Origin of the sequence: Chryseobacterium sp. JJR-5R (genome assembly GCF_034047335.1) — a bacterium.
GTDB lineage: Bacteria > Bacteroidota > Bacteroidia > Flavobacteriales > Weeksellaceae > Chryseobacterium.
Map to the genome: position 1 here is coordinate 1,613,954 of NZ_CP139137.1, position 230,686 is coordinate 1,844,639.

Consider the following 230,686-nt stretch of genomic DNA (forward strand, 5'->3'; position numbering starts at 1 on the left):
TCTTTTCTTCGTCGGATAATTGATTTTTGGTTTGCGAAATTGCGAAGCCTGGTATCAAGCAAGAAAACAATAACAGAAGGGTCAGGCGCTTTGACATATACATAACAGCTTTTTGATTTTTTTTCATCTATTCCCTCCACATCGGCAGAGTTGGTAATGATGCTTTTTAAAACCAAAGCCAAATTAACGAATTAATTTCAGTTCTTTTTTTAAAGTTTTTTAATATAATCTTCATATCCGCTTTTTATTAAAACTTCTTTAGCTGGTAGGGTGTAAAGATCTTTCCAGGAATCTTTTCCGTGTTTTTCGACATATTTTGAGACGATCCTGAAACCTAGCCAATAGTTCAGGGTTTTCGGAGCGTCAGGGAAAAGCTTTATTTTGTCGTTTCTTAATAGTGGATTATTTCCCGACGAATCAGGAAAGAAATCTTTTACCTTGGTGAATATTTCCTTTTCGTGGGTTACAAACCATTCCCAGTCTTTTTGAGTCATGTTTTCTACTGCCTCATGTTGTGTAATCTGCTTGTCGAAGAAAACGTAGGTAAAATAACAGGCAAAACCCTCATCGATGGTCTGGCTTAATGCAGATTCTCTACCTGGATCAGCGTTTCTGAATTTTTCATAAACCAGGTGATTGAGTTCGTGCGGTAATCCTTTATTGAGTGTATACGCTATATCAATTTCAGGATTATTTAATTCTAAAGCGAATTGTTCAGCATTACAGCCTCCAAATCCAATTCCCGTGATCGGTGTAAAAATCAAACTTAAATCTGCCTTTGGCTGGTAAGGAACCAGCTTACTGAATCTGTTCAGGTTTTTCTTAATCAATTTATTCAGATTGATATCGGTTATTGTTTTTGTATTCCGGATCAGATCCTGCCTGTTTTCGGCCAGTAATGTTCGGTTCCATTGCCTCATCCCGGCGACATTATTGAATTTTTTCCCATTCTCATCACCGAAAATGACACCGTAACAGCTGTCCCATAATTGTTGATGAGGCTTGTACACATTTCTGTCTATCATCATTGAGTCAAAATCCAGGGACTGATGAGCTAATATCTGGTACTTAAATAAATTCCGGACGGTAATATTTTCAATTTGAACAGAGTCAGATATCTGTTCAATTTTTTTAAAATCAAAATCCTCTTTTGCCGGAGTGGAAATTGCGCAGGAAAGTAAGGATAGGAGTATACATGGTAAAATAATTTTATGTATCATCTGATTTTTGATTGGCTCAATGTAAAAAGGTTACAGGCTTTCATCTGTATGACATTCATACAGCGCATTTTGTTATATCACTGAAAATGCATCAGTATATTTAAAAGTTTACAAATGTATTTATTTTCTTTTTTTCTGGATTGTAAAAATGTAAACTTAGCTATTTATGACTGAAAAATGATTGGTTGGTCGTACATTTAAATTTTCAATTAATTATTGGCCTGGACCAAAATTCTGCAATTATAAGTTCTGTAAATGATTCCCGAAGACTTTTGGTCAGAGATTCATTCCGGAACCCCTTTCAGAGTATTGCTCCAGACAGGCCAGTCACGTTCCTGTCAAAGCATACCCTTATGAATTTAGCATAAGGTCAAAATTTCAAAAAACCATTCTTTATGGTATACAGGTATTTCGAACATGCCCTGTTATTGTATAAATGAGACGGATATTTAAAACAGACACAGAATCGTGAATTAAATGAATGGTAAGGATTGAGAAACTTTTATCAGGGCAAATACCAGATCGTCTTGAGGTTTCTGAAATTATTTATAAAAGTTTAGTAATCACTGTTTTATGAATTAATATTGTTGGATGTCATTTTTTACATTCATACTCAGGGAATTAACGTTTAATAAAAAATTTTACAGTAAAAGAGTTTGGTTATAAGGCATTCAATTTCCGGCCCGCACTATAATAAGTCGTATTTTTTTACATACTTTTGGAGAAAATATTTGCTAAATTATCACAATGAAAAGACATCTACTTGCTGCTGCTTTTTTGTCAGCACCATTTATCAACGCCCAAGTAGGGATAAATACAACGGCTCCGAGGGCCACTCTTGATGTAGCGCCAAAAAATACAGACGGGACCACTGCTGAGGGAGTGATTGCCCCGAGACTTAGCGGAAACCAACTCTCATCAGCTGATTCCAGGTATACTTCTGCTCATGCTGGGGTTATTGTATATGCCACATCAGCGCCGTCACCTCTTACAAGTAAAACCTTGAATATTACGGCTCCGGGTTATTATTATTTTGATGGCAGCATCTGGCATGGAATGGGTGCACAGAGTACCACCACTACGCTGAGCATAAGCTCGGTAATCGATCCAAATATTCTTGGGTATGTGCCAAGTACTACCGCTTCGGCCGGTAATAGTGCTCCGGCTACTCTTACTGTGAATGGGATCACAGCCACACGTACAGGTATTCTTACCTACAATGGTCACAGTTATGCTGCTTATTCTGCCGCTGCCGGCGGGATTACCTGGTATAATGCTTACAATGCTGCCAAAAGCATGGGCGGCTACCTGGCTACTTTCACTACCGATGCGGAATGGCAACAGGTAGAAGCAGGCCTTCTCAGTGCAGCTGCATTTGATACACAGCAGGCATGGATCGGTTTTGCCAAGTTTTCCTGGTTTGCCGGGGTAGCCCTTACGCCTGATCCGGAAGAAAAATGGATTACGGGAGAACAGCCCCTGCATGACTATAGTGCCGGCGGTACCAGTGCCGTAAGAAAATCCAACTGGTTCAACACTGGGGAACCCAACAATTCCGGTGGAACAGAAGGGTTCGTAATTACCCTTCCTAAGAACAGCGGAACCAAAACATACGGCGGATATACTTCTACCCATACATGGAACGATGTTGTAGCAGATACGGGGAGCACAACCGGCTTTATCGTAGAATTTCAACAGTAAACAAGACTAAAATGAAAAAACGTTTATTATTACTGTCATTCGCAGGATGTGGCATAACTGCTTATGCGCAAATCGGTATCTCGACCAAAAATGTTGTTTCCACTCTTGAAGTGGATGCCATTAAAAATGACGGGACCACATCAGAAGGTATGGGAATGCCAAGATTAACCGGCGACCAGATCAAGAATGCCGGGTCAAAATATACTGCAGCCCAGACCGGTGCAATCGTGTATGTTACTTCAATTCCTTCTGCTGCTGATACGAAAACGGCCAATATTACTTCGGCAGGATGCTACTATTTTGACGGCAGTATCTGGAGAAGCTTGGGTACGGTAACCAATACGACCGTCATCAGTTATTCAACATCGGTAGATTCCAATATTCTGGGGTATACTCCGAGCAAAACTGCGACAGCATCTTCAGCTCCTGCCACTATTAGCATTGGCAGCAACACGTATACGAAACAGGGAGCTGTTAATTATACAGTAAACGGGCATACGTATGCTGCTTACTCCGGCAGCGGAACTCTTAGTTGGTTTGATGCTTATAATGCATCAAAAAACATGGGCGGCTACCTGGCTACATATACCACGGATGCCGAATGGGAATATATAGAGCAGAACTTGCTGACTAACCATGTGGCCTTCGATACCCAGAGGACCTGGATGGGATTTGTGAAATTCTCCTGGGAAGCAGGAGCCGCTCTTACCCCCGACCCGGAAGAAAAATGGATTACCGGTGAACAGCCTTTACACGATTACAGTGCCGAAGGAGTTTCAGCCGTGAGGAAGATCAACTGGTTTTATACCAATGAACCCAATAACACGAATTCCGGTGAGGGATTTGTACATGCATACGGAAAAAACGATAATGTTACCCTAACCAAAAATGGCTATGTTTCTACACATCCATGGAATGATCTTCCTGCCAACAATGGTGGCGTAACCGGATTTGTCGTTGAATTTCAGCAGTAGGATAAAATAAAATAGCATACAATACAATCCTGAATACTATGAAGCGATAGAATATGATGGCCTTCAGATGCCCTTTTATTTTGACGAATAAATTTAATTATTACACAAAAGCATGACAATATTTTGTAAAAGTAAGGCTTCCGGCTCTTGCTGCTTTCAATTCCGGAATCTTTTGACAATTAAATGAATCTCAAAACGATAAATTAAAATCCGGTATACATAAAAAAACCTTCCCTTTTAGGGAAGGTTTTTACTTTATCATTTGAGAAGCTATAAAATTCCATTGCAGGGTAACAGTTCACGGATATCTTTTGTTTATAGCCTAAATAACTTCTACTGAACCGCGCTTTATTACATCGTGAATAAAGCTTCCGTATTCACTTCCTGGATACTTACACGTGGTAGGGCCTGCGGAAGATCTGAGCGCAAACCTGTAGCAGGATTACAGCACAATTACTTCAGCCATTTCCGTCAAAACTACAGCGGCCGGCTGATGGTTAACCTGGGTTTTACGCAGGAAATAGGCAATGCAATCCTGAAAGAAAGCAACGCCGACCTGGTGTCTTTTGGTGCACCGTTCAGTGTCAATCCCGATTTGGCGGAACGTTTCAGGTATCATATTTTACTGTCTGAAAATAATCCGGATACCATTTATGCCGGTGGTAAAATGGATATGCCGACTACCCTAAAGCGCAATACAGCAGTGATCTTGAGCAGCCGGAAATAAATGGATAAGAATGACCTGAAAAACATGATCATCGGCCTTTTATTTAAATAATCATGTCCGGCAGTCTGTTACGGTTATAAAAGGCAGCCTGTATCTCTCATATTTAAAAGATACTTTTATTTAGTTGCCGGTTTACAAAAGAATGCCTAAATTAAAGCTTTGTCCAGACTTTAAATTGAAATCAATGCAAAATTTTATAAGGATGTCAGCAGTATTTGCGCTGTGCTCTTCCATGGTATTTTCACAGAATTTTAAAACATCGGCAACAGCAAAAGGCGGGAAAGAATTCCCGAAAACAGATGCTGAGCGAAAAGCGGTGTTCCAGGTTTATTTTCCCGGTGCCAAGTCCGTTGTTCTGGAAGGGGGAGACGGCATGCAAAATGTAAAATCAGCGATAACTAAAGATCAGGAGGGCTTTTGGAATGTCAGTACGTCACCTTTGGAGATCGGTTTCCATTATTATTGGTTCAGAGTGGACGGCAGACGGACCAATGATCCAAATACGGAACTTTACTTCGGTTACGGCCAGCCCACAAGCGGAATCGAGATTGATTCAGGCGAAGATTTCTTCTTTGAAAAGAAGGTAAGGCACGGGAAAATCATAAATGACAGTCTGTATTCTGAAATTACTGAAGGTAAGAGAAACGTTAAAGTATATCTGCCGCCAGGCTACGGAACCAAACGGTTTCCGGTCTTGTACCTGTACCACGGAACAGGGGAAGATATTACAGGCTGGGAAAAGCAGGGACATCTGAGTAATATCCTTGACAATCTTTTTGCAGAGAAAAAGGCGGAAGAGATGATTGTGGTCATGGATTACGGCGTGGCCCTCACCGCTGAAGAAGAAAAAATGCCGGACGATTATCCAAGAACGGTACTTTCTTCACAGAATATAGACAAAATCATGATTCAAGAGCTTATTCCTTTTATAGAAAGAAAATACAGGACTAACGGAAAAAAAGCGGTTGCGGGGCTTTCAAGAGGAAGCTATCAGGCCATGCTTATCGGTGCCCGTCATCCGGAGCTGTTTTCTGCCATCGGAGCTTTCAGTCCTGTTATTTATGAAGGAACGGCGCCTGAGCCTTTCAGAGAGCTTCCCATAGGTAATCTGTTGAAGGCAAAACAAAAGCCCTTTCTATTTATCGGGATCGGTACAAAAGAAGAACGTCGGTTCCAGGATTATAATCATATCCTGACTGCTTATCTTGGGCAAAACAGATACCCATACGTCCGGTACCAATCAGAAGGAACATATCACGAGTGGCTCACTTGGAGGCGCTGTCTGTATCAGTTTGCACAGAAAATCTTTCGCTAGTTTAAGCTGAACCTAACAAAAAGCCATTTCTGTCCTGGACTTTCCGCTTTAGGTTCATAAAGCTTAAAAATAAGGATTCGGACAGGCAGAAAAGATTCCGGACATTTCAATCCGGAAAACATAAAACCACTTTAGCTAATGGTAATGATAAAACCACTGTATCTGCAGTGGCTTTGAATCTTGTAAGCAACGATATGGGAAGAAGTGAGGACGAATGCAAAAACCATTATTGTGGGATTTTCAGGGGATTCCAAAAAGCTGCATTCTGCGGCAAAATGCAGCTTTTATCCTGGACGCAAAGAACAGAATGATCCGGATCACAGGTAGGCCATACGTCTTTTTGTGCAGTAATTTTCCGATTTGAGAATGAAATAATTATATTTTATTCTATTTTTGATCACACAATAAGCCAAGTATGAAATTTTACGTCAATACCGAACATCTGGTCAGCAAGACCGACTATCCGAGAAGGTTCACATCTGAAAAACTGATGAAAAGTTCGATGGTCGTATTCTTTAGTATTTTGCTTTTTTTATTGCTTTTCAAACCGTTTGGCGTCTATGACCCTGAACTGAGGATGCATTACCTGTTCATCTGTTTTTTTCACGCTTTCGCTCCGGCTTTTATTTTATTTGCTTATTTCAGGGGATTGAATTATTTCAGAAGAAAAAATGGCGCGCATCACTGGGCTTTACTGAAAGAATATTTTCATATCGGGATCGTACTGATCCTCATGGGCGCTGCCAGCTTCCTGATGAGGGATATGCTCTATAACAATCCTGACAACTGGTCATGGCGCTACCTGTATGAAGAGATCAGAAACTGTTTCGTAGCCGGAATATTCTTTTACTTTTTTCTCAGACTCTCCGGTTTTTACTTTGAATCCAAAAAAGGGTCTCCTTTTGTACTTCAATTTGTACCTATTGCGGTACCGTTGGAAAAGGCAGCTCAGGAACCCTGTCTTTTTATCAGTACACAGGTAAAGCAAGATGATTTCAGCCTGAATATTGACGATCTCCTCTTCGCGAAAGCGGATGGGAATTATATCGAATTGACCCGGTTAAAGGATGGCCGGACCATTACGGAAGTGAAGCGGATTTCTCTAACCCAATTTGAAACTCAGCTATCAGGTCACCCGAATTTTTTCAGATGCCATCGGGCTTACCTTGTCAATATGTTCAGGGTCAAAAAAGTTGCCGGTAATTCGCAGGGCTATATCCTGTCGTTCAATGAAACTGATCTGAAAGTTCCCGTTTCTAGAAAACAGACGGAAATTTTCAATTCCTGTTACCGGGCGCTTGGCAACCAGCATAATGCTTAAGCTAGTTGTTCGTCACAAAAGCTAGTTATCCGTCACAAGTGCCTCTGTAACTGCTTTTTCTTACCGTATGTTTGCCATCGAAAATATGAAACCTATTGATGATGACAACAGAAAAAATCACGGCCGCTCAGAAGTCCGGAACTTCAAACCAATTAATTTACATCGATAATATCAAAGTTTTGCTGACGGTACTGGTCGTGCTGCACCATACTTGTATTGCTTACAGTTCTTCCGATGGCTGGTACTATAATGAACCGACATCCATCAAAGGTGCGAAACTGGTGATGACCATGTTCGTCAGTGTGAACCAGTCTTTTTTTATGGGATATTTCTTTCTGTTGGCTGCGTATTTTACGGGATCATCTTACACGAAAAAAGGGCCTTTCAGATTTATTAAAGACCGGTTGGTCAGGCTGGGAATCCCACTGTTATTTTATTCCTTTATTCTTACACCCTTTATGTGCTATCTGGTCTATTATTTTGGAAAAGGAGACCACATTACCCTTGCTGAATATCTGAGCCGTTATGACAGCTGGATCGATCCGGGCGTGACATGGTTCATTGCGGCTTTATTGCTTTTCACATTGATGTACGTGGCTGTAAGAAAATTATTTGACATTAATTTTAATAGATCTCGTGCGGTTCCCCGCCCGGGTACGATATTCCGGTTCGCTTCAGGATTGGGAATTATCAGTTTTCTGGTCAGAATTATTTTTCCTGTCGGCTGGGTTTTGGAACCGGTTGGGTTTCAGTTGGGACATTTTCCGCAGTATATTGCCTTATTCATTGTGGGTTTATGGGCAGCCAAAAACAAATGGTTTGATCAGCTTCCGGATAAAACGGGAAGGCAGCTTAAAAGATCAGCATTGCTGTGCCTGTTGTTTTTCCCGGTATTTTTTGTCATTGCGTTAAAACTGGATACTCCGGTCTCTTATTTTTCAGGTGGTTTCCACTGGCAGGCTTTTATTTATGCGGTCTGGGAACAGTGGATCGGTATTTCCATACTTACAGCACTGTTGATCAAGGGAAAAAGAAGCTGGAATCACCCTTCAAAATGGTCCCGTAGATTTTCACAAAGCAGTTTTACGGTCTATATTTTCCATCCGCTGGTCATCATCGCAATTACTTTAGCCCTTCGAAACTGGAATGTGGATCCTGCTGTAAAGATTTTAGTGGCTGCACCATTAACAGTCCTGTGCAGTTTTGTGATGGGTTCAATGATCATCCTGATCCCCGGTATTAAGAAAATTCTTTAATTTGTGAATTCGAATCAGAGTTTCTTCATGACTCAGGGCAAACTGGTCGCCCGGGGATATTCAATGTCCTGAATATAAAAATGAATACCTTTATCAAAATCCGGATGATATAAGAAATTGAACGTTAAAGCCTTAAAAAGATTCTGTTAAACATTTTAATTTTAATTTAAGTATTTTTTACATTTTATTGATGTATTTTTGTTGCCTGTAATGAAAGGATTGATAAACAGATATTGCCTCTTATTACAAAATATGAATTTCATTTGTAAACTATTGACTTACTCTAAATAATGGACATGCTTACCTCTAAAGACAGCTTTTCAGACTTTATCAAAGCTGAAATAGAAGCGTTTTATAAAATCAAACTGCCGGATTGTCCGAAACAGGACCAGCTTAAGTATACGCTATCCCGTTATTTCCTGGGACTGTATGAGAAAAGACTATATGTCCGCCGTGTATCCGGCGAAGTCGTTAATTACGGGGTGTCTCACTATATTTTCAAAATAAAGGTTGCTTAACTTAAAAATTGATGAACAGCAAACTGATACAAACCGCAAGCAGTATATTTTTAGCAGGCTTGGCTTTGCCCTGCGTATTTATCCCGGATGAAGCCGCCAAAAACCTGATTATTGCTGAAAATGAATATGTGGTGCTCATCATCCAGATCCTGGGAGGGTTATTATTCGGATTTGCCGTTACCAACTGGATGTCCAGGAACGTGCTCATGGGTGGGATTTACGGCAGAGCACTTGGTATGGGAAACCTCTCTCAATTCCTGATAGGGGCCATGGCACTGCTAAAGTGGAATTTAAGGAACGGATTTCCTTCCGCGCTGTTGGTGGTTATCCTTATTGGCTATTTCATTTTTCTTATATTGTACCTGCTTATATTTTTCACCAGTCCGAAAATGGCAGCGAGAAAATAAAAGAATCGGGATCAGATGACTGTAAATTTTATCCTGCCGTCATCCGGGTTACTTCCCTTAATGTTCGTTGCGACAATAATAAATATACAGCTTTCTTCATTATAATCACGGTCCTGGAATGCAGCCACTGAATCAAAGGAATAAATCCCCGGACGGTTGAGTTTGACGTTTATTTCCAGTTCATAAGAATCCGTAACAGCATTGTAAACCGCTTTGAATTTACCGTCATCTATTTTTTGACCCTTAATAAAAGTGACGGTATTATCCTTAAAAAGTTCAGATAAATTGATCGTGAGTAAGCCGGAGTCGAGTTTTGTTTCCTGAAAAATATCGGTCTGTTTTCCATCCACTGAAAGTTTTGACTTTACCGCAAATGTAAAGGTGACGTTTTCCCCCTGGCTGTAGTTTGATTTTGCGGGTAACAGTTCACAAAGATTTTCCTCAGAAGCGTACCGGGTATAGGTATCACAGGGGCCTCCCTGTCCATCCTCGCACTGCATCATGAGCGGAACCAAAAATATTGAAAAGAACAGGTTTAGGAAAGAGAGTTTCAGCATAGGGTTACTGTTGTTTTATAAGCCGTTTTAACGGTGGTGAGATTTTGATTTTCAGTGCCCAAACTACTTCGTTTTTTTGTCTTAAAAACCGGTTTAAAGATAGGATTAAAAATGAATGGCGTGAATAAAATTTTATCAGATTGAAAGCCCCATTATTTTTTTAAATATTTTTTTCTATGGCAATGGAAATTCCGACAGCCTTAACCTTACTTCAAACGTTTTTTGGTAGCGCCAATAGTTTAACTCCCAGCTTTCATTCACTTTAAGAGCATCCTGCTGCTCTTTTTATTTAAATCGTCGCTCATAAATTTTGGATTAATAGAAATAAAAGGAAGCAGGTTTTAAATTATATCTTTTCAGCTTCTGGTAGGCAACAAAAATAAAAGCCATCATAAATTTTCATTTAGTATTTTCACTTCAATTTATCAAAGATTGATTAGGTATTGCTTGTGAAAAATTTTAATATTACAAAAAATGCACGAGCGTGACGCTCGCGCAAGCGGGGGGATTTTACAGCAGTCTTCAGATTGTTATTACAAATTATTAAATATAAATTCTAACTCTTGTTAGGATTTATTCATCAATTTTATATTTTTCAATATCAAAATCAAAATTAAACAATTCCTTAGGAGGGATTTTAAAGGTTGAAGCCATTTTAAGAATAGTTTCAATTGTCGGATTTCCTTTACCGTTTTCATATTTGTTATAATTACTAGAATCGAAAACCGAATTTTGTGCAACGGCATCCATAGAATTATATTTTTCCTTTCTAACCTCCTTAAGGTGTTCAGAAAAACTCTGCATGTAAAACTTTAAAACCTCTTTGCTATCCATTAATTTATAATTAATAGCAATTTTGGAATTTAGAACAAATATTCCATGGTAATATATTACCATATTGGATAAAATTTATTATATTTGCCAAACAAGTTACAGAAATGTAACTTTGCGATACTTCAAAGAATATTAGAAGCTATTGCTTAGAGACTCGTATCAGAAAATCGCCAATTTTCAATTCAGCAACGAGAGGATAAGTAAAGTAGCTCACGACCTAGGCGTGAGCTCACTTTCGTAGTCTGTTGCAAGGTGTTTGGCGATACCTCTGATTCAGATGTTGATGTTAGTGGGTTTCATGCCGTTTTTTTTCATGCCGTCCATTACTCTTCATTCTAAGCCGCTTCCTTAAAATACAGTATCAGACTGCACGATACAATGGGGTGTACAACCCATTGCGGCTTTACGTTAAAGCTTATAAAAACACAGATTTCATTTATATTAAATGCTTTCCGGTGCCTTTGAATCACTGCTCAAAGATCTTATTATGTCCTTTTTCAGACCAAAAGGCACTCGGAAAAGTTATGTCTTTGGCTCCATAAATCCTTGTGGCCAGGAAACTTAAATCACAAAAAACAGAACCTATGAAAAAGCACAGCATAGACTTGGAGTCCCGGTTTTGGTCCGGACGGAAGAAGCATTCACCCGTATCGCTGCTGGAAGTGTTTTTCCAGTTCCATGACCTGGTAACGGCGAAGGAGCGGTTGAATCGGATAATGCAATATGCATCACAAAAGAAAACACGGGTTCCTGAGGACCCTTCCGTGGTCTTCCATTTCCACCAGTCGCTGCGGTCGTTTCTCCGGGCAGGGTGGTGCCTCAGGAAGAAACCCGGGAAATGGGCGGTTGATGCGCTTCCGGAAAACAGCAGCCCGTTGCTGCATGGCTCGCTGTCAGAAGAAGAATACCGGTACCCGGCGCGGGTCTTCCGCAAAGCCTTTGAGGAATACCGCCTTGAGGAATTCGAGGAGTTCCTGTCGGATATTGTGTATTTCTCGCTCGGGACCTTTAACCACGTGCCTGAGCGTGATATTGTAGGTCCATACCTACACCTTGTCAAAATGCTGGATGCGGCATGGCTGATCCTGGAACAGGACAATGATAAGAAGAAATTCCGTTCAGTGCAGCCATTGGTTGCTGAAATCCTGTCAACATAAATGTTTTTCGGTGACAATATTTTGACTGATTACATAATCTTACGAAACCTTTTCATACGAAGGATATCAAAAGTCCTGTCTGGAAAAAAGTAAAATAAACCTGACTATAAACTGTGGGAAAATAAAGATTTACCACAGCTCATCGTCACAGGAAAGTATTGTTTAAGATCCATTACAGGTTTGCAGAAAATAAAAAAACCGGCATGAAGTAAACTTCATATGCCGGTTTTTTGTGACCAAGACGGGTATATCTTCAAACACTTTTATAGATGATTTAGTTCGTTTGAGCCAAATTAAGCAACAATTGCAAAACTCATTTTTATCATATAATTTTCTTTAATTTATATTTATTACAATTTATATTTTAAAAATTACTGACAATATGGATTGGAATATTAAGTCTTTATTTGGCTGTAATTTTCTTGCCACATCAAATAACAATATCAAAACATTCAGTTGAAGATTTGGAACAAATTTTAGAGATTTACAAGCTTTAACCGACTTAGGCAAAATCATAAATTATTAATTTCAAATAGATGTTCTATCTTTCGCACCTTTTCAGCACTTAATGATGGTACGGATAATTGATGCATATTTGCCCCTAACATAATATGATAACTGTTGGTCCTGTCCGTATTTATATCTGGCTTCCTTTAGGTAACTGGTATTGTTGGTAAACCATTAACGACGTAGATTTACATAAATTTAATTAGTTAAATATGAATCAAATTCAAAAACCAGTAATTCTGGTAGCAGGTGCTAGTGGACTTCAAGGCGGGGCGGTCATTGAGGCCTTGCTAGAAAAAGGTGAATTCGCAATAAGAGCAATTGTAATAGAAACAGACAGCCCAGAGGTTAAAGTCCTAGCGGCGAAAAATGTTGAGCTTGTCAAAACCACATTCGATGATTTGGAAGGGTTGACCAAGGCAGCACAAGGTGTGGTAGGGGTCTTTTCCATGCAGCTGCCTTCCCCTCCGGACAAACAGGGACAGGAAACGCGCCATGCCCAAAATTTAGTAGCCGCAGCAAAGGCAGCGGGCGTGAAACACTTCGTGCATACCTCAGTGGCGCGGGCAGGGGAGCATGAAAGCTTTATAGACTGGGAAAGAGGCCGATGGGAGCCTACTTACTGGCAAGAAAAAGCCGCAGCTATTGAGGCTGTTAAAAGCGCAGATTTCCCTTATTGGACTATACTGAAACCCTCGTTCATGATGCAGAATGTGCTGCCGCCGAGAAACGGAGTGGTATTACCAACCCTTCCCGAGGGCAAGATTATCACGCCGCTGGAACCTGACACGAAAGTGGATTGGATATCGGGTCAGGATGTCGGTCGATTTGCTGCAGAAGCCTTTATCCATCCAGAAAAGTTCAATCACAAGGAGTTGTCGTTGGTTGGTGATAAACTCACTATGGCAGAGGTAGCAGAGGCGCTAAGTAACGTCACAGGTAAGAGTTTTGATGTGCAAACAGCAAGTGTGGAAGAGGTACTTGCACTTGGCTTTTATGAGGGAGTCGCTATGACTTATGTCTGGATGAATGTGGAAGGATATAAAGTCGATCCGCAAGGGTGCACTGGATATGGAATTGAACCAATAACACTAAAGACTTATTTGGAAAACAATAAATCACTTCTGCAAGAAACCTACGCTAATTTAGACTAGAAAGATTAAGAGATGATTTAACTGATAATATTGTTGATGCTGTTAAATCACTAGATTTAGTATTATTATAGGTCTTGATTATCTTTTGACTCTTGCTGAGTCAATTCTTCAAATTATAATATTTAGTTTAAAAATATGAAAAAAGTAATTGTTATTACCGGTATAGGTGGCATCGGATTAGCTATTGCTCGCCGCATCGGTACTGGCTATGCACTGGTTTTAGCCGATTTTGTACAGGATAGACTTGAATCTGTGGCTCAAGAGCTTATTTTTGCGGGTTACGATGTAACTACCGCCTTGCTTGATGTTTCTAGCAGAGAATCCGTGACCAACCTCGCTGTAGTGGCTTCGCAATTAGGACAATTGCACGCCGTCATTCATACAGCGGGTCTGGCTTCAGATGCTTCAAAGGAGAGAATATTGAATGTAAATCTTGTAGGTACAGCACGTATTATAGAAGCATTTGAGCCACATCTGGCAAACGGTACAGTTGGAATTATGCTTGCAAGTATGGCCGGTTATTTCGGTAAGCTGGACCCAGCAATTGGACAAGCTCTTACTTCAATGAATGCAGATGAATTGGCAAAATTTATAGACACGCTAGCCTTTTAGGAAGTTTCAGACGTGTATAATTTATCTAAACATGGTAATCGAATACAGGTTCAAGCCGCTGCAGTAGCGTGGGGTAACAAAGGTGCTCGTATCGTATCAATTAGTCCCGGAGTCATTTCCACGCCTATGTGGTCTAAAGGCCTTAAAGAACATCCGACATCTCGTACCTTACTAGAGGAAACTCCTGCCAGACGTATTGGTTCGCCCGAAGATATTGCCAGTCTAGTAGAATTTCTGCAAAGTCCAAATGCAAGCTTTATCACGGGCTGTGATATATTCATCGATGGTGGATACATTGCATATACAGCTTCCAAGAATAATTAAGCAGTTACTCAAGTTAGGTTAGTACTTGGCTAATTAACGCCCAACTTTGCTTTCGTGGCAAAGCCGGGCGTTTTCTTTTGCAAGCATTTTGACAACGGCTGACACTTGAATAACTATCATTTTGTTCTCGCATGGATCCTAGGCTTTATTATCTCCCCGAAACTTAAAAATCGGTTAATTTCAAGTTTTAAAATAAAAAACGTCTCAAAATGATTTGAGACGTTTTATTTACTTTTTAAATTTCGCAAAAGATTGGTAAACCGACGGCTCACGTACGATTTCCATATCTACCAATAGTTGTTCCCATTCCAGGACGTAAGGTTGTTTAAGGGTTACATTCATAAAGTGGTCGATATCCTCATTCCAAACCTCATAAACAAGAAATTCTTCTGCCTTCTGAATATTCTGATGAATGGTTGCGTGTACAAAATTTTCCTGCTGGCTTACTGTTTCAAAAAGGTCAGTAAGGGCTTGTTTAAATTGTTCGTGGTTATCAGGTTTTGCTGTAAATTTAATTGCTAATGTAAACTTTTCCATTTTTATAAGGGTTTATAATTGTATTAATCAACGTTTTATAATTCGTCTCATTTTCTTATGCAAATATACCGACTATTTGTTTAAATTTGTAACTAAGTATCAAAAAGTAACTGTAACGTTTAGGTAACAAAGTAACAAATGGAAGACATAAAAACGACAAGCAATTCGTGTGACGCGCACGTGAGAGCCGTAAATGACGCAATGTATGTGCTGAGTGGCAAGTGGAAAATTTCAATCTTGGCGTCACTCTGTTTTAACGAAAAAAGGAGATTCACCGATCTGCTGAATGATGTAAGCGGAATATCCAATAAAATGCTGAGTAAAGAATTGAAAGAATTAGAAATTAATAAACTCGCCCAAAGAAATATTCTGAATACCCATCCTGTAAGTGTGTTGTACGAACTGACGCCTCACGGCAAAAAATTGACATCGGTGATTCGGAATCTTTCAGATTGGGGAACAGAACATCGAAAAGAAATTACCAAAGATTAAAACAGACGAAAAAAAGTAAAAATCCCCAACATTTTCTTATTGGGGATTTACTTTAATGTTGCAAGTTTCGCTTAAACAAGTTGTTTTAAAAAGCTTCTGTTTTTTTAATGCTCTGCGTAATTTTCAGATCTTCGGCAGAAGGTTTCAAATTTCCGGAGGGATGATTGTGTGCGAGTATCACAGCTGAAGCGTTACAAAGCAGTGCCGCCTGCAAGATGATACGAACATCGACAACCGTGGAAGAAATTCCCGATTCAGAAATTTTTCTTATCCCTAAAACTTTGTGAGCCTGATTTAAATATAAGGCAAAAAATGATTCTCGGTTAATCTATTTCATCACGGTCAAAGTGCTGACGGAATACATCCACTGCGTCCCGCGAACTACTAACTAATTTTTCAGAATTTCCTTTTCTGGAATAACTTAATTTTATCTCGTTGACAATATTGAATTTCATAAAGGTCGCTCTTGTACGGCAGAGACTTGCATTTCCCGTACTTAACTTTTAAATTTGTAGTTAATTCATGATTAAAGTTTCTGCGCCAGATCGGGCAAAATTTTCACACAGGTCAAAAGCTTTTTGAGACTTTAATTGTGCAGTTCCGTCCAATACAATGGACTGCAGTTTGGCTTCATTATCCTTGTAATTTCTGACATTCTGAAAGTAGCCTGTAACAGCATTGTAAGCACCAAACAAAGTTCCTTTAGTTGTTTCCATTTGTTGGCTTTCGCTGATCATCGCGTAGGCAAAAGCATCATCAACGGTGTTTTTAAATACGGTTGACAGATCATCAATATTGCCTTTTTGCAAATGGTGTAAGGTTTCTTTATTATGACAAAGTGCCAACTGAATCAGTCTTTTCATCTCGTCATCACCGACCTTTATTTTTGCCCAATGATTAAACGTGCTTTCCAATTCATTACTCAATTTATTCGCTAATCCCATGACCTTGTAGGCATCGTCTAAACGCTGTTTTGCTCCTGCGGTATGTCTGATCCGCACCACATTGCTCATATTTTTTAGTGAAGCGTTTAAAGTATTTTGACAGACAATGCGAACAGGGGTAAATGCGGCGGTGATGCTTCCGCTCCCATCGTGGGAGGTGGTCAGGAAAATATATTTTTCCGTAATATCGTCACCATTTCCAACACGGATATAATCGGGCAATTTAGCCGTGATAAAAATGCGTTCCCCATTTCCCAAAGCCCCTGCAGTCTCGTACAAAATTCCATTATTACCGCCTACTATAGCATCAAAAAATGAAAAGGCTTCACGGTTTTGTACGATATGGTAGTCTCTACCGACCACGCCTAAAACGGTGTTGTTATCGGTGCGGATATTGGCAAAGTAGTTGGGAACATCCAATTCTGAATCGATCATTTCTATTCCGTTGGTATTTTCGATAATGCCTGCACCTTTTGTAAATAGGGGAGATTTTTCGACCTCGTAGTCAAGTCCTGCAAATTTGATGGCATCTTCACTTGTAGGATATTCCTGTACGATCTGCCCCAAGTTGTGCCATGCTTTTTCCTTTACGCTGAAAAATGAATATTTTCCTGTTCTTTTGTTGAAATTTAAATGATGTGCCATGATGTTAATATTTAATTGTTAGATAATTGTATTTGATGATCTTAAAATGGTAGGTCATCATCTTTTTCGCTGTCGTTGGAATTAGAATTAGAATTAGAATTAGAAATTTCCTTCTTATCTTTTTTATTCGATTCAGTAAACTTATTTTCAGTTCGTTAACTACTGCTGTGGACTTTGATCTGTGAGGTGTGGAAATTCAGACCTGCATGGGGTTCTCCGTCTTTTCCTAGCCATGCAGAGGTGTAGGCTCTTCCGCTTAATTCTACCAAAGTCCCTTTTGTTAAAAAGTCTGCAACTTTTGGAGAGATCCAGTAGGCACATTCAAAATAGGTGGTCTGTTCGATCCTTTCGCCCTGTTTGTTGCGATAATTGTCATTCGTAGCAATTGAAAAATTAACTACCTGTTTTTCATTTGGCAAGTTGCGCACTTCCGCATCCCTTGTCAGTCTTCCGATAATGTTCATAACCGTAGGTTTTTGAAGATTGTACATTTTGATTTGTTCTCAATCTCTTCTCCGTCCTTCCTCTGAAAGCCCTTTGGGCTTCGCTGAATATTTTTCAAAAGAAAAACCGGAAAAAAGAAAGCAGATAATCTTAGCGGGCAAAGGGGAAAGCCAAAAGGAAACGGAATAATTGGAGGGTACCTTTAGGGAGGACACCGTTTATGCCGTAGTCTTTTGGCTGGGTGAAGAAATGGATGACCGATATACCTTAGCTGCCTTTTTACCGGTTTATTTTGAGAATATTTAGTTCAAAAATGTCACCTGTGCAAAATCCAGTAATACATTCTAACGTTGAATTTTTGGTGATATAGTAGTAGAGATCCTTTTTTCTATTTCAACATTGTGAGATACTATTCAAATATCTAACTTTGAGGTATGGAAGGAAACACACAGTTACCGAAAATGCAAATGTCTGTTTTGAGTCCAATAGAAGAAAAACAGGCGATTCTTGCTGCAATTATTGCATCCACAGATGATGCGATTATCAGCAAAACCCTTGAAGGAATTATAACCAGTTGGAATCCTGCCGCGATTAAGATGTTTGGTTATACCGAAGAGGAAGCTATAGGTCAACATATTTCCCTCGTGATTCCTGATGATAGATCAGATGAAGAAAATTTTATTATCAGCCAAATTAAAGCTGGAGTAAAAGTTGAACATTTCGAGACTGTCAGAAAGACGAAGAATGGCAAATTTATTTCCTTGTCATTGACTATATCTCCAATCCTAGATGTTGACGGAAAAGTTATTGGTGCTTCAAAAATAGCCCGTGATATCTCGGAACGGAAAATAGCTCAGGAGAAACAGGCTATGCTTGCATCCATTGTTGCTGCCTCAGACGATGCAATCATTAGTAAAACGTTACAGGGAATTATTACCAGCTGGAATCCGGCAGCGGAGCGTTTGTTTGGCTTCACAGAGGAGCAAGCCATCGGTAAACATATTTCATTGATTATTCCTGATGACCGCCTAGATGAAGAAACCTACATTATTGGAGAAGTCAGCAGAGGTGTAAAAGTTGACCACTTTCAAACGATCCGTAAAACAAAAGACGGCAAATTAGTGCCGCTTTCTTTGACGGTGTCCCCGGTCATCAATGAACATGGTAATATCATTGGAGCTTCTAAGATAGCAAGAGACATTAGCGCAGAACAGGCTACGCAACAGGAAACAGCCAGGCTGTATGAGCATCTGAAAGTACTTAATGCAAAAAAAGATGATTTCATAGCACTTGCAAGCCATGAACTGAAAACACCTCTCACAAGCATGAGCGCTTATTTACAACTTCTTGCAAGGCTGGAAACAGATGCGAAAAATAAAACATTTGTGGATAAGCTGCAATATCAGCTTAAAAAGCTTTCTTCACTTGTAGATGATCTGCTGGATGTTTCTAAGATCGAGGCAGGTAAAATACATTTTGCTAAAGAAGATTTTGATCTTCGGGAGGTTGTCGAAGAAGCTGTCGATATGATCGTTCATTCAAATCCCGGCTATAGTATAACTTTTGAGTGTCTAAGTTCCAAATGTACCATCACTGGTGATTCGCACAGAATCGAACAGGTCGTTATTAATCTTCTTACCAATGCTATCAGGTATTCACCCGATAGTAACAGTTTAAAAGTATTTCTGATCGAAGAAGATGATCAAATAAAAGTAGGTGTAGAAGATTACGGAATTGGCATAGCACAAGAAAAGCTTCAAAACATTTTTTCCAGATATTACCGTGTTGATAGCGGCAACGGTAAAGTTTCAGGTTTAGGTATCGGCTTATATATCTGCAATGAGATTATATGCCGACACAACGGAAAAATATGGGCAGAGAGCACCTTGGGTAAAGGCAGTACATTTTGGTTTACATTACCACGCTGAAATTGACTATTTTTTATTGGACAAGTTGGGGGTACTGCATGACCCTTAGCATTCTTCCCGTAATGTTCATATTTGTTGTTTGATTCTCCAGAGCAAATGACTGCCAAATGAAGCCAATCATTTTGGTGTACGTCAAAATTATAATTCATAGAATATCTTGATAGTTTCTAATCTAGAATAATGCTAAATTTGTGATTATGCATCCATTGTCGTCCAACCTTTATAGCTCCGTTAGGTATTTAATTGAAAATGCTAAAAGTAAAATCGTCCGAAATATTAATATGACGATGATCATGACCTATTTTCAAATAGGTGAAATTATTGTTGAGGATGAACAAAGCGGAAAAGGTAGAGCCGAATATTCAAAAGAGACGCTTAAAAATCTCAGTAAACAGCTTATAGAAGAATTCGGAAGAGGATACTCGGTTGACAATCTTCAGTGGATGAGGAAATTTTATTTAATGTTCCAAAAGAGAATTTCTGATGAAATAAGCGAAGATTCCGGAAAATACGAAACACCGTCTCGTATTTCTTTGGAGGATTCAAATTATGAAACACCGTCTCGTAATTCTGTATTTACATTATCATGGTCTCATTACATTCAGCTGATGAAAATTGAAGATGAAAATGAGAGAAATTTTTACGAAATAGAGTCCACTCAAAACAATTGGAGTGTCAGAGAACTTACAAGACAATTTAATTCGGCACTATACGAAAGATTGGCACTAAGCAAGGATAAAGAAGGTGTTACGCAATTGGCCCAAAAAGGTCAAATTGTCGAAAAGCCAACAGACCTGCTCAAAAGTCACTATGTTTTGGAATTTCTGGATTTGAAGCAGGATCACCGTTACTCTGAAAGTGATCTGGAAACAGAGATTATCAATAAGCTGGAGCATTTTATGTTGGAATTGGGCAAAGGTTTCTTATTTGAGGGAAGGCAACGCAGGTTCACTTTCGAAGATGACAGTTTTTTTGTAGATCTGGTTTTTTACAACCGGTTGCTTAAATGCTTTGTGCTGTTTGATCTGAAGATCGGTAAACTGACCCATCAGGATATCGGACAAATGCAGATGTATGTCAACTATTACGACAGGAAAGTGAAGCTGGAAGAAGAAAATCCTACAATTGGGATCATTCTCTGTAAGGAAGAAAACAAAACCGTGATACAATTTACACTACCCGAAGACAACAATATCATTTTTGCTAAAGAGTATAAGGCTATTCTTCCAAGTAAGGAAGAACTAAAAAAACAAATTGGATAATCATCACAAAAATCATAGTAGCAGTGTCGTCAAAAATGCTTTTTATTCTTCAGGAAAAAATAATTGAATTTGCAAGAATTATTACACCACATTAGATTTTACTACTCAAAAAAATTCAATAATAAAAATAACTTCTATAACATTGTAAGTTCCGCAATTTTTTTTAATCCTCTACAAAAGTGTTCGATAATTCCACCTCCGGGGTCCACTTCAAAAGTAAAGCCGGAAGAACCGGCTTTATTGAATTAAGGATGTGATCTAGAGTTCAGCAACATTTCATCCACTGTTTTGAGCTACTTTCAAAACAGTGATGTCGTCATATCCTGAATAACTTACTCTGAAAATTACGTAGATAAGTATACTGCGATTTACTCTATCGCTGAAAAAATTGTAGTGATGATCTGTGTACGGGTCTCAATATAGCGTTTTGCTTCCGGAGAAGAAGGACTGTTATTCTCAATGCCGTGTGGTACTCCATTCAAAACTAAAAGGTCAGTCTGCACTCCAGATGATATTAGACGGTTAGCATAATCAATATCTTCATTCACAAACAAATCCAAAGAGCCAACAGTGATAAATGTCCGTGGCAAACCGCTTAAATCCGTTGCCATACTTGCAGAGTAGTAAGGCATTTCTTCAGCAGGAATTTCCTTGCCTCCCTTTAACATCTGCCATGCAAGCTGATTAAATTCAGGAAGCCAAATAAATTCACCTGCAAAAGGATTGTGGTACAAAGAATGTTCTGATCCAGTACGATAATCTAACATTGGAAACGTTAATATTTGACCTATAAGATGATAGATTCCTAAATCACGAACTTTTAAAGCCAGACGGGCCGCCAATCCGCCACCTGCACTTTCGCCCATAATGATCACCTTCTTTTTATCAAAACCCAACTCATCGGCATTATCGAATACATATGCTAACCCGTGATAGGCATCATTGATATCTGCAGGATAAGGATCTTCACCTGCCAGACGGTATCCTACACTGATTACAACCGCACCGGTTTCGTTGGCAAGGTCAAATAAAGACTGATTTTGTTGACGGGAATTACCTATTAGATATCCACTTCCGTGCATGAAGTAAATGACAGGAATCTTGCCTTGCGTTTTCACTTCAGGATAAAATGTATAAAGATCAACCGCGGGCTGGCTGTCATTTTGTGGTGCTACAAGTTGACCACTTGGTGAAGGAGAGTTAGACAAACTTGCGACTAATAGATCCGAATTTAGTTTTGACAGTAAAGTTTTAGTTTGTTCCGGTTTATTGATATCCAGCAGCAAAAATTGTTTCGCAATATCTGCATATGCGTCAGATGTTGTAATATGCTGAAAATCTTTGGCGAATAAATGAGTCGTTTTGGAATTTGTCATAATTGGTTTTTTAAAGTTAATAACAAAAATAAATAGATCATCATACACTCACAACCATAGACTATACTCTACACTTTAAATTTTATGAAAATTTTATATTTTTGCTTACCAAAAACTTTATCTATGCTCATCAATGAATTATCTAAAAAAACTGGATTAACAATATATACGATTCGATACTATGAAAATTTAGGGCTAATAGCGGGTTGTAGGAACGAGGAAGTAAAAAGCAACAATTATAAAGATTACAATAACGATGTCGTGGAAAGGATAAAAATTATCAAAGATGTGCAAGGAATAGGCTTCACTCTTGCGGAGATAAAAAAAATGTTTGATGATTGCTATGGCGGTAACCTTAGTGGTAAGGAACGGATTGACCTATTTAATAATAAGATCCAAGAGATAGAAATTAAGATCAAGCATTTCAGAGAGATAAGATCCCGTCTTATCTGTATTATGAAAAATATGGAGAATATTCCAGAATGAAGGGATTACGTAGACATAAAATTACAATTGAAAGATGTTATTAATCTTCCTTGATCTTTTCACGGTGGCTTTTTCCCCAATCAATCATTGAAGTGATCATATTTTGTAAAGTATCGCAATAATTTGAAGTGGTATATTCAACACTTGGAGGTGAGGCATCGTAAACGCGTCTGATGATTAATTTGTTCAGCTCCAATTCCTTGAGTTCCTTGGATAAAACTTTACTGGTAATACCATTGACGCTTCTTTGTATTTCTCTAAAACGGCTTTTGCCTTGATGGACAGCCACGAGTATTGGCAGTTTCCATTTTCCGCTAATCACATATAGGGAGTCCTGTAAATGTTTTATCTGCTGTTCAGTGTCTGCATTATCCGCTTGTATATCTGGCATCTTTTAGAAAACTGGTGTGTTAAGTAAATCAATTATCCTGTAAATTTACAAAAATATTTATTATGAGAAAGGAACAGTTAATATTGGTAGCAGGTGCATCAGATACTCAACGAGGAGCTGTCATTGATGCGTTTTGGCTAAGGGCATAGCGGTCAAAGCTAGTGGCATAAAGGTCTTGAGGAACATCCGACGTGCGGCTCGTTGTTGGAGGAATTTCCTGCGAAATGTATAGGTACGCCCGAAGATATTGCAGGTCTGGTTGAGTTTCTGCACAGCCAAAATGCAAGCTTTATCACAGGCTGCGACATCCTCATCGATGGAGGTTACGTTGCATATTTGGCTTCCTAAAGTCGTCAGTCAAGTACCAGTCCATAACCAGCTGTATCGATACTTGGCTTGCCATCGCCCGACCTGCTACTCATGATCAGGTCGGGCTTTATCTTTCTATGAGAACTCTCCAGAACGTGATCAGGTTTTGTCGACGAACCGAATGTATCTGATAAAAATGATCGGTTTGATCAATGTGCTGCTTCATGCTTTATTCTTTTTATAGGCAGTTCATCCTTTTGTGGTTTCAAACTTATTGTAGTAACTGGTATCTCACAGGAAACCGGCCCTGAAAATTAAAATGCGACTAACTATCTTTGCCCTTTTAATTGTTTTGAATATTCATTAATTGATATTCGTGTAAGATTGTAACTTTAATTCTTGAGCATTTTATATGAAAATTGAGCACTACCATCCGGATCTCAAATATGGGTTGATCCAACCTTGTACTCCCGTCATGAATAATTTTGGTATCGGAACCACAAATCTCGATTTAAACCACATAATGAAAATAGGAGCAGTGACAAGTTTTGTGTACACTTTATTCATTGTCAAGAAAGGTCGTATGACTTTCAGTCTGGATCATAAGGTTTATAATCTGCATTACCTCAACGTACTTCAGATTTTACCTAATAGTCTATTTGAGTTAAAATCATTCTCGCAAGATTGCGAAGTCGTAGCTCTTTCCGCTACAATGGAATTTTGTGATGGGCTCGATTTGAAATGGGGTTCATATGATTCCTTATTGGCATTGTTCCATAGTTATTCCAAAGTCCTGACATTGCCTGGCGATCTCTTAAACGGTCTTTTGTCTAATATAGAACAAATTGGAAAACTGGTCTCTCAAAACGAGGAAAGGGTATTCACAGATCAAATACTGAGATCCTACTTTTCAATTATTATTTATGAATTGTCAAATATCAGATGGAAGCCGGAGTGTAATAATCAGATAGGAAACCGTAAAGACGAGCTTGCGTTGCGATTTGTCAATCTGGTGGAAAAAAATTACCGAAACAGAAAAGATGTTCAATTCTATGCTGATAAACTCTCTGTATCCAGAACTCATCTTACCCGCACCTTAAAAGAAGTTTTTTTCAAATCTCCTAAAAAGATCATTGAAGATAAAATCATTACAGAGGCAAAGCTTCTGTTGACCAAAAGCGATCACAACATTCAATCTGTTTTTGACCGACTCAGTTTTGATACTCATGCTGAATTTACTAGATTCTTTAAGAACAGCACTGGATTCAGTCCAAGCCAATATAGGTCTACTGTCAGCTTCTGCTGATCAAAACATACATCACTTTGATGAAGAAAGAATTACTTATCCTTTCGAATTTGTTCTTTTTTGCTAAATAAAGGAATCTTTTTGACTAGAATGTCAGACCTGATAGTCAATAATTTTGCAGTTATAATATTTCATTTATGAACAGTGTAAAAAAACGATTCTTTCTGATAGTGGTTGCAGCAAGCTTTTTCACTATTTTTCAATCATGCAGTAAAAATGAGCAACCGCCACAGTTTCCGCCAATGGAACTGCCTGTCTCCAAAGTAGAGCAGGGCAACGGACTTGTTTCCAAAAAATATCCCGCCAGTATCGAAGGTGTCACCGATGTCGAGATCAGACCGCAGGTTTCCGGCTACCTCCACAAGGTCTATGTGGATGAAGGCGCTTATGTAAGGGCTGGTCAGCCTCTTTTTCAGATCGATCCCAGAATGTATGCCGAGCAGTATAACACGGCAAAAGCCGGAGTCTCAGTAGCAAGGGCCAATTTGGCAAATCTAAAGATCGACCTTGACCGAAGAAAAGAATTGGTGAAGGAAAGCATCGTTTCCAACATCCAGATCCAGCAGGCGCAGGCGGCTTACGATGGGGCAAAGGCTTCACTCTCTCAGGCAGAGGCAACGGCACAGTCGGCAAGGATCAATCTTGAATTTTGTACCATCAAAGCACCGGTCAGCGGATATCTCAGCAGGATCAACTACCGCCTGGGAAGTATGATAAGCCCAGCTGGCGTAGAGCCAATTACGGTTCTTTCGGATTCTCACCAGGTGAATGTGTATTTCAGTATGAGTGAAAATGATTTTTTGAATTTCCAAAATTCCCAAGTTGGAAGTACGGTCGCAGAAAAGATTCAGAAATCGCCGCTGGTAGGATTGCAGATCGCCGATGGTCATCTTTACGAGGAAAAAGGGAAGATCGATGCGGTGGAAGGACAATTCAATTCCAATACGGGATCGGTAACCTTCAGAGCTAGGTTCAACAATCCTAAAAACATCATCCGTGGCGGAAATACCGGCAAAATTGTCATCGACCAGAACTTCGACAATGTAACGTTGTTTCCGATTGCCTCTACGGTCAATATTCAGGATAAAGTGTACATATTTTCTTTGGATAAAGATAATAAGGCTGTTCAGAAAGCCATTGAGGTCTCCGGGAAAAGCGGCACCAATTATATGGTGACCAACGGGATCAAAGCAGGAGAAACTTACATCGTTTCAGGCTTTGAAAGATTACAGCCGGGAATGCCTGTTGTTCCAAAACCTACTGATCAGCAAGCCAGCAAAACTCAAACAAAAGCTGTGGCCGGAAAAGGCTAAGAAGCGGGTGGGATTTAATTTCAAATAATAAATTCAATGTTAAAAACGATTATAAAAAGACCGGTCCTTGCGACCGTTATATCGGTGTTGCTTGTCATCTTGGGAATTGTCGGGATGAAAACGCTTCCGATAACCTCCTTCCCGGAGATTGCCCCACCGAGTGTTACCGTAATGGCCGTTTATCCCGGAGCGAGTTCCGAAGTGATCGCGCGCTCTGTGGCACCACCTTTGGAAAATGCCATCAACGGTGTTGAAAATATGGACTATATCACATCGACCTCCAGTAACGGAAATCTGATGGTAAATGTCGTGTTCAAGCTCGGTACTGATCCTGATCAGGCAGCTGTAAATGTACAAAACAGAGTAGCACAGGCGACAAGCCAGCTTCCTGCGGAGGTAAATCAGATCGGTGTTACCACGATGAAGCGCCAGAACAGTATTTTGGCGATGCTAACCATTTATTCTGAAGATCCATCCGTAAATGACCTGTTCATAGAAAACTACGCAAAGATCAACCTTGTGCCGGAGTTAAAACGTATCAAAGGAGTTGGTGATGCAATGGTTTTCGGTAACAAGGACTATTCTATGAGAGTCTGGCTCGATCCCCAAAAAATGGCCTCTTACAACCTGACACCTCAGGAAGTGGCGGGTGCCATTCAGGTTCAGAATGTAGAGGCGGCACCTGGAAGATTCGGTGAAAGGAGCAAGGAAGCTTTGGATTATGTCATCCGTTATAAAGGTAAAAATACAGAGCCCTCACAATATGAAAATATGCTGATCAAGGCGGGAACTGACGGAACGACCTTGAGACTGAAGGATATTGCCAAGGTGGAATTCGGATCTTATGACTACGGAGTTTCTTCATTATATGAGAAAAAACAGGGTGTAATGGTTGCGCTTTTCCAAACTGCCGGATCAAATGCCAACGAAATTGAGATCGCAGCACAACAAAGAGTAAAAGAGCTCTCGGCATCTTTTCCTGCCGGTGTAAAATACGAATTTGTGTACAGTTCCAAAGAATCTTTGGATCAATCGATCGATCAGGTGATTCATACTTTGATAGAAGCATTTATTTTGGTCTTCATCGTTGTGTTCATTTTCCTTCAGGACTTCAGATCGACCTTGATTCCGGCGATCGCAGTTCCGGTCTCTATTGTTGGAACGTTCTTCTTTATGAGCCTGTTCGGATTTTCGATCAACCTTTTGACCTTATTTGCCCTAGTATTGGCCATCGGAATCGTAGTAGATGATGCCATCGTTGTGGTAGAAGCTGTTCACGCCAAAATGGAACATCGGAAACTCAACGCCAGAGCGGCTACAATGTCGGCGATGAGTGAGATCACAGGTGCGATCTTTTCCATCACCCTGGTAATGGCGGCGGTTTTTGTACCGGTTGCTTTTATGGAAGGTCCTACAGGAATATTCTATCAGCAGTTCGCATTGACCTTAGCAATGGCGATCGTGATATCTGCAGTCAATGCATTGACGTTAAGTCCTGCCCTGTGTGCGATCTTGCTTAAACAGCACCACGCTCCCGGTCACGGACACGAGCCGAAAAAATTATCATTTAAAGAGAAATTCTTCGCAGGATTCAACGCTTCGTTTGACAAAATGACGTTCAGATACGGGAAGTCGGTCTTATTCCTGTTAAAGAAAAAATGGGTCGCATTTACGGGTCTTGCCATCGTAATTGGTTTGACTGCTTGGATGTTTGTCATTACACCGACAGGATTTATTCCCGATGAAGATCAGTCATTCCTGATGACAACGGTAACGCTCCCTCCAGGTTCTACACAAGCCCGTACAACGGATGTTGTCACCAGAGCTGAACAAATATTGAGGAAACATCCCGCAGTCCACAGCATTGTTTCTGTGAACGGTCTGAATATGCTGAATTTCAGTACATCATCTTCAAGTGCGGTGTTTATGCTTAAGCTGAAAAATCCTAAAGACCGTGGTGCAGTACACGAACTCGGTCAGATAATCGGTCAGCTTCAGGGAGAGGTGAGCCAGATAAAAGAAGCATCTTTCTTTGTCTTGGGAATGCCGACCGTTCCCGGATTCGGGAATACGAGCGGTATGGAGGTCGTTCTTCAGGACAAGACCGCAGGTTCTTTGGCAAAATTCAACGAAACGTCAAATGCCTTCATCGGAGCTTTGATGCAGAGACCAGAGATCGCAATGGCATTCACCACTTTTAATGCCTCTTTTCCACAATATGAATTGGTGGTTGATGAAGTAAAGGCTAAGCAACTGGGCGTGAATGTTTCCGATGTGATGTCTGTGATGCAGGGTTATTATGGAAGTATGCAGGCTTCAGATTTCAACAGGTTCGGAAAATACTACCGTGTCGTGATGCAGGCTCCACCGGAATTCCGTGCAGATCCTAATTCTTTAAATGGAATCAATATCAAGAATAACGTTGGACAAATGGTTCCTGTAAGCACGGTCGCTTCACTGAAGCAAACGGCAGGTCCGGAGGTTGTCGACCATCACAATCTATTTAATTCCATAAGCATTACAGCAATGCCGGCTCCAGGATACAGTACAGGCCAGGCAATGACAGCATTGAAAGAAGTGAGTGTTAAAAGTTTACCGACAGGATTTTCTTATGATCTGAAAGGGATGGCGAGAGAAGAACAGTCTTCAGGTGGCCAGTCGGCGGTGATCTCCGGTCTGTGTTTCATCTTTGTTTACTTCATTCTTTCTGCACAGTATGAAAGTTATCTGGTTCCATTTGCAGTATTGCTGGGAATTCCCACCGGACTGTTAGGCGTTTTCATAGGAATCTCTATTGCAGATATCGCCAACAACATTTATGTGCAGGTAGCATTGATCATGCTTATCGGATTGCTTGCAAAAAATGCGATCCTTATCGTAGAATTTGCAATGCAGAGGAGAAAGGCAGGCAAAAGTCTAACGGCTTCTGCCGTGGAAGGCGCAAAAGCAAGATTGAGACCTATTTTGATGACCTCTTTAGCATTTATTGCAGGATTGCTTCCGTTATTATTTGCGACCGGACCATCAGCGATCGGTAACCATTCCATCGGATATGCGGCTGTTTTCGGAATGTTGTTCGGAACTGTTCTTGGGGTATTCATTACACCTGTACTTTTCGTAGTATTCAAATATTTACAGGAAAGAATCAGCGGTAAACCATTAGACGAAAGTATTTGGGACTACGAGCCTTCAAAACTCGCAAAACATAATCATTAATATAAATAGTTTGAGAGCACAAAGATAATTTAGAGTAGGCAAGATCATTTTGCCTACTCGGTTATCGGCGGATAAATAAATTACAATGAAATCAAATATCAGATCATATACAAATTTTGGAGCAGTTGCGTCACTGTTGACTTTGGCCTCCTGCAACGTCCAGAAATATCAGGCGCCCGAAGCGGAACTGCCGGAAAACTTCAGAGATACGACCCAGCTGGCTGTAGCACAAGACAGTACGGTCACCAGTATTGCAAAAATTCCGTACAGGAACTTCTTTACAGACCCCACTTTATTGGCACTTATCGAAAGTGGTGTTAAAAACAACAATGACCTCAAAGTTTCCATCAAGCAGATCGAATCTGCGGCGCTAAATTACAACCGTGCTAAATGGGGAAATGTTCCGAATGTCAATTTAAATTTAGCAACGGCCTCTATCAGCAGACCATCGGACAATAGTCTGAATGGGCTGACATTCGGACAGTTTTTGGGTCAGAGATACGTAGAGGATTATAATTCTAATGTCTCCATTTCTTGGGAAGCGGATATCTGGGGTAAAATAAAAGGCAGGAAAGAGTCTGCTTTGGCTTCCTATCTTCAGACACAGGAAGCGGCAAAGGCTGTTCAGACACAGTTGATTGCGCAGATCGCTCAGGGATATTACAATCTTTTGATGCTGGATACGCAGCTTGATATTACCAATCAGAATTTAAAACTGGTCAACAATACATTGAGAATGATCACCAAACAGCAGGAGCTTGGGATTACCACTAGTCTTTCTGTACAGCAACAGGAAAACACACGCGATCAGATGCTGGTGACGATACCAGTGATCGAGCAGTCTATCACCATTCAGGAAAATGCGTTGAGTATTCTAACAGGAAAAATGCCAGGCGAGATCAAAAGAACAATGAAACTGACGAATATGCTGACGCCTGAGTACAAATCTGTAGGTATTCCTGCTGAGCTTCTAAGTTACAGGCCTGATGTGAAAAGCAGTGAACTGAATGTAAGAATGGCATTTGCCAATGTAAAAGTGGCCAAAGCGAGTATGTACCCAGTTCTAAATATTACGGCTCAAGGCGGACTGAACACTTTTAACTTTAAAAACTGGTTTGATATTCCCGGATCTTTATTCGGGGCAGCTGCCGGTTCGCTGGCTATGCCATTGATCAATGGAAAACAATTGAAAACCCAGTATGAGCAGTCAAAAATTGCAATGGAACAGTCTGAGATCAATTTCAAGCAAACCGTTTTAGTTGCAGTAGGCGAGGTTTCAAACGCCTTGGCAAACATCGAATCGGCCGATAAGCAGGAGTTGATTACTGCAGGTTTAGTGGCAAGATCTGATAAAGCGGTGACGACTTCTACTAAATTGTTCCAACAGGATATGGCCACTTATCTCGATGTTATCACAGCTCAAAACAACAAGCTGCAGGCGGAACTGAGCTTAGCCAATATCAAAGTTCAGAAGCTGAATGCTGTCGTGAACCTTTATCGTGCGTTGGGAGGTGGTTGGAATTGATCAAAATACTGATAAGATCTTACTAGAGTAATTTACTGATAATTTATCCAAATCTCATTTACACATTGAAATATTAAGAGACTCATTTGCAAAATAACATTGCTTTTTTTCTAAAGTTGGCAATGATCCATTGCATATAAGGTCTTGCCAACTTTTTTACCAAAGCAATTTTAAAAATTAATATGTCAGATACAGAATCAGCAATTAAAAATGCGGTCATAGAGATTTTGCTCAAAGATGGCAATTTTGGATTTACGCTATTTGACGTAGCCAAGAAGTCTAAGGTCAGCAGAACAGTGATCCATTACTATTTCCGCTCCCGTGATAATCTTTTATCGGTGGTGACCAATGAAATATTGGTAAAGATGGTCGCTCCCAGATATGATCTGTTATTTGCATCGGACAGTTTAAAAAGAAAGATAATGCTGTTTATTGAAGAATCTGAACGTGTTTGTAGATCATATCCTTATGTTGATATTTTTATAATGATCCGATATCCTGACAGCACTAGTTTACAAAGTTTCTTTGATAGAACATTGACAGGTTTTCATGAGCTGACCGCAGAAGTTCAGGCGGCAATTGATCAGAAAAATCTAAGATACCAAGAAGTCGAGCATTTCTTTGCTGACTTATTCTCACTATCTTCCTTCTCATACATTTTTCTCAATTTTTACGAAAATATAAGAAGCCACACAGGAACAATCGTCGATAAGGAAGACAAAAATAAAGATTGCAGGATTACAAACATTCTCTTTAGCAAGTAGAAGATCTGGTTAAACATAAATCATAAATTATTTATTTCAAATATTATAGAATGGGAATTAAAGACAGAAGAAACCGGGAAAAGGAACACATAAAGAATCTTATTATAGATGCCGCAAGAAAGATAAGCATTGAAAAAAGTATGGCACAAGTTACCATTAGAAAGATTGCCAAGGAAATCCATTACAGTACTACGATCATCTACTATTACTTTAAAAATAAAGAGGAGATCATCTCTATACTAGCTGAAACAGATATAAAGAAATAACTACAGATCGCATGTGTTCCACAGTTAATCCTCAAACAAAAATTTCTGTATTCATTCACCTCTATCCTTAAAGGAAGGTGCTGTTGGTTTATCACATTATGCGGTATGCTCTAGGAAAGCGCTGTACTTTAGATCGTGCGTTTGACGTAATTTTACAGGATGAAAATTTTATTCAGATCTTCATATTCTGTGGTCATTAAAAAAAATGTACATGAAAAATAAAATAGACTATTCCATATTGGAATTAGCAATTGTTTCAGAAGGCAGCACTTTCCAAGATACTTTGAATAACGCAATCGCGTTGGCAAAAGTGGCAGAACAAAACGATTATAAAAGATTTTGGTTCGCAGAACATCATAACTCAGCGGCAATTGTGAGCAGTGCGACTTCCATACTAATTTCCTTTGTTGCTGGTCAGACCTCTAAGATCAGGGTAGGTTCCGGAGGAATTATGCTTCCTAACCATTCACCATTGATCATTGCAGAACAATTCGGAACATTAGCACAATTATATCCAGACAGGATCGACCTGGGTCTTGGCAGGGCTTCTGGTACGGATCAGGTCACAGCACAGGCCATAAGGTCAGATAATATGGCCGCCGCGCATTCTTTTCCCGAAGAAGTTCAAAAAATTCAAACTTATTTTTCGGAAGATAACAAATTGTCAAAAGTGCGTGTTGCCTTTGCAGAAGGTGCGGAAGTCCCTCTCTACATTTTGGGATCAAGTACCGACAGCGCCCATCTGGCGGCAGCAAAAGGTCTGCCTTATGCTTTTGCCAGCCATTTTGCAACCTCGCAACTGCATGATGCTCTTAGGATCTACGCTCGGGAATTTCAGGCTTCTGATGAACACGCCTTTCCTTATACAATGGCCGGTATCAACGTTATTGTTGCAGATACAGACGAGCAGGCTGAACGCTTGTTGACGTCTTTGATCATTATGTTCAATAATATGCAGTCTGGTAAAAGTCTTCCATTGAGCCCACCCACAGATATGAATGATGAACTGAGAGCAGTCTTCAACCATCCAAATGTCCAACAGATGCTTAAGTTTTCATTTGTGGGGAGCAAGGATACGGTAAAAAAGAAGATATTGTCCTTCTTACACGATACCAATGCCGATGAGCTCATTACTGTATCAACTATTTTTAATTTAGAAGACCGTATTAGATCGATACGCTTATTTGCAGAATTGATGGAAGAAATCAACGGGAAACATTCAAATTAGACGAGCTTTTTATTTTCTGAAGCGCACAATTTTTTGGCATTAAAGTTAATAAATTTGTTGTTTGACAATCTCAAGTTAACCATTAACCCATTTTGGATACAACCTTTTTGTTTTGGATACGTTGCGTATTTCAAAAATCTTGAAATTTGTATCATCAAATATTTAAAATAAAAAATAGAATAAGTCAAACATTAAAGGGAAAGGTGGTCATCGTCACAGGTGCATCTAAGGGAATTGGTGCAGGTATTGCTCGTGAAGTCGCAACTGCCGGAGTCAAAGTAGTAGTTAATTATTCTTCTAGCAGAGAAGGGGCTGATCAAGTTGTGAATGATATAACGAGTCAAGGAGGTCAGGCTGTTGCCATACAAGGTGATGTCTCAAAAAATGAAGACGTAAAGAAACTTTTTAAAAGTGCTGAAGAAGTGTATGGAACTGCCCACGTCGTCATCAATAATGCAGGTGTTTACGAATTTGCACCGCTTGAGCTGATAACCGAAGAATCATACAGAAGGATGTTTGACATTAATATGCTGGGAATCCTTTTAACATCTCAGGAAGCAGTCAGGGTTTTCAGATCACACTAAAAAAAACAGAATCTACTAGTATTCCGATCATCCAAAAATTGCTTCTGTCCTTAATTGCATTATAATTATAGAATAACAAATTTCAAATTTTAGTCTATATATGCATCTAGCGCCAATAGATGACCGTTGAAGCAACTTATAAAACATAATTATTCTGCTTTTTAAATTACAATTATTGAGAACAAGTCCTCAATTGAATTGTTATGAAGAAAGGTAAAGTAAAGAAGCAAGAAACAGCAAGACCGAAAATCGATCAATACATCCCATCTATTGAATTAAAAAAAATCCCGCCTGAAAAGGCTTTGGCATTATTGAAAAAAGCGGGCTATGAAATCGATCAGGATCAGTCAGAAGAGATCATGGAGTTTCTATATATTGTTGTGAAATTAACGCTCAAAGAATATTTTACATCTGACTGATTATTTGTATTTTAGTACCATATTAGAATGATGAATTTCTACCAACGCAACCTTCTCCATGTTGCAAGCATTAAACAACTTTTTAACGAAATCGTCATTACAATGATTATAGCAGATCTATACATAAGAGTTTCCACTGATGAGCAGGCCGAAAAAGGCTATTCCCAGAGAGATCAGGATGAGAGATTGCGCAGATATTGTGCAAATAATAATATTTCTATCAATAAAGTGATATATGAAGATCACTCCGCCAAAAGCTTTGAACGTCCCGAATGGAAAAAGTACCTGATAGAGGTAAAAAAGAGAAATCATAAAAGTACACTTGTCCTGTTTACAAAATGGGATCGGTTCAGCCGTAATACGGGAGATGCCTACCAGATGATCGGTCTTCTCCATAAAAATCACATTATCCCCCAGGCGATCGAACAGCCCTTAGATATGTCTGTTCCGGAAAATAAGCTGATGCTTGCCATATACTTGTCTACTCCTGAGGTTGAAAATGACAGGAGAGCTTTGAATACATTCCATGGTATGAGGCGAGCAAAAAAGGAGGGGAGACTGATGGGAATAGCTCCTTACGGATATCTAAATAGAAGTCATGAAGATGGTAAGAAGTACATTGGCATTAAGGAGCCAGAGGCTTCAAATATTATCTGGGCATTCAATGAGATCGCAAAAGGACATATTCCTGCTGACCATGTACGATTACAGATGAATAAAAGGGAAGGTGTATCAATGTCAAGAAGCGCTTTCGCAAAGGCCATGAGAAATCCAGTTTACTGTGGTAAGATCTACATTGAAGACTATAAGCAAGAGGAAGCTTACTACATTGAAGGGAAGCATGAGGCATTGATTAGTGAAAGGTTGTTTTATCAGGTTCAAAGGATCATGGACAAAAAAAGAAAAGTAGAGGGTCCGGGAGGAAGAGTATTAGGTAATGAGCGTTTTCCACTACGAGGCCTTTTGACCTGCCCAAGGTGTGGGAAAAATCTCACTGCAAGTGGTGCGAAAGGAAAATCTAAAACCTATTACTATTATCATTGTCATTACAAATGCGGATTCAGATTTGATTCTGAAAGACTTAATGAACTTTTTGAGCAGGAAATTTCAAAGCTGGAATATAATCCTATCATCAAGGATCTTATGAAGGAGATACTTTTGGATAATTATAAACAATTCACTTATGATATAGAGGCTAAAAGAAAATCGATCTCAAAAGAGATAAATCTACTGAATGAAAAGGTTGCCAGCGCAAGAGATAAGTATCTTTTCGATAAACTAGATGAAGAAGATTACAAAGAGATCAAAAGACTCACAAAATTGCAAATTGAACAGTTGGAACAGGAGCTTCAGCAAATCGTATCGGAAAGCAAAGAACTTGACATCAAAACAAAAATAGAAAACGCACTCGATTCCATGGAAAACCTTGCAAACCTTTACCAGCAAGGCGATCTATCAACAAAAAGGACGATAGGGTGTTTGATATTTCCCCAAAAAGTCGAATTTGACGGAAAAAGTTTTCAAACACCTAAAATGAATATTGTTGCCCAATGTATCTATCAGTACAATAATGGATTAGGAAATAAAAAAAACCGACATAAGAGAGTTAAAACTTCTAATGTCGGTCTAGTGACCTCGACAGGATTCAAACCTGTAACCTTCTGAGCCGTAATCAGATGCGCTATTCAGTTGCGCCACGAGGCCGTTAATAAAGGTTTGCAAATATAACACTTTTTTAGTTTCTTTGAAAGATGAAACCAAGAATTTTACTATTAATTGCGTTTTTAACGCTAACTTCCTGTAAAAGAGAACAGAAAATTTCCGCTTCGGAACCGGCTGTTATTTCAGGCCTGGTGCAGTACAGCGAAAAAGACGGTATTCTGCATATCCAATCCGGAAAATTCACGTATGATCTTAAAGAAAACCAGCTTCCCCTGAAGAAAATTATCCTGTTGAATGCAAGCATGGCAGGCTATATTTCGGCACTGGAAGCGGAAAATCTTGTAACGGGGGTTTCAAGTCCGGAATATATTTATGACCCGAAAATTCATGATTTACTGAAAAGCGGAAAGATTCAGCATGTGGGAAGCGACCAGAAATATGATGTGGAAAAGATTATTTCCCTGAAACCGGATGCCGTTTTTACCAATTATATCCCAAGCTTTGACAATACCTACCAGCTGCTGAAAAATAACGGGATCCAGGTAATTTTCCTGGATGAATACATGGAACAGGGACCGCTGGAAAAAACGGCTTATCTCAAGCTGTTCGGAAAGCTTCTGGGGAAATCTGAAGAAGCTGAAAAAATATACCGGGAAATTGAGAAGAATTACAACAGCCTGAAGCAGCTGGCCCTGCAGGCAAAAGAAAAGCCTGCCGTCCTGGCCAACGAAATGTACGGGGATGTCTGGTACCTTCCGGGAGGAAAGACTTCCGTGGCGCATTTTATTGCGGATGCCAATGCGGAGTATATCCTTAAAGACAATACTGAAGAAAAAGCGGTGACAATGAGCTTTGAAGAGGTATTTGCCAAATCATCCGGCGTTCAGTACTGGATCAATGCAGGCAACCATGCCTCAAAAAAAGAAATGCTCGGCAAAAATCCTTTTTACAGCAAGATCAGTGCTTTTAATAAAGGGAAAGTATACGTTATTACGGGAAGGGAAAAAGGCCAGGCCAATGATTTTTTCGAAAGCGGCGCGGTAAGGTCAGACCTGGTGCTGAAGGATTATATTAAAATCTTTCACCCCGCGCTGCTGCCGGATTATAATCTGTCTTATATGAAAGAATTACAATAACTCAGACTATTTCCTTATTTTTGACATTCTTTATCTAAGATTATGTGGAATAAAATCAAAAAAGTCATATTCATCATTTTAGTCCTGAATGTACTGTTTATTGTCTGGGGAAGGTTCTTCAACCCGCCCATTACCATTACGCAGATCGGAGGCCTTCTGGAATACGGAAGGCTTCAGAGGGATTACATTTCGTATGATGACATGGGGAACAACGTGAAAAAAGCGGTCATTGCGTCAGAAGACCAGAAATTTTTCAGTCATGACGGCTTTGATTACCAGGCGATAGAAAAAGCGATGAAAAACAATGAAAAAGGTAAAAAGCTGAGAGGCGGAAGCACGATCTCCCAGCAGACCGCTAAAAATATATTCCTGTGGCAGGGTAGAAGTTGGTTCAGGAAAGGGCTGGAAGCCATGTATACCTTTATCATTGAAAAAGTCTGGACAAAGGATATTATCCTGGAACGGTACCTGAATTCCATTGAAATGGGACAGGGTGTTTTCGGGGTGGAGGCTGCGTCGCAATATTATTTCGGGAAGTCTTCAAAGAGCCTTACGGTGTCTGAAGCAGCCTGGATTGCAGCGGTTTTGCCCAATCCAAAAAAGTATGATCCTAAAAATCCTTCAGCCTATCTGAGAAAGAAACACAACTGGATCATGAGACAAATGAGGAATGTGGGTTTGAAATAGTATCTTTGCACGGATGAAATTCTTTAACTCCAGCATAAATTTTGAGTCCGTTCTTAAAAAATACTTTTCTTTTAAGAATGAAACCCTCTCTCTGGAGCCGTTTGCGGAACTTCTGGAGAGCGTGAAAAGTGCGGATTTTACCGATGTCCTCAATTTTTTCAGGAACCATCCCCGGATTGCTGAAAGCTTTAAGCAGTACCTGTATAATATTTTCAGGGATAAAACTTTTAACCTGTCCCTTACCGAGGCCAATATTCTGTCTGAAAATGCCTTTGTGCCCGAGCTTAAAAAAAGGATTCTCAACAAAATCCTGCCACCGATTGTTAATGAAAAGACCATCTGGTACATGATTGACAATGTGAGCTTCCGGCCGAAAAATGACCTGAAGTTCCTGCATAACCTTCCTGAAAATGAGATCAATGAACTCTTTGTAATACTGGGGATCTCAGATTTTATCATCATGCCGGATGTGAAAAGGGAAATGCTTTTCTCCATGAATATCCTTTCATGGCGCGTAACGGGATCTGCCATGGAAACCGAAGTGGTAAGGATGGCCCCGCAATACCGTAATTTCGACAATCCGTTCCTGGCTTTGCAGAATGAGCTTGAGGAGCTTGCTTCTGAATTTGAAAAAAATACTGATCTGCAGCTGCATTCCAAAGACAGCCGGTACAAGCAGATTAAAATTTATATCGGGCAGTGCCTGGAATTTGTCAATATTGCCTTTAAAAATTCGTCTAAATACGGAATTTCAGGAAAAATCAACCAGTCGCTTCTAAAGATCCGCCAGCAGGTACAGCGGATTTACGAGATTGTTCAGCTGCTGGTGATTGATGAGGAAAGGGATGTTCTCATTAACTCAAAAAGTTTAATTTTTAATATTTTAAGGTACAAATCCCACAGGAATAATATTTCTGAGCTGATCAATGACAGCACGAGGCTGATTTCCCATCTGATTACCAACCATACGGCAGAAACGGGTACGCACTACATTACGTCCACCCGGAAAGAATACATGACCATGTTCTACAAAGCCAGTGGAGGCGGGATTATTGTAGGCGCTTTATGTGTGCTGAAAATGTTGTACGGCTATATTCCCGGAAGTGATTTTTCGCATGCATTCCTGTATTCCATGAATTACGCGATGGGCTTTGTGATGATCTACCTGATGAGTTTTACCTTAGCCACAAAACAGCCGGCCATGACGGCAGCCACGATGACAAAAGTACTGTCTGAAGAAGGAAATATAAAAAGCGACAGTACGGAATTTGCCCACCTGGTCTCAAAACTGTTCAGGAGCCAGTTTATTGCCTTTGTCGGGAATGTACTGCTGTCTTTCCCGGTTGCCCTTATCATTGTATACGGCCTTGATGTATTCTTCTCACAGAACATGGCTGTTGAAAGGTCGGATAAATTATTGAAAGACCTTGATCCTTTCCAGTCCAAAGCCATTCTCCATGCCTGTATCGCCGGTTTTTACCTTTTTATTTCGGGGATTATATCGGGGAATATCGGGAATAATTCCGTGTTTTACCAGATCCCGGAGCGGATTTCAAAAAATATTTCCATCAGAAGGCTTTTGGGAAAGAATTTCGCGAAAGGGATGTCGGCCTATTATGCTAAAAACTGGCCGGGCATCGTATCCAACTTCTGGTTCGGGGTTTTTTTGGGAGCCACTGCGCCGATAGGCCTGTTTCTAGGTCTTGATCTTGATATCCGCCACATTACCTTTGCCGCCGGAAACTTTGCCATGGGATTATACGGAAAAGATTTCTCTGTGGATGCCTATACGTTCTGGATTTCTTTTATCACGGTGTTCCTGATCGGGTTCTTCAATTTTGTGGTAAGCTTCAGTTTATCCATGTTCCTGGCATTCAGGTCCAGGAAACTGAACTTCGGGCAGGTAAGCGAAATTTACAGGGGAATTTTCAGGTATTTTATAAAAAATCCGTTGCGGTTTTTCTTTCCCCTGACTTCCGGACTGGATAAGCGGGCAGACGACATGATGAACAATACCAGTACCGTGGCTACAAAATCTGAAGATCGTTAAACTGATCGGCTCCGAACCGCTCCTGGAATTTTTTCAGGTAAAAACTTTTGCGCATCTGGAAATCATGTTTCAGCAAGGGAGAATGGATGCTGATGATAATCCGTTTGTCTTCGATATTGACACTTTTAATCTCACAGAACAGGCTTTCGTCAAGATATTCTTCCAGGAAATCTTTGATCTCAAAAGCCACCAGCTTGCTTTCAAAGCCGTAAATCCTTGCGAAAGATTTCACAAGATCAGATGATTGGTATTCGCGTCTTTTCTTTCTCATGTTCAGATCTCAAAAATGATGCTTTCTTCATTGATTTTTTTTACCACGCTTTCGGTACGTTCCCTGTGGGTATCCGTAATGAAAATCTGTCCGAAGTTCTCCTGGTTGACCAGCTCAATCAGCTGTGAAACCCGGGTATCGTCCAGCTTGTCGAAGATATCGTCCAGCAGAAGGATCGGGGTCTTGTTCGTCAGCTCTTTAATCAGGCTCATCTGTGCCATTTTCAGGGAAATAAGAAATGATTTCTGCTGTCCCTGGGAACCTGTTTTTTTGATTAAAACCGAATCCATTTCAAAAAGAAGATCGTCTTTGTGGATGCCTTTTGAAGTGTAGGTCAGCATCCGGTCTTTTTCCAGGCTTTCCGTTAAAAGGTCCCTGAACTTCCTTTCAGGCAGGGTCGTATCAAAACCTTCAAGCAGATGTGATTCATAGAGCACGGATACACTTTCCTTTCCGCCTGAAATAATCTTGTAGAAGCTCTGGACAATCGGGTTGAGTTTTTCAACGAAATCTTTTCTTTTAAGGAAAATCTTGGTTCCGGAACGGATGATCGGATCATCATAAATCTCTAAAGAATCCTTTTCCCAGACTCTGTTTTTGGCGAAGTATTTTAATAATGCGTTTCTCTGCTGTACGGTTTTCTGGTATTGGATCAGGTCAAAAAGATATCCGGAATCCGTCTGTGAAATCATGGAATCCAGGAACCTTCTCCGGCTTTCCCCGGAATCTGAAATCAGATTGGAATCATACGGAGAAATCATGACACTGGGCAGATACCCGATGTGGTCTGCCAGCCGGTCATAGCTTTTGTCATTCTTCTTGATGATCTTTTTCGCTTCTTTAGGCTGCAGTATTTTAATGAGGTCTTCGCTGTCATCATTCTCTATCTCGGCATCGATGGTGAAGAAATCTTCGTCATTCTTAATATTGTTAAGATCCGTATTCCCCAAGAAGCTCTTTCCGACGGAAAGATAATGAAGCGCGTCCAGGATATTGGTTTTCCCCGCACCGTTGTTGCCGACAAAGCAATTGATCTGCGGGGAGAACTCAAATTTCTTCTCCGAATGGTTTTTGAAATTGTACAGGGAAAGTTTCTTAATAATCATTTGTCAAAAATACTCCATTATATGCAAAAATAAAAAGGGAAGTGCAGAACAAGTTTCCACGCCGAAAGAAAAGTAAGCATCATCCCGCTCATTTTCAGCGAAGTAAATAAGAATGTAAGTAACAATACCTGATAAATAAAAAGCAAAGGAACTGTTGATGCTCAAATAACCGGCTGCAAGGATATTGCTCAGAAAAACCAGTACATAGGCCAGATACTTGGTGTTCCTGACCCCAATGAGTACAGGAAATGTTTTTACGGTATCTGTTTTCATGTCACGGATATCGAACGGCAGGACCAAAGCGGTAATAAAGAAGAAACTGATGAAAAATATGGGAATGCTGAATTCCGGGAGGGTAAGCCAGCAGTTCATCAGTGCCCAGACCAGGCCTACATAAAACACTTTCAGCAACGGGATCTTCCGGATGTAGGTATCCAGGAAAAAACTGTTGTACAGAAGGCCCAGAATCACAATGATAATCCATTTAAGCAGGCGCATTTCATTATGGTTATCGATAATTAAAAGTGCACAGACAATGCCGGCAACCACATTTAAGAGTAAGATTTTTGAAAAATGCTTCGTTTTCTGATATTTGGTATACAGGTACCCGCTGAAATAAGTAATAAAAATAAAACAGACGGTAGGATAGCGGAATGTATTTTGCTCCTGCATGAAAAATACTGCGAAAAGGGTCCCCGTTAAGGATACGTAAAACTGACTGTCAATAACGGATTTTTTCAGTACTTTTAAAGGATTCATTTATCAAAAATAACACATATGAAAAGATTTTCAAAGATTTTTGTGCTTTTGCTTCTGCTGTTGAATGTTTCAGGGGTTTTTGCACAAAAATATTATGATGAACAGTGGAAAAAAGTATCTGCAAATTATCAGAAAGGAGTTTATAAATCCAATCTTCCCATCATTGCAGATATACAGAAACAAGCGATGAAAGATAATAATGTTGTACAGCTGATCCAGTCTTTGAAGGCAGAATTCAGTATAGTAAACCAGACTGCGGATGATGATAAAAATAATTCGGTAAGCGCACTGTTCGGGAAACTTCAGAATGTCGGCAGGCAGATAAAAGGAGATGATAAAGTAGTCTATGATGTTCTGCTGACCAGTTTTTTTCTGGATTATTATGCAGAGCATTCATGGGAAATCAACAGCAGGACGAATATCAGTTCCCGGGATATTTCCCGGATCGAGACCTGGAGCCGGCTTGATTTTAAGAATTATCTGACCCAGAATTATCTGGAGCTCGACCGGCAGCAGGCAGAAATGAAAAAAATTTATTTAAAGAAGTACAAAGACGTTTTTTCTGATAATGATTATATTTCCTACTTCCCAACTTTGGAAGACTGGTACCTCACAAAGAAAATTACATTTCTCACCAACAACGGTCTTTTTACCAAAAATGAACTGGAAGAACAGCGCACTAAGGTAAATGCCATCTATGACGGACTGATTTCACAGAATACCGGAAACCCGAGATTGTATTTCATGCACAGGAAACTGCAGGATAACTGTGACTTCAACCGCTGCACAGACAGGCTAAAACAGCTTCAGACCCTTCTGGCATCCGAAACGGAGGGTGATTATAAAGTAATGGTGATGAATGATGTGATAGATGAACTGATTTCAAAAAACAAAGAAAAAGAAGCCATTGGGATCATAAACCAGGCAAAAATAAAATATCCGGAATCTCCTTTTATCAGGAACATAAAAAATAAGGAAGATGAGATTACCAGCCCGTCCCTGAATATAACATATGAACAGCAGACCCAGAGCAACCTTCCGGTTCACTTCGTAGCGGAACGTAAAAATGTTTCTTCTTTTTCAGTCACGCTTTATGAGGTGAAAGAAGATCTGTCTGTATTTCTGCAATATGTACAGAATCCTTATCCCAATCCGTTTGCGAAGATCAAAAAAAATCTGGTAAAAAAAGAAACTTACACGCTGGATGATCCTAAAGATTACCGGACCCATAAAACATCCCTCGAAATCAAACCCCTTCCACCCGGGATTTATCTTGCAGAATATGCTGTGGCCGGGATCAGTGAAAAAGATGCGGAAGCAGAAAAGGATTTTTACTTTCTGGTGTCTGGCAATAAAGTGATTTATCAGACCAAAACAGAGCGGAACCCGTTAGCCAATGAACTGAAACTGGTCAACAGTGAAAACGGAAAACCTGTGATTGATGAACGTCTTACCTTTTATGAATTTGCGGGTAAAATTTTGAGCAAAACGGAAGGAAAAACAGATGATAAAGGGGCGTTTAAATTTCCATCGACGGTAAACAAAGACTATTACAGGACTTTTTTAATCCGCCAGCCAAAAACCAATGATTTCCAGATCATGCAGGTTTCCGGAGACAGGCAGATCAACAGTTACAGTCCGAAAGAAACGCGGGTGAAGGCCCAGATTTTTACAGACCGTGCCATCTACAGGCCCGGACAGACGGTTTATTTTAAGGTCATCAATACAAAACTTAATAAGGAAACAGAATCTGTAGTGGCAGGATTAAAACAGAAAATTACCTTAACGGATGCAAACGGGCAGGAAGTGTCTGTACAAAACTTCACCTCCAGTGAGTTCGGTTCTTACCACGGCAGCTTTATTCTTCCGAAAAGAAAACTGAACGGAATGTTTTCTTTAAAAACCGATGACGAAACACAGGGATATAAGAATATCCGGGTTGAAGAATACAAGAGGCCGAAATTTGAAGTTACTTTTGAGCCTGTAAAAGATGAATACAGATACGGCCAGACCATTGAACTGAAAGGGAAGGTAATGACGTATTCAGGAATTGCTTTAAGCAATACTGCAGTAAATTACGAAATTAAAAAACATAATATCCGCTGGAGGTATTTCAACAGTTATCCGCAGGGAGATAATGATGATCAGGAAAACTCTATTTTAGGGGAAGCAAGAACCAACGGTAAAGGAGAGTTCATCATCAGGCTGGATCTTAAAAAGGATGAAAAATTAGAGGGAATCCAGATTGACAATTATTTAGTCAATGCCTCTGTAACGGATATTAACGGGGAAACCCAGACAGCAGATACGGAGCTGAAGGTGGCCTCGGTTTCACATTATATTGAAGCGGATGAGATCAAGAATGTTTTCTCCGGTGAAAATATAAAAATAAAAGTTGAAACGAAGAATTATAATGAACAGGTTCTTAAAAAACCGTATCAGGTGAGACTTTCAAAACTTGAATCGCAGGCAAGGATTTTCAGGAATAATTTCGGGACGGAAGTTCAGGATCTGCCGCAATTCTCAGAAGAAGAATTTATCCGCAGATTTCCGCATGATTGCTATGATAAAAATGATGAAGTTGAAAACCGGAAAATTTCAACGGTTATTATGGACGGTACAAAGCAGAATGAAGAATCTCTTGATCTCGGAAAACTGGAATCCGGAGATTACAGGCTCGAACTTTATAACATTGAAGGCAGGGACACGATAAAAACTTCCCGTAATTTCAGTGTGTGGAATAAAAAAGCTTTAAATGCTTCGCAAAAAACATTCCTTACGGTTGTAGAGGCCAAAAAAGAATTTTCGAGAGGCGAAAAAGCTGTGGTGTATGTGTATTCTGCAGTTCCGGATGCTCTGGTAAATGTTTTCATTCAGGACGGTTCAGGAAAAACAGTTTTCGAGGTCCGGGAATTTAAAAACGGCGTTCTGGAATATTCCGTTGATATCCCTGAAGATAAGAACGTTTCAGCCTTAAACCTACAGTTCCAGTTGGTCGCATTTAATGATGTACAGACCGAATCTGTAAACCTTGTTATAAAAAATTCAGAAGGACCTTTAAGAATTGAAACGGTTACGTTCAGAGATAAAGTAGAACCGGGTTCAAAAGAAAAATGGTCGGTAAAAGTACTTGGGAATAAAAAAGAGAAAATAAGCGCTGAAGTCTTGGCCAATATGTATGATCTGTCCCTGGATAAGTTTGCAAAAAACGATTTTAACTGGAGCAGTCTCTATACGCCTATGTCAATGGTAACGTCATATGACATCAGGCAGTATCTGCTTCAGAAATATTATCAGAAGAGACTGGCGTATTTTGATAATCAGCAGGTTGAAGTTCCATCTTTTAATTGGTTTGATAATGATATATCTTATTCGGCTTTGCAAAGAAGTCTTAGTGGTAAAGTCGCAGGAGTAAAGATTCGGACTGCTGCGCTTCCTGCTCCGATGGCTGCGTCAGAAATGAAAGTTAATTCTGCAAGAATGGATGATGAAGCAATAGATATTTTGGATTCAGGGAGACAACTTATTAATCAGGAAAACAAAGGATTAATAACTGTTAATGATAAAAACACGTTGCAAAATGTCCAGATACGCCAGAATCTAAACGAAACCGCCTTTTTCTATCCGGATTTAAAAACCGATGCAGAAGGCAATGTAAGCTTTGAGTTCACTTCTCCGGAAGCACTGACCAAATGGAAGCTGATGTTCCTGGCGCATACCAAAGATGCGAGGGCAGCAACATTGGAAAAAGAAGTGGTGACGCAGAAAGAATTTTCTGTGACACCGAACTATCCGAGATTTTTAAGGGAAGGCGATGAGCTGAATCTTCAGTCAAAACTGTCAAACCTGACCCGTAAAAAGTTAAGCGGTTCGGCAAGCCTGCAGATTTTAGACGCGTTTACCAATGAAGATATTTCCTCCCGGTTTGGCTTAGCATCAGGCATTCAGAATTTTGAGCTTGATGAAAACGGAAACTCAGCATTAACCTGGAAACTGAAAGTCCCTGATAACGTTTCCTCTATCATTTTAAAGGTAGTGGCAAAGGCAGGACGGTATTCTGACGGCGAACAGCAGGCCATTGCCGTATTGCCGAACAGGATGCTGGTAACCGATGCCGTTCCGGTTTTCGTAAAAGAGGGCGAAACAAAAACGTTCGAACTGGAAAACCTTAAGAATACCAATTCCGCAACTGTTTCAAATGTTTCCCATACGCTGGAGCTGACGACCAATCCGATCTGGGAGATGATGTTTGCACTTCCAAGCCTGAAAAACGACCAGAACAATTCTGCCGATGTAATCTTTAATAAATGGTTTGCCGATGTGCTGGCTTCGGAAATTTTCAGAGCAAATCCTAAAATGAAAACCGTTTTTGAAGAATACCAGAACAAAGGATTACTGAATTCAAATCTGGAGAAAAACCAGGAACTGAAGCAGTTGTTGTTGGAAGAGACGCCATGGGTGCTGGAAAGCAGAAATGAACAGGAGCAGATGACAAAATTAGCTTTACTTTTTGATGCCAATACCATGAAAAATTCGATCACTCAGGATTGGGACGATTTCAAAAAACTGCAGAATCCGGATGGCGGGTTTTCCTGGTACCAGGGGTATCCGAGTTCATATTCCACATCGCTGTATATTCTGAAAAACCTGGGCAGGATTAATTCATGGTTAAAAGAAAATGTTAAGGAATATCAGAATAATGAACAGGATGAATTGGTGGCACAATTGGTCCAGTATATTGACAGTGGAATTAATAATTACTATGATATAAAAAAAGCAAATGTCTGGAATAACACCGTGATCGATTACCTGGACACAAGGAACTACTGGGAAAAGCAGTATCCTCTGAAAGGAAAAGGCGCAGCTTTAAAAGCTTCCGTAAAACAGAAGGCAAAAACAGCTAAGCTAACCGATTTTACGTTTTTCGGACTGCACCGGATGGCCTTACTGATGGAGCGTTACGGTTTAAAAGAAGTTTCGGATAAAATGCTGAATTATTTAAAAGAAACTTCCGTTGATTCAAAAACCCAAGGTGTCTACTGGAAGCAGAACCTGGACGGCTGGGGATGGTTCAGCTCAAAAGTGGTGAATCAGGCCGGCGCTCTGGAAGCATTCAACAAACTTAAACCCAATGATCAGAAATTTGTTGAAGACATGAAGATCTGGCTGATTACACAGAAAGAAGTGAATTCCTGGGGAAGTTCAAGAGGCACGGCTGAGGTGATCTTCACCATCTTGAATGCAGGGAAATCCTGGACCGGCACAGAAAGTGACAAGGCAACCGTCATCTGGGGCGGAAAAGAACTGAAACCGGAAACCCAGGCAACAGGTTATGTGAAATCTACGGTAAAAACTGATCTCGTGGATAAAAGCCTGGCTACAGTCACTGTAATAAAACCGGGACCCGGAATTGTGCAGGGCGGATTATTCTGGCAGTATTATGAAGACCTGGATAAAATACCGTCTTCTGAAAATTACCTTTCCGTAACAAAAGAACTTTACAGAAAAGTAAAAACGGTAAACGGAGAGGAATTACAGAAAATCTCACCGGAAACTCCGCTGAAAATCGGGGATAAAATTACGATAAGAATGATCCTTAATACAGACCGTCCGATGGAATTTATCCACATCAAGGATATGAGAGCCGCAGGGTTTGAGCCTTTGGATGTACTTTCCGGCTATCAGTGGAAGAATAATTTAGCCTATTATCAGTCGGCGAAAGATGCATCCACCAATTTTTATATTGAGCAGATGCCGAAAGGAAAATATGTGTTTGAATATGATGTGATAGCCAATGCTTCCGGAAGTTTTTCAAACGGGATCACTACCATCCAGAACTATTACGCGCCTCAGATGAATGCGCATACCAGAGGGATGAATGTCCGGATCGCGGAATGATAAATACAATAAGTAATTAAACCGGAGCTCCTCACTATCTGTGGGGAGCTTTTTTTTGAATGCATGTTTGATAATGATCAGAAAAAACTGATATATTTGCTTTTTACAATCAGATAATCAAACTATGGAAAATGTTTTTGAGGCGAAAGCAGCTCAGCATTATATCGACAGAATAAATAAGCTTACCCCTGAAACAGAAGGATTGTGGGGAAAGATGACCGTTGATCAGATGCTGGCGCACTGTAATGTATCCTATGAAATGGTCTATGAACCAGAAAAGCACAAAAAGCCGGGAGCGATTGCAAAATTTATCCTGAAAACATTTGTAAAGCCTAAGGTAGTGGGCGGGAAAGCATACGCGCAGAACGGGCCTACGTCTCCACAGTTTCTTATCAAGGAAAGGAAAGTTTTTGCGGACGAAAAGAAACGCCTGATTGGATTCATCCAGAAAACACAGCAGCTGGGCGCTTCTGCTTTTGACGGAAAAGAATCTTTTTCATTCGGGAAACTGAAAGCGCAGGAGTGGAGCAATATGTTCGCAAAACACCTGAACCATCATCTGACGCAATTTGGCGTATGATCCGTATATAGAATACCCTGCTGGTGTTTATGATTTTAGCATGCAAGAAAGAAGCTGCATCAGGCGAAAATACCGGGATATTTATAGGTAAGCTGAGAATTCAGACTCTTAAAAAAACGTCAAAAGACAGCAAAGGCGGCGTGACATTCAGAGGGAAGTGGAAAAACTACGCCGGAAATCCGGAATTTGAGGTCTGGTGGGCTAATTTTGTTCCGACGGATATCTCTAAAGTGGCACTTAAATAAAAACTTAATTATAATATATGAAAAAACTCTTATTACTCTTTATTTTCATTTCCGGCTTTATAACAGCACAGATGCCGGATATTTCACAGGTATGGCTGAACAACAGCAAAGCCTACACCGGAACCATCGGCGGTAAAGGGCAGGAAATCAGGCTCAAGATCAATATTTCCGAGCAGAACAAAAAAAATGACCAGGAATATTTCGTTTCAGGATATACGCTGGTGGACCAAAACTATACAAAGTTCGAAGGTAAGCTGGCCATTACAAAATACAGGGATGCCGGCAAAAAAGGGACGGTCTACGGCGAATATGAACTGGCGGAAGAAAGTAAGGGAAAGCATTCCGGTATTTTCAAGGGTAAGTTTATCTACACGTTCAGGTGGAACAGGGAAACACAGAAAGTAGATGCCCAGTACATAGACCTGATCGGTGACTGGAAGAGTTATGATGGCACGCTGGATTTTAAAACCAGGATTAAAAACCAGTAATCATGTACGGAACTTTCTATAAAAGATGATATTCATATCATATTCATTCAAATAAAGCAAGTATGAAATTAGGCGCATTTTCAATCAGTTTAAGTGTTAAAGACCTTCAGAAATCCAAGGATTTCTATGAGAAATTAGGGTTTAGTGAAATGGGCGGAGCCATGGACCAGAATTATGTGATCATGAAAAACGGGGATCATATCATCGGGCTTTTTCAGGCGATGTTTGACGGGAATATGCTCACATTCAATCCTGGCTGGGACCAGAATGCCCAAAATATGGAGGTTTTTGAAGATGTCCGGGACATTCAGAGGCATTTAAAGGAACAGGGCGTGGAGCTTCAGAAAGAAGCCGATGAAACCACATCCGGGCCGGAACATATTTATCTGAAAGATCCGGATGGCAATATGATTTTAATCGATCAGCACAGATAATCAGCCTGTTTAAGAATAATAATTTTACATTTTTACAGCAGATTTACATCTTATTCAAGAATATATGCTCGCAGGTTCAGCAGGTTCTCTATTGATGTTCAGATCTGTGCAATCGCATTGGCCTGCTGGAAATTATACTTTCAGCTGAATTTAAAAGGGAGCTAAGCGATCTTAAGTGTCAGGCGGATTCTGTCATTTAAGCTCATTTCAGGGGAAAATCAAATTAATTACCCTTCTGTAAATCTTTACGGTTCATTAAAAAGCTGATCAAATTCTGGATAAAAAATAAACTTTAAACAAAAAAACAAAATAAAACTATGGCAACGGTAAACGTATATTTGACATTCAACGGAAACTGCAGGGAAGCTTTCGATTTTTATAAATCGGTTTTCGGAGGTGAGTATCCTTACGTAGGAACGTTCGGGGAAATGCCTCCGGCGGACGGCAAAGAAATTCCTGATGAAGATAAAAACAAAATCATGCACATTACGCTTCCAATCTCCGGTGAAACCATGCTGTTGGGAAGTGATACGGGCGGGGAATGGGGTTCCCGTCATCAGCAGGGAAACAATTTCTCAATCTCAATTAATGCGGATTCAAAAGAAGAAGCGGACCGGCTGTTCAACGGCCTTTCTCAAGGCGGAATCATAACCATGCCTATGGAAGATACGTTCTGGGGTGCTTATTTCGGAATGTTTACGGATCAGTTCGGAATCAACTGGATGGTTAATTATGATGATCCTGCAAAAGCACAGGAACATCCGTAATTTTTAATCATTCATACATGAGATTACAGCCGGCAGGATATTCTGCCGGCTTTCAGTTTTAATAACCTGAAGTTAATTAAAATCCGTTATCGAATGACCTGAACATTGCGTTCTTTCTGTTTCGGTAAAAAAATAATTTTGCGTATTATTGATAATCGGTATTGAATTTAATTATTTAATAGATATTGATAATAAAATTACAGGAAATGAAAATCATAAAATCATTCGCTTTAGGCATTATTATGCTGGGTGCCCCGTTTTTACAGGCTCAGAAAAGTGATCTCGGGGCATGGTATATGTATTACGGAAATAATAAAATCAGTAAAAAACTGAATCTGACCAATGAGTTCCAGTACAGGAGTTTTGATGCACTGGGTGATATGGAGCAGCTTATGGTACGTACAGGGATCGGGTATGACCTTACGGAAGACAACAATAACGTTTTGCTGGGCTATGGTTTCATCTTAGGCAAGCCGTATGAAAACGGTGAAAAAACTGAAAATACCGAGCACAGGATTTTCCAGCAGTATATTACCAAACAGAAGTTCGGGCGTTTCAATATCCAGCACCGGCACCGTCTGGAAGAACGGTTTCTTGATGAAGGTTTCAGGATGAGGTTCAGGTATTACCTGGGATTCAATATTCCGATCAGCAATAAAGAGATGAAGCCCAAAACAATATATGCATCGGCTTACAATGAAATATTTCTCCATCTTGACAGTCCGGTTTTCGACAGGAACAGGGTATACGGGGCACTGGGCTATGTCATTAATAAAAATATGAGGATCGAGGCCGGCTATATGAACCAGATTCAGGAAAATAAAAACCGCGGACAGGTCCAGATCGCTTTTTATAACGATATCCCGTTTACAAAGGATTAAAAGCGCGGCTTAACCTGTATCCGGTCATGTGATGGTGCCATAGGCATAGAGTTGCTGCCACAGGCCGGTTACAATTTTACCAACATCTTTCAGAAATAGGCAGTAGGCAATAAAATTTTACTAATTTTGGGGAAATTATTTTAAAAAATTCAATGAAAAAAAATATTATAGCGGGATTTGCCGCAATTCTGTTGCTGGCGGCCTGTAAAAATGATAAAAAAATTCTGGATTCTCTGGCAGATTACAACAACTCCATGGAACAGAAAGGCTACCATTTCGGGGATAAGCTGGCGTTACCGGAGGAGGTGACCGGCGATGCGGAGAGTATCTCCATCAGTTTCGGAGACAAGGAAACCTCAAATCTTACCGTTGATCCTAAATTTTTCACTTTGGGAGACAATGCCGTAACATTCAACATCAAAACAAAAGGCGGGGAAACCCTTACCCAGGATGCCACTATCAATGTTTTCGCAAAAAATCCTGAAAAGGGTATTGCCTATGAAATCGTGGCGGAATATCCCCATGACCCTAAAAATTTCGTGCAGGGTTTTCAGGTAGAAGGCAACACGATCTATGAAAGCGACGGGCAGAACGGCTCTTCACAGATCCTGAAATATACACTGGGGACAACCACACCTCTGGCCTCAACCAAGCAGGGGCAGCAGGATTTTTCCGAAGGAAGCACAATTGTTGGGGATAAAGTATACCAGCTGACCTGGCAGAGCAAAAAAGGATATGTTTATGATAAAAATTCACTGAAGCTGTTGTCTGAGTTTGCTTATCCTAATGTATTGGGAGAAGGCTGGGGGCTTACCTATGACGGGAAGAACCTGATTGCATCAGACGGAAGCAAGCTTTTGTATTTCCTTGACCCTGCAGATCCTTCCAAACTGATAAAGTACATTGCTGTAGCGGGAAGCTCGCAGATCTATGACCAGCTGAATGAACTGGAATACCATAACGGATTTATTTATGCCAACGTATGGCAGAAGCCGATTGTCCTGAAAATTAATCCGTCCAACGGAGAAGTGGTGGGGACTTTCGATTTTACGGAGATCGCGAAGCAGAATACGAAAGGAAGCGATGATGTGCTGAACGGAATTGCCTTTAAAGGGGAGAATATGCTGGTAACCGGAAAGAACTGGCCGAAAATTTATGAGGTGGCCGTTAAATAATTTCCGGCTTAATTAGAGTGTACGTGAAGAAAAGTCTGATCACAGGTTTTGCCGCAGTTCTATTGCTGTCCTCCTGTAAAAATGATAGGAAAATACTGGATGATTTGGCGGATTATAATCATTCCATGGAGGAAAAAGGGTACCGTTTCGGGGATAAAATAAAGATCCCGAAAGAGGTAGCTGACCGGGCAGAAAGTATATCCATCAGTTTTGGGAACCGGGAGACTTCCGTTTTGGCAGTTGATCCAAAGTTTTTTGAGTTTGGAAATAATGAGGTGACGTTCAACATCAAAATGAAAGATGGCGGAACTTTGAAGCAGGACGCAACCATTAACGTCTTTACAAAAAATCCTGAACAGGGCATCGCGTACGAAATCGTCGCGGAATATCCCCACGATCCTGAAAATTTTGTGGAAGGCTTTTTTATTGACGGAAATACGGTATATGAAAGTACCGGATTGAAAGGTGAATCCAGATTGATAAGATATACCCTGGGAAGTACCGTTCCTTCTCTTTCTGAAAAACAGGCTCCGGAAATTTTTTCAGAAGGCTGCGCCATGGCAGGTGATAAAATTTACCAGCTGACCTATCAGAGTAAAACCGGGTTTGTTTACGATAAAAATACATTTAAGAAAATCTCAGAATTTCCTTTACCTGATGAGTTCTGGGAAGGCTGGGGGCTGACATATGACGGGAAAAACCTGATTGCGGATACCGGTTCAAACGATCTGTATTATTTAGATGCGGATAACCCTTCCAAAGTTGTAAAAAAGGTTTCTGTGGGCGGGAATAAGAATATTTACAACCAGATCAATGAACTGGAATACCATAACGGGTTTATTTACGCGAACGTCTGGCATCAGCCCTATATCTTAAAGATAGATCCAGGAACCGGAGAGGTAACGGGCAGGTTTGATTTTACAAAAATTACAGAAGAACATACCAAAAATAACAGTGAACATGTTTTAAACGGGATAGCTTTCAAAGGAGATCATATGCTGGTAACCGGAAAAAACTGGCCGAAGATTTATGAAGTGGCAGTCAGATAGTTAAAATTAATGATCCCCTTTCGTTGTATACAAAAAATAAGTAAATTGGCAGCGTTCCCGGATGGGGCGCTTTAGTAAAATAAGTTGAAAATACTACATTTAATATTCATACTGCTTTTCTGTTCATTATCTGCACAGAATATGCTTCCTTTGGACACGCTTAAACTCAAGGAAGCCAAAGATATGCTGGCCGACGATTACGGGAACCTGTACATCTATAAAAACAAAGATTTCAGCCTGACCAAGTATGATTCCCTGGGAAAGCAGCTGGGGCAGATGATGCTTACGGTCCCTTATAAAGTACAGTCTGTGCAGAACCCGTTAACGGTTGCCCTGTTTTCTGAAAATGCCCAGGAAATGAAATTCATAGACCAGAACATGAATGAAATCCAGAAAGTGGATTTTAAGCATAAGTTCGGCTTTATCAAAATGGCTTATGCCGAAGACCTGCAGCAGCTGTGGCTGCTGGATGACAGTACTAAACGGCTGATCCAGTATAATTTCCGGAATGAGACCATCATCAATTCTTACCCTTTTGACGCAAGCTTTGATGAATTGTCTGATCTTTTGGTGTATGAAAACAAAGTGTATATCCTGACGAAAAAACAGATCCGGGTCTATACGTTTAAGTTCGAAAAGGTTTTTGAAGCCGGTATAGAAAACGGAAAACGTTTCAGGAGAGAAAATGAAGCGGTATTGATCATCACCGACAATTCGGTGGTAAAATACATTCCGGAAAAAGAACTGGTAACGGTTTTTAGCAATCCCGATGCGCGGATTGTGGATAAAAACACGCTTTCTTATTTTGAAATCAAAGCCAACAAACTTTATCTTTACAGCCTGGAAAATAAGCAGGAGGACAGCCTTCAGACTGAGCCTGACCCCAAGCGGAAAGATACCGTACAGGATGTGGAACGGTCAGAAATAAAGCCTGCAGAACCTGACAGCCCGGAAGGGAAACTGGAGAAAAAAACAGAAGAGATTGAAAGTGAAAACCCTGCAGAAAGTTCACTGCAGAAACTGATTGAAGATTCTTCGGAGGTACAGTCTGCCAGCGTTTAAGTATTCATCAACATTTATAATAGTAAGGTAAAAATATGCATATTGCAGTTACAGGAAACATCGGCGCAGGCAAAACGACACTGACGACTATGCTTTCAAAACATTACGGCTGGGATGCCCAGTTTGAAGACGTGGACCACAATCCTTATCTGGAAGATTTCTATGCAGATATGAGCAAATGGAGCTTTGCCCTGCAGATCTACTTCCTGGGAAGCCGGTTCCGCCAGGTAAAGGAAATCCGGGAAAGCGGAAAAAATATCATCCAGGACCGTACCATCTATGAAGATGCCCACATCTTTGCAGAAAACCTGAATGATATGAAGCTGCTCTCCGAGAGGGACTTCAACAATTATATAGCGGTTTTCAGCCTGATGAAATCATTCATCTCGGCACCCGATCTTTTGATTTACCTTAAATCTGACGTGCCCAACCTGGTAAAGAAAATTTATAAAAGAGGAAGGGAATATGAAGCCTCCATCAGCATTGAATACCTTTCCAAGCTCAACCAGAAATATGAAAGATGGATTTCAGATTATACCGAAGGCAAACTGCTGATTATTGAAGTAGACAATCTGGATTTCGTTGAGAAGCCCGAGGATTTCGGATTTATCCTGGAAAAAATAGAAGGGGAGCTGAACGGCCTGTTTTAGAAAACAGATGTAACATGCTGTTGGTTTATCCTTCTTTTCTTAACTTTACAGTAAACCAACAGAGCAGATCCGTTATTAGATCCAATTGAATGATATAGAATAGAATAATATGTTAGTAAAAGTTTTACATAATGGCAGTTGTTCAAAATCCAATGCGGTTTTGGAATACCTTGATGAAAACGGGGTTCCGTTTGAAATGATTAATTTTATGGAAGAACCGCTGAGTGAACCGGAAATTAAAACACTTTTAAAGAAGATGAATCAGGATGTTTCCCATATCATCAGGAAGTCCGAAAGATTGTATATGGAAAAATTTGCCAATAAAAACCTGTCTGAAGAAGAGTGGATCAAAGTTTTATCTGAAAATCCTTCCCTGATCCAGAGACCGATCCTTGTTAAAGGTTCCGTAGCCATGCTGGGAAGGCCGATTGAAAACGTAAAATTCTTTATTGAAAAATAATCAGTTACTGAAAGTAAATAAAAAAGTCAGCAGTAATGCTGACTTTTTATGTTCTATAGTAAAATGACACCTTCTATTTTTGCCACTTCTTTATAAATAACGATGACCTGATCGGCGTCCAGAACAAATGCATTGATGTTGCATGCCGTATATTTGCCGTTTTTGCTCTCGCGGTTTCCCAAAGTAAATTTAATACCGTCGAAAACCTTATAAATTTCGGTCAGTTTTGCCTGATCAGTCGGAATGATAAATTTAAATAAATAATCCTCCGGAAAATCATGATGATCCTCCAGTTTCTCCTTCAAGGAATTATAAAAATCCTCAGGATTCGCATGCTGGTTTCCCTGTAATATGTCCATTTACAAATTTTAAATATAATTTAAATATACTGAAGATTTTTCTATTTTCCAAGCGGCCCTAAAAGCGACTTTGAATTTTCGACTTCGTAATTCTCAATAATGTTAAACATTCCGTTGACTAACTGCTCGGAGGCCAGCTGGCTAAGGCTTCCTGCACTTACCGTCGTTTTATTTCCACCCAAGAGGCTGCCTAAAAGATTTCCTCCGGCCAGAGCGGTGTTGATACTTTTAACAATCCCGTACTGGTTCAGCTGCTCGTCCACTTTCGGTGTAATGGCCAATACCAGCTGCTGGGCTGTTTTCTCTTTCAGGATCCGGGTGGCCGTGCCTTTTTCTCCCTGAATAATCCTTGTGACATCCTGTGCATTTAAACTGTTGACTGCATTAACTAAAATCGGCTTTGAAATGTTAACCGTATAAACGGCTGCATCTGCAATATATGCCCTTTCTTTGGCAACGAGTGCCGGTGCCACTTTTTCCAGCAAGGCATTGATTTCCCTCAGCTGTTTCGGAAGTGCTTTGTCTACCATATTATTCTGCAGGAACGTATCTTTGTTGCTGTAGATATTTACCCCTTTTTCAATCCCGTTCAAAAGGAACCGCTTAATAATCGAAAGGCCGACATCAGTTGTCGCTAAAGTACTGCAGGATTGCATGGTGGTATGGATAACAGCTCCTGTTCCCATTACAAGGGCAGCAGCAATAATGTATTTTTTCATTGATCTTGGTTAAACTTTATATATTTTCAAATACCGAACCAAATGTAAGTACAAAAATTATTTTAACAAATTTTAAAATAATGTTAATATTTCGATATGGATCATGTTTAGGATTCAATTTTAATAGATATTAATAAATTTTATGATAAGTAAATAATTGGTTCCAACTTCCAGTTAATGACCCATACGCTTAATTAATATCTGATTCTATTCAAAATTAGAGTTATTGTTGATAATTATTTAAAATTCAAAAGATATGGTTGCCATTTGACTAAATATTTTTTGCTTAAAAATCAATATAAAATAATTAAGTGAAATTAACATTATTAAAGATATTTTTATAATTTTGAACAATGTCTTTTTTTGAGAATAAGTTATTGTTAACAAAAAAGCATGTAAAGATTAATTTCTTCTCAGATTGATTGTACGAATAAAATTAAACTATATGAAACAAAGTGATTTAAAGTATTCATGTCTCATTGCTGTTCTCTACTTCGGTATGAACGTCAATGCGCAGACTACACCCGGAGATACTGTTGCCAAGGAACAGAAAATTGAAGAGGTGGTGCTTGTGGGATATGGTACACAAAAAAAAGAGAATGTAACAGGGAGTATTGGGGTTATCTCGGCAAAAGATTTAGCTGACAAACCCAATGCAAATCCATTAAGTTCTGTGCAGGGAAAGGCATCTGGTGTTCAGATTTTCAATTCCGGAACGCCTGGAGCATCACCAAGGGTAGATATCAGGGGTATTGGTTCTATAACAGGAAGTACGGTATTTATTGTTGATGGATCTATTACTACAGATATTTCATTTCTGAATCCTCAGGATATAGAATCGATGAGCATTCTGAAAGATCCGTCCAGTTTGGCGATCTATGGTGCCCAGGCCGGAAATGGTGCTGTTATTATAAAAACCAAAAGCGGCAGAGGAAAAAAGCCTACCTTTAATTTCAATTCTTACCTCGGGATTAAAACCGTAACAAATATTCCGAAAATGGTAAATGCAGATCAGTATATAGAATTGCACAATGAGAAGCTTATGAATGATAACGGATCTAGTGCCGGATCTATTTCCAGGGCCAACTTTCCTGCTGATACCAATTGGTTTAAGGAAGTTTTCCGTCCGAGTTCAATCAATTCAAATGATTTTTCTGCCTCAGGAACCGTTGGTAAATTAAATTATTACGGAAGTGTGGGCTATTTGCAGGATGAAGGTAATCTGGATGCAGGAAAAGGCATTAACTCCGGAAGTAATTTCAAAAGGTTTACCGCTAAGGCTAACTTGAGTTATAAAATTACTGATTTCCTTACCATTGGCGATAATTTTACATTTTCTAAAATAGTAACCAATGCAGCAAATAATCCATTGCTGAATGCTTATAATGCTCCTCCTGTATACTATCCTATAGATCCTTCATCAGGTACCTATCAATACTTTACATTAGTTACTGTTAACAACCCACGTGCACAATTGGATCTATTCAGATCTCAAAACAGACAGCAGAGATTATTGAATAATGTTTGGGCAGAAGTTAAGTTTCTAAAAGATTTTACTCTCAGGAGTAGTTTGACTAATGATAATCTTAATTCTAATCTTTACGAATATACGCCGGCAATTACTTATATTCCTCAGCCTAGTATTTCCGGTCTTATAACAAGAGACTCCAAAAACAGAGATTATGTTTGGGACAATACATTAAACTGGAGAAAAAATTTTGGCAATCATAATTTTGATATTCTTGCAGGTTTTTCCAGGACACAGAATTATTACAATCAGATATACAGAAATGCTTCCAATGTTAATTATGACGGGACCAATGGCTCTCTCGATATCGCAAACGGGACCAATGTTTTTGAAGTTGGAATGTTTGATGCTTCCAGAGATGTTGTTCCAAGATTAAGCAGAATACAGTCTTTCTTCGGAAGAGTTAATTATGATTATGCAGGAAAATACCTGCTTAACGGATCTATCCGTAGAGATGGATCTTCAAACTTCAACCAGAACAGAAATGAAGTTTTCCCATCTGTTAGTGCAGGATGGATCGTTTCAAAAGAAGGATTTATGAGCAATCAGAATATCTTCAATCTTCTTAAACTTAGAGGGAGCTGGGGTAGAACAGGTAATCCTAACGTACAGAACGGTGCCTATACTTTATTTGCTTCTAATATAAATTCAGGTGCTTACTTTGGCTCCACAGGATCTCCTGCAGCTACGATAGATAATTTCATAGACACTTCTATCAGCTGGGAAATTACAACAGGTAAAGATTTTGGTGTAGAGATGGCATTTCTTAACAACAGTTTGAAATTTGAAGCGACCTATTTTGATAAGGATACTAAAGATGTTGTGTACGGTATCGTTCAGGGAACTGTTTCAGGGGCGTCAAACTGGAACAGTTATATTACCAATGCATTTTCTTTTAAGAATAAAGGGGTAGAATTATCTTTTAATTATGATAAAAAACTATCAGAGAAGGTAAGAATAGGTGTTTATGGAAATTTCACATCACTTAAAAATGAAATTACTTCAGTTTTTGGAGGCTCATATGCTAATGCAGGAGCCAGTCTTTTTGGTAATCAGATTGTAAGATTACAGGCTGGTCAGCCGGTAGGTTCTTATTATGGATATGAGGTTGCAGGAGTATTCCAGACTAATGCTGAAGCTGCAGCATCCGGACAGACAGGAGCGAAGGCAGGATGGTTCAAATTTGTGGATCAGGATGGTAATGGAGTTATTGATGAAAAAGACAAAACGTTCTTAGGAAGTCCGGTTCCAAAGGGGACTTATGGATTCGGAGTTAATATGAATGTTTCGGATTTTGATTTTGCTATAGATTTCCAGGGTGTTTTTGGAAATAAAATTTATAATTACAACAGAGAACAGCGGTATGGTAATGAGAGCTGGGATTTAGATTTTTATAACAACAGATGGCATGGTGCAGGTACATCCAATTCATATTCTATGGTGACCAATAACCAGTCTGTTATCTTACCAAGTAGCTTTTATGTAGAAGATGGAGGATATTTCCGTATCAGAAACATTCAGGTAGGATATACTTTACCGAAAGGCTTTTCGAAATTGCCTAATTTCAACAGAGTGAGATTGTATGTAAGTGCACAAAACCCATGGACAAGTTTCAAATATAAAGGATTCTCACCGGAGATTAACAATACAGATAGGGTTCAGATGGGTATTGATAATAATATATATCCTTTATCTGCAATTTATACATTTGGTATGAACTTAACTTTTTAATTAGAAAATCATGAAAAAAATATTTTTATCAATAACATTAATTGCTTTATTAGTGGGATGTAAAGATGAATATCTTGACGTCGAGCAGCCAAACAGAACTAAGGCGGAAGCATTTTTCACTACTCAGGATGATGCAGTTCGGGCAACCAATGCTATTTATTCGGCTCTTAGAAGTTGGGAGAACTCGGCATTTCCTGCTCAATTCGTTTTCGGAGTTCCTGCTGATGATGTTGAGAAGGGATCAAACCCCGGAGATGCTTCTTTTATAAATGCATATGATCAGTTCACCTATACAGCAAGTGACTCAGGTGTAGAAGGATATTGGATTGGCCAATGGCAATTTGTAAACAGATGCAATCAGGTGATTACCAATGTTCCTAATATTAATATGGACGCTACACTTAAAACTAGACTTGTTGCTGAAGCAAAGATGCTACGTGCATATTTCTACTTTAATTTAGTCAGGATATATGGAGGCGTTCCAATCTTTGATGGACTCCCTGCAGACGGAAACTATAAGAGTCCAAGAAAATCTGTGGAAGAAGTATATAACTTCATTATATCCGATCTTGTCAGTGCTGCAGCTGTTTTGCCACAGTCTTATGGTGCTTCGGAATTAGGAAGAGTTACCAAAGGCGGAGCGTTAGGATTATTGTCTAAAGTATATTTATACAAAAAAGATTGGCAAAAAGCATACGATACATCAAATCAGGTTATGGCAATGGGATATGGTTTAGATCCTGATTTCAATCATTTATTTCGTCCTGCAGGAGAATTCGGGACAGAATCTGTAATTGAGGTAAATTGTCAGTGTTCTACACAGTTTGGCGGAAGTCAATATGCTGAAGTACAAGGGGTAAGGAATCAGTTTGGATGGGGTTTCTTTACACCTACATCAGCTTTAGAGTCAGCTTTTGAAACCGGTGATATTCGTAAAGAATTAACTATCCTCAGGGAAGGAGAAACCACTTTGGAAGGTGATTTAATTAAAAAAGGAGATCCCCAGGCCGGTAATATGTGGAATCAGAAAGTGTATGTTCCAAAATCTCTTAACGACAACAATTGCGGGTCGTATGGATCTATTCAAAACATCAGAATACTACGTTTTGCAGAAATCCTTCTGATTAATGCTGAAGCAGCTAATGAGTTAGGAAATACGGCAGTAGCTGTCACTAATCTCAACAGGGTTAGAACAAGAGCTGGTTTAGCAGTAACAACGGCTGCAACACAGTCTGCATTAAAAACGGCTATTTGGAAAGAACGTAGAGTAGAGCTTGCTATGGAAGGTGATCGTTTTGTGGACTTGGTAAGGACAGGCCAGGCAGCTACGGTTCTAGCACCATATGGATTTAAGGCCGGGAAAAATGAAGTCTTCCCAATCCCATTTAATTCAATTACACAGAGTAGCGGTGTTTTAACCCAAAACCCCGGCTACTAAAAATTTTATATAATTTTAGAGGAGAATGAAAGTTCTCCTCTTCTTTTAGTATTCTGTTTAAAAAAAGATTTCATGAAAAGGATTATACTGTCAATTACCGCAATATCGCTTCTTGCAGGCTCCTGCAAAAACACCCAGGTCAAACCCGATACTTCCCGATCATCAGCCGTACAAAGTAACATCACTGACAACCAGCTTATGGACAAAGTCCAGAAAGAAGCCCTTAAGTATTTCTGGGAATATGCAGAACCCAATTCATTATTGGGAAGGGAACGCTATCATGAAGACAACATCTATCCGGATAATGATAAACATGTGGTGACGACAGGAGGTTCAGGATTCGGACTGGCGACCATCTTAGTTGGTGTGGAGAGAGGATTCGTTCCGAGGAAAGAAGCGGTAAAACGATTGACCGGCATGATGGATTTCCTGGCAAAAGCAGACCGCCACAAAGGAGCATGGTCGCATTGGATCAATGGGGAGACCGGGAAAACCGTTCCTTTCGGCAAAAAAGACAATGGTGGCGATCTTGTGGAAACCGCATTCCTGACGTCAGGCATATTGATGGTCCGGGAATATTTTAAAAACGGAAATGCCCAGGAAAAAGCCTTGGCCAAAAAGTGCGATGAACTCTGGAAAGGGATTCAGTGGAACTGGTACACCAAAGGAGGCGAAAAAGTCCTGTACTGGCACTGGTCGCCGGATTACGCGTGGGAAATGAATTTTCCGCTTCAGGGATATAACGAATGCCTGATTACCTACATTCTGGCAGCATCTTCGCCCACTTATTCCATTGATGCAGAAACCTATTATAAAGGCTGGACCAGAAACGGGACTTATCTTTCAGATAAGGAAAAATACGGGCTTCCGATGTACGTAAAACACAATGGCGCGGAAGAATATGGGGGTCCGCTGTTCTGGGCGCATTATTCTTACATCGGTCTGGATCCGACCGGTCTATCCGATAAATTAATAAAAAACTATTTTGATTTAAACAAAAACCAGGTCTTGATCGATTACCGGTACTGCATGGAAAACCCAAAACAATGGAAAGGGTACGGCCCCGATTATTGGGGACTGACAGCGGGTTATTCAAGGAACAAAGACGGCAGTGCAGGCTATGATGCCCATTTTCCGCAAAATGATCATGGAATAATTACGCCGACGGCCGCGCTGAGCAGCTTTCCGTACACACCGAAAGAATCCATGGATTTCTTAAGGTTTATCTACACGCAGAAGCCTGAATTTATCGGTTCCGCAGGGCCGTATGACGCAACATCCATCCATTATAACAACTGGACTACCCCAAGGTATCTGGCGATCGACCAGGGAACCATTGCCCCGATGATCGAAAATTACCGTACCGGATTTTTATGGAAGCTGTTTATGAATGCTCCTGAAATCCAGCAGGGACTGAAGAAATTAAGCTTTACCTCTTCCAGATACAATATTAAATAATTTGTATAAGTCGGTTCATCCTACCGGATAACCTGTAGATTTTTATAAATTTGAAGCTGGTTCCCGCTTTCCGCACTCGCTATTTTTCTTTTTCAAAGAAAAATGAGCTCAGACAGATGCTGCAATCGGGGCTAATTAACAAAAATGCTCATATGAAACTCAGACTGCAATTCATACCTCTTCTGTTTCTTCCGTTTTCCTTAAGCCTGAATGCCCAGGAAATCAAAGCAGAACTCAATAAAGAAGTAAAAAGACAGGAAAAAATTTCCTATATCTTAGATTATCCCCAGAAAACCAAAGGAAATGTTCCTTTGATCGTATTCCTGCACGGATCAGGCGAAAGAGGGAATAACCTTGAAATCGTAAAGGCACACAGTCCGTTCACCTACAAAAATCTGATCAAAGAACCGGTAGCGATTTTAGCGCCGCAGTGCCCGGAAAATATGTGGTGGGATACCGTAACGGTCTACAACCTGATTAAAGAAATCCAGGCGAAGTATAAAATCGATGCTTCCAGGATTTACCTTACCGGGCTTTCCATGGGCGGCTGGGGAACCCTGAAACTGGCTATGGAACATCCTGAAATGTTTGCGGCCGTCGTTTCGGTGTGCGCTCCTACAGACCGGGTGATGTATGCCAACATCGATCAGTATAAAAATCTGCCGATGAAAATCTTTCACGGCGGTATGGACGATGTGGTTCTACCCGAAAATGCTTTGAATTTTTATCAGGCACTTCATCCGGTAAACCCAACCGCAGAATTAACCATTTTCCCGAACGATAACCACAATTCCTGGGATTCCACCTATTCAAATCCTGCATTGTATGAATGGATGCTGGGTAAACGAAAAGAAAAGTAAAATAAAATAACAAATAGAAATATAATTAAGAAGATGGATTTATGAAATCGAAGATTCACGAATTCCTTAAAAAATGAAGAAGTTATGCGTAAAAAATTAATTGTAATCGCCACTCTGGCACTTGCTCCGGTATTTTCCGCACAGGAAATGGTCAATAAACCCGTTCAGTCTTACCAGACGGCTAATTATCAGGCTAAAAAGAAAGCCTTTGTGGATAATCTTTTGTCTAAAATGACCTTAGATGAAAAAATCGGACAGCTGAACCTCCCAAGTTCAGGCGATTTTACCACCGGACTGGCAAAAAGTTCAGACATCGGCAAAAAAGTGGAGCAGGGATTAGTCGGTGGACTGTTCAATATAAAAGGTGCGGAGAAAATCAAAGCCGTACAGAAAGTAGCCGTTGAAAACAGCCGCCTGAAGATTCCTTTGATTTTCGGGATGGACGTGATCCACGGGTATGAAACCACTTTCCCGATTCCATTGGGATTGGCCGCTTCATGGGATATGAACCTCGTTCAGCAGTCCGCCAGAGTAGCGGCTAAAGAAGCGGCGGCAGACGGAATCAACTGGACGTTTTCTCCGATGGTGGATATTTCCCGCGAACCGAGATGGGGAAGGGTTTCCGAAGGTTCCGGCGAAGATCCTTATTTAGGCAGCGAGATTGCGAAGAATATGGTGTACGGTTACCAAGGGAAAGACCTTGCCAACGGAACCAATATCTTGGCCTGCGTTAAACACTTTGCTTTATACGGAGCCGGGGAAGCGGGAAGGGATTATAATACGGTGGATATGAGCCACGTAAGAATGTTCAATGAATATTTTCCGCCTTACAAAGCCGCTGTTGACGCAGGGGTGGCTTCAGTAATGGCTTCTTTCAATGAAGTGGACGGGGTGCCCGCAACCGGAAGCAGATGGCTTCAGACGGAAGTACTGAGGAACCAGTGGAAATTCAAAGGCTTCGTTGTAACCGATTATACCGGAATCAATGAAATGGTGGATCACGGAATGGGAGACCTTCAGCAGGTTTCCGCATTGGCTCTGAAAGCAGGGGTTGACATGGACATGGTAGGTGAGGGGTTTTTAACCACGTTAAAAAAATCTTTAGCCGAAGGAAAAGTAACCCAGGCGGAAATTGATATGGCCGCCAGAAGGGTTCTGGAATCAAAATATGATTTGGGCCTATTCGATAATCCATATAAGCATGGTGATGCCAAGTTAGCGGCAAAAGAAGTCTACAGCATGGAAAACCGCAACATCGCGAGAAGCACTGCTGCCCAGTCGATGGTACTGATGAAAAATGATAAGCAGGTGCTGCCCTTGAAAAAATCAGGGACCGTTGCCGTAATCGGCCCGTTGGTGAATAACTCAATGAACATGGCCGGAACCTGGAGCGTGGCAACAAAACATGCTATTTCCGTCAATCTGATGCAGGGCCTTCAGGCAAATTATGGCAAAGAGGTGAAATTCCTGTCTGCCAAAGGTGCCAATATCGATTATGATGCTAAACTGGAAGAAATCTACGCCGCGCACGGGAAAAAAACCGACAGGGACAATCGCTCCAAAGAAGCGTTATTAAAAGAAGCAGTGGACATTGCCAATAAAGCGGATGTTATCGTCCTGGCTATCGGGGAATCTGCGGAAATGAGCGGTGAATCTTCATCAAGAACCGAAATCACCATTCCACAGTCTCAGGTAGACTTGCTGAACGAACTGAAAAAAACCGGGAAACCGATTGCCATGGTATTGTTTACCGGCCGTCCATTGGCCCTAACCAATGTGAAAGATACGCCTGATGCCATCCTGAATGCCTGGTTCCCGGGATCAGAAGCAGGAAGCGCTGTTGCAGATGTTCTTTTCGGAAAAGTAAACCCTTCAGGAAAACTTCCGATGACCTTCCCGAGAAGCTTAGGGCAGGTGCCGATTTATTACAATGCCAAGAATACAGGCCGTCCGCTGGATCAGACTCTGACCGATAAATGCGAATACCAGAGATTCCGTTCCAATTACATGGATGAGTGCAACACGCCGCTGTATCCGTTTGGCTATGGATTGAGCTATACGAAATTCAATTATTCGGATCTTACGGTTTCCAATGCCAATCCGAAAGGAAACCAGGCTGTTCAGGCATCCGTAACCGTTACGAATTCCGGAAATTATGACGGGGCAGAGGTGGTGCAGCTGTACATCCGGGATTTGGTGGGAACCATCACCAGGCCTGTTAAAGAACTGAAAGGATTCCAGAAAGTAATGCTGAAAAAAGGGGAATCTAAAAAAGTAACCTTCGATATTACGCCTGAAAATCTGAAATTCTATAACGGTGACCTGAAATACGACTGGGAGCCAGGAGAATTTGATATCATGATCGGAACCAGTTCCGAAGACGTAAAACATTCAAAAATCAACTGGACCAGATAATCCATACAGGCCGCTCAGAGATGAGTGGCCTTTTTTATCTGCCTTGTTTTTATGATATGGAACCGTTATATCATCTTCCGTTTCCACTTCAGCATCTCTTGCCCGTGCATGATGTTAGGGGTTCAGGTTCTTAAAGAGGTTAAGTTTAATTAATGATCATTATGAAAAGGCTGTCGCAAGGAAATCCTTCATAAAAAAGCATTTTTCTCTCTCAACCAAAATCCGTATTTTTGTGCATCTAAAAGTAAAGAAAGAATGAATTCCTACAAAAATCCATTGGAAGAGCGCTACTCCAGTGAAGAAATGTTATTTAATTTCTCACACAATAACAAATTCCGTACTTGGAGACAGCTTTGGATTGCTCTTGCTGAAATTGAAAAAGACCTTGGGCTTGACATCACAGATGAGCAGATTGCTGAATTGAAAGCCAATGCAGAAAACATCGATTATGATAAAGCAGCGGAGTATGAGAAAAAATTCCGTCATGATGTCATGGCCCATGTTCACACCTATGGTGACGTGGCACCTTCAGCAAAAGGAATTATCCATTTGGGAGCAACTTCGGCATTTGTAGGAGATAACACCGACTTGATTCAGATCCGAGACGGGCTTTTAATCTTAAAGAAAAAGCTGGTTAACGTGATGAAAAATCTTTCTGATTTTGCCATCCAGTATAAAGATCTGCCAACTTTAGGCTTTACACATTTTCAGCCGGCTCAGTTAACGACCGTAGGAAAAAGAGCGACCCTTTGGTTACAGAGTCTGGTTCTTGATATCGAAGAGCTTGATTTCTTCCTGGAAACACTGCGTTTCAGAGGCGTAAAAGGAACGACAGGAACGGCTGCCAGTTTTCTGGAGCTTTTTAACGGTGATTATTCAAAAGTGAAACACCTGGATAAGGAACTGTCAAAAAGATTCGGTTTTGAAAAGGTTTTCGGTGTTTCCGGACAGACGTACGATCGTAAAATTGATGCGAAAGTAGTGGCTTTATTAGGAAATATTGCCCAGTCTGCACACAAATTCACAAACGATCTGCGTCTGCTTCAGAACCTTAAGGAAATTGAGGAGCCGTTCGAGAAAAACCAGATCGGTTCATCGGCAATGGCCTACAAGCGTAACCCGATGAGAAGTGAAAGAATCGGGGCATTGGCAAAATATGTAATGTCTCTGACCACAAGTTCGGCCATGGTAGCTTCAACACAGTGGTTTGAAAGAACACTGGATGATTCTGCCAACAAAAGGCTCACCATTCCGCAGGCGTTTTTAGCGGTGGATGCCATCCTGCTGATCTGGAACAACATCATGAACGGAATCGTGGTGTATCCGAACAGGATCAACAAACATATTATGGAAGAACTTCCCTTCATGGCGACGGAATACATCATCATGGAAGAAGTGAAAGCCGGCGGTGACCGTCAGGAAATTCACGAAGTGATCAGGGTTCACTCCATGGAAGCTTCCAAAAAAGTAAAAGAAGAAGGAAAGGAAAATGACCTGATCGAAAGAATCTTAAACGACGACTCGCTGAAATTAGACAAATCGAAATTAAAAGAAGTCTTGGATCCTAAAAACTTTATCGGTTTTGCACCGATCCAGACGGAAGAATTCATTGCCCATGAAGTGCAGCCGATTATTGACGCAAATAAGGATCTGATAGGTTTGGAGGCAGATCTTAAAGTATAATCAACAATATGCAGTCTTTTCGGCTGCATATTTATTTTATTAAAGTATCAGATCTTTGATAAAGTTTAAAAATATAATTTCATCTCAATGAAAAAAATACTTTTACCGTTTTTATTGGCGCCGATGATTTCTTTTGCTCAAAAAAAAGAAGTTTTAAAATATTTCATATCGGAGGATTCCCTGGTCGGGGTAAAAAACCAGGACGGTAAAATCATCATTCCGGCTCAGTTCAGGATTTTCTCAGATATGGGAAATCGTGAACGGATAGATGATGAAACCATTTATTTCGACGGTTTTAAGAAAGATGAAATAAAAGAAAAAAATGCCTGGGGATATGTGTATGACAGGAAAGGGAATTTTCTGTACAGGCCGTTTTTCTATGATAATGGAGCTGATTATTTCTCAGAAGGCGTAAGAAGGTTTGTTAAAAACGGAAAGGTCGGTTTTGCAGACCGGAACGGGACGATTGCAATTGAAGCTAAGCATGATTTTGCATCGTCTTTTAATTATGGATATGCTGCATTCTGTGACGGTTGCGATTGGGAAAAAACCGAAGATGAGCACAAAGCAATAGTAGGCGGAACCTGGGGCGTAATGAATTTTAAAGGGGAAATTGTTCAGCCTGTGGCAAAATCTGAAAATACGGTTGAAATTGACGGAAAATATTACCCTTATCCATTCAGATACAATGAAAAAGAGAAGAATATTCTTCAGTTTTTTGAAAAATACAATAAAAAGCTTTCAGAAATAAATTATGTCAATCATTACAACAAAATAGCTGAAAACGAAAAGAAATTATTCTTTGAAATTGTTGAGCGGCCAAAAGGGAATTTCCCGTTTTATCAGGTATACGCTTATGATTACGGAAAAATGGAAGCAGGGTTGTCAGGTTATAAATTTTTAGTTTCAGAAGACGGCAAAGATGTCTTCGCTCTGGAATATGACAATGAGAAAATTCCTTTTGAAAAATGGCTGAAAAAACAAATAAAAGAAGCCGAAAAATATCAGAAAGAGCATCCGGATAACCCGAATAAATTAAGATAAAACCCGGATTAAACTCACTTAGGAAAGTATAGCTGTACTTGTTTTTGCTCGGCATTTATGAAAAATCATATATAGAGTGATAAGATGGTTTATTCAATAAATGAATCCAATGACAGTTCCAAAGGTCATAATCCGGTATTGTATTACAAGAAAAAGGTTGAGGTTAGAGAAAGTAAAAAGAGTAAATTTGTGATATGACACCCGAAAGAGCAGCCGGTAAAGTTGGAATAGGAACCAAAAATATCATACCGGCAATCTGAAAATCAGAAGGATCAAAATAAAGATAAATCTAATATTAAAATCTGATATCTAATTTTAATTATGTTACAGAATCATCAACAATTACTTACCGATTTAAAGAAACTCGTTGACATGACAAGAGGTCAGGTTGCAGTTAAGGTAAATACGGCAATGGTAGTTCTGTACTGGAAAATTGGACAAAGAATAAATGAAGATGTTTTAGGCAATAAAAGGGCAGAATACGGTAAAGATGTAATTTTGCATATTTCCCGGTACCTTACTGTAGAATTTGGAAGTTCCTTCTCTGAAAAAAATATCAGGAAAATGATGCAGTTTGCATCCGTCTTTGATAATTTTGAGATTGTCGCATCAGCGATGCGACAATTATCCTGGACCCATTTTTTACTGCTGATTCCTATCTCTCAAGAAACCAAGAGGAATTTTTACCTTGAAATTTGTAAAATTGAAAATTGGAGTGTCCGTACCTTAAGAGAAAAAATTAATTCTATGCTTTTTGAACGGACTGCTATAAGTAAAAAGCCTGAACAGATTATCGGCAAAGAACTTAAAAATTGGTCTGAAAATAACATTTTAAACCCCGATTTGGTTTTTAAAGATCCCTATTTTTTGGACTTTTTAGAATTGAAAGATACTTTTTCTGAAAAAGATTTAGAAGAATCCATTATTGTGGAACTTCAAAAATTTATTTCTGAATTAGGAAGCGATTTTGCATTTCTTTCAAGACAGAAGAGAATTACAATAGATAATAGAGATTACTATATGGATTTGCTTTTCTATCACAGAAAATTAAAATCTTTAGTGGTTATAGAATTGAAATTGGGAGAATTTGAAGCTTCACACAAAGGCCAGATGGAGCTTTATCTTTCATACCTTAATAAATATGAAAAAATAGAAGGCGAAAACCCGCCGATTGGTTTAATTCTTTGTTCAGGAAAAAACTCCGAACATATAGAACTGATGAATCTCGAAGCTGATCATATAAAAGTAGCAGAATATTTTATCGTATTGCCTCCGAAAAAAGTTTTACTTGAAAAATTACATCGTTCAATTGAAATAGCAAAGAATAAATTTGAAAATAAATAATAAGTCTAATCATACTAAATATCTGACATCTAATGTCTCAAAACAAAAGAATTTTCGTAGAAAAAAGAGGAGTTTTCGATGTGGAAAGTCCAAAAATTTTTGATGAAGTGCAGGCAGTAGCTCCACAAGCAAAAGGAGTGAAAGTGTACAATATATATGATATCTTCGAATTGAATGACGGAGAATTTCAAAAGGTGGTCAACAGCACTTTCGTAGATCCGGTTACGGATATTCTACACACGGAAAATCCTGCAGCATCCGTTCATTTTGCCATGGAATTTTTGCCGGGGCAGTATGACCAGCGTGCCGATTCGGCACAGCAGTGTATCGCTTTACTTACAGAGAATGAAAAATCAAAGGTAAGAAGCGGAAAACTGATTCAGTTTGAAGGCATTTCCGAAACGGATCTGGTGAAGATCAAAGACCTTTTGATCAACAAAGTGGAATCTCAGGAAAAAGATTTGTCTGTTCTCGACATCCCTGCAGAAGAACAGCCGTCGGAAGTTCTGATACATGAAGGTTTCATCAATTTTGATAATGCCCGGCTTGCCGATTTCTATAATAATCACGGTTTTGCACTGGGTCTGGATGATCTGAAATTTATTCAGGAATATTTCAGGACTGAAAAAAGAAACCCTACGGAAACCGAACTGAAGGTGTTGGATACCTATTGGAGCGACCATTGCCGCCACACGACTTTTGAAACGGAGTTGTCGGACATTCAGTTTGAAGGACCGTTTAAACATACTTTGGAAACCATTTTCAATGATTATATCGAAAAAAGGAAATTCTTAGGCCGCGAACTGAAACCGATTTCGCTAATGGATCTCGCAACCGTTTGTGCCCGATATTTCCACAAAACCGGAAATCTGGAAAACCTGGTGGTTTCAGATGAGATCAATGCCTGTACCATCCGGATCGAAGCGGAATACGACGGTAAGAAAGAGCCGTGGTATTTATTATTCAAGAATGAAACGCATAATCACCCAACGGAAATCGAACCGTTCGGTGGCGCATCAACATGTCTGGGAGGTGCCATCAGAGACCCTTTGTCCGGACGTTCTTATGTTTTCCAAGCCATGAGACTGACGGGTGCTGCTGATGTCCTTGAACCGGTTGATCAGACCTTACCGGGAAAATTACCTCAGAAAACCATTACCAGACAGGCGGCCAACGGATATTCTTCATATGGTAACCAAATTGGCCTGGCAACTACGATGGTTTCCGAGATCTATGATGAAGGTTACAAGGCGAAAAGAATGGAAGTAGGTTTTGTGACCGGAGCCGTGCCTGTGGATTGGGTACGGCGTGAAAAACCCGCTGCCGGAGATTCGATCATCATCCTGGGCGGGGCAACCGGCCGTGACGGTGTTGGCGGGGCAAGCGGAAGTTCAAAAGAACAGGACGAAACTTCGATCCACACCATGAGCTCTGAGGTCCAGAAAGGAAATGCCGTGGAAGAGCGCAAGATCCAGCGTTTGTTCAGGAATCCTGAAGTGACGAAACTGATTAAAAAATCAAACGATTTCGGTGCAGGAGGGGTTTCCGTGGCCATCGGTGAAATTGCCGATTCCCTGGAAGTGAATCTGGATGTGTTGCCTTTAAAATATGAAGGGCTGAACGGGACCGAGCTTGCCATTTCTGAATCCCAGGAAAGGATGGCGGTTGTGGTGGATCCGAAAGACAAAGAACCGTTCATCAGGTTCTGTGAAGCTGAAAACATTGTGGCCGTTGAGGTGGCAAAAGTAACGGATTCCGGAAGGATGCAGATGTTCTGGAAAGGAAATAAAATTGTAGACCTTTCAAGGGAGTTTTTAGATACCAACGGCTGTTCAAAAAGCCAGGAAGTAAAGATTACCCATCTTGAAGAAGTGAAAACGGAAGATCAGCCTTTCACAAAAGAAGCGCTGCTTGAAATTTTAAAAGATAAAAATGTAGCTTCCCAGAAAGGCCTGCTGGAAATGTTTGATTCGTCCATCGGGGCAACAACCGTTGCGATGCCTTTAGGCGGGAAATACCAGCAGACGTTAATGGAAGGGAGCGTGCAGACCTTGCCGGTTTTGGGCGCAAAAGATATTGAAACGGTTTCTCTGGCAAGCTGGGGCTTTGATGCCGGCATTTCAAAACAGAATTCACTGCTGGGAGCCTCTTATGCCGTTGTTGAAAGTGTAGCGAAAATCGTTGCCATGGGCGGCGATTACAGGAATATCAGGTTAAGCTTTCAGGAATATTTTGAAAAATTAGGCCAGAATCCTGAAAAATGGGGTAAGCCTTTAGCTTCCTTGCTGGGGGCTTATGATGCGCAGATTAATCTTGGTCTGGCTGCCATCGGAGGAAAAGATTCAATGAGCGGAACCTATCAGGACCTGAATGTACCGCCTACGCTGATTTCTTTTGCCTGTGCCAATGGTGAAAAGGCAACTGTCATCTCTCCGGAGTTGAAAAATGAAGGAAGTAAAATCTATTTCTTCAACCATACAGCTCAGGAAAACGGACTTCCGGATTATAATGCTCTAAAAGAAATTTTTGAGCTGGTTTTTGAAAACATCAAAGCCGGAAAAATCATTTCCGTAAAAACCGTTAAAGAAGGCGGTGTTGCCGTAGCTTTGGCAAAGATGGCCTTCGGAAACAGGTTAGGTGCTGAAATTACAGTTGATGAAAACGTTTTGCTGACTAAAAATATCGGCAGTTTAATCATTGAATCCAAAGAAGACCTGAGCACGGTCAGCCTTCAGCTTATCGGTGAAGTCAAAAATTCCGGAGTTTTGAATATCAATGGTGTTGAATCTCAGCTTTCAGATCTTGAAGCTGCTTACACCGGGACTTTTGAGCATCTTTTCCCGACGGTTGAAAAAGAAAAACTGACGGTTGAGCTGGATGCAAAATTAAACTCAGTCAATCCAAGAAATATCACCATCAAAAAGCACGGAGTTGCCAAGCCGAAAGTATTTTTACCAGTTTTCCCGGGAACCAACTGCGAGTATGATACCCTGAATGCCTTTGCAAAAGAAGGGGCAGTGGTGAGCAGCCTGCCTTTGATCAATATCAACCACCGTTTGCTGGATGAAAGTATCGATGCATGGGTGGAAGAAATCAGGACTTCACAGATTTTAGCCTTCTCCGGAGGGTTCTCAGCGGGTGACGAACCGGACGGCTCTGCAAAATTCATCGTCAATGTCCTTAAAAACGAGAAGATGAAGAATGCCGTTCATGAACTGCTGGAAAGAGACGGAATGATTATAGGGATCTGTAATGGGTTCCAGGCTTTGGTAAAATCCGGGCTGTTGCCTTACGGAAAAATCAGTGATCTGGATGAAAATTCTCCTACACTGGCTCATAATGCGATCAGAAGACATATTTCCCAGATGGTTAACGTGAAAGTGCTGAATGATGAAAGTCCGTGGCTGAAAGGAATGAAAGGACAGGTATTCACCATTCCGATTTCCCACGGTGAAGGCCGTTTCATGGCGTCGGAAGCAGAGATCCGGAAGCTGTATGAAAACGGGCAGATTGCCACCCAATACCTGGATATGGAAGGGAATATCGCTCACGGAATGCCGTTCAATCCGAACAATTCCCTATTCGGGATCGAAGGGATTACCAGCACATGCGGTAAAATCTTCGGAAGGATGGGCCACCCGGAACGTTTTGCAGAAGGGCTGATGAAAAACATCCCGACCGCAAACTATCATAACATATTCAAAAATGGAGTCGAATACTTCAGATAAAAATAACAAAAAAGTGGCTGTCATTAATGGCAGCCATTTTTCTGACCTGGCCGGATTCTATGAAGAGGTATCCGGCGTGCTGATGAAAGATGCAGGCTGGAAGGTAGGAACGTTAGATGGTTTCGATGATATACTGTACGGCGGTTTCGGAGTATTTGAAAACCATGAAGACGTCGAAATGGTCTGGAAAGATTCGCACAAATCAAAAAAGGATTTAGGCTTTGAACTGACCGGAGAATTTTATGAGCATAAGATCAGGCAGGGGAAACCCTTCAATGTGGATTTGGCACGGCAGAAGCTTGACGAACTGATGGCCGGAACCGGCCAGACCCTGTTTGGAATTTTAGTTGAAATCATAGAATCGCATAAAAATATTACGCTGGTTTTAGATTGATAATTTAAAACAATAAAAAAGTTAAATTAAGAAATAAAGAAGATGAAGTACGGACTATTCTTCGGGGACAGCATCACCTATGGCGAGTATGACGGCGTATTCGGGGGCTGGGTGGATATTCTGAAACGGTACGCCTTACAGAAATTCAATGAGGGGAGCAGTGAAAGTGAACTGATTCTTTACAATCTGGGAATCGGAGGGGAAACCACGGAAGGCCTTTTAAAACGGCTGCCACACGAAATGAGCGCCAGGAATGCAGCGGACGGGAACATCGTTTTTCTGGGTTACGGTGCCAATGACCTTGCGGTAAAAGACGGTGTCCAAATGGTAAATAATGAACATTTTAAAAACAATATCGTAAATGCCGTTCAGCATGCGAAACAATATGCTGAAGAAGTCTATCTTGTGAGCATTCTTCCGTTATCCGATAAGGTAGACGGTGCAACGGCAGCTTCAGGAAAACTGAGGACCAATACAGAAGTTCTGTTATATAATCAGATCCTTAAAGGCATAGCAGATAAACATAGTGTACGGTACATTGACTTTCATACACTGTTCTTACCGGACAAAGAAATTTTACTGTCGGGAGACGGCATACATCCCAACGAAAAAGGGTACGGACTGATGGCAGAAACTGCAATTTCCATTATTGAAAAATATTTATAATGCTTATTTATTTTCTTATGGAACCCCGCAGAAAAGGCCTGTTCGGATTGAGCCTTTCGGGAAGGTTTTAAAAGGGGCCGGGATCCTTTAACAGGTTACAGGCTTGAAATGCCGGAAATTTCATTCCGTCCTGAAGTTCTTAGGTAACTGTAAAGATGAAATTAAGGGTATTTTATTTGAGGCTGCAGATGAAGGCATCCTTCAGGCAGACGAGTATGAAGTTGAGGAGTATCAGAGGATTGAAACTATTTTCAGATCCGGCAGAAAGGGATTTGTTCATATAAGCAGATAACAGATTTAAATCAGCTGAAAATATATTTCCAGTAGACCAGAATACCCACAATTACGGAAGAAATGGAAATCAGGAGAACCGCTCCGGCTGAAATATCCTTAATAAAACCGATGCGCATATCAAATTCGGGCTGGATCATATCGCAGATTTTTTCAATTGCCGTATTGAAAATTTCCGCCGCCAGGACAATAAAAGAAACAATCAGGATATAGACGGCATCCGCAGCTGAAAGTTTCAGGTAAAAGACCAGAAAAAGGTTGATCATAAAAGCCAGAAGTTCAATCTGAAAATTCCGTTCACTTTTCATCATCAGGAAAATACCCCGGAAAGCGTTAAGGAAACTTTTATGAATAGCCGGTTTGCGCATTGCTTAATTTTTACAAAGATAATGAGTATTTTAAGGCTAATTATTTTAACGCTTATCTTTGGGCAATATAATACAGTTATGATGAAAAAAACAGGGATTTTTTTAGCCGCTTTACTACCGGTTTTAAGTTTTTCCCAGGATTATCAAACCCGCATTGCCAAAACGACCTGTGAGTGTTTTACCAAAGCCAAAGCAGAAAATCCTGATGCAGAAGCCCTTGAGATCAAGCTGGGGCTCTGTATTATACAGGGCGCACAGCCTTATGCTGCAGAACTTAAAAAAGACTATAACCTGGATATACTTCAGGATCAATCTTCTGAAACCGGGAAACTGGTGGCAGACTGGCTCCTCAAAGAATGCCCGGATACGTTCATTGAGCTTTTTAAGCTTGGAGAAAATGATAAAAATAAAGACAACCCTAATTCAAAATTGCTCATCAGCGGTACGGTTAAAAAAATAGAGAAGAACGGTTTTGTAGTCTTTCACCTGGCCGGTGATAATAAAACTCTCACTAAGCTATATTGGATATTTCCGATAGAATCCAATAAGGACCTGCCGGAGGAATACAGTGCTCTTTTGCATAAAAAAGTGAAGGTAAGCTATTATCCGGGCGAGATTTTTGATACCGGAATTAACGACTACAGGAAAGTAAACATAATCTCAGTGCTGAAAACAGATTAATGATCTTTGTGAAAAACTCCTTTGATTATTTCTTCTTAATCTATTTTGTATTTATTATATTTGTAAAAACTTATTTTTAAATCTATGAAATTTATTATTTCAAGTGGTGAACTGCAGAAAGCTTTGCAAACTGTAAGTGGCGTAATATCAAGTTCTCAGTCGAGACCGATTTTAGAAAACTATCTTTTTGAGTTAGACGGCAATAACGTTACCATTACAGCATCTGATGGCGAAACGACTCTGGTAACCTCTCTTGATGTAAAGTCTGACGACAGCGGCAAATTTGCTGTTCCTGCCAAGATTTTTCAGGATTTCATCAAGACCTACGGAGAACAGCCGCTTACACTGGCGGTGAGAGACAATGCAGAAGGAACGGGAAGTCAGCTTGAGATCTTAGATGAAAAAGATAATTTTGCCGTAGCCCTGGACAACGCAGATGATTACCCGGAACTTCCGGAATTTGATGCTGCCCAGAGTATAACCATGTCGGCAGGTGTTTTGTCTGATGCACTCACCAACACACTTTTTGCAACCAGCAACGATTCGCTTCGCCCGGTAATGACCGGCGTACTGTTCCAGTTCGGAGAAAATGAGACCAATTTCGTTTCTACCGATTCCCACAGGCTGGTAGTCTATAAAAGAACGGACCTGATAAATGCCGAGCCTATGGAATTTATCATGCCCAAAAAACCGCTGAATATTTTCAAAAATATCCTGGCAAGCTCAAATGAAGACGTGACCATCGATTTCAATGAGAACATGGCCAAGTTTACTTTCGGAAAGCATATCTGGATCTGCAGGCTGATTGACGGTAAGTACCCGAACTATACGGCCGTCATTCCTAAAGAAAATCCGAATGTGCTGACCATTAACAGGAACCTGCTGTTAGGCGCTATCAAAAGGGCATCGATCATGTCTAATAAATCAACCAACCAGGTACGGTTTAAGCTGTCTGCCAACATTCTCCACCTTCATGCAGAAGATACGGAATATGCGAACAAAGCAGATATGCAGATCCCCTGTGACTATAACGGGGAAGACATCAATATCGGATTCAGCTCCAAATTTTTAACGGAAATGTTAACCATTCTGGGGTCAGATGATATCACCATGAAAATGTCCCAGCCGAACAGGCCGGGAATTATTGAACCTCTTGACGGTCTTGAAGAAAATGAAAACATCTTAATGCTGTCAATGCCGGTAATCGGGTTATAAATCAGTAGGAAATATAAAATAAAGAAAGAGGTTTTGAGGTTCAGAGCCTCTTTCTGTTTGTCATAAGGCAAGATTCGGATGAGTTAGTTTGCAGGCTTTATGATTGAAGCTGTAATTCAGGTTATGAAAGCCAGTTCATAAAATGGAGTTAAAACCGATTTACCGTCAGATAATGAGCATGCAGGCATGAAAACTATGTGTTTTATAGCCTTTAAAATTTCTCTGTTTCTCAAAAAAACACGACATTTGTAACTCGAAAAATTCAATAAAATTTTCAAAATATATTCAATGAAACCGAAAGGTTCCATCTGTCTAAAAAAATAAATAGAAATTATCAGATGAAAATATCAAACAACTGGCTTAAAGACTTTATCAAAACAGAAATCAAAACAGAAAGAATCGGTGAGTTTCTTACAGATATAGGTCTTGAAGTTGAAGGGATAGAAAAATTTGAAAGTATAAAAGGCAGCCTGGAAGGGATTGTGGTGGGTAAGGTACTTACCTGCGAAAAACATCCGAATGCAGATAAGCTGAAAAAAACAACGGTAGAAGTAGGAAACGGGAAAACACTGCATATCGTTTGCGGGGCACCGAATGTGGAAGCCGGACAAACCGTACCTGTTGCTATTGTAGGAACGAAAATTTATGATAAAGCCGGAAATTTTTTCGAAATCAAAGAAGCCAAGATCAGAGGCGAAGTGTCTCAGGGAATGATCTGCGCAGAAGATGAGCTGGGGCTGAGTGATGACCACGGCGGGATTATGGTGCTGGATGAAGAAAAATTTGAAACCGGTAAAAAATTCGCGGATTATTATGAACTGACGAATGATGAGGTGTTCGAAATCGGTTTAACCCCGAATAGAACGGATGCTATGTCGCATTACGGTGTGGCCCGGGATCTTAACGCTTACCTTTCTACCAACCAGCAGAAAGCCGGATTTGAAAAAGTATCTTCCGTTGCCCTGAGCAGCGAAGGGACTCATGATTTTACGCTTGAAGTTGAAGGTGCTGAACTGTGTCCGAGATATATCGGAGCCGTTATTCAGGAAGTAAAGGTTACCGCTTCCCCGGATTGGCTGAAGGCCAGATTAAAAGCCATCGGGTTAAGCCCGATTAATAATATTGTAGATATCACCAATTATATCCTTCACGGTTACGGACAGCCGCTTCACGCCTTTGATGCAGATAAGATTGCAGACCGGAAAGTGAAAGTGGGAACGGTAGCCGAAGGCACGAAATTCACTACGCTGGACGGGGTGGAAAGAATATTGAACGGTTCCGAAATCATCATCAAGGATGGGAAAGACAGCCCGATGTGTATTGCCGGGGTTTTCGGCGGTGCAGAATCAGGCGTTTCTAGTGAAACAAAAACCATATTTCTGGAAAGTGCGTATTTCAATCCGGTCGCGATTAGAAAAGCAGCCAAGTTCCACGGACTGAATACGGATGCTTCTTTCAGGTTTGAAAGAGGGGTAGACCCGAATATTACCAGAACTGCCATCACCCATGCCATCAAGCTGATCCAGGATCTGGCAGGAGGCAAACTGGCGGGGGAACTGCTGGAAGAATATCCGAAGAAAATAGAAGACAGCTATGTGATCATCAGGTTCTCCAAGATCGAGCAGATTTTAGGCACCAAGATCCACAGGGAAAAAGTAAAGGAAATCCTGAAAGCACTTGATATCCAGGTACTGAATGAAATCCAGAACGGGCTTGAAATTTCTGTTCCGGCATACAGGGCTGATGTGACACGGGAAATTGACGTTATTGAAGAGATTTTGAGGATTTACGGCTATAATAAGATTGACGCGCCGCAGAAGATCTCATTTACCCCGGTAAAATTAAGCGCTCAGGACCAGGACGAACTGGAAAACAACTGGGCAAGGACTTTACAGGGACTCGGCTTCAATGAAGTGATGAACAATTCCCTTACTTCCGTAAAAGACGAAACGGATGCGGTGAAACTGCTGAATCCTTTGAGCAATGACCTTGCCTTTATGAGAAAATCTTTGCTGGAAGGCCTTTTGCAGAATGCCATCTATAATATCAACAGGAAGAACCAGGATATCAAGTTTTTTGAATTCGGAAAAATTTATCATAAAAAAGAAAAATACGAAGAAAGGAAACAGCTTGCTATATTGGTATCCGGAAGGGAGGTAGCAGAAAACTGGCTGCAGCCGAAATCTGCAACGGGATTCTACAATCTGAAAGCATACGTAAAGGTTTTGCTGGAAAAATTAGCCATCGACTGTAAAGAAACTCCGCTGTCGGATGAGAGGTTCTCGGATGCTCTGGCTTATGAAGCAGACGGAAAGGTTTTGGTGAGAATAGGGAAGGTAGCACCTCAGATGCTCAGAGATTTCGATATTGACCAGGAATGTTTTTACGCTGAAATCGAGCTGGAATATGCCCAGAAGCTGCGTTCTCAAAATGAGCTGAAATTCAGGGATATCCCGAAATTCAATAAGATCAGAAGAGATCTGGCATTGCTGATTGATAAAAATATAAATTACCAAGACCTGTACCAGGCAGCCAGAAAAAATAAATCACCTTATCTTAAAGGCATCAGCTTATTTGATGTGTACGAAGGCAAAAACCTTCCTGAAGGCAAGAAATCCTATGCCATGAGCTTTGAGCTTCTTAATGAAGAGAAAACCCTGGAAGAGAAAGAAATTACAGCAGTAATGGACTCTCTGGTCAAATCTTTCCAGAAAGAATTCAGTGCAGAGCTGAGAGGATAATTTTGAATGAATTGAACTGAAATGAACTGATCTTATCAGATCAGATCGGCATTAAAATAAATCAACAGAAAAAACGGGTTTCAGCCCGTTTTTTGTTTTAGTGTCCGTTCGTAAAACCTTGTCACGATTCTGAACCCTGACAAGGGTTAAAAAACAATAAAATCCCCTGAACGCACGTTAAATAAAGAATATTTACGTAAATTTGATTTAAACGAAAGGAAAAATGAAAAATATCTTTTTAAGTATATGTATGGCAGCGGTTTTGGCTTCGTGCGGAACGATGACCGGTTCATCTGCATCGAAAGTAGGTAAGGCCCAGCCGCCTTTAACGGGAACGAAATGGGCACTGTCCGATAATGTAAAAGGAAAAATCCCGACCCTGAATATCGACGGCGAGAAGATCAACGGGAATGCAGGATGCAACAATTATTTTGGGACAGCGAAAGTGGATCCTTCCACCGGTGACTTTTCTGCAGGGCAGATGGGATCTACGAGAATGGCCTGCGATAACATGAGTGTTGAGAAAAACTTTATGGATATGATGGCGAAAGCGAACAAATATGTTCTTACCGGAAGTGTTCTTGAACTGTATCAGGACAATCTCCTGCTGTTGAAATTCAACAGAGCCGAATAAAATAAGTTGATAAAAATATAACAAAAGAACCCAATCAATTGATTTTGATTGGGTTCTTTTGTTTGTATGTCTGGAATTTTATTATTCTGCGTCCTCTTCTTCGTCGTCATATTTAGCCAGCTCTTCATCACACCACTTAAATGCAGCTTCCACTACTTTTGTAGCCTCATCTGCCATGGTCTCTTCATCATCTCCTTCCAGATCATCCAGCCATTCAACTTCTTCTTCCTCAACATTCAGGATAAATCTTGGATATTCAGTATGAACAACGAATAAATCTTCTGGAAATTCCGAATTATCTGCTAATAAAAACTTTGGTAATTTCATTTTTTTTAATGTTTTAACTTTGACCAAAGATAACAAAATTATTGGTATTTGTTCTTGTCGATCTTAATTTTTTGCAAAACTTTATACCTTGTTAATGTTGTCCTTTTTACACTGTCTTCCGGCTTGAATGTAAGGGTAATATGAGGGTTTACAGTACTGATGAGTTCAGCTGTCTGTACCTTATCCAGGTCCTCAGGATTTTCAAGGTAGAACAGCAGCGGGACTTTGTCCAGCTTTTCAGATTGCAGATAATTTTTTATTTCCTTTCTGTTTTTAAGGTAATCTCCTCTGGAAAGCCAGGTGAACAGAAAACCGGACGCAAGGCTTAAAAATCCGATGGCATATACCTTAGTCCCTAACAGCTGAAACAGTTTTTTAAAATACACCAGCCAAACGGGAAAGCTGAAAGGAGCCATCAGGCGGTAATCTATGGCATTGACAGGATAAAAATACTGCACAAAATAAGAACATACGATGCCTGCCACGCTGATAAAAACAAAGAAAAATTCGGAGTCTGAAAGTTTATATTTTATGAAAAGGTAAACCATTACCAAGATATTCAGAAGACCGATGCCGTAAATGGCATAGTTGATCATTCCACCGCCCGGATCAGCAATGTGGATGAACGGATTGAAAGTGGTGCATAAGCCCATGAATAGTTCAGGAAGGAGCTTTGAAGTAGGGTACAGGCCTATCGTAAGCGCATCTTTTATATAATTCACGTTAAAATAATCAATGAAAAAGAACTTATAGGCCACGATAAAAATTCCGCCGGTAATTCCTGACACAATAAAGGTTTTAGAATAGTTTTTCCTCCGGAATACAATCCCGAAAAGCCCGGTTCCGCCAATGATAAACAGAGAACTGTACCTGATGTTGTAAAGTGCGATCAGGCTTAACGAAAGGTAAAAAACAGCTTTTCCTTTTTCCAGCTTTCCGTTGATCACCAGTGATGAAACGTAAAGGAACAGCAGGACAAAAGGCAGGATCAGCGCTTCGCTCATCGTATAGGAAAAAATAGAAAGGAAGCTGAACAGGGCACATAAAACAACTGATTCTTTAAAAAAGAAATTTTTCTTCCAGGTAAAAAACAGGATGAAGAGAAGAGCGGAGATCCCTACCAGCTTGCTTCCCCAGAATTCATCAGCACAGAAAAGGGTAAAGAATTTAATGCTTAAAGGGTATCCTAAAGGCGTGGTAGTATTGTCAATAGTCGGAAAAACATGCGCGAACCGCATATACCGTATCGAATCAGGGTTGGTCCTCCCTTTTTCATTAAGGAGAAAACGCAAAATGGTCATCACTAAAGTAATGATGACCAGGAATATCTGAATGTATTTTTCTTTAAATTTCATTGAGTTAAGCAGCCAGGTGATAGATTTCAGGTCAATGCCCCAAATTTATCACTTAAAAACTACAACTCATCACTTAAAATTATTTTGAAAACATTTTTGCCACTTTTTCCGCTTTTTTGCTTTCAGAATAGTCGTAGAACCCTTCTCCGGATTTTATACCTAATTTTCCGGCCATTACCATGTTGACCAATAGCGGGTTCGGCGCGTATTTAGGATTTTTAAAGCCGTCATACATAACGTTCAGGATAGCCAGGCAGACATCAAGGCCAATAAAATCTGCCAGCTGAAGCGGGCCCATCGGGTGGGCCATTCCCAGTTTCATCACCGTATCGATTTCCTCAACGCCTGCCACGCCGTTGTAGAGTGTTTCAATGGATTCGTTGATCATCGGCATCAGGATCCTGTTGGCCACAAATCCCGGATAATCGTTTACTTCTACGGGCACTTTCCCTAATGTTCTGCTCATCTCATAAACCGCATCAAAAGTTTCTTTGGAAGTAGAGTAGCCTTTGATAATTTCCACCAGCTTCATGATCGGCACCGGGTTCATAAAGTGCATCCCGATCACTTTGTCTGCCCTTTTCGTAGCCGCTGCAATCTTGGTGATGGAAATGGAAGAAGTATTCGTAGCCAGGATACAGTTTTCAGGCGCAAATTCATCCATCTGCCCGAAAATTTTCAGCTTCAGTTCCTGGTTTTCGGTAGCGGCCTCAACAATCAGGTCGGCATTTCCAACCGCATCCTGAAGTGCGGTAAAGGTTTTGATATTTCCTAAAGTTTCCGCCTTTTTTTCTTCCGTAAGGTTTCCCTTTGCAATTATCCTGTCAAGATTGGTAGTAATGGTTTTCAATCCTCTGTCTAAAGCTTCCTGTGACACATCTACCAGGTTTACGGTAAATCCGCTTTGTGCAAAAGTATGTGCAATCCCATTTCCCATGGTTCCTGCTCCGATAACTACAATGTTCTGAATCATTTTCTTATTTAATTAAAATTATTTTTTATAAACCGTTAGATTTCTTGCTTTGGATAGGTCTGCTTTTCTTATCAGTTCAGCCTGATCAAAATTTACCATTCCGTCGCTGTTTTTCTTTCTGGAACTATTCTGGGCATTGATGGTAGCCTTTAGTCCTGTGATAAAACCTGCTTTCTGGGTCTTTGAAAGCTTGTCCGTTCCCACATAAAGATTGTATTCCCCTTCTCTCCCAAGGCCGCTCTGCCTGTAGACTTCCAGTGATTTTATTTTATTTTTCTTTTGGAACTGGGTAAGATAAGCCATCACCGGCTTGTCAGAAGGGGTTCCGCAGCAGATGCTTGCATAGCCGATCTGCAGATAGTTTTCACTTTTCTGTGCAAAAAAGAACGTACTGCCGAATAATGCGGTGGCTATTACTAAATTTTTCATAATAAAATCGGTTTTAAAAATAAGCTTAAAATTTTACTTATTAAAATAATCCCAGACGGTCTTTGAAATATCTGAAATCATCTTACAGTTGACAGTACCCGTTTCCGTTGAATTACTGACTAGTACAGCTATTGCATAATGCCTGCCATCAGGCAAAGTAATGATCGCAATTTCATTTTCAGCGCCCGTTAAGCCCGCATTGTTCTTTCCGGAAGCTCCCGTTTTCCTTGCCGCAGGCGTGTTTTCCAGAAGCTGTCCGATCAGTTTGTTTTTTCCGGTAGAAGTGGAAAGCATAACCTTCATCAGGTAATCCGTAGATTTTTTGGATAATAATTTTCCGTCATAGAATTTTTTCATTACATCAACCGCAGATTTTGCCGTAGTATAATTTTCGTACTGGGCAGTCCAGTCTTTGTGCATTTCCGCTTCGTTATATTTGATCTGAAAACCTTTTACCCCCTTTGAATCCATGAATTTCTGGACGGGTTGTGTACCTCCGAGCAACTGTAATAGAATGTCGCAACCGTTATTGTCACTTTTGGCTACCGTAAACTCCAGGACTTCACTCAATGGCACTTCTGCATTTTTACCGGAATATTTATCGCGGAGCGGCGACCATGTATTTTCCATCAGGTTGGATGCATCCAGTGTTACTTTCCGGTCCAGGGAAAGTTTTCCCTTGTCCACAAAATCCAGTACAGCTGCAGCGATGTGGAACTTGAACACGCTCTGCATAGGCAGTTTTTTACCGGCATTTTTATCGTAGCTGAAACCGTTATCAAAATTCAGTACAGCAATTCCCACAGTCGCATTTTTACCCTTTACAATACGGTCTATTTTCTTTGCCAGTACAGATTGCTGTGCAAATGCAAAAGCTGAAAGCAAAATAAAAATAAGTCCTGTTTTTTTCATAATATCCGTTTAAAAATAAATCCCTTTCAGAAACTAAAAGGGATTTGCAATTTAAGGTTTTTTCTTATTTCACTTCAAAATAATTCAGGTTGACACCGCCAATCTCAAAATAGATGCGGATTTTATTCTCGCCTTTCTTAAAGCTGATTCCTTTTGCCATAATGGTTTTCCAGACTTCATACCCTCCCGTTTTAGGCAGTGTAACAACAGCCAGCTGTTTTCCGGAAGTATCTTCGATCCTTACCTTCGCATCATTGATGCCCGCATAGTTTATGTCAAAAGTGTAAACATTATCTGCTTCAGCATTAATCGTATACTGAAGCCATTCCCCGCTTTCTGTTTTTCCAACATAATATTGATCGTCTTTTGTTTTGTAAATATCCACTCCGTCATTCCTTAACTGGTTTCCGGAGTTCCATTCAGACCTTTTGGCCGGGTCGCTTACCCAGAGGTTGACGAAATCCTTATCCTGGTAAGCAGATCCGATTCTCCCCAGGTCATAATCCGTTGCGGAAATCCTTCCCGGGACCTGATGTTTTTTAAAAGGCTTTGTACTGCCGTCGGTCGTCTGCCTGAACAGGGCATCGATCACGTCATTTTTAATTTCAACATTGCTGAACTTATAATTTTCCGCCATCTGCATCAGTGCTTTTTCCGCGAAGGCTTTTGAAGGTTTTTCGCCTCCGTTTTTCCAGTAATCCAGCAGCTTCTGGTATTCAGGTGTAATTTTTACATTGGTGATGCCGGCAATATTATCGATCTTTTTCATCGGCCAGAAGGCATATCCGATGTTTTGCCTATTCAGGAGTTGCACCAGTTCCGTAAACCAGACATTGGAGTTTTCCCCGGTTTCTCCCAGCCAGACCGGCATGTTGTGCTTTTGCCGGAGATCGAGAACAGATTTCAGTGTCGCATCATCATTATTGTTCCAGTACTTATGAAAACTGAAAACCATATTGCTGTCCCAGATTGGTATCAGTCCGTTATAATTATTTCCCCAAGCATTCCCTTCAATGATGATGATATGTTTTTTGTCAACTTCACGGATGGCCAGGGTAATGTCCTTCTGCAGCTTCCAGAGCGGTACATTCGACATTTCATCCGTACCGTTCGGATTCTTTCCGGTAAAATTGATATTCGGTTCGTTGATCAGGTCATAGCCTCCGATCCACGGTTCATCCTTATACCGTTTCGCCAGTTTTTTCCAGAGGGCCACTGTTTTGTTCCAGTTGTCTTCACTTTCCCAAAGGGACGGTTTCGTTTTGTCGTTGTCGGAAATATTCACGTCATTTCCCTGTCCGCCCGGAGCGGCGTGGAGGTCCAGGATCAGGTATATTTTATTGTCGGCACACCATTTCAGAAGGTCATCGGTCATTTGAAAGCCTTCTTCCAGCCACGTATTTTGTCCTTTCACCGGTTCCTTTTCAATCGGCAATGTATACAGGTTGTAATGCATCGGAAGCCTGATGGAATTAAACCCTGCATTTTTCAGGAAAGCAATGTCCTGTTTGGTAATGCCGTTTTTTAAATAGGCTTTGTAAAAACGTTCCATGCCGTCTTCGCCGGTCAGCTCTGCAATTTTTTGCTTGATTTTATATTGCGGACCTGCAAAATCAGCAGTCTTCAGCATATAGCCTTCCTGCAGCATCCATCCGCCCAGGCCAAGCCCCCTGAGCTGGATATTCTCACCTTTATCATTGATAATTTTCTGGCCGCTTGTTTTTAGCAGCTGTGATGTCCCAAATTGAGACAATAAAAAAGCAGATAATAGGATGGCTCTTTTCATAGATAGATATTATTTGGATGGTAGGGGAATTGTTTCGGGTCTTGTTATTAGATAATCACAAATATATTTAAAATTACCAGATACTTTATCAAAAAATTAAATTCAGATTATATTCCGTGGATAGAACGTTTAAACTGATTCCGGAAAAGAGAAAATAACTAATTTAGCAGGATATTTTTAATTCTATATAAAGATGCTGGAACAATTGGGGAACTTTTCGGATGCAGAAACAGAACTGTTCAATAATAGTTTGCATAAAATATCTTTGGCTAAGAATGAAATTTTAGTTGCGGAAGGAGAAGTTTCAAAATCTGTATATTTCATCGTGAGCGGTTCCTTTTATCAGTTTTTTACCAATCAGGAGCGTGAAGAAAAGGTAATTACAGAGCTGCATGTTGAAAATGAGTGGATGTTTAACGTTGATAGCCTTGTCAGGCAGACACCTTCCAAAACGGCGCTCATATCTTTTGAACCGTCGGAAGTACTGGAATTAACACTGGAACATCTTCATAAACTGATTGCCGTTTCCCAGGAATTCCTTCAGTTCAATAAACTTTTCAACCTGTCGAATCCAAAAACGGTTTTCTATGACAGGAACCTGAATCCAGCTGAAAAATATAATTATATACTGAAAACCAGGCCTCAGCTGCTTCAGGTATTTCCGCTGACGGTCATCGCTTCTTACCTGAAGATTAGGCCTGAGACCTTAAGCCGGGTAAGGGCAAATGTCATTATTTGATTTTGATCAAGTGTTGCTGTGATATATTATATTCATCTTTGAAGAAAAAAAAGATGATAACATCAATTATTCCGAAATTACCGATGCGCAATAAGGAAACAACCAGAAGATTTTATAAAAATTTAGGATTTGAAGCCTTCGGAAACGATTTCCCGGGCTATCTTATGATGAAGAATGAATCGGCAGAAATCCATTTTTTTGAATTCCCGGATTTGGTTCCTGATGAGAACTACGGACAGATTTACATACGCAGTTCAGCTGTAGAAGCACTGTACACCATGTGCCTGGAGGGAAATATTGAAATTCATCCTGCAGGGAGCCTCAGCAGAAAAGCATGGGGACAAAAAGAATTTTCACTCCTTGATCCGGATAAAAATTTACTTACATTCGGACAGCCGTCGGATGACAAATAGCTGATAAAATTAGAAAAATAACCGATTAGCCGATTCTGATTTTATAAACAATAGGAGTTCAATTCTTAAGCCTGTTCCGGATAATTTTTAGATTTTAAAGGTTGAAAAACATACAATTTTGTTAATCACCATCCTTTGCAGGACACCATCAATACATAAGAACGGGGATCAGCCCGTTCTTATTGAATCAATATCTTTAATCTGAAATTAAGAAATCAGTTTCATCACCTCAAGAGCTACTTTCAGTGCTTCCGTGCCGTCTTCCAGTGAAACTTCCACATGCTTGTTTTCAGTAACAGCATCCGCAAAGGAATTCAGTTCGTCCAGAATGGCGTTGTTCGGCTGGATATCAGGATATTCAAACAAGATCTGGTTTTTTTCACCCTCTGCATTTTCAATAATCATATCAAACGGTGTAGGGTGCTCAGGCGCATCTTTCATCCGGATTACTTCTGCTTTCTTGTCCAGGAAATCAACCGAAATGTAGGCATCTTTCTGGAAAAACCGGCTTTTTCTCATCGCTTTCATGGAAATCCTTGACGTGGTCAGGTTCGCCACGCATCCGTTTTCAAACTCAATCCGGGCATTGGCAATATCCGGGGTCTTGCTGACTACGCATACACCGCTTGCATGGATATTTTTTACTTTGGATTTCACGATGCTCAGTAAAATATCGAGATCATGGATCATCAGGTCCAGAACCACCGAAACATCCGTTCCGCGGGGGTTGAATTCAGCCAGCCTGTGGATTTCGATAAACATCGGGTTCTGGATGTATTCTTTAGCCCCGATAAAGGCGGGATTATATCTTTCCACATGGCCAACCTGTGCTTTGATCTTGTTTTCCTGGCATTTCCGAAGGATTTCTTCAGCCTGTTCCAAAGTCTGGGTCACCGGCTTCTCAATAAAAAAATGAAGCCCTTTCTCAATTGCTTTCAAAGCATAATCGTAATGGTAAAGGGTCGGCGTAACGATATCCAGCACATCAATCTGATCCAGGAGATCATCAAAATTTTCAAAATACGGATACCCGAACTCGGCTTCCAGTTTTCTGCCGTTCTCTGCATCCTTGTCATGAAAACCGATGAATTCATATTTATCCGACTGATTCAGAAGCCTTAAATGGATCTTCCCTAAATGTCCTGCTCCTACCAAACCTGCTTTTAACATAGCTGTATTAAATTTTTGTAAATATAATAAATTTAAGGGTTCACAGAGAGATGATAGGTTTTAGGTTGACCGGTACCGATTGTTTTTTTACTTTTGCACAAACTGCTGCTGCAATCTAATACCAGTTATCCCATGACGAATGATTCGTTTGTACATAAAGGAAAAAGAAAAATTTTAGTTGATTATCTCCGGAACAGGATCGGAATTTCAGATGAATATGTGCTTTCTGCCATAAACCAGGTTCCGAGACACCTTTTTATTGAAAGCATTTTTGAGGATTTCGCATATGAAGACCGGGCCTTCCCGATCCTTGCCCATCAGACGATCTCGCATCCATCCACGGTAGCGGAACAGTCTGAGCTCCTGCAGGTGAGCGAAGGTGATAAAGTCCTTGAAATAGGCACCGGCTGCGGATACCAGACGGCAGTTCTGCTGGCGATGAAAGCCTTGGTGTACACCGTGGAACGGCAAAAGGACCTTTTCGATTTTTCCAAGAAAAAATTCCGTGAAATGCATCTGTACCCGAAATTCCAAAGCTTCGGGGACGGTTTTGCCGGCCTTCCGACCTTTGCTCCTTTTGACAGAATCATCGTGACCTGCGGTGCTTCCGTTTTACCCACAGAGCTTTTAAAGCAGCTGAAAGTAGGCGGCAAAATGGTAATTCCTTTGGGCCCGACCGATGAACAGGTGCTGTACCGCTTCACCAAAATTTCCCCGACCGAGTTTGAAAAAGAGGAATTCGGAGCTTACAAGTTTGTTCCGATGCTGGGGAATACAAACCAATAGCTGTTTATTAAGGCAGCAGTGACAGGAATTCCCCTCCTTTGGAGGTGTGGATTCGGCCGGAGGCCGGAGACGGGGTGGTTTAAAACACCATATAAGATGAGATTAATAAAAATATTACATTCTTATAACCTCCCCATCAAAAATTCCTTCAGAATTTCCGCCACCCCTCCGGAGGAGGGGAATTCTTACACCGGGAATTTTTTATGTTTAGTTGCATTATATTTTCTAATTTGAATATCTTTAAAACATCAAAAATTAGAACTTAAACTGAACTTTTATACAGCCATATGACTTTCCAGGAACAGATACAGCAGGGCATTCCAAGCCATTTACCACAGGCCAAACCATACGATACACACATCAACCACGCCCCGAAACGAAAAGAGATTTTAGGGGAGGAAGAGAAAAAATTAGCGCTAAAGAATGCGTTACGGTATTTTGAGCCTCAGTTCCATGCGGAGCTGCTGCCGGAATTCAGGGAAGAATTAGAAACATACGGCAGGATTTACATGTACCGGTTCCGTCCGGACTATGAAATGAAGGCCAGGTCGATTTCAGAATATCCGGGAAAATCTGAACAGGCCAAAGCCATCATGCTGATGATCCAGAACAACCTGGATTATGCCGTGGCACAGCATCCGCACGAACTGATTACCTATGGCGGAAACGGTGCCGTATTTTCCAACTGGGCACAGTATCTCCTGACAATGAAGTACCTGTCTGAAATGACGGATGAACAGACCTTAACCATGTATTCCGGCCACCCGATGGGACTGTTCCCGTCCCACAAAGACGCACCGAGAGTAGTGGTTACGAACGGGATGGTGATCCCGAATTATTCTAGGCCGGATGACTGGGAGAAGTTCAATGCATTGGGTGTTTCGCAGTACGGACAGATGACAGCGGGAAGCTATATGTACATCGGCCCGCAGGGTATTGTCCACGGGACAACCATTACCGTCCTCAATGCTTTCAGGAAAATCAATAAAGAACCGAAGGGCGGACTGTTCGTTACTTCCGGACTCGGAGGAATGAGCGGTGCGCAGCCGAAAGCCGGAAATATCGCGGGCTGCGTTACGGTATGTGCGGAAGTGAATCCGAAGATTACCAAAATCCGCCATGAACAGCAGTGGGTGAATGAAATCCATGAAAATCTTGACCAGCTGGTGGAAAGAGTAAGGAAAGCGCAGGAAAACAAGGAAACGGTTTCCCTGGCGTATCTTGGAAATATTGTTGAGGTCTGGGAGAAATTTGATCGGGAAAATGTTAGGATCGATATCGGTTCAGACCAGACGTCGCTGCACAACCCTTGGGCGGGAGGTTATTATCCGGCCGGGCAGAGCTTTGAGGAATCCAACACCATGATGGCGGAAAACCCTGAATTATTCAGGGAAAAAGTTCAGGAAACGTTGAGAAGACATGCCGCAGCCATCAATACACATACGGAAAAAGGAACCTATTTCTTCGATTACGGAAATGCGTTCTTACTGGAAGCATCGAGGGCCGGGGCAGATGTAATGTCTGACAATCCTACCCTGGGAAGAGAATTCAAGTTCCCAAGCTATGTTCAGGATATTATGGGACCGATGTGTTTTGATTACGGTTTCGGTCCGTTCCGTTGGGTATGCACCAGCGGGATGCCGGAAGACTTACAGAAAACCGATGAAATTGCCTGTCAGGTTTTAGAGGAAATGATTAAAAATTCTCCCGAGGAAATCCGGCAGCAGATGAAGGATAACATCCAATGGATTAAAGGGGCACGGGAAAATAAGCTGGTGGTAGGTTCACAGGCAAGGATTTTATATGCCGATGCCGAAGGAAGAATGAAAATCGCCGAAGCCTTTAACAAAGCGATTAAAAACGGCGAGATCGGGGCGGTAGTCCTGGGACGGGACCATCATGATGTTTCAGGGACGGATTCGCCGTACCGGGAGACGTCCAATATTTACGACGGTTCCCAGTTTACCGCTGATATGGCCATTCACAATGTCATCGGCGACAGTTTCCGCGGGGCCACCTGGGTTTCCATCCACAACGGCGGCGGCGTAGGCTGGGGCGAGGTCATCAACGGCGGTTTCGGGATGCTGCTGGACGGAAGCGGTGATGCCGACCGGAGATTAAAATCCATGCTGTTCTGGGACGTGAATAACGGAATCTCCCGACGAAGCTGGGCCCGGAATGAAGGTGCTATTTTTGCGATTAAAAGAGCCATGGAAGCAGAACCGAACCTGAAAGTGACATTGCCGAATTTTGTGGATGAAAGTTTATTTTAATTTGAAAATTAATTAATTTGAAAATGGAAATTCACCATCAGTTTACAAGTATGTACTTTCTGCTTTTGTTGACAGTTTTTATTGTAATTAATCTTGTCATCTTAAGGTTTAAAAAACAAAATTGGAAAGTTTTATTAGATTGGAAAGTGATGGCGTTAGCTTTTGTCATTACGTTTTTGGGACTGTTATATTCTGAATCTTCAAAATCAGAGGATTGGCTTACTGAAACTTATGGCTTTCCAAAATATTTTTATTTTAAAAAATCTTCTTTAGGAAAAGATGCTTTTATGGATTGGGGAATTGTACGGTTTGATTATATAAACTTCCTGCAAAATTTTATTTTCATTTTTCTTTTGGCAGACATTTTTAAACTCCTGTTAAAAAGAAGTTTAAAAAAATAAAACATTTCCAGAGCAATGGAAGCAGAACCTAATTTTATGGATGAAAATTTGTTTTAAAAACTGTTTAGATAATAAAAACCTGCTGTGAGGCAGGTTTGTTTTTTATGATAGCGCGGATTTATAACCGTGCTTTATTTTTGTTCTTGCTCACGGATTGCAAATCCGCGAAATCAGAGACTGACGAATTGATGAACTAAAGGGCAAATGTTCATGCACCGTCACTTCGAGTAGCTTTGCAAAAGCGTATCGAGAAGTTGTTGAATTAAAGATCTGAAGTTCATCGGTTCCCGATACATTTTTCTGCGTTTCATTACGAAAAACACTTGAACTGACGGATTGATCACTACAGGAACGAATTTGAAATCATAAGACAAAATATAATAAAAAAAACCTGCTGTAAGGCAGGTTTTAGATTATTTATTTGATATTATTTTTTCAAGCTTCTCAATCATTTCATTTTTTTCCTTAAGCATACGTTCATATAAAGCAATTTTTTCATCATATAGTTCAACCACTTTATCCAGTGGATGGAATGATGGAGAATTATTAATGACACTGGCAAATTGTGGACTTGAATGGTCGTGATTATTAAAGGTATTTGAAATTATATTTATGGCTGCCTCTGCATCAAAATTCTGAAAAGCCTCAACCGGTATTTTCATAATTTGTGATATTTTTTGCAGCAGATTTTCTTCAATCACTTCTTTCTGCTCCAGTATTGATATTTTCTTCTGGGTCCATTCTTCACCCAGATCAAAAGCCAGTGCGTCCTGCTTGATGCCAAGCATCTCCCGAAATCTTTTGAGGTTGCGTCCCTGATGTACTTTTTGTTCCATTATTGGTGTTTGTTTTATTTTGAGGAGTAAATGTAGAAAATATTGAGGGATTGGGCAAGGGTGATACTAATTACAGATTACATTCGATACCATTGAGACGTTAACAATAGAATTTCCCGGTGAAGCTGGGCAAGAAGTGAAGGTGCTATTTTCGCTATCAAAAGAGTGTTGAAATCGAACCGAATTTTATAGAAAAGAGTTTGTTTAAAACTTTTGGAAATGGAAAAACCTGCTGTGAGGCAGGCTTTTTATGATATTGTGTACTTGCAATTATTTAAAGCAATTCTGTTTTTATAGTGATTATCTGTTGAATTTCGCCGTTTTCGATTTGCATACGAAGATTATCAATATTAAAATTTGAAGCGCCAGAAATTGAAACATTTTCCATTGAATCAGTAGGTCCTTCAATTTTTAAATCGTCAACTAGTTTAATAATTTGTCTATCTAATGAGCGTTCTACTAATGTTAAGTCTTTTGTAAAAGAATGGGGATATTTTGACGAAATTTCTGAAGTAAATAAGCGCAATAAATTTTCAGGAAAGTGATCTTCTGCAAAATCTTCAGGATTTATAACACCTGTAGTATTTTCTCTGTAAAGAGTATTCAAGGCTGATTTTAAACCTTTTTTATCATCAAAGCTAACTACATGTGATTCGATAAATCTAAAAATATCATCTTTGAAGTTCTTAGTTATAAGTTTATCATTGGAACTGGTTGTAAATCCTAAAAAATCATTGTAAAAATATTCTGCTAAATCTTTTTTTCCATTACTGAAATTATCGTCATACATATAACATGAATGCCTATCGTTAGGAGATCTTGATTGATTACGATCTTCAATTATAAATCCTATTTTGTAGAAATCTTTTGCTGGGGATAGAAAAAGATCATTTACTAATTCTATCAATTTCTGATTATTAGATTCTTTCATAGTAAATGCTTCCTGTAATTCAGCTTTAATTACTAAAACAAAGTGTTTAGAATTAATATTTCCTTCAACAATCAATAGAAGACCTGCAGGAATTGTTTTTTTACTATGACTTAAAGCTAATAAGTCAGCAATGTTCTTAGAAATTTCCAAGAATTCTTCAGAATTACAATTTTTTAATTTTTTAGAATAATGATAAAAAGAGTTATCATCACTTTTAAAAATTTCCAATTTGAAAAATCTTTTTGTTTTAGAAAAGGCTGTTGTAATTCTTCTTTTTAAAGTTGCCAATTCTCTTTCACCAAAACTAAAGAGGTTTTCTGAATATTCTGCAATTCCATATTCTGCATCTCCTTCTTTTTTATGTACGCGATGAATAATAATTCGATTAATTTCGAGTGAGTCAGTATCAATCATAGTTTAGTAGTTCTTTATAAAGTCTATATTTTCAGATTTGATTTCAAAAATATTTTGCATATAGTCAAGCATATTAGGACTACCTAATACACAAGAATTCAAATGTTCCAGAATCATGTAATATAAAGTTCCTAGAACACTCCTTTTTTTATCAAAACTTAATAAAATCCATTCATTTTCATCAGGATTATCTTGTAAAAATTCAGGGTATAAATTAACCTTAAATAAACCTGTATCTAAAGAATGCTTATTTATATTAATTAGTAATCCTTTATCATATAGGCATAAAACATTAGGTAAAAATTTCCAGTCAGTTGCACTATATAATTCTTTGATATGTTCAAATGAAAATTTAGTTGAATCACCAATAAGCATAAAAGTAAACAACGGATTTTTATAACTATAATTAGTAGTTGGAACATTTAAAAGTATTCCTTTCCCACCAGCATCAATGAAATTTGGACTAATATCATCCCGCTTCAAAAACTTATATACCCGTTCTTTTGTAATTATAAAATCTTTAATGTAATCTTTATTCCAGCTTGATTTTATTTCTGCATAAGAATAAATGGATTCATAAGTAAGATATTCTGTCAGATCGAAAGTTTTGTATAAAATTGGAGTACGAAAATTATCTGCGATAACTAGGTCTAACTGTGGACTTGTATTTAAATCTGCGTCAATAATATGTCCATTGCTAATGTAATATTTTTCAGGTAGTTTTTTCTTGAAAAAATTGCGTATAGAAATTTCAAATTGGTTGCCAGAAGATGGAATATCTCCAGAATTATGAATGATTTTAACCTGATTTAGGGCAATATCAATTCCATCTGCTTCAAAATTAAAAAAGGAATCAATTGATAATTTTCTAAATTCTTTATCTACTTTATCACTCATTACGTTCAAATATAGGATGTAATTATATAAATCAAAGTATTTTATTAATTGTACAAACAAATATAAGAAAGAATCTTACATCAAAAATACGGTTTCCCGTAAATAAGCAATAAGTCAATTTTTTATCAAAGAAAATACAATTAAAACTACTCAAATATTCAGAATCAGGTAAATAATCTTAAACAAATCTCCCAATTGCAAGATGTCTCTAATTACAAATATGTGAAATCAATTCTTTGCGGTAGCGAATAACTTCGGCATAGTATTTAATTTTGATTTTTTATTCTGTAAAGTTTTTCCAAAAATAGCAATATGCTTTTTACTATCATTGATTGCTTCAACAATAGGATCTATTGCATCTTCAGAAAATACTATTTTATATGTTTTGTCAAGTGTTTCAACCCAAATAAACTGATTAAATACATTATTTATTTTTGTTTTGTCAGGATTTTCAATGGGAAGTTTTTCATCGTTAATCCAATTTAAATACTTAAACACACACTTTAACTGATTTGAGGATAAATTGTAACTTGAAAGAATCTTTATTTTGTCAAATAAAGATGAAAAATATATAAAATCTCTTGGTGTTTTAGATTTTAATTCGCCAACAATCTTATATAAAGGTTTACCCTCATCATTAGAGATTTTTCCAATATCTCCTGCAGAAATCGCATTTAATATAATATTAAATGCACCTGCTTCGGATTTATCAACGTCAATTTCACTTCCAGATAAATTTTTATCTTTTTGATTATATCCATAAATCATATTTGTCTTTGGATTTATCATCAAAATTTCTTTGGGGTTAATGTCGAAAATTTCAGGCAGTAATTTTGACCAAATCTCCATAAATTCTTTACTCTTTTCATTTGCCTTTATTTGTAAGAATCTATTTATTTTTTGAGAATTTTCATTTGCTGTTTCATTCTTACCTGAAATTCGGTGTATTATTTCTCCTTTTTTTAATTTATAGTCTGAAAAATCATTTAAAGGAATTGTAATGTCATTATTTTTTTCAATTAGTAAGTAATAAAATTTTCTAGAACTTATTTGAAATTGTTGTAAATCTAAACCAAAATTACATTTTGTAATTGAGTCTAGTTTTTGATGAACTTTATTTAAATCAATTTTAGTAAATATTTCCAAATCTTTTTGGGCTAATCCACTATCAGAAATTTCTCCTGTAGTCTCATCTTCTGTAAATCCAACAAGAATAATTCCTCCATTATTATTTGTGAAAGAGATGATGTCTTTTCCAAAATTCCTAAAAAAGATTTCTGTTTCATCTGTTAATCCAAAATGATTTAATTCTTTTTTATAATCAATCAAATCATTTTCCTTTTTGAAAAGTCCTTGATTTTTAATATCACTAATTATGGAACTTACTTCCTCATTAAGTAAATGTAGATTCATATGTTGTAATTTTGAATAATATTACAAATAATATTTAAATTAATACACATTGTAAATTAAAGTTATATTTATTCAATTATGTAAAAATAAAATTGATTAATATTATTGGTTTTATAATTATAAGAACTTTCATTTTTAAAATGTCTTTGGGTTAAAATTATCAACCCTTTTCTAACTTATAAATAGTTTATTATAAATAAGTCTTCGCACTCTCCATTTTTTTAAAACAAGATCGTTTATAACTTCCAGCAATTGCAGAATCTCACAACCAAACCTCACAATAGATCTCCCAACTCCTCCGTTTGTTTAAAACAACCCTGTTTGTAACCTCCGGAGGACTAGGGAAGTCTCCAACAGTTTGCGGGAAAGTTCCGGAGGGCTCCGTTTGTCTGAAACAACCCTGTTTGTAACCTCCGGAGAACTACGGAAGTCTCCAACAGTTTGCGGGAAACCTTCGGAGGACTTCTTTGGTTTAAAACAACAGTGTTTGCGACTTCCGGAGCACTCCGTTGGTTTAAAATAAGATTGTTTGCTACCACAAAAGTTTTTTTTATATTTGATTTCTAATTTATTAATTAAAAACGCAAACAGATGAAAATTGCACTCACTAAGTTGAGCACCAAAGACCTCGCGACTTTGGCTCAAAGAATTATTTCAAACGCACAATCAGGAAAATATCCTGCCATTGCCAACCACCCGCTTATTGCGGCTTTACAGAGTTCCTATACGGAGTATGACCGGGTATATGCCAAGCAGAGCTACAGCGGAAAAGGGAAGGATGTTGCCACCGCGGATCATGAAAGGGATATTGCCTATTCCACTCTTAAGGCCTTCCTGAACGGCTACCGGAAACTGCCTTCCGCAGCGAACCGCCAGGCTGCTGAGGATCTGTACACGGTTTTTAAAACCTTCGGGCTGGATCTTGACCGGTTAAGCTATTCTTCGCAGACCGCACAGATGGGAAAACTCATTGAAAGGCTGGAAATTCCTGACAACACACAGAAAATCGCACTGCTGTCCCTTACTGCAGCATTTGCCGAAATGAAATCTAAGCATGTATATTTTGAGGAAATCTTTGCAGACCAGGCAGAAGCCAACGCCGGGCTCAGGCAGATGACCAGCGCGAGTGCCATCCGCAAAGATCTTGAAAAGCACCTGAAATCTTACCTTAATTTATTAACTGCCATGAAAGACGTTACCGGATGGGAACTGTTCTACAGTGACACAAACGAACTGGTAAAGGCTGCGAAAAATTCTTATCAGCAGAAAATCGGCAGTGAAGCAAAAACCGGATCATCCGGAAATGCCTGATCCTACGATAAAAAGTACTTCAACACCGTTGTTCATACCTTGCTCCCGCAGGTTTTCCTGTGGAAGATTATGGTTGCAGAAAATCTAAAACAAACTTTAAATGATGATACATGATATAATATATTTCCTATATTTGTCTCATAAAATGATATTTAAAAACATAAGATAATGATAGCGGAAATAGAAAAATACATCGAGATCCAGAACAATATTGATGAGATCCTGAAAAATTCGCCTTTCAAAATGTCGTATATTATTGAGAAATCCGGAATTAAGAAACCGACATTCTTCAAGAAGCTGAAGGAAAAGAGATTTACGCCGGAAGAGCTCCTGGTGATTTCCAAAACCATAGAAGTGAAGCCGTGGCGCAATGAAACCAAAGAAGAGATTCTGGAATCTCTGAAAAAAACTGAGCAGGATTTTAAAAATGGTAAGGGAATTCCAGGTGAAACTGTTTTAGAAGATATGAGAAAACGTATTGAAAAATATAAAGATGATACGTTACGAAATATCTGAAAAAGCACAACAGGATCTTTTGAATATTGAATGTTATCTTTTGGAAAAATGGTCGATTGATGTTTTGGAAGATTTCTTTGAGAAATTTAAAAAGGCAATTACTGTTTTGCTTGATAAAAAAATTATCTTTCAGAAGTATGAAGATACAAATTTTCATAAACTGCTTGTAACAAAACACAATTCATTAATTTACAGTTATGAAGAAAACGTCTTATATATTCACAGAGTCCTCCAGAACTTTCAGGATCCGGATGAAAATTACAACACTTTAAAATAAAAATAGGATATGAAAAAAATAGGAATCATCGGCTGCGGCTGGCTGGGGAATCACATTGCAGAAAGGCTGACCGGCCGGTATGAAATTTTTGCAACCACTACGACGCCTTCTAAAATACAGGAACTGAAATCTAAAGGCTATCATGCCACGCTGGTAAGCTTTCCTGATGAATCAGGTCCGGAAATGAAAGTTTGGGAAGCTGCAGCGCAGCTGGACGCCGTTATTATCAGCGTTCCGTTTTCCGGGCTTCGGGGTACGCAGGTTTCTATGACGGAGAAGCGCCGGAACCTGCTTCATTTCTTAGGTGACTTTAAAGGCCAGCTTTTTTATACAAGCTCTACAGGTGTTTATCCGCAGGAAGAAAAAGAGTTTACGGAAGACGATCAGCCTGCTGCGGAGGTGGAGAGTGAACGTTTTATTTTAGAAAAATTTCCCAACGCCAATATCCTGAGGCTGGCCGGATTAATGGGCGGTGACCGGCTTTTGAAAAACTATCATATCTCCGGACTGGATCAGCTGGTCAACCATATCCATTATGCGGATATCTGTTCGGTGGTTGAAAAAATGCTGGAAAACCGGTCCCGGTCCAAAGTATACAATGTGGTGGCGCCTGTCCATCCCAACAAAGAAGAGGTGATCAATGCGCAGAAAGGCCTTCCGTATTCGGGGGAACGCACTGATAAAGGCAGAACTATATCGCCGGCAAAATTAATGTCAGAACTGGGTTTTGAATTCCGGTATCCTGACCCAAGGTATTTTCATAATGCTGATGCTTAAAAATGAAACCTGCTGTTGGGCAGGTTTATTTTTTTTTACGGTGTAGGAGACTGTTTATATTCCCGCTGATTCCACAGATTCTGCTGATTCTTATGGGGATTTAATCTGCCGGAGCTGAGAGAGACAGTATGATTTATTTAGACAGGTACTTCCGTTTTATTTAAACAGGTAGGAGAATCAGATTACATCGATCTCCTTTGTGCCGCTATTTTTTCATATTCTGATTGGATGAGTTCTTTACCGTAGATCTTTTCCAGACGCCTTACGGTAAAATGCCCTTTGGCCATATCCTGGAAATGATTGATGAATATGGTATTGACGATGGCTCCGCCCGCCGCTCCGATGGCCGGGATAGCCTGGGCGGCCACCTTTTCCGTTACCTGAATATTAAAACGTGATGCAATTTTCACAACCAGTTTTACCAGTTGGGGCGCACTTTTGTCCGCCACAGCATTTTTTGTGATAAACTCAGCCGCGCTGCCTACTGATTTTGACAATGCCGCCCGGACCGTAAAGTAACCGCTTTCGGTGGCATCATCCGACTGGCTTTTGCCACCCAGTGCAAAAACTTCAAGACAGGCCAGTTTCGTAGCCGGATCATTAATGGATTCGCCTTCGCTGCGTGCAATGTCAATAATGGAACGGAGCATAATGGTGGTAGAAAGGGGAAGTTCAATAGCAAGCGCCGGAAGCCCGAAAAACCCGCCTATGGCACCGGATGAGGCAACCCCTATTTTGTGCCATAAATTTGAAGCCTTGGAATTGGGTGACTCCTTCATGGTCAACACCGCGGCATCAGCTGCTTTCAGCAAAGCGGTTTTTGTAATTTCGCCTATTTTCCCGTTCCAGCTAGCCGGGAGGCGTTCCAGTCCTTTTTCAATAGGGGAGCCAATAAGGTTGGTTATTTTGGCGGCTATTCCGGGGTTTTCCAGGATTTGCATGGCTGTGGATAATTCCTGGTGATGATTTGCGGATATGTTCATGATCTGATAATTGAATTGATGATAAATATTGATTAATAGTATGTTGTGGTTCTTAATTGTTTATATGGCGAACTGCCAGTCTGTATGAAGTTCCGAAGAATTTTATATCGGGAATCCTAATCTGGATATCCGGATAGGTTCTCAGTCTATTTTCCTCTGTATGGCGGAAAATATCTGAACGGACGTATGGAGTTCTAAAATGCACGGCAGGTAAACAGTATAATTGTAAGCTTAAAAATACGGAACATTTTTAAACAAATGCCTACCACTTTTGCCATTTCATTCATTCTCTTTTTTGCCCTTGTCTCAGGCCCGGAATGTTTTTCAAAGGATATTATATTGGAAGTAATGGGGTGTCAAATTTTTACGCTCCGGCCTGTAGCATTTTGTCTGGCAATATCCGGCATTCTGAAGCTTATCACCCTCAAACGGAAAAACGGTTTAAATACAAATAATCTGCTGAATATGGAAATCAGCTTAACGTTTTACACTGAGACGTAGATAAGTTTTAGTGTTTTCCAACCTTCTCAGTAAATAATGCATCTATACAATTAAAGATAAGATTTATTATGAAAATTACGATACCTCAACCCTGCCACGAGAACTGGGATACCATGACACCGGATGAACAAGGAAAGTTCTGTTCCGTATGCTCAAAAACCGTAAGGGATTTTACAGCGGCTTCCGATGAAGACCTAGCAGAAGCATTTTCCGGGATTTCCGAAACGGCGTGCGGACATTTTAAGGCTTCGCAGCTTAACCGCGATCTGCAGTATTCGCATATCAATTCCCTCTTTGCTAAGTTTGCCGTAGGTTTTGCAGTAACGGCAGGAGGGATTATTCCTATTCATGCCCAACAGCATGAACCACAGGAAAAGATAATAAGGCAATCAAAAGTAACAGGAAAAGTAATGCCCGGATTGATAAAGAAGGATACGGCTGATACCCGGAACCTTGTTTTAGGCGGCATCCACCGGGTAAGCCTGGACACATACCGGCCTTTGTATGTTATTAATGGCAAAATGGGTACGGAAAGTGATTTTAAAGCCCTTGACCCGAAATCCATTAAGGCATTAGAAGTACTTAAAGGGACTTCTGCCACTGATCTCTATGGTGAAAAAGCGAAGAACGGAGTGATTGTGGTTACTGTAAAGCGGAAGAGAAAATAACAAACATTAAAAGATAAATTAAAGAATACTGATCATAAAATAAGTGTATAAATCAGGCTGACCTATCTGTTCACCAGTATTTTTTCAACAGAATCAAGAATTTCTTTTTCTATCGTATCTTCGTCAAGCGTTTCAAGTGTATAAGCCGCAGGTTTCATGGCTGCTGTTCCGGTACCGTTCTGGAAAATAGTATCCAGGTGAATCCCGATCCTCTTTAAATTTTTGTCCGCCGTAAACATGATATGCGGAAACTTGTCATTCGCATAAAAATTAGAATTCACATTCCTTGAAACCTGAAGCCTGATATGGCATTGGAATTGGATGCCCGATCCGGTTGTGGTTGCATGCTCTTCACTGAACGTGATTTTACATCCGAACCCATTTTCCCTCAGCATCCTCCTGAATTCCTGCATTGTAGGGTCAATGAAATTTTTGCACAGGCTTTTGAAACCTTCAATAAACAGGTCCTCTTCGCTTTTTTTCTTTTCCAGGCTTTCTTTCCGCTTCTGTTCTTCCGATTTCAGATTTGAGAACAGGGTATTTAGCTTATTTATATTTTCTTCCTTCATGGATGTGGTATTGGGCCTTTAGATGAGCTTTTGTATTGTCATCTTAAAGCCTTATGTTTAATATTTTCCAAATATAAATAAAATTGCAAAAATGGATATGATGTAAATATCGTAGCCTGAGATTAAAATATTTTCTGAAATTTATAGGAATTTGAGGTCCGGAGAATGAGGAAATGAAAGTATCCTATATTAATTCTCATTCAAAAAACCCTGTAAATAGAGCAAATCTATCAATCTTCTCTTTCAAAAATCAAATTTTACGGCTACCTTTAATATATTCAAATATCAATTCACCATTATTAAAAAAGTAAAAGAATTATGAGTTCAGAAAACACGACTTCATTTCATGACCTGTTCAAACCTGAAAACGAAATCCCTGAAGAATATAAAGTACCCGAGATCCACCAGCGTGTCTATCTCCTTAATGGGGAACTGGTAGAGTGGAGCGGCGAGGTAACGGAGATCTATTCGCCGGTCTGCATCCGTACGGAAAACGGACTGGAAAGAAAACTGTTGGGAAGCATCCCGAACATCAGCCCGAAAGAAGCAATGGACGTTCTGGATGCTTCGGTAAAAGCCTATAATAACGGGCTGGGCGAGTGGCCTACCATGTCTGTGGAAGGGCGTATCAAGTGTATGCAGAAATTCGTCTACCTGATGATCAAGGAACGTGACCTCATCATTAAACTGCTGATGTGGGAGATCGGGAAAACACTTGCCGATTCTACCAAAGAATTCGACCGGACGGTAGACTACATCAACCAGACCATCGACGCACTGAAAGATCTGGACAGGGAATCGTCACGGTTTCAGCAGGCTGAAGGAACGATTGCCCAGATCAGAAGGGCTCCGCTCGGCGTGGTGCTGAGCATGGGGCCGTTCAACTATCCTTTGAATGAAATATTCACAACGCTGATCCCGGCACTGATCATGGGAAATACCATCCTGTTCAAGCTTCCCAAGCACGGGGTTTTAGCACATTATCCATTATTAAAGGCATTTAAAGAAGCCTTCCCGAAAGGAACCGTCAATACTTTATACGGAAAGGGCGCAGACATCATTACTCCGATCATGGAAAGCGGAAAAGTAAATGTCCTTGCCTTTATCGGTTCCAGTAAAGTGGCCAACGGGCTTAAAAAACTGCATCCCAAAGTCAACCGTTTACGCGCCATCCTGAGCCTGGATGCAAAGAATGCAGCCATCGTGACCAAGCATGCGAATCTGGATGTGGCGGTAAGCGAGTGTATGCTGGGCGCACTCTCATTCAACGGGCAGCGGTGTACAGCGCTTAAACTGATCTTTGTACAGAAAGAGGTGGCAGAAGAATTTACCCAAAAATTAACCGCTGCGGTTTCAGCCATGAAGGCCGGCCTTCCGTGGGAGAAAGATGTGAAGATCACGCCGCTTCCGGAAGTGAACAAACCGCCTTACCTGAAAGAATGTATCGACGATGCCGTTTCAAAAGGCGCGAAGGTGCTTAATGAAAACGGAGGCCTGACCGAAGCATCCTTTGTTTTCCCGGCAGTGGTATATCCGGTGAACAGTGATATGAAACTCTACCATGAAGAACAGTTCGGCCCTGTTATTCCTATAGTTCCGTTTGAGAATATCGAGGAGCCGATCGAATATCAGGTAAATGCTTCCCACGGGATGCAGGTAAGTATTTTCAGTGAAGATCCGATGGAGGTTTCCCAACTGATTGATCCGTTTGTTCACCTGGTGAGCCGTGTGAATATCAACTGCCAGGCACAGAGAGGGCCGGATGTTTTTCCTTTTACCGGAAGAAAAGACAGCGCAGAAGGTACACTTTCCGTTTTTGATGCATTGCGTTCGTTCTCTATCCGTTCCCTGGTGGCGGCAAAAATCACTGATGCCAATAAAAACCTGCTGAATACTATTGTCAGGGACCATGACTCAAATTTCCTGAGTACCGATTATATTTTTTGATCTGTAAATTAAATACAATGATAAACAGTAATTTAAAGCATATTTATATTTGATAATCAAATTACCGGCGATAAAAATCAATCATAAAAAAACGGTCAGCAACTGAATGCTGGCCGTTTCTATTATTATGTATTTATTATCTATTTAACAGAAGGTTATTATGTGGTTAAAAACCTGCTGATGATGCTGTTCAGATCTTCTGCATGGGTAACATTCAACCCGTGGGGTGCACCTTCGATAATTTTGAATTCATTGTTGGCGATTCCCTGTGCAGCCTGCTGCCCGGCCGTTTTAATAGGAACTACTTTATCATCGTCACCATGTACGATTAGGGTTCTTACGTTCACATTACCGAGCTCAGGACGGAAATCCGTATTTGCCCAGCTTTCCGCACATTTAATGGTTGCAATCGGATTGGCGCATGAAGCGATAGACCAATCGTAGTCCAGCTGTTTCTGGCTTACTGACTTTGAAAGCAGTCCGTAATTGTAAAAATCTTTGTGGAATGATTCCAGGAACGTAACACGGTCAGTTTTCAGGCTTTCCATAATAGTATCCAATTTTTCCTGCGGGACACCATCCGGATTGTCTTCTTTTTGTTTCACCACCGGAATAATGGATGATATCAAAGCTACTTTGTCTACGTTATCAGAGCCATAGTTCGTCAGGTAGCGCACCACTTCGCCGCCGCCCATAGAAAATCCGAAAAGGATTACATTTTTCAGCTCCAGTTGGGAGATTAATTCATGAAGGTCCTGCGTCAGGCTGTCATAATCATATCCGTCCGCAGTAGGCGATGATTTTCCGAAACCTCTTCTGTCATATGAAATGACACGGTATCCCAAATTCAAAAGAACGGGAATCTGCATTTCCCATGATTTGCCGCTTAACGGCCATCCGTGGATCAGGATAATCGGTTGTCCGGATCCGAAATCTTCATAATAAAGTTCGACGTTCTGATTGTCGCTTTTTGTGATGTAAGGCATATTGATATTTTTTGATGTAACTCAGGGGTCACAAATATTGAGCCATAATAATCCGGATATAAAAATTAACAGATCTGTGAAAGCATTGAATTTTTGCGTCCGTATTTTTTTAATTATTTTCCGCAAAAAAGTGTAACAATTTTTTAAAAGAGAAACTAACGTTACAGAGCATAAGAAATCATGGCCTCATCAGAACAGGAATTTTTACAGAAAATCGAACAACATAAAGGAATCATTTTTAAGATTTCCAAAATGTATATGGATACGAAAGATGACCGGGATGATCTCTTCCAGGAGATTACCTATCAGGTCTGGAAAGCCTACCCTCATTTCAGGGGCCGGAGCGGATTTTCTACCTGGCTGTACAGGATTGCGCTGAATACAGCGATCATATTCCTTAAAAACGAAAAGAAAAGGAGTTTTATCGGGAACGGAGATTTTTCTGATTATAAAATTATACAGGAAGAATCTGATGCCGGAAAAGAAGAAAAGCTGAATGCCATGTATAAAGCAATCCATCAGCTGAACCCTATTGACAAAGCTTTTATCTTCTATTATCTTGAAGATGTCACCGGAAAGGAAATTGCAGAGCAGATGGGGATTTCCGAAGGGAATGTAAGGGTGAAGATGAACCGCGCCAAGAATAAACTGAAAGATATTTTACAACATAATACAATTAACCTTTAAATCAAGAAATAATGAATATAGACGAGCTTAAAAACGCATGGAGTGAAGACGATTCCCTTGTTGGTACTCCTGAAATCAGTATGGAGCAGAAGAAAACCATCCATCTTCCGCTGGAAAAAATGCGTAAGAACATGCGCATGGAATTCTGGTCTACTTTTGCACTTTTTATTTTCGGTTTTTTTATAGTCTCTTCCTGTGAAGCTCCTTTTAAGTTTAAATTTTACATGGACATCCTGTTAGCTTCGATGATTTGCGTCACTTTTTTCTTTTTCAGTAAATTTTTCCGGCTTTATAAAGACATGACGGATCCGCTGATGAAGACTTCTGAAAACCTGAAAGATCTTCTATACCAGTTTGATCTTAATAAACAGTATTACCTTTCGTTCTATCTTACTTTTATTCCGTTCCTGGTATGCGAACTCATTATTGTCATGGAATTTATTCCGCGGCCGCAGCCTCTTTCCGATGCAAAAATTGCCACCGTGCTTATCGGGAGTTTGGTCTTTGGATTATTGGCTCTGTTTGCTTTCGGGAACTTCTGGTTTAAAAGGCTGTACGGGAAATATATTCTGCAGATCAAAAATCTTCTGAATGATTTGGAAAAATAGGTTACGGCGGGCTTTCAGCCCGCCGTAACCTATTTTTACTGTATATAATAAGCCGGAAATTCCCGGAGCAGCGAATACACGTCCCGCCATTCAAAATAATCCGGGCTGACGCTGTTTACCTCTTTAAAGCCACGGTCTTTAAATAATTTTTTAGTCCGGCTCACATGAAAATACTGGGAAACAACCATAATACTGCTGAACTTCAGCTTTGTACGCAATTGTAGTGTATTTTCAACCGTTGCCCGTGTGTTATTGCCAAAGTTATCGACAATAATCAAAGAATCGGGAATGCCCTTTGAAATAAGGAATGATTTCATTCGGCTTCCTTCGTAATATCCTTCTTTTCCCAGTCCTCCGCTGACCAGGATTTTTCTGATCCGGTGGCTTCTGTATAAATCAATCCCGCTTTCAAGACGCTGTTCAAGCCTTTCTGACAAGGTGCCGTCTTCATTTACTTTGCTTCCCGGAATAACGGCAAGGTCTGCTTTCTTACCGTCATCAGAAATACCGTCAATTATAATGAACGCGGAATGAATAATAAACCATGCAATAAATACGGATGCAGCCATTTTAAAAACGGTGAAAAGTTTTTTTACCATAAAATTAGGGTGATCTATTTCGTATCAGCCGTTTTTTCTCTCTGGATTTCATGCATCACCCAATCCAGCTGAGGGTCTTTTTTACTGATGATATCGTTCAGCGTTTCCTTAACGGCAACATCAGGAAGGACACCTTTTTGGGTATGGGTAAACGTAATATCAGGCTGTACCAGCAGCAGCCCGATAGGGAGATCGATTTTAGAATTCGGAAGCTGCTGGTAAGAATAAAAACCGGCTACGGTTCCGTCGTTGGCACCTCCTGTTTCTTCGCCAACCAGAACAGCCCGTTTGTCATTCTTCAGTTTCGCCGTAAAAATGGAAGACGCTGAAAAGCTTCCTCCGTTCATCAGTACAAATATCTTTCCGGTAAAAACATTTTTGTCCGGCTTTGCTTCTTTATCGGCTTTCATACGGTAATAAAACTTTCCGTTTTTTTCATAGGTACCGAACGCCTGTGCAAAGAAAAAAACCGGATAGGTGATCCCTTTGATTACATAATCCAGCAGGCTGCTTTTCCGGAAATAATTCGTTTTCAGGGGAGCCGTCTTCGAGGTGACCAGCGACGGTTTTACCAGAACATAAGGCTCCGGGCTCAGATAAGAGTACAGGTTATGGATTTCTTCCAGGGAACCGCCGTAATTATTCCGGATATCAATGATCAGGTATTTAGATTTTGCCTTTTTAATCTTGCTGAACGTTTCATTGTAAAATTTCACGGAATACGCTCTTGAAAAGCTTTTTACTTTGATATAGGCAATAGCACTGTCTGCATCCAGGAACTTGAAAGAACGGTTATAAGAATCACTGAAGGCTACATAATCGTTGATTTTTTTCTCCGGAGTCCGTTTTTGCTGAGCTTTGTCTTTTTCAAGATCTGCCGCATTTTTTGTTTCCCTTGTCAGGAAGTAGGTTTTTTTTACTCCGTTGTAAAGGGTTTCCAGTTTTGCCCCGTTTTCATATCCGTTCTCCGCTACATAAAAATAAAACAGCCAGTCTTTTAAGAAATAAGGCTGAAAAGTGGTATTAAAGCCGTCGCTGTTGATGAGCTGACCATACTTTTTGACATAAACGGAAGCCGGAACAGAATTGATGGACAGGATTTCCGTTCCCGGCTTAATCCTCTGAATCGAATCTTTGTTTTCTGTGATATAAAGATGTTCGCCCTGAACATAATACCCGAAACGGCTGAACATGGCTTTCTTGTTTTCCAGTGTTTTGGTTTCCTTTCGTGAAAGCTTTTTCATCGGTATTCTCAGCGAGAGATGTGCTTCACGGATATCTGAGATCACCGGCTGTAATTTAAAATAAAACTGCAACGGCGTCAGCGGTTCATGGATTGTTTTTTTGATACTGTCAAATTTGTAGTCCAGGTTTTCTTTTGAAATATACCAATAGAGCTGGGGATGCAGTTCTTTCAGCCGGTTGTAGGCAAAATCTACATCCGCTCTCAGTTTTTCCGGAGGGAGGCAGGATGATCTCTGCTCATTGTGCCTTCTGGTTGATGCGCAGGAAGTTACTAGAATGAGTAAGAAGATGAGGAAACAGTTCTTCTGCAATTTTTATTGTATTGGATTTCAAAAATAAAAAAGTTTACTCATTATTCTGAAAATAAATTGATAATTATTTAAACTAATTTAAAGGTTTACGGTTTATGGACCGTCATATGCTGTAACATCATACATTTGATATCCTATAATAATGATATATACCCTAATTGCCATAGCCGTTTTGATTATTTTGCTTTATTTTGTGATTACCGCCAGAGAGGTCTTTGGTGCGGAAGCAAAAGGGAAAAGGCTGGAAAGGATGCAGCAGTCAAAACATTACAAAGACCGTCAGTTTCAGAATCTCAGTGTTACGCCCTCGCTTGCCGAAGGATATTACATGCCGAAAGTAATGCTCGATTTCTTTTTTAAAAAGAAAAATCCGCTTTTAAAACCTTTAAAAGATATTCCGGCGGTGCATACTGATCTCAGGAGCCTGCCTGAAGACCGCGATATTTTTATATGGCTGGGGCATTCATCCTATTACATGCAGCTGGACGGCATTTCTTTTCTGGTGGATCCTGTGCTGAGTTCCTATGGTTCCCCGTTCCGGTTTTTTAACAAAGCCTTTGCCGGAGCTGACGTGTTCATACCCGAAGATATTCCTCATATTGATTATCTGATTATTACCCACGACCATTATGATCATCTGGATTATCCTACGGTAAAGGCGATCAGGAGCAGGGTAGGGAAGGCAATCCTGCCTTTGGGAGTGGGTGCCCATCTGGAAAGATGGGGATATGAGCCCGGACAGCTGATTGAAGAAGATTGGGAAACTGAAGTCGGTTTAAAAAACAATATTAAAATCACCTTTACGCCGGCAAGGCATTTTTCCGGCCGGAAAATGAAAAGAAATGGTACTTTATGGACTTCCTATGTTCTTGAAACCCCGTCCCAGAAGCTCTTTTTGGGAGGCGACAGCGGTTATGACACACATTTTAAGATGATCGGCGAAAAATACGGGCCTTTTGATTATGCCATTATTGAAAACGGACAGTATAACGAAGCCTGGAAGTACATTCATGCGCTGCCTGAAGATGTTATCCAGGCAAGTATAGACGTGAATGCCAAAAATATTATTCCGGTACATTCATCAAAATTTGCGCTGGCCCTGCACGCCTGGAATGAGCCTCTGGAACAGGTAACCCGTCTTGCAAAAGACAGGAACTTAAATGTACTGACTCCGATGATCGGCGAACCGGTTGACTTGAATGAGCCCCGCCATCAGTTTAACAGGTGGTGGAATGATTAATTTAAGCGTGCCAGATCTCTTTATATCTTTCCGGATGGTTTTCAAACTGCTGCCTTACAAATTCGCATTCCGGATCAATCAGTAAATCATTCTCTTCAGCGTATCTTACCAATTCGTCCAAAAGCGTTTTTGCATAACCTTTACCTTCATATGCTTGATCGATCTTGGTGTAATACACAATCAAAACCCTGCCGTCAATCTTTACCGACATATATCCCGGTTTTTTTTCATCAATCAATAGTTGAAGTTCATCCTGATGGGGGGAGACTTGAAATCTTATATTTTCCATAATACTGATATCTATAGGTTGATATGCTCAATAAATCACAGTATTAAAATTAGGGATTTAAAATGAAAATAAATGCAATTAAATGGACTTAATATATATTCAATCGGATTACGAATTAAAATTTATAAATATTTAACAAACCTTATGGATTTAAAAAACCGATCTGGCATTTTATTTGAAAATCATATCGTATTCAATTAAAAAGTGGAAAATGAAAAAGTTATTATTAACCGCTGTGTTTATGGGCACATTCGGATTAAATTATGCACAGTCAGATAATTACAATGATTACAGAAGAAGTGTTACGGATGTCAACTGGCAAAGTGTGATTTCTGATCTTGTATTATCAACTACCCAGGCAGACCAGGTCTATGCTTTAAATGACCGTTACCGGGATTATGATTCCTGGAACAGGGTATATGTCAATAATCCTGACCGGTGGAGAAATGACCGATATGTAGAACTTGAAAGGATTATGGGAAAGGATAAATATGCAAAGTTTAAAAACAAATACTATAAAGGCCAGAATCCTGTAGCCGTTTACAACAGGAATAAAAATAACGATAAACGGTATAAGCACATGAATAAAAAAGCAAAGGCCCATCAGCCTAAGCACCATGGAAAGAAGAACCATTAAAAGCGTTGATTAAATATATTTAATACTGGATCAATTGGCTGTTCTCCGGAGCAGTCAATTTTTTTTGATAATTAACGAGGTGGGATTGTTTGATTTTTATAATTTTGAATCATGGAATCCAGAGAAACGATAAAGGGCTTTTATGAACGTAATGCAGACCAGTTCGGTTGCGTAAAAACTCCCGGGATAGGGCATTTCAATGTATTTTCCCGCGATCACTGTTCATTCATTACCCCTTACAGCAGAAGAGATTACTATAAAATTTCTTTGATCATAGGCAAAGGAACGCTTCATTATGCGGATAAATGGATTTATGTCAACCGTCCCGTCCTGCTGTTTTCAAATCCCGTAGTGCCTTATTCATGGGAAGCGGAGAATGAAGACCAGAAAGGCTTCTTCTGCCTTTTTACCGATCAGTTCCTGCACAACGGTAACCGCTTCGGAACCCTTCATGATTCAGGGCTTTTCAAAGTAGGCAGCACACCGGTTTTCTTTGTTGATGAGCGGCAGCAGGAAACGGTAAGTAACCTTTTTCATAAGATGATGGCCGAAATCCAGTCGGATTACCTGCACAAATATGATGTGCTCCGGGCCTATCTCCACCTGCTGATCCACGAAACGATGAAGATGCATCCTGCAGATAATTTTGAACCGTATCAGAATGCTTCACAACGGGTGGCGGCCCTGTTTATGGAATTGCTGGAAAGGCAGTTCCCGATTGACAGCCCGGAGCGTTACCTGAGACTGAAAACCCCGATGGATTATGCAGAGAGCCTCTCAATCCACGTCAATTCACTCAACCGCTCCGTTAAGGAAATCACCGGAAAAACCACCACGCAGCAGATTACATCAAGGATTATCCATGAAGCCCATGCACTGCTGAGGCATACGGACTGGAATATCTCTGAAATTGCATACGGACTGGGTTTTGAAGAGCCTGCCTATTTCACCAATTATTTTAAAAAGCAGACAGGGATGACACCGAATGCCGTAAGAACAGCAGCTGTTTGATTTTTATAATTCTTTGTTTGATTTCTATATTGAAACCCTATCGTTTCTGTTATAATTTTGTCTCGTTAATTTAAAATCACAAGAACTTATGAAATTCAGAAAATTAGGAAACACAGGAAAAGAATTGTCTTCCATCGGTCTGGGATGTATGGGAATGAGCTTTGCTTATGGACCTGCAGACGAACAGGAAAGCATACAGACCCTTCATAAAGCACTGGATCTGGGTGTCAACTTCCTGGATACGGCAGATATGTATGCCAATGGGGAAAATGAAAAGCTGATCTCGAAAGTACTGGTACCGAACCGCGACAAAATTTTCATTGCAACCAAGTTCGGATTCAGGTTTAAAGACGGCCAGGCAGGCCACAGCGGTGCCCCGGGAACATACTTTGACGGCTCGCCGGAGTGGATCCGGAAGGCGGTTGACCTGAGTCTTCAGCGGTTAAAAGTTGATGAAATCGACCTGTATTATGCCCATAGGGTAGACCCGGGCATCCCGGTTGAAGAAACAGTAGGCGCAATGGCTGAACTGGTAAAAGCAGGAAAAGTAAAATACCTGGGACTTTCGGAAGCGTCCGCAGAATCGATCAGGAAAGCACATGCCGTCCATCCGATTACTGCTTTACAGTCGGAATATTCACTTTTGACACGTGATGTTGAAGGAGGAATCTTACCTATAATCCGGGAGCTTGGCATTACTCTGGTCCCTTATTCGCCGCTGGCAAGAGGACTGTTTTCCAATATCACCGAAGTTCAGCATTTCGGTAATGAGGATTTCAGGAAATCGCTGCCGCGTTATCAGGAAAAATACCTGGAGAATAACAGAAACCTGGCCGGAGCGATCAATGCCTTTGCAGCATCAAAAGGGGTAAAGGGAACGCAGCTGGCACTGGCCTGGGTCCTGAACCAGGGCGAAGATATTATCCCGATCCCGGGGACCAAACGGATTAAATACCTCGAAGAAAATATTGAAGCCATAAATATTGAACTTTCTGCATCAGACCTGGAAACCATTGATGCCATCCTGAAAAAATATCCGGATACCGGGGAAAGATACAGTGAAGGTTCTATGAAACTGGTAAATAACTAAAGATGAAATGGTCCGGGATTCTGAGATTTATCGGAAACCCGGACTTTATGATAAAAGATTAGAAACAGCAATGGTTACACTTAAAGAAAAAAATAAATTTATTGCCACCGTTCTGGCATTTGCCGTAATCCCGATGTCAGGGCTGGCAACCGATATCTATCTGCCTTCCATGCCGAGTATGGCCATTGAGCTGCATCAGCCGGAAAGCAATATCCAGCTTACCTTATCCATATTTCTAATCAGTTACGGGCTAGCCCAGTTTTTTGCCGGGAGCATTGTTGATTCATTCGGGCGGTATAAAATTTCCATGATTTCACTTGCGCTGTTCGTGGTTTCATTTATGATTACCGCAACTACCCAGAATATTTTTGTGATTTACGCCATGCGGGTCCTGCAGGGAATGCTGTCGGGATTTGCCGTGGTATCGAAGCGTGCTTTTTTCGTGGATGTCTATGATGGGGAAGAGCGGAAGCATTACCTCAGCATTATGACGATTGTCTGGTCGGTAGGGCCAATTATTGCTCCGTTTATCGGCGGTTATCTGCAGAAAATTTTCGGATGGCAGTCGAATTTTTATGTGCTGGCCGGATATAGCCTGCTGCTGTTCATACTGGAGTTTGTCTTTTCGGGGGAAACACTGAAAAAAAGGAATCCTTTTCATTTTGAATTTTTACTGAAAGAATACAATTCCATGTTCAGGGCGAAAGACTTCTTTTACGGAATGATCATGTGCGGACTGAGCTATTCCATGATTATGTTTTTCAATTTGTGCGGGTCATTTATTATCGAGCATAAAATGGGATATTCGGAAGTGGTGGCCGGGTATGTTTCGCTGATTCTCGGGTTTGCCTGGATGACCGGCGGGTTTTTAGGGAAAGCACTGATCAACAGAGCATTCCTGCCTAAGATCCGGTATGCCAATTTTGTACAGCTGGGACTGATCGTGGCCATGTTTGCCGCTTCTTATTTTTCCAATAATATTTACAGCCTGGTGGCTTTTGCCTTTTTAATCCATATTACGGCCGGATTTATTTTCAACAATTATTTTTCCTACTGTATCGGCCGTTTCCCGAATTCTGCCGGAATTGCAGGCGGGCTGACAGGCGGGGTTGCCTTCATCATCACCTCAGCCATCAGCTACGGCATTGTAGCCGTTATAAAGCCGCAGGTTCAGCTGGAAGTAGCAGAAGGGTATTTTGTGCTGGGTATTTTAGGGCTGCTTGTTTTAAGCATGATTAAATTGAGAAAAGCACATGGTTAACGATAACCCTGACTACTTTTTAAACAGATTGTCAACATTGAAAATAAAGAAAGCTCCTTGTACAAGGAGCTTTCTTTATTTTTATCAGTTATGAAATTAAATGCCGTCAATGATTTCATTCAACACGGTACTTGGTCTCATGGCCTGGTACGTCTTAAACTTGTCGGTTTTGTAATAGCCGTCAATATCCTGTGGCTTGCCCTGTGCACCAATTAATTCTGAATTAATAACCTCTTCGTTTTCCTGCATGGCTTTGGCTACCGGAGCGAACTGAGCCGCCAGTTGAGCGTCTGCCGTCTGATTGGCCAGTGCTTCTGCCCAGTACATGGCTAAATAGAAGTGGGAACCTCTGTTGTCAATCTGTCCCACTTTTCTTGCAGGGGATTTATCGGTAGCTAAGAATTTGGCGTTTGCTTCATCTAGTGCATCTGCCAAAACCTGTGCTTTTGTATTGTCCTGAGTCTGGGCCAGGTGTTCCAGGGAAGCCTGGAGTGCCAAGAATTCACCCAGAGAATCCCATCTTAAATAACCTTCCTCAACAAACTGTTCTACGTGTTTCGGTGCAGAACCTCCGGCTCCGGTTTCAAATAACCCGCCGCCGTTCATCAAAGGAACAATGGAAAGCATTTTTGCAGAAGTCCCCAGTTCAAGAATCGGGAAAAGGTCGGTTAAATAATCTCTCAGTACGTTTCCTGAAACAGAAATGGTGTCTTTTCCTTCTCTTGCTCTTTGCAGGGTTTCCGTCATGGCATCTTTCACATCAAGAATCTGAATATCAAGTCCGTTGGTGTCGTGATCAGCTAAATATTTTTCAACTTTTTTGATCATTTCCCTGTCGTGGGCTCTTCCTTTATCCAACCAGAAAATCGCAGGTGTATCAGAAAGTCTGGATCTGTTCACCGCTAATTTTACCCAGTCCTGGATCGGGGCATCTTTTGTCTGGCACATTCTGAAGATATCTCCTTTTTCCACTTTTTGGGAAAGAAGAACGCTTCCGGCTTCATCCTGAACTTCAATGATTCCGTCGGCAGCAGCCTGGAATGTTTTATCATGGGAGCCGTATTCTTCAGCTTTCTGTGCCATTAAGCCTACATTCGGAACAGAGCCCATCGTGGTAGGATCCAGTTTTCCGTGTGCTTTCATATCGTCAATAACAGACTGGTAGAAACCGGCATAAGAACGGTCCGGAATGATACAAACCGTATCTTCCTCGTTGCCGTCTTTGTTCCACATCTTACCGCCGCCTCTTACCAAAGCTGCCATAGAAGCATCAACAATAATGTCGGAAGGAACGTGGAAATTGGTAATCCCTTTATCGGAGTTCACCATGGCTACTCTAGGTCCGTTGACCAGAGCCGCTTCAATATCCCCTTTGATATTGTCTTCCTGCTCATTTCCTTTGATTTTATCGAAAAGATCGGCAAGCCCGTTGTTCGGGTTAACATCCAGGGATTTGAATGTCTCGGCATATTTTGTAAATACTTCCTTAAAGAACGTTTCAACGATCGCCCCGAAAATAATAGGATCGGAGATTTTCATCATCGTTGCTTTCAGGTGGGCGGAAAGCAGAACATTTTTATCCTTCGCTTCGCTGATCGCCTGCTCTACAAATGATTTCAAAGCATTAAGGTTCATTACGGAAGAATCGATTACTTCTCCGGCCTGAAGGTTAGCGAAATCTTTTAACAGGGTTTCTACACCATCGTTACCCTTGAATACAATTTTGAACCGGGTAGCATTTTCTAAAGTTGTTGATGTTTCAGTACCGTAGAAATCTCCTGTATTCATATGGGCAACATCCGTTTTGCTGTCAGATGCCCAGTCACCCATTCTGTGCGGATTGGTCTTTGCGTAGTTTTTAACGGCTTTAGGAGCACGTCTGTCAGAATTCCCTTCTCTTAACACCGGGTTTACGGCACTTCCCAATACTTTTGCATATTTGGCCTTGATTGCTTTTTCTTCTTCGCTTTTAGGTTCTGCCGGATAATTCGGAACGGCGAAGCCTTTAGACTGTAATTCGGCAATAGCAGCATCCAGTTGTGGTGCGGAAGCGGAAATGTTAGGCAGTTTGATAATGTTTGCATCAGGCTGTGTTGCCAGCTGGCCGAGTTCCGCCAGAGCATCACCTATTTTCTGGTTATCATTCAGGAACTCCGGGAAGTTGGCTAAAATTCTTCCTGCCAAAGAAATATCCGGGACTGCGATCTCAATATCTGCTGATTTGGTAAACGCTTTTACAATCGGTAAAAACGAGTGTGTCGCCAACATGGGAGCCTCATCCGTAAGGGTGTAATAGATTTTTGATTTGTCTGACATTATACTGTTATTTATTATTTGATTTTTTAGATTCACAAATTTAGTTAAAAATTAATTTTTTAAGATCAATCCTAAACAAGATTTTCTACTTTAAGAATTATTTAACCTTATTTAAAGGAAAAAACTTTTGGTTTTGATTAAATTTGGGAAATATTTAAAAATAATATTATGTCAACAACCATTACTTTAAAAGGAAACGAAGTGCATACGATAGGGACGTTACCGTCAGTAGGAACAGCCATAAGGGATTTTGCACTGGTAGATTCCAAATTGAATGTAAAAACCCTGGGAAATTTTGACGGCAAGAAGAAAGTTTACAATATTTTCCCGAGCATTGATACCCCTACCTGTGCGGAATCTGCAAGAAAATTCAATACAGAAGCGTCCGGTCTCGAAAATACTGTGGTGATTAATGTTTCTAAAGACCTGCCTTTTGCTTTGGGAAGGTTCTGTGCTGCCGAAGGGCTGGAAAATGTGGAAACCCTGTCGGATTTCAGAGGAACTTTCGGGGACGATAATGGACTGACGATCTCAGATTCACCGATGAAAGGTTTATTGAGCCGTGCAGTGATCGTTACCGATGCAGACAATAATATTGTTTATACCGAACAGGTTTCAGAAATTGCTGATGAGCCTGATTATGAGGCAGCTCTGGCGGCACTGAAATAATTCCGATAAAAACATAAAAAGCCCTGTGAAGATTATTTTTCACAGGGCTTTTTTTATGCTTGGAAACCAGTAGTGGTACCCATCCGTTTTATTTGATAATTTTTCCGGAATATATTTGAAACCATTAATAAATGAAGTATTTTTGCATCATCAAAAATAAAAACCATGAAACAGATTTTTACTCTTTGTTCAGTATTGTTTGCCAGCCTGGCTTTTTCTCAGGAAGGGACACTGGATGCATCTTACGGAAATTCCGGATTTTTTATTTATAACAGCGGATCCTATGGAACAGAAATAGAGATTGATGCTAACCAAAGAATGGTAGTAGGCAGTTATGAGTTCAGCAATGCTTTCAAATTCCATCGGTTTTCAACATCCAATCAGCTTGATACCACTTTCGGTACCGGCGGTTATACCACTGTTTATTTCGGCGGTCTTCAGGCCGTACTGTATGATATGAAAATACAGCCCGACGGAAAAATAGTTGCCGTAGGATACTGGGAGGATACCAACAGCGTCAACAGGAAAGATTTTATGGTGGTGAGACTGAATGCCAACGGAACAATTGATACTTCATTCAATGGTACCGGTAAATTAACGATAGCATTCGGTACTAACGAAGATATTGCAAAAGCAGTTGCCATACAGCCCGACGGGAAGATTTTGGTTGCAGGACAATCCTTTACAGGATCCAACAGGGATGTGGCAGTAGCAAGGATTAATGTGGACGGAACGCTGGATACCACTTTCAGCGGAGACGGTAAATTAACAACGGATATTGCAGGAAATAATGATTCCGCCACCTGTATTGCCATCAATACCGATGGGAAAATCGCTGTAGGAAGCTATAGCTATGGTGCTGCATCATCCAATAACTTTTCAGATTATGGAATTGTAAAATATAATACAGACGGTTCCCTGGATACGTCATTCAGCGGAGACGGAAAACAGATCGTCATTATAGCTCCCAGCAATAACGACGAACCTGTTGAAATCGCATTTCTGGACAGTGGAAAAATCCTTATCGGAGGAACAGCTTTTCTCAGCGGCAGAGATGATTTTGCCCTTGTACGCTTAAATGCCAACGGATCACTGGACACTTCCTTTAACGGGGACGGGATTTTCACAGCTCCTATCGGATCTTCTGATGATACCACCCGTGCTATGAAAATACTGGCAGATGGCAGGATTATGCTGGCAGGAACGGTTACTGCAGGTTCTTATACAGACATAGGTCTGATGAGGGTTACCAGCAACGGCTACCTGGATACTACTTTCGGAACGGGCGGCAAAACCCAGCAGGGGTACGGCAATCTTTCTGTTATTAACGACATGGATATCCTAAGTGACGGTAAAATCATGGTATGCGGATCTGCCGGCGGCACCAATATCTTTCTTTCAAGATTCAACGGATTAGTGTCCGGCTATCTTGATGTGAAAGATACTCCGTCTGAAAAAAACAGACTTTCGGTGTATCCGAATCCCGTAAAAGACATACTGTATTCCAATGAAAACCTGGAGCATTTTGAGCTGTATTCTTCATCAGGGCAATTGCTGAAATCCGGTGAAAATCAAAAAAATATCGATGTCCGTGATCTTATTAAAGGAAATTACGTTCTCAGGATCAGAACTAAGGATAAGACGGCAACAAAGAAAATCATAAAAAATTAAGAACAAAAAAACATCCTGAATAAGGATGTTTTTTTTGTATATTGTTTGTATATTGAGTATGTGTAATTGATAACAACAGCAATTATGAAACGATCCGGAACCGCGGACCTTCCTCTTCACTATGGCAAAGTACCGCCTTGGCTGTACGAACGGATGTCCGTTCTCGGGCTTTCCGTTATTGAGGTCATCCTGATGGATTACGGAAAAGACGAAGTGCTCCGGAGGCTTGCCGATCCTTTCTGGTTTCAGAGCTTTGGCGCGGTCATGGGAATGGACTGGCACTCTTCCGGAATCACCACTTCCGTAATGGGTGCTTTAAAACGTTCAGTCAATCCCAATTCACAATCACTGGGGCTTTATATCTGTGGCGGAAAAGGGAAGTTTTCCCGGGAAACGCCTTCTGAACTGATTCAGATTGCCGATAAAACGGGACTGAACGGAAATGAGCTGGTAAGAGCCAGCAAGCTTTCTGCAAAGGTGGATAATACGGCAATCCAGGACGGGTATCAGCTCTACCTGCACAATTTTATCCTGGCCGACAACGGAAACTGGAGCGTGGTGCAGCAGGGGATGCATGAATCAGACGGCACGGCGAGGCGATACCACTGGCATTCCGGAAACATAAAATCTTTTGTAGAAGAGCCCCATACGGGAATTAACGGGATTTCAAGAGGCCGGATCCTCAACCTTACGGATGCGGAAGCTTCCGGAAACCGGAAAGGGATCCTTGAAATTTCCCACACCGATTCTGCAGAAATCATGAGTGATTTTTCCAGGCTGATCCTTCCGAACCACCATCATGTAGACGCTTCCGATGTAGACCTTAAACGCCTCGGTGCACTTCTGTATGTGACAAGGGAGCGGCAGCCGCAGAATTTTGAAGACCTGCTCATGCTCGAAGGAGTAGGCCCGCGTACCATACAGTCGCTGGCTCTGGTCAGTGAAGTCATCCACGGTGCGCCGTCAAGATTTAAAGATCCCGCGCGGTTTTCCTTTGCCCACGGAGGAAAAGACGGCCATCCTTTCCCTGTGCCCACCAAAGTCTATGATGAAAGCATCAGCATCATTAAAAAAGGAATTGAGAAATCAAAGCTCGGAAACTCAGATAAGCTGCGGACCTTAAACAGACTTCACGAGATTGTGGTAAAAACAGAGGAAGATTTCATTCCGGATTTCGATATTCAGCAGGTTATTGAAGAGGAAAGACAGAACGCATGGCGCTTCGGCGGAAAAACCGTTTTCGGGGATGCCGTGAAACCTTCTCCTCCGAAACCCATTCAGCTTTCCCTGTTTTAAAACGGCTTGCCAGATTGTTTTCTATTATTAAATAAATCAGGTTACCAACATCTGGACAGATAACTGGAAATGAAGTAAGGTAAGATAATACTCTGATGTTTTGTATCCGATATCCATATGCCGTATAACAAATGCAAATATAAAAAGTGCCCGGGTTTGATATTTTTATTATTTTTAAAGCCTTGAAAGATATTGAATTGATAATCAATGAAACACTCGAAAGTTGCTGTGATTTTCCGGGTTTTATGTTCGAAGAGCTTCAAAAGCTTTCATGCTTATGAAACCGAAAGCTCTAAAGAGGAGACTGCATCTTTAGAAAAGAAAAAACAACAACAAATAAATATTTATTCTGAAAAAAACCTAGCTTACGGCAAGCAGAGTTTTTATTATCACTTTATAATCTGGTTAAAAATTTAAGCACCTTTTAAATCTATATTAAAAAATGATCTGCTGTTTTCAGATCAGGCAGTCTCAAAAGGCGTAATGGATTTAAAAATAAAATTGAGTTTCAGTATAAAAAATTAATCTTAAAAATAATAAAATGAAAATTAATCAGATATATGTCAACCTTCCGGTAAAAGATATTCAGAAAACAAAAGAATTCTGGACGAAGCTTGGGTTCTCTGTGAACAATCAGATCTCAGATGAAAGAGCAGTCTGCATCATCCTGAATGACAATTCCTTTGTTATGTTCATAACCGAAGAATATTTCCAGACCTTTTCTGAAAAGCCGGTTCCGAAAGGTGATACCACCCAGGTTTTAATCGCGATCAGTTTAAGCAGCCGAGAGGAAGTTGACCAGGTAGTAAATGCCGCTGTTGCAAACGGTGCCACCCAGCATGAAGAACCGCAGGATTACGGATGGATGTACCATAATTCCTTCTGGGATATCAATGGGCACGGCTGGAATGTAACTTTTACGGATGCTTCTCAGATACCGTCACAGCTTTAGCTTTTTTACCACTCAAATCATATAAGTAATGAGCTTATCTCTGTAATTCCGTACGTACACTTTTATGTTTCTTATAATTTTTGACGGAATTTCTGGGGAGAATATGATAAAGGAGCAAATATTCAGAACTGGAAAAGGCCTATTCTTCATAGATGATGAATGAATGAGAGAGATGCGGATCAGCTCAGTTTAAATTGCAGAAATAATAAAGAATCCGGCAAATAAGCAGTAATGACTTCTGTTATACAGCCTTAATGATTTTATAAATACAAAGAAAACAATTAAATTGAGGCTAAAATCATTTTTGACATGGATTTGGAATAAGATTTGAGAATAATGTAAAACATGCTGGTTTGCTTTTTAAATAATCAGCTGCTGCTTACATGAAAACGAAAATTAGACAAAAACCTGCAAGATGGAAAAAAACAATACTGATTATTTTAGGAGCCCTGATCTTATTGGTGCTCGTTTCTCCGTTTCTGCTTAATATTTACCTTAAACACAAGCTTCCGGAACTGATCAATGAAAAAACGCCTTACAGGATTGTCCTGAAAGGTTTCGATCTTGACCTTTACAAAGGGAATATCTCTGCACATTCGATAGCTATACAGACCAAAGCCACTAAAGATCCCGCCGTAACCAGGATTACAGGAAGTGTAAAAAGCCTGCAGGTAGAAGACTTCGGGATATGGAATGCTGTTTTCAGCAAATCGTACCATGTAAAAAACATAAAACTCATCGATCCTGATATCCAGGTTTCTTTAGGCAAACCGAAAAAAAAGAAAGACACGGTAAAAAAGAACACAGATTTCGGAATTGAAAATATCCTTGTTACCAATGGAAATATTTCAGTAAAAAACGCAGAACAGAAATATGTTTTTAACGGGAAAAACGTCAATGTAAGCCTTACGGAGATCCGCAAAAGTAAAGATGATTCAAAGCTGCCTGTCTCTTTCAGGAATTTTAAGATCGATGCTCATGACGTCGTTGTTACCGTAAATGATTTTTACCAGATTTTAGCTAAGCAGATCGATGCTAAAAACAAACAGCTTAGCATCAGCGGATTTCACCTGAAACCGATCGAGAGCCCCGGGCTTTACAACGCGAAAAATGTTTTTGATCTGAAAGTCTCTGAACTTTTGGCGGAAAATTTTATAATAGACCAGGATTCCCTGATCATAGAAAATACCCGGTTTACAAAGCCGCAACTGATTGTTACCTCCACCAATAAAAAAACAGTAAAAGAAAACCCTAAGGAAGTCAATTTAAAGATCGGAATCAAAAACCTTGATATCCGCGAAGGTTCTGTTCTGGTTCAGCAGAAAAATAAAGTGAAAACGGCATCGGTAGATAATTTCCGCCTGAATTTAAATGAAATTGTCTTTGATAAAAATACGGTAAAACAAAAAGTGCCGTTTGTGTTTTCCGGACATAATATTGAATTTGAGAACATTTATTTTATGACCGATCCTCTGCAGGCAGTAAGTATTAAAAAGATTTCTTCAGATAATGATGATATTTTTTTGGATGATGTACGGTTCAGTGCACTTGGAAAAAGCAGGACCAAAGATGTCTTTAACATTAAGACAAAGAAAATTGAAATCCTTAAAAATACATCCCGTTTTGCCGGCCAGCAGTTTCAGATGAAGCTTGCCACGGTTAATGTATACAGACCGGATATTGAAATTATTGCAGCAGATCAAAAAAAGAAAAACACTGCTGAAAACAAGTCCGCCGCTTCGGACTTTCTTGCACATCTGGGAGCTGTGAATATCATCAACGGAACTTTCTCACAGAAATCGAAAGGAGTTGAAAAAATAAAGGTCGGAAATTTCAATGTTAAACTGAATTCAGTTACTACAGATAAGAATATCCTCAAAGAGTCCATTCCTTTCCATATTAAAAACCGCCTCGTCACAGCAGATAAAATTGATATTGATGCGGGGAAATTTTACCGGTTGAAAGTAGATGCGATAAAAAACACAGGTAAAGTAACACAGGTTACAAATTTCGGGTTTCTTCCGAAATATTCCAGAGCGAAGTTCAACCGGATGATTGCGGTAGAAAAAGATCTGTATACCATAAAGGTAAAATCAATTAACATTACAGACAAAAATTCGGTTCTCGGGAAAAATACCGCTATTGATCTTGACCGTATTGTCTTTGACGGGGTAAACTGTAACATTTTCCATGATCTGGCACCTCCTGATGATGTAGCAGTCCGTTATATGTTCAGCAAAAAGCTCCGCGATGTGAAATTCCCTTTATTTATCAGGCAGATCGATATTAAAAATTCACGCCTTGCCTATGAAGAAGTTGCTGAAAAAGCACAGATTCCCGGAAAAATCACTTTTGAAAATTTTGATGCTTCCATCTATAATGTAAACAGCGCAAAAATGAAAGGCAGGCCTACCGTGATCAAAGTGGATTCCCATTTCAAACTTTTCGGGGATGCGGATACCAAGGTAAACTGGCAGTTTGATGTTGCCGATAAGAGCGACGCTTATGCTATCAACGGGATTATCAATGACCTGTCTGTGGAAAATGCCAATCTTTTTGTAAGGCCTTACCTGAATGTAAGCCTGGACGGCAAAATCCATTATCTGAAATTCGATTATAAAGGGAACAGCAAGAATATCGGGGGTAATTTCTACTTTAAGTACAGTGATATGAATGTGAACTTCATGAATAAAAATACGGGTAAAGAGAGAAAGCTGCTGAGTGCGATTGCCAATATTTTTGTTAAAAATGATTCTAAAGGGGAGCCTAACCATGTTGAAGTTGACAAAGAGAGAGATCCGAACAAAAGCTTTTTCAATACCTTATGGCAGGGAATCATGGAAGGGCTGAAAAAATACCTGATTTAATATAACCTTCCCGCAATCATAAGTTGTTTCAGGTTCTCTGTATGCACTGTTTCGGCGTACTGTTTGATATAGTGTAGAAAAAAGATTTGCATATGAATACACAGAACAAGTCAGACTCGAAATCAGAAGTTCCGAATGAAGGCATATTGCCGGAAATTATCCGTGAAAGCTATCGCGGAAGTAAGAAGCTTAACGGAAAAAAAGCTTTGATTACCGGCGGCGACAGCGGAATCGGACAGGCGGTTGCCGTTCATTTTGCCAGGGAAGGAGCAGATATCGCCATTGTTTACAGAGAAAGCGATGATGATGCCGGAGAAACCCGGAAAATGGTGGAAAAAGAAGGCCGCAGCTGTATCCTTATCAAAGGAGATCTGGGTAGAAAAGAATTTCGGGCCGAATGTTGCGGACAGATAGAAAAGGAATGGGGGAAACTGGATATTCTCGTGAACAACGCCGGTATCCATACTTCAAAAGATACGCTGGAAGAAATTTCAGACGAGCAGATTCTGGAAACATTCAATACCAATATCATTTCAATGATTTCCCTGACAAGGGATTTGCTGCCGATGATCAATGAAGGCGGAAGGATCATTTGTACCACTTCTGTAACGGCCTACCGCGGAAGTGACCACCTTATTGATTATGCTGCTACAAAAGGGGCTGTATTGTCATTTATGCGCTCCCTTTCTACCAATCTCGCAGAACGGAAAATTCTGGTAAACGGCGTAGCTCCCGGACCCATATGGACGCCTTTGGTAAAAGAAACGTTTGATGACCTTTCCGCTTTTGGAAAAGATACAGCCCTGAAACGTGCAGGCCAGCCGTCTGAAGTGGCACCGGCTTATGTCTTTCTGGCATCGGAAGATTCAAGCTTTATTACCGGAGAAGTCATTCATATCAACGGAGGTGATTTTGTAGGCGGATAAATTAACTTTAAAATTTGAACATCATAAAGTCTGTTTTTAATGATAAGCAGGCTTTACTAACTTTACTTTACACGACAATGGAAAAATTACATTTTGAGATAGAGATCAATGCAGAACCTGCAAAAGTCTGGAGCGTATTGTGGGATGACATTTCTTACAGGCAGTGGACAACTGCTTTTAAAGAAGGATCATTTTATCAGGGAACATTGGAAGAAGGAAGCACAATGAAATTTTTTGATTCCCATAACAACGGAATATACAGCCGGGTAGAAAAAAATATCCCGCATAAATTACTCAAGCTTCTTCATCTTGGAGAAATTTTTGAAGGGATTGAAACACCGCGTGACTGGGGTGAGCCTACTGAAGCTTATATTCTGGAAGAAAACGAAGAGGGAACCGGATTGATGGTAGAAATCCAGACCAGTGAGGAATTTAAAAGTTTTTATGAAGAAAAATTTCCTAATGCATTGATGATCATTAAAAACCTTTCAGAGAATCAGTTGTAATCTCTCAAACAAATCAAAAATATACAATATGGAGACTTTATCTTATGAAAGAGTCATTAATGCCCCGAAGCAGAAAATATGGGACGTCATCTGGAACCCCGAAACCTATGCGCAGTGGACACAGTTTTTCGGGCACGGATCCGTGATAAAATCAGACTGGCAGGTCGGAGGAAAAACTTATTTTCTGAATGCCGAAGGTGAGGGGCTTGTTTCAACAATCGATACCTTAGATGAGCCTGATCATATTATTTTCAAGCATCTGGGGACCGTAGATAAAGATGGTAATGAAGATACCCGAAGCAGGGAAATAATGGAATGGAGCGGATTTTTTGAAAAATACATCCTGATTGATTTTGAAGGCCGGACAAAACTGCATGTTGAGGTACAGGTTGATAAAGACCGGCGTGAAGATATGGATGCCGGATTTACCAAGGGCCTGGAAATGATCACAAAGCTTGCAGAAGGCATTTAAATTGAAAGGAGCTGAATAGTTTATTCTCAGTAGACTCAACGGAAAGTGCAGATTTTTATTTAATTTTAAAACTGTAACTGGGAGGCTTGATAATCTGTTTACCCTGCGAAATAAAATACGATGAAACTGTTAACGATTCTTTTTGCCACATTCATTCTGGCTCTACTGGGGACTAAAATATTTCAGGGCGACTGGAATTTTTTATTTTCCGGAAATCTGGGAATGGCTGTTTTTATCATATTTACCGGATTGGCGCATTTTAAATTCCAGAAGGGAATGGCGATGATGATCCCTGATTTTATCCCGGGCAAACTGTTCTGGGTTTATTTCACCGGCATTATTGAAATTGCAGCCGGGATCGGACTGATGATTCCTTCCATACGTGAACTTACTGCTTTTTTACTGCTGATATTCTATGTCCTGGTTTTTGTAGCCAATATCCGGTCTTCAAAAAAGAAAGTCAATATTTTTAAAGCAGACTATACCGGCCCCGGAATGGGCTATCTCTATAAGGAAAGAATCCCGATACAGATAATCCTGATTGCGTGGACCTGGTATTTCGGAATATACCTGAATTAATGTATTGAATTTATATGATCTATCATATCAACGGAAAGTTTTTGCTTTCCGTTTTTTAATTCAGTTAATTGATAAAAAGTATTCAACTCAAAACTGACTCATTATATTTAAGTTCCCCTCCCTCGGAGGGGTGGCAAAAATTCAAAGAATTTTTGATGGGGTGGTCTGTTAATTTGCATAAGAAATTTCAACAACAGTTCACTAAATTTTCAAAATAAATATTTTTTGTCAACCCACGATAAATAAAAGAAATTCCTCACTTCCCGAAAAATATTTTAAATTTATTAAAGTAAAATAAAAATACCAGCCGTCATAGCCATATGGAGGTTGTCGAAAAAATAACAATGCCACAGAAAGAGAAGGAAAGTATCATCTCACAGACCGTTTCAAAGTACGGAGGAAAGCTGATGTCTTATATCCGTCCGAAGGTGAGGAATACGGAAGATGCGGAAGATATTTTACAGGAGGTGTGGTACCAGTTCAGCAGTATTACCAATCTGTCCGAGATCGTCAATGTCGGCGGATGGCTGTACCGGGTAACAGCCAATAAGATCACGGACAAATACCGGAAAAAGAAAACCGAGAATCTTGAGGATTTCGTGTACGAAGATGAGGACGGCACTTTTTCAATAAAAGATATTCTGCTTCTGGATGACAGTGCTGGGCCGGAGATAAAAATGTTTCAGGACGAAATCTGGAAAAAACTTTTCGAGGCCCTGGATGAGCTTCCCGAAAAGCAGCGGCTGGCATATGTTGAAAATGAGCTGAATGACAAGACCCTCCAGGAAATTGCCGACGAGCAGGGTGAGAATATCAAAACGATCATCAGCAGGAAAAATTATGCCGTGAAACATTTGAGAAACCGACTGAGACAACTATACCAGGATTTAAATAATTAGAAAAAATATCATGAACAATAAATATAAAAAAAGCTGGGCACTTTTAATTCTATGTCCGCCGTTGATTTTCCTTGCCGTTGCACTGATTGTAATGTGGCTCTGGAACTGCATTCTCCCTGAGATTATCGGTGTAAAAACCATTAATTACTGGCAGGCCATGGGAATTCTGGTATTGAGTAAAATTCTTTTCGGAGGTTTTCACGGGAAATTTGACCGTGGGATGCGCGATATGAAGGAGAAACATATGAGGCATAAGATGGAAGGCATGTCTGATGAAGAAAAAGAAAAATTCAAGGAAGTCTGGAAGAGCAGATGTGAAAACGGCTTTTTCAGCAAAAACAGGAGAACTGACGAATAATTGAAATTTTAAGAAGTAGTAAAGTAAAACAACAATGTATTCGTCTATATAAAAAGAAGTAGTAAAATTTAAAATTTAGAAAAATGAAAAATTCAGTATTAAAAGGTGCTCTGGGAGCACTGGCCGTTGCAGGCGCAGCGTTGATCGCTAAAAAAGCAATACAGAGAAAAAGATTTGTAAAAGGTATTTTTGAAGAGTACGGAATAAGGGAAAAATCTCCTTTTGGCCTGGCAGATAAAATCAGGGAAATGGATGAAGAACAATACCGCGAACTGAAAGGAAAGTTCAGGAAAGAATTCGCTTCTAAATGCTGCGCAAGAGAAGGCAGGAAAGAACGTACTGCTGAAGCATAATATAAAAAGTATTTAATTGAAATTGTTTGTCCGGTCCGGGAAGCTTAGCTTCCCGGACCGGACTTTTTAAATCTGGCTGTAAAATACCGGTAATTGCGGTATTCACGCTAATCTCATCATGACAAAATCAACTGTATTGATGCATGAAAAAAATAAAATCCTTATTTTTGTAGCGTTCAATGAAAGATTACTACTACTTTCTCGGGATTTCTCATGATGCTTCAGAAGAAGACATCAAAAAAGCCTATCGGAAACTTTCCCTGAAATACCATCCTGACAAAAATGAAAATGATGATTTTTTTGCAGACCGGTTCCGGGAAATCCAGGAGGCCTACGAAACCCTGAATGATAAAGGCAGGAGGTATTCTTATGACCAGAACCTGGAAAGCCACCAGAAAAGTTTCAGGTATACCGTTCCGCCTTCCATAAAGACATTTACGGCAAATAAAGTACATGCCAAGAAAGGGGAGGAGATCATTATTACCTGGCAGACCCAGAATGCAGATGTGGTAAAAGTATTGCCATTTGGACTGGAGAAACAGTATGGAGAGCGGATTTTTAAAATTACTGAATTCAAGGACGGGAAGTTCCAGGTCCTTCTTCATGCGACTAATTCATTACTGCATAAAACGGCCGTTCAGGGCATCACGATTACTGAAGTTTTTGATACCGATGCCGATAAATTTAAAGACGGTGTGGAAGAACTATTCAGGCCACAGCCCAGGACAGTGGTCAACCGGAGAGGCATGCCTAAGATAGTCATGCTCATATGGGGAATCCTGATCCTTGCGATTGCGCTGTACTTCCTGATAACAAGTTTCAGCTGATCAAGAAATTTTCTTATTTCCCGGGCACTTTTTGCATCTTTTTCCTTTTTTGAACTTCTTGCAGCAGGATTTCTTTTCGCCGAAATAGATTTCTTCATTACTGATGGTAAATGCAGGTGCCAAAGGCGGAACTTTGAAAGGGACGATCATATTCATACTGCAAATATATTAATTTAGAATAAATACAGATAATAAATTAACATAAATTATTTGTCCTGATTATTAAAGGTTTAAGAAGGCTTTATATTCCTTGCTAAAAGCCGGTGAAAAACAGAAAATAATGACGATTGCTGCCGTACTTTTATAAACTTCTTAAAAATTACATCTGAAGTAATTTGATTATAAAAGTAAATATTAACTGTTATATTATTGATAATGCCAATAAATACCTGTTAATTTTAAAATCTTCAGAATACTTTTCCTGAAATATCCGCGTTCTTAAATTACTTGTGCAATTTTCTAAAAAACCGTAATTTTACGCATCTTTTTTACAATAAAATCTAATATAAAAAATGAATACAGAACAGTTTGTAAGCCGTCACATTTCCCTGAATGAAGCCGATAAACAGGCGATGCTGGAAAAAGTAGGCGTTTCAAGCATCGAAGAGCTTATTTCTCAGACCATTCCTTCCTCCATCCGTTTGGAAAAGGATCTTAAAATCTCAGAACCGCTCTCGGAATATGAAATGCTGATCCATTCCAAGGAACTGGCATCTAAAAACACCGATTATACAAGCTATATCGGGTTTGGATACCACAATACCTTATTGCCGTCCGCAATTCAGAGAAATATCTTTGAAAACCCGAGCTGGTATACGGCCTATACCCCTTACCAGGCAGAGATTGCACAGGGAAGGCTGGAAGCACTTCTTAATTTCCAGACTGTGGTGTGTGACCTTACCGGTTTTGCACTGGCCAATGCTTCATTGCTGGATGAATCCACTGCGGCGGCAGAAGCCATGCACATGTTCTTCAACAACAGGACCAAAGACCAGAAAAAAGCGGGAGCGAACAAGTTCTTCGTTTCAGATCTGGTGATGCCTCAGACCGTTTCCGTCTTGAAAACAAAAGCGGAAGGACTGGAGATTGAAATTGTGGAAGGTGACCATAAAACCCACACACTGGATGGTTCTTATTACGGAGTTTTATTACAGTACCCGGGTAAAAACGGGATCGTTTTAGATTATACGGAAGATATTACTGAATATAAAAAATCAGATCTTCAGGTTGTGGTAGCGTGTGACCCGATGGCGCTGGTGAAATTAAAATCGCCTGCATCCATGGGTGCCGACTGTGCTGTAGGAACAACGCAGAGATTCGGGATTCCGTTGGGTTATGGCGGTCCTCACGCGGCATTTTTCTCCTGTAAGGAAGATTACAAAAGGGATATTCCCGGAAGAATCATCGGGGTTTCCCAGGATATGTACGGAAAACGTGCCCTGAGAATGGCTTTGCAGACCAGAGAGCAGCACATCAAAAGAGAAAGGGCAACATCCAACATCTGTACAGCCCAGGTTCTTTTAGCAGTGATGGCGGGAATGTATGCCGTTTATCACGGCCCGAAAGGGTTAAATTATATCGCTGACCAGATCCATTTCAAAGCAAATGCGTTGAAAAACGGTCTTAAAGCATTAGGGTACCAAATCGTGGAAGAGCCTATCTTTGATACTGTAAAATTCACGATCAGTGAAGAAGATAAAGGGAGGCTGATGAGAATGATGCTGGATCACAAGCTGAACCTGAACTATTTCACGGAAGGCGTAGTAAGCATCGCAATCAATGAAAGCACCACCCTGGATAAGCTGAATTATCTGATGGCATCTTTTGCCCAGTTTAAAGACAAGCAGACCTTCAAATTAGAAATAAAAGAAGGCTACAGCATTCCGGAAGAAAATTTAAGGAAAGACGAAATCCTTACGGAAGAAGTATTCAACAAATACCATACGGAGACGGAACTGATGCGTTACATCAAGCGTCTTGAAAGAAAAGATTTATCACTAACCCATTCCATGATTTCTTTGGGATCTTGTACGATGAAGCTTAATGCAGCGACGCAGATGCTGCCTCTTTCATGGGACAACTGGGGAGCCATCCACCCGTTTGTACCGGTAGACCAGGCAGGAGGTTACCAGGAAATGATTGCTGAGCTTGAAAAAGATTTATCTGAAATCACAGGTTTTGCAGGGACTTCCCTTCAGCCTAATTCCGGAGCGCAGGGAGAATATGCAGGCCTGATGGTAATCAGGGAATATCATATCTCAAGAGGAGAAGGCCACAGGAATGTGGTGTTGATCCCTCAGTCGGCGCACGGAACCAACCCGGCTTCTGCCGCCATGGCAGGAATGAAAATCGTAGTGGTAAAAAACCTTGAAAGCGGGGAAATCGATTTCGAAGATTTAAAGGCCAAAACAGAACAGCATTCTGAGAATCTGTCTGCCGTAATGATCACATATCCGTCAACGTACGGATTCTTCGATGCCAATATCAAAGAAATCACCAGCCTGATCCACGAGCACGGCGGACAGGTATATATGGACGGTGCGAACATGAACGCCCAGGTAGGATACACAAGTCCGGGGAATATCGGGGCAGACGTTTGCCACCTGAACCTTCACAAAACATTCGCCATTCCTCACGGAGGCGGAGGTCCCGGCGTAGGCCCGATCTGTGTAGCGAAACACCTGGTTCCTTTCTTACCTTCCAATGCGAACATCAGAATCGGAAGTAAAGATGCCATTGAAGGTATTTCTGCTGCACCTTACGGTTCCGGGCTGATCCTGAATATTTCTTACGCTTACATCAAAATGTTGGGAACTTCAGGTTTAAAGAAAGCGACTGAACATGCCATTTTAAATGCGAACTATTTAAAAGAAATTTTAGCGGAGCATTTCCCTATTTTGTATTCCAATGCAGAAGGCAGGGTAGCGCACGAATGTATCGTAGATTTCAGACAGTTCAAAACATTAGGCATTGAAGTGGCTGATGTGGCGAAAAGACTGATGGACTACGGATTCCACGCACCGACGGTTTCCTTCCCGGTTGCCGGTACCTTAATGATCGAGCCGACAGAATCTGAAAGCAAATCTGAAATCGACCGTTTTGCAGAAGCGTTGATCGCGATCAAACATGAAATCGATGAGATTGCCAACGGAGAAGCCGATCAGGCCAACAACGTACTGAAAAATGCACCTCACACGGAACAATTGGTGATTTCAGATTCATGGGATAAGCCATACAGCAGGGAAAAAGCAGCCTATCCTTTACATTGGGTAAGAGACCACAAATTCTTTGCTACCGTTGCAAGGGTTGATGAAGCCTACGGAGACCGAAACCTGGTTTGTACCTGTGAGCCGATTGAAGCGTATATGTAATTAAAAGTTTATATAAATAATGAATCCCTTTCAGTTTTGAAAGGGATTTTTTGTTGTGTTAATTAATAAGCTTAATGGAGTAGGAAATATTTGTTTAAAAGTTCACCGGTTCCCGATACATTTTTCTCCTCTTTGCTTAGAAAAACACCCGAAGTGACGATGCGACCGATTAAAGGCAAATTTTGTACATCGTCACTTCGAGTAGCTTTTGAAAAAAGTGTATCGAGAAGTTAGTGATTGATAGACTTTGAGATAATTTTGTAGTAAGCTCACCGGTTCTCGATACATTTTTCTCCGCTTTGCTGCAAAAAACACTCGAACTGACGTTGCGACCGATTAAAAGCAAATTTTGTACATCGTCGCTTCGAGTAGATTTTGAAAAAATCGTATCAAGAAGTTAATTATTAATAGGCTTGATTTATTGAAAAATACTTATTTGGAAATTCAACGCTTTCCGATACATTTTTCTCTGCTTTGCTGCGGAAAACACTCGAACTTACGATGCGACCGATTAAAGACAAACTTTGTACATCGTCACTTCGAGTAGCTTTTGAAAAAAGTGTATCGAGAAGTTAGTGATTGATAGACTTTGAGATAATTTTGTAGTAAGCTCACCGGTTCTCGATACATTTTTCTTCGCATTGCTTAGAAAAACACTCGAAGTGACGATGCGACCGATTAAAGGCAAACGTTATACATCGTCACTTCGAGTAGATTTTGAAAAAATCGTATCGAGAAGTTAGTGATTAATAGGCTTTGATTTATTGAAACTACTTATTTGGGAATTCAACGCTTTCCGATACATTTTTCTCTGCTTTACTGCGAAAAGCACCCAAACTAAAGAAACACAGTTTCCTTTTATCGTTCTATTTTATTTCAATCATTTAACACATAAAACATTGGCAGGATGCAACAGGATGCCGGTATTTGTGTTTGTGGGTAGATTGGTTAACACAAAATTAATCTTTATGAAAGACAGATCTTTACTTTTTAAACAAACACTTAAATCTTTATTGCTTTGTGGATTGACCTTATCCGCTTTTGATTTGGATGCCCAGACACTGGCCTTTCCGGAAGCTACCGGTTTTGGCCGGTATACCACAGGTGCAAGAGGTGCTGCCAATCCTCAGATCTACTTGGTTACCAATCTTAATGACAGCGGGCCGGGCTCGTTCCGTGATGCAGTGAGCCAGCCTGGCCGGTTCGTGATCTTTAAGGTGGGAGGAATTGTCAACTTACAGTCCGTTGTTGCGGTGGCTGCCAATACAACGATCGCCGGACAGACCGCTCCCGGAGAAGGCATCCTGTTCCTGGGACCGAGGGTATCCTTTACCGGAGCCAACAATACCATTGCCAGATTCATGCGGATCCGTTACGGCGGGACATCCCAAAACCAGGATGCTTCAGGAATTGCCAACGGCGCCAATATCATTCTGGACCACATGACGTTTACGTGGGGAACTGACGAAGTATTCTCGGTGAACTGGGATAGCAACGGGACGAGCCCTGATAACATCACCATCCAGAATTCAATTATCGGACAGGGAATGCACCGACACAACCACTCTGCGGGAGGGCTGATGCAGCCGCCACCGGGAGGAAAGATCAGCCTGATCGGGAATTTGTACATCTGCAATAAAACCCGAAACAATAAAATCAAAGGCATCAACGAGTTTGTGAACAATGTGGTTTACAACTGGGGGAATTACGGGAATACTTACGGCCACACGCAGTCCGGGGAAGCCTACATCATGGGTGGAGATTCTGCAGGGGCGTCGTATGCAAATATCATCAATAATTATTTCATCGGCGGACCGAATACGAACCCTGCCGTGACCACGCCTTTCAGTGTGGGGAATGCCAATTTCAATTTATACGGTTCCGGAAATTATTTCGACAATAATAAAAACGGGACTTTAGACGGGGCTTTGGTTCCTCAGAATTTAACCGGATATCCTGTAGGAGACGTGGCATCCATCATGTCGGCTCCGTATGATTATCCTATGAAAAATACAACAGTAACGGCCCAGTCTGCCTACGATAATATTGTGGCAGGCGTCGGGGCATCGTATCCGAGACGTGACCAAGTGGATAACCTGATGGTTTCAGATCTGATGTCGAAAGGGACAACCGCTACGTATGTGTATGTACAATCAGATTTAACTACCCAGTTCGGGTTTACCAACGGCGGGGCAGGTCATATCTACGGCGCGCCGGCTCCTTCGGACACGGATAATGACGGGATGCCCGATGCATGGGAAACCGCCAACGGGCTGAATCCCAATGTTGCCGATGCTTTGGCAGTAAGCACAGCTTATGCTCCGTATCTGAATATTGAAGTATACATCAACAGCCTGCCCAATACGGCTGCCCCTGATTTTATCATTCCGCCTACCAATCTGAATTTCACCAGTGCATTGACGGCTGGAAGCCCGGCGGCCAGTTCTTTAACGGTGAACTGGAATGATAATGCTTCTAATGAAACCAATTATGTTCTGGAGCGTTCTTCCAACGGAACCGCTTTTACGGTTATTGCCACACTGCCTGCGAATACAACAAGCTATAATGAAACAGGCCTAACCCCGAACACCCCATATTATTACAGGGTGAAAGCAACCAATGCTGCAGATGCTTCGGTCTATACGTCAAATGCAATGGTAACGACACCGCCGGTTGCGTCTGCACCGGTAAAGCCGACAAATCCGGTTCCGGCCAACGGATTTAATGATGTACAGCTGAACAGCGGCAGTTTCATTTTAAAATGGAACGGCAGTGCCAATACAACAAGCTATTCGGTTTATTTCGGGACAAGTCCACAGAATTTAACCAATGTGGCTACTGTACCTTATTCTGCCACGCCGTCTTATCAGGTTAACAGTCTAAATACGGCAACCAATTACTATTGGAGGGTAGATGCTTCCAATGCGCTCGGTTCCGTAACGGGAGATGTCTGGAGCTTCCGTGCCCTGACGCCAAGCCTTGTCGGGAACTGGCCTTTCACAGAAGCGCCTTTATCCGGTGAACAGATTGCCGACGTAACACCGTATGGCAATAACGGGACTTTAAATGTAGCCTACGACAATGCCAATGTAAGGGTAGCCGGAAAAGAAAACAATGCCCTGGACCTGTCCACTTCACCGAATACACCGTACATTGCGAGTATCCCGCATCAGGACCAGATTCTGTTTAATACCCATTCTTTTACCGTTTCCTATTGGATGAAGGCTCCGCAAAGCATGATTCCAACGTCTTCGGCCACCAGCTTATATGTGTTGTGTAAAGGTTCTTTTACAAAAAATACTACGACGGGAGCCACCGGTAAACGGTTTAATGTAGAAATCAAAGGCGGCCAGCTGCGGTTTGCCATCGATGATGATGTTACGAAAAAGGAAATCACTTCCCCGATTGCGAATTATTTTACCAATAACTGGGTGCATGTGATAATCCAGAGAGACGTGACAACGCATAAAATGAGAATCTACACCAACGGTGTGTTAAGCTCTGAAGGTGACGAAACTGCAGTTACCGGAATCGGTGAAGCCAGTGACCTGGTGATCGGAAACATCGGTGAACTTGAATTTTTATCAGCTACCAATACGCCCGCTCCGTATAAAGGTGCGTTTGATGAACTGAAAATGTATAATTACGCCTTGTCTACCACGGAAATATCAGCGCTGTACAATCAGGCGGTTTTGGCTAATGCAGAACTGAGCATCAGTAAAAATGCAGGAACCGTATATCCGAATCCTGTAAAAGACCAGCTCTTTATTAAGCTTCCTGAATATAAAAAATCCAGCTTAACGGCAACGGTGATGGATATGTACGGAAAAGTAATCATCAGGGAAAAGCTGAACGCTGACGGAACCGGAACTTTCAACCTGAATATGGCCGGCAGAAAAGCATCTGGAAATTATATCCTGAATGTTTCGGGAGACCGGTTGAACAGTAATTTTAAAATTGTCATTCAGTAAACCTTATCATAAGGATACCACTAATTCATTCATATTTTTCAAAAGAAGATCCTTTCAATTGTTTGAAAGGATTTTCTGTTTTGTTTAGTAATATCGGTTCCGATACATTTTCTTCATTTCATTACGAAAAACACTTGAACTGACGGAGATATAACAATGGTGTAACGTTATTTCGGGCAAAAAAGTAAAGCGGAGTGTATAGAGAAGTCTGTTATTCATCGGTTCTCAATACATTTTTCTTCATTTCATTACGAAAAACACTCGAACTGACGGAAGGTGCAACAGTGGTGTAACGTTATTTCGGGCAACAAAGCAAAGCGGAGTGTATCGGGTAATCTATTATTTCAGATCTAGTATCTGACTCGTTATGATCTTGTGCGATATGTGCTCTAAGGGTTCATAACGGTTTTGTATTGGGATAGATGAAAAAAACAGAGGAATTGTTTGAGGAAGCACGGATTGCAAATCCGCGCTATCTGTGTTGGTTTTCAATTATACTATAATTGTTTTCTTGAGTTAAATGAAACGGTAATTTCATTTTCTGTATCAGAAAAAGTTTGCCGGATTTCATTAATCTCATTTTTTGCTGCTTCAAGAAATTCTTCCGTCTGCTGCTGTTGGTGGATGATGAATTCATCTTTTTTGTCCTTCCAGGCATCAGACTCTAATACGGTTGTCCGGGCTTTCTGTAAAGAACAGTTTTGATTTACTCTGACATATAGTATACATTCTAAAATACTGAATTTAAGAGCTTTCAGTGCAAAAAGTTTATCATCAAGTTCGGATTTTAAGAGTATCTTTTCTGTTTGAGCCAATTCTGTAATTTCTTCTACTGTCATTAGGTAAAGTTTGGATATATTCTGCTAAAATAGCAAATACAGGATGATATTAGTTAAATACTTATCTAAGGATAAATGAAACCTGGATATTTCCTGTCGAAATCCGATAGCTTCTCTTCCTCATATTTATCAGTGTATCCTGAAAACAAATCAACTTCTCCAAAGCCGAAATAAAGATTTTCTGTTTCGTAATATCTTATTTGTTCTTCTTTAAATGTATCATGTAAAGAATCTTTATCGCTGCTTTTCAGTTTTTGTTTATTAATCCAGAATAATTTGTACTCCGCATAGCTTGCTTCAACCTTTATTTGTGCCGTTTCAAAATCCAGGTTAGACAGGATATCTTCAAACTCACGTAAAAATGCTTTAAGTTCATAAACATCATCACAAAAGTACTTTGCCGTTCTTCCGAATGAAATCAGCATATTTTCATAATAGTAAGGATATTCAGGTTCACCTAAAGAAAATATATTGGGATGAAAATAACAGTATTCTTTCGCTGTCATTTTTTGAGCAATGAAATTTTTAGAATTTTCATAATCGCGATCGATCAAAATGGCTCCGTAAAAATAATTGTATTCCATTAATTATCTATTTTAATAGTTCATCTATCATCTGATATTTTAAAATTAGCAAAACTTAATCTTCCCTGTCAGATTGTATTTTCAAACTGTTCTTCAACATTATAAAGAACTTCACAATCACAATATCCGCCATTATTTTGGAGCCAGCTGACCACTTCATCCGTATTTATAATCTGATTTTCTTCCAGAAATTTCCGGGTTAATTTTAGTGCGTCATCACATCCTTCTTCAGAAAGATGCGCATCAATAAAATCAAAGATATTTTTAAAAATTTCGCGGGAAACGGGAAGACTCTGTTCAAATTCAAGATTTGCTTTTTTTCTAAGTTGTCTTTTGATGTCTCTGCGTCGTTCGGTTTCGTCTTTGTCGGGCATAATGGATAAAAATAGAACTTTGATTTAAAGATAATAATAATAATACCGGAACTTTTCAGAAACTATTAAATGTTATTGATTATTGATTTCAAATCTGCGCTATCTGGTTTCAGTTTTAATGAAGAGATTGATTTCTCTGCACCACTGAAAAAAAAGCTGTAATGATTCCCGATTTAAATTTTTATAGTCAAAAATCTTATGAGGGTAGGGAATGGCATCTGTATAGACGCCGGTGGTTGAAAAAATAAGAATACTGCCGGCCTTTTTACAGGAATCAAAATTCCTGAAAACAGACCGGTACACATCTAAAATACACCTGTCTGCATCATGGTTTTCAATAATCAAAACGTGGCAGTCGTAATGGATATGAAATTTTTTATTTTCAAAACAAGCTTCAGTGTCGTCTGCAACATTCACCTCATGACCGGAATCCCAAAGGAACTCCGCGATATTATCCAATAAACGATTTTCCTTTTCTTCCTGATTTTTAATAAGAATATATTTCATAATGATGCTATAACCCTTTTTTACCTTCGAGCCAGTATCCTTTTGCATAGATTTTTCCGCGGTGGCTGTTTTCCTTCAATACTTTTCTGAAATTTTGTAATGAGCGGACGTTTCCGGTCAATACAATATTGGCATCCGACCAGCCTCCATCATTAAATAAAGGCAATTGCCGAATTTGATCCTGGTCCCGGAAAATATTATTTTTAGAAAAAACGGTACAGTTATCTAACCCGATTTGTTCAGGAATGTTCCTGTTTTGTTCATCCAGTTCTATGAAGAACTGGTAATCATGTCCATTCTGTCGGAGTAAAGGCAAAAAACTCAACATCAGGCTTAAAGAAGTTTCATCGCCGAAGATGATCTGCTTTTTAACTTTTGCATCATACTGTTTATCACTTCCCAGGACTGCCAATTTTATTTTTTCGCCGCCGGGCTGAAGTTCATTAATGTAATTTGCTCCGGGCGCATTGCCGTGGATATGCACAATACACTCAATGAACCTGGCAGAAGGCTCAACATAAAATACCGTGTAATGCCGCATTTCGGTAGGGCTTACCCGAAAAGAAACCGTGAATCCCGGTGTAAAATGCAATGCTGAAAAGTTTCCTTTCAGCCGGATGATTTTTATATTGGGATTAAGGTAGGTAACATGTTCTACTCTGACCATCCTCAGCATTGAAGGTGCTAATTTCTCAAGGGTATCATTGATCCATTTTGGTGCTGTCGGCATATCTTAAAATTTATGATACAAAGAAATGGAAAAGCAGGCTTTTTTAAAATGGATGAGAAGCGGTAAGTATTGGACTATCCAAGGTTTTTATTCCGGAATGCCAGTGCCGTCATCCCGGCTATTTTCGTAAACAGCCGGGAAAAGTACGGATAATCGTCATAGCCGAGCTCCGTCGCAATTTCTTTGACTGATTTACCGGAATGGAACAACAGGCGCTTTGCCTCCAGAATGATACGCTGGTGAATGTGATAGGAAACCGTTTGCCCGGTTGATTTTTTCAGGCATTCGTTGAGGTAGGCGGCAGAAATATTCAGTTTTCCTGCATATTGGCTTGGACTTTTCACCGTAAGAAAATGCTGATCCAGCAAAAGCTTGAAGTCTTTGGCTATAACTTCATGCCGTGCAGGCTGATCTGCACGATGGGTCAGGACCGGAAACTGTGACATGAGAAATCCGACCAGGCTGTTACACGCATCCTTCATCATTAGGTAGTGCAGTTTTTCATTTTTACGCTGATAAAGTTTCCTGCAGACGGCTCCGGTTTCCGATGCTATGGAAAAAGTTTCAGGATCCAGTAGCAGAGGTCCGGCAGGTGTAATTTCTTTTAATAATTTGAGGTATTCCGGGTTTAAGTTTTCACTGCTGACCAGTAAAGTATCAAAAGTCGCATCATAGATAGAAATAACCCGGTGCACCTGAAAAGGCTGGATGTACATGACGGAATGTGCACTGATTTCATATTGCTGAAAGTCAATTTCAAAGATCCCGCCGCCTTCTTTAAGCATAAAAAAGATGTGATAGTCGTCTCTGTGGGCTTCTTTTATTTTTCAATTTCCAAATCTTTAACCGATGTTTCCACGAAAATAATTCCCGGGCTGTGAGCATCAGGAAAAGTATTGAGCGGAATAGATGGTGATGGTGATGGGGCTGACATTTTTTCTTATTGCATACTACCGAAATCAGGTTGATGATGAGTATATCATCAATCCAAATTTACAAAACATAATTCATTCAGGATCTGCTTTTTTCCAAGCTGCCTTTTGACAGGTCTGTATTGTCAGGTTTCGTTTTTGTTAATTTTTAAATCTCAGTTTATTTATTAAGTGCAGATTTCATATCCTTTTCATCTGCGTACCTTATTTCTATATCAGGCAGGCAAGGGTTTTTCATAATGCCGGCTTGAAGAGGCTCGATGAGATGATTTTCATGCGGGGTATTTTTTAAGCCTCATCATTTTCTTTAAGCTCCAGAAACTTGTTTCCGGCAATTAAAGCATATTGTATTATACACCCGGTTTCACCATCTTTCGTTCCCCGATCTGCTGGCGCCACATGGCATAGTATAATCCTTTTAATTCCAACAGATTTTCATGGGAGCCGGTTTCAATTACCTTGCCGCGTTCCAGGACATAAATCCGGTCGGCATGCATAATGGTGCTCAGGCGGTGCGCGATCAGGACGGTAATCTGGTTTTTTTCCTCAGAGATTTCCCTGATGGTGGAGGTGATTTCCTCTTCCGTAATGCTGTCCAGAGCGGAAGTGGCTTCATCAAAAATCAGCAAATGGGGTTTTCTCAATAAAGCCCTCGCAATGGCAATCCGCTGTTTCTCGCCGCCGCTTAATTTTAATCCGCCTTCACCGATTACGGTATCGATGCCTTTTTCAGCCCGTTCGATCAGTGCAGTGCTGCTGGATTTCTGTAAAGCGATGCGCAGATCTTCCTCTGTTGCCTCCGGATTGACGAATAAAAGATTTTCTTTGATGGTGCCCGCAAAAAGCTGGGTGTCCTGTGTCACGAAACCGATCTGGTTCCTGAGCTCGTCAAAATCAAATTCATTCCCGTTTACCTTATTATAGAATATAGAACCTTCTTTCGGGCGGTACAGCCCGACCAGTAGTTTCACCAGTGTGCTTTTCCCGGAGCCGCTCGGTCCTACAAATGCGATGGTTTCCCCATTCTTTACGTCAAATGAAATGTCGTTCAGGGCTTTATAGGAGGCGGTCAGGTGCTGGAACGAAACGTTGTTAAATTCCAGCTGGTCAATAGCGCCGATTTTTACGGGTGTCAGCGGTTTATCTTCAGCAGGTTTTTTCATCAGTTTATCGAAATTGTTCAGCGAGGCCTGGGCTTCACGGTAGGAAATAATGATGTTCCCGATTTCCTGCATCGGCCCGAAAATGAAGAATCCGTAAAACATTAAGGACAGGTACTGTCCCGGCGTCACAATATTCCTGAAAATTAAAAACAGAAGGGTAAGGGTAATTAATTGCTGTAGGAAATTCACCATAGTGCCCTGGATGAAACTCAGCGAGCGGATGCTTTTTACTTTCTTCAGTTCAAGTCCCAGGATTTTATACGTATTGTTGTTGAGCCGCCTGACTTCCTGTTTGGTCAGGCCTAAACTTTTTACAATTTCAATATTCCGTAAGCTTTCCGTTGTGCTTCCGGCCAGGCCGGTGGTTTCCGTAACAATGGTTTTCTGGATATGTTTAATCCTTTTGCTCAGCAGGTTCGTAATAAATGCAATCAGGAAAATTCCTACGACATACACCGGCATAATAGACAAGTGCAGGCGGATCGCATATATGGAAACGAAGATAATGCTCACCAGGATCCCGAAAAAGATATTGATGAAGTTGGTAATGAACTTTACGGAATCTTCCCGTACTTTGGTTAGAACAGAAAGGGTTTCCCCGCTTCGCTGGTCCTCAAATTCCTGATAGGGCAGGGCCATGGAATGCTGCAGACCGTCGGTAAAGATATTGGCGCCGAACTTTTGGGTGATTACACTCACCACATAATCCTGAAAGGCTTTGGCAATCCGGCTTACCATCGCAGTCCCTATAAGCAGTCCCAGAAAATAGAATACCCCGTGGTAAACGTCAGTCCCGTACAGGTACTGGTCCAGGTTCCGGGGCATGGTTTTCTGCTTGTCAAAAAAATTGGGATGGGTTACGAGCTGGTCTAAAATATTTCCGGTGATCGCCGGGCCGAACAGGGAAAATACCTGATTAACGGTTGCTAAGGCCAAGGATAAAATCAGCAACCATTTATGGGGTTTTAAATAATTAAATAATGTTTTCATTCTTCTACAGACTTGCCGGCAAAATTACAGATATAAATCGGATCCCATAAGATTTAATACCGATCAGTTTTATAGCGTATTTTCTTAGAATGGAATAGGGATGACGGACGACGGACCGGCTGCAGCCAGTTATCTGGTAATCTCGGTATAGATTTCATTCATCAGATCCCTTACCAGGCTTCCGTTCTGATGATTGGAAAGCACCACAATGGCGACCTGATGGTCCGGGGAATACCTGATTAAGCTGGAATTGCCGAAAGTATCGCCGTCTTTTTCAACAAAACCGTTCCCGATTTCCCAGCCGAGCCCGATTTTTTTACGGCTGTCTTCATAATACGTTTTCTCCGTAAGTTTCCTCAGAGATATAAAATCTTTATTCTGTAAAAAGGCTTTCAGATAGGTAAGCAGGTCTACCGCATTGGAATGGAGCCCGCCTGCCGGGTTTGCCTGATTCAAGATCATGGGTTTCTGGGCTTCGCCCTGCTGGCTGTACAAGCCTGCACGGTTTTTACTGTCCGTCACACTGAATGAAGTGGAGTTCATGTGTAAAGGCTTCAGGATCTGGTCTTCTACCATACGCTCATAACTGATCTTTGATTGATCTGCAAGGATATTCCCCAAAAGGGCAAATGCATAATTGTTGTATTGGTATTGCCTGAAAGAAGAAAGGGAATCGGTTGACTTTAGAACATCATACAGGTATTTTCTGTCGACAAACCTGAACGGATTGGATGGATCCTTATCCATTAAATCTGAAAAGTACCGGTCGTTGCTGAGGTTTGGCAGTCCCGATTGGTGCGAGGCCAGATCTGTAAGTAAAATTCTTTTGTTCAGAGCACAGCCAAACGGTACGTCTTTCGGCAGATAGCCGTCGATAAAATCAAACGCATTGATGCTGCCCTTATTTATTTCCTGTGCCAATAACAGGGCCGTAAATGTTTTTGTAGCGGAACCGATTTCAAAAAGGGTGGTGCTGTCTGTCTTTGCCTTTTCGTTTTTCTGCAGGCTGCCGTATGCGTAATAACGGGTTTTGGAGCCTTCATAAACACCGATTACCAGACCGACACCGGGAAATTTGCTCCATTGTTTCCGGACGGCTGCATCGATAAATTTCTGACGGTTTTGGCTGAAACAGGAAATGGACGTGATAAAACACAGTAAAAGAATAAGATTTTTATTCATGAGAATTTTTAAATATGGGTCGGATTATCCTGCAGATTGTTACAATACGATACTGTAACAATCTGCTGTTTTAGGCTCACAGGCGATTATTCCTCAATTGATCCCGCTTCAAGCTTTTTAATCAGGTTTCCTTTGATTACCGTAAAGGCGTGGTCTTTCGCTTCCGCAAATGAAATCCCGTATTTCCGCTCAATATTTCTCAGGTCTTCCGGAAATTTAGCTAAAACCTTGTCATAAAAAGCATCCAGGAAATCTGCGGAAGGCATCCCGTAATCAATCTTCAGCTGGAAACGCCTCAGCAAAGCCGTATCTATAATTTCCGCATGGTTCGTGGCACACAGCAGCAGGGCATTTTCAGGATAATAATCAATCAGCTGCAACAAGGTATTAACCAGTCTTCTCATTTCTCCGACATCCTTATCGTCGCTGCCTCTCGCTTTCCCGATCTGGTCCAGCTCATCAAGGAACAGGACCGAACGCTCCCGGGCTGCCTTATCAAAAATCATTTTGATGTTCTGGGAAGTTTCACCGATCCTTGAGGAAACGATGTTACTTAAATTAAGGATGATGATGTTCCTTCCCAAAGCACGGGCAACCGCTTTTGCCGTCATGGTTTTCCCACAGCCGGAACTTCCCCGGAGCAGTACCTTGTTGTTCACCGGCAGGCCGTATTCCTGCAGTTCTTTACTGTAGGTATGTTCTTTGATAAGTTGTACAAAACGTCGCTTATTCTGCGGCTCCAGGAATACATCGTCAAGAGAAACTTCTTCTTTGTCCTGGATAATAAGGTTGTATAAATTCATTGTATATCGGAATTACAGGCAAAGATAAAGCTTAAAAATTCAAATTTTTGTGTCCAAGATGGCTCTGCATTTTTCCAGGCAGTCAGGATCGGAAAAACTGATAAAGGATTTTTTCTGCCAGAGCCTTGTTTTTTCTGCCTGTCTGCTTTCAGGGATATCCCAGGCAGCATATACTCTGAAGCCGCGCTTTCCTGTTTGTAATGAAGTTGTTAAAATTTTATGCCGGACTAAGGTATCCTTGCTGAAAAAGAAAAAGCCCTGTCGGTTTTTATCTTCAGCAGCGATGATGAAAAAATCAAAAGGATGAGTTGATGCAAACGGTTCTGTTTCTCTGGTGTGGGGGTTCCTTTTCCATAATGTCACGAAATGCCCAGTTTTCTTAGGAGTAATTTTGGCTTTCCGGAATTTTATGCTGAGTTGGCCAAGCCTAAAATTATATCCTGAATAATCCTCACATTCTGCGTCTTTATCTAAATCAGTAATAGGAAGCCCCAGCCTGTCAAAAATTGTATGCCGGATCAGTTCGATCTCTTTTATCATCAGTACCATTTTAAATTAAAGGCAAACATAGGAATTATTACCGTTTGAGGTATAAAGCAAAAAGGCCGAACAAAAAAGTTCGACCCTATCGGCTATAATAAAAATTAAAGATTTCCTTAGTGTTGTTGCTTATGCTTCCCTGTGTGTCTCATTGATATTGATAAGATCCGGCTGAAACATAAACCGTAGCATTCATTTGTGTGTTCCTGTGTTCGCTGAAATCTCAGCCCTAAAATTAAATTGCAGTTAGTTTCTCTCTTCTCTTTTCACGGTTGCGAAATAAGAGGCAAAAACGACTAAACAAGTTGCGATTCCGATGTAAGTTAACATTTTATTGTATTTTTAATTATTTGATTATTTATTGCTAATTCCGTACTGCAATATTACAACTTTAAAATGATACTCCAAATGAAATAATTATGATGTTTATCAGTAAGTTATGAGGCTTTTATTCAGGATTTTGTTGATATTTGTTTACATTAATTTAATGTATTTTAATTATTTTTATATCGTATTTGTTATTTTATTCGTAAAAAATTATTGATCTGTTAATAACTTAAGGTCTTCTATTTACAGATTGACAAAAACAAAAATTAAATGATGAAGAGCATAACAATATAAAAAAGGCGAAAATATGTCACCTTATTTTGATCTAAAGTTAACGGAATTTAATCTGGGTTCAAAAAACAGTGATATATAAATGTTGTTTTATTGAGTGATTTCCTTATTTATTTATATGCATAATGGTGAAAACTGTACACCGCTTAGTACAGTGTATCAGCTTATAAGAAAATCTGAATGATTATTCAGTTTACAGGATAAGTAAACAAAAGGTGAGTAGAAGAGAGCAGGATTATTCTGTTGTATTAATAAAGCTGCTGATCGTTTTCACAGTAGAAGCTTCTTCTTTTGCCGTTTCCGGTCTGCTTTTTAACCATCTTTCCGCCACATTTCGGGCATACTTTTTTCGTGTGGGCAAGCCAGTGCTCCTTCAGTGTAAGATCGCGTTTCCATTTCAGGAAGTCAAAGCTGTAATTGCGGGCTTCTTCAATCAATTCTTTGATCTTTTTTGCGGGCATATTTCCCAAAAGGCTTTCCGGCTGGACTCCGATTCTGAAAAGTACTTCATTTTTAATAATGTTTCCGACTCCTGAAAAAATATCCTGATCCATGAGTGCGTCACAGACCATCATTTCCGGATGTAATTTTAATTTTTTCGCTGTTTTCTTAGGGTTCCACGCATCACTCATCACATCGGCTTCCCAGTCTATACCGGATAAAAATTCAGGGTCAACCAGTTTTACATTACATGTATAGAAATACAGTGAGCCTTCTTTAAAAATAAGTGACAACCGCAGCTGTCGGTCGGGTTTTGTCTGTTCATTGATTTCGTAGGAGCCGAACATCAGTAAATGGATTCTTACGACCATACCTTCAAAAACCAGATACGTCTGCTTTCCGAAAGTCCGTACTTCCTTTAAAATTTTCCCTTCGAAAATATCTTTTTCGAACCTGGCGTCACCGCCGGCCTCCATCACTTTTTTTCCTGTGAACTTCTGGAGATCTTCTTTCATTAAAAATACGGTAGGACCTTCTGGCATCGCTTTATTTTCTGATAAAAATTCAAATAGTATTCCGTAAAAATAAAAATTAAAGTAATTTTGAAAAATGATGAACTTAAACCGGATTTTCACCAACCAGCGTACAGGCAATAATCCACACACGAAGGCTTCAAGGACGGATTTCCAGAGAGACTTTGACCGAATTATTTTTTCATCGGCCTTCAGGAGGCTTCAGAACAAAACCCAGGTCTTTCCGCTTCCCGGGAGTGTCTTCGTGCACAACCGCCTGACGCATTCGCTGGAAGTTTCATCGGTAGGAAGAAGCCTGGGAAGTGTCATGGGAGAATATATCCACGATCATTTTAAGGATGACTTAACGGAAGAAGCCGGAAGTTTTTACCTGCATAACCTGGGACACGTTATTGCCGCGGCCTGCCTGTGCCATGATGTCGGCAATCCGGCTTTCGGGCATTCGGGGGAAGATGCCATCGCCAGTTATTTTGAAAGGAATGAAAATGACCTGAAGCCCAAATTCAATGAAAAGGAATGGGCAGACCTGGTGAATTTTGAAGGAAACGCCAACGCCATTAGGGTATTGGCCCAGCAGCAGCAGGGAAAAGACGAGGGCGGCATCCAGCTGACATTTTCCACACTGGCAAGCATTGCCAAATATCCGTGTGAGGCCATTGCCAAGAAAAAAGGGATCATCCACCGTAAAAAATTCGGATTTTTCCAGAACGAAAAAGATATTTTCCTTGAAATTGCCGGCGGGACAGGGTTGATTTCGGAAAGCGAAGAACCGTATATCTTCAAAAGGCATCCGTTTGTATGGCTGGTAGAAGCGGCAGACGATATCTGCTATAATATCATTGATATGGAAGATGCTCACCGGCTGGGGATTGTATCCACGGCGGACTGCAAGAATCTGTTTTTTGAGCTCGTGAAGTCGGAAACCGATGACGTGAACCGGATTGACCGGAAACTGGCCTCGATCTCCAATGAAAATGAACAGATTTCTTATTTAAGGGCCAAGGTCATTAACGCTCTGATTAATAAATCGCTTGAAATGTATAAACTTCATTTCAACACCATTCTTGAAGGCAACCTGGAACATGCCCTGCTGGATCTTTATAAAACCGAAAACACGACCTTACAGGACATCGAAACCTTCTCCATAGAAAAAATATATAACCACAAAGCGGTGGTAGAAATAGAAAATGCGGGCTATAATGTGATGTATGAGCTGCTGGATCATTTTATACCGTCTATTTTAAAATCTTCAGACCAGAGGAAATCCTATGATATAAAAGCCCTGAAGCTTCTGCCGAAACAGTTTTTGTATGAAGCGGGCACCGACTATCAGAAAGTTCTTGGGGTTATTGATTTTGTTTCCGGCATGACGGACAACTATGCCACGGACCTGTACCGTAAAATCAAGGGTATCGACATCGGGATGACCGTATAGAATTATGCGTTTTATTTGATTTTCAGCCGGGAAAACTGTATCTTATCAGCTAATTGATAAATAAAAACAATATGATTTATTTAGGTATTATCGCTTTTTTCGCGCTCATCACATTATTTGCGTCTTTCTTTACCGTGAAGCAGGAATCTGCCGCTATTGTGGAAAGGTTGGGTAAATTCCTTAAGGTAAGCCACGCCGGCCTGCACCTGAAGATCCCGTTTCTGGACCAGATTTCCAAACGCCTGAATCTCAGGATCCAGCAACTGGATGTTATTATCGATACCAAAACCCTGGATAATGTTTTCATTAAAATGAAAGTTTCCGTACAGTACCAGGTGATCAGGGAAAATGTGAGAGATGCCTATTACCGCCTGGAAAATCCTGAAAACCAGATCACATCCTATGTCTTCGATGTGGTCCGTGCCGAAGTCCCGAAAACCAAGTTGGATGATGTCTTTGTAAGGAAAGACGATATTGCCATCGCTGTCAAAAGTGAACTGCAGGAAGCCATGCAGAGTTACGGGTACGATATCATCAAAGCACTGGTAACCGACATTGATCCGGATGAGCAGGTGAAGCATGCCATGAACAGGATCAATGCGGCAGAACGTGAAAAAACCGCGGCGGAATATGAATCTGAAGCCCAAAGAATAAGGATTGTGGCGGTAGCCAAGGCTGAAGCGGAATCCAAAAAACTCCAGGGGCAGGGGATTGCCGACCAGAGAAGGGAGATTGCCAAAGGCCTTGAAGAATCCGTAAAAATGCTGAATGCAGCCAACATCAATGCCCAGGAAGCTTCCGCATTAATTGTGGTGACACAGCATTATGATACCCTCAATTCCATCGGAGCCAACAACAGGAGCAACCTGGTGCTGCTTCCCAATTCGCCTACGGCAGCCAGCTCCATGTTAAACGACCTGGTGGTTTCCATGGCGGCTACACAGAAAATGGATGAATACAGTAAAATGACCGAACCTCCTAAAAAACAGGGATATTAAAACTGCTTTTTATAAATATCAATCCTTTCAGTTACTGAAGGGATTTTTTTATTACCGGCCTTAAATGGTATAATAAATATACGGGACTTTACATAAAATATCTTCAATCCGCACTCTTGTTTTTTAGTTTTTAAATACCTAATTTGACCTTGCATTTTATGCCGCATTAATACAAAATAGTAAAATATAATATGGACAATCAGATTGAAATTGAAAATTACAAAATCCGGAAGTCGGAATCATGGGCAGGGAATATTGATGATCAGGAGCTTATAAGTAGGATACAGGAGTCTGACTTTTCAAAACAGCAAATCAGTGACGGTAAAGATTTCTGTTATTTTTTAGATAAGAAATACCGTACCGGCAATGCGGAAAACAGCGAGTATATCTGTATGGCTTATACGCTGAATGAGCCGGCCAATCTTGAACGGTCTTCGGTTTCAGAGGTTGTGGTTGAAGAAAATGAGGTATACCATATCCACCGGATCAGCGTATTGAGAGACGGAGTCCTGATTGATAAGATTCCGGATACTAAAATCAAGGTGCTGGACAGTGAAAACCAGAGCAGCGGAGGGATCTTAAGCAGCAATAAAAAAATCAATATCACCATAAAAGACCTCCGGCTGTATGATATCTTGATCATGGAGGATTCCAGGATAAAAACGTTTACAGACCGTGATTTCCTGAGGAAAGAATTTTCCAAGTATATCTGGGTGAGCCCGGATAACTACTGGGCATACGGCAATTATACGTTTACCTTCATCAATGACAGAGAAGAGAAAATTGCCTATAAAAAGACTTTTTTCAGAGATGAAAACGGGAATGTCCTGCAACCTGAAGTGCGCTGCCTGAACAGAGGTGATCGATTTGTATTTGAGGAAAAAAATTACATCAATCCGGTTGATGCGAACCGTGAAATTTTTCCTTACATCGATTTTGCCACAGACGCCGGCTGGAAAGGCCTTTCCGATTATATCGCGCCGATGTACGACGAAATATTTAATACCGCCACACTCAGAGGCTTTGCGCCGGATCTGGCTGAAAAGCTGGACCTGATTGCGGATCCGGATGAAAAAATTCAGTTTGCCGTAGAGTATGTCCAGAACCATATTTATTATATTTTCAACGCTGATGAAATGAACGGGCATAAGCCTCAGGAGCCTGCCGTTACCTATGAAAACAAGCAGGGAGACTGTAAAGCGAAATCCGTTCTGTTGAAAGTGATCCTGGATTATATTGGTGTGGACTCCTCAGTAGTCCTGGTAAATTTCCACACGGATTTCTATATTAAATACTATCTGCCTTCGCTGCTCACCTTCAACCACGCGATTGTAAAAATTAATTACAAAGGTGAAGATTTCTTTATAGATGCCACAACCCGTGAAGAATTCGGGCTGCTGGAAAACCGCGGCTTCATTTATTTCATGCATTATCTTGAAGTGAAGCAAGATCAGGAACTAAAAGAAAGAAAGCCTTACCGTTACCCTTATTTCTGTGTGGATGAGAAAGTGGATTTCAACGTTCAGGGAACCTCCGGAACACTGACTTTAACGACTTCCTACAAAGGAAACCGGGCCAATGCCATGAGAAGGTATTTTAAGAATACCAACAAGAGGGAAATTATAGACAGCTGGAACAATTTCCTCTTTTACAGCCTGAATTATTCCGGAGACCGGAACGGGACGGATATCAGGAATGTTTTCAAAGATCCTTCCATTAATATCATAAGTGATGATAAGAAAATGAATGAATTTAAGATCCAGTATACAGCTACAATAGACAATCCTTACTTTACAGATCCGAAAAATAACCGTTTCCTGATGTATTTCGACCGGAATGTGATCAAGGCAAGCGCACGGGATTTTATGCATAAAGACATTTCCTTCTGGCATAATTTCGACAGCGAGAAGTATGAGATTAACCTGCATACCGACCAGAAAATCGATACCGAAGAAAAATATACGGTTCAGGAAAGTACAATTGATAATCCGTACTTTAGCTTTACCAGCCGTAAGAAGGTAACGAAAAACGGTGCTGCCGTAAATATAGAATTCAAGCCTTTGGTAAACCTGGAAATCCCGCAGGCTGATTTTGAAAAGTTCAGGACGGACCACCATACGATAGCCGACAGCAACTTCGGACTTGGGATCGATATCATCGAGCCGGGACTGATGAATATGCTGAAGTTCAACTTTAAGAAGCGGTTTATGTAGTCATTTCTTAGGGCTGATTAAAAAGATTCAAAACCTGTTCGGGGGCTTGCACAGCAAGCCCCCGAACAGGTTTCAGCAGATTAAATATATCTATAATCCGTGCGAAATTATTTTTAAATACAAGTATCCCTTCATCAATGATCTTTAAGTTCCGTGCTTTTTGAAACGGAGTTCCCTGCAAATTTCTGTTTTCCGATCAGCAGCTCGAAAAACAGCTTAAAATCAGATATCAAAGACCACATAGGGTATCTGAAAGTTGCGGGCTTATTCTTTTCAATAACAGCATGGCTCAGCCATGCAAACCCGTAGCCGAAAATCGGGACGTACCATAAAAAACGTTCCTTTCCTGAGCCGATCACGTATCCGATGACAAAAAAGACCATCAGCGTGCCGATAAAATGAAAGACACGCGTGCCTGTTTTGCTGTGTTCGGTAAGGTAGAAGCGGTAAAATTCTTTGAAGGTGTTGATTCTTTCAGACATGGCTTTTTAATTTGTATTTTCAAAAAATCTAAAGCAATAATTCCGCCAATCTGAAACAAAAAGTCCGGACTGTGAAATGCAGTCCGGACTTTTAATTTATAGTATATTAAGGCTAAGCGTTTCTCAGCTTGCTGTTCCGGTAGCCGTAGCAGAAATAAATAATCAGGCCGAAAGCAAACCATAGTCCGAACCAGAACCAGTTGTCATGGCTCATCCCGGTAAGCAGGTAAAGGCAAGAACTTAATCCGATTAAAGGGATCAGTGAGAAATTTTTGATAAAAGTAAGGACGCAAAGCACTAAATTAACCAGGATAAAGAAAAATATAGAAGCCCTGAATTCACCTTCTGCCGGGTCTTTCCAGTCCATTAAAGTACTGAAAAATCCAGGCTGCCAGAAGTAGAATACCAGCAGTGCCCCGATAAAAATAACCGGGAAGATGAATTTACCGTTGATATACGGAAGATGGAACCTGCCTTTGATTTTTTCTTTGGCAGGCAGCATAAGAACCCCGGCACAGACCAGTACGAAGGCAAAAATAGTTCCGATACTGGTAAAGTCCAGAATAAAGGATTTATCGGTAAACAAGATCGGAATACCCACCACAATCCCTGTGACAACGGTAGCAAATGAAGGGGTCTTGTATTTAGGATGCACCGTCTGGAATTTCTTCGGCATCAGTCCGTCCCGGCTCATTGCGTACCAGATTCTCGGCTGCCCCATCTGGAAAACAAGCAGTACGGTGGTAATGGCAACAATGGCAACGAAAGAAACCGTAAGCTCCATCCAGGCTACATTGGCATTGGATTTTTCAAAGATGAAGGAAAGCGGGTCTCCCACGCCGTCAAACTTTCTGTAATCCACCATTCCGGTCAGTACCAATGTCAGTGCGATATAAATAACGGTACACAGCACCAGTGAAATAATCATTCCTTTCGGCAGGGTTTTCTGCGGGTCTTTGGTTTCCTCAGACAGTACGCTTAACGCATCAAAGCCGATGTACGCAAAGAATACACCTGAAACCGCGCTCATTACCCCGGCAAAACCGTTCGGCATAAAAGAAGCCACATGGGTTTCCGGGTTAACCGGCGTCCAGTTGTCTGTGCTGATGTATGAAAATCCGACTAAAATAACCAGTACGATAACGGCCAGCTTTAAAATAACCAGTGCATTGTTGAAATTCTTGCTTTCTTTTACGCCTACATAACATAGCCAAGTAATTAACCCGTTGATCACCAAAGCCGGGACATCAACAATAAATTTCAGGCTTCCGATTAAAGGCGCATGGGTCCATGCATTAATCAGTTCTTTATTTTCAGAGCTGCTTAAAAAAGCTTTTTTAGCTTCGGTATAGCTGCAGGTCAGGTAATCCGGGATATGCATACCCATCCGTTCCAGGAAGCTTGTGAAATAATCTGACCATGAAAAAGCAACATAAATATTGCCGAAGGAATATTCCATAATCAGTGCCCAGCCGATGATCCAGGCAATCAGTTCCCCGAAGCTCGCATACGCATATGTATACGCAGAGCCGGCGGTAGGGATCCGGCTGGCAAATTCAGCATAACAGAGTGCCGTAAACCCGCAGGCAAAGCCACAGATCAGATACAGCAAGATGACGCCCGGGCCTCCCCTGAACACGGCTTCTCCCAAACTGCTGAAACTTCCTGCCCCGATAATGGCCGCGATGCCAAAAAATACGATGTCCCAAACACCCAAAACCCTTAACAGGCCTGTGGATGTATCTGAATCTGAATAGATTTTCCTTCTAAAAAGCTGACTCATTCAATACTCTGTTTTATTTGAAAAAAGCAAATGTAATTATTTCTATGAAATAATTTTGTTTTTCTTAAGGTTTCTTATAAAAAGTTAAGAAGTCATAAAATGTGAACTCCCCATTAACAATGTGTTAAAAGGCTTGTTTATACAATATCTTTTCGATATTTTCGTTGACCAATTGTGGATAATTTCTGCAGAATTTTAAATATTTAGCCCTGGTTTTCAGGCTTGCCCATTTTAAAATTTACAATTAATGAACTCGAAAAAAATACTCCTGGCGACTGCTGTTCTGTATTTCGGTATTGCCGATGCCCAACAGTCTCAATACTTTACGCATAAAGAAAACTACAGGTTCAACCTGGCCGAAAACCTTTATCAGACCAAAATCTACAATGCTTCACAGTACGAATATGCAAGACAATATTTCTATAATGAAAACCTGTCCAGATCCAGGCAGGAAGCAGCGCAGTTTTTTGATAATGTCATCGGCGTGATCCTTCAGAAAAACCATGCGGAAGAAGGGCTGACGGCTTTTATCAGGCAGTATCCCAATTCTGCCTACTTCGCCCAGGCCAACCTGCCGCTGGCAGATTACTACCTGGCGAAAAAAGATTTCCCGAAAGCACTGGAAACCCTGAAAAAGATCAACCAGTACCAGCTTTCCAAAGAAGAGAATACACAGTATATCCTGAAGCTGGGGTATGCCAAATTCATGATGGGAGATTCCAAAGGGGCTACGGATGCCTTAGAGGAAGCCTATACATCCGCTGATGAATCCCAGAAAGGAGACATTGCCTACATGCTCGGGCACCTGTACTATTCAGACCGGCAGAATGAAAAGGCGTTCCAGTATTTCGACAGGGTAAAAGACCGTCCGGAATATGCCAAGCTCATACGTCCTTATTATGTGCAGATGTATTATAATGACAAAGATTACGATAAGGCGATTTCTGAAGGGACGGCATTGCTCAATGAAGATATTTCAGAAGCTTACAAAGCGGAAGTCCATAAAATTATCGGGGAAAGCGAATTTATGAAAGGGAATTATGATGCGGCTTATCCGCATCTGAAAGACTACCTGAGCGTCCAGCAGAACCCGTCTGAAAATGACCTGTATGAAATGGGGTTTGTTGCCGCCCAGCTTAAAAAATACGATGAGGCGGTTTCTTATTACAACCAGTTGCTGAACAGCAATTCCGCACTGGCACAGAATGCCTATTACCAGCTTGGGAATGCCTATCTGGCGGTTGGCAAAAAGCAGGAGGCCCTTTCGGCGTTCCGTTCTTCTTACCAGATGAATTATGACCCGAAAGTTAAAAAGCTGGCCCACGAGCAGTATGCAAAATTGAGTTACGATATCGGGAACCCGTTTGAAAGTGCTTCAACGGTAATCCAGAATTACATCAGCGAAAACCCGAACAGCGCAAACGGTGCGGAGATGAGGTCGCTGCTGGTGAAGTCTTACCTGTATTCAGGGAACTACAGGGAAACCCTGAATGCTATCGACAGGCTTCAGAATTCTTCCCCTGATATAGACAAGATCGACCAGGAAGTTTCTTACCTGCTGGGTACCGAAGAGTTCAACAAAGGAAATTATGATGAAGCCGAGCAGTATTTCTTAAGAAGCTTAGGATTCAACATCAATAAAGAATTTAACAACCGCGCACTATACTGGCTGGGGCAGGTGTATTACCAGAAAGGTAATTACCCGTCAGCCATTGCCCGGTATGAAAAGCTGCTTAGCCAAAGCTTCCCTGAAAAGCAGCAGCTGCCTTACGACCTGGGATATGCTTATTTCAAATCCAAAAAATTCGACCAGGCGGAAACGTATTTCAGGCAATATTTAAGCAATCCGAAACCGGAATTTAAAAATGATGCGGAGCTTCGCCTGGCGGATATCAATTATGCCAACAACAACCTGAATGAAGCCATTGCCATCTATGACCGGAATGAAGATGCGACGGATTATACACTGTACCAGAAAGCCATGGCTCTAGGGTTCAAAGGGGATACACAGGCAAAGATCACTAACCTTAAAACGCTTTTATCGAAATATCCGGATTCCGATTATTACGACGATGCCCAGTATGAAATCGGGACGGCCTATGCGGCCCAGGATGATTTTTCAAACGCCAATGATTTCTTTAATAAAGTCATTAAAACATCATCAGATAAAGATCTGGTAGCCAATGCTTCCATTTACAGGGCACAGAATTACATCGACCAGAATCAGAGCGATAAAGCGCTTTCTGAATTAAGGTCTCTCGGCCAGCAGTATAAAAATACCGCGTATGCGGAGAAAATCGTCCAGGCTGCAAAACCCATCTTCACAAAGAACGGTGACGTGGCAGGGTATGAAAGCTTTGCAAGAAGCATCGGAGTTAATATAGATGCCTCTGAAATTGATGAGATCAACCTATCCACCGCGAAGCAGCTGTTCACGAAAAAGGATTATAAGAATGCCATTTCCTATTACGAAAAATACCTGACGCAGAACCCGACAGGAGAGGGACTGTACCAGGCCAAGTATGAACTGGGGGAAAGTTATTACCAGACCAAAAATACCACCAAGGCCCTTTTGGTTTTACAGGAAGTAGCCGGTGTTGCCAATGATTACCAGGATGATGCACAGACGCGTCTGGCACAGATTTACATTGCGCAGGGAGACAGCGCGCAGGCCAGGACCTATCTGGAAAGCCTCAGAAATTCTTCGGACGTAAACATAAAAAATTACGCCAATGTAGAACTGATGAAGCTGTATGCCGAGGAAAAGAACTTTTCACAGGCGGAAAAATTGGCGGATGCGGTAATTGCAAATAACAAAAACTCCGTAGCAGTTATTGAAACTGCAAAAGTGATCAAAGCGAGAAGCCTGATGAATTCCGGTAAAGACAAGGATGCACAGGCTGCTTATACGGTGCTGGAGAAATCTTCCAATACATCGGTAGCCGCAGAAGCTTTGTATGCAAAAGCTTATTACCAGAATAAGGGAAAAGCCTTTAAATCTTCCAACGAAACCATCTTTAAGCTGGCCAATAATTATGCTTCCGAAGAATACTGGGGAGCACGCGCTCTGGTACTGATGGCGAAGAATTACGTAGGCCTGAAAGACAATTACCAGGCAAGCTATACCTGTGATCAGATCATTGAAAACTACAAAGACTTCCCGGAGATTGTAGCGGAGGCAAAAGAGGTTAAAAAATCGATTAAAAAGTAAGTATAAAGTGTACAGCGTAGAATGTAAAAGTACAACGTACCGTTAAAATACAGGATACACCAGACATTAATACAACCATAAGCAATGAACAGGAAAATTCAAATATTATCTATATTATTCTTAGGGATCTCGTCGGCTGCGTTTTCCCAGATCAGAGAAGAGAAACTGATCCTTAATAAAAAAAGGGAACCGGAGGTAAGGAAGATCGAAAAAAAGAAAACTTCGGTGGAGACCATTAAAAACTATCCGCCGGAAGAAAAATCGCAGAATCCCGTGCAGTATACCATTACGGATGTTCCTGCGGTATCAGACTTCAAGACGTCCACCATTCAGGGCCAGGACGTAACACCGAAGTTTGAAGGTTCGGTTCAGAACAACTATGTCCAGTTCGGAATGGGGAATTACGGGAAGATCCTCGGGGATGCCAACATTTCAAAAACACTGGAAAATAAAATTGAAGTGGGATTGGATGCGCATTTCCTTTCAACACAGGGCCTGAAAAAAGACTATCCGTGGGATTCCAAACAGAGCTCTACCACTTTGGGAGCCTTTCTTAATTCTTACGGGGACAAAGGAAAGTTTAATTTAAATGCCGAATACGGCTTAAACAGCTATAATTATTACGGTATTTATGCCCTGGAGCCCGGAGATGTGGACCTTGACCAGCGGGTGAACCAGTTTAAGGTAAACGGATACTACGATTTTTATTCCAATGAAATCCTGAATGACATCAGGGTGAAATCTTCCTTTTTAAAAGACCATTTCGATGCCCAGGAAAACCAGGTTTCGGTATTGGCTAATTTATCAAAGCATGCGGTTGAAATCGGGAAATCCGGGATTAACCTGAATGCTGATCTGGGGGTAGGGCTGGAAGCTGTAAAAAGCGAGTTTGCCATTGTTGATAATAATTCAAGCAACTTCGTCAATATCAGTCTGGCCCCGAAAGTGACCTTCAGAAAAGGGGAGTCGTACCTGATGCTGGGTTCGTCATTCTCATTCCTGAACTCAAAAAATTCGAATGTCTTGATGGCAGAGCAGATGAAGAATAACAAAACGTATTGGTTCCCGCAGGCGGAATTCCAATATGCCGCTGCCCAGGAATTCAAGTTTTACGGCGGTGTGGACGGTGGCCTGAAGCTGAATACGTATGCCGATCTGTTACAGCAGAATCCCTTCATTGTTTCTGACCAGTACCTGAGACCTACTGAAACCAAATATCATTTCTATGCAGGTTTAAGGGGAGATATTGACGAAACTTTTAAATACGATGTTTCCGCAGGGTACGGGAAAATGGGGAATATCATGTTCTTCAGGGCAAACGATTTATTTGACTATACTTCCGTCAGCCGTTCGGCCTATAATTATGCAAATACGTTCTCTGCGATTTATGATGACGGAAACGTAAGCGATGTTAAAGGAAGCCTGCAGTATTTTCCTCTGGCCAACCTGATACTGGATGCAGAGGTGAAATTTACCAAGTTTGACCTTAAAAATTATGAAGATATCTACAATATTCCGCTGTTTAATGCCTCAATCGGGGCAAAATATACCATGCTGGACCAAAAATTATTGCTTGGTTTTAAAGGGATTTTTGCCAGCGACAGAACCACGAATTCGTTTGTGCTTGAGGGAGTTGGGAGCCCGTTGGTGTACCAGTCTGCAGAGGATACCCATGACATAGTTGGGGGGTATGCTGATATAAATCTTTCCGCAGAGTATAAAGTTCACAAAAATTTCAGTATTTTTGCCATCGGAAACAATCTTCTGAGCTCAAAATACCAGACGTACAAAGGCTACAAAGTTCTTGGTGCACAGGTTTTGGGAGGCGTGAAGATTACTTTCTAAATATACAATGAGGGCTGCGTAGTTCAACTGGATAGAATATTGGATTTCGGCTCCAACGGTTGGGGGTTCGAATCCCTCCGCGGTCACCAAAAGCCCCTGTTTCAGGGGCTTTTTTGGTATGTTACCCCCTGTTTAATATTACAAAATAAAAACTGTTTAAATAAAAAGCCCAGGATATGTCCCGGGCTTTTAAATTTTTGTTCAGATGTAATCTAAAAACAATTTATTTTTCTTAACTCCTTTACTGTTCAGCGTTGTGATCCGGGAAGTCCTGTTCCGGTTTAATGGTATAAAACTCAATATATCCGCATTCCGGACAGAACATCAGCTTTGCGGGAAATGACTGTGAAGATTCGTTCAGCTTCTTGGTTTCACTGTCAAAGTCCAGTTTCGGTAAATTAACGAACGTCATATTGGTTAAAAGTTCGCTTTCGTGATTGATGCATACGTAATCACCTTTTTCATTTTTCGGCATATCTGCTATTTTTTTGGTTATTACATAGTTAATGATAATATATTGAGTATAAGATGATTTCAAGCATAATGATCTTTAATAAAAAGACTTCTGCATGGCCATGATCACCTGTGGGAAATTATTATTAAATACTCAGAGCCTGTTTAAATTTAGTTACAAATATAATCTCCAGCCGATTAAGGTAACTGCGCAGATCTGGATAACCCATAAAAAATATGCTGAACCTGTTGAATCTGCGAGCGTATATTACAGAATAAGATTTAAATCTGCCATAAAAATGTAAAGCTATAAGTATTAAACAGACTTATAAACAGGCCCTGCCTCTTTTTTACAAAAACAGTTAACAGTTTAAGGATTCTGGTCATATCCGGCCACCTGAATCTGGGATAGAGGGACCTGATATAAATAATCATTTGTGGTAATGGTATAATTATAATTGAGCTGTGCAGCAGCCTGGTTGATTACGGCTACTCCCGTATTCCAACGGACCAGGTCATGCCAGTAAACCCCTTCGCCGGCAAATTCCACCCTTCTTTCTTTACGGAGCGCCGTGGTAAAGTCGGAAGCGGATATTGAAGCCGGAACCGGAGCGAGCCCTGCCCTCTGGCGGATCCTGTTTAAATAAGGGACCGCAGCGCTTGTATTGCCCTGATTATTTAAAATTTCCGCATACATCAAAAGGACATCGGCATACCGTATAACCGGGAAGTTGATGGGCCAGTCATAACGGTTGGTAATCACCATGCCTTTTTCGCGGAACTTCACGAAAAAATTAGCATTATCGGGCTGTCCGTTCTGTGCAATGAAGCTGGTCCTGACGGTTAGAGGAAGCCTCAGGTCTCCGGGTTCATATGCATTAATCAGTGACTGGGAAACCCCCAGTTCGGCAGGACTGTATAAGCTGCCCTGCGCGTTATAATAAGGATCAGCCGTCCCGAAATTCGGTGAAACATAACTTGGCAGGTAAGAACCCTGCGACAGGCCTCCGCTGATGTGCTGGATCTCGAAAATATGGTATTTGTTGTCGTTGGCACTTTTGAACAGATCTGCATAATTGGGAGCAAACGTCACAAACTGGCCTTCTCCCTGAATGACTGTAAACAAATGCTCTTTTGCTTTTTGAGCATACGAACCGTTATTGAGCGGATAACCGGATCCGGTAAGGTACATTCTGCCCAACATGGCATGGGCCGCAAATTTTGTAATCCTTCCTTTGTTCGCTGCATCATAGACATTTTTTAAACCGGCTACAGAGGCCTCAATTTCTGAAGTAATGAAATTATAAAGTGTAGCCAGATCTGTTCTCGGTATTTTGGCAGCTTCTTCAGGACTCACGGGTTTATCAATAAGAGGGACTTTCCCGAAAATACGCATCAGCTCAAAATAAGCATAGGCTCTCAGGAAACGGGCTTCAGAACGGTATTGCTCCTTCAGTGCAGGATCCGCAAACGGCACTGCATCAATTCTGGACAAAAGCGTGTTGGCATAAGAAATCTGTTGGTAGGCATCTTCCCAGAGGATTTCGATCTCATCGGTAGATGAGGTATCCTGAAAACGGTTGATGGCATAATAATCCCTGTTTCCGTTCTGCGAGATGGCATTGAAGTTATTGGAACGGACTTCTGATGCCAGTAAGTAAAAATTAACGTCATAGCCTCCCCGGGATGAGGCGTTCACCATAGCGGAGTAGACCCCTGACAAAGCCTGGCTGATCTGCAGCTCGGTGGTATAAAAAGAGTTCTGGGTAATGTTGTTTTCCGGTTCCAGCAGCAGGTCCTTTTCGCAGCCGGCCATTCCCAGCATCAGGGTGCCGCATAGCAATGCTTTTGTAAGAGATCTCACAGGTGACGGTAAATAGGACGCATTTATTTTAGTGATTTTCATTTTTTTTATCGTTTAAAAGTTAAAGTTTAAGCCCATCATATAGACCTTGGCATTGGGATATGCTCCGTAATCGGTACCGTCTGACTGTACGGACTCCGGATTGTAACCCCCGTAATAGTGGTCTTTTCTCCAGACATTTTCCAGGCTGACATAAATCCTCAGGTTGGAAATTTTCAGTTTATTCGCCAGCTCCTGTTCAAAATTGTATCCCAGGGTCACGTTTTTCAGCTGGATGTAAGTGGCATCGTACAGCCACCGCGTGTCAAGAAGACTTCCCGTAGTACCGTCAAGCCTCGGCGTTTTTCCGTCGCCGGGATTCTCATCGGAACGCCAGCGGTTGGCCCAGTTGCCCATAACATTGGTGGTGGTGCCCATCCCGGTACGATCGATGGCACGGCCCAGCAAAGCATAGCTGTATCCGCCTTTCTGCCCCTGAAAAAATACCGAAAGGTCAAATCCTTTGTACGAGAATGTATTGGTAAAGCCCCAGTAGTAATCCGGGGTAGGGCTCCCGATAATGTGGCGGTCGTTTTCATTGATGACACCGTCGCCGTTTACATCCCGGTATTTAACGTCTCCTGCAATGGCACCGTTTGTTTTCGCGATCCCCGAATTGTTGATATCTGCGGTTGACAGAACACCGATGGCCTCATACAGGTAAAAAGAATTGAGCTCTTCGCCCACTTTAATAATGTTCGTACTGCTGCTGAAACCGGTATATATTGGTGCATTGTCGCTTCCCAGCTGCAGCACTTTGTTATTGTTGAATGCAATATTTGCTGAAGTATTCCATTTAAATGCCCCGGTTAAGTTTTTTGTGCTTAAATCCAGTTCCAGGCCCCGGTTCTGGACCGAACCGACATTCTTCCACATGATATTGTAACCTGTAGCATAAGGAATCGGCTGCTGCAAAAGAAGGTCGTTGGTTTTTTTGATATAATAATCCGCTGTAAAATCTATTCTGTTGAAGAGCCCCAGTTCAAAACCGAAATCAGAAGACTGTGTTTTTTCCCAGGTTAAATCAGGATTGGGAATGGTAGTGGGTATCAAACCGTTTGATAAACCTCCGCCAAATGAATAATTTCCGCCAGCCAGTGTACCGAAAGCCCGGTAATCTCCGATGTTATCGTTTCCGTTTTCTCCCCAGCTGTATCTCAGTTTTAAGTTGCTCAGCCAGGTTTTATCCTTTAAAAATTCTTCCTCATCCATTTTCCATGCACTGCCGAATGCTGCAAAAGTCCCGTAAAGATTATTCCATCCGAATCGGGAAGAACCGTCTCTGCGGATACTGGCAAACAGCAGGTATTTCTTTTTGTAATCATAGTTTACACGGCCGAATAATGAGATCAGCATCCGTTCTGAAGCCGTATATTCTGAATTTAATACCGATGCAGACTGGGTGAAGTTAAATGTTTTTAAATCGTCATTGGGAAAGCCTTTATTCCTATTATACTGGCCTGTCGTCCTGTAATTTTCTGCACTGTAGCCGGCAAGGGCAGCCACACTGTGGTTCCCAAAGGTCTTTTTATAATTTAACAGGGCTTCTCCCAGGTATCTGTTGTAATTTACCGTTCGGCGGCTGGCTATGCTTACCTGCCCCGGGATATTGGTGATCAGGTTGAACGTTGGGGTATAGCTGTTGTTGAGATTAAAGTTATTGGTTGCGCCCCCTGAAATTTTAAAATTCAGATTGGGGGTAATATCATAAGACATATAAAGGCTGGACAGCAACCTGAATTCATTGGTATTGTTTGTCGTATTTTCTAATACCCCGACCGGGCTTTGCGAGGAGCTGGCCCAGCGGTACCGGTCGTTTTTCCAGAAATTGGTATAAACGCCTGCTGACAGTTCTGCCACGGGTACCATCGAAAGCATTTTATGGGCTTCATTGTCTTTTCCATCCACCGCAGCTCCGTAGCTTCTGGAATAGCTTGGCCTCAATGTGATTCCGGCCTTCCATTTATCTGAGATATTTACGTCAACAACGGCACTCAGGTTAACCCTGCTGAACCCGGTATTGACAGCCAGGCCCTCCTGATCGAAATACGCCGCGGAAATTGCATATTTCACATCCTTGCTGCCTCCTCTTACAGACAACTGGTAATTCTGGATGGCTGCCGGACGGTAGAAAGCATCCTGCCAGTCTATGTACGCCACCTGGTCGGTTCCCCAGCGGGGATCAACCATAAAATTGACATTCGCTAAGTTATAATTGGTGGTATTTGCCAGATTGAAATAATTGGCTCTTACCGCATAACTGTCTGATGCGGAGTTTCCCGGCGCTAAAGCTACCCATCTTTTATTAATGGATTCGGTAGCATAATCAATCCATTCCGAACTGTTCATGATATCCAGTTTTTTTTCGATGGTCTGGACACCGTAATACTGGGAAAATGAAAATGAAGGTTTCCCTGATACTCCTCTTTTGGTAGTTACGATCACAATCCCGTTAGAACCTCTGGATCCGTACATGGCCGTGGAAGCGGCATCTTTCAACACTTCAATCGATTGCACATCATCCGGGGAAACATTTGACATATCATCAGCCACCATTCCGTCCACCACATAAAGCGGGGAATTGCTTGCAGAGATGGATGCACTGCCACGCACCCTGATTTCTAAAGGTTCTCCGGGTTTTCCCGAAGTGGTCCGTGTCTTGACCCCGGCAATCTGGCCCGTCAGAGCCTGATCAACCCTTGCAATGGGGCGGTCCTTGAAGCTTCCGGCACTTACCCTGCCGACAGCGCCTGTAACTTCTCCTTTTTTCTGCGTACCGTAAGCGATGACCACCACTTCTTCAATGTCTTGGGTCTTATTATTGGAGTTCCGTAGAGTGTCCTGATTCCTGGCTGTACCGGCCGTTTGTTTTTCCTGTGATAAGACAAAACCTGAGGTACCTATTAAAATACCCAGCGTTATTATGGATTTCTTCATTCTGTGGTTGGTTATTATATAAAAAGATTACTGATATGATTCTGCCGATTCAAACAGGCGAAATGCATGATCAGGATCAATATGATATTTCTCATGTTTTTATTTTCATAAAAGTATGCTTATCGTCAATGCCGGCTATCCTGCAGTTACCTGTTAATGTCACTTAAGATAGAAATATAGCCTTCCCGTTCTTCTGACGGTGATTTTTTCCTGAAAGCATGGATTGATGTTGCCCTCAGAATTTCAGGAATACATCATTTTCAGCAAAAAAAATTCCCTGAAAAGCATCTGAACTATTTGAAAAGAACTTTAGAAATAAGAGTAATTTAATGATCGATAGAGACATTGTATAATGACAATGTCCTGCAACAGATAATTCATGCTGGACGAGTATATATAAGCTGCCGGCAAAGCTGATGTACAATAAAACTATCCTTATATTTGGATGAATAAATTATTCAGTACACTGATGAATTCCGCACTAAGAAAACATTTTGAAGAAATCATACCGCTCACGGATGAAGAATCCGGATATCTTGATCCCTTTTTTAAAACTAAAAAGCTGAAGAAGCACCAGTACCTGATCCAGGAAAACGAACCGGTCACGCATCTTTATTTTGTTGTTAAAGGCCTTCTCAAAGCATCCCTGACTGATAAAGAAGGTAAGGAACACATCATACAGTTTGCCGTTGAAAACTGGTGGATTTCAGATTTTCAGGCTTTCTATAATAATGTGCCGTCTGTAACCAATATCCATTGTCTTGAAGATGTGGAAGTATGTGGTATTTCAAAAGAAGATCTAGAAAAGATGTGCTCGGAAAACCATAAACTTGAACATTTTTTCAGGATCAAAAACAGTTTCGGCTATGTTGCGCTACAGCAGAGGATTCTTTCCCTGCTTACCACCCATGCAAAAGAAAGATTTGAGCAGTTTTCAGATCAGTATCCGCAGCTGCTGCAGAGGATTCCCAAAACCATCATCGCTTCTTATTTAGGCGTTTCCCGAGAAACCCTGAGCCGGATCCAGAAAAAAGTGTGATACAGGTCACAGTAAAATAGTGATACAGGTCCTGTTTTTAACCGTTTAATAAGTTCAACTTTGTGATACAATTTAAATACGATACCAAAATGGACAAAAAAGTTTTATTTGTGCTTACGAGCCACGATGAATTGGGAAACACCGGTCTGAAAACCGGATTCTGGACGGAAGAACTGGCAGCTCCCTACTATCAGTTAGCCGATAACGGCGTTGAAATTACTTTGGCATCGCCTAAAGGAGGGCTTCCGCCGATTGATCCTAAAAGTGAAGACCCGTCTGCCCAGACCGATGCGACCCGCAGAATGGATCATGATCCTGTTTTAAAGGAGAAACTTAAGAATACACATCCTTTATCAGAAGTAAAAAGCGGAGATTTCGATGCGGTATTCTACCCCGGCGGACACGGGCCTCTCTGGGATTTGGCCGAAGATGCCGTTTCCCGTCAGCTGATTGTTGATTTTTATGTCTCCGGCAAGCCTGTGGCATTGGTATGCCATGCACCCGGCGTTTTGAAAGATGTTAAAATTGACGGAGAATACCTGGTAAACGGTAAAAACGTGACGGGCTTTACCAATACGGAAGAAGATGCCGTACAGCTGACGGATATTGTTCCTTTCCTGGTTGAAGATATGCTGAAAGCAAACGGCGGAACCTACAGCAAAACAGAAGACTGGAGTCCTTACGCTGTAGTTGACGGAAGGTTAATTACAGGGCAAAATCCTGCATCCTCTGAAAAAGTGGCTGAAGAGTTACTGAAAATGATCTGAAACCGATTTTCATCTTACAGAAATTCCCGGAAGTTTTTAGCTTCCGGGAATTTTAGTGTTAAATAGTATTGGATCCAGATATTGTAGCGGGATTTTGGATCCGGGATTTATTGTGAGTCATTCTATATTTTAAAGATATAATGTCAGTTGACTGTTTTTTATCATACCATTTAAAAAGACATACACTTTATCGATGTACCGATTAATGCAGAGCATTTATCAGGCTCCGCCTTTCAGCATTTTCGATCTGCTATCCATTGGATGAGTAGGCAGAGATCATGGTGAATATCTTTTAGCATGCAGTGTTAAATTTTTTACCAGACCATATTAAACAACTTTAAATTGTCAAATAAACAACAATTTATTGTTTATAACGAAATAAGTGTAACTTTACTCTATGATTAAATAAAACACGACACGTTTTGTCGCATTGCAGAAATATTTTTGCTTCAGAAAGTTTACAGGGAAATGAAGCAGAAGTAGGGCAATGGTTAAACATGATCATATTCGCATAAAATTGATATGTATCATCTTTTTACGGTGAATTAAAAAACATATTTTTGCAGGAATTATAAAAAAATAATAATTAAAATACTAAGGACATGAAAAAACTCTACATGAGTGCACTATCCGTGTGTACGGTTCTGGGCATTTCAGCCCAGGAAGTCCTCTGGCAGAAGGACATCAAATCCTCAACGCAGGATTTCCTATCGCAGGTCACCACTACCATCGACGGGCAATACTTAATTACAGGAAGCAGCATCCGGTCCAATAAAATTTCTTCAGACAATAAGCAAAACCAGGGTTACGATTTTCACCTGATAAAATTAAATCAACAAGGACAAGAAGTCTGGGAAAAATATTTTTCCGGGAAGAACCACGATTTTTTATCGGCTACCGTAAATACACAGGAGGGTGGCTTTTTAATTTCAGGAACCAGTTACTCGGGAAAGGGCTTGGACAAAAAAGACGATTCCAAAGGCGGATCTGATATCTGGCTGATCCGGATTAATGAGTTTGGGGATGAACTGTGGCAGAAAACCATCGGCGGAGCTTCTGATGAAGAAGCCAGGGCAGTGATCCAGACGACTGATTTCGGATTCTTCGTTGCGGGTAATGTACAGAATGCAGAGAAAGGCTACGGCTCCAAAGATGTTTTGATCATCAGGCTGGATAAAAACGGAAAGGAGATTTCGCAGCTTATTCTGGGCGGGAAAGGCCTGGATGAAGTGGAGAAGATGGTCCCGACCAAAGACGGCGGGACTTTACTGGGTATCTATTCAAGAAGCGCTGCAGGAGGGTCAAAGAAAACAGAGAACTATGGCGAAGGCGATTACTGGATCATCAAACTTAACAAAGACGGCAGAGTAGAATGGGAAAAGAATTTTGGCGGCAAGGGCGATGACCATCCAAGGACGCTGGCTTTAACTTCCACCGGCTATCTGATCGGCGGGGAATCCAGGTCGGAAAGATCAGGCAACAAATCGGTTGGGATTGAAGAAGGAACCGACCTGTGGCTCATTTCACTCGATGAAAGAGGCGAAGAGATCTGGCAGAAGTCGTACAGCTTTAAGAACCGGGATGTCTTGATGGGAATGAGTGTGATGACGAAGACACAAGATACAAGAATCAAAAGCCAAGACATTACGACCGGGATTTTACTTGGCGGTTATACTCAGGCTGAGCAAAGGGTAGAGACGGATGATGAAACATTCTGGATGCTGTATCTGGATCAGAACGGAAATGAGCAGTGGCGAAAGCATGTGAAGGGAGAAAAGAGACAGCGAGAAGAGAGACTGTCAGATATTAGGCTTAACCGTGACGGCTCCATTATCCTGGCCGGCACCAGTGCTGAAGAACTTGGGAAAGAAAACTGGAAGATCGTGAAGCTGGGCGACAAGCAGATTGACCAACTGATCGAGAAGCAGGATATTAAGATCTACCCGAACCCGGTGAGTGATTATGCGTATGTGGAGATCGGATTTGACTTTAAGGAAGCGGATATTGTGATGTATGATATGGGCGGAAGGCAGCTTCAAAGTGTGAAAACCAAAAACAAAGTGACAAAGATTAATACCCAAAATCTGGTTCAGGGAGCTTACCTGATATCGGTAAAAACGGCTGAAGGAAAAACGGCGAGTGCTAAACTGATTAAGAAATAAAAATATGAAAAGATTATTGATATATTTTACAACAGTATTTACAATTTTAGGAAGCAATAAAATAAGTGCTCAAAACAATATTAACCCTGATCCGACATCATCTTCCATTGAAAGTTATATAAAATATCATGCTTCTCCTGCTTTAGGAGTTCCCTCTGTAGATATCCCGTTATATAGATTAGAATCAGATGATCAGAAGGCTTCAGTAGCCCTGTCATTATCTTATCATCTGTATAATTCCCGAACTGGGATGGCACCTACTGAAGTGGGATTGGGCTGGACGTTATCTAAAGGCGCAATAATTTCGAAAGAAGCTAATGCAAATAGAAATGAATTTACTGAAATTACTAATTTAACCCAGCAGAATTCTGATCGTTTTTATTACAATATTCCGGGGTTTAACGGGATGTTTCAAATATATAAAGATCCTGTAACCAATGAATTAAAACTGTTTGACCTGTCGGCAAGCAAACTCAGGATCGAATTTGTCCGTGATCAGACAAGTACTAAACTTATTATCAATTCATTTAAGATTACGGATGATAGAGGATTAATATATAATTTCAATGCTTACAATATTACAGCTTTTCAAACTCATGCTTTGCAGGATCTGAAAAATCAGAGAACATCATATGTTCCCACAACCATTACTGATGTTAATAATAGAATATTGGTGACATATTCTTATGATTTGAAGACCAAGACAACTTTAAATCCTTATGGCTCAACAGCAATTAAATACAAAATCAATAAGCTTAATACCATCGCAACCTCTAAGGGAAAATTGAAATTTGAGTATGATTATAATGAAAATGCTGATAATGGTAACCAAAACAAAGAGTATTATACAGTAAATAATATATCATTGTTTACAAAATCAGATAAATTTATTTCAAAATTTAAGTTAACAATAGATAATTTTGTTGGTTTAGGTGGACTTAAAAAGTTTGATTCGAATAATAATCAGATAGAAAACACTTCCTTCGGCTATGGAGACGGTTCAGATACTCAATACGGGTATATTGATGGTAATGGTCATTCATATTATGGAAATCATCCATGTCATTCTTCTGATTACATCAATCCACAAAGATATGTTTATAAAGTGCTTAAAGAAATAAACTTCCCAACGGGAGGAAGAATTGAGTATGCTTATGAAGCGAATGAAGAATTTGCTGATTATTCCAACATAGATTACGAAAATGCCAATTTATATTCAGACCCGTTTAATCAGTATTACGGTATTACAGATAATATATTATTTGATACCAATAGCACAAGGCAATACACATTTACTGTACATGGAACTCCGGGGACTGTCTATCCTGTAATGGTGGGGCTCGGTTTAGACCAATTAAATGACTATGGAGTTACTTTGCATGGGCAGCCTATACCTTTTGATTTTTCTGTTCTCAACTCAGGCAATTCAGTAATTACAACGGACAATTCGCTAAATTCCTGTACCAGCTACTCATCAAGCAAGCATTATAAACTTTTGCCGGGGACCTATAAAATTAAAATTAACAATTGGGGCGGAGCGGGTAATTTTAATATTGTTGAGTTAAAATCATTACCTAAACCTTACAAAAATTTTCATCCGGTATATTATGGGGCGAGGATAAAGAAAATTACGTATTACGATGGAGCAACGGTATTAAAGCAAAAGAAATATGAATATAGTTCTTTTACTGACCCCATTTCTTCTACAGGAAATTTAATTGATGATCCTACATATCCCTATGTCTTATACAAGAATGTCAGGGAAACTGAAATTTCAGGAGATCATAACAATGGTCATACCGATTACTATTATAATATCCCTTATGATTACTCTGAATTTGGAAGCGTTGGTAATGTTCAGGCCCACTTTAACCTGACTTCGTACGGTGTTTTGACCCAGAAAAAAGTGTACAATTCTCTAAACCAGCTACTCTCTGGTACAGAATACATTACCAATTTCAAAGAGGTCCCGAATGCACAATCCCAGACTAATGGTTATTATCAATTTAAGCCATCTTATATTTTATCCACAAAAGCAATAAGCACAGAAAAGTGGGGGGATGCTGAACTTGTTACTACAAAGGAATCGACTTTCAGCCCAGATAATTTTCAGGAAGTGCATTCAAAGGTAACGACACATAATGGAGATGTACAGGAAACAGTCACTAAATACGCACAGGATATTTCCGATACCCGTTTAATTAACTCCAATATGGTTTCGGTACCGTTGGAGACAGTGGTAAAAGATAACGGTAATATCTTGTCAACCGACAGAATTATCTTTGGCAATACGGCTCATTTTTATCCGACAGTAGTTGAACATAAGAACCTGGCACAAAACCCTCAGGTACAAATGACATTTGACAGGTATGATGACAAAGGCAATCTGATTCAGGCTACCGATAAAGCGGGGATCACTACCACAACCATTTGGGGATATCATCAGACCGTGCCGATAGCGCAGATTACCGGAGCAAAATACACTGACATCTCTGCCCTGCCCGTTATTACAGCAGCGGTAAACGCATCCAATGCAGATGCAGATAACGGAACAAATGAACCCTCCCTTGTAGCCGCTTTGGTAAATCTTCAAGTACATAATGATTTAAAACAGTATCCCATAACCGTATATACTTACGATCCGTTGATAGGGGTAACAAATTCAATATCTCCTAATGGATTGCGGACATCATACAGTTATGATGCTTCAGGAAGACTTGTTACAGTGAAAGACGGCAATGGAAAAGTTATCAAAGAAAACCAGTATAATTACAGACACTACTAACCCATGAAAAGAAATTTAAATATATTCATTCTGCTGTTTACGGCAGTAATGTCATATGCACAGACAAACCCGTTTTCTACTACTGAAAATTATATTTATACCAAAAACTGCCTGGATGCCGATTGTATTAAAAAGGCTGAAGCAGTTCAGTATTTTGACGGGTTGGGAAGGCCTAAACAAATTGTTGGGATCAAAGCTTCCCCAAATCAGAAAGATGTTGTAAGCCATATAGAATATGATGAGTTTGGCAGGATTCTGAAATCTTATCTGCCGGTTCCTCAGACAGGAACACAGAATGGTGCGATCTATGAGAACCCTTTGGATAATGCCACTCATCCTGATATTTACGGTGCAGAAAAGATATATGCTGTACAGGTTGTGGAAAATGCACCTATAACAAGGATTAAGAAAAGCTTCAGCACAGGGAATGCATGGGCAGACAAACCGGTAACCTATAATTATAATACGAATACTTTAGTCAGTGAGGTGAAGAAGTACGGCATTATCACTGCGTGGGTTGAAAGCAGGACAGATTCCCAATTAAGCTTTTCAGGATCGTATTACCCGATCAATTCCTTAATGAAAATATCGGTAACCGATGAAGACGGTAATACTGTAGCGGAATACAAAAACGGGAAAGGGCAGACAGTACTCGTCAGGAAAAATGACGGGACCCAGGATGTTGACACCTATTATATCTATAACGAATACAATCAGCTGGCTTTCGTCATCCCGCCGTTGGCATCGGTGTTGGCATCGATTGACGAGACCAAACGGAACAGCCTCTGCTACCAGTACCGGTATGATGAGTTCGGAAGGTTGGTGGAAAAGAAAATTCCGGGTAAAGCCTGGGAGTATCTTGTATACGATAAACAGGACAGAGTAGTACTTACACAGGACGGGATGCTGGGAACTGATACCAACAACTTTGCTAACAGAGGCTGGATGTTTACCAAGTATGATAAGTTCGGAAGAATTGTTTATACCGGCTTCTTTGCCAATGCCGGCACCAGATCTGCCCTGCAGACGTCGATCAATAATATGGCAGCCAATGCCGGAGATAATGAAGAAAGAAGCACCACGCCGTTAACCTTAAACGGGATGGATGTTTATTATACCAAAAATGCCTACCCGACGGCAAACATAACGGTGTTAAGTGTCAATTATTATGATACCTATCCGCCGCTTCCGGCCGGGGTCAGCATCCCCACCCAGGTGCTGGGCCAGGATGTTCTAAGCCAAGATACGCAGAATGCTCCGGTAAGTACCAAAACCCTGCCCACCGCCTCCTGTACCAAAAATATAGAAGATGACAGCTGGACGAAAGACTTTATCTGGTATGACGGGAAAGGCCGTTCTATCGGAGTGTACTCATTTAACCATCTGGGAGGATATACCAAAACCGAAACAGAGATTGATTTTTTAGGAATCACACAACGTTCAGTTACAAAACATAAAAGAATTAATGCAGATATTGAAAAACTTGTCACCGAAACATTTGAATATGATGCACAAGACAGGTTATTGGTACATAAACATCAGATCAATAATAATCCTGTTGAAATTTTATCGCAGAATACCTACAATGAGCTTTCACAGGTGAAAAACAAAAAAGTAGGAGGAACATCAGCCTCTGATCCACTGCAGAGAATTGACTATGCCTACAATATCCGTGGCTGGATGACGAAAATTAATGATCCCAAAAACCTTAACGGAAAACTGTTCGGCTATGAAATCAAATATAACCAGGTGGAAGGGTTGCAGGTTCCCAATAGCGATTATCCCGGCATTCAGGTAAAACCGAGATACAACGGGAATATCGCCGAAACGGACTGGAAGACCAATACCACGGCAGGTGATCACCTCAGAAGATACGGATATGTCTATGACGGGCTCAACCGTCTTTCCGCTGGCTTTTACCAGAAAGATACCAACCCTTCCGCTAAGGAATACTTTGAAAAAACAGACTATGATCTCAACGGGAATATCACGAATCTGAAAAGGTCCGCAGAAGCACAGCAGGGTGCTCCGGCATATCTCATAGACAATCTTACGTATGTTTCGGACGGCAACCGGCTGATTACCGTTACCGATGCTTCAACAGACGACTACAGGGGATACCCTGATGTATCCGGAATTGCAATGACCTATTATGAGGAAAACGGCAATATGAAAAGCCAGAAAGACAAGGGAATCCTTGATATCAGATACAATTATCTGGATCTTCCCAATGCTGTAACCTTTGATAAGACTTATATTCCACGGGTTAGCCTCGGAGGAGCAGGAGCAGCAGGGGATTTTAATGTGAATACCCAGTATCTTTACCGGGCAGACGGGGTAAAGCTGAGAAAAACCTATACGTATGGGTCAGGGAAAACAAATGCTGAAACCTCAACCCGGACAGAATACCTGGACGGTTTCCAGTATGAGGCGACAAGCACAACAGGGAAATTCTCTTTGGGATTAAAGTTTGTACCAACGGCAGAAGGCTATTACAATTTTGAGAAAAATCAATATATTTACAGCTACAACGACCATTTGGGAAATGTTCGTCTGAGTTATTTTAAAAATGCCGCCGGCAGCGCAGAAGCTCTTGAAGAAAACAACTATTATCCCTTTGGGCTGAAGCATGAAGGCTACAATCCGTTAGCAGGCAATCCTTCCTATCAGTATAAATACAATGGTGTAGAGTTACAGAAGGAATCAGGTATGTATGCCATGGACTGGAGAAGCTATATGCCGGAACTTGGAAGATTCTCAGCAATGGATATGCTTTCTGAGTCCTATAATGATTCTACACCTTATCATTTTGCACTAAATAATCCGGTTTTTTATTCTGATCCTACAGGGATGTATACCAGTACACATGGTGGATATTTATTTACAGATACTGCAGAGATAGCTGGTTTGCAGCAGTATTTCGGTAATGGAGGCAGTGTTAATGGTCTCGGAGGATTTATGAGTGGAAATGAAACTTTCAAAGAAGATATTCCTGGAATTACTTTTAATGGAAAAGGGGGTAAAGATACCTGGAACTTAGGAGGTAACTATCTCTTTAATTCTTATTCCATGTATAATGCCGTACTGCAGGGACTAAACGGTTGGAATTTCCAAATGGAATCCAAAGCAATGGCTGAAAGTTTGTCAGGCGTGAGAAATGACGGGCCTATTAAATATGTTGGCGGTGCGGGTGATCCGTTGGGGGTATGGGAAGTAGGAGGAATGGCACTCTCCGCCGGCAGCAGTGGAAAAGGAAACTATATTCTGGCTGCTTTAATGATCACAAGAAGTGGAAACACTACAGGATTAAAAATGTTATCTGCAGAGCAAGGGATTTTGGAAGCTGAAACATCCATTTTAAAGACACAATTTGCCGCTGAAAAAAATATAATTTCATCTAGCGATTTTTTAAGAATTGAAAATGCTGCATCAAGAATTAATAAACCAATTACAGTAGTAGGAAGTAGAGCAAATGGTACAGCTAAAGCTTATTCTGATTGGGACTATGTAATTGAAGGGTTGAATAGTAGAGAATGGTCTAAAATCAAAAATTCAATTCCTGGTGCTCGATCTATAATAGATAATACTCCAAGAAATATTGATATTTTTAAACAACTTGATTTATCAAGACCGTATCTTAAAATTCATCCACGTTAAAATTTTTATAAAATGTTAAACACTATAGATCAAATTTTCATAAATAAATATGGGCAAGGATTAATTAGTATTGAACCTTTCAAAGTTCTTTTTACCGATTTTAAAATAGATAAAAAAAGAGAATATCTAAATGGGATTATGTATCTCATTTTACAGTCCAAACCCAATAATGACGATATAGATATTGCTATAATTGAAAGTAATTTAAAACCATCTTATACACCATGTGTTTTATTAAAAAAAGGTATTACTAAATATCAACTAGAAAAAATAATAATGTTAATAGAGAAAGAATTAGATAAAGTACTTCTTTTATTTATGAATCTTTTTAAAATAGCATATTTCAGAAGATTTATTGAAGAGAAAAATGATTCGAATAAATGGTGGTATTGGGATTTGTCTTTACCTAATATTGAAAGTAAAATTTTAAAAAATTATTAATAAAAATAGTTAGGAAAATTCTTTGAAAGTATTGGTCTAAAAGGAGTTAAATCTTTTAAACGAAGAAATTGAAGTAAGCATAGATACTAATGATCCCTGTCAATGGATTTTAATTAATAATAACTTATTTTTTATTACTGAAGAAGTAGAAGATGAAAGCTTTGGAATTATTTTACAATGATCAAATAATATTGAAATTTCTTATTATGATGCTATACATATGAGTAGTTAAAGTTATGTGCTAAAATTATTAATAAGTAATAATGGAGTTGTTATCTTTTTTTGAGACAAAAAATTTTATACTTCTTACTTTTAGATAAAAAAGTAGGATATTGAACTTTCAGTATTTTACTTTCATAAAATAAGTTTCGCCAAAAACAGCTATGGATTAAAGGAATTCTCAGGCAGATATAGTTAGATTTTCCGGGGTTGACACACTTTCTGAATCCTATGATGGCTTTTCGCCCTATCATTTTGCGATGAATAATTCTGTCTCATATTCTGATCATACGGGAATGTATTTTACGGATCATTATGGGAATTATAATACGACCAATACGGCTGAGATCAGTAAATTACAGGACTATTTGGCAGCGGAGGAACCGTAGATGATGTTGGAATTTTTATAAATGAGAGTGACGTTTTTAAGGAGGATATTTAGGAAGTTGTTGTAAATGTTATAGGTAAAATAAAGATAACCTGGAACTTAGGTGGTAACTATCTTTTTAATTCTTATTCCATGTATAATGCCGTACTGCAGGGGCTGAATGGTTGGAATTTCCAAATGAAATCCAATGCAATGGCTGAAAGTTTGGCGGGCGTGAGAAATGACGGGCCTATTAAATATGTTGGAGGTGCAGGTGATCCGTTAGGGGTATGAGAAGTAGGAGGAATGGCACTCTCCGCCGGCAGCAGTGGAAAAGGAAACTATATTCTGGCTGCTTTAATGATCACAAGAAGTGGAAACACTACAGGATTAAAAATGTTATCTGCAGAGCAAGGGATTTTGGAAGCTGAAATAAATATTGCAAAAATAAATAGTAGGCATTATCTAAACTCAAACTCAATAGCTTCAGGAAAAACACGTCCTGGAACATTTGCTCCCCGAAATATACTACAAGAAGATATTTCTGCATATAATGCCGGTAATTTCTCCAAAATAGGAAGTGATGTTTCTATAAATGGTAGAATGTATGGTGTTAAAAATCAAGGTGATACATTATTTCCAAGAAGTGGTGGAGCTTCAGAATTCATAGATTTAACTCAAGGACAAATTAAAGCGATCCAACTAATGAAGAAAGTTCCAGCAGGAAGATTAAATCAAGCATTAAAAGGAGCTGGAATTTCTCCTGCAGATGCTAGTTTTGCAAGAGAATTTATAATTAAATATTAAGATATGGACAATTATATTTGCTATTTAAAAGGAAAAAAAGAAAATATCCATCTAATTAAAATATTAAGTGATATTTTTAAATGTAGAGATGAATTTATAGGAGATTTATTAGGTTCTAAAAATTTTGCAATAAGATTTGAGAATAGATTATTAGATAATATTTCTGAATTTTGTACCGAATTAAATATTTACATTGATGATACTATAAAAAAGGTAGCTATTACTAATAATTTTTTATTTGGCATTGAATTATCAAAGTATCTAAATGAAGAAATTGTAATAAGCACTCACAGTGATGATCCCTGTCAATGGATTTTAATTCAAAATAACTCATTTTTTATTGCTGAAGAAGCAGATGACGAAAATTTTGGAATTACTTTACAAAGATCTGAAAATATTGAAATTTCTTATGATGATGCCATACATATGAGTAGTTAAAGTTATGTGCTAAATTATCAATAAGTAATAATGAAGTTGCTATCTTTTTTTAGACCCAATTTATACTTTTTTTACTAGATAATTTAGATAATAGAAATAAGGTATTGAAAGTTCAATACCTTATTTTTCATAAAATAAGTTTCTCCAGAAATAGCGCAGGCATTTTTCAGCTTAAAGACAACAATGATTACTATCCATTTGGTATGAGCTATCTGAAAATGGGGGAATTATTATTTTGGAGCAGGAAGCTATGTGAAATATAAATTTAATGGTGTAGAACTTCAGGAGACGGGGTTATATATTAAGGATTGGAGAAACTAACTGACAGATATAGCCAGATTTTCCAGGGTTGATGACTGTCTGAATGCTATGATGGCTTTTCTCCGTATCATTTTTGCGATGAATAATCCAGTCTCATATTATAATCCTATCGGAATGTATTCTACGGACTGCAATGGGAATTACAATATTATCAATACAGCTGAGATCAGTAAATTACAGGACTATTTTGGCAGCGGAAGAAACGTAGATAGAGTTGGAAGTTTTATAAACGAAAATGACGTTTTTAAGGAGGATATTCAGGAAATTGTTGTAAATATTACAGGTAAAGGAAATAAAGATACCTGGAACTTAGGAGGTAACTATCTCTTTAATTCTTATTCCATGTATAATGCCGTACTGCAGGGGCTGAACGGTTGGAATTTCCAAATGAAATCCAACGCAATGGCTGAAAGTTTGGCGGGCATGAGAAATGATCGAGGGGTGATGATGGTGGATAGTATGTGGGATGCATTGGGAATTGTTATTGCAAACAACATATCTTCTGAAAACAAAACCGCTATGTTAGGATTAGGTGCTTTGGCAATTGTTTTATCCAAAGGACAGGCTACAGATGAGGTTTTAAAAGCAGGATTGGCTGTTGAAAAGACAGAGATGAAAGTTCTTTCTCGGACAGAAATGGCCGGTATTTGGGGAGCCGGACCATTGCGAATTGATCCTAAAAACCTACCTAAAACCGTAACAGAAGATTTTGTTGAAATCTTAGCAGGAAGAGGTCTTAGGCAACTCGACGAATTCGGAGTACCAGCTATAACTCAGAATAGATCAGGGATAAATCGAAAATGGGTTGGCGCTTTAGAATGGAAAATAAATGATGTAAAAGGAACCACATTAAATGGAAGTAGAATAGTTCAGCATCCTAGCGGACGATGGGGATTAGTTACTAATCATGATTATACACAAATTTTAGAAATACCAATAAGTTCAGTAGTAAAATGGAAATAAAGTTTTTATTAAATGATAATATATTATTATCTACAAAGTATATAAAAGTAATTACTAAAAAGGATTTTGATAAAATCATTATCATAAAAAATGATATTAAATATGCAAATTTACAATTTAGGGATATTTTAAATAAAGATATAATTATCAGATTGGATTTTAAAGGAATTAAATCTTTTAAAAATGATTATTTTTTTAATGTTTCTAATTTGTTAATTAAAACAAAAGAAATTATAATATCTGGTATACTTAATGATCCTTTAGGTATTTACAATCAGGGATATCTTGATAATTTCAAATTGCTTACAGATAAAAAAGAAAGAATAAAATGGTATGAACTAAATTCAAAGCAAAAATATTATTATTTAAGAGGTTGTGCTCTACTTAGTGGTGTTAGAGAAAATATAGATAACGAAAATCCTATTATAATTATTGATTTATCTAATGCTAAAATAGATTTGGATGTTTATTACGAAATTGGAAAAGCATTTTTTAAATCTTATGGTTATTTCGGTACTGAATTTCATTCTTTTAGAGATTGCTTAATTAATATTATTAAATTTCTAAAGAAAAAAGAAAAAATGCCTCTTTTAAGGATAAAAGGATTTAAGAATTTTGAAGAATATTTTTTAGACAGCGATTTATTTAATGATTTCTATGAGAAGTTTACAAATGTTGGTTTTGAAATTGAAAATATTAAATAATAAGATAAATAGTTGTGAAAGACTTACTTAAAAATATTAGTCGAGAGCTATTAATGTTTGGTATGAAAATATTTGAGCTTGAGTCAGAATAATGTAAATACTATATAATTTCTTGAGGTTTATTAATTGGAAAAAGCTGTTTAAATTTGTTTAGGAAAAAAAGTTTTGAGAAAATTAGCAATTTTGGATTGCAATCTAAAAGACTAATAACCGGATGGAAGATGGGGATTAATTATTAACCACGACTACAAAAAAATTATAAACTTACCTACAAACTCAGCATTAAAATGAAAATAGAATTTTTATTTGAAGAAAAGACTTTATTGTCAGCAAAATATATAAAACTAATTACTAAAGAAGATTTTGTCAGAATAGTTGTTAAAAAAGAAGATATTAAATCTGTCAATTTTCAATTTGGGAACATTTTAGATAAAGATTTAGATGTCACAATTTCTTTTAAGAGTTTTAAAAGTAACTATATTTTTAATATTTCAGATATACTATTTAAAACCAACGAAATTATTTTAATAGGAGTACTTGTTGATTCTTTATATCTATATGATCAAGGATATATTGATAATTTCAAATTGCTTACTGATAATAAAGAAAAAATAAATTGGTATGAATTAAATAAAAAACAGAAATATTATTACTTAAGAGGATGTTATTTTTTAGGAGGATTAAAAAAAACAATAGAAAATAGAAAACCTATAATAACCGTCGATTTATCTAAAGTCAAAACAGATTTAGATGTTTATTATGAACTCGGGAAAGCCTTTTTTAAATCATATGGATATTTTGGGACTGAATTAGATTCTTTCGTTGATTGTTTAATAAATATTAGTACATCAATTAAAGATGAAAAAACTATTTTTATTTTAAAAATCAAAGGTTATGAGAATTTTAAGAAAAATTTTTCAGATAATATTCTTTCAGAAATTTTTTATGAAAAATTTACAAATATTGGTTTTAAGATTGAAAATTAAAAATAACGTTTTTTAAAGTAATGAAAATAGAATTTGTATTGCAAGAAAAATATTATTCAGAACACATTATATTAAATTAGTTCACAAAAAGATTTGATAAAATAACAGAGTATGGGGAGGCTTTTAACCCCGACGGAAGGAAAATAAGTCCTGTGCAGGTAAACGGCCCGGGAAAAGATGCGGAATGAAATCCTGATAAACCCGGCGGAGCAAATAATCCTGCCCTTATAGAGGAAATTATACTTGATGCACCTCTTAAGCCGCTGGGAGTCAGTTCAGGTTCGGTTATACCCTACAGTTGTGAGATGTGTTACAGTGGAAACGGCATAACCCCCGGGATAACCCTTCCACTGTCTCCGGCTGCTGGGCCACCTGCAAGTTTTTACCAGCCTGTTTTACATAGTGGTTCGGCTTATATGATGAGCGGGGATATGTTTGGATTCACTGATTTGATTGGTACAGTATTCACTAGCTTAGAACCAGATAATCAGGAGCAGGCAATTGGTTTTGCAGCCCTTGCCATTATAGCAACCAAAGGGAGAGCTGCATCAGGAATTATTAAGGCTGAAAGTAACTTATGGAAAGTTGTAGCATACAATGAAATGAAAGGTTTAGAAGCTGGTTTACAGGCTCATCACGTTGGGCAAAAAAGCCTTATGACCAAATTTGTTTCTGAATACAATATGTTGAAAGCGCCATCTATTTTAGTTCCTGAACTAGGACACGTAAAAAACATTCCAGGTCTTGGTAGAATGGAAATAACAAGAGGTATAGGAAATTTCACAAATGCTCGTCAAGTTATTGCTAGAGATATTTTCAAATTAAGACGTGTTTATGGTTCACAAGGGATACCAAATAGTGCACTGCAAGAATTAATTCAAATGAATAAAACAATGTGTCCAAGTGCATTTATAAAATAATTAAGAATGGAAAATATAATTGATAAAATTTATTCTGAAGCTGTAAAAGGATTAGATGAGGAAATATTAAAGAATTGTGATGCTTGGTATAACTATGTTTTGAATCTACCTAAAGGTCAACAAGTTGTTTATACTATTACTTTGCTTAACTGGCAAATAGAAAACGGTGGTTTTCATCAATATTTTTTCAATTCTTATGGACAATTTGCTTATTTAACTATTAAAAATTTAAAATTAATAGGTATACCTCAAAGAGCTGGTTTGTTAGATGCTGCAACTCATCTTGTAAATGAAGAATATCTGATTGAAGATACTTTCAGGCATCTAATTTTTAATAGAGAATTATCAAAAATTGTAGGCTTTGATGAGATTTTATTTAATAAATTAAATGATTTAGATGATAAGTATTATAGTATGGAAGATGAAAATATTTTTGATTTTTTAGAAGATTATTTGCATAAAATAGAATAATGAGATTAATCCAGGAGTGACTCGATATATGGTATATGCATTTTAAGGAGGCTAATATTGTATTGGAATCTGCAATGAAAACGAATCCATTATTAAAGGAATTAGGTATAGTTATACCAAAAGCGCTATCGGGTTCAATTATTGGAAAATCTCCAACCAATTGGGTTTGGCATCATAATATTGGCGAAGGAATTACCCTTTACAAGCAAATATGGAAGCAGGAATATTATCCACAGATATTGGTAAGCTAGGATGGAGCTATAATGACGGTTTTTATGGAAAATATGGTGATGGAAAAGGACATAATTTTGGTGCTGTAGGTATAAAGTTATTATCAAAACGATTAAGTGCTGGAGGAAAGATAGATTGTGTAACTAACCATGCAATTCCAACTGCAGGGAACTTACTAGACTATTATCCAAATAATGGTAACTTTGAATGGGAGGTGAATTTTGGACCAGGTAAGTCTCATTGGTCGCCAGGCAAGGGTACAGATGCTGATATTTTAAATATAGGTCTTAAAAGTAAAGTAAGAGGAAGTAATAAAGAAAGCTGTAATTATTGTGCTGATTTAGGAATTGGATTTAAGGCGCTTTTAGGAATAGATATAAAGTTGATAATAGGTTTTAAATAAAAATTTTAATAACTAAGTTTGGAATAATACAAATGAAATATTACATAGCTTTCTCAAAAAAGTCTATCGACATTAATAGTAACAATGATTTAGTTTTTCGTACAGTTTGTAAAAACTACCTTTTCAAAAGAAAATATTTTATATATGATTATAAAAATGATTTATTATGTGTTTTTGAAAAGAATGATTTTTTACTGTTTTTTACTAAAACTAAAATTATAACGAATAATTTAAATTATGATTTTTCTTATTCTAAAAAAGGACAAACTAATTTCTTAAAATTAAATAATGATATTATCTCATATAAGGAAAATTTGATTGGATATTTGAAATCTGAATTTATGCTTAATAACAAGGCAATTGGAACTATTAATGAAGAATATAAGTTTCCAAATAATATGATAAATTTTAATTTTTATGAAGACAATATAATCAATAACAGTTGTTTGATACTGTTTATAGTATCAAGTACATCTTATTGGGATCCGAACTAAAGTTGATATATAACTAAAAATTTATAGAGAATAATTAATTTTATAATAATGGACGACTTTAGTAATTCTGAAATTACACCTACTAAACGAAGATCTCTTTTGCCTTTGTGGATAAAGGGCTTTTGTTTGTTGTTTATGTCAACAGCCTTTATAGCAATTTTAAGAATGATATTGTTATTGTTTGACCTAAATACTGAGTTTGAATTTTATGGTTTAAATGCAAAAGAAAATATACCTATTAATGGAATTATTGTTTTTCTTGTTTTTATGTTACACGGTTTTACAGCGTATAGCTTATGGTTTGAAAAAGATTATGCAATAAATTTAGGTGTTATAAATGCTTCAATTGGTTTTATATTATGCCTATTTTCAATGGTTGTAAGCTTTTATTATGGTCATTTAACTATCAGATTAGAAATAATATTATTAACACTTTTTTTATTTAAACTATTGAAAATTAAACCTAAATGGAATTCGACATCTTAAACTTCGAGGTAACGTTTTAGGTTATATATCAGAGTAATTGATGATATAATTTTAGAAATCAATAAAAATTAAATAATAAAAAACAATAGTAGATAATCCCTGCTCTTGTTATTTTTTAAGATAAAGATATCCTCAAATTAATGAACATTATTCCTATGTATCAGAGTTAGTGATGAATTAATTTCGAAAAAACTAATATATTCACAGCTATACTGACTGTTTAGATAGACAAGTAAAAGAGAAGCTTTTACGAAGGATAGGAACGAAATTCAGTACGTTTGAGCTATTTTAAAACGCCTCCGGCAGCGCAGAAGTTCTTGAGGAAAACAACTTTTACCCGTTCGGCTTGAAGCATGAAGGCTACAATGCCCAAACCGGAAATCTTTCTTACAATTACCAGTACAACGGTAAAGAGCTGCAGAAAGAAACGGGCTGGAGCGATTACGGGGCCAGGATGTATATGGCGGATATCGAAAGATGGTGCGTTATTGATCCGCTGGCGGAAACGTCAAGAAGATTTACGCCCTATAATTATGCGTACAATAACCCCATAAGCTTCATTGATCCGGATGGAAGGAAAGCAGAATCACCGGATTCTGTAGAAAGAAACATCATTACAAAGAATGCTCCGGATGGATCCTTATGGTGGAACTAAGGAAATGGAGGAAACGCAATAGGAAGCGGAGACGGAATGGGCGACTTTTTTAAACCTATTCTCGCAGATTTGTAATCCATGGGCAATAATCAAAAACCTATCGCAATTGCGGTGGGTTTTTAGCAAAAATCTTAAACTTTTTATTGGTAAGCTTTTTTTCCACGAGTTGAAAAATGACCCGAAATAAAATATCCAATAGGGTGTAGGGAATAAGAAGCTCATAAATCAGAACATGACTGTTACCTCTATTCCACAGGAGAAATTTTCAAATTAAAAATATAAAAAACGGTCAAAAAAATCTTGACCGTTTAAAATTTATTGCTCGATAAGCCTTCTGAAACCTAAGGAATTATTTTTTCCTCTTTCAGCTTTTCAAACAGGTCAAAAAAAGAATCCTCCGTACTTTCAAAAACGGCAAATCCTGCTTTTCTGCTTTTTGAAACATCGGTCATTACTTCGATAGGCCTGCCTAAATCAAGGTCGGTATGCCAGGCTGAAGCCAGTTTTGAAAGGTCATTTTCTTTTAACTCATAGCGTTTGGCAATTTCTTTCCAGGTTTCCTGCTTGCCTTCCAGTTCTTTTTCAAGGGGTTTCACAGAACCGTTAAAGCCTTCCGCTTCAAGTCCGAAATAACCGGCAATTCTGTCCCACAGCCATTTCCACCGGAATACATCCCCGTTGGTTACATTGAAGGCCTGGTTTTCTGCAGCTTCAGCAGTAGAGGCCCAGACCAGCTGCTTAGCCAGAATCCGGGCATCGGTAACGTCAGATAATCCGTTCCATTGGGCAGCGGATCCCGGCCAGATAAATTTTGCTCCCGTTTCTTTACAGATGCTGGCATATACGGCCAGTGTAGTTCCCATATTCATCAGGTTGCCGATTGCATATCCGATCACCGTATGAGGGCGGTGGATGCTCCAGGTAAAACGGTCTCTTTCGGCAGCTTCATACACGGCATCTTCCTGGGCATAATAAAAATTAGGATACTCCAGGCGCGGCTGTGCTTCCCGTAAAGGTGTTTCGGGAAGTGATCCGGCACTGGCGTATGCTTCAAACGGCCCCAGATAATGTTTTAAACCGGTTACCAAAGCAACATGCTTCACTGATTTTTTCGGAGACAAAGCCTGCAGGAGGTTCCTTACCAGGGCACTGTTAACCCGGATATTTTCTTCCTCTGTATCATTCCGCATCCAGGTAGTGAAAAAAATATGGGTGGGAGTGATGTCCTCCAAAGCATCCGTCAGGCTTTTTTCATCCAGAAGGTCAGCTTTTACAGGATTCAGTCCTGGGACAGAGCGGTTGGGGTTCCGGGCCAGGCCATACGTGGTCCAGCCCTGTGAGATCAGTTCCTGGGCAAGGTTGCTGCCCGTGATTCCTGTGGAACCCACGACTAATGCAATATTTTCCATACTGTAAATTTTAAATGTTTATCTGATCTGAAAAAGGTCAGAGAACAAAGATAGAGACAGTTCAGGGCAAAAACACTTGATACAGATCATGAGTTTTCCGCTATTCAGGACAGATCAGCGAAGCAGTATTTTTTTCCGGATCCTGCTGACAGTTTCAGGGCTCAGCCCAAGGTATGAAGCGATTAAACGGTGGGAGAGCTTCTGTATCATTTCAGGGTTGTTCTTCACCAGCTGAAGGTATTTTTCCTCTGCTGTAAAGCTGTTGGAAACCATCAGCCTGCGGTCTTTGGTGACCAGGCTGTTCTGGTACAGGATCCTGAAATAACGGTCCATCACGGGAATCTGTAAGGTCAGTTTTTCATAATCTTCGTAGCTGATCAGTAAGAGTTCAGCATCTTCAATGGCATCAATATTCAATACTGCTTTCTCCTGATTGATAAAACTGTTGAAATCTGAGATCCACCAGCCTTCAAAAGCAAATAGACTGATCCGCTGCTGGCCTTTTTCATCCATGATATACGATTTAAGAATGCCTCTGCTTACAAAAGATAGATACCTGCACAGTTCACCCTCCTTTAATAGAAACTGCTTTTTACGGAGCTTTTTCTCAATAAAGAATGATTTTAAAAGTTCATGCTGACCATTGTTGAGGTCAACTTTTTTACTGATATGAGAAATTAGAACATCAAACATATGGTAGTAATCCTGGGATAAAGAAAATACTAATTTACCATTATTAATTATAAAGGCAATTGTATCCGGGTGGATTAAATATTCAGAAAAATAATATCTGTTAATGGCTGTCAGTTCTATATCCATTAACAATACACACTGCGCAGAAGGATATAGCTCACAAACGGGCATAACTACTATTCCGGGTTTACATAATGTGAGAGAAGACAGTCTGTTTCTATTTATTCATTGAGACGAAGACCAAGTATTGTACTTTTAAAATTCTCCTGAATGTATTGTGCTGTACCGGTCTTATCCTACAGTAATAGATGAACTGACTGAAATGATTATTGTTTTGGAATACAATTATAAAAAAGACAGCCTCAACTATACATATACCTTTGAATCCATCCAGTCAGAAATCTTTAACCATCTTCTGAAGCTGTGCGAAAATAATATACGTGAATTTTATGAGATAAAACGCAGAGTCAATACAGATTTTAAATACACAAATCCGGAAATCTCAGATAAGTTTTCTAAAAAGATCGTATCAAAAGCGGAATCCTTTCTTGAAAATCACAAACATCAGATTCTGGATGCCGATTACAGGACTAATCTGATTCTGAATGAAACCCATACCAACAGGTGGAAAACCAAATTTGAACTCATTAAGGCTGATTACACCAATGCAGTATCCTTTGAAAGGGAAATCGAAAGGCTGGCAGAAGTAAATGTCAGGAATCCTTCGGTAGACAGCCTGTATTTTGAAGCTTCAAAATTTATTTCCGTTTATGATAAGAATGCTTCATTACGTCTGTATATTTATTATTTAGATAAAGATCTGGACTCACAAAAGTTTGATAAAAGGCAGCTTAATAAAACCATCCAGAAAAGCTTATTCACTAATGCTGAACAGTTTGCAGAGTTTGAATCTATTGTCAGTGCATTCGTTCAAGACAGGGATATGCATGCATGTCTCGAAAAGCTGGAAAAAATATATCTTCCCAAAAGAAAAAAGATTGTTATTGACACCCGTGCCATAGAGCAGGTCAAAAGGCTGGACTCTGAGATTGCTTAGAAATTAGGTGAAATTTTAAGCGATGAGGAAGAAAACGGCGTATCAGGGATTCATTCCGAAAAGAATGAAACTGCAGATGACCTGGCCTTTTGCATTATCAATACAACTGCTGATGAAATTATCAAATATCAGCCGGAATTAAATTTGAATGATATTCAAAAGGATGTGCTGGATCTGTTTGAAAAGAACAGCTATACCATTCTGCAGTCGGAGTTTTCAGATTATATGAGAGCCCGGCAGTTATTTGCAGGAGCGGCAGTTGAGTCCGTGAACGAAATCTGTTTTGATCTGCTGGATGATGTACTCATTGAAGAGGAAGACGAATACTTAACCATAAACCAGGAATATTTTAAAAAACTACTTACTCATGATTAATAATATCAAACCAAAAGAAGCCACTTCAATCATTAATTCTTTAACCGGAGGGGTTGTCCCTAAAATTGGAGTTCAGCACATCACGGTCGGACGTTCTGAAGAAGTTAATGCAGCAATCACTACTCTGGAAGAAGTTAAAAACGGGCACAGCGCAGTCAAATTTTGGATAGGAGACTTTGGAAGCGGCAAATCTTTTATGCTGCATTTGTTAAATACAGTAGCAATGAAACAGAAATTTATTATCGCTAACGCAGATTTCACTCCGGACAACAGGCTGTACTCCAATGATGGAAAAAGTGTTATTCTTTATGCTGCTATTATGGACAATATAGCCATCCAGACCAAACCTGAAGGAGGCGCACTGCCTGTTTTATTGGAAAAATGGATGGAGCAGGTGATCTCCAGGACAGCAGAAGATAACAGGATTTCACTAACAGACATCCGCAGTGCTGAATATGGAAGCCTTATCAGGAACTCAATTATGAAAACTGTGAATGAGATTACTGAAGTCGGAGGCTTTGATTTCGGGTCAGCCATTGTAAAATACTATGACGGTTACATTAATCATGATGAAGCGCTCCGCAGAAATGCCCTGAAATGGTTAAAAGGCGAATACAAAACCAAAACAGAGGCCAGGCAGGATCTGGGAATACGCGAGATCATTAATGATTCCAACTATTATGATATGCTGAAAAACTTCTGTAAGCTATTTGTGAGCATGGGATACAGCGGATTTATGATCAATCTGGATGAAGCGGTCAACCTCTATAAAATTTCCACTTCTGCTGTACGGGAGAAAAATTATGAGAAGATCTTATCCATTTACAACGACTGCTTTCAGGGCAAAGTATCCAATTTCTTTATCAATTTCGCGGGGACCAAAGATTTTCTGGAGAATGAAAGAAGAGGCCTTTTCAGTTATCAGGCTTTGAAATCCAGGCTCCAGGGCAATAAATTTGAAACCCTTGAAATCAGGGATTATGCACAGCCGGTTATCAAACTGTATCCGTTGGACCACAATGAAATTTTTGTGTTGCTCAAAAAATTAAAACTGATTTTTGATTTCAATTATCAGGTTGAACTTAATATCACGGATGAAGAGATTTATGCATTTATGGAAGAGATGTTCAACAAGCCGGGAGCATCAGAATTCCTTACGCCGAGGGAAGTCATCAGAGACTTTCTGAATATACTGAACATCATCAGGCAAAATCCTGAAGCGGATAAAAAACGTCTTTTCGGAGAAATAGAAATTTCTGATGAGCGGCCCAATGACCTTGTTCTTCTTGATAATATTGAGGAATTATGACCGCATTCAGCCTTCTCTCGGAACCGATCAGGAAATACATCAGGGATCAGCGTTGGGAAAGTCTCCGTAAAATTCAGGAGGCATCAATACCCCGTATCTTACAAACGGAAAACAATTACGTGATCATCTCGAAAACAGCATCAGGTAAAACAGAAGCTGCATTCCTTCCTATCCTTTCAAAAGTAAATTTTAAGGAAAAAGGAGTTAAAGTACTGTATATTTCCCCACTCATTGCATTAATCAATGATCAGTTTGTCAGGGTTGAAAAACTGTGCGATTACCTTGATGTGAAAGTTACCAAATGGCATGGCGAGGCATCAAAAGCTCAAAAAAACCATCTTCTTAAAAACCCTGAAGGAATTGTTTTAATTACGCCGGAATCTCTGGAAGCTATGTTTGTCAACAGGCCTTACCATATTCATCATTTATTCTCAAAGCTTGACTATATTGTTATTGATGAAATCCATTCTTTTCTGGGATCGGAACGCGGAATACACCTGAAATCACTCTTAAGCCGCCTACAGCAGGTTAATGAAAATAAGTTTAAAGTGGTTGCGCTTTCTGCAACCGTAAGCGATGTCAATGGATATGCGGAACTCAAAGACTTTTTAGGGAATTCTGAAAACACAAAAATCATTCGTGATACAACCCCTAAACCGATTAACGCGGTCTTCAGATATTTTCCCGGATCTTTTACAGAATTGCCGCTTGGTCTCCTAAAAGATTTATATGTCAGGACACGTGATTCCAGGGTTTTGGTTTTTCCCAATGCAAGAGGAAGGGTAGAGGAAGTCGCTGTAAAGCTGAAGACGATCTCTGAACGGGTAGGAGGCCATAAAAATTATTTTTCCCATCACTCATCCGTTGATAAAGAAGTCCGTGAATATGTAGAGTTTTTCGCAAAAAATGCAAGCTCACAGAACTTTTGCATTTCCTGCACCTCGACTTTAGAACTGGGGATCGATATCGGAAATGTAGACGAAGTGGTACAGATTGATGCAACAAACAGTATCGCATCTCTTATACAGCGGGTAGGAAGGAGGCAAGGCAGAGCCAGCAACCTCTGTCTCTATTCAACCTATAAATGGAGCCTTTTACAGTCCCTTGCCTGCTGGCTTCTTTATACAGAAAAGTATATCGAACCGATTAAAGTAATTGAAAAGCCGTATGATGTACTGCTCCATCAGATTTTATCCGTTATAAAAGGAAGCTCAGGGCTGTACCTCACTGAACTTCTCCGTGAAATAGCCCAAAACCCCACCTTTAGTCTTATTCCTGAAGGCGAAGTAAACAATATAATTGATCACCTTCTGCAGATTGATTTCCTTGAAAAATCAGGCAATGAATATATCATCGGGGTTGAAGGCGAAAAAATGGTTAATACCAAAGATTTCTACAGTTTGTTTCATACACCCACTTTCTTTAAGGTTTCAAGCCAGGGTGTCAAAATAGGAGAACTGCCCCTGACTTCACAGGTCAGAGAAGATGAAAATGTTTATTTGTCTGCAAGAATCTGGAAAATTAAATACATTGATTTTGAATTTAAAAAAATCGAAGTTATTCCGGCGAAAGATGGTAAAAAACCCCTTTTTTTCGGAGATGCAGCTGATACGGCACATCTGATAAGAAAAAAAATGCTGGAAATTCTTTTTTCTGAAGAAAATTATGAGTTTTTAGACCAGGCAGGGCAGGATATTCTTCAGGATCTTCGTGCAGAATTTTCAATATTCGGTATTCATGATGTAGAAACCCAACGGCCGGTATTAAACAGCAATGATAACCTGTTCTTTTATTCATTTGCCGGATCACAAATCAATAAAACAATCTGCTTACTGCTTGATCAGATTGGAATTGAGTATACACATGACGACAGCAGTTCAGTATTTAAAATTTTGCATCCGGAATCAGATCCAATGGAAAAACTGAAAGCAACAGAATTAAACGGCGATCAGATCAATGAAATTTTAACTAAGCAGCTGGAGATAAATCCGGGCCTTATCAATATCTCAAAATGGGGTGCGTATTTACCCATGGAACTTCAGGTTGAATTATTGAAAAATAAGCTGTATGATTTTGAAAACTGTTTTTGCTTTTTAAACCATACCGAATACGTATTGAATATTCATGATGCAGAAATACCAGATTAGTATATTACCAGTCCGTTATAAACAGGGTTAATTCAGATCATCCGGCGGCAGGCGGATATCAAAAAGGAAGCTGAATATTTTATTTCAGATAACAATATTTTTGATAAGTTGATTAAAATATTGGGGTAGTGTTGAAATCTCACAATAACGCTGGTGGTAATTATGAAAAAAAACAGCAGATAACTAATGCTATCTGCTGTTGTAATAAATAAAGAAAGTTTAACCTTTCTCCAAAATTATGCTATACGCACGTTAACTGCGTTAACGCCTTTTGTACCGTTCTGTAGTTCGTAAGTTACGACATCATTTTCACGGATGTTATCTACTAAACCTGAGGTATGTACGAAAACATCCTGTCCACCTGTTGATGGTGTAATAAAACCAAATCCTTTGGCATCGTTAAAGAATTTTACTGTTCCTTGTTGCATTGTAATGTATTATAAAATTATTGTATTAAAATTTTGGCTTTTGCCTTTACGGACTGATTTTACACCAGGACCGTAATAAATCGATTTGTTAACAAAAATGATGTGGATATTTTTTAGAATCTTGAATATATTCAAGTTGGAAAAAAGATGCTGCACCTGTTCTTATGATGACAAAAATTGGCGGCTGAAAAAGCAAAGACTGAGAAAAAAGAGTAAACTCAAAAGTTTCAGAATAAGCATTGGCAGTAGCCTGATTATTCTACAAATGTACACATAATTTATTGAAAAGCAAATGTTTTTTAAGTTTTATTTCTTTTTCGGTAATAATTAATATTGTGTTCACATGAAAAATCAGTACAAAATAACAGTATAAATAGAAACCTTACGATATAATAATTCACTTTTCTGATTTATCTTTGCCATGCCATCCGGAATCCTGTAAGTTTCATCAGCAATGCAGGTTCATATGCATATGCATGATGTTTTATATAATTCCCATATTTAAAAATTGAATACCCTGAAATATTATCTTGCCGCTGTACTTGCTTTTTCTATCTGGGGCACTTTCAGCCTGGTACTTAAACCGCTGCATTCCTATACCTCCTTGGATATTCTTTTTTACCGTGTGTTCAGCTGTGCATTGGTTATGTCCGTTACTACGGTCCTGTTTAAGAGAAAGGCGCTGAAGGAGAGCATACGTTATTTCAAGTCCCTGCCCCGAAAAAGAAGATGGAGTATTGCCGGCTTAAACATCGGGAGCAGCTTTTTTTTAACGGCCAACTGGTTTTCTTTTATCTATGTCATGAATCACGTAAGCGTTAAGGCAACTTCCGTGGCTTATCTGGTCTGCCCGATTATCACTACCATTCTGGCCTTCTTTTTACTAAAAGAAAGACTCACGAAAATTCAGTGGCTTTCCGTACTGCTGAGCGGTACCGGATGCGTCTTGCTGTCCTATGCCAATATGGTGGATATGCTGTACAGCAGCCTGGTAGGGTTTACCTATGCCTGTTACCTGGTGGGCCAGAATAAAAACAGCGGGTTTGATAAATTTGTGGTTCTCAATTTCCATATCCTTTTGTCAGCACTCATCCTGCTTCCGTTTTTTCCTGCATATTCAGGGCCTGTGCCTACAGATTTTAAGTTTTACTTTTTCGTAGAGATTATTGCGGTAGTGTATACCATTGTTCCCCTGTTTTTAAATCTGTACGCACTTTCAGGCATCAGTTCATCAAAAATAGGGATGATTCTGAATATCAACCCGATTATTGCTTTTATTCTTGCAGGCGCAGTCTACCATGAAGCGTCAGGAACATTGCAGCTGGTTGCTTATGCCCTTATTTTTATTGCCGTTCTTATTTTTAATACCGGTGGTGTTTTCAGGCCTGATACAGAAAAAAGAAGTATAGTAACTGATAATGGAAATCCGGGTACGCCAACTTAAAAAACCCTGTCCTTGTTCCTCCCTGAAGATACTCCATAAAAGCGGCAAGGCATTTTCCATTGACGGATATACAAGCATGGCAGCATAATTGTATCCCATCCTTTAAAAAACTATGGAAACTTTAAACCTCTCTGTTTTCAGCATTATTTCTCTGGCGATTCCTTTAATAATGCTGGTCATCAGTACTTTTTATGCATCCAGGCAACTCAATACGGAAGCCGTCCTTCTGGTTTCGGGTTCGGGCATTGTTTTTATTGTCGCTGTATTTTTTATTTTTATGCCTTACCTGATGCAGAGCCGGAATATGGCCGTTGAAATTGTAAACGTGTATTATGGGATAGCAGGAGCCGTTAATTTTATAGGAGGGCTCCTTTTTGCAATAGGTTTCCTTATGCTTGTACTTACTGTTATCAGGCAAAATAAGGTGTCTAATGCAGAAAAACTGTGAATTAATTTAAATTAGTGATGATTGAATTTAAAACTTAGTCAAAGGCTAATACCCTGTTTAAGAATGATAACTTTACATTTTTAAAACAGATCTGAATCTTATTCTGAAACGTACACCCGCAGATTCAGCAGATTTTTTATTGATATTCAGATCTGCGTAATTGTCTTGGTCTGCGGGAGATTATATTTTCGTCTAAATTTAAACGGACTCTAAAATAAAAACTTTTAAATGGCTGTAAAAAAGGCGAAGAGCCCGAATACGATACCCGGTGAATTGGCCAAGATAATCGGCATATCCCGTTCAGGCTTTTTCATGAATCCGTATACTACCCATAAGGTACAGTTCACGGCGGCAACCAGCGGCTGCAGCCATTCCCCTTTGTTTCCGGCCAGGTTGCTGCGGATCTGAGGGATATATGAGACATACATTGCCATAGCCGTTACGGTAGCCACCCATCCCAATATTTTGAAAAATTTTTTGTTGTCCATTATTTGTGGTTTTAAAATTAATATCAGATATAAGTCATAGTAGTTTGCAACTTACATGCCCAAATGAATCTGCAGGGAAACAGCCGAAACGTTTATCGGGGATCATCTACAGTTCCATTTTGATGAAACCTGTAAAATAGCCTGATGTAAAATATCAGGCCTGTTTTTTTCTGCCAGGAAAATAAAATCTCAGGATTGGCTTATGAAATAAAATAATTTTTACGCATTTCTTAATCCCGAACCCAGACTGTATGATTAGAATATCTCCTGTTCCTTTTAAAAAGTGATGTATGTCATTTTTCCTTAATACCAGATTAAAAAATATATTGTATTTTTGACGCTTACATGATGCATACGTCTTTCAGGAACTTTTTCGTTTTCTCTTTACTGCTGGTGTTTCTTTTTAACGTCAGCGGAATCGGTACGTGCATGGATCATATGCGTCACAGCAAAAATATTTCTGAAAAGGCACAACATTCAAAGACAGAAAAAGGACCTTCCATTTCCCAGGATGATGAATGCCAGTGTGCACTTCATATGCAGATGAACCAGGTTCTGATGCCTGAAATGCTTGCCCTGGAATTGCCTGACAATGCCATTTCTGATCATGAGTTACCTCAGACGAAGGCCATGACCTGCCGCTGCCTGCTGGATTATTTCAGTTCCCGTGCCCCGCCCGTTTCCGCATATTCCGCAGCCTGATTCCCTTTACACGCTGCCAATTACTATTACTGCAGGTTTTCCGCCTGTATACCATTTATGTGGATTTCTGTGTTACCGTACTGTTTCAGTAACGTGATGAATTCCTTTTTACCAACAGAGGCATCCCGTTATGCCTGTATTATTCTGTAATTAATGCATACCCAAAATTTTTATCATCCAGAGGTACTTTCCCGTACTCCCGGCAAAACATATAAGCTTTCCGTACTCAGCTTTATGCTCGCATTATCTGCTTTCAACGCGCAACAGACCCGAAAAGATTCAGCCGGATCGGCCACCATTCAGACAGTGGAAATTACCGGCCGGAAATCCAAAGATTATATTTCAGACTATTCTTTTGCGGCTACAAAAACAGCCATGAAGAACAAAGACCTGCCCTTGACGCTGAACACCGTAACCAAGGAACTGATCAATGACCGGCAGGCTTTCCAGCTGGGCGATGTGATGAAAAACGTAAGCGGCGTATCCCCTTCAAGCTATTATAACCAATACAATATCCGCGGAATCAGCCAGAATGAAGAAGGCCAGATCATCAACGGAATGCGTACCCGCCAGTATTATTTTCTGCAGCCCATGACTTCCAATATTGAACGCGTGGAGGTTTTTAAAGGCCCTGCGAGCATCACCATGTCCAGCGCAGACCCGGGCGGAACCATCAATATGGTCACCAAAAAGCCTTTGGAAATACCCCGGCATCAGGTCAGTCTTTCCGGAGGCAGTTTTGATACCTACCGCATTACTACTGATCTTACCGGTCCGCTGAATAAAAGCAAAAACTTACGGTACCGTTTCAACGGGGCCTATCAGAATGCAGGGTCTTTCAGGGACCATGTTAAGAACACCGGGATTCTGGTCTCGCCGTCCATTACTTTTATTCCCAATGAAAAAACTTCTTTAAATGTTGAAATGATTTTTAATGACCTCCATGGGAATCTCGACAGGGGCCAGCCTGTTTTCGGAGCCGTGCCCGGAAAAACCGATCTCAACAGTACCCCGAGAAGCCTGAACCTGGGCGCACCGGATGATTATTTCAAAACCCGGGAATTTGTTATCATGGGGAGCTTTGCGCATCATTTCAACCGGCATGTCAGCTTTAACGCTTCCTACATGAAGCAGTTCTGGAATGAAAACCTTCAGGAACACAGGACTACCAATTCTTTTGTACCCGATATAAACAACAATCCTGTTTTCAGCCTTGCCATGATGCAGTTTGTTCAGCGGAAGCAGAAATGGGGAACAGATAATATCAATGCGTATTTTAATTTCAGCTACAGGACAGGAGAGGTTGAGCATCAGACCCTGTTAGGTTATGACAGCCAGGTCTGGGAAAAACGCGATGGCGGTGAACAGAATGCAGCCAGAGGCTTTCTGCTGAAAGACGGTTCGGTAGCCTCATCCTACAATCCTGCGAATGCGGCAAATTACCAGACCGTCAGTTATCAGGGGATTATCATTCCTAAAACCAATGTCGCTCCGTTTGACTTGACGCCCGGTGCACAGAACCACCAGGGAACGGATTTTTATATTATGAATGTAAATACGGTATTGCCGTCGGCGCTTACCACCACGCATGCCGCCTACCTCCAGCATCTATTTACCTGGCGGAAGTTTAAGGTATTGTCCGGGATCCGTCATGAATGGTTCCAGGATATTACCCAATTCAAAACGGATAATGAAAGCTCTTTCCGGAATGCCAAGCTTCTGTACAGGGTAGGGGTTACCTACAGCCTTACGGACCACATCAACCTGTACGGAACCTACCTTACCGGGTATCAGCCGCAATCCAATACCGTAAGCTTAATGCCGAATACCGCAGGCTTTACCGGCTCGCAATCTGCCGCAAGGTTCAGGCCGCTGACTTCCGATTTAAAAGAGCTCGGCATCAAAGCAAGACTGTTCGGTAAGTTTTCGGTCAGCCTTTCGGCCTATGAAATCAACCAGAAAAACATCCTGATCAATGCCAATAACCCTGCAGAACCAGATGAACTGGTACAGCGAGGAGCTGACAGGAGCCGTGGTTTTGAAGCTGAATTCACCGGATATATCCTTCCCCAATGGCACATTTACGGAGGATACAGCTATATTGATGCTGTCATACGCAATGATGCCGATCCGGGCCTCATCGGAAAACGGAAAGAAAATACATCTAAAAACGGGGTTAACCTGTGGACCCGGTACAACTTTACAAAGATTCCTGCACTGAGAGATTTCGGAGCAGGACTGGGAATGCTTTACCAGAGTTCAAAAATACCATGGTTTACAAGGAGTTTTGAGCTTCCTGCCTATACCACTTTAGATGCTGCTTTGTATTATGCTCCCACAGATACCAAACTACAGCTGGCACTGAATGTCAATAACCTTAACGGTACCACCTACTGGCTGGGTGCCCAGAACTATCTGAGGCTGTTTCCCGGAGCACCCAGGAATTATTCAATAACAGCTACCTATATATTTTAATTATGGCAAAATCAATTTTAAAACTGATCATTAGGAAAACCAGGCAGGACCTTCTGAAAGAAAAGCAGAACCTGCTGATTGCCGTCACCGTACTGCTGTTCTGTATGCTGAGTATGGGAGTAAGATTTATGAAATATAAAGAAACCGGTACGCAGATACAGGAATACCGGAAAGAAGTCCGGGAACACTGGGAAGACCGGCCGGCGAAACATCCGCACCGGATGGCACATTATGGCTACCTGGTGTTCCGTACCGCGCATCCTTTAAGTATTTTTGATAACGGACTGGATGATTACCTCGGGAATGTTATCTTCCTGGAGGCCCACAAGCAGAATACCGCCAATCTGTCAGAAGCCGGAAGTTCAGGGATCCTGGTGCGTTTCGGTGCGTTTACCGGTGCCTTTATCCTGCAGTGCATCGTCCCGCTGATTATTTTGTTCATCGGTTTCGGGCTGATTGCCCGGGAGCGTGAGAATGCCACCCTGAAGATACTCAGTACGCAGGGAGCTTCAGGGAGGGATATGGTCTGGGGCAAGATCCTGGGGCTCTGGCAGTTTTCTCTGTTGTTTTTACTGCCGGTCCTGCCTGTGGTATTCTTAATTACCCTAACTTCAGGTGCGGTGCCATGGGCGGATATCGGTATACGATTACTGATGCTGATGCCTGCTTATATGGCCTATTACTTTTTTATCTCTGCTCTTACAGTACTGGCCTCTGCCTGCAGCAAAAGTTCTTCACTGGCTTTGGTAGGGCTGATCGGCTGCTGGCTGCTGCTGGTCATATTCGTGCCGAAGGGTGTTCAGTTTGCAGCCCAGAATCTTTACCCTGCGCCATCCCGTATTGCATTTGAGACGAGGCTGGAACAGGATGTCATGAAAGCAGGGGACAGCCATAACCCGGATGACCCTCATTTTAAAAAGATAAAAGATTCTCTGCTTGCCCGCTATCATGTAAGCAATACCAATGATCTGCCCTTTAATTACAGTGGCTTTGTGATGAAGGAAGGCGAAAAGATCAGCTCGCAAATTTACATCAGGCATCAGGAAGAGCTACAGGAAACCTATAACCGGCAGCAGCGGTTTTCGGATATCTGTTCATTCCTGGATCCTGTAATTGCCGTTAAAAACTTTTCAATGACGGCTGCGGGAACTGATTTTTATGCATATATCCGTTTCCGGGAACAGGCAGAAGCATACCGGTATGACATGGCACAGAGGCTTAATGACCTGCAGATTGAAAATATCAGCAATATCAAGCCTGAAAAAGGCGGCCCGCCAGCCCTTGTATCCCGTAACAACTGGAAAAAATTCCCTGATTTCAATTACCGGTATACTCAGGTTTCCGAGAGCATCAGGGTAAATTGGATACCCGCAGCAGCCCTTTTATTCTGGCTGGCAGTGTGTGTGTTCCTTATTGAAGCAGGAGGCAGAACCTTAAAATTAATTTAAATGAACCATTATTTAATAAAACAGTTTTACCGCAACAAAGCATACGTAATTGCATTGCTGGTATTGTTAATGGCGGGATTAACCGCACTCTATACAGGGAAAAAATTCCTGGACCGGAATCATGAGATCATCGCTAAAAGCGGGCAGTACCAGAAAGAGAGCATCGGGAAGAATGTGAAGTTCCATCAGGATGACCTGGGCCTCATTCTTTATTATGTTAAATTTAACCTGGTGAATGAAACGCCAAGGCTTGCAGCCCTCAGTATCGGGATGCGGGACCTCAACCCATCAATACAGGGCGTGACGATACGGAACCTTGAAGAGCAGCGCTACAATTCAGATTTTTATAATCCTGCCAATGCAGCAGCCGGGAATTTCGATTTCAGTTTTGTCCTGGTATTTCTTTTTCCGCTGATCATTATCGCGTTCTGCTATAACCTGATTTCAGAAGAAGAGGAGAGCGGCCGCTGGAAACTGCTTTCCGTGCAGAGCGCCGGTTTGGGGAAACTGCTGGATGCCCGTCTGCTGGTCCGGTTCTGTGCAGTGAGTGCCGTATATCTGATTCTGATTGCAACAGCTGCTTTCTGGATCGGGATTGCGGCAGACCGGTTTTTTACAGCTTTTATTCTTTCAGGCTGGCTCTATATCCTGTTCTGGTTTGTGCTGTGCCGCTGGGTGATCCTGTTCAGGAAGCCTTCTGCTCAAAATGCACTGGTTCTGCTGATGGTATGGGTAGGCATGAATTTTATCATCCCGATGAGTAGCAATATGATCATCCAGAAATATTACCCGGTACAGGAATCCCTGAAAGCCGTAATGGAACAGCGGGAGGGCTATCACAATAAATGGGATGAGGCAAAGCAGCCTACCATGGAGAAGTTTTACAACGTATATCCGCAATACCGCCGTTTTACGGTTGAAGAAAACGATGCATTTACATGGACGTGGTATTATGCGATGCAGCATATGGGCGACCTGGAAGCTTCAACTTCTTCAGAATTGTATAACGAAAAAATGAATAAACGCAGCCGGGCCGCTGAATTCCTGGGGTATTTTTTACCTAATATCCATACACAGCTCACCGAAAGCCGGCTGGCAGAAACGGGAATGGAAAACCGGTTGCTGTATGCTGCCGCCCTGCGAAAATTCCATGAAGATAAGCGCCTGTTTTTCTATCCGCTTATTTTTTCAGGTAAAAATGCAGACGCTGTACAATGGGACCGGCAGACCGTATCCGTCTTTAAAGAATCCGGAAACCTGAATCTGTCAGAGATCTTTCTGCCGTATTTCGCGCTTATTGCAGCCATCATTATCCTTTCACAAAACAAATTCAGAAAACTATGTTAAAAACAGTTGATCTCCATAAAAAATACAATGGTTTTACGGCTCTGCAATCTCTTAACCTTGAAGTGGGGAAGGGTGAGGTTTTTGCCCTGCTGGGGCAGAACGGTGCCGGAAAAAGCACGACCATCAACATCCTGCTAGGGCTTATAAAAGCAACTTCAGGCGATGCATTTATCAATAAGATTTCAGTGCGGGAACATCCGCAGGAAATAAAAAAACACATGGCTTACATTCCTGAAACCGTGTTACTGTATCCCGGCCTTACCGGCCTGGAAAACCTGGATTTTTTCTCCAGGATTGCCGGATTTACCTACAGCAGGGAAGAACTGTCAGCGTTCCTGAAACGTACCGGGCTTCAGGAAACGGCTCATCAGAAACCTTTGGGGGGATATTCCAAGGGGATGCGCCAGAAAGTGGGGATTGCAATTGCTCTGGCCAAAGATGCAAAGGTGCTCCTGCTGGATGAACCTACCAGCGGGCTGGATCCTATTGCCACTGCGGAATTCACTGAGATTGTACGGCAGCTGGGAAAAGAGGGGAGAACCGTATTTATGGCAACCCACGATATTTTTAACGCAGTAAGCGTAGCTACCAACATCGGGATCATGAAGCAGGGCGAGCTGGTCCAGAATGTACCCTCAAAAACATTTACTGCCGGAGAATTGCAGGAACTTTATCTTAAAACGATTTGATGCCTACCTATTGTCCTCAGCATGTTAAGTTTTATCTAAAAACAGTTAAGCTGCTTATGATTATATTAAATCCTTATCCTCCGGTAAAATAAAAAGGTAAACAGTTTTATTATAAAACAGCCGTTGATTTTGTCACATTTATGACAAAGTCAGCGGCTGTTCTTTTGATTATGATATTCAAACCTGCCTGTTTCGGTTTTATTTTTTCAGTACTGCAAAGCTCTGTCTGCAAATAAGTCATATTCATTATTCCGGTAAGATATTCAGTCTTTATTTATCCGGGGATGACTTCCTGTCAACATTTGAATGCCCTGACGGATTTCCGTTAATCAATGTTAGGAATAGTCAAAAATACCGATCTGTTTTTTACACGATGTTAATTCAAAAATAACTTTTTTCAAGAATTTTCACCTTCCTTCATAAGATATAATTAACAATAATTTTACAAACACTTAATATATGTCCCATATCCGGGATATCATATTCGCATTTTCGTATCCATTGCTTCTTACATCAACAATTAACCTAACTATAGAATTTATTCTATATTTTTAACTAAAATACCATATTTGTATAAATAAATATTTTTTTTATCGCTTTTTTTATAAAAAGATACATTTTATTTTATTTTGGCATCTTTATTGAATGTTGTGTGCCAACATAAAATATTTTATGCATACCATAACTAAAACTATGAAAACCGATACATTCCATAATATTTTCAAACACCCTTTATAACTTCAGTATCCAGTAATGAATTGAATTAATATTTGTTGATTCAATTCTTTTATCATTCTTTGATTTACAGTTGCACAGCGTGACTGTGACCATACTCCTTATGCCTTATAAAACCTATAATATATTATTATGAAGATTTTTAATCAGTTTTTTTCAAATGTAAAGTTTGCGGTATCCGGGATACCTGTCATATTAGGTGTTGCCCTTGTAGCACCGCAATATGGCTTTGCACAGACCAGAATTATCGTTAACCCGGGCCTTGAATTCGGTGTAGCGCCGGGAGCGGTATCACAGCTCGATACCAATTTCGGTTCAGGCCCTACGTTTGACGCGGGGGCTGAAGTTACGTCCCCGTGGTATACCACTCTTCCCGCACAGGTAGGTATGTGTGCTACCGGCTCTTCCGCTGCCTGCCATCCTATGGAAGTCTGGGGAACAGGCTTTAACGGAGTACCTGCCGCACAGGGGACTAATTTTGTAGAGCTTAATGGCAACAACAGTTCCATGATCTACCAGAATATGTATCTTAACAACGGGGATACAATCAATTACTATTTCAGACACCGGGCAGGAGGAGATACCGCCGGGCAGTCTGCTATGGTTATCGAAGATGAAAATGATGTCAATATTGCCACTGTGCATACCACTTCGCTGCCTTCCAGCACAGCAGCCTGGTCAATAAACCAGGGAAACTATACATTTACAGGAACTACAGGTGTGTATAGGATCGGCTTCAGGGGAATCAGCTCTGCGGATCCGGGTGTTGGGAATCTGCTTGATGACATCAGGGTATCGCTGAACCCTATGATAGACTTAAAGTTTTCCAATGCCCTTGCATCCTGTGAAGGCTCAAGCAACGGATATGTCTTCATGAGGATCAGCGGAGCGGTGATCGGGGCAACTACAGTAGCTATTGAACTGGTAGACCCGGCTAACGGGAATGCTTTTGTGAGTGATAATGATATTGTTCTCAGCGGCGTTTCTACTTCTAACGGCACGCCCTCGGTTTCCCATGTTGCAGGCACCGGCATCTATCTCGTTACCATTCCGCCGGGGAACTATGACGGAGGTATTACCCCGGGATTTTCCAGCCCCAACAATGATATAGACGGGATTGCCATTAATATTGTTTCTGTAAACGATGGGGTTGATGAACCTACCGAAACGTTCAGATTTGAAATTAAAGAGCAGGGGACCAACGGTTCTACCGATAACTTTATGAGTACGTCATCCCCTGTATTCGGTGATACGTATTACCCGGCTACCAACGATTATTTTGTACAGCGATGCATATGCTATGATGATGCCAATACTTCAGCTCCCGGTATTGACTCAAAGATGGGTATTACCCTTCTCGGAAGAGCGGGCAATGAAAAAGACAACTGGCCGATGCTCAGGAAATCAGCTTATACGGTACTGGAATCCAATACCAAAGGATTTGTTATTACAAGAATGACCACGCTTCAGGTAAATGCCATTACAGATCCTCAGGACGGAATGATGGTGTATGATACAACGGCAAAATGCCTGAAAATCTACGACGGCTATGCATGGTACTGCTTTAATACACCCACATGCCCATAATACGGTGCAGCATCATATGACTTCAATAACCTATTTTATGACCATTTACATTAATAAATAAATCAACATGAAAAAAATAATATCTACCGTTTTATTAGCCATGATCTCGGGCGCCCATGCACAGGTGATTATCGGTGATGCAATCGGTACCGCAGATACCAAGACTTCGGTTTTGCTGGAGTTTGCCTCCAACCAGAACAAAGGAATTATCCTGCCTTACGTAAGAACAATGCCAGCCAGTCCTGCAGAAGGTACACTGGTGCTGGATGCCAGCGACCCGACCAGGGCCCGTGTGAAATATTTCAACGGCAACTGGATAGACCTGAGTGCACAGGATGCGGATATTACCGCTGCAATGGTAAACCAGCCGGCTGCAATACTGGCTGCTGAGGCACCGGGAGCCAGAACGATTATCGGAGCGCTGTCAAGCCCTGCAGACGGTGTGCTGGTACTGGAATCTACCACCAAAGCAATGGTGCTCCCCGCTGTGGAAGATGTACAGAATATCATCAATCCCTCTCCGGGAATGATGGTGTACATCAATAAAAGCGGTACCAAACGCCTGGCGATCTTCAACGGCAGCAAGTGGTCTTACTGGAGGCCGTAACCCAACGCAATACATTATTAATACATTTATAAACAAACAAATTCAATTACTTAAAAAAAAGAATTAATCTTTAACCCGTGTTATTACAATCTCAACCTGAAAGGCTTTTGCAAAGAGCCTTTCTTTTTTTATTGCCTTTATCAAAGGCCTCTGCGCCATACATGCTTCAAAATACTTCCGGAAATCCATAAAAACTTTAAAAATCAGATTAATTTTATGGAAATACTGTATTTTTTTTCTTCACTGTTAGGCTGGAACCACCATAAAACCTATATTTGCAGCCTAAATTTTAAAAAACAATGAAAGAACTCATCGAAAAAATCAACGCGGAATTTGAAGCTTTCACCAACGAAGCAAACCAACAGACAGAAAAAGGAAACAAGGCAGCAGGGACAAGAGCCCGTAAATCAGCTTTAGAACTGAGCAAGCTGTTCAAGGATTTCAGAAAAGTTTCTGTTGAAGAATCTAAAAAATAATTATTCTCAAAACCGGCTTTCTTAGCTGGTTTTTTTATTTTCATTATCACGTAATATAAGGAAGTATAAAAAGTCCGGGAACCTCCTTCAGTGTCCGGGAATGTATGGCAATCTGAAAACGGAAATCAGGTAATAATCTCACAGATCTGTTACGACATTACATATTGATAAAAAGATTTTACATACACAACGTCCAGCCTGGCTCACTCAATAAGCTGCTCATTGTTTTCAGGCTGTTGCGTATCAAGTAAACTTCTGATTTCATTTATTTTGCTTTCTTTTACAATATAGGTTTTGCAGATTTTGTTATTCAGGTGCATGCTGAAATTCATCTGCGGCCCTTTTCTCCAGCCCATGGTAACCGTTCTTGAGGTATATTCTGAAAAGACAGGGTCGAAATTAGCCAGGCATAATACGTTTCTTGCGAGTGATTTATAAAAACCCGGATCTTTGCCTTCTTCATCAATCACCTTCATCCTGAATATTTTCTTCCCCAAAGTGGTTCCGAAATAAAATTCGGTCACTGCTCCGGAAATAATAACAGCCGGAACCGAAAATAAAATACTTACAATGAGAACTTTATTGAATATAAAATGGAAAATTAAAACAAACACGGCCATATCAATCCATTTTGCGAAAAGCCTCTGGGTTTCATTGCCTTTAAAACCCGGATTATAAGGTAGGTAATATTCATAGGCATGATAGATCCTCTTTCCGTACCCGTCAAAATGAAGCGTCGGCCTGTGAATGATTTTCCGTTCTTTAATTTCTGATATTTTCACGGTGAAATTTTTATAAGATCATGCTCAGCTGTATTCTTTTTCTCGCTTCGTCTACCTCCGTTACTTTTACCCGGACATGCTGATGCAGCTTCACCACCTCATTGACGTCGGAAACAAAGCCTTCCTTCAGCTGGGAAATGTGCACCAGTCCGCTTTCCTTGATGCCCAGGTCTACAAAGCACCCAAAAGCCGTAATATTGTTCACGATCCCCGCAAGTACCATTCCGGTTTTCAGGTCCGTAATCTTTTTTACGTTCGAATCAAATTCGAATACCTTTGCGGATTTCCTTGGATCCAGGCCCGGCTTTTCCAGCTCTTTCACAATATCCTGGATGCTTAAGATCCCGATGGTTTCGGTCACATACTTTTCCGGACGGATCATGGCAATTTTTTCTCTGCTGGCAATCAGTTCACGGGTTTTGATGCCGAGGTCTTCTGCCATCTTTTCTACAATGCCGTACGCTTCGGGATGGACGGCAGAATTGTCCAGGGGGTTTGCAGGATTACTGATTCGTACAAAGGCAGCAGCCTGCTGAAAGGCCTTTTCACCCAGCCTCGGGACTTTTTTCAGCTGTTTCCGGTCTTCAAAAGCACCGTTTTCCGTACGGTAGTTTACAATATTTTCCGCCATTTTCTCACCGATCCCGGACACATAGCTTAACAGGGATTTGCTGGCGGTGTTCAGGTTGATGCCGACCGCATTGACACACTTCATCACGGCAGCATCCAGTTCGTTTTTTAACTGTGTCTGGTCCACATCATGCTGGTACTGTCCGACCCCGATTGATTTGGCATCGATCTTCACCAGTTCCGCCAGCGGATCCGCCAGCCTTCTTCCGATGGAGACTGCACCGCGGACGGTTACATCATAATTCGGAAATTCGTCCCTGGCAATTTTACTGGCAGAATATACCGAAGCTCCGGCTTCCGATACCACGAATACCTGCAGCGGCTTGTCAAACGCAATTTTTTTAATGAAAAACTCGGTTTCACGGCTTGCGGTCCCGTTCCCGATGGAAATGGCTTCAATATGGTAGGCATTTATCATGGAGCGGATTTTCTTCATGGCCATCCCGCTTTCGTTTTGCGGGGCATGCGGGTAAATGGTTTCATTATGGAGCAGGTCTCCTTTTTCATCCAGGCATACCACTTTGCATCCGCTCCGGTAGCCGGGATCAATCGCAAGGATCCTTTTTTCGCCCAAAGGCGGCGCGAGCAGCAGCTGGGACAGGTTGTCGGAGAAAATTTCAATGGCCTTCTTATCCGCTTTTTCTTTTGCTTCCTGCAGGGTTTCATTGGCGATGGCAGGCTCCAGCAATCTTTTGTAACTGTCTTTTATGGCTGAGGCAATCTGCCCGGCGGTCTCATTATGCCCGGTCTTAATGACTGCCTGTTCTATAAATGCTATGGCTTCCTCTTTACTGATGCCGGTATTCACTTTTACAAAACCTTCCGCTTCCGCCCTCAGCAGCGCCAGCAGCCGGTGGGAGGGTATTCTGCCGAGGTTTTCTTCCCATTCGAAATACTGGGCATATTTCTGTGCTTCCTCTTCATCCTTTCTGGCCTTTACTGCTTTTGACGTAATCACGGCATTCCGTTGGAACATCCGCCGGAGGTTTTTCCTGACATACATATTTTCATTGATCCATTCTGCCATAATATCCCGGGCGCCCTGCAATGCCTCTTCTTCGGACGCGACCTGATCATTTATGTATTTCGCAGCCAGAAACGTAAGATCCCGGGCTTTCTGGCTCATGATAATTCTGGCCAGCGGCTCCAGTCCTTTCTCTTTGGCAGCATCCGCTTTGGTTTTCTTCCTTTTCTTATAAGGCAGGTAGAGGTCTTCAATTTCCCGGATGTCAAAACTTTCTTCAATCCGCTGCCTGAGTTCAGGGTTCAGCGCATCCTGTTCTTCTACCGACTTCAGGATGGCTTCTTTCCGTTTCACCATATCTTCAAACTGCCTGCTTATTTTGGCAACCTGCTCAATCTGTACTTCATCCAGGTTTCCTGTGGCATCCTTCCGGTACCGGGAAATAAAGGGGATGGTGCAGTCTTCGGCCAGCAGCTTAAGCGTGGCATTGATGCTTTTTTCGGAAATACCGAGGGCCTGTCTGATATAGAGGGTAGCGTTCATTTTAGAATTTAAACCGCTAAAATAATCAAATTTTAACGGAGCTTATGCCTGAATGTACCATCTTTTTGTTATTTTAGCTATTGGTTTTCAGGATCCGGGAATCTCATTTATTTCTTGATGTATGGTAATGCCGGCAGGGAATAAAGTTTCCTATTTTTGGAACCCGGCAGAAACCTTGTAAAGGTTCCCGCAAAGTTCAATATAAAAAATAAACTTTTAAACAATTATATCATATGAAAAAATTAAGTGTTATGGCATTGGTAGCTGTCGGTATGCTGGCAGCATCTTGTAACAAGGATAAATCTGCAGACAATGCAAAAACGGCTCAGGAGCAAACTGTAGCAGAAAGTAAAGGTGAAAAACTGATGGTGGATGCAGCTGCTTCTGTAGTAAACTGGAAGGCATTCCACAAAGGAGGAATGGCACCGCGTTGGGGAACGTTGACCGTACAGTCCGGAGACCTGAGCGTTGAAGGCGGACAAGTTACTGCCGGAAACTTTGTGATCGATATGAACTCCCTGAAAGTAGATCCGGCTTCCGTAACAGAAAAAGATAAAAAGCCTGCTGACCTTGAAGCACACTTAAAAAACCCTGATTTCTTCGATACTACAAAAAACCCGACTTCAGATTTCAAGATTACCAGCGTAACGGATCTTACCGGAGCCCCTGCAGATGCAGTAGCCGGAGCTAACAAGACCGTAAGCGGAAACCTTACATTATCAGGAAAAACAATGAACGTAACATTCCCTGCAAAAGTAGAAGTTGCTGAAGGGGCAGCCTCTATCCAGGCCAAGTTCACGGTAAACAGAGCCGACTGGGGAATCAAGTTCGGGACTTCCGAAGCGGATCCTGCCGAATGGATGATCAGCAAAGACATCGAAATTGCTGTAGATGTAAAAGCCAAGAAATAATATAATATATTATTGTTAGATAAATCTTCAATGGAGCCGCCTTATTCGTAAGGTGGCTTTTTTGCAAATAGGTGCGGATTTACAGTACAGGATTCAAAGCCGGTTTCTGTAAAAAAGAAATTCAGGGAAACAAAATAAGATGATATTTTTACCTGAAGATGCTTATCGGAAAAGAGAAACAGTTTTTACCGGCAGCAGTTACCTGATATGATAATAAAAGATAATGCGACAGATCATGTCGCATTATCTTTTATTATCATAATTCTTTTTATATTCAGTTTTTATTAATGCTTATCGCGGCAGAATTAATGTTACCGGCTTTCATTAATTATTATAGATACGCCTGATTCTTAAGTATTTTGTGAAATCTTCGTTCGCCTTCTTTAATATTCCGGCATTGGTACCGTAATCAGGCGTAGCTGATCCGGGTTGGGTGATCACCACTTTTATACGGTCATTACTGTTAAAGCGCAGGATGGTACGCGGCAATATAACGGTTTGTAACTGATTGGAGACACCGATATCATAGGGCGTTGCCGTTCCTGACACCGGCGTCCAGGTAGTCCCGTTATCTGCAGACTTCATCACGGTAAACGCAGTATAGGTATAATTTGAATTATCGGCTGTCACACTCCGTAACGGATTGAAACTGAAATTGGCAACGACTACATAATCGCCCGTTATTTTGAGCCTGAATTCATTGCCCCCGGATAGCATCTCGATATCAGCCGGATTGTCAACCGTTACCTCATTGGCTGCCCATACTACGGGGACTTCAAAATTTTCATCCGTGTTGATATTGTTAAGCTGGGTGGCAGTAAGCGGCTGTGTAGCCGTAGACCTTATGACATACTGCCCGGACTGTGTAAAAGAAGTAACTTCCGTAAGCGTTGTGAATTTCTGCCAGACTGAACCCTGCCAGAAATAAATGGAATTAGGAATTACGGCATTGCCGGCAGTCCCGCTTGCCGTAAGGTTTACAACCATCAGGCCGGCAGCAGGGCTGGGTATGGTGGAAATGTCATTCCTGCCTGTTAAGTTCACCCTTGGTAAAAGGAAGCCTTTGTTGGAGGCAGAGATATGAAGCGCTGCAGATGAGTTGGGAGTTGCTGTTCCTATTCCCACCTGTCCGTACAACACGGCAGATAATAAAAACACCAGGCTTGTCTTGATTTTGATAATCATAGTGTGATTTATATATTTGAGCTTTAGTTAATTTTCTGGAAACGCAGCAGCCGCGAGTAGGCCAGGCCGGTTCCCGATTCGATGTTAAGGACACTGCCTGAGGGCGATGTACCGTGGTTTATGGCAGACCCTTTGGCGATAACGGTCCTTACCAGGCTGTTTTCTGCCAGATTTACAACGAAGGGGGCGATAATGACCGAACGGTTCCTGTCTCCTGTGCCCACTCCCCAGATAGAACTGGATTTGGAAATATTCGTCCAGTTTACCCCGTTATCCGTAGAAACCTGTACAATAAGGTCCAGCGCCGCAATACAGGTGCTTTCGGTAGCCTGTGTGGTACATGTGGTGGAAACCCAAGGATTATATCCCACATAACCTGTGATTTCATAATTTCCGCCGGACAGTATCCTGAAATTGTTATTGGACAGAGAGACCCTGTTCCCCACATCTACAGACATGGCACCGGTGCCGGCCGGATCAAAGGTAACCACTGCGCTTGCTCCGTTGTTGAAATCGGTTTTATTAAGCTCCTGATTTCCTCTGTTGGCCACAATAAATACCTGGGGATATAATTCTGTTTCAAAAGTCTTTGAAGTGGCAATATCCACCCAGCTTGTTCCCGTCCAATAATAGAATACATCCGCTCTGATCTGTGTATCCGTGGCAGAATTTACCGTGTTATAGACAAACAGCCCTACGGCAGGGTTGGGAATGGTGGTGGTATCCATACGGTTCTGTAATGCTATCCGTGGGAACAGCATCCCTTTTTTCTGGTTCGCCGGCAGGGAACTCACGTCTACATCCAGCAGGGCTGAAGGATGGGGGCTGAGTGTCCCGATGCCTATTCCCTGTGAAAAGGCATAATTTCCAACTAATAAGAGACCTGTAAGAATGGTGTTACGAAGTTTTTTGCGGTATAATTTATTGCTGGATATCATAATCTAATAAGGTAAGCGTTAAACTTTTTGATATAGGCGTCTTTGAGGATGCGGTAATGGAGGGAAGGGGAGCGGCAGGCGCTGTGGAAGGGTTTTCCCCGTGGAGGCTTGAAGTATCGGTAATCGCAAAGGGGTTCTGAACCACAAGCCTGATCAGCTGCCCGGCCGTTAAATTGATAGGGGTGGAAATCAGCATGGTGGTTTTCAGCAGATTACTGGTCCTGGCTCCCCAGGCCGTACGGTTTCCGATAACGTCATTCCATGTCGAGCCGTTATCACTGGAAAGCTGAAGCTTCAGGTTAAGGAAGCATCCCCTTTGCGGGGTGCCGATGGTAGTACGGTTCGGATTGTAATTGATATAGGAGGAAACTTCATACAGCCCGGTGATATTAATCTTGAAATTATTGCCGGATTTTGAAGCTATACCTCCTGAATTGATGGCAATGTCAGAATCGGCAAACGTTATCGGTATGCCTCCGTTGGCAGCACTCGTAGCATTAATTGCAGCATAGGTAAAAGACTGGGCTGAATTGGCATTCAGGCTGATCACCCTGTTATTGATAAAGGTCTGCAGTACCGTGGTCAGCCCGAAATCGATCCATTCTGTCCCGTTCCAGTGGTAAAATCGGTTGCTGAATACCTGATTGGGGAAAGTTCCGGCGTTTGCCAGGTTAAACACCAGCAGCCCGATGGCCGGTGAAGGAATTGTCTGTACATCACGCGAACCCAAGAGGTTTACTCTCGGGCCCAGGAAGCCTTTTTTATTGCCGGAAGGCAGGCTGGATGCGTCTATGTCCAGTACAGCTGACGGATGGGGCTTAGAGGTTTGTATCCCTACCTGGGATTTGCAGCAGTACGACGCAAGAAATAAGATAGATAAAAATAACTTACTCATGGAAGAAAATTGTATGCATTAAAATCTTTGCGAAAATACAATTATTTATGCAGATGACCCCTCACTTTTAATAAAGCGGGGTGAAAATCATATCATTTTTAATAAGATGCTATACCACATATAATCAAGGGTAATCTATTGGCTTGATGTGGAATTGGATTGAGTGTGTTGTAAATCAGTTATTTGTAATTTATTACATAGCTGCTTATCAGCGTGCTTAAAACAAAAATCCCCCGTATGGTAAGACGAGGGGGCTTAAATGTTTTCACAACGGAATAATCCTTATTGTGAATTGCTTTCAAAATTATAATTCAAATATAGGATAATTTTTTATTCTGTCAACTGTGGTTTCCCGTAATTTTTATAATAAAGAATTTTTATACATTTAAGAATTAAAAAAACTGAAATTATGAAAACGATATTAGGACTGGACCTGGGAACCAATTCTATTGGCTGGGCACTCGTTGAAATAGACCAAGACAGTAAAACCTTGAGAATAATAGCGCTAGGCTCTCGTATTATTCCGATGGACGGACAAGAGTTTTCAAAATTTAATGCAGGACAAAAAATAGAAAGTGCTGCTGGTAATAGAACAACTTTGCGTCGTGCAAGAATTACTAAAGAACGTTATCTGCTTAGAAGAGATCGTTTACACTTAGTATTAAATTTATTAGAAGCATTACCTGGACATTATAAAATTGAAATTGATTTTGAAAAGGATGGTAAAAAATGTGGGCAGTTCAAAGATGGAAAAGAACCTAAAATAGCATATTTGCCGACCAGAAATTTAGAGAATAGATATGATTTCTATTTTGAAGAAGCTTTTAATGAAATGATTAAAGATTTACAAAAAGTGAATCCTGAAATTAAAAATGAAAAGAAAAAGCGTGTTCCTAAAGACTGGACAATCTATTTTCTGAGAAATAAAGCAATGTCTGAACGAATTTCATTAGAAGAATTGGCTTGGGTTTTATTAAGTTATAATCAGAAAAGAGGAACAGATTTAGACGAAATAGAAAATGAGGATGAAAAATCTGATGAAATAAAAGAACAGCTCGACTTAAAAGTTATAAAAGTTGAACAGAATAATGATGTAAATGGAGATTTCTTTGAAATTATATTAAATGATGCTGAGAATTTTAAATACAAAGAATACACAACTGAACAATTGACTTTTAAGGACGATGTTAAAGAGGTTACGAAAATCTTAAAATTAGATGACGCAGGTAATATAATTAATGAAAAAACAACTTACCATATAAGTGATTTATATAATTTGACGCTTGCTAACATCAAGCATACTGATATTGATGATAAAAAAGCTAAGCACAAATACGACTTTATCTACACAAATGGTTGGAAGACCGAAAAGAAAAAAGAAAAGTTTGATGTAACGTATCAGAAATTAGAAAAGCAAATTAAGGAAGAATCCAAAGTTATTACAGAATTATTTGTTATTTCAAATAAATACGATTTCACTGGAAAACCAGAATCCATCGTTCCTAATATAAAATTACCGGATTTCAATAGTGAAGGAAGTAAAGACTGGACTTTGCTTAAAAAGAAAACAGAGAAAGATGTCATTTCTTATAATATTGCAAATGGGTTTCTCAATAAGGATGGAAGTGCAAAGCATTTCATATCGCCGAAGATTTATGATGTATTAAAAAATGATGCAAAAACAGGAGAAAGAACCAGAATCATCGGAGGCCTTTTTCAAACGATTGACAGAAAGTTTTATCGGGAAGAATTGTATCAAATAATTAATACGCAAAGAAAATTCCATACATCAACTTTAGATAACAAAGATACTTTTGAAAAATGCGTAAAACTGCTTTATCCACACAATGAAGAGCATTCCAAAGCTTTGATGGAAAATAAACAAGCGTTAACCAATTTATTGGTTGAAGATATTTTATTATATCAACGACCGTTAAAATCAAAAAGGTCTGAAGTTTCTGATTGTAAATATGAAATTGATTATTGGAAAGAAGACGTGAATATTTCAACAGGCGAGATTATCGAAATTCCTGTTTATAAAAAAGCTGTTTCAGCTTCACATCCTTTGTTTCAGGAGTTTAGAATTTGGGATAAAATACACAATATCAGATTGATTCAATTGGAATCTGAAGATGCTCAAGGGAATTCTAAAACGAACGTAGATATTACTTCTCAGTATTTTAAACCTGAAAACTATCAAGCTTTATTCAATCATTTCAATAGTAGGTCAACAGTGGGTATAGATGATTTTTTAACATTTTGCAAGGAACAGTTTAAGCTAGATATTGGTAAAAGAGGAGAAAGAAAAATTCTATGGAATTATCCGGTAGAAGAAGAGTTTAAAGGAAACGAAACGAGAAAAAATTTTGAAATTAGATTTAAACGATGCGGATTTGAAGATTTTAATAGGTTTATGACTCAGCAAAAAGAAATTGAGTTATGGCATTATTTATATTCTGTAACTTTTGCTGAAAGGAAAAAAGTCAGTCAGGTCAAAGATGATTCCAATCCAAAATTTGGAAAAACAGGTATCTGCAACTTTTTTAATAAATATTTTAAAAATGAAAATATTGCACCAGAAGTTTTAGAAAAATTATGTCGGGATTTTGAAAACTATCCAAAGTTTGCGTCTAAATATGCTTCTTATTCTATAAAAGCGTTAAATAAAATCCTGTCCGTGATGCGTGTTGGAGAAAATTTCTTGACTTCTAGGGCAATGAGTGAAAAATGGCAAGAAAAGTATATCGATAGAGCTGATACAATTCTCAAAAAAAATAAAGAAATAGATTGGTCTGCAGAAGATATTGATTTAAGAAATGTTGTATTAAATGATGTAAATATGAGAACCGGAGAAATTCCTTTTCCTAAAGGTCTTTTTAATACGTTTAAAAACTTTGAATCAGTTGATAATTTTCAATTTTTGAATTTAACACAGGCTTCTTATTTTGTTTACGGAAGACATTCTGAATTGGCACAAGCAAAATATTGGAACAGTCCCGATAAAATAAGAGAGGAAATAACGAAAGAATTGAAACATCATTCTTTAAATAATCCAACTGCCGAAAAAGTATTGAAAGAAACCCTGAAAGTTGTTGCTGATATTTGGGAAATCCATGGAAATTCAGAAGAAAAATTCTTTAATGAAATTCATTTGGAAGTCGCAAGAGAATTACAGAAATCCAATCAGGAAAAGAAAGATATTGTAGAGCGTCAAAAAAATAGCAGAGCTGAAAATAACAGGCTGAGGAATATTTTGGAAGAATTTTTAAGTAGTTCTTCCTACAAGGCAAAAAGAGGAAACCAAGATCATTTTGAACGATTAAAAATTGTAGAAGATGGAGCTAAAATAAGAAGTTATTTGGAGAAAGATTTTTATTTAAATAACAAAGATAAGTTCAGTAAAACCGATATTGAAACAATTCTCAAAAAGACAAAAATAACAAAAACCGATTTTGAAAAATACAAACTTTGGATTGAACAAGGATACAAATCGCCCTATACTGGTAATTTAATCAATTTGACTGATTTGTTTGACGGCAACAAATATAATATTGACCATATATTTTCCAGAGCTGCTATTACGAACGATTCGCTAAACAATAAAGTGGTTTGTGAAGCTGTAATTAATAGGTTTAAATCGCATAGAACAGGAAGGGAGTTTATTGCGCAATTTGGTGGAAAGGCACATACTGTTTTTGACGAAAAATTAAATAAAAATGTAATGTTTAATCTTATTGATGAAGATGCTTACGTGAGTTTGGTAAAATCTCAATTTAAAGATTCTAAAAAATTAATTCTTCTCTCAAAAGATGTTCCGAAAGGATTTACCGAAAGCCAGCTTAACAATACTAAATATATTGCCAGAAAAGCAATGGAGCTATTAAGTCATATTGTAAGAGAAGATGGCGAAGTAGAATTTAGGTCAAGGAATGTACTTCCTGTATCCGGTGCTGTTACCGATAGACTTAAAAAAGAATGGAAAATAAATCAAATCTGGACAGAACTCTTAAAACCAAGATTTGAAAGGCTTAATAAAATCCATAACTCACAAGATTTTGGAAACTACAGCATTTCTAAAAGCGGACACCAATATTTCGATATTAATATCAAGAATATTTTAGAGAAAAATGACAAGTTTGATTTAAAGAGATTAGACCATCGCCATCACGCTTTAGATGCTTTAATTATTGCTTTGTGTACTGAAAATCACGTTCAGTATTTCAACAACATCAATTCTGGAATTACAAATAAGAAGAAAGAAAAGATGGAGGCGATAAAAAAGCAAAGGGCAGGAATCAAAAGGCAAATAATGTACAGCGAAAAAGACAAAGAAAACCCGAATGAAAAAGTTTGGAGATATATGTTGCCTGGTTCATTTAGGAAAAAAGAAGCCTTGAATAACGAAAAGGATTCTGTAGTTGATATTTTATGGACAAATAATTATTCTGCTAATGAAAGTAAAGATTATAAAAATATAATTCTGGAATCCTTAGAAAACTGCATTGCTTCATTTAAAAATGACTTTAAAATAGTTTCAAAATCTTCAAACAAATATGAAAGCTATTATGATGAAAAAGGGGATTTGAGGTTAAATAAAGCGGGCAAACCTCAAAAGGAACTTATCAGTCAGAATAATAAAAATAACAAGCACTGGAGTGTTAGAAAACCTTTGCACAAAGACAATCCTTCAAGTAGGATAGAGACGGGTATTCTGGCTAAAGTTTGGTATAGCTCAATGGATTCTTTGGAAGACATCGTTGATGAAGGTTTACGTAATAAAGCAATAAGTATTTTTCAGAATATTGATGAAAATGAAGATGTTCTAACTTTTCAAAAAACTAAATATAAGGAAGCTAAAGAACTGTTGAAAATGATCGAAAAGAAAGAACAACAGCTTAAAAAAGAAAAGCAATTATCATCAAGAGAAGATATAATTAAAAGTATTGAAAAACTAAAGTCAGATTATGAAAATGAATATTTTCCATTTTTAATTTTCGAAAATGAAAAATTAGTTGAAAAGCTAAATTTTAATGAAATTAAATATCGAAAATACCAACCACTTATGGACTTAGCAGAGCGTAAAAGTCAAGCGAAAAAGATAGTTACGCTTGATGCAATGAAAAAAAAGCTTGAAAAGATTTCAGATGCAGAAATTAAGAATGAGCTATTGGATCATTTAGAACAATCAGACAATGACATAGATATTGCTTTCAGTGTTGAAGGAATTGAGAATTTTAATAATAAAAGAAAAGAAGCTGGTAAAAATATTTTAAAGAAAATTCCAATTTCGGAAAGTGGTTCTGGAAAATATACAGTAGGAAATAAATTTTCAAATAGGCACAAATGGGTCGAAGCTGAACAAGGTACTAATCTATATTTTGCAATCTACGAAGATAAAAATAAAATTAGAAATTTTGAAAAAATACCTCTTAGAACTGCAATAAACAGAGTTATCAATCACGAGGAAATTGTTCCTAAATTCAATAAAAAAGGGTGTGAGTTATTATTCGTTCTTTCTCCTAATGATTTAATTTACTTGCCAACAATGGAAGAATTTACAAGTCCCAATCCTATGCCTATTTCAAATTTGAATAAGTATAGATTTTTTACTGTTAACGACTTTTCAAAAACAATTTACTTTTCACCAGTAAATATCTCAAATAGTATAATTTCCAAAGAAATTGATATGAATTATGATAATAAAAAAGATAAAATTACTGGCTCCTTTGATACAAAAACAGCAAGTTTTGACGGTGTTCAAATAAAAGATTTTTGTTGGAAAGTTGAAACTAACAGATTAGGGGAAATAATAGAAATAATCAACCAATGATCACCCGCTCAATCTACATCGGCAATCCGGCCTACCTGAAAATCAAAGACGAGCAGATGAAGATCCTCTGCCCGGAAACCAGAACCGAAAAGGGGAGTGTTCCCGTAGAAGATTTGGGGCTGCTGATGCTGGACCATTTCCGGATCACGGTTTCCCATCAGCTGATCCAGAAAATGATGGGAAACAATGTGGTGGTCATCAGCTGCGATTCCCACCATCTCCCTCACGGCATTATGCTTCCGCTTTATGGCCATACCGAACACTCGGACCGGGTAAAAGACCAGCTGGAAGCCAGCGAACCGTTGAAAAAGCAGCTCTGGAAACAGACCATAGAGTGCAAAATTGAAAACCAGAAAAACGTACTGATGAAACTCGGGAATTATTATGAACCGATGCTTGAATACCAGCGGAATGTCAGGTCAGGTGACATTACCAATATGGAAGGCATCGCGGCCCAGCATTACTGGAAATACCTGATCAGCCTGGATTTCCTCCGCGAACGTTTCGGGGATTCGCCAAACCCCTTTTTCAATTTTGGATACTCCGTGCTCAGAAGTATTGTGGCCAGGGCTATTGTGGAAACCGGACTGCTGCCTGTCCTGGGGATTTTTCACAAGAACAAATACAATCCGTACTGCCTGGCAGATGACCTGATGGAACCGTACCGCCCGTTTGTTGATCTGCTCGTGATGCAGTGGCTCGGCATACATCCTGAAACGGAAGAATTAAATAAGGAATTTAAGGCGCATATCCTGCAGGTCGCTGCGAAAGATGTGAACATTGACGGTAAAACAAGGCCTCTGATGGTAGCGGTAAAGATGACTGCCGTTTCGCTGTATAAATGCTATACAGGCGAGAAGCGCCTGATTTCTTATCCTGAACTATTATGAATGCCGAAAGGTTTAATGCATACCGGATTATGTGGGTATTAGTATTGTATGATCTCCCGACGGAAACAAAGGCCAATATGAGAGATGCCAACCGTTTCCGGAAATCACTGATCGATGACGGATTTACTCTATTCCAGTTTTCGATGTATGTGCGGCATTGCCCGAGCCGTGAAAATGCTGAGGTCCATATCAAACGGGTTAAGTTTATGCTGCCCAAAGCGGGGAAGGTAGCCATTATGTGCATTACGGATAAGCAGTTCGGGGATATTGAAATCTTTTTTGCCAGGAATAAAGAAGAGCCGCCGCCAACCTTCCAGCAGCTTGAATTATTCTGAATTTTAAATCCTGAAAACAAAAATAAACTACTGGAATCCAGTAGTTTATTTTTTGAGGCTGTGACTAATCACGAAGATAGTAAATTTTGAAAGCAATTCACAACTAGATTTAGTCGATTTTCATAGCAACGCCTGCTGTGACTAATCACGAAGATAGTAAATTTTGAAAGCAATTCACAACAGTTCTGAACTCGTTAAAGCTGAAGGAATTGCTGTGACTAATCACGAAGATAGTAAATTTTGAAAGCAATTCACAACCTTTCTGAGCTTCTACCGTTCGTTTTGCTTGCTGTGACTAATCACGAAGATAGTAAATTTTGAAAGCAATTCACAACTAAATTGTCTTCGCAAATTAAAACGTCTCCGCTGTGACTAATCACGAAGATAGTAAATTTTGAAAGCAATTCACAACTCCAATCAAGCGGGTTTCTGCACCGGTTTTGCTGTGACTAATCACGAAGATAGTAAATTTTGAAAGCAATTCACAACAATCCGTTGTAATCTACCAGAGCCAAAGTAGCTGTGACTAATCACGAAGATAGTAAATTTTGAAAGCAATTCACAACCGCATGGTTGATCTACTGTGATCATGAGATGCTGTGACTAATCACGAAGATAGTAAATTTTGAAAGCAATTCACAACCACATTGGTCATGGCCTCCGCAATTTCCAGGCTGTGACTAATCACGAAGATAGTAAATTTTGAAAGCAATTCACAACTACCATACCTTTGAGTATAATTAAAAAGATGCTGTGACTAATCACGAAGATAGTAAATTTTGAAAGCAATTCACAACTATCTCATTATCCATTAATCATTAATAAACGCTGTGACTAATCACGAAGATAGTAAATTTTGAAAGCAATTCACAACACCTCATGACTTCAGACCCAGGATGGCAGAGCTGTGACTAATCACGAAGATAGTAAATTTTGAAAGCAATTCACAACCCGATGCAACCACAGCAGTTACAGGAGAAGGCTGTGACTAATCACGAAGATAGTAAATTTTGAAAGCAATTCACAACTCAGTGGAATATCAAAACTCCAGCATCAGAGCTGTGACTAATCACGAAGATAGTAAATTTTGAAAGCAATTCACAACCAAAGATACTGACATATTGACAAAGATACTGCTGTGACTAATCACGAAGATAGTAAATTTTGAAAGCAATTCACAACGACAATAGAAATTCTATTGAAAGCACAGCAGCTGTGACTAATCACGAAGATAGTAAATTTTGAAAGCAATTCACAACTGTGCTCAGAATTTTCCAGTTTCAATGTTGGCTGTGACTAATCACGAAGATAGTAAATTTTGAAAGCAATTCACAACAACCTGATACGCTTCTGATTGAAGCATTTTGCTGTGACTAATCACGAAGATAGTAAATTTTGAAAGCAATTCACAACCAACCTGATACGCTTCTGATTGAAGCATTTGCTGTGACTAATCACGAAGATAGTAAATTTTGAAAGCAATTCACAACAAGTTCAGCTCTCTCACTTTCTCTGTGGTGGCTGTGACTAATCACGAAGATAGTAAATTTTGAAAGCAATTCACAACAAACAGGTTTCAGTGTAATGAGGACCAGAAGCTGTGACTAATCACGAAGATAGTAAATTTTGAAAGCAATTCACAACCTGGGTAATCAGTTTGTTGAAAAGATTTGTGCTGTGACTAATCACGAAGATAGTAAATTTTGAAAGCAATTCACAACCCGTTTGCCCGGAGGGAGCCTGCTTACTGGGCTGTGACTAATCACGAAGATAGTAAATTTTGAAAGCAATTCACAACCCATCCGCTGAAGAGCAGCATCCAGGAGCAGCTGTGACTAATCACGAAGATAGTAAATTTTGAAAGCAATTCACAACGCAGCAAACTGGGTTTCAATCTCCAACATTGCTGTGACTAATCACGAAGATAGTAAATTTTGAAAGCAATTCACAACTGCGATTCGGACATTCTAAAATCAAGTTCAGCTGTGACTAATCACGAAGATAGTAAATTTTGAAAGCAATTCACAACGAAAATGCCGTCATAATTGGAATAAGGAATGCTGTGACTAATCACGAAGATAGTAAATTTTGAAAGCAATTCACAACCTTTCGAGATCTGCCGGCTCCAGTTTATGTGCTGTGACTAATCACGAAGATAGTAAATTTTGAAAGCAATTCACAACAATATGAGGTCCTTTTACTAACTTTTGCAAGCTGTGACTAATCACGAAGATAGTAAATTTTGAAAGCAATTCACAACGAGGCAATCTATCAATTGATGACCTTGTAAGCTGTGACTAATCACGAAGATAGTAAATTTTGAAAGCAATTCACAACCAGGCTATTGAGCAACTTAATAAAAATGAAGCTGTGACTAATCACGAAGATAGTAAATTTTGAAAGCAATTCACAACCATATTGCTCAACTTCATCAACATCCCCATGCTGTGACTAATCACGAAGATAGTAAATTTTGAAAGCAATTCACAACCGCTGTGTTCGGCTCCCAGATATTCTGTAAGCTGTGACTAATCACGAAGATAGTAAATTTTGAAAGCAATTCACAACATTCTTCTATGAACTCCTTTACCTTAGCAAGCTGTGACTAATCACGAAGATAGTAAATTTTGAAAGCAATTCACAACTTAAATACACTCAGGTTTATAATATTGTACGCTGTGACTAATCACGAAGATAGTAAATTTTGAAAGCAATTCACAACAAAATCAAAACACGGCATTCATATTTACTCGCTGTGACTAATCACGAAGATAGTAAATTTTGAAAGCAATTCACAACAATATCAGTAATGCAATATGTTATAAAATTGCTGTGACTAATCACGAAGATAGTAAATTTTGAAAGCAATTCACAACTAAGATTTGCTGTTCCAAATTTTCAATTCTGCTGTGACTAATCACGAAGATAGTAAATTTTGAAAGCAATTCACAACTTGAATAGACTGCTCTAATATTGCTAGGAAGCTGTGACTAATCACGAAGATAGTAAATTTTGAAAGCAATTCACAACGATGAAGGAAATCGCCTCTTTAGTTGTTCCGCTGTGACTAATCACGAAGATAATAAATTTTGAAAGCAATTCACAACTAGACCGATCATGGGAAGATACTCAAGAACGCTGTGACCAATCACGAAGATAATAAATTTTGAAAGCAATTCACAACAAAAGAAGAATGCCAACCGACAGATGGATAGCTGTGACCAATCACGAAGATAATAAATTTTGAAAGCAATTCACAACTAAACTTCTCCAGATCAGCATGCGTAAACTGCTGTGACCAATCACGAAGATAATAAATTTTGAAAGCAATTCACAACGGTTTATAGATATGCGGTCACGTGTGGCAAGCTGTGACCAATCACGAAGATAATAAATTTTGAAAGCAATTCACAACGGATATTGACACTGAGACACAAAGTACACTGCTGTGACCAATCACGAAGATAATAAATTTTGAAAGCAATTCACAACACACTGGAAAAGGTGAATGGTTAGGAATAAGCTGTGACCAATCACGAAGATAATAAATTTTGAAAGCAATTCACAACCGCCTCGGAGATGCATTCGATTATGTTATAGTTGTGACTAATCACGAAGATAGTAATTTTGAAATCTTATCAGGGTATAAAATGAAAGTTTCAATGCAGCTGAAGTGATTAAACTCCGCATCTTTACATTGGGATTTCATAATGCTTAAAAAATAAATCCCCGGCAGCTGCCGGGGAAGTAATTTGAAAATATAAAGGATCGATTATCCGGGTTTAACTTACAGGATCTACGATAGCCATACACAGATGGCCCGGTCCTGCCTGTGAAATAGGCCGGCATGCCCCGTTGATGCAGCACCAGTCATTTCCACACTGTAAATCTTCCGGACACATGGGGTATCCTCCTAAAATGTTTTTCAGCTGTTTTTTGTCTAATGATCTTAGACCTTTAAGATTGGTTTTCATATGATTGAATATTTGGTTGTTACAATATTACAAATATTTTCATAAATCACAACGAGGGGAATGTAATTTAATTTTTATACCTGATTTATGGTATAGGCTTGTAATTATAGAAGTGCAATCAGACATTCTAACTGAGCAGATTCTATTCATTATGAAGATAATAATTTTAAAACCGGGAAAGTCAGGACATACAGGATTTTATGTAGCCAACTTGGCTGCGCATAGCATTTCCAGACTCAAAAATCATCAGGGCATAACCATAGCAGGGAATTATGGGATTGCCTCTGTTGCCTGTTTTACCGAATATCAAAAATATCCAACTCACATTACTAATCTGTCTTCTTAGGCTGATTTTTAAAGAAACAGATAACCGTCTCATATAAAACGAAACACTTGAAGCCTGTTTGATTTTAGCTGAAAATATATGCATTTGCAGATCAAGGCCATTACGCAGATCGGATCTGCGAGCGTATATTCCGGAATAAGATTACATCTGCTTTAAAAATGTAAAGTTATGATTCTTAAACCTGCTCTTAGTAATATACCCTTCCCTTTACGATCTTAACGATATCTTCACTTTCCAGTTTCTTTAAAATCCTGATCACCGTTTCAATCCTGAGGCCCGTTAAAGAAGAAAGTTCTTTTCTGGTATAAGGAACTTTATAGGAAAAGGGCTCTTTCTGGCCTTGTTTTTCTTTAAGATGGTCCAGCACGGTCAGCAGCTGATGGGCGGCATCCTCTGAAGTCAGGCTGTTTAAGAAAATATAACTGTAATAGGTTCGTTCCGCACAGTTCCGGAGAAACTGCAGCTGGAGTTCAAAATCAGATTCCAATAATTTTAACAGTTTGGCCCGCTCCAACCGTAAGATCGTACAGTCTTCTGTGGCCAAAGCACTCACGGCGTACCTGTTGTGCCTGCAAAAAAGGAATACCTCTCCTACAGATTCGCCCTTACAATGCAGGCTCTGGATAAATTCTCCGCCTCTGCCTCCTGGTCCTGGCTTGAAATTAGCAAGCTTTATTTTACCTTTTTTAATCTGAAAATAATACGCCGGCGCAGCATTTTCTTCAAAAAGCAATCCGGATTGCTTTATATGAATAATTTCTGCTCCATAAGTAATAAGCAAGTCTTCTTGTATGGCCATAACATATAATTAAACTGATCTCACAATGGATGATATGACTTCGAAACACCCGTACCTATCGAATAGATTCTAAACCAATACCAAATATACAATGTAAATATCCATTCAATTATGATTTGAATAAGACGGGATATTTAAGAACGGAATAATTGCATGCGATGCTGGACAATCATTGCCATTACATCCTGACTCCACAAAACCCATCAGGATGATATGTTTATAACTGCTGAACTGCACAGACAGAGGTTCAACAATGGTGTATAATAATCCGGAGAGAAGCCCTTGACAGGCCGGCAGTTTTACATGATCCGGAAAAGTGATATTGGATGCTGTAAAAAATCCATATGAATATGATATCGCTGAACAGGTTATAGAGTATGATCTATGTCATAATTACAATTATGTATTATATCTATCTTTGACAAGCTGGACCGGGAAAATAAAGTGATATCAGAAATTTACATTATATCTGTCACGGAAAATCTTTTGCATACGGCAGAAGCAATTGAAAAGCATTGCAATGCCTGCGATTACCTGTTTCGGAAACATGCTGTGCCTCAGTTTTATTATCTGATCTTTAATTATCAGTTTAAATTTTAGCCCTGAAACTTTATAAAAATTTTCAAAGTTTATTTTTAATGTTTGTTCCTGATGATTTTACGTCCGGCAGATTAAAAAATGAGCTAAAAAAATGTTTTCATCACCATCTGAGAAAATTATGCTGTTGCGACAGAGCTGAACGGACTAATAATTAAATGTCAATCATGTTAAGGATAAAGCTGCCTGCTGGGATTATCCGCCATCTGGTGTAATTATTGATTGACAGACACCATGAGAAAGATTTTTTTAGTAGAAGACAATGAAGCGATTAGGGAAATTCTTGAAATATTTCTGACCTCTGAAAATTATAATGTAAAATCCTTTGCTACTGTAGAAGAGTTTGCAGCACGGGATGTCTGTGAAACCCCGGACTTATATCTGTTCGATGTCATGCTTCGTGACGGGTCCGGAATTGATCTGTGCCGCCAGATCAAAGAGGATCATGACAATAAAAATATTCCCGTTATTATCATGAGTGCACATGCAGGCCTTGGCCACTTTGAAAATCTGTGCGAACCTGAAGACTTTATTGCCAAACCGTTTGATATTGATCATGTACTGGAAAAAATCCGGAATCTGCTCAACTAAAAGCAGGATTACTTGATAAAATATAATTCCTCTAAATAACAGCGGAATGCAGTTACCCGCCGGAAAACTCTATTATCAATAGAAAATTTTTCTGTTCATAAATTTCAGCACTTTATTTTCTTCCATCTTTCTAATGGTGAGGATAGCAGTTTCAATGTACAGGCCTGTAAGTGATGCCCGCTGCTGCCTCATATATGGAATTTAATTAAAAGGAAAATTTATCCTTGATCTGCTGTAGCTATTTCATCCTGTTCATCACTTCCGTAAGCATTCCGATGATGCTTTTGCTTAAAATCTTGCGCATCATTACACATATTGTATATTTTTCAGACAGTGCCGTACACTTTAAACGAAGTATGCGGATAAATGTCATGCAGTGTCAGGAATTTATCCCTGCAGATTTTAATCACTTTACAGCCGGCAGGCGCACCGGTATTTACACAAGAAGGCTTCCTCAGGACCAGGAGCCGGACGGAAGTATATTCAGGATCAGTTTTTTGCCGTCTTCACTGTAGCTATTGAGCTTTACGTTTTCTTCAGATTAGAGTTATGGGTTAATTTTTACAGTGAAATGCAATCCTAACTGAACTTTGTCCGTAACCTTCATAAAAACTTCTTTATTAAGTGTATATCTATATGATTGGCATCAGTTATAATAGACTTGGATTTTTCAAGTTAATGCATCACTGAATCTGATACAAAATAAATAGTCTCCGAATATTTAAAGATATCTTTATCCTCAAAAATAAACAAGAGCAGGGATTATCTGCTCTTGTTGTATTTTAAATTTAGTGATTTTTAATAGACTGATGGCTTGAAGTCAAATCGTTGTTACCAACTTTGTTAAATGACAGAGCGATGTTGATATAATTAACAGCCAGGTAATAAATCGTTTGCTGCTAATTTTTCTGACTAAAAATTAGCAACAGTATAATTCAGTTTCAGAAAGGGCATGCCAAACCCTGATGTGTAATCATCAAAGTTATGTTTTTCTACTATATAAGTACCTATTACGGCTTCAAATCTTTTATATTTGTAACCTACACCTATTTTATATGCCTGGAATTGAAAATCGACTTCACTTGACCTGCTGAATATGATTTGTCCATCTGCATTTCTCTCATAGACTTCCGTTACGTGGAATAATGTATTGTTATTCATAAATCCATATCCGATATTGGCAATAAGATACTGGTTATTGTTTTTTAAAGGGATATAATGTTTTAACTGTATTTCTGTGTCTGCGATAAGCCGCATATGCTGGTCGGCAGATGAAAAATCATTGGGATTATTCAGATTATAATCTGAATAGAGCTGATCATATCTGAAACTTTGGCTGATGCCAATGGTCGTGTTTTTAAGAAAGAAGTATTCAATTCCCATATTGATGCTGTTTCCGGATAAATGCTTGTCGCGATTATAAAGAAAGAACTGATTGGAAGTGGATAATCCTTCCGCATTTCTGAAGTTGAAAGGAACTATTCTGAATTCAATGCCTGCGTCTATTTTAAACTTTTTGCCTGGCTCTGTTTGAGCCAGACAAAAGTTTACAAATCCTAAAAAGGAAAATAATATAAATTGTTTTATTTTCATCTTACTGTAAGAACGGAGAAAATCTGATCGCTCCATTATCTGCATATGTAGTCATCAACAATGAGTGCTGGTTACTTGAGTAATAATATCCGTCCGAAGATCCGTACTTAATGTTGGAGTTCTGGCCGTTAACGTTAAAATAATCATATCTGGTCTGTACAGGCCAGTTGTCTGCTTCATAAATGGTATATAAAAGTCTGGTATTCGGGTAAATATTTGAAGCAGTATTGATCATGCCCCCAAGCGTAGCGCCAATATAACGCTGGTTTTGCTGTCTTACATCTTTCCGCTTGAACTCGGCAAATATAAATTCAGATTGTCCTACTGTATTACTGTTGATATAACTTATTTTCTGGGATACCCCATTTTCATACCTGAACATTTGTACAGTGATTTCGGAAGCACCGGCAACATAAGATTCCTTATGGTCTTTTATGGTCATATTCCCAACCTTATACTGTTTACTCGGATTAGGGGAAGGTGGGTTGCTGGGTGGTGAATAAACAGGGTTTCCTCCTTTTTGAGGGAAGTTCGGGTTTGGATCTAAAGAAACGTCCTGTATATCAAATACTAAAAGAGCTCTTCCGCCTGTTGCAAAAGCCTCGGCATCATTCTCGGTAACAAAATTATTTGCCGGGGTGAAGTTCTGTTTAGTTTCGTCCCATAAATTGTAAAAAAACTTATTTTGTGAACTGTCGTCCAGCTGAGCAAAATAATACGTATCGCTGCTGTTATTTTCATTGTAATGGCTGGTTAATAGTTCAGCTTCCGGAATATACAGTGCTATATTATAGTTTTTGCCGTCATCAATGTCTTTAAATGCATCCTTAAGGCTTAAATATTCAGCTTCAAGTTCTTCACTGTAATTGCCCTGATCTTTAGAAAGTTCCACAATATCCCTTAAGATAACTGTATTTTCCTGCCCTTCTGATGCATGGCATAGATTAATTAGGTCTTTAGTGGTTAAGTTCAGCTTTTTAACAAATGCTGCAGCTTCTCTCAGATAGAAATCTTTGTATTCCAACTGATCCTGCAGGGGAGCGGTTTTTATTAAACTTTTGTCATATCCACCTGTTCTGGATGACAGCTGGGTGTTGTGTTGTGCAGCAAGAGAATCATTATTAGATAATTCATCTGCTTGTGAACAGGAAGTTAATGCTATTGCAATAGCAAAAACAGGTAAAACGAATTTTTTCATGAGTTATTAATTTTTTTAACGAGGTAAAGCTAAACAAAAAAATGAAATAAACAAGAAAAAATAAAGTTGTTTATAAATAGCTAAATATCAGCAAATTAATATACATTATTTTTGAATATGCTTATTTTTATACTGTCGGATAAGTTCCGAATTCTAATTTTCTCAGTTCCGGCGATGTCTCCAGGCTGCCATATTTAAAGAGTTTTATTAGATATTCCTCAAAGTTATTGGCCGTCTGTCATATAATTTTCTTTACAGGATAAAAAAACCACCTGACACAATTTCGCTGCCAAAGGTGGTTGTTTATATTTATTTGTAAAATATCAGCCTACAGTGCCATCATTTCCTTCACTTCTGAATCAACATGCGCTGCAATCCAGGCGATAATCTGGTCGATGGTCTTTTTGATGATTTCGGCTTTTAATATAGGGACCACACCCGGTACCAATCCGGCTAATGTGGACTTAGGCAGAGGCTCAGGAAGGATCAGTCCGGCAACTCCGGAGGGATCATTCGGGGTGGGTTTGATGCCGGAATACAGGTTAATATGCTGCAGGGCCAGTTGGTTTACATAATCATCCATTGATTGCGGAGGCACATTAACCGCAGTAGATCCGTTCCAGTACTGAATTGTTCCCGGCAATGAGCTGTTCCGGATCCTCGTATAAGTCGCTCCTGATTTCGAAGCATCATAAATGGCAATAGCCTGCAGGGCAGATAAGTTAAAAGCTGTGGATTTTGACAGCGAATGACCGTAAATAGCGGCAATCATCTGCAGGTCTTCCTTCTGCCAGGCGTGGGGCACCACATCCAGTTTATTCCAGTGCATGGTATTCCAGCTCTGGTACGGAAGCGTCTGTGGCTCCCATCCGGAAGGAAGAGCAGGAAATGTATTGTTGAACAGGTTGGCGAAATTAATTTCTCCCGGTGTCGGTCCTGCGGTAGGATAAACCAGGGTCATTTCAAAAGCACCCAGTTTTTTCTGTGTCTGCAGGTATAGGGCGAGGGTCGGAGACAGGGCTCCGGCCAGGCTGTGTCCGCAGAAGATCAAGGCTGTACCCGGGTCGGTTTTAGCACCGGAAAGAAACTGCTCAAGGCTGGTTCCGGGGGCCGCCGCCGTGTCCGGTGAAATAAGCCCGAGAAGATTGCTTACGCCCACGGCGGTACCGCCTGATATAAAAGGTTCGCTGCCGTCATAAGGGGAAGGCGTAAAGTCAGAAGGGTTATACGTGTTCCAGTTTACGACTTTCGATACGGCAAAGTCTTCATCTTTCCAGTCGAATACAGAATCAGGATTGGTTCCTGAAATAGCAACTGCATAAACGGGCATTTCAGGGCCTCCCGGAAACTGCACGGCATTGCACTGCGCTACGAACAGGGCATTATCAGCAACCCCTGTAGGGAGCCCGTCCACCTTTTCTTCAAGCACTGCCGGTCCCCAAACGAGACTCCAGCTGCCCAGTACCGTTGTTACGGAAGGATCAGCGGTAGATGGGGCGGTCTGTTTCATGCAGGCTACGGGCGGGACATTGTTCAGGTAAAAGGACAGGTCATACTGAAGCTGAAGCTGCAGATTATCCTGCGTACCGGTGTAACCTGCGGCACGCCCTACGATACATGCCATACCAAATATCTGTTGGTAAGCGTCTAAAGATGGATTTGTCATGAGTAAAAGTTTAAATTAAAGTAAATGATTAAGGTTGAAAAAATATTTTGTCCTTTTTATTTTATCTGCTGACGGACCGCAGGTTAACGGTAAGTTCTGCCAGATCCGTAACAGCCGGGCTTCTGCTATTCAGAATTTTAATAGAGCTGCTGATAAAACCGGGCTAAAAGAACACAGTAAAGTAAATGATAAAAAACAGTGCACCTGTACGTGAAAATAACCAAAATACCGTGTAGGTATTTGTACTTAGTTTTAAAATATTCAGAATTCGGAATTGCCGTCCGGGATGAGATCAAAAACTGCCGCATGATGTTTCCGGCATGTACGGGGTCCGGCCGGAGAGGTTAATCATGCTCCGGCTATCCGGTTGATTGCTTCTGTATTTTCAGTATTGATCCCTCAACCGGTCTTCAGCTTTCCCAATGTTTTGTTTCATAATTTTCAGGCTGGATTCAGGATAACCTGAGTCCCGGGGCGTTTATCAATTCTGCTCCTTATATTAAAAAAGCGTCCGGGTTTTCCATTTCAATTGTTTATGTTTCGCAAAGCCTGCTGAATCTTTGAGCGTTGTTCCGGAATAAGATTCAGATCTGCTTTGAAAATGTAAAGTCATAATTCTCAGACAGGCTCTGAATCTTACTGTTCATTCTCATTCTTTTTCTGTTTTTATCTTAATAAAATGTATACATTTGCCAAATGAATTTTCTGAAACTGCTGTTAACAATCTATTTCATGGTGCTCTCTGTGGTTCCATGCAATGATGTCAATGCGCAGTCACAAAATAATGTAAAACTGCCTTACGGAAATTTACAGAACCAAGAAGATTCACATTCAAAAGATCATGGCGACATCTGTTCTCCTTTTTGCTGCTGCAACTGCTGCCAGATGCCGGCTGCATCATGCCGGTTTGAGCCTTTAAGCATTTTGCCCGATAGAATCACGGAATATTTTTCAAAGAAAATTCATTTCCGGAAAAATAATTTTGCCTATTCGGTGTACCACCATATCTGGCAGCCTCCCAAAATTTAATTTTAGCGATTAAGCAGAAAATGTAAATATATGTTTTCTGTCTGCTTCTGATGAAACCTGCAATACCTCTGCAGGGTATTTCTGTTCATCTTTAACGTGTGTTCTCCTTCATTTTTACTGATGGGAGACCAATTTTCAATAAAATTAAATTCAGTTTAATGTTAGATAATATCATAAGATTCAGCATCAGGAACAAGCCCGTTATAGGTGTCATGACCTTATTGCTGATTATATGGGGTTTGTGGAGTGCATCCCGATTACCCGTAGATGCCGTACCAGACATTACCAACAACCAGGTACAGATTATTACGGTCTGCCCGACACTGGCAGGACAGGAAGTAGAGCAGCTGGTTACATTTCCTATTGAGCAGAGCATCGCCAATATTCCTGATATTGAGGAAACCCGGAGTATATCAAGATTCGGGCTGTCCGTAATTACTGTTGTTTTCAAAGATGATGTTGACGTGTATTTTGCCCGTCAACTGATCAGTGAAAAACTCAAGGAAGCTTCCGGAGAAATTCCGAAAGGTGCAGGAACTCCGGAAATGGCTCCTGTAAGCACCGGCCTGGGAGAGGTATACCAATATATCCTCCATCCAAAAAAAGGAAGCGAGAAAAAATATTCTTCAGAAGAACTGCGTACAATGCAGGACTGGATCGTAAGAAGGCAGCTGAACGGAACGCCCGGGGTAGCAGAGGTCAACAGTTTTGGCGGTGCGCTGAAACAATATGAAGTAGCGGTGGATCCCAACCGTCTCAGGGCAATGGGGGTCAGTATAACGGATCTTTTCACAGCATTGGAAAAGAATAACCAGAATACAGGAGGCGCGTACATTGATAAAAAACCAAATGCCTATTTCATACGCGGAATCGGGATTGTAACCTCTTTAGAAGATATAAAAAACATTGCCGTTCCTAATAAAACAGGAAGTGTCCCGATTTTTATAAAAGATGTTGCAGATGTTCGTCTGGGAAGCGCTGTACGTTACGGAGCAATGACGTACAACGGCAGAGTGGATGCTGTGGGTGGTATCGTGATGATGCTGAAAGGCGCTAACAGCAATGAGGTAGTCAATTCAATTAAAAATAAAATTCCGACAATCCAGAAATCGCTTCCCGATGATGTTGTTATTGAACCGTTTTTAGACAGGACGGAGCTGGTTGGAAGAGCCATCAGCACAGTAGAAAAAAACCTGATTGAAGGTGCCCTGATTGTTATTTTTGTACTGGTTATATTCCTGGGGAATTTAAGAGCAGGATTGATTGTTGCTTCAGCGATTCCTTTGGCGTTGCTTTTTGCATTGGGAATGATGAATGTTTTCGGGGTTAGTGCCAATCTGATGAGCCTGGGGGCAATTGATTTCGGTTTGATTGTTGACGGAGCGGTAATCATCGTGGAAGCGGTCCTTCACCATCTGGGACTTAGAAAATCCACTCAAAAACTGACACAGACCGAGATGGATGAGGAAGTTTTCCTTTCTGCTTCCAAAATAAGGAACAGCGCGGCATTCGGTGAAATCATCATTCTGATCGTATATATTCCGATTTTAACTTTGGCCGGTATTGAAGGGAAAATGTTTACGCCAATGGCAAAAACCGTAGGATTTGCCATTTTAGGTGCCCTGGTTCTTTCACTGACCTATATTCCAATGATGAGCGCCCTGGTTTTATCAAAAAATATTTCTGCAAAAAAATCTTTTTCTGACAGGCTGATGGATAAACTTCAAGGTATATATCAGCCCATATTAAAAAAAGCAGTTCAGATTAAAGGGCTGATTGTCTCTGTAACCGTTGCCCTGTTTGCGTTGAGCATAATAATATTCAGCAGGATGGGGGGCGAGTTTATCCCTCAGCTGCAGGAAGGGGATTTTGCGTTCCACTGCATCCTGCCGCAGGGAAGCTCACTTTCGCAGAGTATCGAAACGTCAATGCAGGCATCCCGAATTATAAAAGGCTTTGATGAGGTGAAAATGGTGGTGGGAAAAACAGGGGCTGCCGAAGTTCCCACTGATCCTATGCCTCCCGAAGCTTCTGACC

General features: G+C 40.1%; 195 protein-coding genes, 2 tRNA genes, 2 pseudogenes and 1 CRISPR repeat array (2 of these 200 cut by a window edge). Of the genes and pseudogenes, 133 read left to right on the plus strand and 66 right to left on the minus strand.

Annotation, left to right across the window (positions count from 1 at the left end; all coding sequences use genetic code 11):
- Both SD427_RS07375 and SD427_RS07380 read right to left on the minus strand, forming a co-directional pair.
- A protein-coding gene (locus SD427_RS07375) for an erythromycin esterase family protein (RefSeq protein WP_320560632.1) crosses the window boundary here: on the minus strand, positions 1–97 show its start. It extends 1,172 nt beyond the left edge of the window; only the first 97 of its 1,269 coding nucleotides appear in the window; it begins with the start codon at positions 95–97; its stop codon lies off the left edge, out of view.
- Positions 98–209: 112 nt separating this feature from the next.
- The gene (locus SD427_RS07380) at positions 210–1,028 is read right to left on the minus strand and encodes a DUF2268 domain-containing putative Zn-dependent protease (protein ID WP_320560633.1); all 819 of its coding nucleotides are present in this window, start codon (positions 1,026–1,028) and stop codon (positions 210–212) included.
- Positions 1,029–1,967: 939 nt separating this feature from the next.
- On the opposite strand from SD427_RS07380, the gene SD427_RS07385 reads away from it, so the two are divergent.
- The 8 genes from SD427_RS07385 (at position 1,968) to SD427_RS07420 (ending at position 9,439) form a co-directional block, all read left to right on the plus strand.
- Positions 1,968–2,921 (plus strand): C-type lectin domain-containing protein, encoded by a 954-nt coding sequence (locus SD427_RS07385; RefSeq protein WP_320560634.1) that lies wholly within the window; start codon positions 1,968–1,970, stop codon positions 2,919–2,921.
- 11 nt (positions 2,922–2,932) lie between these two features.
- Complete coding sequence (locus SD427_RS07390) at positions 2,933–3,895, plus strand: hypothetical protein (RefSeq protein ID WP_320560635.1); 963 nt, start codon at positions 2,933–2,935, stop codon at positions 3,893–3,895.
- Positions 3,896–4,253: 358 nt separating this feature from the next.
- Complete coding sequence (locus SD427_RS07395; protein ID WP_320560636.1) at positions 4,254–4,622, plus strand: hypothetical protein; 369 nt, start codon at positions 4,254–4,256, stop codon at positions 4,620–4,622.
- 202 nt (positions 4,623–4,824) lie between these two features.
- Positions 4,825–5,937 carry an alpha/beta hydrolase-fold protein gene (locus SD427_RS07400; RefSeq protein WP_320560637.1) on the plus strand — a complete coding sequence of 371 codons (1,113 nt, stop codon included), beginning with the start codon at positions 4,825–4,827 and terminating at the stop codon, positions 5,935–5,937.
- Positions 5,938–6,352: 415 nt separating this feature from the next.
- Positions 6,353–7,258: a LytTR family DNA-binding domain-containing protein gene (locus SD427_RS07405; RefSeq protein WP_320560638.1), complete on the plus strand. Its 906-nt coding sequence runs from the start codon at positions 6,353–6,355 to the stop codon at positions 7,256–7,258.
- A gap of 98 nt (positions 7,259–7,356) precedes the next feature.
- Positions 7,357–8,514, plus strand: coding sequence for an acyltransferase (locus SD427_RS07410; RefSeq protein WP_320560639.1), 1,158 nt, complete (start codon positions 7,357–7,359; stop codon positions 8,512–8,514).
- A gap of 290 nt (positions 8,515–8,804) precedes the next feature.
- Positions 8,805–9,032, plus strand: coding sequence for a hypothetical protein (locus SD427_RS07415; protein WP_320560640.1), 228 nt, complete (start codon positions 8,805–8,807; stop codon positions 9,030–9,032).
- A gap of 11 nt (positions 9,033–9,043) precedes the next feature.
- Positions 9,044–9,439: a hypothetical protein gene (locus SD427_RS07420; RefSeq protein WP_320560641.1), complete on the plus strand. Its 396-nt coding sequence runs from the start codon at positions 9,044–9,046 to the stop codon at positions 9,437–9,439.
- An 11-nt stretch (positions 9,440–9,450) separates the two neighbouring features.
- Here SD427_RS07420 and SD427_RS07425 read toward each other — a convergent pair whose 3' ends face one another.
- Both SD427_RS07425 and SD427_RS07430 read right to left on the minus strand, forming a co-directional pair.
- The gene (locus SD427_RS07425; RefSeq protein WP_320560642.1) at positions 9,451–9,996 is read right to left on the minus strand and encodes a hypothetical protein; all 546 of its coding nucleotides are present in this window, start codon (positions 9,994–9,996) and stop codon (positions 9,451–9,453) included.
- 573 nt (positions 9,997–10,569) lie between these two features.
- Positions 10,570–10,830 carry a helix-turn-helix transcriptional regulator gene (locus tag SD427_RS07430; protein WP_320560643.1) on the minus strand — a complete coding sequence of 87 codons (261 nt, stop codon included), beginning with the start codon at positions 10,828–10,830 and terminating at the stop codon, positions 10,570–10,572.
- Between the two features lie 704 nt (positions 10,831–11,534).
- On the opposite strand from SD427_RS07430, the gene SD427_RS07435 reads away from it, so the two are divergent.
- From SD427_RS07435 to SD427_RS07445, 3 genes and pseudogenes are all read left to right on the plus strand, one after another.
- On the plus strand, positions 11,535–11,987 hold the full coding sequence (locus SD427_RS07435; RefSeq protein ID WP_320560644.1) for a hypothetical protein: 453 nt from the start codon (positions 11,535–11,537) through the stop codon (positions 11,985–11,987).
- A gap of 719 nt (positions 11,988–12,706) precedes the next feature.
- Entirely contained in the window at positions 12,707–13,648 is a 942-nt protein-coding gene (locus SD427_RS07440) for an NmrA family NAD(P)-binding protein (protein ID WP_320560645.1), read from the plus strand.
- A gap of 135 nt (positions 13,649–13,783) precedes the next feature.
- Positions 13,784–14,584 (plus strand): annotated as a pseudogene (locus SD427_RS07445) (SDR family oxidoreductase).
- Between the two features lie 228 nt (positions 14,585–14,812).
- On the opposite strand, the gene SD427_RS07450 reads toward SD427_RS07445, so the two are convergent.
- Positions 14,813–15,121 (minus strand): antibiotic biosynthesis monooxygenase family protein, encoded by a 309-nt coding sequence (locus tag SD427_RS07450; protein ID WP_320560646.1) that lies wholly within the window; start codon positions 15,119–15,121, stop codon positions 14,813–14,815.
- 138 nt (positions 15,122–15,259) lie between these two features.
- Here SD427_RS07450 and SD427_RS07455 point away from each other — a divergent pair, with 138 nt between their 5' ends.
- A complete protein-coding gene (locus SD427_RS07455; protein ID WP_320560647.1) occupies positions 15,260–15,613 on the plus strand; it encodes a helix-turn-helix domain-containing protein in 354 nt (117 codons plus the stop codon).
- Positions 15,614–15,698: 85 nt separating this feature from the next.
- On the opposite strand, the gene SD427_RS07460 is transcribed toward SD427_RS07455, so the two are convergent.
- From SD427_RS07460 to SD427_RS07470, 3 genes and pseudogenes are all read right to left on the minus strand, one after another.
- Positions 15,699–15,941: a JAB domain-containing protein gene (locus SD427_RS07460; RefSeq protein WP_320561031.1), complete on the minus strand. Its 243-nt coding sequence runs from the start codon at positions 15,939–15,941 to the stop codon at positions 15,699–15,701.
- Positions 15,942–16,128: 187 nt separating this feature from the next.
- Complete coding sequence (locus SD427_RS07465) at positions 16,129–17,202, minus strand: DUF932 domain-containing protein (RefSeq protein WP_320560648.1); 1,074 nt, start codon at positions 17,200–17,202, stop codon at positions 16,129–16,131.
- A gap of 41 nt (positions 17,203–17,243) precedes the next feature.
- Positions 17,244–17,666, minus strand: a pseudogene (locus SD427_RS07470) (single-stranded DNA-binding protein).
- 414 nt (positions 17,667–18,080) lie between these two features.
- Here SD427_RS07470 and SD427_RS07475 point away from each other — a divergent pair.
- Both SD427_RS07475 and SD427_RS07480 read left to right on the plus strand, forming a co-directional pair.
- Positions 18,081–19,574 carry a PAS domain-containing sensor histidine kinase gene (locus SD427_RS07475; protein ID WP_320560649.1) on the plus strand — a complete coding sequence of 498 codons (1,494 nt, stop codon included), beginning with the start codon at positions 18,081–18,083 and terminating at the stop codon, positions 19,572–19,574.
- 197 nt (positions 19,575–19,771) lie between these two features.
- Complete coding sequence (locus tag SD427_RS07480) at positions 19,772–20,836, plus strand: PDDEXK nuclease domain-containing protein (protein ID WP_320560650.1); 1,065 nt, start codon at positions 19,772–19,774, stop codon at positions 20,834–20,836.
- 368 nt (positions 20,837–21,204) lie between these two features.
- Here the strand turns inward: SD427_RS07480 and SD427_RS07485 are convergent, their stop codons facing one another.
- A complete protein-coding gene (locus SD427_RS07485) occupies positions 21,205–22,212 on the minus strand; it encodes an alpha/beta hydrolase (protein ID WP_320560651.1) in 1,008 nt (335 codons plus the stop codon).
- Positions 22,213–22,296: 84 nt separating this feature from the next.
- Here SD427_RS07485 and SD427_RS07490 point away from each other — a divergent pair, with 84 nt between their 5' ends.
- The gene (locus tag SD427_RS07490; protein ID WP_320560652.1) at positions 22,297–22,698 is read left to right on the plus strand and encodes a MerR family transcriptional regulator; all 402 of its coding nucleotides are present in this window, start codon (positions 22,297–22,299) and stop codon (positions 22,696–22,698) included.
- Positions 22,699–22,738: 40 nt separating this feature from the next.
- Here SD427_RS07490 and SD427_RS07495 read toward each other — a convergent pair whose 3' ends face one another.
- Positions 22,739–23,089 (minus strand): helix-turn-helix domain-containing protein, encoded by a 351-nt coding sequence (locus SD427_RS07495; protein ID WP_320560653.1) that lies wholly within the window; start codon positions 23,087–23,089, stop codon positions 22,739–22,741.
- A 204-nt stretch (positions 23,090–23,293) separates the two neighbouring features.
- On the opposite strand from SD427_RS07495, the gene SD427_RS07500 reads away from it, so the two are divergent.
- The 11 genes from SD427_RS07500 to SD427_RS07550 all read left to right on the plus strand — a co-directional run bounded on the left by SD427_RS07500 (position 23,294) and on the right by SD427_RS07550 (position 35,684).
- Entirely contained in the window at positions 23,294–23,437 is a 144-nt protein-coding gene (locus tag SD427_RS07500) for an SDR family oxidoreductase (protein WP_320560654.1), read from the plus strand.
- Between the two features lie 484 nt (positions 23,438–23,921).
- The gene (locus SD427_RS07505; protein WP_320560655.1) at positions 23,922–24,704 is read left to right on the plus strand and encodes an AraC family transcriptional regulator; all 783 of its coding nucleotides are present in this window, start codon (positions 23,922–23,924) and stop codon (positions 24,702–24,704) included.
- A gap of 242 nt (positions 24,705–24,946) precedes the next feature.
- Positions 24,947–26,017, plus strand: coding sequence for an efflux RND transporter periplasmic adaptor subunit (locus tag SD427_RS07510; protein ID WP_320560656.1), 1,071 nt, complete (start codon positions 24,947–24,949; stop codon positions 26,015–26,017).
- Between the two features lie 36 nt (positions 26,018–26,053).
- Complete coding sequence (locus tag SD427_RS07515) at positions 26,054–29,233, plus strand: efflux RND transporter permease subunit (RefSeq protein ID WP_320560657.1); 3,180 nt, start codon at positions 26,054–26,056, stop codon at positions 29,231–29,233.
- An 85-nt stretch (positions 29,234–29,318) separates the two neighbouring features.
- Positions 29,319–30,758 carry an efflux transporter outer membrane subunit gene (locus SD427_RS07520; RefSeq protein WP_320560658.1) on the plus strand — a complete coding sequence of 480 codons (1,440 nt, stop codon included), beginning with the start codon at positions 29,319–29,321 and terminating at the stop codon, positions 30,756–30,758.
- Between the two features lie 182 nt (positions 30,759–30,940).
- Positions 30,941–31,522, plus strand: coding sequence for a TetR/AcrR family transcriptional regulator (locus SD427_RS07525; RefSeq protein ID WP_320560659.1), 582 nt, complete (start codon positions 30,941–30,943; stop codon positions 31,520–31,522).
- A gap of 50 nt (positions 31,523–31,572) precedes the next feature.
- On the plus strand, positions 31,573–31,788 hold the full coding sequence (locus SD427_RS07530) for a helix-turn-helix domain-containing protein (protein ID WP_320560660.1): 216 nt from the start codon (positions 31,573–31,575) through the stop codon (positions 31,786–31,788).
- Positions 31,789–31,993: 205 nt separating this feature from the next.
- Complete coding sequence (locus SD427_RS07535) at positions 31,994–33,016, plus strand: LLM class flavin-dependent oxidoreductase (RefSeq protein WP_320560661.1); 1,023 nt, start codon at positions 31,994–31,996, stop codon at positions 33,014–33,016.
- Between the two features lie 146 nt (positions 33,017–33,162).
- Complete coding sequence (locus SD427_RS07540) at positions 33,163–33,600, plus strand: SDR family NAD(P)-dependent oxidoreductase (protein WP_320560662.1); 438 nt, start codon at positions 33,163–33,165, stop codon at positions 33,598–33,600.
- A gap of 203 nt (positions 33,601–33,803) precedes the next feature.
- Entirely contained in the window at positions 33,804–34,019 is a 216-nt protein-coding gene (locus SD427_RS07545) for a hypothetical protein (RefSeq protein ID WP_320560663.1), read from the plus strand.
- 102 nt (positions 34,020–34,121) lie between these two features.
- Entirely contained in the window at positions 34,122–35,684 is a 1,563-nt protein-coding gene (locus tag SD427_RS07550; RefSeq protein ID WP_320560664.1) for a recombinase family protein, read from the plus strand.
- Here SD427_RS07550 and SD427_RS07555 read toward each other — a convergent pair.
- Positions 35,650–35,723: transfer RNA gene (locus tag SD427_RS07555), tRNA-Arg, on the minus strand. The genes SD427_RS07550 and SD427_RS07555 overlap by 35 nt on opposite strands.
- Positions 35,724–35,770: 47 nt before the next feature.
- Between SD427_RS07555 and SD427_RS07560 the strand changes: the two genes are divergently transcribed.
- The 3 genes from SD427_RS07560 to SD427_RS07570 are packed head-to-tail and all read left to right on the plus strand — an operon-like array spanning position 35,771 to position 39,554.
- Positions 35,771–36,817: an ABC transporter substrate-binding protein gene (locus SD427_RS07560; RefSeq protein WP_320560665.1), complete on the plus strand. Its 1,047-nt coding sequence runs from the start codon at positions 35,771–35,773 to the stop codon at positions 36,815–36,817.
- Between the two features lie 42 nt (positions 36,818–36,859).
- Positions 36,860–37,504 carry a monofunctional biosynthetic peptidoglycan transglycosylase gene (gene mtgA, locus SD427_RS07565; protein ID WP_320560666.1) on the plus strand — a complete coding sequence of 215 codons (645 nt, stop codon included), beginning with the start codon at positions 36,860–36,862 and terminating at the stop codon, positions 37,502–37,504.
- Between the two features lie 13 nt (positions 37,505–37,517).
- Entirely contained in the window at positions 37,518–39,554 is a 2,037-nt protein-coding gene (locus tag SD427_RS07570; protein ID WP_414017712.1) for a recombinase, read from the plus strand.
- Here the strand turns inward: SD427_RS07570 and SD427_RS07575 are convergent.
- The 3 genes from SD427_RS07575 to SD427_RS07585 are packed head-to-tail and all read right to left on the minus strand — an operon-like array spanning position 39,532 to position 41,690.
- Positions 39,532–39,825 carry a hypothetical protein gene (locus tag SD427_RS07575; protein ID WP_320560667.1) on the minus strand — a complete coding sequence of 98 codons (294 nt, stop codon included), beginning with the start codon at positions 39,823–39,825 and terminating at the stop codon, positions 39,532–39,534. The genes SD427_RS07570 and SD427_RS07575 overlap by 23 nt on opposite strands.
- Before the next feature lie 2 nt (positions 39,826–39,827).
- The gene (gene recF / locus SD427_RS07580; RefSeq protein WP_320560668.1) at positions 39,828–40,931 is read right to left on the minus strand and encodes a DNA replication/repair protein RecF; all 1,104 of its coding nucleotides are present in this window, start codon (positions 40,929–40,931) and stop codon (positions 39,828–39,830) included.
- Between the two features lie 3 nt (positions 40,932–40,934).
- A complete protein-coding gene (locus tag SD427_RS07585; protein ID WP_320560669.1) occupies positions 40,935–41,690 on the minus strand; it encodes a hypothetical protein in 756 nt (251 codons plus the stop codon).
- A gap of 18 nt (positions 41,691–41,708) precedes the next feature.
- On the opposite strand from SD427_RS07585, the gene SD427_RS07590 reads away from it, so the two are divergent.
- The 12 genes from SD427_RS07590 to SD427_RS07645 all read left to right on the plus strand — a co-directional run bounded on the left by SD427_RS07590 (position 41,709) and on the right by SD427_RS07645 (position 55,379).
- Positions 41,709–47,588, plus strand: coding sequence for an alpha-2-macroglobulin family protein (locus SD427_RS07590; RefSeq protein WP_320560670.1), 5,880 nt, complete (start codon positions 41,709–41,711; stop codon positions 47,586–47,588).
- Positions 47,589–47,712: 124 nt separating this feature from the next.
- Entirely contained in the window at positions 47,713–48,168 is a 456-nt protein-coding gene (locus SD427_RS07595; protein ID WP_320560671.1) for a DUF1569 domain-containing protein, read from the plus strand.
- 29 nt (positions 48,169–48,197) lie between these two features.
- Positions 48,198–48,413, plus strand: coding sequence for a hypothetical protein (locus SD427_RS07600; protein WP_320560672.1), 216 nt, complete (start codon positions 48,198–48,200; stop codon positions 48,411–48,413).
- A gap of 17 nt (positions 48,414–48,430) precedes the next feature.
- Positions 48,431–48,901: a hypothetical protein gene (locus SD427_RS07605; RefSeq protein WP_320560673.1), complete on the plus strand. Its 471-nt coding sequence runs from the start codon at positions 48,431–48,433 to the stop codon at positions 48,899–48,901.
- 62 nt (positions 48,902–48,963) lie between these two features.
- Positions 48,964–49,335, plus strand: coding sequence for a VOC family protein (locus SD427_RS07610; RefSeq protein ID WP_320560674.1), 372 nt, complete (start codon positions 48,964–48,966; stop codon positions 49,333–49,335).
- A 317-nt stretch (positions 49,336–49,652) separates the two neighbouring features.
- On the plus strand, positions 49,653–50,102 hold the full coding sequence (locus SD427_RS07615) for a VOC family protein (RefSeq protein ID WP_320560675.1): 450 nt from the start codon (positions 49,653–49,655) through the stop codon (positions 50,100–50,102).
- Positions 50,103–50,308: 206 nt separating this feature from the next.
- The gene (locus tag SD427_RS07620; protein ID WP_320560676.1) at positions 50,309–50,983 is read left to right on the plus strand and encodes a DUF2490 domain-containing protein; all 675 of its coding nucleotides are present in this window, start codon (positions 50,309–50,311) and stop codon (positions 50,981–50,983) included.
- Between the two features lie 152 nt (positions 50,984–51,135).
- A complete protein-coding gene (locus SD427_RS07625) occupies positions 51,136–52,158 on the plus strand; it encodes a glutaminyl-peptide cyclotransferase (RefSeq protein WP_320560677.1) in 1,023 nt (340 codons plus the stop codon).
- Positions 52,159–52,181: 23 nt separating this feature from the next.
- Positions 52,182–53,207: a glutaminyl-peptide cyclotransferase gene (locus tag SD427_RS07630; RefSeq protein WP_320560678.1), complete on the plus strand. Its 1,026-nt coding sequence runs from the start codon at positions 52,182–52,184 to the stop codon at positions 53,205–53,207.
- Between the two features lie 84 nt (positions 53,208–53,291).
- Positions 53,292–54,269, plus strand: a complete 978-nt coding sequence (locus tag SD427_RS07635; RefSeq protein WP_320560679.1) for a hypothetical protein — start codon at positions 53,292–53,294, stop codon at positions 54,267–54,269.
- Positions 54,270–54,304: 35 nt separating this feature from the next.
- On the plus strand, positions 54,305–54,919 hold the full coding sequence (locus SD427_RS07640) for a deoxynucleoside kinase (RefSeq protein ID WP_320560680.1): 615 nt from the start codon (positions 54,305–54,307) through the stop codon (positions 54,917–54,919).
- A gap of 109 nt (positions 54,920–55,028) precedes the next feature.
- Positions 55,029–55,379 carry an ArsC/Spx/MgsR family protein gene (locus tag SD427_RS07645; RefSeq protein ID WP_320560681.1) on the plus strand — a complete coding sequence of 117 codons (351 nt, stop codon included), beginning with the start codon at positions 55,029–55,031 and terminating at the stop codon, positions 55,377–55,379.
- Between the two features lie 53 nt (positions 55,380–55,432).
- Here SD427_RS07645 and SD427_RS07650 read toward each other — a convergent pair whose 3' ends face one another.
- Both SD427_RS07650 and SD427_RS07655 read right to left on the minus strand, forming a co-directional pair.
- The gene (locus SD427_RS07650) at positions 55,433–55,738 is read right to left on the minus strand and encodes a DUF493 family protein (protein WP_320560682.1); all 306 of its coding nucleotides are present in this window, start codon (positions 55,736–55,738) and stop codon (positions 55,433–55,435) included.
- A 41-nt stretch (positions 55,739–55,779) separates the two neighbouring features.
- The gene (locus SD427_RS07655; protein ID WP_320560683.1) at positions 55,780–56,457 is read right to left on the minus strand and encodes a DUF4197 family protein; all 678 of its coding nucleotides are present in this window, start codon (positions 56,455–56,457) and stop codon (positions 55,780–55,782) included.
- Positions 56,458–56,902: 445 nt separating this feature from the next.
- Between SD427_RS07655 and SD427_RS07660 the strand changes: the two genes are divergently transcribed.
- The 11 genes from SD427_RS07660 to SD427_RS07710 all read left to right on the plus strand — a co-directional run bounded on the left by SD427_RS07660 (position 56,903) and on the right by SD427_RS07710 (position 74,746).
- On the plus strand, positions 56,903–59,716 hold the full coding sequence (locus tag SD427_RS07660) for a SusC/RagA family TonB-linked outer membrane protein (RefSeq protein WP_320560684.1): 2,814 nt from the start codon (positions 56,903–56,905) through the stop codon (positions 59,714–59,716).
- Positions 59,717–59,726: 10 nt separating this feature from the next.
- Positions 59,727–61,154: a RagB/SusD family nutrient uptake outer membrane protein gene (locus SD427_RS07665; protein ID WP_320560685.1), complete on the plus strand. Its 1,428-nt coding sequence runs from the start codon at positions 59,727–59,729 to the stop codon at positions 61,152–61,154.
- Between the two features lie 72 nt (positions 61,155–61,226).
- Positions 61,227–62,612: a glucoamylase family protein gene (locus SD427_RS07670; RefSeq protein ID WP_320560686.1), complete on the plus strand. Its 1,386-nt coding sequence runs from the start codon at positions 61,227–61,229 to the stop codon at positions 62,610–62,612.
- A gap of 152 nt (positions 62,613–62,764) precedes the next feature.
- Positions 62,765–63,472 (plus strand): prolyl oligopeptidase family serine peptidase, encoded by a 708-nt coding sequence (locus tag SD427_RS07675; RefSeq protein WP_320560687.1) that lies wholly within the window; start codon positions 62,765–62,767, stop codon positions 63,470–63,472.
- 84 nt (positions 63,473–63,556) lie between these two features.
- Positions 63,557–65,887, plus strand: a complete 2,331-nt coding sequence (bglX, locus tag SD427_RS07680; protein WP_320560688.1) for a beta-glucosidase BglX — start codon at positions 63,557–63,559, stop codon at positions 65,885–65,887.
- A 255-nt stretch (positions 65,888–66,142) separates the two neighbouring features.
- Positions 66,143–67,570 carry an adenylosuccinate lyase gene (purB, locus tag SD427_RS07685; RefSeq protein ID WP_320560689.1) on the plus strand — a complete coding sequence of 476 codons (1,428 nt, stop codon included), beginning with the start codon at positions 66,143–66,145 and terminating at the stop codon, positions 67,568–67,570.
- 87 nt (positions 67,571–67,657) lie between these two features.
- The gene (locus SD427_RS07690; RefSeq protein WP_320560690.1) at positions 67,658–68,614 is read left to right on the plus strand and encodes a WG repeat-containing protein; all 957 of its coding nucleotides are present in this window, start codon (positions 67,658–67,660) and stop codon (positions 68,612–68,614) included.
- Positions 68,615–68,935: 321 nt separating this feature from the next.
- Positions 68,936–69,958, plus strand: coding sequence for a PDDEXK nuclease domain-containing protein (locus SD427_RS07695; protein ID WP_320560691.1), 1,023 nt, complete (start codon positions 68,936–68,938; stop codon positions 69,956–69,958).
- 32 nt (positions 69,959–69,990) lie between these two features.
- A complete protein-coding gene (locus SD427_RS07700) occupies positions 69,991–73,686 on the plus strand; it encodes a phosphoribosylformylglycinamidine synthase (RefSeq protein WP_320560692.1) in 3,696 nt (1,231 codons plus the stop codon).
- Positions 73,664–74,080, plus strand: coding sequence for a ribonuclease inhibitor (locus SD427_RS07705; RefSeq protein ID WP_320560693.1), 417 nt, complete (start codon positions 73,664–73,666; stop codon positions 74,078–74,080). The genes SD427_RS07700 and SD427_RS07705 overlap by 23 nt, the downstream gene beginning before the upstream one ends.
- A 42-nt stretch (positions 74,081–74,122) precedes the next feature.
- Positions 74,123–74,746 carry an SGNH/GDSL hydrolase family protein gene (locus tag SD427_RS07710; protein WP_320560694.1) on the plus strand — a complete coding sequence of 208 codons (624 nt, stop codon included), beginning with the start codon at positions 74,123–74,125 and terminating at the stop codon, positions 74,744–74,746.
- Positions 74,747–75,048: 302 nt separating this feature from the next.
- Here SD427_RS07710 and SD427_RS07715 read toward each other — a convergent pair whose 3' ends face one another.
- A complete protein-coding gene (locus SD427_RS07715) occupies positions 75,049–75,405 on the minus strand; it encodes a diacylglycerol kinase family protein (RefSeq protein ID WP_320560695.1) in 357 nt (118 codons plus the stop codon).
- A gap of 78 nt (positions 75,406–75,483) precedes the next feature.
- Here SD427_RS07715 and SD427_RS07720 point away from each other — a divergent pair, with 78 nt between their 5' ends.
- The 4 genes from SD427_RS07720 (at position 75,484) to SD427_RS07735 (ending at position 80,676) form a co-directional block, all read left to right on the plus strand.
- Positions 75,484–76,086 (plus strand): hypothetical protein, encoded by a 603-nt coding sequence (locus SD427_RS07720; protein WP_320560696.1) that lies wholly within the window; start codon positions 75,484–75,486, stop codon positions 76,084–76,086.
- 84 nt (positions 76,087–76,170) lie between these two features.
- Positions 76,171–77,301, plus strand: coding sequence for a DNA polymerase III subunit beta (gene dnaN / locus SD427_RS07725; protein ID WP_320560697.1), 1,131 nt, complete (start codon positions 76,171–76,173; stop codon positions 77,299–77,301).
- Positions 77,302–77,639: 338 nt separating this feature from the next.
- Positions 77,640–80,042 carry a phenylalanine--tRNA ligase subunit beta gene (gene pheT / locus SD427_RS07730; protein WP_320560698.1) on the plus strand — a complete coding sequence of 801 codons (2,403 nt, stop codon included), beginning with the start codon at positions 77,640–77,642 and terminating at the stop codon, positions 80,040–80,042.
- Between the two features lie 223 nt (positions 80,043–80,265).
- Entirely contained in the window at positions 80,266–80,676 is a 411-nt protein-coding gene (locus SD427_RS07735) for an META domain-containing protein (protein WP_320560699.1), read from the plus strand.
- Between the two features lie 81 nt (positions 80,677–80,757).
- Here SD427_RS07735 and SD427_RS07740 read toward each other — a convergent pair whose 3' ends face one another.
- The 6 genes from SD427_RS07740 to SD427_RS07765 form a co-directional block, all read right to left on the minus strand.
- Positions 80,758–81,003, minus strand: a complete 246-nt coding sequence (locus SD427_RS07740) for a hypothetical protein (RefSeq protein ID WP_320560700.1) — start codon at positions 81,001–81,003, stop codon at positions 80,758–80,760.
- A gap of 38 nt (positions 81,004–81,041) precedes the next feature.
- A complete protein-coding gene (locus tag SD427_RS07745; RefSeq protein WP_320560701.1) occupies positions 81,042–82,358 on the minus strand; it encodes a hypothetical protein in 1,317 nt (438 codons plus the stop codon).
- A gap of 79 nt (positions 82,359–82,437) precedes the next feature.
- Entirely contained in the window at positions 82,438–83,328 is an 891-nt protein-coding gene (locus SD427_RS07750; RefSeq protein WP_320561032.1) for a 3-hydroxybutyryl-CoA dehydrogenase, read from the minus strand.
- 21 nt (positions 83,329–83,349) lie between these two features.
- Positions 83,350–83,760: a hypothetical protein gene (locus SD427_RS07755; RefSeq protein WP_320560702.1), complete on the minus strand. Its 411-nt coding sequence runs from the start codon at positions 83,758–83,760 to the stop codon at positions 83,350–83,352.
- Positions 83,761–83,793: 33 nt separating this feature from the next.
- Entirely contained in the window at positions 83,794–84,672 is an 879-nt protein-coding gene (bla-A, locus tag SD427_RS07760; RefSeq protein ID WP_320560703.1) for a CGA/CIA family class A beta-lactamase, read from the minus strand.
- 64 nt (positions 84,673–84,736) lie between these two features.
- Positions 84,737–86,458, minus strand: a complete 1,722-nt coding sequence (locus SD427_RS07765) for a cellulase family glycosylhydrolase (protein WP_320560704.1) — start codon at positions 86,456–86,458, stop codon at positions 84,737–84,739.
- A gap of 193 nt (positions 86,459–86,651) precedes the next feature.
- On the opposite strand from SD427_RS07765, the gene SD427_RS07770 reads away from it, so the two are divergent.
- Positions 86,652–87,197 carry a Crp/Fnr family transcriptional regulator gene (locus tag SD427_RS07770; RefSeq protein ID WP_320560705.1) on the plus strand — a complete coding sequence of 182 codons (546 nt, stop codon included), beginning with the start codon at positions 86,652–86,654 and terminating at the stop codon, positions 87,195–87,197.
- Positions 87,198–87,250: 53 nt separating this feature from the next.
- A complete protein-coding gene (locus SD427_RS07775; RefSeq protein ID WP_320560706.1) occupies positions 87,251–87,610 on the plus strand; it encodes a VOC family protein in 360 nt (119 codons plus the stop codon).
- 207 nt (positions 87,611–87,817) lie between these two features.
- Here the strand turns inward: SD427_RS07775 and SD427_RS07780 are convergent, their stop codons facing one another.
- Complete coding sequence (locus SD427_RS07780) at positions 87,818–88,780, minus strand: Gfo/Idh/MocA family oxidoreductase (protein ID WP_320560707.1); 963 nt, start codon at positions 88,778–88,780, stop codon at positions 87,818–87,820.
- A gap of 132 nt (positions 88,781–88,912) precedes the next feature.
- On the opposite strand from SD427_RS07780, the gene SD427_RS07785 reads away from it, so the two are divergent.
- The 3 genes from SD427_RS07785 to SD427_RS07795 all read left to right on the plus strand — a co-directional run bounded on the left by SD427_RS07785 (position 88,913) and on the right by SD427_RS07795 (position 92,240).
- Positions 88,913–89,566, plus strand: a complete 654-nt coding sequence (locus tag SD427_RS07785) for a protein-L-isoaspartate(D-aspartate) O-methyltransferase (protein WP_320560708.1) — start codon at positions 88,913–88,915, stop codon at positions 89,564–89,566.
- A gap of 287 nt (positions 89,567–89,853) precedes the next feature.
- On the plus strand, positions 89,854–91,839 hold the full coding sequence (locus SD427_RS07790) for a urocanate hydratase (RefSeq protein WP_320560709.1): 1,986 nt from the start codon (positions 89,854–89,856) through the stop codon (positions 91,837–91,839).
- Positions 91,840–91,862: 23 nt separating this feature from the next.
- Positions 91,863–92,240, plus strand: coding sequence for a hypothetical protein (locus SD427_RS07795; protein WP_320560710.1), 378 nt, complete (start codon positions 91,863–91,865; stop codon positions 92,238–92,240).
- Positions 92,241–92,653: 413 nt separating this feature from the next.
- On the opposite strand, the gene SD427_RS07800 is transcribed toward SD427_RS07795, so the two are convergent.
- The 4 genes from SD427_RS07800 to SD427_RS07815 all read right to left on the minus strand — a co-directional run bounded on the left by SD427_RS07800 (position 92,654) and on the right by SD427_RS07815 (position 96,731).
- Positions 92,654–93,076 (minus strand): helix-turn-helix transcriptional regulator, encoded by a 423-nt coding sequence (locus SD427_RS07800; protein WP_320560711.1) that lies wholly within the window; start codon positions 93,074–93,076, stop codon positions 92,654–92,656.
- Between the two features lie 274 nt (positions 93,077–93,350).
- Positions 93,351–94,421 (minus strand): nucleoid-associated protein, encoded by a 1,071-nt coding sequence (locus SD427_RS07805; RefSeq protein ID WP_320560712.1) that lies wholly within the window; start codon positions 94,419–94,421, stop codon positions 93,351–93,353.
- Positions 94,422–94,424: 3 nt separating this feature from the next.
- Complete coding sequence (locus SD427_RS07810) at positions 94,425–95,318, minus strand: DUF6602 domain-containing protein (protein WP_320560713.1); 894 nt, start codon at positions 95,316–95,318, stop codon at positions 94,425–94,427.
- Positions 95,319–95,546: 228 nt separating this feature from the next.
- A complete protein-coding gene (locus SD427_RS07815; protein ID WP_320560714.1) occupies positions 95,547–96,731 on the minus strand; it encodes an RNA-binding domain-containing protein in 1,185 nt (394 codons plus the stop codon).
- 591 nt (positions 96,732–97,322) lie between these two features.
- Between SD427_RS07815 and SD427_RS07820 the strand changes: the two genes are divergently transcribed.
- From SD427_RS07820 to SD427_RS07830, 3 genes are all read left to right on the plus strand, one after another.
- Positions 97,323–98,042, plus strand: coding sequence for a DUF6261 family protein (locus tag SD427_RS07820; RefSeq protein WP_320560715.1), 720 nt, complete (start codon positions 97,323–97,325; stop codon positions 98,040–98,042).
- 168 nt (positions 98,043–98,210) lie between these two features.
- Positions 98,211–98,558, plus strand: coding sequence for a hypothetical protein (locus SD427_RS07825; protein WP_320560716.1), 348 nt, complete (start codon positions 98,211–98,213; stop codon positions 98,556–98,558).
- Positions 98,559–98,844: 286 nt separating this feature from the next.
- Positions 98,845–99,612 (plus strand): NAD(P)-binding domain-containing protein, encoded by a 768-nt coding sequence (locus SD427_RS07830; protein WP_320560717.1) that lies wholly within the window; start codon positions 98,845–98,847, stop codon positions 99,610–99,612.
- A gap of 182 nt (positions 99,613–99,794) precedes the next feature.
- Here SD427_RS07830 and SD427_RS07835 read toward each other — a convergent pair whose 3' ends face one another.
- The gene (locus tag SD427_RS07835) at positions 99,795–100,595 is read right to left on the minus strand and encodes an EcsC family protein (RefSeq protein ID WP_320560718.1); all 801 of its coding nucleotides are present in this window, start codon (positions 100,593–100,595) and stop codon (positions 99,795–99,797) included.
- 569 nt (positions 100,596–101,164) lie between these two features.
- Between SD427_RS07835 and SD427_RS07840 the strand changes: the two genes are divergently transcribed.
- On the plus strand, positions 101,165–101,764 hold the full coding sequence (locus tag SD427_RS07840) for a TonB-dependent receptor plug domain-containing protein (protein ID WP_320560719.1): 600 nt from the start codon (positions 101,165–101,167) through the stop codon (positions 101,762–101,764).
- A gap of 62 nt (positions 101,765–101,826) precedes the next feature.
- On the opposite strand, the gene SD427_RS07845 is transcribed toward SD427_RS07840, so the two are convergent.
- Positions 101,827–102,333 (minus strand): hypothetical protein, encoded by a 507-nt coding sequence (locus SD427_RS07845; protein WP_320560720.1) that lies wholly within the window; start codon positions 102,331–102,333, stop codon positions 101,827–101,829.
- A gap of 318 nt (positions 102,334–102,651) precedes the next feature.
- On the opposite strand from SD427_RS07845, the gene SD427_RS07850 reads away from it, so the two are divergent.
- Complete coding sequence (locus SD427_RS07850) at positions 102,652–104,280, plus strand: NADP-dependent glyceraldehyde-3-phosphate dehydrogenase (protein ID WP_320560721.1); 1,629 nt, start codon at positions 102,652–102,654, stop codon at positions 104,278–104,280.
- 158 nt (positions 104,281–104,438) lie between these two features.
- On the opposite strand, the gene SD427_RS07855 is transcribed toward SD427_RS07850, so the two are convergent.
- The gene (locus SD427_RS07855; RefSeq protein ID WP_320560722.1) at positions 104,439–105,266 is read right to left on the minus strand and encodes an alpha/beta hydrolase; all 828 of its coding nucleotides are present in this window, start codon (positions 105,264–105,266) and stop codon (positions 104,439–104,441) included.
- A 180-nt stretch (positions 105,267–105,446) separates the two neighbouring features.
- Here SD427_RS07855 and SD427_RS07860 point away from each other — a divergent pair, with 180 nt between their 5' ends.
- Entirely contained in the window at positions 105,447–105,953 is a 507-nt protein-coding gene (locus SD427_RS07860; protein WP_320560723.1) for an RNA polymerase sigma factor, read from the plus strand.
- Positions 105,954–105,964: 11 nt separating this feature from the next.
- Positions 105,965–106,561 (plus strand): hypothetical protein, encoded by a 597-nt coding sequence (locus tag SD427_RS07865; RefSeq protein WP_320560724.1) that lies wholly within the window; start codon positions 105,965–105,967, stop codon positions 106,559–106,561.
- A 35-nt stretch (positions 106,562–106,596) separates the two neighbouring features.
- Here the strand turns inward: SD427_RS07865 and SD427_RS07870 are convergent, their stop codons facing one another.
- Together SD427_RS07870 and SD427_RS07875 are read right to left on the minus strand one after the other, a co-directional pair.
- The gene (locus SD427_RS07870) at positions 106,597–107,160 is read right to left on the minus strand and encodes a YdcF family protein (protein WP_320560725.1); all 564 of its coding nucleotides are present in this window, start codon (positions 107,158–107,160) and stop codon (positions 106,597–106,599) included.
- Positions 107,161–107,174: 14 nt separating this feature from the next.
- On the minus strand, positions 107,175–108,716 hold the full coding sequence (locus SD427_RS07875) for a S41 family peptidase (RefSeq protein WP_320560726.1): 1,542 nt from the start codon (positions 108,714–108,716) through the stop codon (positions 107,175–107,177).
- 142 nt (positions 108,717–108,858) lie between these two features.
- Here SD427_RS07875 and SD427_RS07880 point away from each other — a divergent pair, with 142 nt between their 5' ends.
- The gene (locus SD427_RS07880) at positions 108,859–109,956 is read left to right on the plus strand and encodes an MBL fold metallo-hydrolase (RefSeq protein ID WP_320560727.1); all 1,098 of its coding nucleotides are present in this window, start codon (positions 108,859–108,861) and stop codon (positions 109,954–109,956) included.
- 1 nt (position 109,957) lies between these two features.
- Here SD427_RS07880 and SD427_RS07885 read toward each other — a convergent pair whose 3' ends face one another.
- Positions 109,958–110,245 carry a GNAT family N-acetyltransferase gene (locus tag SD427_RS07885; RefSeq protein ID WP_320560728.1) on the minus strand — a complete coding sequence of 96 codons (288 nt, stop codon included), beginning with the start codon at positions 110,243–110,245 and terminating at the stop codon, positions 109,958–109,960.
- A 211-nt stretch (positions 110,246–110,456) separates the two neighbouring features.
- Here SD427_RS07885 and SD427_RS07890 point away from each other — a divergent pair, with 211 nt between their 5' ends.
- The 4 genes from SD427_RS07890 (at position 110,457) to SD427_RS07905 (ending at position 114,244) form a co-directional block, all read left to right on the plus strand.
- Positions 110,457–110,882: a hypothetical protein gene (locus tag SD427_RS07890; RefSeq protein ID WP_320560729.1), complete on the plus strand. Its 426-nt coding sequence runs from the start codon at positions 110,457–110,459 to the stop codon at positions 110,880–110,882.
- A gap of 111 nt (positions 110,883–110,993) precedes the next feature.
- Entirely contained in the window at positions 110,994–111,893 is a 900-nt protein-coding gene (locus SD427_RS07895; RefSeq protein ID WP_320560730.1) for a helix-turn-helix transcriptional regulator, read from the plus strand.
- Between the two features lie 88 nt (positions 111,894–111,981).
- Positions 111,982–112,983, plus strand: a complete 1,002-nt coding sequence (locus SD427_RS07900; RefSeq protein WP_320560731.1) for an aldo/keto reductase — start codon at positions 111,982–111,984, stop codon at positions 112,981–112,983.
- A 70-nt stretch (positions 112,984–113,053) separates the two neighbouring features.
- Positions 113,054–114,244 (plus strand): MFS transporter, encoded by a 1,191-nt coding sequence (locus SD427_RS07905; protein WP_320560732.1) that lies wholly within the window; start codon positions 113,054–113,056, stop codon positions 114,242–114,244.
- Positions 114,245–114,340: 96 nt separating this feature from the next.
- On the opposite strand, the gene SD427_RS07910 is transcribed toward SD427_RS07905, so the two are convergent.
- Positions 114,341–116,560, minus strand: a complete 2,220-nt coding sequence (locus SD427_RS07910) for an NADP-dependent isocitrate dehydrogenase (protein ID WP_320560733.1) — start codon at positions 116,558–116,560, stop codon at positions 114,341–114,343.
- A gap of 168 nt (positions 116,561–116,728) precedes the next feature.
- Between SD427_RS07910 and tpx the strand changes: the two genes are divergently transcribed.
- From tpx to SD427_RS07975, 13 genes are all read left to right on the plus strand, one after another.
- Entirely contained in the window at positions 116,729–117,229 is a 501-nt protein-coding gene (gene tpx / locus SD427_RS07915) for a thiol peroxidase (protein WP_320560734.1), read from the plus strand.
- A gap of 165 nt (positions 117,230–117,394) precedes the next feature.
- A complete protein-coding gene (locus SD427_RS07920; protein WP_320560735.1) occupies positions 117,395–118,900 on the plus strand; it encodes a T9SS type A sorting domain-containing protein in 1,506 nt (501 codons plus the stop codon).
- A gap of 84 nt (positions 118,901–118,984) precedes the next feature.
- A complete protein-coding gene (locus SD427_RS07925; RefSeq protein ID WP_320560736.1) occupies positions 118,985–120,196 on the plus strand; it encodes a DUF763 domain-containing protein in 1,212 nt (403 codons plus the stop codon).
- A 541-nt stretch (positions 120,197–120,737) separates the two neighbouring features.
- Positions 120,738–121,148 carry a VOC family protein gene (locus SD427_RS07930; RefSeq protein ID WP_320560737.1) on the plus strand — a complete coding sequence of 137 codons (411 nt, stop codon included), beginning with the start codon at positions 120,738–120,740 and terminating at the stop codon, positions 121,146–121,148.
- Positions 121,149–121,531: 383 nt separating this feature from the next.
- Entirely contained in the window at positions 121,532–124,015 is a 2,484-nt protein-coding gene (locus SD427_RS07935; RefSeq protein ID WP_320560738.1) for a hypothetical protein, read from the plus strand.
- A gap of 92 nt (positions 124,016–124,107) precedes the next feature.
- Positions 124,108–124,941 carry an SDR family oxidoreductase gene (locus tag SD427_RS07940; RefSeq protein ID WP_320560739.1) on the plus strand — a complete coding sequence of 278 codons (834 nt, stop codon included), beginning with the start codon at positions 124,108–124,110 and terminating at the stop codon, positions 124,939–124,941.
- Between the two features lie 77 nt (positions 124,942–125,018).
- Positions 125,019–125,447: an SRPBCC domain-containing protein gene (locus tag SD427_RS07945; RefSeq protein ID WP_320560740.1), complete on the plus strand. Its 429-nt coding sequence runs from the start codon at positions 125,019–125,021 to the stop codon at positions 125,445–125,447.
- Positions 125,448–125,475: 28 nt separating this feature from the next.
- Positions 125,476–125,919 carry an SRPBCC domain-containing protein gene (locus SD427_RS07950; RefSeq protein WP_320560741.1) on the plus strand — a complete coding sequence of 148 codons (444 nt, stop codon included), beginning with the start codon at positions 125,476–125,478 and terminating at the stop codon, positions 125,917–125,919.
- A gap of 120 nt (positions 125,920–126,039) precedes the next feature.
- Entirely contained in the window at positions 126,040–126,498 is a 459-nt protein-coding gene (locus tag SD427_RS07955; protein ID WP_320560742.1) for a DoxX family protein, read from the plus strand.
- Between the two features lie 344 nt (positions 126,499–126,842).
- Positions 126,843–127,397, plus strand: coding sequence for a sigma-70 family RNA polymerase sigma factor (locus tag SD427_RS07960; protein WP_320560743.1), 555 nt, complete (start codon positions 126,843–126,845; stop codon positions 127,395–127,397).
- Between the two features lie 10 nt (positions 127,398–127,407).
- Positions 127,408–127,755, plus strand: coding sequence for a hypothetical protein (locus tag SD427_RS07965; protein WP_320560744.1), 348 nt, complete (start codon positions 127,408–127,410; stop codon positions 127,753–127,755).
- An 83-nt stretch (positions 127,756–127,838) separates the two neighbouring features.
- Entirely contained in the window at positions 127,839–128,108 is a 270-nt protein-coding gene (locus tag SD427_RS07970; protein WP_320560745.1) for a hypothetical protein, read from the plus strand.
- A gap of 179 nt (positions 128,109–128,287) precedes the next feature.
- A complete protein-coding gene (locus SD427_RS07975) occupies positions 128,288–128,935 on the plus strand; it encodes a J domain-containing protein (RefSeq protein ID WP_320560746.1) in 648 nt (215 codons plus the stop codon).
- Here the strand turns inward: SD427_RS07975 and SD427_RS07980 are convergent, their stop codons facing one another.
- On the minus strand, positions 128,936–129,091 hold the full coding sequence (locus tag SD427_RS07980) for a hypothetical protein (protein ID WP_320560747.1): 156 nt from the start codon (positions 129,089–129,091) through the stop codon (positions 128,936–128,938).
- A 356-nt stretch (positions 129,092–129,447) separates the two neighbouring features.
- On the opposite strand from SD427_RS07980, the gene gcvP reads away from it, so the two are divergent.
- Positions 129,448–132,306 carry an aminomethyl-transferring glycine dehydrogenase gene (gcvP, locus tag SD427_RS07985; protein ID WP_320560748.1) on the plus strand — a complete coding sequence of 953 codons (2,859 nt, stop codon included), beginning with the start codon at positions 129,448–129,450 and terminating at the stop codon, positions 132,304–132,306.
- 968 nt (positions 132,307–133,274) lie between these two features.
- A complete protein-coding gene (locus SD427_RS07990) occupies positions 133,275–136,277 on the plus strand; it encodes a LamG-like jellyroll fold domain-containing protein (protein ID WP_320560749.1) in 3,003 nt (1,000 codons plus the stop codon).
- 497 nt (positions 136,278–136,774) lie between these two features.
- Here the strand turns inward: SD427_RS07990 and SD427_RS07995 are convergent, their stop codons facing one another.
- From SD427_RS07995 to SD427_RS08045, 11 genes are all read right to left on the minus strand, one after another.
- Entirely contained in the window at positions 136,775–137,116 is a 342-nt protein-coding gene (locus SD427_RS07995; RefSeq protein ID WP_320560750.1) for a hypothetical protein, read from the minus strand.
- 65 nt (positions 137,117–137,181) lie between these two features.
- Entirely contained in the window at positions 137,182–137,700 is a 519-nt protein-coding gene (locus SD427_RS08000) for a hypothetical protein (RefSeq protein ID WP_320560751.1), read from the minus strand.
- Between the two features lie 68 nt (positions 137,701–137,768).
- Positions 137,769–138,074, minus strand: coding sequence for a DUF2695 domain-containing protein (locus SD427_RS08005; RefSeq protein ID WP_320560752.1), 306 nt, complete (start codon positions 138,072–138,074; stop codon positions 137,769–137,771).
- 99 nt (positions 138,075–138,173) lie between these two features.
- Complete coding sequence (locus tag SD427_RS08010) at positions 138,174–138,581, minus strand: hypothetical protein (RefSeq protein ID WP_320560753.1); 408 nt, start codon at positions 138,579–138,581, stop codon at positions 138,174–138,176.
- Between the two features lie 7 nt (positions 138,582–138,588).
- The gene (locus tag SD427_RS08015; RefSeq protein ID WP_320560754.1) at positions 138,589–139,311 is read right to left on the minus strand and encodes a hypothetical protein; all 723 of its coding nucleotides are present in this window, start codon (positions 139,309–139,311) and stop codon (positions 138,589–138,591) included.
- 74 nt (positions 139,312–139,385) lie between these two features.
- Complete coding sequence (locus SD427_RS08020; protein ID WP_320560755.1) at positions 139,386–140,096, minus strand: helix-turn-helix domain-containing protein; 711 nt, start codon at positions 140,094–140,096, stop codon at positions 139,386–139,388.
- Between the two features lie 497 nt (positions 140,097–140,593).
- Entirely contained in the window at positions 140,594–142,396 is a 1,803-nt protein-coding gene (locus SD427_RS08025) for an ABC transporter ATP-binding protein (protein ID WP_320560756.1), read from the minus strand.
- Between the two features lie 129 nt (positions 142,397–142,525).
- Positions 142,526–143,578, minus strand: a complete 1,053-nt coding sequence (locus SD427_RS08030) for a serine hydrolase domain-containing protein (RefSeq protein ID WP_320560757.1) — start codon at positions 143,576–143,578, stop codon at positions 142,526–142,528.
- Positions 143,579–143,664: 86 nt separating this feature from the next.
- A complete protein-coding gene (locus tag SD427_RS08035) occupies positions 143,665–144,381 on the minus strand; it encodes an ATP-binding protein (protein WP_320560758.1) in 717 nt (238 codons plus the stop codon).
- A gap of 39 nt (positions 144,382–144,420) precedes the next feature.
- On the minus strand, positions 144,421–144,921 hold the full coding sequence (locus SD427_RS08040; RefSeq protein ID WP_320560759.1) for a MepB family protein: 501 nt from the start codon (positions 144,919–144,921) through the stop codon (positions 144,421–144,423).
- A gap of 866 nt (positions 144,922–145,787) precedes the next feature.
- The gene (locus SD427_RS08045; protein ID WP_320560760.1) at positions 145,788–146,522 is read right to left on the minus strand and encodes a DNA-formamidopyrimidine glycosylase family protein; all 735 of its coding nucleotides are present in this window, start codon (positions 146,520–146,522) and stop codon (positions 145,788–145,790) included.
- Positions 146,523–146,592: 70 nt separating this feature from the next.
- On the opposite strand from SD427_RS08045, the gene dgt reads away from it, so the two are divergent.
- The 3 genes from dgt to SD427_RS08060 all read left to right on the plus strand — a co-directional run bounded on the left by dgt (position 146,593) and on the right by SD427_RS08060 (position 151,159).
- Positions 146,593–147,948, plus strand: a complete 1,356-nt coding sequence (gene dgt / locus SD427_RS08050; protein WP_320561033.1) for a dGTP triphosphohydrolase — start codon at positions 146,593–146,595, stop codon at positions 147,946–147,948.
- A 71-nt stretch (positions 147,949–148,019) separates the two neighbouring features.
- On the plus strand, positions 148,020–148,946 hold the full coding sequence (locus tag SD427_RS08055; RefSeq protein ID WP_320560761.1) for an SPFH domain-containing protein: 927 nt from the start codon (positions 148,020–148,022) through the stop codon (positions 148,944–148,946).
- Between the two features lie 191 nt (positions 148,947–149,137).
- Complete coding sequence (locus tag SD427_RS08060; RefSeq protein WP_320560762.1) at positions 149,138–151,159, plus strand: hypothetical protein; 2,022 nt, start codon at positions 149,138–149,140, stop codon at positions 151,157–151,159.
- A 134-nt stretch (positions 151,160–151,293) separates the two neighbouring features.
- Here the strand turns inward: SD427_RS08060 and SD427_RS08065 are convergent, their stop codons facing one another.
- The gene (locus SD427_RS08065) at positions 151,294–151,641 is read right to left on the minus strand and encodes a DUF962 domain-containing protein (RefSeq protein ID WP_320560763.1); all 348 of its coding nucleotides are present in this window, start codon (positions 151,639–151,641) and stop codon (positions 151,294–151,296) included.
- Between the two features lie 112 nt (positions 151,642–151,753).
- Positions 151,754–153,424, minus strand: coding sequence for an APC family permease (locus SD427_RS08070; protein ID WP_320560764.1), 1,671 nt, complete (start codon positions 153,422–153,424; stop codon positions 151,754–151,756).
- A 247-nt stretch (positions 153,425–153,671) separates the two neighbouring features.
- Between SD427_RS08070 and SD427_RS08075 the strand changes: the two genes are divergently transcribed.
- The 3 genes from SD427_RS08075 to SD427_RS08085 all read left to right on the plus strand — a co-directional run bounded on the left by SD427_RS08075 (position 153,672) and on the right by SD427_RS08085 (position 158,569).
- The gene (locus tag SD427_RS08075) at positions 153,672–156,635 is read left to right on the plus strand and encodes a tetratricopeptide repeat protein (protein WP_320560765.1); all 2,964 of its coding nucleotides are present in this window, start codon (positions 153,672–153,674) and stop codon (positions 156,633–156,635) included.
- 84 nt (positions 156,636–156,719) lie between these two features.
- Positions 156,720–158,480, plus strand: coding sequence for a TonB-dependent receptor (locus SD427_RS08080; protein WP_320560766.1), 1,761 nt, complete (start codon positions 156,720–156,722; stop codon positions 158,478–158,480).
- Positions 158,481–158,492: 12 nt separating this feature from the next.
- Positions 158,493–158,569 (plus strand) — tRNA-Arg (locus SD427_RS08085).
- A 152-nt stretch (positions 158,570–158,721) separates the two neighbouring features.
- Here SD427_RS08085 and SD427_RS08090 read toward each other — a convergent pair.
- From SD427_RS08090 to SD427_RS08100, 3 genes are all read right to left on the minus strand, one after another.
- Positions 158,722–158,955, minus strand: coding sequence for a hypothetical protein (locus tag SD427_RS08090; protein WP_320560767.1), 234 nt, complete (start codon positions 158,953–158,955; stop codon positions 158,722–158,724).
- A gap of 348 nt (positions 158,956–159,303) precedes the next feature.
- The gene (locus SD427_RS08095) at positions 159,304–160,839 is read right to left on the minus strand and encodes a RagB/SusD family nutrient uptake outer membrane protein (RefSeq protein ID WP_320560768.1); all 1,536 of its coding nucleotides are present in this window, start codon (positions 160,837–160,839) and stop codon (positions 159,304–159,306) included.
- A gap of 12 nt (positions 160,840–160,851) precedes the next feature.
- Complete coding sequence (locus SD427_RS08100; RefSeq protein ID WP_320560769.1) at positions 160,852–163,773, minus strand: TonB-dependent receptor; 2,922 nt, start codon at positions 163,771–163,773, stop codon at positions 160,852–160,854.
- A 445-nt stretch (positions 163,774–164,218) separates the two neighbouring features.
- Here SD427_RS08100 and SD427_RS08105 point away from each other — a divergent pair, with 445 nt between their 5' ends.
- The 17 genes from SD427_RS08105 to SD427_RS08185 all read left to right on the plus strand — a co-directional run bounded on the left by SD427_RS08105 (position 164,219) and on the right by SD427_RS08185 (position 183,089).
- Complete coding sequence (locus tag SD427_RS08105) at positions 164,219–164,812, plus strand: Crp/Fnr family transcriptional regulator (protein WP_320560770.1); 594 nt, start codon at positions 164,219–164,221, stop codon at positions 164,810–164,812.
- Between the two features lie 89 nt (positions 164,813–164,901).
- Positions 164,902–165,579, plus strand: a complete 678-nt coding sequence (locus SD427_RS08110) for a type 1 glutamine amidotransferase domain-containing protein (RefSeq protein WP_320560771.1) — start codon at positions 164,902–164,904, stop codon at positions 165,577–165,579.
- A 602-nt stretch (positions 165,580–166,181) separates the two neighbouring features.
- Positions 166,182–167,741 carry a T9SS type A sorting domain-containing protein gene (locus SD427_RS08115; RefSeq protein ID WP_320560772.1) on the plus strand — a complete coding sequence of 520 codons (1,560 nt, stop codon included), beginning with the start codon at positions 166,182–166,184 and terminating at the stop codon, positions 167,739–167,741.
- Between the two features lie 4 nt (positions 167,742–167,745).
- Positions 167,746–170,526, plus strand: coding sequence for an RHS repeat domain-containing protein (locus tag SD427_RS08120; protein ID WP_320560773.1), 2,781 nt, complete (start codon positions 167,746–167,748; stop codon positions 170,524–170,526).
- Between the two features lie 3 nt (positions 170,527–170,529).
- On the plus strand, positions 170,530–174,183 hold the full coding sequence (locus SD427_RS08125) for a DUF6443 domain-containing protein (RefSeq protein WP_320560774.1): 3,654 nt from the start codon (positions 170,530–170,532) through the stop codon (positions 174,181–174,183).
- Between the two features lie 12 nt (positions 174,184–174,195).
- On the plus strand, positions 174,196–174,624 hold the full coding sequence (locus tag SD427_RS08130; RefSeq protein ID WP_320560775.1) for a DUF5958 family protein: 429 nt from the start codon (positions 174,196–174,198) through the stop codon (positions 174,622–174,624).
- Between the two features lie 739 nt (positions 174,625–175,363).
- Positions 175,364–175,504 (plus strand): hypothetical protein, encoded by a 141-nt coding sequence (locus SD427_RS08135; RefSeq protein ID WP_320560776.1) that lies wholly within the window; start codon positions 175,364–175,366, stop codon positions 175,502–175,504.
- Positions 175,505–175,516: 12 nt separating this feature from the next.
- Positions 175,517–176,017, plus strand: coding sequence for a hypothetical protein (locus SD427_RS08140; protein WP_320560777.1), 501 nt, complete (start codon positions 175,517–175,519; stop codon positions 176,015–176,017).
- A 3-nt stretch (positions 176,018–176,020) separates the two neighbouring features.
- Positions 176,021–176,455, plus strand: a complete 435-nt coding sequence (locus SD427_RS08145; protein ID WP_320560778.1) for a hypothetical protein — start codon at positions 176,021–176,023, stop codon at positions 176,453–176,455.
- Between the two features lie 435 nt (positions 176,456–176,890).
- Positions 176,891–177,739 (plus strand): hypothetical protein, encoded by an 849-nt coding sequence (locus SD427_RS08150; RefSeq protein WP_320560779.1) that lies wholly within the window; start codon positions 176,891–176,893, stop codon positions 177,737–177,739.
- Complete coding sequence (locus tag SD427_RS08155) at positions 177,730–178,443, plus strand: hypothetical protein (RefSeq protein ID WP_320560780.1); 714 nt, start codon at positions 177,730–177,732, stop codon at positions 178,441–178,443. Before SD427_RS08150 ends, SD427_RS08155 begins: the two co-directional genes overlap by 10 nt.
- A 287-nt stretch (positions 178,444–178,730) precedes the next feature.
- On the plus strand, positions 178,731–179,429 hold the full coding sequence (locus SD427_RS08160) for a barstar family protein (RefSeq protein WP_320560781.1): 699 nt from the start codon (positions 178,731–178,733) through the stop codon (positions 179,427–179,429).
- Positions 179,430–179,845: 416 nt separating this feature from the next.
- Positions 179,846–180,349 (plus strand): hypothetical protein, encoded by a 504-nt coding sequence (locus SD427_RS08165; protein WP_320560782.1) that lies wholly within the window; start codon positions 179,846–179,848, stop codon positions 180,347–180,349.
- A gap of 6 nt (positions 180,350–180,355) precedes the next feature.
- Complete coding sequence (locus tag SD427_RS08170) at positions 180,356–180,820, plus strand: DUF4375 domain-containing protein (protein ID WP_320560783.1); 465 nt, start codon at positions 180,356–180,358, stop codon at positions 180,818–180,820.
- 211 nt (positions 180,821–181,031) lie between these two features.
- The gene (locus SD427_RS08175; RefSeq protein WP_320560784.1) at positions 181,032–181,454 is read left to right on the plus strand and encodes a hypothetical protein; all 423 of its coding nucleotides are present in this window, start codon (positions 181,032–181,034) and stop codon (positions 181,452–181,454) included.
- Between the two features lie 542 nt (positions 181,455–181,996).
- Positions 181,997–182,434: a hypothetical protein gene (locus SD427_RS08180; RefSeq protein ID WP_320560785.1), complete on the plus strand. Its 438-nt coding sequence runs from the start codon at positions 181,997–181,999 to the stop codon at positions 182,432–182,434.
- A 346-nt stretch (positions 182,435–182,780) separates the two neighbouring features.
- Positions 182,781–183,089, plus strand: coding sequence for an RHS repeat-associated core domain-containing protein (locus SD427_RS08185; protein ID WP_320560786.1), 309 nt, complete (start codon positions 182,781–182,783; stop codon positions 183,087–183,089).
- 341 nt (positions 183,090–183,430) lie between these two features.
- On the opposite strand, the gene SD427_RS08190 is transcribed toward SD427_RS08185, so the two are convergent.
- Positions 183,431–184,498: an SDR family oxidoreductase gene (locus SD427_RS08190; protein ID WP_320560787.1), complete on the minus strand. Its 1,068-nt coding sequence runs from the start codon at positions 184,496–184,498 to the stop codon at positions 183,431–183,433.
- Between the two features lie 114 nt (positions 184,499–184,612).
- Positions 184,613–185,317 carry a Crp/Fnr family transcriptional regulator gene (locus SD427_RS08195; RefSeq protein ID WP_320560788.1) on the minus strand — a complete coding sequence of 235 codons (705 nt, stop codon included), beginning with the start codon at positions 185,315–185,317 and terminating at the stop codon, positions 184,613–184,615.
- A 196-nt stretch (positions 185,318–185,513) separates the two neighbouring features.
- On the opposite strand from SD427_RS08195, the gene SD427_RS08200 reads away from it, so the two are divergent.
- Genes SD427_RS08200 through SD427_RS08215 form a run of 4 tightly spaced genes read left to right on the plus strand, consistent with a single transcriptional unit; the run spans position 185,514 to position 190,079 of the window.
- Entirely contained in the window at positions 185,514–186,248 is a 735-nt protein-coding gene (locus tag SD427_RS08200; RefSeq protein ID WP_320560789.1) for a hypothetical protein, read from the plus strand.
- Between the two features lie 48 nt (positions 186,249–186,296).
- Positions 186,297–186,623 (plus strand): tellurite resistance TerB C-terminal domain-containing protein, encoded by a 327-nt coding sequence (locus SD427_RS08205; protein ID WP_320561034.1) that lies wholly within the window; start codon positions 186,297–186,299, stop codon positions 186,621–186,623.
- Positions 186,616–187,932 carry an ATP-binding protein gene (locus SD427_RS08210; RefSeq protein WP_320560790.1) on the plus strand — a complete coding sequence of 439 codons (1,317 nt, stop codon included), beginning with the start codon at positions 186,616–186,618 and terminating at the stop codon, positions 187,930–187,932. The genes SD427_RS08205 and SD427_RS08210 overlap by 8 nt, the downstream gene beginning before the upstream one ends.
- Positions 187,929–190,079 carry a DEAD/DEAH box helicase gene (locus SD427_RS08215; protein ID WP_320560791.1) on the plus strand — a complete coding sequence of 717 codons (2,151 nt, stop codon included), beginning with the start codon at positions 187,929–187,931 and terminating at the stop codon, positions 190,077–190,079. The genes SD427_RS08210 and SD427_RS08215 overlap by 4 nt, the downstream gene beginning before the upstream one ends.
- Before the next feature lie 236 nt (positions 190,080–190,315).
- Here SD427_RS08215 and SD427_RS08220 read toward each other — a convergent pair whose 3' ends face one another.
- Positions 190,316–190,507, minus strand: a complete 192-nt coding sequence (locus SD427_RS08220) for a cold-shock protein (protein ID WP_056223259.1) — start codon at positions 190,505–190,507, stop codon at positions 190,316–190,318.
- 508 nt (positions 190,508–191,015) lie between these two features.
- Here SD427_RS08220 and SD427_RS08225 point away from each other — a divergent pair.
- Both SD427_RS08225 and SD427_RS08230 read left to right on the plus strand, forming a co-directional pair.
- Complete coding sequence (locus SD427_RS08225; protein ID WP_320560792.1) at positions 191,016–191,951, plus strand: EamA family transporter; 936 nt, start codon at positions 191,016–191,018, stop codon at positions 191,949–191,951.
- 112 nt (positions 191,952–192,063) lie between these two features.
- Positions 192,064–192,399, plus strand: a complete 336-nt coding sequence (locus SD427_RS08230; protein ID WP_320560793.1) for a hypothetical protein — start codon at positions 192,064–192,066, stop codon at positions 192,397–192,399.
- 224 nt (positions 192,400–192,623) lie between these two features.
- Here the strand turns inward: SD427_RS08230 and SD427_RS08235 are convergent, their stop codons facing one another.
- A complete protein-coding gene (locus tag SD427_RS08235) occupies positions 192,624–192,887 on the minus strand; it encodes a SemiSWEET family transporter (protein ID WP_320560794.1) in 264 nt (87 codons plus the stop codon).
- A 345-nt stretch (positions 192,888–193,232) separates the two neighbouring features.
- Here SD427_RS08235 and SD427_RS08240 point away from each other — a divergent pair, with 345 nt between their 5' ends.
- From SD427_RS08240 to SD427_RS08275, 8 genes are all read left to right on the plus strand, one after another.
- On the plus strand, positions 193,233–193,589 hold the full coding sequence (locus SD427_RS08240; protein WP_320560795.1) for a hypothetical protein: 357 nt from the start codon (positions 193,233–193,235) through the stop codon (positions 193,587–193,589).
- Positions 193,590–193,742: 153 nt separating this feature from the next.
- A complete protein-coding gene (locus tag SD427_RS08245) occupies positions 193,743–196,064 on the plus strand; it encodes a TonB-dependent siderophore receptor (RefSeq protein ID WP_320560796.1) in 2,322 nt (773 codons plus the stop codon).
- A gap of 2 nt (positions 196,065–196,066) precedes the next feature.
- Positions 196,067–197,512: an ABC transporter permease gene (locus SD427_RS08250; protein ID WP_320560797.1), complete on the plus strand. Its 1,446-nt coding sequence runs from the start codon at positions 196,067–196,069 to the stop codon at positions 197,510–197,512.
- Positions 197,513–198,859: a DUF3526 domain-containing protein gene (locus tag SD427_RS08255; RefSeq protein WP_320560798.1), complete on the plus strand. Its 1,347-nt coding sequence runs from the start codon at positions 197,513–197,515 to the stop codon at positions 198,857–198,859.
- Positions 198,853–199,548, plus strand: coding sequence for an ABC transporter ATP-binding protein (locus tag SD427_RS08260; protein ID WP_320560799.1), 696 nt, complete (start codon positions 198,853–198,855; stop codon positions 199,546–199,548). Before SD427_RS08255 ends, SD427_RS08260 begins: the two co-directional genes overlap by 7 nt.
- Positions 199,549–200,415: 867 nt before the next feature.
- Complete coding sequence (locus SD427_RS08265) at positions 200,416–201,870, plus strand: hypothetical protein (protein ID WP_320560800.1); 1,455 nt, start codon at positions 200,416–200,418, stop codon at positions 201,868–201,870.
- Positions 201,871–201,937: 67 nt separating this feature from the next.
- On the plus strand, positions 201,938–202,477 hold the full coding sequence (locus SD427_RS08270; RefSeq protein ID WP_320560801.1) for a hypothetical protein: 540 nt from the start codon (positions 201,938–201,940) through the stop codon (positions 202,475–202,477).
- Between the two features lie 299 nt (positions 202,478–202,776).
- Positions 202,777–202,953 (plus strand): histone H1, encoded by a 177-nt coding sequence (locus tag SD427_RS08275; protein ID WP_320560802.1) that lies wholly within the window; start codon positions 202,777–202,779, stop codon positions 202,951–202,953.
- A gap of 203 nt (positions 202,954–203,156) precedes the next feature.
- Here SD427_RS08275 and SD427_RS08280 read toward each other — a convergent pair whose 3' ends face one another.
- Both SD427_RS08280 and SD427_RS08285 read right to left on the minus strand, forming a co-directional pair.
- Positions 203,157–203,735, minus strand: a complete 579-nt coding sequence (locus tag SD427_RS08280) for an RDD family protein (protein WP_320560803.1) — start codon at positions 203,733–203,735, stop codon at positions 203,157–203,159.
- Positions 203,736–203,745: 10 nt separating this feature from the next.
- A complete protein-coding gene (locus SD427_RS08285) occupies positions 203,746–205,872 on the minus strand; it encodes a Tex family protein (protein ID WP_320560804.1) in 2,127 nt (708 codons plus the stop codon).
- Between the two features lie 233 nt (positions 205,873–206,105).
- On the opposite strand from SD427_RS08285, the gene SD427_RS08290 reads away from it, so the two are divergent.
- Positions 206,106–206,783, plus strand: a complete 678-nt coding sequence (locus tag SD427_RS08290; RefSeq protein ID WP_320560805.1) for a YceI family protein — start codon at positions 206,106–206,108, stop codon at positions 206,781–206,783.
- Between the two features lie 324 nt (positions 206,784–207,107).
- Here SD427_RS08290 and SD427_RS08295 read toward each other — a convergent pair whose 3' ends face one another.
- From SD427_RS08295 to SD427_RS08305, 3 genes are read right to left on the minus strand one after another with little or no spacing between them, the layout of a single operon-like run.
- Entirely contained in the window at positions 207,108–207,968 is an 861-nt protein-coding gene (locus SD427_RS08295) for a hypothetical protein (protein WP_320560806.1), read from the minus strand.
- A 23-nt stretch (positions 207,969–207,991) separates the two neighbouring features.
- A complete protein-coding gene (locus SD427_RS08300) occupies positions 207,992–208,906 on the minus strand; it encodes a hypothetical protein (RefSeq protein ID WP_320560807.1) in 915 nt (304 codons plus the stop codon).
- A complete protein-coding gene (locus SD427_RS08305; protein ID WP_320560808.1) occupies positions 208,890–209,801 on the minus strand; it encodes a hypothetical protein in 912 nt (303 codons plus the stop codon). Before SD427_RS08305 ends, SD427_RS08300 begins: the two co-directional genes overlap by 17 nt.
- Before the next feature lie 409 nt (positions 209,802–210,210).
- Here SD427_RS08305 and cas9 point away from each other — a divergent pair, with 409 nt between their 5' ends.
- Genes cas9 through cas2 form a run of 3 tightly spaced genes read left to right on the plus strand, consistent with a single transcriptional unit; the run spans position 210,211 to position 216,856 of the window.
- Positions 210,211–215,631, plus strand: a complete 5,421-nt coding sequence (gene cas9, locus SD427_RS08310; protein WP_320560809.1) for a type II CRISPR RNA-guided endonuclease Cas9 — start codon at positions 210,211–210,213, stop codon at positions 215,629–215,631.
- Positions 215,628–216,521 carry a type II CRISPR-associated endonuclease Cas1 gene (cas1, locus tag SD427_RS08315; protein ID WP_320560810.1) on the plus strand — a complete coding sequence of 298 codons (894 nt, stop codon included), beginning with the start codon at positions 215,628–215,630 and terminating at the stop codon, positions 216,519–216,521. The genes cas9 and cas1 overlap by 4 nt, the downstream gene beginning before the upstream one ends.
- Positions 216,518–216,856 (plus strand): CRISPR-associated endonuclease Cas2, encoded by a 339-nt coding sequence (gene cas2, locus SD427_RS08320; protein WP_320560811.1) that lies wholly within the window; start codon positions 216,518–216,520, stop codon positions 216,854–216,856. Before cas1 ends, cas2 begins: the two co-directional genes overlap by 4 nt.
- A gap of 57 nt (positions 216,857–216,913) precedes the next feature.
- Positions 216,914–220,425: direct repeats of the CRISPR family, unit length 47 nt; unit sequence GCTGTGACTAATCACGAAGATAGTAAATTTTGAAAGCAATTCACAAC.
- A 213-nt stretch (positions 220,426–220,638) separates the two neighbouring features.
- On the opposite strand, the gene SD427_RS08325 is transcribed toward cas2, so the two are convergent.
- Both SD427_RS08325 and SD427_RS08330 read right to left on the minus strand, forming a co-directional pair.
- The gene (locus SD427_RS08325) at positions 220,639–220,830 is read right to left on the minus strand and encodes a hypothetical protein (protein WP_320560812.1); all 192 of its coding nucleotides are present in this window, start codon (positions 220,828–220,830) and stop codon (positions 220,639–220,641) included.
- Between the two features lie 533 nt (positions 220,831–221,363).
- Complete coding sequence (locus SD427_RS08330) at positions 221,364–221,975, minus strand: Crp/Fnr family transcriptional regulator (RefSeq protein ID WP_320560813.1); 612 nt, start codon at positions 221,973–221,975, stop codon at positions 221,364–221,366.
- Between the two features lie 831 nt (positions 221,976–222,806).
- Here SD427_RS08330 and SD427_RS08335 point away from each other — a divergent pair.
- Together SD427_RS08335 and SD427_RS08340 are read left to right on the plus strand one after the other, a co-directional pair.
- The gene (locus SD427_RS08335; protein ID WP_320560814.1) at positions 222,807–223,163 is read left to right on the plus strand and encodes a response regulator transcription factor; all 357 of its coding nucleotides are present in this window, start codon (positions 222,807–222,809) and stop codon (positions 223,161–223,163) included.
- Between the two features lie 371 nt (positions 223,164–223,534).
- The gene (locus tag SD427_RS08340) at positions 223,535–223,678 is read left to right on the plus strand and encodes a hypothetical protein (protein ID WP_320560815.1); all 144 of its coding nucleotides are present in this window, start codon (positions 223,535–223,537) and stop codon (positions 223,676–223,678) included.
- Positions 223,679–224,075: 397 nt separating this feature from the next.
- Here SD427_RS08340 and SD427_RS08345 read toward each other — a convergent pair whose 3' ends face one another.
- The 3 genes from SD427_RS08345 to SD427_RS08355 form a co-directional block, all read right to left on the minus strand.
- The gene (locus tag SD427_RS08345) at positions 224,076–224,756 is read right to left on the minus strand and encodes a hypothetical protein (RefSeq protein ID WP_320560816.1); all 681 of its coding nucleotides are present in this window, start codon (positions 224,754–224,756) and stop codon (positions 224,076–224,078) included.
- A gap of 1 nt (position 224,757) precedes the next feature.
- On the minus strand, positions 224,758–225,954 hold the full coding sequence (locus tag SD427_RS08350) for a hypothetical protein (RefSeq protein WP_320560817.1): 1,197 nt from the start codon (positions 225,952–225,954) through the stop codon (positions 224,758–224,760).
- Between the two features lie 328 nt (positions 225,955–226,282).
- On the minus strand, positions 226,283–227,620 hold the full coding sequence (locus tag SD427_RS08355) for a lipase family protein (protein ID WP_320560818.1): 1,338 nt from the start codon (positions 227,618–227,620) through the stop codon (positions 226,283–226,285).
- A 696-nt stretch (positions 227,621–228,316) separates the two neighbouring features.
- Here SD427_RS08355 and SD427_RS08360 point away from each other — a divergent pair.
- Both SD427_RS08360 and SD427_RS08365 read left to right on the plus strand, forming a co-directional pair.
- Positions 228,317–228,649 (plus strand): DUF6660 family protein, encoded by a 333-nt coding sequence (locus SD427_RS08360; protein WP_320560819.1) that lies wholly within the window; start codon positions 228,317–228,319, stop codon positions 228,647–228,649.
- Between the two features lie 158 nt (positions 228,650–228,807).
- Positions 228,808–230,686: the start of a CusA/CzcA family heavy metal efflux RND transporter gene (locus SD427_RS08365; protein WP_320560820.1), read on the plus strand. Its footprint extends 2,486 nt past the window's final position; 1,879 of the gene's 4,365 nt are visible here — the first part of the coding sequence; the start codon lies at positions 228,808–228,810; its stop codon lies off the right edge, out of view.

What these genes read in the sequence shown, in the direction of transcription:
- SD427_RS07380 (WP_320560633.1), bottom strand. Translation starts at nt 1,028, where the DNA reads ATGATGATAGACAGAAATGTGTACAAGCCTCATCAACAATTATGGGAC.
- SD427_RS07385 (WP_320560634.1), top strand. Translation starts at nt 1,968, where the DNA reads ATGAAAAGACATCTACTTGCTGCTGCTTTTTTGTCAGCACCATTTATC.
- SD427_RS07390 (WP_320560635.1), top strand. Translation starts at nt 2,933, where the DNA reads ATGAAAAAACGTTTATTATTACTGTCATTCGCAGGATGTGGCATAACT.
- SD427_RS07400 (WP_320560637.1), top strand. Translation starts at nt 4,825, where the DNA reads ATGTCAGCAGTATTTGCGCTGTGCTCTTCCATGGTATTTTCACAGAAT.
- SD427_RS07405 (WP_320560638.1), top strand. Translation starts at nt 6,353, where the DNA reads ATGAAATTTTACGTCAATACCGAACATCTGGTCAGCAAGACCGACTAT.
- SD427_RS07410 (WP_320560639.1), top strand. Translation starts at nt 7,357, where the DNA reads ATGATGACAACAGAAAAAATCACGGCCGCTCAGAAGTCCGGAACTTCA.
- SD427_RS07415 (WP_320560640.1), top strand. Translation starts at nt 8,805, where the DNA reads ATGGACATGCTTACCTCTAAAGACAGCTTTTCAGACTTTATCAAAGCT.
- SD427_RS07420 (WP_320560641.1), top strand. Translation starts at nt 9,044, where the DNA reads ATGAACAGCAAACTGATACAAACCGCAAGCAGTATATTTTTAGCAGGC.
- SD427_RS07425 (WP_320560642.1), bottom strand. Translation starts at nt 9,996, where the DNA reads ATGCTGAAACTCTCTTTCCTAAACCTGTTCTTTTCAATATTTTTGGTT.
- SD427_RS07430 (WP_320560643.1), bottom strand. Translation starts at nt 10,830, where the DNA reads ATGGATAGCAAAGAGGTTTTAAAGTTTTACATGCAGAGTTTTTCTGAA.
- SD427_RS07440 (WP_320560645.1), top strand. Translation starts at nt 12,707, where the DNA reads ATGAATCAAATTCAAAAACCAGTAATTCTGGTAGCAGGTGCTAGTGGA.
- SD427_RS07450 (WP_320560646.1), bottom strand. Translation starts at nt 15,121, where the DNA reads ATGGAAAAGTTTACATTAGCAATTAAATTTACAGCAAAACCTGATAAC.
- SD427_RS07455 (WP_320560647.1), top strand. Translation starts at nt 15,260, where the DNA reads ATGGAAGACATAAAAACGACAAGCAATTCGTGTGACGCGCACGTGAGA.
- SD427_RS07465 (WP_320560648.1), bottom strand. Translation starts at nt 17,202, where the DNA reads ATGGCACATCATTTAAATTTCAACAAAAGAACAGGAAAATATTCATTT.
- SD427_RS07475 (WP_320560649.1), top strand. Translation starts at nt 18,081, where the DNA reads ATGGAAGGAAACACACAGTTACCGAAAATGCAAATGTCTGTTTTGAGT.
- SD427_RS07480 (WP_320560650.1), top strand. Translation starts at nt 19,772, where the DNA reads ATGCATCCATTGTCGTCCAACCTTTATAGCTCCGTTAGGTATTTAATT.
- SD427_RS07485 (WP_320560651.1), bottom strand. Translation starts at nt 22,212, where the DNA reads ATGACAAATTCCAAAACGACTCATTTATTCGCCAAAGATTTTCAGCAT.
- SD427_RS07490 (WP_320560652.1), top strand. Translation starts at nt 22,297, where the DNA reads ATGAAAATTTTATATTTTTGCTTACCAAAAACTTTATCTATGCTCATC.
- SD427_RS07495 (WP_320560653.1), bottom strand. Translation starts at nt 23,089, where the DNA reads ATGCCAGATATACAAGCGGATAATGCAGACACTGAACAGCAGATAAAA.
- SD427_RS07505 (WP_320560655.1), top strand. Translation starts at nt 23,922, where the DNA reads ATGAAAATAGGAGCAGTGACAAGTTTTGTGTACACTTTATTCATTGTC.
- SD427_RS07510 (WP_320560656.1), top strand. Translation starts at nt 24,947, where the DNA reads ATGGAACTGCCTGTCTCCAAAGTAGAGCAGGGCAACGGACTTGTTTCC.
- SD427_RS07515 (WP_320560657.1), top strand. Translation starts at nt 26,054, where the DNA reads ATGTTAAAAACGATTATAAAAAGACCGGTCCTTGCGACCGTTATATCG.
- SD427_RS07520 (WP_320560658.1), top strand. Translation starts at nt 29,319, where the DNA reads ATGAAATCAAATATCAGATCATATACAAATTTTGGAGCAGTTGCGTCA.
- SD427_RS07525 (WP_320560659.1), top strand. Translation starts at nt 30,941, where the DNA reads ATGTCAGATACAGAATCAGCAATTAAAAATGCGGTCATAGAGATTTTG.
- SD427_RS07530 (WP_320560660.1), top strand. Translation starts at nt 31,573, where the DNA reads ATGGGAATTAAAGACAGAAGAAACCGGGAAAAGGAACACATAAAGAAT.
- SD427_RS07535 (WP_320560661.1), top strand. Translation starts at nt 31,994, where the DNA reads ATGTACATGAAAAATAAAATAGACTATTCCATATTGGAATTAGCAATT.
- SD427_RS07545 (WP_320560663.1), top strand. Translation starts at nt 33,804, where the DNA reads ATGAAGAAAGGTAAAGTAAAGAAGCAAGAAACAGCAAGACCGAAAATC.
- SD427_RS07550 (WP_320560664.1), top strand. Translation starts at nt 34,122, where the DNA reads ATGATTATAGCAGATCTATACATAAGAGTTTCCACTGATGAGCAGGCC.
- SD427_RS07560 (WP_320560665.1), top strand. Translation starts at nt 35,771, where the DNA reads ATGAAACCAAGAATTTTACTATTAATTGCGTTTTTAACGCTAACTTCC.
- mtgA (WP_320560666.1), top strand. Translation starts at nt 36,860, where the DNA reads ATGTGGAATAAAATCAAAAAAGTCATATTCATCATTTTAGTCCTGAAT.
- SD427_RS07570 (WP_414017712.1), top strand. Translation starts at nt 37,518, where the DNA reads ATGAAATTCTTTAACTCCAGCATAAATTTTGAGTCCGTTCTTAAAAAA.
- SD427_RS07575 (WP_320560667.1), bottom strand. Translation starts at nt 39,825, where the DNA reads ATGAGAAAGAAAAGACGCGAATACCAATCATCTGATCTTGTGAAATCT.
- recF (WP_320560668.1), bottom strand. Translation starts at nt 40,931, where the DNA reads ATGATTATTAAGAAACTTTCCCTGTACAATTTCAAAAACCATTCGGAG.
- SD427_RS07585 (WP_320560669.1), bottom strand. Translation starts at nt 41,690, where the DNA reads ATGAATCCTTTAAAAGTACTGAAAAAATCCGTTATTGACAGTCAGTTT.
- SD427_RS07590 (WP_320560670.1), top strand. Translation starts at nt 41,709, where the DNA reads ATGAAAAGATTTTCAAAGATTTTTGTGCTTTTGCTTCTGCTGTTGAAT.
- SD427_RS07595 (WP_320560671.1), top strand. Translation starts at nt 47,713, where the DNA reads ATGGAAAATGTTTTTGAGGCGAAAGCAGCTCAGCATTATATCGACAGA.
- SD427_RS07600 (WP_320560672.1), top strand. Translation starts at nt 48,198, where the DNA reads ATGATTTTAGCATGCAAGAAAGAAGCTGCATCAGGCGAAAATACCGGG.
- SD427_RS07605 (WP_320560673.1), top strand. Translation starts at nt 48,431, where the DNA reads ATGAAAAAACTCTTATTACTCTTTATTTTCATTTCCGGCTTTATAACA.
- SD427_RS07610 (WP_320560674.1), top strand. Translation starts at nt 48,964, where the DNA reads ATGAAATTAGGCGCATTTTCAATCAGTTTAAGTGTTAAAGACCTTCAG.
- SD427_RS07615 (WP_320560675.1), top strand. Translation starts at nt 49,653, where the DNA reads ATGGCAACGGTAAACGTATATTTGACATTCAACGGAAACTGCAGGGAA.
- SD427_RS07620 (WP_320560676.1), top strand. Translation starts at nt 50,309, where the DNA reads ATGAAAATCATAAAATCATTCGCTTTAGGCATTATTATGCTGGGTGCC.
- SD427_RS07625 (WP_320560677.1), top strand. Translation starts at nt 51,136, where the DNA reads ATGAAAAAAAATATTATAGCGGGATTTGCCGCAATTCTGTTGCTGGCG.
- SD427_RS07640 (WP_320560680.1), top strand. Translation starts at nt 54,305, where the DNA reads ATGCATATTGCAGTTACAGGAAACATCGGCGCAGGCAAAACGACACTG.
- SD427_RS07645 (WP_320560681.1), top strand. Translation starts at nt 55,029, where the DNA reads ATGTTAGTAAAAGTTTTACATAATGGCAGTTGTTCAAAATCCAATGCG.
- SD427_RS07650 (WP_320560682.1), bottom strand. Translation starts at nt 55,738, where the DNA reads ATGGACATATTACAGGGAAACCAGCATGCGAATCCTGAGGATTTTTAT.
- SD427_RS07655 (WP_320560683.1), bottom strand. Translation starts at nt 56,457, where the DNA reads ATGAAAAAATACATTATTGCTGCTGCCCTTGTAATGGGAACAGGAGCT.
- SD427_RS07660 (WP_320560684.1), top strand. Translation starts at nt 56,903, where the DNA reads ATGAAACAAAGTGATTTAAAGTATTCATGTCTCATTGCTGTTCTCTAC.
- SD427_RS07665 (WP_320560685.1), top strand. Translation starts at nt 59,727, where the DNA reads ATGAAAAAAATATTTTTATCAATAACATTAATTGCTTTATTAGTGGGA.
- SD427_RS07670 (WP_320560686.1), top strand. Translation starts at nt 61,227, where the DNA reads ATGAAAAGGATTATACTGTCAATTACCGCAATATCGCTTCTTGCAGGC.
- SD427_RS07675 (WP_320560687.1), top strand. Translation starts at nt 62,765, where the DNA reads ATGAAACTCAGACTGCAATTCATACCTCTTCTGTTTCTTCCGTTTTCC.
- bglX (WP_320560688.1), top strand. Translation starts at nt 63,557, where the DNA reads ATGCGTAAAAAATTAATTGTAATCGCCACTCTGGCACTTGCTCCGGTA.
- purB (WP_320560689.1), top strand. Translation starts at nt 66,143, where the DNA reads ATGAATTCCTACAAAAATCCATTGGAAGAGCGCTACTCCAGTGAAGAA.
- SD427_RS07690 (WP_320560690.1), top strand. Translation starts at nt 67,658, where the DNA reads ATGAAAAAAATACTTTTACCGTTTTTATTGGCGCCGATGATTTCTTTT.
- SD427_RS07695 (WP_320560691.1), top strand. Translation starts at nt 68,936, where the DNA reads ATGTTACAGAATCATCAACAATTACTTACCGATTTAAAGAAACTCGTT.
- SD427_RS07700 (WP_320560692.1), top strand. Translation starts at nt 69,991, where the DNA reads ATGTCTCAAAACAAAAGAATTTTCGTAGAAAAAAGAGGAGTTTTCGAT.
- SD427_RS07705 (WP_320560693.1), top strand. Translation starts at nt 73,664, where the DNA reads ATGGAGTCGAATACTTCAGATAAAAATAACAAAAAAGTGGCTGTCATT.
- SD427_RS07710 (WP_320560694.1), top strand. Translation starts at nt 74,123, where the DNA reads ATGAAGTACGGACTATTCTTCGGGGACAGCATCACCTATGGCGAGTAT.
- SD427_RS07715 (WP_320560695.1), bottom strand. Translation starts at nt 75,405, where the DNA reads ATGCGCAAACCGGCTATTCATAAAAGTTTCCTTAACGCTTTCCGGGGT.
- SD427_RS07720 (WP_320560696.1), top strand. Translation starts at nt 75,484, where the DNA reads ATGATGAAAAAAACAGGGATTTTTTTAGCCGCTTTACTACCGGTTTTA.
- dnaN (WP_320560697.1), top strand. Translation starts at nt 76,171, where the DNA reads ATGAAATTTATTATTTCAAGTGGTGAACTGCAGAAAGCTTTGCAAACT.
- pheT (WP_320560698.1), top strand. Translation starts at nt 77,640, where the DNA reads ATGAAAATATCAAACAACTGGCTTAAAGACTTTATCAAAACAGAAATC.
- SD427_RS07735 (WP_320560699.1), top strand. Translation starts at nt 80,266, where the DNA reads ATGAAAAATATCTTTTTAAGTATATGTATGGCAGCGGTTTTGGCTTCG.
- SD427_RS07740 (WP_320560700.1), bottom strand. Translation starts at nt 81,003, where the DNA reads ATGAAATTACCAAAGTTTTTATTAGCAGATAATTCGGAATTTCCAGAA.
- SD427_RS07745 (WP_320560701.1), bottom strand. Translation starts at nt 82,358, where the DNA reads ATGAAATTTAAAGAAAAATACATTCAGATATTCCTGGTCATCATTACT.
- SD427_RS07755 (WP_320560702.1), bottom strand. Translation starts at nt 83,760, where the DNA reads ATGAAAAATTTAGTAATAGCCACCGCATTATTCGGCAGTACGTTCTTT.
- bla-A (WP_320560703.1), bottom strand. Translation starts at nt 84,672, where the DNA reads ATGAAAAAAACAGGACTTATTTTTATTTTGCTTTCAGCTTTTGCATTT.
- SD427_RS07765 (WP_320560704.1), bottom strand. Translation starts at nt 86,458, where the DNA reads ATGAAAAGAGCCATCCTATTATCTGCTTTTTTATTGTCTCAATTTGGG.
- SD427_RS07770 (WP_320560705.1), top strand. Translation starts at nt 86,652, where the DNA reads ATGCTGGAACAATTGGGGAACTTTTCGGATGCAGAAACAGAACTGTTC.
- SD427_RS07775 (WP_320560706.1), top strand. Translation starts at nt 87,251, where the DNA reads ATGATAACATCAATTATTCCGAAATTACCGATGCGCAATAAGGAAACA.
- SD427_RS07780 (WP_320560707.1), bottom strand. Translation starts at nt 88,780, where the DNA reads ATGTTAAAAGCAGGTTTGGTAGGAGCAGGACATTTAGGGAAGATCCAT.
- SD427_RS07785 (WP_320560708.1), top strand. Translation starts at nt 88,913, where the DNA reads ATGACGAATGATTCGTTTGTACATAAAGGAAAAAGAAAAATTTTAGTT.
- SD427_RS07790 (WP_320560709.1), top strand. Translation starts at nt 89,854, where the DNA reads ATGACTTTCCAGGAACAGATACAGCAGGGCATTCCAAGCCATTTACCA.
- SD427_RS07795 (WP_320560710.1), top strand. Translation starts at nt 91,863, where the DNA reads ATGGAAATTCACCATCAGTTTACAAGTATGTACTTTCTGCTTTTGTTG.
- SD427_RS07800 (WP_320560711.1), bottom strand. Translation starts at nt 93,076, where the DNA reads ATGGAACAAAAAGTACATCAGGGACGCAACCTCAAAAGATTTCGGGAG.
- SD427_RS07805 (WP_320560712.1), bottom strand. Translation starts at nt 94,421, where the DNA reads ATGATTGATACTGACTCACTCGAAATTAATCGAATTATTATTCATCGC.
- SD427_RS07810 (WP_320560713.1), bottom strand. Translation starts at nt 95,318, where the DNA reads ATGAGTGATAAAGTAGATAAAGAATTTAGAAAATTATCAATTGATTCC.
- SD427_RS07815 (WP_320560714.1), bottom strand. Translation starts at nt 96,731, where the DNA reads ATGAATCTACATTTACTTAATGAGGAAGTAAGTTCCATAATTAGTGAT.
- SD427_RS07820 (WP_320560715.1), top strand. Translation starts at nt 97,323, where the DNA reads ATGAAAATTGCACTCACTAAGTTGAGCACCAAAGACCTCGCGACTTTG.
- SD427_RS07825 (WP_320560716.1), top strand. Translation starts at nt 98,211, where the DNA reads ATGATAGCGGAAATAGAAAAATACATCGAGATCCAGAACAATATTGAT.
- SD427_RS07830 (WP_320560717.1), top strand. Translation starts at nt 98,845, where the DNA reads ATGAAAAAAATAGGAATCATCGGCTGCGGCTGGCTGGGGAATCACATT.
- SD427_RS07835 (WP_320560718.1), bottom strand. Translation starts at nt 100,595, where the DNA reads ATGAACATATCCGCAAATCATCACCAGGAATTATCCACAGCCATGCAA.
- SD427_RS07840 (WP_320560719.1), top strand. Translation starts at nt 101,165, where the DNA reads ATGAAAATTACGATACCTCAACCCTGCCACGAGAACTGGGATACCATG.
- SD427_RS07845 (WP_320560720.1), bottom strand. Translation starts at nt 102,333, where the DNA reads ATGAAGGAAGAAAATATAAATAAGCTAAATACCCTGTTCTCAAATCTG.
- SD427_RS07850 (WP_320560721.1), top strand. Translation starts at nt 102,652, where the DNA reads ATGAGTTCAGAAAACACGACTTCATTTCATGACCTGTTCAAACCTGAA.
- SD427_RS07855 (WP_320560722.1), bottom strand. Translation starts at nt 105,266, where the DNA reads ATGCCTTACATCACAAAAAGCGACAATCAGAACGTCGAACTTTATTAT.
- SD427_RS07860 (WP_320560723.1), top strand. Translation starts at nt 105,447, where the DNA reads ATGGCCTCATCAGAACAGGAATTTTTACAGAAAATCGAACAACATAAA.
- SD427_RS07865 (WP_320560724.1), top strand. Translation starts at nt 105,965, where the DNA reads ATGAATATAGACGAGCTTAAAAACGCATGGAGTGAAGACGATTCCCTT.
- SD427_RS07870 (WP_320560725.1), bottom strand. Translation starts at nt 107,160, where the DNA reads ATGGTAAAAAAACTTTTCACCGTTTTTAAAATGGCTGCATCCGTATTT.
- SD427_RS07880 (WP_320560727.1), top strand. Translation starts at nt 108,859, where the DNA reads ATGATATATACCCTAATTGCCATAGCCGTTTTGATTATTTTGCTTTAT.
- SD427_RS07885 (WP_320560728.1), bottom strand. Translation starts at nt 110,245, where the DNA reads ATGGAAAATATAAGATTTCAAGTCTCCCCCCATCAGGATGAACTTCAA.
- SD427_RS07890 (WP_320560729.1), top strand. Translation starts at nt 110,457, where the DNA reads ATGAAAAAGTTATTATTAACCGCTGTGTTTATGGGCACATTCGGATTA.
- SD427_RS07895 (WP_320560730.1), top strand. Translation starts at nt 110,994, where the DNA reads ATGGAATCCAGAGAAACGATAAAGGGCTTTTATGAACGTAATGCAGAC.
- SD427_RS07900 (WP_320560731.1), top strand. Translation starts at nt 111,982, where the DNA reads ATGAAATTCAGAAAATTAGGAAACACAGGAAAAGAATTGTCTTCCATC.
- SD427_RS07905 (WP_320560732.1), top strand. Translation starts at nt 113,054, where the DNA reads ATGGTTACACTTAAAGAAAAAAATAAATTTATTGCCACCGTTCTGGCA.
- SD427_RS07910 (WP_320560733.1), bottom strand. Translation starts at nt 116,560, where the DNA reads ATGTCAGACAAATCAAAAATCTATTACACCCTTACGGATGAGGCTCCC.
- tpx (WP_320560734.1), top strand. Translation starts at nt 116,729, where the DNA reads ATGTCAACAACCATTACTTTAAAAGGAAACGAAGTGCATACGATAGGG.
- SD427_RS07920 (WP_320560735.1), top strand. Translation starts at nt 117,395, where the DNA reads ATGAAACAGATTTTTACTCTTTGTTCAGTATTGTTTGCCAGCCTGGCT.
- SD427_RS07925 (WP_320560736.1), top strand. Translation starts at nt 118,985, where the DNA reads ATGAAACGATCCGGAACCGCGGACCTTCCTCTTCACTATGGCAAAGTA.
- SD427_RS07930 (WP_320560737.1), top strand. Translation starts at nt 120,738, where the DNA reads ATGAAAATTAATCAGATATATGTCAACCTTCCGGTAAAAGATATTCAG.
- SD427_RS07935 (WP_320560738.1), top strand. Translation starts at nt 121,532, where the DNA reads ATGAAAACGAAAATTAGACAAAAACCTGCAAGATGGAAAAAAACAATA.
- SD427_RS07940 (WP_320560739.1), top strand. Translation starts at nt 124,108, where the DNA reads ATGAATACACAGAACAAGTCAGACTCGAAATCAGAAGTTCCGAATGAA.
- SD427_RS07945 (WP_320560740.1), top strand. Translation starts at nt 125,019, where the DNA reads ATGGAAAAATTACATTTTGAGATAGAGATCAATGCAGAACCTGCAAAA.
- SD427_RS07950 (WP_320560741.1), top strand. Translation starts at nt 125,476, where the DNA reads ATGGAGACTTTATCTTATGAAAGAGTCATTAATGCCCCGAAGCAGAAA.
- SD427_RS07955 (WP_320560742.1), top strand. Translation starts at nt 126,040, where the DNA reads ATGAAACTGTTAACGATTCTTTTTGCCACATTCATTCTGGCTCTACTG.
- SD427_RS07960 (WP_320560743.1), top strand. Translation starts at nt 126,843, where the DNA reads ATGCCACAGAAAGAGAAGGAAAGTATCATCTCACAGACCGTTTCAAAG.
- SD427_RS07965 (WP_320560744.1), top strand. Translation starts at nt 127,408, where the DNA reads ATGAACAATAAATATAAAAAAAGCTGGGCACTTTTAATTCTATGTCCG.
- SD427_RS07970 (WP_320560745.1), top strand. Translation starts at nt 127,839, where the DNA reads ATGAAAAATTCAGTATTAAAAGGTGCTCTGGGAGCACTGGCCGTTGCA.
- SD427_RS07975 (WP_320560746.1), top strand. Translation starts at nt 128,288, where the DNA reads ATGAAAGATTACTACTACTTTCTCGGGATTTCTCATGATGCTTCAGAA.
- SD427_RS07980 (WP_320560747.1), bottom strand. Translation starts at nt 129,091, where the DNA reads ATGAATATGATCGTCCCTTTCAAAGTTCCGCCTTTGGCACCTGCATTT.
- gcvP (WP_320560748.1), top strand. Translation starts at nt 129,448, where the DNA reads ATGAATACAGAACAGTTTGTAAGCCGTCACATTTCCCTGAATGAAGCC.
- SD427_RS07990 (WP_320560749.1), top strand. Translation starts at nt 133,275, where the DNA reads ATGAAAGACAGATCTTTACTTTTTAAACAAACACTTAAATCTTTATTG.
- SD427_RS07995 (WP_320560750.1), bottom strand. Translation starts at nt 137,116, where the DNA reads ATGACAGTAGAAGAAATTACAGAATTGGCTCAAACAGAAAAGATACTC.
- SD427_RS08000 (WP_320560751.1), bottom strand. Translation starts at nt 137,700, where the DNA reads ATGGAATACAATTATTTTTACGGAGCCATTTTGATCGATCGCGATTAT.
- SD427_RS08005 (WP_320560752.1), bottom strand. Translation starts at nt 138,074, where the DNA reads ATGCCCGACAAAGACGAAACCGAACGACGCAGAGACATCAAAAGACAA.
- SD427_RS08010 (WP_320560753.1), bottom strand. Translation starts at nt 138,581, where the DNA reads ATGAAATATATTCTTATTAAAAATCAGGAAGAAAAGGAAAATCGTTTA.
- SD427_RS08015 (WP_320560754.1), bottom strand. Translation starts at nt 139,311, where the DNA reads ATGCCGACAGCACCAAAATGGATCAATGATACCCTTGAGAAATTAGCA.
- SD427_RS08020 (WP_320560755.1), bottom strand. Translation starts at nt 140,096, where the DNA reads ATGCTTAAAGAAGGCGGCGGGATCTTTGAAATTGACTTTCAGCAATAT.
- SD427_RS08025 (WP_320560756.1), bottom strand. Translation starts at nt 142,396, where the DNA reads ATGAAAACATTATTTAATTATTTAAAACCCCATAAATGGTTGCTGATT.
- SD427_RS08030 (WP_320560757.1), bottom strand. Translation starts at nt 143,578, where the DNA reads ATGAATAAAAATCTTATTCTTTTACTGTGTTTTATCACGTCCATTTCC.
- SD427_RS08035 (WP_320560758.1), bottom strand. Translation starts at nt 144,381, where the DNA reads ATGAATTTATACAACCTTATTATCCAGGACAAAGAAGAAGTTTCTCTT.
- SD427_RS08040 (WP_320560759.1), bottom strand. Translation starts at nt 144,921, where the DNA reads ATGATAAAAGAGATCGAACTGATCCGGCATACAATTTTTGACAGGCTG.
- SD427_RS08045 (WP_320560760.1), bottom strand. Translation starts at nt 146,522, where the DNA reads ATGCCAGAAGGTCCTACCGTATTTTTAATGAAAGAAGATCTCCAGAAG.
- dgt (WP_320561033.1), top strand. Translation starts at nt 146,593, where the DNA reads ATGAACTTAAACCGGATTTTCACCAACCAGCGTACAGGCAATAATCCA.
- SD427_RS08055 (WP_320560761.1), top strand. Translation starts at nt 148,020, where the DNA reads ATGATTTATTTAGGTATTATCGCTTTTTTCGCGCTCATCACATTATTT.
- SD427_RS08060 (WP_320560762.1), top strand. Translation starts at nt 149,138, where the DNA reads ATGGACAATCAGATTGAAATTGAAAATTACAAAATCCGGAAGTCGGAA.
- SD427_RS08065 (WP_320560763.1), bottom strand. Translation starts at nt 151,641, where the DNA reads ATGTCTGAAAGAATCAACACCTTCAAAGAATTTTACCGCTTCTACCTT.
- SD427_RS08070 (WP_320560764.1), bottom strand. Translation starts at nt 153,424, where the DNA reads ATGAGTCAGCTTTTTAGAAGGAAAATCTATTCAGATTCAGATACATCC.
- SD427_RS08075 (WP_320560765.1), top strand. Translation starts at nt 153,672, where the DNA reads ATGAACTCGAAAAAAATACTCCTGGCGACTGCTGTTCTGTATTTCGGT.
- SD427_RS08080 (WP_320560766.1), top strand. Translation starts at nt 156,720, where the DNA reads ATGAACAGGAAAATTCAAATATTATCTATATTATTCTTAGGGATCTCG.
- SD427_RS08090 (WP_320560767.1), bottom strand. Translation starts at nt 158,955, where the DNA reads ATGCCGAAAAATGAAAAAGGTGATTACGTATGCATCAATCACGAAAGC.
- SD427_RS08095 (WP_320560768.1), bottom strand. Translation starts at nt 160,839, where the DNA reads ATGAAAATCACTAAAATAAATGCGTCCTATTTACCGTCACCTGTGAGA.
- SD427_RS08100 (WP_320560769.1), bottom strand. Translation starts at nt 163,773, where the DNA reads ATGAAGAAATCCATAATAACGCTGGGTATTTTAATAGGTACCTCAGGT.
- SD427_RS08105 (WP_320560770.1), top strand. Translation starts at nt 164,219, where the DNA reads ATGAATAAATTATTCAGTACACTGATGAATTCCGCACTAAGAAAACAT.
- SD427_RS08110 (WP_320560771.1), top strand. Translation starts at nt 164,902, where the DNA reads ATGGACAAAAAAGTTTTATTTGTGCTTACGAGCCACGATGAATTGGGA.
- SD427_RS08115 (WP_320560772.1), top strand. Translation starts at nt 166,182, where the DNA reads ATGAAAAAACTCTACATGAGTGCACTATCCGTGTGTACGGTTCTGGGC.
- SD427_RS08120 (WP_320560773.1), top strand. Translation starts at nt 167,746, where the DNA reads ATGAAAAGATTATTGATATATTTTACAACAGTATTTACAATTTTAGGA.
- SD427_RS08125 (WP_320560774.1), top strand. Translation starts at nt 170,530, where the DNA reads ATGAAAAGAAATTTAAATATATTCATTCTGCTGTTTACGGCAGTAATG.
- SD427_RS08130 (WP_320560775.1), top strand. Translation starts at nt 174,196, where the DNA reads ATGTTAAACACTATAGATCAAATTTTCATAAATAAATATGGGCAAGGA.
- SD427_RS08135 (WP_320560776.1), top strand. Translation starts at nt 175,364, where the DNA reads ATGTATAATGCCGTACTGCAGGGGCTGAATGGTTGGAATTTCCAAATG.
- SD427_RS08140 (WP_320560777.1), top strand. Translation starts at nt 175,517, where the DNA reads ATGGCACTCTCCGCCGGCAGCAGTGGAAAAGGAAACTATATTCTGGCT.
- SD427_RS08145 (WP_320560778.1), top strand. Translation starts at nt 176,021, where the DNA reads ATGGACAATTATATTTGCTATTTAAAAGGAAAAAAAGAAAATATCCAT.
- SD427_RS08150 (WP_320560779.1), top strand. Translation starts at nt 176,891, where the DNA reads ATGTATTCTACGGACTGCAATGGGAATTACAATATTATCAATACAGCT.
- SD427_RS08155 (WP_320560780.1), top strand. Translation starts at nt 177,730, where the DNA reads ATGGAAATAAAGTTTTTATTAAATGATAATATATTATTATCTACAAAG.
- SD427_RS08160 (WP_320560781.1), top strand. Translation starts at nt 178,731, where the DNA reads ATGAAAATAGAATTTTTATTTGAAGAAAAGACTTTATTGTCAGCAAAA.
- SD427_RS08165 (WP_320560782.1), top strand. Translation starts at nt 179,846, where the DNA reads ATGATGAGCGGGGATATGTTTGGATTCACTGATTTGATTGGTACAGTA.
- SD427_RS08170 (WP_320560783.1), top strand. Translation starts at nt 180,356, where the DNA reads ATGGAAAATATAATTGATAAAATTTATTCTGAAGCTGTAAAAGGATTA.
- SD427_RS08175 (WP_320560784.1), top strand. Translation starts at nt 181,032, where the DNA reads ATGGAAGCAGGAATATTATCCACAGATATTGGTAAGCTAGGATGGAGC.
- SD427_RS08180 (WP_320560785.1), top strand. Translation starts at nt 181,997, where the DNA reads ATGGACGACTTTAGTAATTCTGAAATTACACCTACTAAACGAAGATCT.
- SD427_RS08190 (WP_320560787.1), bottom strand. Translation starts at nt 184,498, where the DNA reads ATGGAAAATATTGCATTAGTCGTGGGTTCCACAGGAATCACGGGCAGC.
- SD427_RS08195 (WP_320560788.1), bottom strand. Translation starts at nt 185,317, where the DNA reads ATGGATATAGAACTGACAGCCATTAACAGATATTATTTTTCTGAATAT.
- SD427_RS08200 (WP_320560789.1), top strand. Translation starts at nt 185,514, where the DNA reads ATGATTATTGTTTTGGAATACAATTATAAAAAAGACAGCCTCAACTAT.
- SD427_RS08210 (WP_320560790.1), top strand. Translation starts at nt 186,616, where the DNA reads ATGATTAATAATATCAAACCAAAAGAAGCCACTTCAATCATTAATTCT.
- SD427_RS08215 (WP_320560791.1), top strand. Translation starts at nt 187,929, where the DNA reads ATGACCGCATTCAGCCTTCTCTCGGAACCGATCAGGAAATACATCAGG.
- SD427_RS08220 (WP_056223259.1), bottom strand. Translation starts at nt 190,507, where the DNA reads ATGCAACAAGGAACAGTAAAATTCTTTAACGATGCCAAAGGATTTGGT.
- SD427_RS08230 (WP_320560793.1), top strand. Translation starts at nt 192,064, where the DNA reads ATGGAAACTTTAAACCTCTCTGTTTTCAGCATTATTTCTCTGGCGATT.
- SD427_RS08235 (WP_320560794.1), bottom strand. Translation starts at nt 192,887, where the DNA reads ATGGACAACAAAAAATTTTTCAAAATATTGGGATGGGTGGCTACCGTA.
- SD427_RS08240 (WP_320560795.1), top strand. Translation starts at nt 193,233, where the DNA reads ATGATGCATACGTCTTTCAGGAACTTTTTCGTTTTCTCTTTACTGCTG.
- SD427_RS08245 (WP_320560796.1), top strand. Translation starts at nt 193,743, where the DNA reads ATGCATACCCAAAATTTTTATCATCCAGAGGTACTTTCCCGTACTCCC.
- SD427_RS08250 (WP_320560797.1), top strand. Translation starts at nt 196,067, where the DNA reads ATGGCAAAATCAATTTTAAAACTGATCATTAGGAAAACCAGGCAGGAC.
- SD427_RS08255 (WP_320560798.1), top strand. Translation starts at nt 197,513, where the DNA reads ATGAACCATTATTTAATAAAACAGTTTTACCGCAACAAAGCATACGTA.
- SD427_RS08260 (WP_320560799.1), top strand. Translation starts at nt 198,853, where the DNA reads ATGTTAAAAACAGTTGATCTCCATAAAAAATACAATGGTTTTACGGCT.
- SD427_RS08265 (WP_320560800.1), top strand. Translation starts at nt 200,416, where the DNA reads ATGAAGATTTTTAATCAGTTTTTTTCAAATGTAAAGTTTGCGGTATCC.
- SD427_RS08270 (WP_320560801.1), top strand. Translation starts at nt 201,938, where the DNA reads ATGAAAAAAATAATATCTACCGTTTTATTAGCCATGATCTCGGGCGCC.
- SD427_RS08275 (WP_320560802.1), top strand. Translation starts at nt 202,777, where the DNA reads ATGAAAGAACTCATCGAAAAAATCAACGCGGAATTTGAAGCTTTCACC.
- SD427_RS08285 (WP_320560804.1), bottom strand. Translation starts at nt 205,872, where the DNA reads ATGAACGCTACCCTCTATATCAGACAGGCCCTCGGTATTTCCGAAAAA.
- SD427_RS08290 (WP_320560805.1), top strand. Translation starts at nt 206,106, where the DNA reads ATGAAAAAATTAAGTGTTATGGCATTGGTAGCTGTCGGTATGCTGGCA.
- SD427_RS08295 (WP_320560806.1), bottom strand. Translation starts at nt 207,968, where the DNA reads ATGATTATCAAAATCAAGACAAGCCTGGTGTTTTTATTATCTGCCGTG.
- SD427_RS08300 (WP_320560807.1), bottom strand. Translation starts at nt 208,906, where the DNA reads ATGATATCCAGCAATAAATTATACCGCAAAAAACTTCGTAACACCATT.
- SD427_RS08305 (WP_320560808.1), bottom strand. Translation starts at nt 209,801, where the DNA reads ATGAGTAAGTTATTTTTATCTATCTTATTTCTTGCGTCGTACTGCTGC.
- cas9 (WP_320560809.1), top strand. Translation starts at nt 210,211, where the DNA reads ATGAAAACGATATTAGGACTGGACCTGGGAACCAATTCTATTGGCTGG.
- cas1 (WP_320560810.1), top strand. Translation starts at nt 215,628, where the DNA reads ATGATCACCCGCTCAATCTACATCGGCAATCCGGCCTACCTGAAAATC.
- cas2 (WP_320560811.1), top strand. Translation starts at nt 216,518, where the DNA reads ATGAATGCCGAAAGGTTTAATGCATACCGGATTATGTGGGTATTAGTA.
- SD427_RS08325 (WP_320560812.1), bottom strand. Translation starts at nt 220,830, where the DNA reads ATGAAAACCAATCTTAAAGGTCTAAGATCATTAGACAAAAAACAGCTG.
- SD427_RS08330 (WP_320560813.1), bottom strand. Translation starts at nt 221,975, where the DNA reads ATGGCCATACAAGAAGACTTGCTTATTACTTATGGAGCAGAAATTATT.
- SD427_RS08335 (WP_320560814.1), top strand. Translation starts at nt 222,807, where the DNA reads ATGAGAAAGATTTTTTTAGTAGAAGACAATGAAGCGATTAGGGAAATT.
- SD427_RS08340 (WP_320560815.1), top strand. Translation starts at nt 223,535, where the DNA reads ATGCAGTGTCAGGAATTTATCCCTGCAGATTTTAATCACTTTACAGCC.
- SD427_RS08345 (WP_320560816.1), bottom strand. Translation starts at nt 224,756, where the DNA reads ATGAAAATAAAACAATTTATATTATTTTCCTTTTTAGGATTTGTAAAC.
- SD427_RS08350 (WP_320560817.1), bottom strand. Translation starts at nt 225,954, where the DNA reads ATGAAAAAATTCGTTTTACCTGTTTTTGCTATTGCAATAGCATTAACT.
- SD427_RS08355 (WP_320560818.1), bottom strand. Translation starts at nt 227,620, where the DNA reads ATGACAAATCCATCTTTAGACGCTTACCAACAGATATTTGGTATGGCA.
- SD427_RS08360 (WP_320560819.1), top strand. Translation starts at nt 228,317, where the DNA reads ATGAATTTTCTGAAACTGCTGTTAACAATCTATTTCATGGTGCTCTCT.